The sequence below is a fragment of the Streptomyces sp. NPDC087787 genome, from assembly GCF_044743035.1.
In the GTDB taxonomy this organism is placed as follows: Bacteria; Actinomycetota; Actinomycetes; order Streptomycetales; family Streptomycetaceae; genus Streptomyces.
This window is the reverse complement of sequence record NZ_JBIUVQ010000015.1, coordinates 56,010-244,615: the sequence shown is the minus strand read 5'-3', so window position 1 is coordinate 244,615 and position 188,606 is coordinate 56,010. Positions and strand designations below refer to the sequence as shown.

Genomic DNA, 188,606 nt, shown 5'->3' with positions numbered 1-188,606 from the left:
GTAGCCGAAGCCCGGCTCCAGCGGCTCGATCACGAACCGGGAGCGGAACTCGTCGACGACCTCTTCGGTCAACGAGGGACGCTGAGCGATCAGCATGAGTGGATCAGATCCTTCAGTCGTGGGCGCCCGCTATTTGACGCCCGACCAGGCCCCGCACCGAAAGGGTGCGGGTATTGCAAGGGTACGGGCGGCACGACCGCAAAGGCCGTACCGCCCGGCTGTTACCTGTGGGGGACAACCCCCACGCCCCCGGCCGGAAAGCCCGGAGGCACAGCAAGCCCTTGAGGCGCCGGCGTCAGACGCGACGACGCTTCGGCGGGCGGCAGCCGTTGTGCGGGGTCGGGGTGACGTCCTGGATGGAGCCGACCTCGAGGCCCGTGGCCTGCAGGGAGCGGATCGCGGTCTCACGACCGGAGCCCGGGCCCTTGACGAACACGTCGACCTTGCGCATGCCGTGCTCCTGGGCGCGGCGGGCGGCCGACTCGGCGGCCATCTGCGCGGCGAACGGCGTGGACTTCCGGGAGCCCTTGAAGCCGACGTGGCCGGCGGAGGCCCAGGAGATCACGTTGCCCGACGGGTCCGTGATGGAGACGATCGTGTTGTTGAACGTGCTCTTGATGTGCGCGTGGCCGTGAGCGACGTTCTTCTTTTCCTTGCGGCGCACCTTCTTGGCAGCGCCCTGACGACCCTTGGGGGGCATCTACAAACTCCTACGGGGAGGTGGTCGGTCCTACAGCGAAGACCGCTGATGAAGCGTTGTCCGCTGAGGACTACTTCTTGCCCGGCTTCTTCTTGCCGGCGATGGCGCGACGCGGGCCCTTGCGGGTGCGGGCGTTGGTGCTGGTGCGCTGACCGCGGACGGGCAGGCCGCGGCGGTGACGCAGACCCTGGTAGCAGCCGATCTCGACCTTGCGGCGGATGTCGGCCTGGATCTCGCGACGGAGGTCACCCTCGGTCTTGATGTTGTTGTCGACGAACTCACGGATCGCGACGAGCTGCTCCTCGGAGAGGTCGCGAACGCGGGTGTTCGGGTCGATGTCGGTGGCGGCCAGCGTCTGCTGGGACAAGGTCCGGCCGATGCCGAACACGTAGGTGAGGGCGACCTCCACGCGCTTGTCGCGCGGGATGTCAACACCGGAAACGCGTGCCATTCAATGGCTCCAGTTGATCTTCGGAGGTCTTCCGCAGGACCGTCTCCCGGCCGCCGTACGAGGTACGAACCGGGTCCCCGGCCTCCGAACCGGGGGTGTCGAGCCGCGCTGGGCTCGGGTCCTGCGTATGAACAATTCAGCTCGCGTCGCGCGAATCTCTGCGAAGGGAGTGCAGAGGGTTCGGTCGGTTGTGCGTCAGCCCTGGCGCTGCTTGTGGCGCGGGTTGTCGCAGATGACCATGACCCGGCCGTGACGGCGGATCACCCTGCACTTGTCGCAGATCTTCTTGACGCTCGGCTTGACCTTCATGGGATGTGAGGTTCTCCGGGTCAGTTGCCGGCGGCCCCGCGCAGAACGTGGAGCCTGGGCAAGATCTACTTGTACCGGTAGACGATCCGGCCACGCGTCAGGTCGTACGGAGACAGCTCCACCACGACCCGGTCGTCAGGGAGGATGCGGATGTAGTGCATACGCATCTTGCCGCTGATGTGTGCCAGGACCTGGTGGCCGTTCTGGAGCTCGACCTTGAACATGGCGTTCGGCAGAGACTCGACGACAGTGCCCTCGATCTCGATGGCACCTTGCTTCTTGGCCACGCTTCGCCCTTCGAATCGACTACCTTGATCGACTCCATATTCCGCATGCGGACATGCGAATACATGAGAGCCGACGAGTCAGTCTACGTCAGCCCTCTGCGAAAGACGAATCGAGAAAGTCTGCCCCAGCTCCGAGATCATCATGCGACCGGGTCCGGCCCGGTCCGGCGGACGTGGGAGCGGGCCCCTTATCAGGCCAGCGGGTCCGGTGCCGCCGTGACGCCGTGCTCGGCCAGCTTGGCCCGGCCGCCGTCCGGGGAGGTCAGGACCAGCGGGCCCTGCTCGGTCAGCGCCACCGAGTGCTCCCAGTGGGAGGACCAGGTGCCGTCCGTGGTGATGACCGTCCAGTCGTCCTCGAGGACCTGGGTCTTCGCGGTGCCCAGGGAGACCATCGGCTCGATGGCCAGGCAGAAGCCGGGAACCAGCTTCGGACCCTTGCCGCGCCGCCGGTCGACGTAGTTCAGCAGGTGCGGGTCCATGTGCATCTCGGTGCCGATGCCGTGGCCGCCGTAGTCCTCGATGATCCCGTAGCGGCCGCCGCCGGGCTTCGGCTGGCGGCGGATGTACGTCTCGACGGCCCGGGAGATGTCCACCAGGCGGTTGCCCTGCTTCATGGCGGCGATGCCGGCCCACATCGACTCCTCGGTCACCCGGGAGAGCTCGATCAGCTCCGGGGAGTGACCGGAGCCGACGAACGCGGTGAAGGCCGCGTCGCCGTGCCAGCCGTCGATGATCGCGCCGCAGTCGATGGAGATGACGTCCCCGTCCTTGAGGACGACGTCGTCGGAGGGGATGCCGTGCACCACGACCTCGTTGACGGAGGTGCAGATCGTCGCCGGGAAGCCGCCGTAGCCGAGGAAGTTCGGCTTGGCGTTGTGCTCGGCGAGCACCTTGCGGGCCACCTGGTCCAGGTCCTTGGTGGTCGCCCCGGGCACGGCCGCCTCCCGGGTGGCCGCGTGAATGGCGGCGACGACCAGCCCCGCCTCACGCATCTTGGCGATCTGCTCGGGGGACTTGATCTGCACCATGGGGACTACGGCCTTTCTCGGACCGGAAGGAAGACGGACACCCTCAAGAATACGGGGCAGCGAAAGCCTGCCCGCGCACACGTCGGCCGCGGCTCCCATGGGGAACCGCGGCCGAGTAGTGCGGTCAGTCGCGCTTGAGCGCCTCCAGCGCGCGCTGCGTGATCTCGTCCACCGGACCGAGCGAGGAGATCGTCACGACCAGGCCCTGCGCCCGGTAGTAGCCGATGATCGGCTCGGTCTGCGTGTGGTAGACCTCAAGGCGCTTGCGTACGGTCTCCTCGGAGTCGTCGTCGCGCTGGTACAGCTCACCGCCGCAGACGTCGCAGACGCCTTCCTTCTTCGGCGGGCTGTACGTCTCGTGGAAGACGTGCGCCGAGTCGTTGCGGCAGGTGCGGCGACCCGCGATGCGCTTGACGACCTCGTCCTCGGGGACCTCGAGGTCGAGGACCGCGTCCAGCTTCATACCCTCGCCCTGGAGCAGCTTGTCCAGCGCCTCGGCCTGCGACACATTGCGCGGGAAACCGTCCAGCAGGAAGCCGCCCTCGGCGTCGGGCTGCTCCATGCGGTCCTTGGCCATCGCGATGGTGACCTCGTCGGGCACCAGGTTTCCGGCGTCCATGTAGGACTTCGCGAGCTTGCCGAGCTCCGTCTGCCGGCTGATGTTGGCGCGGAACAGGTCGCCCGTGGAGATGTGCGGAATACGCAGCTTCTCGGCCAGGCGCGTGGCCTGCGTTCCCTTGCCAGCACCCGGCGGTCCGACGAGGACGATTCGCATCAGCGGAGGAACCCTTCGTAATTGCGCTGCTGGAGCTGGCTCTCGATCTGCTTCACCGTCTCGAGTCCGACACCCACGATGATGAGGATGCTGGTCCCGCCGAAGGGGAAGTTCTGGTTCGCCCCGAAGCCGACCAACGCCATTGTCGGTACGAGAGCGATCAGGCCCAGATACAGCGAACCCGGCCAGGTGATCCGGTTGAGCACGTACGAAAGGTACTCAGCGGTCGGTCGGCCAGCCCGGATGCCCGGGATGAAGCCACCATACTTCTTCATGTTGTCGGCGACTTCTTCGGGGTTGAAGGAGATCGCCACGTAGAAGAACGCGAAGAACACGATCAGCAGGAAGTACATGGTGATGTAGATCGGGTGATCGCCCTTGGTCAGGTTCTGCTGAACCCAGGTCTTCCATCCGGAGTTGCCCCCGGAGAACTGAGCGATGAGCGCCGGAATGTAGAGCAGCGAAGAAGCGAAGATGACGGGGATCACGCCCGCCTGGTTGACCTTCAGCGGGATGTACGTCGACGTACCACCGTAGGAACGGCGGCCGATCATGCGCTTGGCGTACTGCACCGGAATACGGCGCTGGGCCTGTTCGACGAAGACCACCAGGCCGACCATGACCAGGCCGACGAGAATGACGGTGCCGAATTCGATCCAGCCCTCGGCGAGCTTGCCCTGCTTCTTGATGGCCCACAGCGCCGACGGGAACGTGGCGGCGATCGAGATGAACATCAGGATCGACATGCCGTTGCCGATGCCGCGGTCGGTGATGAGCTCACCGAGCCACATGACCGTGGCCGTACCGGCGGTCATGACGATCACCATGACGATCGTGTTGAAGATCGCCTGGTCCGGGACGATGTTCCCGGCCGCCGAGCACCCGGAGAACAGGGCGCCGCTGCGGGCGGTCGCCACCAGGCCCGTGCCCTGGAGGATGGCCAGCGCCACCGTCAGGTAACGGGTGTACTGGGTGATCTTCGCGGTGCCGCTCTGGCCCTCCTTCTTGAGGGCCTCCAACCGCGGGATCACCACGGTCAGCAGCTGAAGGATGATGCTCGCCGTGATGTACGGCATGATGCCCAGGGCGAAGATCGTGATCTGCAGCAGCGCACCGCCGCTGAACATGTTCACCAGGCCGAAGAGGCCCTGGTTGCCCGAGGCCTCGCTGACGCACTGCTGAACAGCCTTGTAGTTGACACCCGGGATCGGGATGTGGGTACCGACGCGGTACACCACGATGATGCCGAGCGTGAAGAGCAGCTTCTTGCGCAGGTCGGGCGTCCTGAACGCCCGGGCGAAGCCGGTAAGCACGGTGCCTCCTGCGACCCCCGCGCAAGTGCGTCAGGGTGACGGTCTTGAGGTTCGACGATAAAGAACGGTGCAGGCCACCTTACCGGCGACACTGCCTCCCTGAAAACGACCAACCGGGGATACCTCGTTGTGAGGTACCCCCGGTCGGGACTGCTTTACGTCATCGGGCTCAGACGAGCTCGGTGACAGAACCGCCGGCGGCGGTGATCTTCTCCTTGGCGGAGCCGGAGACGGCGTCCACCGTCACCTGCAGCGCCACGGAGACCTCGCCCTGGCCGAGGACCTTGACGAGGCTGTTCTTGCGAACGGCACCCTTGGCCACCAGGTCCTCGACCGTGACCTCGCCACCCTCGGGGTAGAGCGCGGCCAGCTTGTCGAGGTTCACGACCTGGAACTCGGTCTTGAACGGGTTCTTGAAGCCCTTCAGCTTCGGGAGGCGCATGTGCAGCGGCATCTGGCCGCCCTCGAAGCGCTCCGGAACCTGGTAGCGGGCCTTGGTGCCCTTGGTACCACGACCGGCCGTCTTACCCTTGGACGCCTCACCACGACCCACACGGGTCTTGGCGGTCTTGGCGCCCGGGGCGGGACGGAGGTTGTGGATCTTCAGCGGGTTCTGCTCCGCCATGATCAGTCGACCTCCTCGACCGTCACGAGGTGGCGGACGGTGTGCACCATTCCGCGGAACTCGGGGCGGTCCTCCTTGACGACCACGTCGCCGAGCTTCTTGAGCCCGAGCGAACGCAGGGTGTCACGGTGGTTCTGCTTGCTGCCGATGTAGGACTTGACCTGCGTGATCTTGAGCTGCGCCATCACGCACCCGCCCCGGCACGCGCACGGAGCAGGGCCGCGGGGGCCACGTCCTCCAGCGGCAGACCGCGGCGGGCCGCGACCTCCTCGGGACGCTGCAGGCCCTTCAGGGCCTCCACGGTCGCGTGCACGATGTTGATCTGGTTGTCGGAGCCGAGCGACTTCGACAGGATGTCGTGGATACCGGCGCACTCGAGCACGGCACGCACCGGGCCGCCGGCGATAACGCCGGTACCCGGGGAGGCGGGCTTGAGCAGCACGACGCCGGCAGCCTTCTCACCCTGGATCGGGTGCGGGATGGTGCCCTGGATCCGGGGGACCTTGAAGAAGTGCTTCTTGGCCTCCTCAACACCCTTGGCGATGGCGGCCGGCACCTCCTTGGCCTTGCCGTATCCGACACCCACGGTGCCGTCACCGTCGCCCACCACGACCAGCGCGGTGAAGCTGAAGCGACGACCACCCTTCACAACCTTGGCGACGCGGTTGATCGCGACGACGCGCTCAACGTACGCGGTCTTCTCGGCGGCAGCTGCGCCGCCGTCACGGCCCTTCCGGTCCCGCCGCTCGCCGCCACCGGCACCGCCACCGCGGCGCTGGGGTCCAGCCATTGGAATTACCTCTCTCTGTTTCCGCTAGCTCGCAGCAACGAAAAGTCGCTGCCGCGACGGGCGACTCAGAACTTCAGTCCGGCCTCGCGGGCGGCGTCCGCCAGAGCGGCGATGCGCCCGGCGTACTGGTTGCCACCACGGTCGAACACGACGGCCTCGACACCGGCGGCCTTGGCACGCTCGGCGACCAGGGCGCCGACCTGCTTCGCCTGGGCCGACTTGTCGCTCTCGCCACCGCGGATCGAGTTGTCCAGGGTGGACGCCGATGCCAGGGTGTGACCCTTCAGGTCGTCGATCACCTGCGCCACGATGTGGCGGTTGGAGCGGGTCACGACCAGACGGGGACGCTCCGCCGTACCGGCGATCCGCTTGCGGATCCGGATGTGGCGGCGCTTGATCGCGGCGCGCTTGTAGGCGTCGCCCTTGAGGATCTTCTGCCCGTATGCCATGGCTTACTTACCCGCCTTTCCGACCTTGCGGCGGATGACTTCGCCCTCGTACTTGACGCCCTTGGCCTTGTACGGGTCAGGCTTGCGCAGCTTGCGGATGTTGGCCGCAACCTCGCCGACCTTCTGCTTGTCGATGCCCTCGACCTGGAAGCGGGTCGGGGTCTCCACCTTGAAGGTGATGCCCTCGGGCGCCTCGACGGTGATCGGGTGGCTGTAGCCGAGCGCGAACTCCAGGTTCGAACCCTTGGCCGTCACGCGGTAACCGACACCGCTGATCTCGAGCTTCTTCACGTAACCCTGGGTCACGCCGGTGATCATGTTCGCCACCAGCGTGCGGGACAGGCCGTGCAGGGCCTTGTTCTGACGCTCGTCGTTGGGGCGGGTCACCTGCAGGGTGCCGTCCTCGCCCTTGGCGATCTCGATCGGCGCCACGACGGTGTGGGTCAGCGTGCCCTTGGGGCCCTTGACCGCGACCGTACGGCCGTCGATGGTGACGTCCACGCCGGCGGGAACCGCGATGGGGAGCTTGCCGATGCGCGACATAGCTGTTTCCTCCGTTCCCTTCCGCTACCAGACGTAGGCGAGGACTTCCCCACCCACGCCCTTCTTGCCGGCCTGCTTGTCGGTGAGGAGCCCGTAGGACGTGGAGATGATCGCCACGCCGAGGCCGCCGAGCACCTTCGGCAGGTTGGTGGACTTCGCGTACACCCGGAGACCGGGCTTGGAGATCCGCTTGATGCCCGCGATGGAGCGCTCACGGTTGGGGCCGAACTTCAGCTCCAGGACGAGGTTCTTGCCGACCTCGGCGTCCTCGACCTTCCAGCCCGTGATGAAGCCCTCCTGCTGGAGGATCTCCGCGATGTGCGACTTGATCTTCGAGTGCGGCATCGACACGCTGTCGTGGTATGCCGAGTTCGCGTTCCGCAGACGCGTAAGCATGTCTGCGATCGGATCAGTCATGGTCATGAATTGGCCTTCGGCCTCTCTCGCCGGGGTTTCCTGGTGCGCCATCCCTCTCCCCGATCCGAGACGGGACGGGTGCGGCGCGGTGGACCTACGGCGTAGTAAGTCGTAAGGGCGCGGCAGGCGCCCAACCCCACAAGCCTAAGGCATGTGAGGTGGGCCTCCTGCCGACCCCAGTTGCTTACCGAGAGTCCTGCTTCAACCCAAGTGGGCTGTTACCAGGAGCTCTTGGTCACGCCCGGCAGCTCGCCACGGTGAGCCATCTCACGAAGGCACACGCGGCACAGGCCGAACTTGCGGTACACGGAGTGCGGACGGCCACAGCGCTGGCAGCGGGTGTAGCCACGCACCCCGAACTTGGGCTTGCGAGCAGCCTTAGCGATCAGAGCCTTCTTCGCCATCTCGCTCACGCCTCCTTGAACGGGAAGCCGAGGTGACGAAGGAGCGCGCGGCCCTCAGCGTCGTTGGTCGCCGTGGTGACCACGGTGATGTCCATACCCCGGACGCGGTCGATCTTGTCCTGGTCGATCTCGTGGAACATGACCTGCTCGGTGAGACCGAAGGTGTAGTTGCCACGGCCGTCGAACTGCTTGGGGGACAGGCCGCGGAAGTCGCGGATGCGCGGCAGCGCGAGCGACAGGGTGCGGTCCAGGAACTCCCACATGCGGTCGCCACGGAGCGTGACGTGGGCACCGATCGGCTGGCCCTCACGCAGCTTGAACTGCGCGATGGACTTGCGGGCCTTGGTGACCTGCGGCTTCTGGCCGGTGATCGTGGTGAGGTCGCGGATGGCGCCATCGATCAGCTTGGAGTCGCGGGCGGCGTCGCCCACACCCATGTTGACCACGATCTTGACGAGACCGGGAATCTGCATGACGTTCTCGTACTTGAACTCGTCACGCATCTTGCCCGCGATCTCCTCGCGGTACTTCTGCTTCAGACGCGGAGTGGTGGTGGTAGCCATCAGATGTCCTCACCCGTCCGCTTGGCAACGCGGATCTTGTTGCCTTCGTCGTCGAAGCGGTAACCGACACGCGTGACGACCTTGTTGCCGTCCTTCTCAACGACCAGCTGGACGTTGGAGACGTGGACGGGCGCCTCGGTCGTGACGATGCCGCCGGCCTGCGAACCGCGGGCGGTCGGGCCGGCCTTGGTGTGCTTCTTGACCCGGTTGACACCCTCGACCAGGACGCGATCCTCGCGCGGGAAAGCGGCAATGACCTTGCCCTGCTTGCCCTTGTCCTTGCCGGTGATGACCTGGACCAGGTCGCCCTTCTTGATCTTCATGCTTACAGCACCTCCGGCGCGAGCGAGATGATCTTCATGAACTTCTTCTCGCGCAGCTCACGGCCGACCGGGCCGAAGATGCGGGTGCCGCGAGGGTCGCCGTCGTTCTTCAGAATGACGGCGGCGTTCTCGTCGAAGCGGATGTACGAGCCGTCCGGACGGCGGCGCTCCTTGACGGTGCGAACGATGACCGCCTTGACGACGTCACCCTTCTTCACGTTGCCACCGGGGATCGCGTCCTTGACGGTGGCGACGATGACGTCACCGATGCCCGCGTAGCGGCGACCGGAGCCACCGAGCACACGGATGCAAAGGATCTCCTTCGCACCAGTGTTGTCGGCGACACGCAGTCGCGACTCCTGCTGGATCACGTCTATCTCCTGATTGTCTGCCGGTTCCCGGGGAGGGCCGTGAGTGACTCACGTGCCTTCGCCGAGCCTGGCGGAACCGTCCTGCGGGTAGCTCCCGCAGGAAATTACTGGTGTCTCGGGGAGGCGGGAACCCGCGCCGGGGACTTCGCCGGGCCGGGGCCCGGGGCGTCGTCCCCAGCGAGGGTCAGCGGGGGCGGTGCCCCCGCTTCTTACTTCGCCTTCTCGAGGATCTCGACGACGCGCCAGCGCTTCGTCGCGGACAGCGGCCGGGTCTCCATCAGGAGGACACGGTCGCCGACGCCCGCGGCGTTCTGCTCGTCGTGCGCCTTGAGCTTCTCGGTACGGCGGATGACCTTGCCGTACAGCGCGTGCTTGACACGGTCCTCGACGGCGACGACGACGGTCTTGTCCATCTTGTCGCTGACGACGAGACCCTCACGGGTCTTGCGGAAGCCGCGCGCCTCTGCGTTCTCAGTCACGTTCTTCTCGCTCATCAGGCGTTCTCCACCGTTTCGATGCCCAGCTCACGCTCGCGCATCAGGGTGTAGATCCGCGCGATGTCCTTGCGGACCGCCTTGAGACGGCCGTGGTTCTCGAGCTGCCCGGTCGCCGCCTGGAAACGGAGGTTGAACAGCTCTTCCTTGGCCTCGCGGAGCTTTCCAAGAAGCTCCTCGTTGCCCAGCTCGCGCAGCTCGGACGCCTTGGTACCGGCCGACATCACGCTTCACCTGCCTCGCGCTTGACGATCCGGCACTTCATCGGCAGCTTGTGGGCCGCACGAGTCAGCGCCTCACGGGCGATCTTCTCGTTCGGGTAGGACAGCTCGAACATCACCCGACCGGGCTTGACGTTCGCGATCCACCACTCCGGCGAACCCTTACCGGAACCCATGCGGGTCTCGGCCGGCTTCTTGGTCAGCGGACGGTCCGGGTAGATGTTGATCCAGACCTTGCCGCCACGCTTGATGTGGCGGGTCATCGCGATACGAGCCGCCTCGATCTGGCGGTTCGTCACGTAGGCCGGGGTCAGCGCCTGGATGCCGTACTCGCCGAACGCAACCTGCGTTCCACCCTTGGACATACCGTTGCGCTTCGGGTGGTGCTGCTTGCGGTGCTTGACCCTACGGGGGATCAGCATTTCGGTCAGGCCTCCGTTCCGGTGCTCTCAGCCGGAGCGGCAGCGGCCGGGGCGTCGGCCTTGGGGGCCTCGGCGGCCGGAGCCGACTGCTGCTGCGGCTTGCGACCGCGCCGCTCGCCACCACGGCCACCACGGGCCGGGCGGTCGGCGCCACCACGGGCCGGGCGGTTGCCCGCACGGGCGGCGGCGTTCTCGGCGCGGACCTCGGCGATGTTCTTGACGTCGCCCTTGTAGATCCAGACCTTCACACCGATGCGGCCGAAGGTCGTCTTGGCCTCGAAGAAGCCGTAGTCCACGTTCGCGCGGAGCGTGTGCAGGGGCACACGGCCCTCGCGGTAGAACTCCGAGCGGGACATCTCGGCGCCGCCGAGGCGGCCACCGCACTGGATCTTGATGCCCTTGGCGCCGGCCTTCATCGCCGACTGCATGCTCTTGCGCATGGCACGGCGGAAGGAGACGCGGGAGGAGAGCTGCTCGGCAACGGCCTGGGCCACGAGCTGAGCGTCCGTCTCGGGGTTCTTGACCTCGAGGATGTTCAGCTGGACCTGCTTGCCCGTGAGCTTCTCGAGGTCGCCGCGGATGCGGTCGGCCTCGGCGCCACGGCGGCCGATGACGATGCCCGGACGCGCGGTGTGGATGTCCACGCGGACACGGTCACGGGTGCGCTCGATCTCCACCTTGGAGATGCCGGCGCGCTCCATGCCGGACGTCATCATCCGACGGATGGCGACGTCTTCCTTGACGTAGTCCTTGTACAGCTTGTCGGCGTACCAACGCGACTTGAAGTCGGTCGTGACACCGAGCCGGAACCCATGCGGGTTTACCTTCTGGCCCATTACCGGGTTCCTTCCTTGCTGCTGACGACCACGGTGATGTGGCTGGTCCGCTTGCGGATCCGGTAGGCACGGCCCTGGGCACGCGGCCGGAACCGCTTCAGGGTCGGACCCTCGTCGACGTACGCCTCGGCGATGTAGAGGCTGTCGACGTCGGTGTGGTCGTAGTTGTGCGCGGCGTTGGCGATGGCGCTGTCCAGCACCTTGCCGACCGGCACGCTCGCGGCCTGCGGGGCGAAACGCAGGACCGCCTGAGCCTCCGTGGCGTCCATGCCACGGATGAGGTCCACCACACGGCGGGCCTTCATGGGCGTGACGCGGATGTACCGCGCCTGGGCCCTGGCTTCCATGGTTGTCCCTTCAGTGTTTGACACGTTCGTCATGGTCTTTCACCCCGCTGACTAGCGGCGCTTCGACTTCCGGTCGTCCTTGACGTGACCCCGGAAGGTGCGCGTCGGCGAGAACTCGCCGAGCTTGTGGCCGACCATCGACTCGGTGACGAACACCGGGATGTGGGTCTTGCCGTTGTGCACCGCGATCGTGTGCCCCAGCATGGCCGGGACGATCATCGAGCGGCGGGACCAGGTCTTGATGACGTTCTTGGTACCGGCTTCGTTCTGCGCGTCCACCTTCTTGCTCAGGTGGTCGTCGACGAAGGGCCCCTTCTTCAAGCTACGCGGCATCTCAACCCGTCCTTAGCGCTTCTTGTTCGTCTTGCGGCGGCGGACGATGTACTTGTTCGACGCCTTCTTGGGCGAACGAGTACGGCCTTCCTTCTTGCCCCACGGGGACACCGGGTGACGGCCACCGGAGGTCCGGCCCTCACCACCACCGTGCGGGTGGTCCACCGGGTTCATGACCACACCACGGACGGTCGGGCGGACGCCCAGCCACCGCTTACGGCCGGCCTTGCCCCAGTTGATGTTGCTCTGCTCGGCGTTGCCGACCTCGCCGACCGTGGCGCGGCAGCGCTGGTCGACCAGGCGGATCTCACCGGAGGGCATGCGGAGGTGGGCCATCGTGCCCTCCTTCGCGAGCAGCTGCACGGAGGCACCGGCGGAGCGGGCGAACTTGGCACCGCCACCGGGACGGAGCTCGATCGCGTGGATCGTGGTACCGACCGGGATGTTGCGGAGGGCCAGGTTGTTGCCCGGCTTGATGTCGGCCCCGGGACCGTTCTCCACACGGTCGCCCTGCTGCAGGTTGCGCGGGGCGAGGATGTAGCGCTTCTCGCCGTCGGCGTAGTGCAGCAGCGCGATGCGCGCGGTGCGGTTGGGGTCGTACTCGATGTGCGCGACCTTCGCCGGCACGCCGTCCTTGTCGTGACGACGGAAGTCGATCACACGGTAGGCGCGCTTGTGTCCGCCACCCTGGTGGCGAACGGTCACACGACCGGAATTGTTACGGCCGCCCTTGCTGTGCAGGGGACGGACCAGCGACTTCTCCGGCGTGGACCGCGTGACCTCGACGAAGTCGGCGACGCTGGCGCCACGACGGCCCGGCGTAGTCGGCTTGTACTTGCGGATTCCCATTTCTCAGTCCTCGTCCGATATCGGACGATCCGGACCGCCGTCAGGCGGTCGGACCGCCGAAGATGTCGATACGGTCGCCCTCGGCGAGGGTCACGATCGCGCGCTTGGTGGCGGAGCGCTGACCGAAGCCGGTCTTGGTGCGCTTGCGCTTGCCCTGGCGGTTGATCGTGTTGACCCCGGTGACCTTGACCTCGAAGACCGCCTGCACGGCCTGCTTGATCTGGGTCTTGTTGGCGTTCGGGTCGACGATGAACGTGTACTTGTTCTCGTCGAGGAGCGCGTAGCTCTTCTCCGAGACGACCGGCTTGAGCAGAACGTCACGGGGGTCCGTGTACGACTTGCTCAGCGGGGTCTCGACGGTGTTCTTGCCCTCGGCGGCGTGGCGGCGCGCCTTGGCGACACGCGCGGCCTTGGCGGCCTTGGCAGCCTTCGAGGCGATGCTCGGGTGACGCGTAGCCATCAGGCCTCGCTCCCTTCGTTGTCGTTGGCCTTGTTCGGGCCGGCGACGAAGGACTCGAAAGCGGCCTGGGTGAAGACCACGTCGTCCGAGACGAGAACGTCGTACGTGTTCAGCTGGCCCGGCTCCAGGATGTGGACCTGGGGCAGGTTGCGGGCGGACAGCCACGCGGCCTCGTCGGCGCGGTCGACGACCAGGAGCAGGTTCTTGCGCTCCGAGATCTTGCCGAACAGCGTCCTGGCGGACTTCGTGGAGGGGGTCTCGCCCTCGACCACGCCGGTGACGACGTGGATACGGCTGTGGCGGGCCCGGTCGGTGAGGGCGTGGCGCAGGGCCGCGGCCTTCATCTTCTTCGGGGTCCGCTGGGAGTAGTCACGCGGCTGCGGGCCGTGGACGACGCCACCGCCGGCGAACTGCGGCGCGCGGGTCGAACCCTGACGGGCGCGACCGGTGCCCTTCTGGCGGTACGGCTTCTTGCCGCCACCACGGACTTCACCGCGACGCTTGGTCTTGTGCGTGCCCTGGCGGGCAGCGGCGTTCTGCGCGACGACGACCTGGTGGATCAGCGGGATGCTGATCTTCTCCACGCCGAAGATCTCCGCGGGGAGCTCGACGCTTCCGGTCTTCTCGCCGGCAGGCGAAAGGATGTCAACAGTGCTCATCGGTTACCTCAGGCCCCCTTGGCCGCGGTGCGGACCAGGACGAGGCCGCCGTTCGGACCGGGAACCGCGCCCTTGATGAGCAGCAGACCCTTCTCCGCGTCAACGGCGTGGACGGTCAGGTTCTGGGTGGTGACCCGCTCGTTGCCCATGCGACCCGCCATGCGGAGGCCCTTGAACACACGGCCCGGGGTGGCGCAGCCGCCGATGGAACCGGGCGAGCGGTGCTTGCGCTGGGTGCCGTGTCCGGCGCCGAGGCCACGGAAGTTGTGGCGCTTCATGACACCGGCGAAGCCCTTGCCCTTGCTCTTGCCGGTGACGTCGACCTTCACGCCGGCCTCGAACACCTCAGCGGTGATCTGCTGGCCGAGGGTGTACTCGGCGGCGTCCGCGGTGCGGATCTCGACGAGGTGACGACGGGGGGTGACGTCGGCCTTGGCGAAGTGGCCCTTGAGGGGCTTGTTCACCTTGCGCGGGTCGATCTCGCCGAAGGCGATCTGGACCGACTCGTAGCCGTCGACGTCGTTCGTACGAACCTGGGTGACGACGTTGGGGCCGGCCTTGACGACGGTGACCGGGACGACACGGTTGTTCTCGTCCCACACCTGCGTCATGCCGAGCTTCTCGCCCAGGATGCCCTTGATCTGCTTTGCCATCTCTCAGATCACCGGCCTCAGAGCTTGATCTCGATGTCGACACCGGCCGGGAGGTCGAGTCGCATCAGAGAGTCAACGGTCTTGGGGGTCGGGTCGAGGATGTCGATCAGGCGCTTGTGCGTGCGCATCTCGAAGTGCTCGCGCGAGTCCTTGTACTTGTGCGGCGACTTGATGACGCAGTACACGTTCTTCTCAGTGGGCAGCGGCACCGGGCCCGCGACCGACGCACCAGTACGGGTCACCGTCTCGACGATCTTCTTCGCCGAAGAGTCGATGACCTCGTGGTCGTAGGCCTTGAGCCGGATGCGGATCTTCTGTCCCGCCATGGCTACTCCGTAGTCCTGTCTCTTCTTACGCTCTGGAACCCGGCGCTCCCTTGGCCCTCTCCGACCCACGCGGTCGGGCGTGTCGCGCTCCCGCTGACATGGATGCCCCTTGTTTCGAACATCCCATCGGGATTGCGCACGGTCCCCACCGGTTCCGCGAGCCGGGGGCGAAGGCCCACCGGGTGCCTGGCCGGCGCCGCGCCCACACTTCCCGGAAGATTCCCGTACGTCCGCCCCAGCGCTGCCGTGAGGCAGTTAGGGCGACGAGTACCGTGGGACTCGCTTCCGGTCCTCCCGACGGGAGGCGTGCAGCATCAACGCTCGACCGAGCAACTCGGACAGTCTGCCACAGCGGACGGCGGCCTGGCCAATCGGGCCGGGGATATTACCCCGCGGGTGACGCACGTCAAACCAGTAGGGCGTGTCCCGGAAGCCGCCACCCCTCCTGGGCCCTCCCCACCCCCTCAGCCCTCGTACGTGTCTGTCTCTCTGGACCTCCGCACGTCCCACGGCGCGACAGGGCACACTGACCTCCCACCAAGCGCGTACGCCAGGAGGGCCCACACCATGGTCAAGGTGCGGCTGGAGACCAGCCGGGAACACGTCGCCGAACTGGCACGTCTTCGGGACCCCGTCGGCGCGGTCGAAGAGCTGGTCTGGAACGCCCTCGACGCGGATGCCGGGCACGTCGTCGTCATGCTGGAGCGCAACGACCTCGGCGGCGTGGACCGGGTCCGGGTCCAGGACGACGGCTGTGGGATGTCCGCGGATCACTGCGAGGAGTACTTTCGGCCCATCGGCTCGTCCTGGAAGAAGCGGGCCACGGGCACCCCGGCCAGGAACCGCGCTCTGCACGGCAAGAACGGGCGGGGCAGGGTTCGCGCCTTTGCGCTGGGCACCCTGATCCGCTGGACCAGCGTGAGCGAGACCCCCCAGGGCCGCAAGCAGCTTGTCATCGAGGCCGACAGGCATTCCATGGACGAGTTCGACATCGGTGACCCGGAGCCGATGGACGAGCCCACGGGCACGCTCTTCGAGGCTTTCGGCGGAGAGGAACTGGACGTACTCGCCGACGAGCGCGCCAGATCGTCGCTCACCACCGCCTTCGCCACGTACCTGGAGAGATACCCGGACGTGCGCATCGAGTACGACGGCCGTGACCTCGATCCGGCGGCGGAGCAGTTGCACGCACGAGACTACGTCCTGCCGTCTTCTTCCGGCCGGAACGACGAACCCGCACGGTTGAGGATCGTGGAGTGGCGCAGGCCTGTCACCCGTGCGCTCTTCCTCTGCGACGGCGAGGGCATGTCACGGGCCCAGTTGAAGCCGGGCATTCAGGCCCCCGGCTTCGAGTTCACGGCGCACTTGAGCTGGCCCGGCTTCGACGACGTCGACTCCGAGGATCTCGCCTTCACCGACTGGACGTCGGACGGCCCCCTGACCGAAGTGCTCGCGGCAGCCCGCGACCAGCTGCGCACACACTTTCGCGCCCGTGTGGACGAACGGCGCCACGAGCAGGTCGCCGAATGGCAGCGGGAGGGCATCTACCCGTACGCCCACCGGCCGACCAACGCCCGTGAGCGGGCCGAACGTGAGACTTTCGACGCGGTGGCCACGACCGTCTTCCGCCATCTGCCCAAGTCCACCGGTACCCGGAAGACCGTCTTTACGCTGCTGCAATCCGTGCTCGCGCATGAACCCTCGGATGTCCTGCGCATCGCGGAGGAACTGTTCAGCCTGTCCAAGCAGGAGCGGGAACAGCTCAGCCGGCTCCTCGACCGCACCCCCTTGTCGGCTCTCGTCAAGGCGTCGACGGCGGCGACGAACCGGCTCGACTTTCTCGCCGCCCTTGAGCATCTCGTCTTCGACCCCGAAGCGAAGGACCGTGTGAAGGAGCGTGCGGAACTTCACCGAATCCTGGAGAACGAGTGCTGGGTCTTCGGTGAGGAGTACAACCTGCATGTAAGCGATCGCAGCCTCAACGAGGTGCTGCTCCAACACTGCCATCTGCTCGGCCACGAAGGGCCGACCAGAGCCCCGGTGCTGCGTCCCGACGGGCGCCGCGGCATCGTCGACCTGATGCTGTCGCGGGTATCCCGTCACCGTCGCGACGAACGGCACCACCTGGTGGTGGAGCTGAAACGCCCGGGGCTCGTTCTGGGCTCAGCAGAATTCGAGCAGCTCAGCAGTTACGCACAAGCGGTACGGAAGGACGACAGGTTCCGGGACACCCGCACGACCTGGGACTTCTGGCTCATTGGCAACGACATGACGGACACACTTCGAGAGCTGGCGCACCAGCCGCAGAATCCACCCGGCTGTGCCCTCAACCAGCCGACCTACCGGATCTGGGTACGCACATGGGGCGAGCTCTTCCAGGATTGTGAGGCTCGGCTCCGCTTCTACCGGGAGGGTCTGGAGTACCAGTCGTCCACCGAGCACGCCATGGACTACCTGGTCCGCAACCACGGCGAGGCCGTCGCGGAGCTGGTCGCCGACGGGACGATTCCCGCGCCGCGAGGCATCGGCACCGCCGTCACACCGTGAGGTGCGGGCGGCTCGTGGCCGCCTGTGTCAGTGGCTCGGTCTACTGTTCTTGGGCAGCGCCCGAGTCCAAGGCGCTGTCTCCCGTCATAGCGCGCTGAGCAGAGAGCGAGCCTTCGTGACCACCACCGTGCACGATGTCCTCCGGGTCATCCGCGAGAAGTCGACGACCAACCGCGAGCTCGGGACCGCCTTCGAGCGGCTCATGGTGCGCTTTCTCAGTACAGACCCACTGTGGAGCGAGCAGTTCAGCCGGGTGTGGATGTACGGCGAATGGCCGGGCGCGGCTGGCGACCAGCGGGACCTGGGCATCGACCTCGTGGCACAGGAGCGCGAGACCCGGCGCTCTCTGGGCGATCCAGTGCAAGTTCTATGAACCGGATCACACGGTCCAGAAGATCGACCTCGACTCGTTCTTCACCGCCTCCGGAAAGGGCGGCTTCGCTCATCGCCTGATCATCTCGACCACGGACAGGTGGGGGCCGAACCCCGAGGCGGCTCTGGACGACCAGCAGATTCCTGTCCAGCGCCTCGGCCTGTCGGACATGCCGCCAGCCGGGTGGAGTGGCGGCTACCCGCGAGCGGCGACGCGGAGCGGGTCGAGTTGTCCCTGCGGGGCAAGAAGTCTCCCCGTCCTCACCAGCGCGAGGCCATCAACGCGGTGTTCCAGGGCTTCGCGGAGCATGACCGCGGCAAGCTGATCATGGCCTGTGGCACCGGCAAGACCTTCACCGGTCTGAAGATCGTGGAGCGGCTGGCGGCCGAGCGGGCCGCGAGCGGCCAGGGCGCATCCTGTCCAACGCCCGCTGCCTCTCCGAGGGCGTCGACGTCCCGAACCTGGACGCGGTTCTCTTCCTCCAGCCGCGCAACTCCGTCGTCGACGTCGTGCAGTCCGTCGGCCGCGTGATGCGACTGGCGCCCGGCAAGCGCTACGGATACATCATCCTGCCGGTCGCCGCGCCCGCCGGGATGTCCCCGGAGGAGGCCCTGGCGGACAACCGCCGTTTCAAGACCGTCTGGCAGGTCCTCCAGGCTTTGCGCGCCCACGACGACCGGTTCAACGCGTCCGTCAACCAGATCGAGCTCAACAAGAAGGCCCCGAACACGATCGGGATCGGCGCGATCGGCGCAGGGGACGAGTCGGTCGGCGACAAGGACGGCAGCAGCACGGAGGAGAGCGCGCAGGCCAAGAAGGACCAGGAACAGCAGTCCGCCCAGTACGTCCAGGACCGCCTCGAGTTCGACGAGGCGTGGCGCACGGCCATCTACGCCCGGATCGTCGACAAGGTCGGCGAGCGTACCTACTGGGAGCAGTGGGCCAAGGACATCGCGCTGATCGCGGAGCGGCACGTCGCCCGGATCAGGGCCGGCCTGGTGGATCCACACAAGGCGGCGGCGTTCAAGGAGTTCACGGACGAACTGCGGGCGAACATAAACCCCGGCGTCACCGACTCCGACGCCATCGACATGCTCGCGCAGCACCTGATCACCAAGCCGGTCTTCGACGCGCTCTTCCAGGACTACGCGTTCGCCGACCACAACCCCGTCTCGCAGGCGATGCAGCGGATGCTGGACGTCCTGGACGACGACACCATCTCGGCGGAGACGAAGACCCTCCGGGGCTTCTACGAGTCGGTGCGGGTCCGCGCGGAGGGCATCACCGACCACGAGGGCCGCCAGCGCGTCATCACCGAGCTGTACGAGAAGTTCTTCAAGACGGCTCTGCCCAAGACGGCGGACTCGCTCGGCATCGTCTACACACCGACGGAGGTCGTCGACTTCATCCTGCGGTCGGCCGACCAGGCGCTGGAGCGGCACTTCGACCAATCACTGTCGGACGAGGGCGTGCACGTACTCGATCCCTTCACAGGCACCGGCACGTTCGTGGTGCGGCTGCTCCAGTCCGGCCTGATCAAGCCGGCAGACCTGCTGCGCAAGTACACGCGGGAGCTGCACGCCAACGAGATCGTGCTGCTCGCGTACTACATCGCGGCGGTCAACGTCGAGGCCGCGTTCCATGATCGGTACGCGCAGACCGGGGACAGCGCCGGGGACGCGTACATCCCCTTCGAGGGCATCGTGCTGACGGACACCTTCCAGCTCGCGGAGTCCGAGGGAGGGCGGCTGTTCGGGGACGTGCTGTCCGGGAACAGCGAGCGGGCGCGGAAGCAGATGGGGCAGGACATCCGGGTCGTGCTGGGGAATCCGCCGTATTCAGTGGGGCAGGACAGCCAGAACGACGACAATCAGAACCTGAAGTACGAGTCGCTGGACAGCCGCATCCAGGAGACCTACGCGGCCAGGTCGACGGCGAAGAACAAGAACTCCCTGTACGACTCCTATCTGCGCGCCTCCGCTGGGCCTCGGACCGGATCAAGGACGAGGGCGTCGTGGCCTTCGTCTCCAACGGCGGCTACATCGACGGGAACACCGCGGACGGCGTGCGCAAGTGCCTGACGGACGAGTTCGACGCGGTTTACTGCTACAACCTGCGGGGCAACCAGCGCACGGCCGGGGAGCTGTCCCGCAAGGAGGGCGGCAAGATCTTCGGCTCCGGCAGCCGCAACACGGTCGCCGTGATCGTCCTGGTCAAGGGCGGCCGTACGGATGCGCCGCGCGGGCTGTTCTACCGGGACATCGGCAACTACCTCAGCCGCGAGGACAAGCTCGGCATCATCAACGGGCAGAGCCTGGACTCGGTGGAGTGGCAGCAGATCACGCCGAACGCGGACGGGGACTGGATCAACCAGCGGGACGAGCGGTTCGCGACGTTCGCTCCTATCAGTGAGACCGCCGCCCGGGACAGTAGAGGCGTCTTTGCGCTTCACTCGGCAGGGCTTCAGACCAATCGTGACCCCTGGGTTTACAACTTCTCCGAGCAGCGGCTCCTCGACAACGTCGAGTCGATGGTGGACTTCTTCAACGAACAGGTGACTGGATTCCACGAGCACTGCACGGCTTCGGGCATCGCCCAGCCCCAAGTTGCCGATGTGGACCACTTCATCGACCGTGACGCGAAACGAATCAGCTGGTCCTCGAGCCTGATCTCGAAGCTGACACAAGGCAAACGAGTGAAGTTTGCCCCGGAACGCATCACTATGCCAGTACACCGCCCATTCAATCGCCAAATGGCATATTTCGACAGGGGTCTCAACCATCGTCCTGGCAAAATGCCGCAGTTGTTCCCGACGCCGGACCACGAGAACTTCGGTTTCTATATCACCGGCACCGGCTCCGAAGAGCCTTTCTCGGTGCTGATGACGGATGCCATTCCCGACCTCCACGCAGTCGGAACCAAAAGCGTAGGGCCGCATTTTGCCCGCTAAACCTACCGCGAGCTCACTGTTGAAGGCGGCTTCGACTTCGGCGGCGAAGACGGGGGTGCCGCCTACGAACGCGTCGACAACATCACCGATGCCACCCTCGCCGCGTACCGCAAGACGTACGCCGACACGGACTCCAGTCTCACCAGGGACGACATCTTCTTCTACGTTTACGGGCTCCTCCACTCCCCCGCCTACCGCGAGGCATACGCCGCCGACCTGAAGAAGTCCCTGCCGCGTATCCCCAAGGTGCGCGCCTTCCAGGCCTTCGCCGAAGCCGGCCGCCGGCTCTCCGAGCTGCACATCAACTACGAGTCGGCGAAGCCCTTCGGCGGCATCGTGATCTCGCTCAGCAACACCCGCCCGGACATGCCCGAGGCCGAGCTGTTCCGGGTGACCAAGATGAAGATCCCCAAGACCAGGGGCGTTCAGGATCGGACGCGGATCGTCTACAACAACCACATCACCCTGGAGAACATCCCGGAAGAGGCGTACGAGTACCAGCTCGGGGCGCGCTCCGCGGTCGAGTGGATCATCGACCGTTACCAGGTGAAGACCGACCCCAAGTCCGGCATCGTCAACGATCCGAACGACTGGTCCGACGACCCGCGCTACATCGTCGACCTGCTCAGGCGCATCGTGACGGTCAGTCTCGCCACCATCGAGATGGTCAGGCACCTTCCGCCGCTCGACATCATCGAAGACGCCGACTGATCCACCGCCGGCGCGGAACCCCCCACGCGAGACTCCGGCTTCGCGTGGGGTGCGCCCGTCGGAGGGTCAGCTCCGCGACGCGTAGGTCACGAAGTCCGCCCACGCCTCCGGCGTGAGCGCCAGCCGCGGGCCGGATGCGTTCTTGGAGTCGCGGACGTGGACGGTGGTGAGGGTGGGGGCGACTTCGATGCAGTCGTTGCCGTTGCTGCTGTCGCTGTAACTGCTCTTGAACCAGTAGTGGAGTTCCGGCGTGCTCATAGTTCTCCCAGCGTTTGCTCGATGAAGACCAGAGACTCCTCTGGCGTGAGCGCCTGAGCCCGGATGATGCCATAGCGCAGGTCGAGGACGCGGAGCTGCCTGGGGTGCGATACCGGGCGGCCTCCGAAGTCACCGTCGGCGCGCCCCATCCCAGTACCATCCGCGAACTTCAGCAATTGGATACGGCCCCCCGTTCCAGGGTGGTTCGCGTGGGCGGTCGGCATCACCTGAAGCTCCACGAACGGCAACTTCGCCACTTCCAGCATGTGTTCGAGCTGTCGGCGCAGGACCATTGTGTCCCCGATCGGGCGGCGTAGCGTCACCTCTTCCAGGACGAAGCCGAACTCCGGTGCGGGCGAGCGCTCGAAGACGGACGTCCGCGCCATGCGAGCAGCCACCATGCGCTCCAGCTCGTCCGGCGAGTAGGCCGGACGCCAGGTGCGAAGCAGCGCCCGCGCGTACTCCTCCGTCTGCAACAGCCCATGGATGTTGTGGTTGCTGTACAGCAGCATCTCCACGGACCGCTCCTCCAGCTCGGCCAGTTGCCGCACCTTCTTCGGATACCGCGCCTTGCGCATATCCTCCATGAAGGCCCTCAGGTGCCCCTGCGCCTTCAGGATCCGGTCCGCCCTGTCCAGGTACTCCGGACGTGGAATACGCGCCCCGCGCTCCATCTTGCGGATCATGTCCTCGCCGTACCCGAAGGTGGCCGCCAGCTCGGACACGCTCACCCCGGCCGCCTCCCGGCAGACCTTGAGCAGGCGACCCACGGCCTGCACCACCGGCTCGATCTCGTCGCCCGGCTCGACATCCCAACCCGCCTCGTCGACACCCTCGTCCACGGCTCCTCCTTCGACGCGTACGCGTACTCGTACAACGCCGAGACAGCCGAGACAGCCGAGACAAAAGCCGGGACAGTGACGGTACGTGCAGGCGTTGTCACTCATCCACGGAAGCAGGTTCCGCCACGCTGAGTGACGTGAATCACGAAATCAGTGGCCCCACGCCCCGACTTGCCGCCCCCGTTCGAAACCTCAGCCTTCAGCTGTCCGCCACGGCTCGCGGCGCCCGTCTCGCCCGGCTGCTGGCTACCGAGCAACTGCGCACGTGGGGGCTGCCGTCGCACCCTGCGGAGCTGATCGTCGCGGAGCTGGCGACCAACGCCGTCACCCACGGCCGCGTACCCGGCCGGGACTTCCGGCTCCTGCTGTACGTCGTCGGCGCCACCCTCCGTATCGAGGTCACCGACACGCGCGGTGACCGGCTCCCGCGCCCCCAACACGCCGCCGACGACGCCGAGTCCGGCCGTGGACTGCTTCTCGTGGACGCCCTCGCCGACCGCTGGGGAGTCGTCCCCGGCCCGCCCCCGCGCAAGACCGTCTGGGCCGAAGTGGCGACCAGGCCCACCGGATCGCGATCCATCTCGCCCCGGTGACTCACGACGCGGCCCAGCGCGTGATCAATGCTTGAGAGGACCTTGGGGGGAAGACCCACCAAACCCAACCCACCCCGCCAGACCTCCCCATCACCGCCCGTCACCCGGAAGAGTGGCGATGGCCAATTGAGCTGGATTTCCGCCCGGTTCGCTGGCATATGCTCGCCACGACCACACCACCGCAGACATGCGACGGCCCCCGGCCGGGACGGCAATCCCGATCGAGGGCCTGACCACCGAGGAAGTCTGGAGCTTCCCGATGGATACCCAGCACCTTAGCGTGCCCTCGTGCGCGCAGCCCCTCAATCCGCGCGGGATCACCCACATCAACACCCCGCACACCAGCCGCTTCACGATCATCGGCAACCATCTCACCCAGCACCGCCGGCTGTCCCTCACCGCGATCGGCCTGGCCTGCCACCTGCAGTCGCTGCGCTCCGGCACCCGCGTCGACATCAAGTCCCTGGCCGCCCACTTCCCCGAGGGCGAGACCCGTATCGCCGCCGCCCTGCGTGAACTGGAAGCCCACGGCTACCTGGCCCGCATCCGCGAGCGCCTTCCCAGCGGCCGCATCGTCACGTACACGGTCTCGTACAACCAGCCCCAGCCCAGCCGGGCCGGTCCCGCCGAGGCGCCCTCCCCGCCGCCTCCGAACGACGTACCCCCGCCGCAGTCTCAACAGCCCGAGCCCGAATTCGAGCCCACGGGCGAAGCCGCACCTGAGACCACCCCCGACACCACAGCCGAGGCCGAACTCGCCCCCACACCCCCACCCGCACCCAAGCCCCCACTCCCCGAACCCCGAACCCCCGACCTGGACCGCCACCGCACCGCCACCGCCCTCCTCGCCAGCCTCCACCACCACGACCCCCGCCTCCTCCTTTCCGAGCGGGCCGTCCGCCAACTCGCCCCAGCCGTCGCCGCCTGGCTCGAGCGCGGTGCCCACCCCGACGCCGTACGCCACACCCTGACCGCGAACCTCCCCCGTGAGCCGCTGCGCCACCCGGCCGCCCTGCTCACCCACCGCCTCACCGAACTGCTGCCGCCGCTGCCTCCTCCGCCCTCCACACCGCCGTCCGGCGGCGGACCCGCCGCCCCTCCTCCGTTCCACAACTGCGAGGGCTGCGAACGCGCGATCCGTACTCCGCACTCGGGGGCTTACTGCCGCGACTGCCGCAACGCCGGCCTTGACGCCAGTGCGGCAGCCTGAACTGTCGGACTTGGCAATGGACTTCGACGGTCAGCGGTGTGATCGGAGCCGGCGCGGCCCACCTGGGAAAGCTCTACGACCGGCCCGCTCCCGTCCTCGGCGCCCGGCAGGCGGCCCTCGTCGTCTTCGCCGCCACGCCGTTGCTCGACCGGCGGGTCGTCGCCAACGGTGAGAGCACGCCCTGCGGCTCGTGCTCATCAACCACCTGGTGGACGGTCTCCTGACAGACAGCGTTCCCACTGCCGAGGAGGGCGCCCCGACCACCGGAGTGGACGTCCCCCAGCGCCGTGACTGGAAAATGGTTCACCGGCTCGCGGCGCCCGGCAGGGAGCCGGCCGCCGGGCCCGGACGACTCCGGAGGCCCGGGCCCACCGCCGCCCGCGACCGGCCGGAGGAACACCGGACGATCGCGGGCGGGGGGGAAGCCGTCAGATGACGCCCTGGGCGAGCATCGCGTCGGCCACCCGCTCGAAGCCGGCGATGTTCGCGCCGGTCACGTAGTCGCCGGGGGCGCCGTAGCGCTCGGCGGTCTCGTGGCAGGTGGTGTGGATGTCACTCATGATGAGGGCCAGCTCCCGCTCCACCTGGGTGGCCGTCCACGCCGTACGGGAGTGGTTCTGCGCCATCTCCAGGGCGCTGACCGCGACCCCGCCCGCGTTCGCCGCCTTGCCGGGGCCGAAGGCCACGCCGGCCTGCTGGAACAGGTGCACGGCCTTGGGCGTCGCCGGCATGTTCGCGCCCTCGGACACGGCCTTCACGCCGTTGCGGATGAGCGTCTCCGCGTCCTTCTCGTCCAGCTCGTTCTCGGTCGCCGAGGGCAGCGCCACGTCGCCCGCGACGTCCCAGACGCGCCCGCCGGGCACGAACCGCGCGGAGGCGCCCCGGCGCTCGGCGTACTCGCTGATCCGGCCGCGCTCGACCTCCTTGACCTGCTTCAGCAGCTCCACGTCGACGCCCTTCTCGTCGACCACGTACCCGCTGGAGTCCGAGCAGGTCAGCGGGTTCGCGCCGAGGGCGGTCAGCTTCTCGATGGTGTAGATCGCGACGTTCCCGGAGCCGGAGACGACCGCCGACTGGCCCTCCAGCTCCTCGCCGCGCTCGCGCAGCATCGCCTCCGCGAAGAGCACGTTGCCGTACCCGGTGGCCTCCGGCCGGATCAGGGACCCGCCCCAGTTCGAGCCCTTGCCGGTGAGCACGCCGGCCTCCCAGCGGTTGGTGATCCGCCGGTACTGGCCGAACAGGTAGCCGATCTCGCGGGTGCCGACGCCGATGTCACCGGCCGGCACGTCGGTGTGCTCGCCGATGTGCCGGTACAGCTCCGTCATGAACGACTGACAGAACCGCATGACCTCCGCGTCGCTGCGGCCGTGCGGGTCGAAGTCGCTGCCGCCCTTGCCGCCGCCGATGCCGAGCCCGGTCAGCGCGTTCTTGAAGATCTGCTCGAAGCCGAGGAACTTGATGACGCCGAGGTTCACGGACGGGTGAAAACGCAGACCGCCCTTGTACGGGCCCAGCGCGCTGTTGAACTCCACCCGGAAACCGCGGTTGACGTGCACGCGGCCGTGGTCGTCCTGCCACGGCACCCGGAAGATGATCTGCCGCTCCGGCTCGCACAACCGCTCCACGAGCCCTGCCTCCGCGTACTCCGGCCGGGTCGCGAGCACCGGCGCCAGCGTCTCCAGTACCTCGTGAGCGGCCTGGTGGAACTCGGGCTGGGCCGGATTGCGGCGCTCGATCTCGGCGAGCAGGGAGGTGAGCTGGGTCTTGGTGTCGGGTCGGGTCGTCACAGGGTCCCCTTCTGGCACGGCTACTACCGGCCTGCAGCCGGTGATGAACGCTCGGCGCCGTTGCCGCGCGCAGGAACTCGGCCGACCCGGGAGTGGGCATCCGGGAAAACGGCCGACCCTTCAGTGTTACCCCTGGATCGATGCACTGGCCAGTGACCCAGCACCTTCGGTCCATGATGTGAGATAAAGATTCCGAAAAATCGGCTGGTACGACCTTTCCCGGGGGCGCTTAGCTAGGCCAGGGGCCAGTGAGGCAGGAACTCGACCGCGAGGTACATGACGACGCCCAGCAGGACGATCCACGGGGCGAATCCTGTACCGGCCGGCCGTCGCTCGACCCGGACCGCGGGGCGCAGATCGTCGTGGAGTGCCATGGCACTCAGCGTGTCGGCTGCCCGGCTGCCCCGGCCGGAGCGGGCGGCACGGCCCATCCAGGGCGGCGCGAACAGACCGGCCAGGGGCTCCGGCGTGTGACGGCCAAAGAACTCCAGCTGTCCGTCGTGCCGCATCTCCACGCGGGTGATCGTCGACCACGGCAGGAGCCGTGTGGACCACAGGCGGCGGATGTACACGCCGTCCTGGTCCGCGGTGACGCGCCACAGTGCGAGCACGGAGATCACCCAGCCCGTGAACAGCGACGACCACACCGCGAAGAGCAGGTCACCCGGCCGCGGATGCGCCAGGCCCGCCCCGGCCGGGTGCTCGGCCAGCGTGACGAACAGGGCGCAGACGACCGCGGCCGCCGCCTTCCCGCGCCACCCGGCCCGCCACACCAGCGGCGCCTGGGGCGCCGTCATCGCCCCGGCGAGCTCCTCGACCCGCTCCCGGCGCTGCTTGCGCGCCTGCCGCCGCCGCTCGGCCCGGACCGCTCTCATCCCCACCCCAGCCCCCTCGTCGTGTGCCACGGCGAGCTTACCGACCGGTCGGTCCTCCCCTCGGCCGAGCCGGGCGGTTGCCCCGGCACGGCCGCGGGGGAAGGGGTGGCGAGCCGCCCTACACCCGCCGGCTCTCCAGTGGGCCGAGGTAGGTGTCCGGCAGGCCGCCCGTGTCGATCAGCAGGCGTTGCAGGACCACCGTCGGGTCGACGGTCCAGAACTTCAGGCGGTGCGCCCCGGCGCGGGTGATCCTGTGCCGGGTCGCGGTGCGGTTCACGTTGTCGGAGGTGTTGCGGGCCCACGCCGTGTTCATCGTGCCGTCGTCCGCGCCCGTGGCCGCGTTGATGTCCACCGTCCGCGGTGCGGCGTCGTCGAAGGAGATCCCGTAGCGCAGTCCGCCGGTCGGCAGGGCCGGGTTCCTCGGGGACACCTCCGCCCACACCGTCACCTCGCCCGCGGAGAGGAGGGTCACCTCGTACTCCAGGCGCGGGGAGCTCACGGCACCAGGGGTGCGGCGAGGGGCCGTCACCGGCCAGGGGGTCATGCCCGAGGTGGTGCGGCCGACGCCGTCCAGGCGGCGCCACTCCCCCACCACGCGGTCGTGGTGCTCCGCGTCGATCGCCACATAGCCGCCCGCCTCGACGAAGCCCTGCGCCAGCCGCGCCGAGGTGTTCTCCGCCGTGCAGGCGACCGTCACCGTCGTACCCGCGCCCGAGATCGTCAGCTTCGCCTCCGCCCGGCCGCCCGGAACCCGGCGCCAGTCCACCCGGACCTCCACCCGCACCTGCTCGTCCACCCGGCCGCGGGCGCGGTCGACCAGCAGCCACGGGGCCGAGGACTGGATCCGGTAGTCGAAGGGCGTGCGGCCGCGGTTGAAGAGTTCCACGTACTGCTGCGGGCGGGTCTGGTACGGGCTGAAGGAGGGCAGCCGCGCCGCGGTCGTCGCCCCTCCCGGCCACCAGCTCCCCGTGTCCTCCGCCCCGTCCACCGAGACGCCGAGCTCGGCGGCGCGCGGCACCTCGATGCGCCGGACCGCGGGGAAGAGGACGTCCGGGATCGCCACGTTGTCGATCTCCGGCTGCTGCCAGCCCGCGTTCGGGCCGTAGCGCTCCACGTCCCCGTAGTCGATGTGCGGCTGGGTCTGGAAGCCCTTCCACTTGCCCCCGGCCACCTCGTGGTTGAAGCGGTCGGCCAGCGCGAAGTCCCGCTTCAGACCCGCTTCCGCCTGCGCCGCGAGGCCGTTGGTGGCCGCCCGGCCCTGCCTGGCGTAGAGGAGGTTCGTGAACTCGGCCTGCCGCAGGTCGTAGAGGTTCGCGGTCGCCTCCACCTCGTAGCCGACCAGTTCGAACCAGGCGTCCCGGGTCCGCGCGGGCAGCTTGCGGGCGACCCGGTCGGCCTTGCGGGCCAGGGCTTTCCACTCCTCGGTGACCCGCTCCAGCTCGCGGTGGGCGAAGTGGTACGGGGTCTGCTGGTCGTCGTAGACGACCTCGCCGTCCCGGAGGGTGATCCGGCGGTTGAGCAGCTCGGGCTTGCGGCGCGCCTGGAGCCGGCCGTACGCGGCCAGGACCTCCGCGATCGGCCCGGAGTCCGCATCCCCGAAGTTCTGGGCGGCGTAGCGGCGTTCCCACTCCTTCAGTCGCTCCTGGGGCCAGCTGTCCGGGTTCCAGGCGTAGTTGAGGAAGAACTCCGTGGGCAGTTCGTTGCCCTTCAGATCACCGACGTTGGTGACCCACAGGCCGTGGTTGCCGTAGGCGTGCGCCTGGTGGAGCTGGTCCCAGAGGTTGGTGAGGTTCGCCGTGTCGACCCACTTGTAGTTGCGGCCGGCGCCGACGTAGTCGAAGTGGTAGTAGAGGCCGTATCCGCCGGCGCGGTCGCGCTCCGCGGGGTCGGGGTGCTTGCGGATGTTGCCCCAGTTGTCGTCGGTGAGGACGACCGTCACGTCGTCCGGGGCGCGCAGACCGCGGTCCCAGTAGCGCTGCACCTCCTTGTAGAGGGTCCACACCTGCGGGGTCTCGGCGGCCGGCCGGCCGGTGATCTCCTCGATGATGCGGCGCTGCTCGGCGATGATCTCCTGCATCAGCTCGATGCCGTCGCCGTCGGGCAGGCTGGTGTCGCCGTTGCCCCGCATGCCCAGGGTGACGACGCCCTCGAAGCCCTCGTCGACCATGCGCCGGATGCCGTCCCGCCAGTACGCCTTGATCGCCTCGGAGTTGCGGACGTACGACCACTCGCCGTTGCCGCCGTAGGGGTCCTTGCCCCCGCCCGCGTGGCGGTTCCACTCCTCGATACCGCGCATCATGGGCGCCTCGTGGGAGGTGCCCATGACGATCCCGTACTCCGATGCCCGCTTGTGGTTCTCCGGGTCGTCCTCCGCGAAGGCGCGCCCCCACACCGCCGGCCAGAGGTAGTTGCCCTTCAGCCGGAGCAGCAGCTCGAAGACCTTGGCGTAGAAGTCGGCGTTGAAGCCGCCGGGCCGGCCGGGGGCCTTGCCCGGTCCGAAGTAGGCGGGTGCCCAGGTGCCCAGGGCCGGGTTCTCGTCGTTGATGAAGACGCCGCGGTACTTCACCACCGGGGTGCCCTGCGTGTGCCGGCCGGGCAGGATCCACACCCGGTTCCGGCGCACCGGCGGCACGTCGTCCCACCAGTACCAGGGCGAGACCCCGATGCCGTACGAGACGTCGTACACCCCGAAGATCGTGCCGCGAGGATCGCTGCCCGCGATGACGAGCGCGCGGTCGACGCCGGGCATCGGGTGGTCGACCACCGCCTGGAGCGAGGTCTCCCAGCGGCCGCGCACCCCGGTGACGTCCAGCTTCCCCGACTTCACCAGGCCGTCGATCAGCGGACTGCGGCCGATCGTTCCCACCAGCACGGCGTCGCGGGCGATGGTCCGGCCCGGTCGTACGCCCGTGACCCGCTGGATGTCGTCGCGCAGATCCCCCGCGGCCCGGACGACTCCGGTGTGGTCGTCGGCACTGACCACGACCGGGGCGCCCACCAGGGAGAACGAGCCCGGTTTCGGCTCACGGGGTGCGAAGGAGACATAGGCACCCGGATCCGTCACCCGCGGGCCGCCGCCCTCGTTCCCGGCCGCCCAGGCGGAAGCCGCCCCACCCACAGCACCCGACGACAGCACCGGCACCGCGGCGAGGCTCGCGCCCAGGACGGCTCTCCGGCTGACGTGCGCAGACATGGCACACCCCTCACACCTGAATTTGGTCAGTGGCATGACAAATGTTGGAGGAGGGGCCTGCGGTGAACCAGGGGTCGCGCACGCCGAATAGTTTCGTAACACCTGAACCCCGCCGCGCCGTTGTGCACCGGGGAGACGAACCCGCGAGCCGGTACGCGAAAGGGCCCGTACGACCGGAGTCGTACGGGCCCTTCCGATGCTCGCGATGGAGCTACCGGGTCGGGGGACCCTTCAGCAAGCCGGTGAGCTTACTTCAGGATCTTGGTGACCTGGCCGGCGCCCACGGTACGGCCACCCTCGCGGATGGCGAACTTCAGGCCCTCTTCCATGGCGATGGGCTGGATGAGCTCCACCTTCATCTCGGTGTTGTCACCCGGCATGACCATCTCGGTGCCCTCGGGGAGGGTCACCACGCCGGTCACGTCCGTCGTGCGGAAGTAGAACTGCGGACGGTAGTTGTTGAAGAACGGCGTGTGGCGGCCACCCTCGTCCTTGGAGAGGATGTAGGCCTGGGCCTCGAAGTCGGTGTGCGGCGTGACCGAACCCGGCTTGATGATGACCTGGCCGCGCTCGACATCCTCGCGCTTGATGCCACGGAGCAGCAGACCGACGTTCTCACCGGCCTGGCCCTCGTCGAGCAGCTTGCGGAACATCTCGATGCCGGTGACCGTGGTGGTGGTCTTCTCCGTCTTGATGCCGATGATGTCGACGGTCTCGTTGACCTTGAGGACACCACGCTCGATGCGGCCGGTGACGACCGTACCGCGACCGGTGATGGTGAAGACGTCCTCGATCGGCATCAGGAACGGCTTGTCGACGTCGCGCTCCGGCGCCGGGATCGCCTCGTCGACGGCGTTCATCAGGGAGAGGACGGAGTCCACCCACTGCTTCTCGCCCTCGAGGGCCTTCAGCGCGGAGACCTTGACGACGGGGACGTCGTCGCCCGGGAACTCGTACTCGGTGAGGAGCTCACGGACCTCGAGCTCGACGAGCTCCAGGATCTCCTCGTCGTCCACCATGTCGGCCTTGTTCAGGGCGACGACGATGTACGGCACGCCGACCTGGCGGGCCAGGAGCACGTGCTCCTTGGTCTGCGGCATCGGGCCGTCGGTCGCGGCGACCACCAGGATCGCGCCGTCCATCTGGGCGGCACCGGTGATCATGTTCTTGATGTAGTCCGCGTGACCGGGGCAGTCGACGTGGGCGTAGTGACGCGCCTCGGTCTGGTACTCGACGTGCGAGATGGAGATCGTGATACCACGCTGGCGCTCTTCGGGCGCCTTGTCGATGTTGTCGAACGGGGTGGCCTCGTTCAGCTCCGGGTACGCGTCGTGCAGCACCTTGGTAATGGCGGCCGTGAGGGTCGTCTTACCGTGGTCGATGTGACCGATGGTGCCGATGTTGACGTGCGGCTTAGTCCGCTCGAACTTCGCCTTCGCCACTGGGTTCCTCCTGTGGAGTGGTTCTGTACGCCTTACTCATCGGCGCCAGGTGATCTTTGCTGGATGGCCCGGAGCTCCGGGGCATTCCTCCGGGTGTGCGGCGAATGGCCGCGAATCCGTGGAATGCCCCGAGAGGCTCCGGAGTCAAGCCTAAAGGCTGGAACTCGGGTGAGTTACTCGCCCTTGGCCTTCGCGATGATCTCCTCGGCGACGTTCCGCGGAACCTCGGCGTAGGAGTCGAACTGCATCGAGTAGCTTGCGCGACCCGACGTCTTGCTGCGGAGGTCGCCGACGTAGCCGAACATCTCCGAGAGGGGCACGAGGCCCTTCACGACACGGGCACCCGCCCGCTCCTCCATGGCCTGGATCTGGCCACGGCGGGAGTTGATGTCGCCGATGACCTCACCCATGTAGTCCTCGGGCGTGGTGACCTCGACGGCCATCATCGGCTCGAGCAGCACGGGGCTGGCCTTGCGCGCGGCCTCCTTGAAGGCCTGCGAACCGGCGATCTTGAACGCGAGTTCGGAGGAGTCGACCTCGTGGTAGCCACCGTCGAGAAGCGTGACGCGGACGCCCGTCATCTCGTAGCCGGCCAGGATGCCGAACTGCATCGCTTCCTGGGCACCGGCGTCGACCGAGGGGATGTACTCCTTCGGAACGCGACCACCGGTGACCTTGTTCACGAACTCGTACGAGGCGTCGCCGCCCTCGATCGGCTCGATCGCGATCTGCACCTTGGCGAACTGGCCGGTACCACCAGTCTGCTTCTTGTGCGTGTAGTCGACCCGCTCGACCGCCTTGCGGATGGTCTCGCGGTAGGCGACCTGCGGCTTGCCGACGTTGGCCTCGACCTTGAACTCACGGCGCATGCGGTCGACCAGCACCTCGAGGTGCAGCTCGCCCATACCGCCGATGATGGTCTGGCCGGTCTCCTCGTCGGAGTGGACCTGGAAGGACGGGTCCTCCTCGGCCAGGCGCTGGATCGCGACGCCCAGCTTCTCCTGGTCGCCCTTCGACTTGGGCTCGATGGCGACCTGGATGACCGGCGCCGGGAAGTCCATGGACTCCAGGATGACCGGGGCCTTGTCGTCGGACAGCGTCTCACCGGTGGTGGTCTGCTTCAGACCCATGACGGCGACGATGTCACCGGCGCCCACCGACGGGATCTCCTCACGCTTGTTGGCGTGCATGCGGTAGATCTTGCCGATGCGCTCCTTCTTGCCCTTGACGGAGTTCAGCACGGCGGTGCCGGACTCCAGGCGGCCCGAGTAGACCCGGACGAAGGTGAGCTTGCCCAGGTGCGGGTCGCTCATGATCTTGAACGCGAGCGCGGCCAGCGGCTCGTCCTCGGACGGCTTGCGCTTGATGACCTCTTCCGCGTTGCCCACGGCGTGGCCCTCGATGGCCTCGACGTCGAGCGGCGTGGGGAGGTAGCGCACGACCGCGTCGAGCAGGGGCTGAACGCCCTTGTTCTTGAACGCGGTGCCACAGAACACCGGGGTGATCGTGGTCTCGGAGGCCTTGCCGGACGCGATGGTGATACGACGGATCGCGGCGTGCAGCTGCTCCTCGGTGGGCTCGTTGCCCTCCAGGTACAGCTCCATGATCTCTTCGTCGTTCTCCGCGACGGCCTCGATCAGCTTGCCGTGCCACTCCTCGGCGGCCTCGGTGTGCGTGGCCGGGATGTCGACGACGTCGTACATCTCGCCCTTGGCGGCCTCGGCGGACCACACGAGCGCCTTCATGCGGACCAGGTCCACAACGCCCTTGAAGTCGGCCTCGGCACCGATCGGCAGCTGCATGACCAGCGGCTGCGCGCCCAGGCGGTCCTTGATCATGTCGACGCAGCGGTGGAACTCGGCACCGGTGCGGTCGAGCTTGTTCACGAAGCAGATGCGGGGAACGCCGTAGCGGTCCGCCTGACGCCACACCGTCTCGGACTGGGGCTCGACACCGGCGACGCCGTCGAACACCGTCACGGCACCGTCGAGCACACGCAGGGAGCGCTCCACCTCGACGGTGAAGTCGACGTGACCCGGCGTGTCGATGATGTTGATCGTGTGGTCGACGTTGTCCAGCGGCCAGTGACAGGTGGTGGCAGCAGAGGTGATCGTGATGCCACGCTCCTGCTCCTGCTCCATCCAGTCCATCGTGGCGGAACCCTCGTGGGTCTCACCGATCTTGTAGGACACACCGGTGTAGAACAGGATCCGCTCGGTGGTGGTCGTCTTGCCCGCGTCGATGTGGGCCATGATCCCGATGTTGCGGACATGGGCCAGGTCAAGTGAAGTGGTAGCCATAAGGCTTCAGTCTTCTCTCGGTTCTCGATGGGGTAGCGACTACCAGCGGTAGTGCGCGAAGGCCTTGTTGGACTCGGCCATCTTGTGCGTGTCCTCGCGCTTCTTCACCGCGGCACCGAGGCCGTTGGAGGCGTCGAGGAGCTCGTTGAGCAGACGCTCGGTCATGGTCTTCTCGCGACGGGCGCGGGAGTAACCGACCAGCCAGCGCAGCGCCAGGGTGTTGGCACGACCGGGCTTGACCTCGATCGGAACCTGGTAGGTGGCGCCACCGACACGACGGGACTTGACCTCGAGGGTCGGCTTGATGTTCTCAAGCGCGCGCTTCAGCGTGATGATCGGGTCGTTGCCCGTCTTCTCACGCAGACCCTCCATGGCACCGTAGACGATGCGCTCGGCGGTGGAGCGCTTGCCGTTCAGCAGCACCTTGTTGATCAGCGAGGTCACCAGAGGAGAGCCGTAGACCGGGTCGATGATGACCGGGCGCTTCGGGGCGGGGCCCTTACGAGGCATTCTTACTTCTCCTTCTTGGCGCCGTAACGGCTGCGAGCCTGCTTGCGGTTCTTGACACCCTGGGTGTCGAGCGAACCGCGGATGATCTTGTAGCGAACACCCGGCAGGTCCTTCACACGGCCGCCGCGCACGAGCACGATGGAGTGCTCCTGCAGGTTGTGTCCCTCACCCGGAATGTAAGCCGTGACCTCGATGCCGCTGGTCAGACGCACACGCGCGACCTTACGGAGGGCCGAGTTCGGCTTCTTCGGAGTGGTCGTGAACACACGCGTGCAGACGCCACGACGCTGGGGCGAACCCTCGAGTGCGGGCGTCTTGTTCTTCTCGACCTTGTCCTGCCGGCCCTTGCGGACCAGCTGCTGGATCGTAGGCACTACTTCTCCGGTTTCTGTGTGCCGATGGGTACAGCTAACCTGGAACACCGCCGACCCACGCGGTCGGGAGTGTCGAATCCCGCTGACTCCCACCGCAAGGCAGAAAGAGGCGCAGATCACGGTGGCCGTCAACGACTCCCGGTGCGGTTTGAAGGCACGCACGAAAGCCAGGGCACACCCCAGGCACAAGGTCTGAGCGTACCTACCTCATTCGCTGTGGTCAAAACAAATGGGCCCCGCCCGCCGCGCCCCGTGCGGCTTGTCAAGTCCGGGACCCTCGGGCGATCTCCGAATTCACGGAATGTGATCTTCGAACAGCGGAATGCCCGCGTCATCCCGACCCCGCGATCCCGGCGATGACGAGCAGGGTCAGGACCACCGCCCAGCCCGCGACGGACAGCCAGCCCAGGACCAGCCCGGCCAGCGCGAGGCCGTCACCGCCCTCCCCGGTGCGGCGCATCTCCGCGCGGGCGGCGTGTCCCAGGACCACCGCCGGCAGGCCCGTCACACCGGCCGTCATCAGCGTGAGCACCCCGCAGACCAGGGAGCCGACGGCCTTGCCGTTGGTGGGCGGCGGCACCGGCAGGAACGTGGACGGCGCGATCGGGGCCACCCCGGAGGTGAGCGGCACCGGCCCCTGCGGCAGGTCCGCGACCAGCAGCGCCAGCTCCCCGACCGTACGCGCCTGGTACGCCCGTGCGATGCGCTGGTCGAGTTCCCGTTCGTCCAGGCGGCCCTCGCCGAATCCCGCCCTGAGCACGTCCACGGCCCGCTCGCGGTCGGCGTGGGAGGCCAGCATCGACGGGCTGCCCGCGCCCTGCCACGGCTGCGGGACCCCCTGTCCCCGCTGCCAGGGCTGCATCGGCTGCATCGGCTGCCATGACGGGTACGACGGCTGGTACGACACTGGGACCTCCCCCGGACCGCGCGTGTCCTTCCATCATGCGCCAAAGGGGGCCATCTCGTTACGGGACGGCGCGCCCGTTCGGGGACTGAACGAAGTCCTTCGGACATCCATGGCTGAATCGCGCCCTTCCATGCCACACCGCCGTGTGCTTTCAGTACGTTGATCCGTCCGCTGCGGGCGGAAAAAGGAATCGGGGGATGGGCATGGCGACGACATGGACGGCGACGAACTCGCCGGACGACGGGGGCCTGGACGACCGGGTGCCGTTCCTGGCGCGGCTGGAGACGGAGGAGCGGTCGGCACTGCTGTCGCTCGGCCACGAGCTGACGTTCAGTCCGCGCGTGGTGCTGCTCCACCAGAACGAGCCCTCCTCCTACGTCCTCTTCCTCGTGCACGGCTGGACGAAGGTCACCGCGTCGGCCGCCAACGGCTACGAGGCGCTGCTCGCGCTGCGCGGGCCGGGCGACGTCATCGGCGAGTCGGCAGCGCTGACCGGCCGGACCCGCTCGGCCACGGTGACCGCGCTGGAACAGGTGCGGGCCGTGGCCGTCCAGCGCGAGCGTTTCACGGAGTTCCTCGTCGGCTCTCCCGCCGTCTCCTTCGCGCTGCTCGCCCTGGCCTCCGACCGCACCCGCACCGCCGACCGACGCCGTCTGGAATTCGCGTCCATGACCGTCAAGGAGCGGTTCACGACCCTGCTGCTCGACCTCGCCCGCACCCACGGGCGCCGTACCGAAGAGGGCGTCGAGCTCTCGGTACCGCTGAGCAAACAGGAACTCGCGGGCTCGGTGGGCGCCTCACGCGAGGCGGTACAGCGGCTGCTGAAGGAGCTGCGGGAGCGGGACGTGGTCCGCACCGGCCGCCGGGCACTGGTGATCGTACGGCCGGACGTGCTGCGCAGGATCGCGCGGGCGCAGACACCGAAGTAGGGGCCGCGCGGGCCGGGGCGGCTTCTGTGCACACGGTCACAGTCCGAGTGGGTCATCGGTCCTCACGTCCCTCCGGTACCTCGCGCCACCCTTCTGACGTCGGCGCGACCCGAGCCGGTACGGCGATCACCGAGAGGCGACCATGAACGACCCCGTGGGCCGGACGATGCTCCTGCTCGACATCGAGAGGTACAGCGACCGCGACGACGTGGAGCAGGCGTATCTGCGACGCGTTCTCTACAACATCGCCGACCGGGCCCTCGAGCACGCCGGTATCGACGAGACGCGGCGCCTGCGGGCCGACCGGGGCGACTCCGTCATGGAGCTGATCGACGCGAGCGCCTCCGTGACGGCACTGCTGCGGGCCCTGCTCACCGAGGTGCCGGCCCAGTTGCACGGGTACAACCGGCTGGCGTCGAGTTCGGCCCAGATCCGGCTCAGGGGCGTGGTCGCCACCGGGTACGTGGCCGTCGACGAACACGACGGCTGGGTCGGCTCCGACCTGAACCACGCCTGCCGGCTGCTCGACGCGCCGCTGCTGCGCGCCGCCCTGCGGGAGCGGCCCGACGGTTTCGCGCTGTGCGTGTCGGAGGGCGTGCACACCGGGATCGTGCGCCACGACCACCACGGCATCCCGGCCGACGACTTCCACGCGGTGACCTTGACCAGCAAGAACGGACCGCTGCGTGCCTGGCTCCACGGGCCCGTACCGCGCGGCGCCGCAGACCACGGTGACACGGGGGCGGGGGCGACCCCGGTGCCGGGAACGTCGGGGGACGTCCCAGGCCCGGGGTCGCCCCCCGAGAACCCGCCCACCCAGCCGCAACCACCTGAGAGCTCGCCCACACCCGAGACACCGGCACCCGACGCGCCCTCGGCCGAGACACCCGCCTTCAGCCCATCCGCAGCCGCGGCGCCCGCGCCGGGGGTGGCGGGCGCGCAGCCTGCCGGCGGCGGTGCCGTGTTCAACTTCGGCAGCGGCTCGCCGCGCTTCGGCGGAAGTCTCGTGGCCGGTGACCAGCACGGAGTGTCGGGTGGGCAGGTCACCGGGGACGTGCGCCTCGGGGGGACGACGGCGGGTGATGAGTCGTGACGGCCGCACCGGCAGTCGAGCCCGCCTCCGGCGACGGTTCGTCCGGCGCCGCTCCGCCCCGGCAGTCCCCGCCCAGCCCGTCCCCGCCCGGACGGCCGGCGTCCGTTGACGACCCGCTGTCCGACGCCGGCATGGAGCCGGAGGCGGAGGGCACCCAGGAGGCCCGGGCCGCCCAGCGGGAGCTGTTCGCGCACACCCCGGGCTTCTTCCTCGGCGACGAGAGCCGCTTCGGCGGGAGCCTGGTCGGCGGTGCCCAACACGGCGTGTCCGGCGGGCAGGTCACCGGGGACGTCTACCTGGGCGGCCGGACCGAGATCCACCTCGGCACCCCGGGCGCCGCCCCCGACGCCTTCGGCGAGATACCCCGCGCGCGGATCGAGGAGCTCGCGACCGTCTTCGCCGAAGGCCCCGGCTTCACCACCGCGCTGAAACGGTTGCGCGAAGAGCGGGTGCTGGTCCTGCGCGGCGCCCACGCCACCGGCCGCCACGCCGCCGCCCTGATGCTGCTGCACCGCCTGGGCGTCCCGGCCGTCCACGCGCTGAGCCCCGAGACCACGCCCGCCGCCCTGAGCGGCCGACTCACCCAGCCCGGCGGCTACGTCCTGCGCGACCTGCCCCTCAGCCGCAACCGGCCGCTGCGCGACACCCACCTGTTCGCGGTCCGGGACCAGCTCGTCAAAGCCGACGGCCACCTCGTCATCACCGTCGAGAACTCGCCCCACCTGCCCGGCGTCACCCCCTGCGCGTGGACGCCGCCGCCCGCCGAGGACGTCGTACGGGCCCTGCTGGACCGGCGCAGGCCCGCTGACACCGACGCCCTGCTCGCGCTCCCGCCGGTGGTCGAGTTCCTCACCGGCGCCGACCGCCATCCGGCCGAGGCCGCCGCGTTCGCCGAGGCACTGGCGGCGTACGACGGCAGTCCGCGGGCGCTCGCACGGCTGGCGGACTTCGGACGGGCCGCCGTGGACAAGCAGTGCCGGGACTGGCTCGGCGATCCGGAGACCGGCCTGCGCGACAAGGCCTTCCTCATCGCCCTGGCCGTCTTCGACCAAGCGCCGTACGTCCTCGCCGCCGAGCTCGCCGACAAGCTGTTCGTGCAGTTCGAACGCTTGCAGCACCCCGACCGGCCGCCGACCATCCCGGTGTTCGGACCGGCAGCCGAGGACCGCCTCGCCCTCGCCAGGGCAGACGGGGAGGTGCGGCAGGAGCAGACCGAGTGGGGCCCGGTTACGCAGTTCATGGCCGCCTTCCGCGACGAGCGCACCGCCCAGGTACTGCTCACCGAGGTGTGGACCAGCCACCCCTCGGCCCGCCCGGCCCTGGTCGAATGGCTGCGGCAGCTCGCCCGCGACGGCCGCCCCCTGGTCCGCACCCGCGCCGCCGCGGCCGCCGCGCTGCTCGCCGCCGCCGATCTGCCCTCCACGACGGCGCTGCTCGTCGACGGCTGGGCCACCGCGCGTTCCGTCGGCCCGCGCGTCACCGCCGCCAACACCCTCACGCTGGCCCAGCTCCTCGGCCAGCCGGTCGTTCTGCGGCTGCTCACCCAGTGGTGCAACGACGGCCAGTGGGGGCGGCGGTGGACCGCCATCCGCGCCCTCGGTCTGCTCGCTCCGCTCCGCCCCGACCTGGCCGGGCCGGCCCTCGACGCACTGGCCTCCCGGGCCCGGGTCGACGCCAGCGGCCAGGCCGAGCGGGACAACCTCACCGAGTCCGCCGCCCTGCTGCTGTCCGCCGGCCACCGCCGGGGCGAGGTGCTCGCCGAGTTCGTACGGCTGCTGTACCGGGACACCCCCGCGGTCCGTGGCCTCGCGCTGGCCGCCTTCGTCCTCGCCTGCGACAACAAGGAGGACGGCGCGCTCGTCGGCTGGTACGCCGAGAGCGGCATGTACCAGGCGGACGCGGCCCGCGACCTCGCCACCCTGTGGCGCACGGCCCTCAACGACCCAGCCCAGACCCGCGACGCGCTGAACGCCCTGCAGACCTGGGTGCACGTTGCAGCCCGCCGCACCGACGCGGCGCGCGCCCTGGAGCTGCTGCTGCCCGCGCTGGTCGTCACCGGGGAGGACCGCAAACGACTCGACCACGAACTGCGCATCATGCGCGCCGAGGACGGCAGCCCGCACCCGCCGTTGGCCGAGCACCTGCTCACGGTGCTGCGTCCGACGCCTGCCCCGCACTGAAGGACCACAGCAAGAAGAGGAGCTGAACCATGGCGGACTTCCGCCGGCCGCCGGAGTGGACGCAGAACGCCGACCGGCACACCGCGCTCGTCGACCCGGTGCTCACCGTGCGTCCCATCTCGCGGTTCGACTACACCGCCCGCCGGCAGGTCGGCGCGATCGACCACGCCCTGGTCTTCGTCACCGCGAGCGGCTCGTACGACGTCTTCCTGCCGCCGCGTCGCCCGAGCCGCGCCGAGGCGGCGACCCGCCGCTACACCTCCGTCTACGAGGTGGACATGGGCAGCCACCCCGTCCGTCTGGAACTCGAACTGCCCAGCGACGACGACGCGTTCTCCTTCGGAGCGACCGCCGACCTCACCTGGCGGGTGGCGGACCCGGTCGCCTTCGTGGCGAGCGGCGAACGGGACGTGCCGACCCGGCTCACCCGCGAACTCCAGCAGGCGGCACGCCCGGTCACCCGGCGCTTCCCCATCGAGGACAGCCCCGCCGCCGAACTGGCCGTGCAGCGGGCCGTCGAGGAGGAAACGTCCTTCGCCGCGGGCACCGGTCTGAACGTGTCGTGCGTGGTGCGGCTGCGGCTGGACGACGAAGCCATCGCCCACCGCCGGCGCAAGCGCACCCTGCGGTACGAGTCCGACATGCTCGACCCCGAGCACGAGTACCGGATGCGGCAGGCGCAGCTACAGCACCAACTGGAGGTCCTGCGCGAGCAGCAGTCCCAGGAACTCGTCGCGCAGAAGATCGCCTTCTACCAATACTGGCTCCAGCACGGCGGCGTCGGCGCCTGGGCACTGCACCTGGCGGCCCACCCCGAGGACACCCGGATGGTCGTCGGCACCCTGCAGAAGGACCAGCTCGGCGCCATCCGCAAGGAGCTCGAACTGATCGCCGGGGACACCCTGGAGGACTACCAGAAGGCCGAGTCGGCGCGCACCGTCCTGAGTTCCGTCGACGACCTCATGCGCGAGCAGGCCGCGCCGCCCCAGGCCCTGCCCCCGGGCGCGCCCCCGCCACAGCCGTACGGGACACCGCAGCCCTACGTCCCGGGCCCACCGCCCACCCAACCACCGTCACCGTACGGCGCGCCCGGGACCACCGCGGCACCGTACGGCGCGCCCGGGACCACCGCGGCACCGTACGGCGCGCCCGGTACCACTCCGGCGCCTTACGGGCAGCCGCCGTCGGGACAGCCCACGCCCGGCCCGCCGGCGTACGGGCAGCCGCCCTACGGCCAGGCGTTCCCCGCCTCCGCGACGCCTCCCCCGCCGCCGGCGCCGCCCGTTCCTCCGCTGACGCTCGTCTCCGACGGGCCCGCGCCGGCCGTACCGCCCGCGCCCGGCACCGCCCAGGAAGAGCCCCGCGAGGTGGGATCGGCATGAGCTCCCCCGACACCACGGCGCCCCCGGCCGCCCCCGCCGTCTCGGCCGACCACGCGGCACAAAGGCTGCTCGCCGAGCTGCGCGACGAGATCGCGCGGGCCGACACCAAGGCCTCGGTCCTGGTGGCGGCGCTGGGCATGACGGCAGGAGTGTTCACCGGGCTGGTCGCGGGCAAGGACTGGTCGCCGAGCAGCCTCTCCGGTCCGGGGACCGCCCTGTGGTGGGCGGGGACGGCGGCGCTGGCCCTGTCGCTGGTCGCGCTGGTGCTCGCAGTGCTGCCCCGCTTCCGCTCCGGGTCGTGGGCGCAGGGGCGGCCCCTGTGCTACTTCGGCGACATCCAGCAGGCGGTACGGGAAGGCCGGCTGGCCGAGGCGCTCGCCGACACCGAGCGGGACCCGGCCGCCGCCGTGCTGGCCGCGCTCAGCGACAGGAGCCGGATCGCCACGTCCAAGCACCGCTGGATCCGCACCGGACTGATCTCCTTCTGCGTCGGCGCCCTGCTCCTGCCCACCGCCACGCTCGTCGGCTGACCTCCCCCTACTCGAAGGAGCCCCGCTCATGTCCCGGCCGCCGGACCCCGCCCTACCACCGCAGTACCCCGAGCCGTCCTCACCCGAGGCCGCGGTGCCGCCGCCCGCCTACCCAGCGCCGGCCACCACCCCGCCGCCGTATCCGGGCGAGCCCCCATACCCCGCGGCCGCGCCGCAGTACCCGGGCGAGCCCCCATACCCCGCAGCCGCGCCGCAGTACCCGGGCGAGCCCCCATACCCCGCAGCCGCGCCGCAGTACCCGACCGCCCCTCCGGTCCGGCCCGCCGCACCCCCGGTGTACCCGACTGCCACACCCCCGGTGTACCCAGCCGCCGCCCCCACGGTCCATGCGAGCGCCGCCGCACCCCCGTACCCGGGCGCACCCCCGGCGTACCCGGCCGGCCCGCCGACGCCCCCGCACCAGCCGCCTCCCACCGGACATCCGCCCCAGCACCCGGGCCACGGCCCCACCCCGGGCTCGGCCCACCTGGGGCAGATCCCCGCCCAACCACCGCCGTACCCCGCCCCCGGCCATCCCCCGCCGCCCCCGCAGACCGCCGCGGTACCGCCCCAGCAGTGGTACGTCCCCGAACCCGCCCCCGACGACCTCGACTACCGGCACCGCGGCGCTCGCCTGCACGTGGCCGAGCACCAGCGTGGGACCGACGCGACGGCAGTCGGGCGGCTCGCGGTGCAGTTGCCGGGGGCCCTGGTGAGCCTGGCGCTGGTCAGTTCCCTCGCCCTGGGCATGTTCGGGAACGTCGTGGGAACGCTGGCGATCCTGGCCTGGGTCGCCTCCGGCCTGCTCGTCTTCCACCGGCCGACCGAGCGGGCGTTCGCCCGGCACGTGCTCAAGCTCCGCCCGCCCACGCCGGAGGAACGGGCCCGCCTGGAGCCGATCTGGAACGAGGTGACCGCCCGAGCGGGCATCGAACCGGGCACGTACGAACTGATGGTGGAGAACAGCGGCGAGCTGAACGCGGTGGCGGTGGCCGGTCATGTCGTCGGCATCACGACCTACTCCCTCGCCCGGATCCCGACCAGCAACTTGGCCGCCGTACTCGCGCACGAGCTGGGTCACCACACCGGCGGTCACGCCTGGGCCGGTCTGCTCGGCTATTGGTACTCCCTGCCCGGCCGGATCGCCTGGGCGGTGACCCGGGGACTGGCCCGGCTCGCGATCGCGGTCGCCAGCGTCTTCTCCATCGCGGCGACCGGGTTCCTGATCCTCTTCATGGCGATGGCGGTGGCCGCCGCGTTCCTCACCGCCTGGTTCATCGCGATCCCACTGGTGCTCGCCCCCTACCTGCTGGCCTACGCGGGCCGGCGCGGCGAGCTGCGTGCGGACCAGCAGGCCGCCGAGCTGGGCTTCGCCCGGCAACTGGCCGAGGTCCTCCACCACTTCCAGGCCGAGGAGGCGGCGGCGAAGGCGGCCCTGGTCGCTCGGGGTCAGAAGCTCAAGGAGCCCGGCACCCTGGCCCGGCTCCTGTCCAGCCACCCGGACCACCACACCCGGCTGTGCGCCCTGCAGCCCTATCTGGGCCTGCGTCGCTGACGCCGGGACACGCCGAAGGGCGGCCACCCCGCAGTGGGAGTGGCCGCCCTTCAAGCTGCTCGCTTACTGGTTGTACGGACCGTAGTCGTAGTCCTCCAGCGGAACGGCCTGGCCGGAGCCGGAGCCGAACGGCGAGTAGTCGATGTCGTCGTAGCCGACGGCCGAGTACATCGCGGCCTTGGCCTCCTCGGTCGGCTCGACCCGGATGTTGCGGTAGCGGGACAGACCCGTACCGGCCGGGATGAGCTTACCGATGATGACGTTCTCCTTGAGGCCGATCAGGGAGTCGGACTTGGCGTTGATCGCCGCGTCCGTCAGGACCCTGGTCGTCTCCTGGAAGGACGCCGCCGACAGCCACGACTCGGTCGCCAGCGAGGCCTTGGTGATACCCATGAGCTGCGGACGACCGGAGGCCGGGTGACCGCCCTCCTGGACCACGCGACGGTTCTCGTGCTCGAACTTCGAGCGCTCGACCAGCTCGCCGGGCAGCAGCTCGGCGTCGCCGGACTCGATGATCGTCACGCGGCGGAGCATCTGCCGGATGATGATCTCGATGTGCTTGTCGTGGATCGACACACCCTGCGAGTTGTAGACCTTCTGGACCTCGCCGACCAGGTGGACCTGGACGGCCCGCTGACCCAGGATGCGCAGCACGTCGTGCGGGTTGGTGGCACCCACGGTGAGCTTCTGGCCCACCTCGACGTGGTCGCCCTCGCCGACCAGCAGACGGGCACGCTTCGAGATCGGGAACGCCGTCTCGTCGCTGCCGTCGTCCGGGGTGATGACGATCTTCTTGGTCTTCTCGGTCTCCTCGATCCGGACGCGTCCGGCCGCCTCGGAGATCGGGGCGACACCCTTCGGCGTACGGGCCTCGAAGAGCTCGACGACACGCGGCAGACCCTGGGTGATGTCGTCACCGGCCACACCACCGGTGTGGAAGGTACGCATCGTCAGCTGGGTGCCGGGCTCACCGATGGACTGGGCGGCGATGATGCCGACCGCCTCACCGATGTCGACCAGCTTGCCGGTGGCGAGCGAGCGGCCGTAGCACATGGCGCAGGTGCCCACCGCGGACTCGCAGGTCAGGACCGAGCGGGTCTTGACCTCGGAGACACCGCGGGAGACGAGCTCCTCGATGAGCACGTCGCCCAGGTCGGTGCCGGCCGGGGCCAGCACCTGGCCGTCGACCACGATGTCCTCGGCGAGGCAGCGCGCGTACACGGACGTCTCGACGTTGTCCGCCTTGCGCAGCACGCCGTCCGCGCCCCGCTCCGCGATGTGCAGCTTGAGGCCGCGCTCGGTGCCGCAGTCCTCCTCGCGGATGATGACGTCCTGGGAGACGTCGACCAGACGACGGGTGAGGTAACCGGAGTCGGCGGTACGCAGGGCGGTGTCGGCCAGACCCTTACGGGCACCGTGCGTGGAGATGAAGTACTCCAGCACGGACAGACCCTCACGGAACGACGCCTTGATGGGCCGCGGGATGGTCTCGTTCTTGGCGTTCGACACCAGACCGCGCATACCGGCGATCTGACGCATCTGCATCATGTTTCCTCGGGCGCCCGAGGAAACCATCATGAAGATCGGGTTGGTCTTCGGGAAGTTGTCGTTCATCGCCTCGGCGACCTCGTTGGTCGCCTTGGTCCAGATCGCGATGAGCTCCTGGGTGCGCTCGTCCTTGGTGATCAGACCGCGCTCGTACTGCTTCTGGACCTTCTCGTCCTGCGCCTCGTAGCCCTTGACGATCTCCTTCTTCGCCTCGGGAACGACGACGTCGGAGATGGCGACGGTGACACCGGAGCGGGTGGCCCAGTAGAAGCCGGACGACTTCAGGTTGTCGAGCGTGGCCGCCACGATGACCTTGGGGTAGCGCTCGGCGAGGTCGTTGACGATCTCGGAGAGCTGCTTCTTGCCCACCTCGTAGTCGACGAACGGGTAGTCCTCGGGCAGCAGCTCGTTGAAGAGCGCGCGGCCCAGGGTCGTCTTCAGGCGGAAGGAGTCACCCTGCTGCCACTCCGGCTCGCCCTCCTCGCGGGCCGGCGGGGTCCAGCCGCGCGGCGGGATGGTGCCCACCGGGAAGCGGACGTCCACCCGCGACTGGAGCGAGAGCTCGCCGGCGTCGAACGCCATGATCGCCTCGGCGACCGACGCGAAGGAGCGGTCCTCGCCCTTGGCCTCGCGGCCCTCGGCGTCGGTGGTGAGGAAGTACAGACCGAGGACCATGTCCTGGGTCGGCATCGTCACCGGACGGCCGTCGGCCGGCTTGAGGATGTTGTTCGAGGACAGCATCAGGATGCGGGCCTCGGCCTGCGCCTCCGCGGACAGCGGCAGGTGCACGGCCATCTGGTCACCGTCGAAGTCCGCGTTGAACGCGGTGCACACGAGCGGGTGGATCTGGATGGCCTTGCCCTCGACCAGCTGCGGCTCGAAGGCCTGGATGCCGAGGCGGTGCAGGGTGGGCGCGCGGTTCAGCAGAACCGGGTGCTCCGCGATGACCTCTTCCAGCACGTCGTACACGACCGTGCGGCCGCGCTCGACCATGCGCTTGGCCGACTTGATGTTCTGCGCGTGGTTCAGGTCGACCAGGCGCTTCATCACGAACGGCTTGAAGAGCTCCAGCGCCATCGCCTTCGGCAGACCGCACTGGTGCAGCTTGAGCTGCGGGCCGACGACGATCACGGAACGGGCCGAGTAGTCGACGCGCTTGCCGAGCAGGTTCTGACGGAAGCGGCCCTGCTTGCCCTTGAGCATGTCGGACAGCGACTTCAGCGGACGGTTGCCGGGGCCCGTGACCGGGCGGCCGCGGCGGCCGTTGTCGAAGAGCGCGTCGACGGCCTCCTGGAGCATGCGCTTCTCGTTGTTCACGATGATCTCGGGCGCGCCGAGGTCGAGAAGCCGCTTCAGGCGGTTGTTGCGGTTGATGACACGGCGGTACAGGTCGTTCAGGTCGGAGGTCGCGAAGCGGCCACCGTCCAGCTGCACCATCGGACGCAGGTCCGGCGGGATGACCGGCACGCAGTCCAGGACCATGCCCTTGGGGCTGTTGGACGTCTGCAGGAACGCGGAGACGACCTTCAGGCGCTTCAGGGCACGGGTCTTCTTCTGGCCCTTGCCGGTGCGGATGATCTCGCGGAGCTTCTCGGCCTCTTCTTCGAGGTCGAAGGACTCCAGGCGCTTCTGCAGCGCCGCGGCACCCATCGAGCCGTCGAAGTACGTGCCGAACCGGTCGCGCAGCTCGCGGTAGAGCAGCTCGTCGCCCTCGAGGTCCTGGACCTTGAGGTTCTTGAACCGGGTCCACACCTCGTCGAGGCGGTCGATCTCGCGCTGCGCGCGGTCGCGCAGCTGCTTCATCTCACGCTCGGCACCCTCGCGCACCTTGCGGCGCACGTCGGCCTTGGCGCCCTCGGCCTCCAGCTCGGCGAGGTCCGCCTCGAGCTTCTTGGCGCGGGCCTCCAGGTCGGCGTCGCGGCGCTGCTCGATCTGCTGGCGCTCGACGGAGACGTGGGCCTCCAGCGACGGCAGGTCGCGGGTACGGCGCTCGTCGTCGACGTACGTGATCATGTACGCCGCGAAGTAGATGACCTTCTCCAGGTCCTTCGGGGCCAGGTCCAGCAGGTAGCCCAGGCGCGACGGGACGCCCTTGAAGTACCAGATGTGGGTAACGGGCGCGGCCAGCTCGATGTGGCCCATCCGCTCACGGCGCACCTTGGCGCGGGTGACCTCGACGCCGCAGCGCTCGCAGATGATGCCCTTGAAGCGGACACGCTTGTACTTGCCGCAGTAGCACTCCCAGTCCCGGGTGGGACCGAAGATCTTCTCGCAGAAGAGCCCGTCCTTTTCCGGCTTGAGGGTGCGGTAGTTGATCGTCTCGGGCTTCTTGACCTCGCCGTGGCTCCACTGACGGATGTCGTCAGCGGTGGCCAGGCCGATCCGGAGCTCGTCGAAGAAGTTGACGTCGAGCACTATGCGTCAATCCCTCTCAGGGTTGTAAGTCTGTGGTCTGAAACGGGGGCCTGGGGGTCGGCGGGCCTCCTGGTCAGGAGGCCCGCCGGACTCCCGTCAGACCTCTTCGACGCTGCTCGGCTCGCGCCGGGACAGGTCGATGCCGAGCTCCTCCGCGGCGCGGAAGACATCCTCGTCGGTGTCACGCATCTCGATGGACATACCGTCGCTGGACAGCACCTCCACGTTCAGGCACAGGGACTGCATCTCCTTGATGAGCACCTTGAAGGACTCGGGGATGCCGGGCTCGGGGATGTTCTCGCCCTTGACGATGGCCTCGTAGACCTTCACGCGGCCGGTGACGTCGTCGGACTTGATGGTCAGCAGCTCCTGCAGGGCGTAGGCGGCGCCGTAGGCCTCCAGGGCCCACACCTCCATCTCGCCGAAGCGCTGGCCACCGAACTGGGCCTTACCACCCAGCGGCTGCTGGGTGATCATCGAGTACGGACCGGTCGAACGCGCGTGCAGCTTGTCGTCGACCAGGTGGTGCAGCTTCAGGATGTACATGTAGCCGACCGAGATCGGCTCCGGGAACGGCTCACCGCTACGGCCGTCGAACAGCTGCGCCTTGCCGGACGGGAGGACCATGCGGTCGCCGTCGCGGTTCGGGATGGTGTGCTGGAGCAGACCCGCCAGCTCGTCCTCGCGGGCACCGTCGAAGACCGGGGTGGCCACGTTGGTGCCGGGGGCGACCTGGTCGGCGCCGATGGCCTGGAGGCGCTCGGCCCACTCGTCCGCGAGGCCGGAGACGTCCCAGCCGCGGCTGGCGAGCCAGCCGAGGTGGATCTCCAGGACCTGGCCCGGGTTCATTCGGGACGGCACACCCAGCGGGTTGAGGATGATGTCGACCGGGGTGCCGTCCTCCAGGAACGGCATGTCCTCGATCGGCAGGATCTTCGAGATGACGCCCTTGTTGCCGTGACGGCCGGCGAGCTTGTCACCGTCGGTGATCTTGCGCTTCTGCGCGACGTAGACGCGGACCAGCTGGTTCACGCCCGGCGGCAGCTCGTCGCCCTCCTCGCGGTCGAAGACGCGCACGCCGATGACCTTGCCGGTCTCGCCGTGCGGCACCTTCAGCGAGGTGTCACGGACCTCACGGGCCTTCTCACCGAAGATCGCGCGCAGCAGGCGCTCCTCGGGGGTCAGCTCGGTCTCGCCCTTCGGGGTCACCTTGCCGACGAGGATGTCGCCGGCGATGACCTCGGCGCCGATGCGGATGATGCCGCGCTCGTCGAGGTCGGCGAGGACCTCCTCGGAGACGTTCGGGATGTCCCGGGTGATCTCCTCGGGGCCGAGCTTGGTGTCACGGGCGTCGACCTCGTGCTCCTCGATGTGGATCGAGGAGAGGACGTCGTCCTGGACGAGGCGCTGCGACAGGATGATCGCGTCCTCGTAGTTGTGGCCCTCCCACGGCATGAACGCGACCAGCAGGTTCTTGCCGAGCGCCATCTCGCCGTTCTGGGTGGCCGGGCCGTCGGCGAGGACCTGGCCCTCGACGACGCGGTCGCCCTCGTTGACGATGACCTTCTGGTTGACCGAGGTGCCCTGGTTGGAACGGGCGAACTTGGCCAGGCGGTACGTGATGTACGTGCCGTCGTCGTTGGTCGTGGTGATGTAGTCGGCGGAGATCTCCTGGACCACACCGGACTTCTCGGCCTTGACGACGTCGCCGGCGTCGACGGCGGAGCGGTACTCCATGCCGGTGCCGACGAGCGGGGACTCCGACTTGATGAGCGGAACGGCCTGGCGCATCATGTTCGCGCCCATGAGGGCACGGTTGGCGTCGTCGTGCTCGAGGAAGGGGATCATGGCGGTCGCGACCGACACCATCTGGCGCGGCGAGACGTCCATGTAGTCGACGTCCTCGGGGCTGACGTAGTCGACCTCGCCACCACGGCGGCGGACCAGCACGCGGGCCTCGGCGAACCGCAGGTCGTCGCCGAGCGTGGCGTTGGCCTGCGCGATGACGAAGCGGTCCTCCTCGTCGGCGGTCAGGTAGTCGACCTCGTCGGTGACCTGGCCGTCGTTGACCTTGCGGTACGGGGTCTCGACGAAACCGAACGCGTTGACCCGGCCGTAGGAGGCGAGCGAGCCGATCAGACCGATGTTCGGGCCTTCCGGCGTCTCGATCGGGCACATGCGGCCGTAGTGCGAGGGGTGCACGTCGCGGACCTCGAAGCCGGCCCGCTCACGGGAGAGACCACCCGGGCCAAGGGCCGACAGGCGGCGCTTGTGGGTGAGACCCGACAGCGGGTTGTTCTGGTCCATGAACTGCGACAGCTGGCTGGTGCCGAAGAACTCCTTGATGGAGGCGACGACCGGCCGGATGTTGATCAGGGTCTGCGGCGTGATCGCCTCGACGTCCTGCGTGGTCATGCGCTCGCGGACGACGCGCTCCATACGGGCCAGACCGGTGCGGACCTGGTTCTGGATGAGCTCGCCCACGCTGCGCAGACGGCGGTTGCCGAAGTGGTCGATGTCGTCGGTCTCGACGACGACCATCTCGCCGTTGTCACCGGTGGTCTCGATCTCACCGGCGTGCAGCTTCACCAGGTACTTGATCGTCGAGATGACGTCCTCGACGGTCAGGATGCCCGCGTCCAGCGGCGCGTCCGCACCCAGCTTCTTGTTGACCTTGTAACGGCCGACCTTGGCCAGGTCGTAGCGCTTGGGGTTGAAGTACAGGTTCTCGAGCAGCGTCTGCGCGGCCTCACGCGTGGGGGGCTCGCCCGGGCGCAGCTTGCGGTAGATGTCCAGCAGCGCGTCGTCCTGGCCCTGGGTGTGGTCCTTCTCCAGGGTGGCGCGCATCGACTCGTACTCGCCGAACTCCTCGAGGATCTGCTCGTTGGTCCAGCCGAGCGCCTTCAGCAGGACGGTGACCGACTGCTTGCGCTTGCGGTCGATGCGGACACCGACCATGTCGCGCTTGTCGATCTCCATCTCCAGCCAGGCACCCCGGGACGGGATGATCTTGGCGGAGAAGATGTCCTTGTCGGACGTCTTGTCGATGGAGGAGTCGAAGTAGACACCGGGGGAACGGACCAGCTGGGACACCACGACACGCTCGGTGCCGTTGATGACGAAAGTGCCCTTGTTCGTCATGAGCGGGAAGTCGCCCATGAAGACGGTCTGAGACTTGATCTCGCCGGTCTCGTTGTTGGTGAACTCGGCCGTGACGAAGAGCGGGGCCGCGTACGTGAAGTCGCGCTCCTTGCACTCGTCGATCGAGTTCTTGGGCGGCTCGAAGCGGTGGTCGCGGAACGTCAGCGACATCGACCCGGAGAAGTCCTCGATCGGGGAGATCTCCTCGAAGATCTCCTCGAGGCCGGACTTGGTGGGGACGTCCTGACCGGACTCCAGAGCGTCCTCGACGCGAGCCTTCCACGCGTCATTGCCGAGCAGCCAGTCGAAGCTCTCGGTTTGCAGCGCGAGAAGGTTCGGAACCTCGAGGGGCTCCTTGATCTTTGCAAAGGAGATGCGCAGCGGGGCGGTGCTGGCGCCGTTGTTCGTATTCGCGGTCGAGGCGTTGCGCGAGGCGGCCAAGAGGGGGTCCTTCCGAGGGCTCGGACTCACTACGCGCGTACCGGCCCCCCGCCGACGCTTGCGGACAGGTCGTCCTGATCGGGCCGAAAGGCCAGGTCAAGGATGATCTGGTCGTCGTCGCTGAGGCGAGGGCATGCCCCTGGTGACGGGCAGGGGACAGCTAACAGGCAGCGCAAAGGGTCAGTGTAGCCACATGGCACACTGATGTCCAGTGCGGGTTTTTTGAGACCCTCGTAGTTGTCAACGTCTGCGGCATGCCTGCCCTCAACGCACCCTGATACTGCCCTCTTCGTCGTCGATCCATGCCTCGGATTCGGATCCTTGTGACGACGCGTCCCTGAGAATTGCGCGCTGCGTGCGGTTCGTCAAGGCCTCCCATGGCCAAACCGGATGCTGCCATCGTCACGTGCAGCCCGCCGCCGGAAGCTCTGGAGGCACGACGAAGATCACCATACCCCTCCCTGCCGCGGGTGCAAGGCAGCCTGCACCGGCCCCCTCGAACGCCGAAGAGCGACCACCCGGATGGATGATCGCTCCTCGGTGCGTTCGCGTTACAGCCCTACGGGGCCGTGTTCAGCGCGCGGGAGTCCTTGGCGGACCCGTGAGGTCTTACTTGACCTCGACGGAGGCGCCGGCGCCCTTGAGGGACTCGGCGGCCTTCTCCGCGGCCTCCTTGTTGACCTTCTCGAGGACGGGCTTCGGCGCACCGTCGACCAGGTCCTTGGCCTCCTTCAGGCCGAGGGAGGTCAGCTCGCGCACGACCTTGATGACCTGGATCTTCTTGTCGCCGGCACCGGTGAGGATGACGTCGAACTCGTCCTGCTCCTCAGCGGCCTCGGCAACCGGGGCGCCCGGGCCGGCCATCATGACCGGGGCGGCCGCGGCGGCGGTGACGTCGAACTTCTCCTCGAAGGCCTTCACGAACTCGGAGAGCTCGATGAGGGTCATCTCCTCGAACTGCGCGAGCAGGTCTTCCTGGCTGAGCTTCGCCATGATGGGCGATCCTTCCACTAATTCGGCGGGTGCCGGATGTACTGGGTGTGGCGGGCGTACGTCGGCCCGCTGAGACCCTCGCCGCGTCAGGCGGCCAGGATCAGAAAGCGAGCCGAGTTACTCGGCACCGCCCTGCTCGTCCTGCTTGGCACGAAGCGCGTCCACGGTGCGGACGAGCTTCGACGGGAGCGCCTGGAAGACAGAGGCAGCCTGGGACTGCTTGCCCTTGAACGCACCGGCCAGCTTGGAGAGCAGAACCTCGCGGGACTCGAGGTCCGCAAGCTTCTTGATCTCGTCGGCGGACAGCGCCTTGCCGTCAAGGACACCGCCCTTGATGACGAGATTCGGGTTGTCCTTGGCGAAGTCACGGAGACCCTTCGCCGACTCCACCGGGTCACCGGTGACGAAGGCGACGGCCGTCGGACCAGCGAAGAGCTGGTCGTCCAGCGTGATCCCGGCCTCGTTGGCCGCAATCTTGGTCAGCGTGTTCTTCACCACGGCGTACTGGGCGTTCTCACCGAGCGACCGGCGCAGCGTCTTGAGCTGCGCCACGGTGAGACCGCGGTACTCGGTCAGCACGGCGGCGTTGGAGCTGCGGAACTTGTCCGTCAGCTCCGCAACCGCGGCAGCCTTGTCGGGCCTCGCCATAGAGCCTCGGCCTCCTTCCGGGTGATTCGGACCGCGCGGACCCGAAGGAGGACTGGGGAAAACGAAACGCCCCGGCGCAGGCGCACGGGGCGGACTCGACCGGGCGCACACACGGGGATCGACGTGTGCTCCGGGAGTTCTTCCACAGTCACCTGCGCGGGTCGTCCGCAGTTCAGCGGATCCTTCGGCCACCGCACCCTCGTTCGAGTGCACGGCAACGACCAGCGGTCTTTGGCTTCTGTGGGAGCGTACGGGAAGGCGTCGTCGCAAAGCAAATCCGCCCCGGAAAGGCGGCTCAGGAACTGATACCGCTGCCGCCCGCGGCGGCGCCCTGCGACGCGATCAGGTCCTTGAAGTCGCTGGTGTCGCCGGCCGGGGGCGCCTGGACGGCGGTCTTCACCCCGTAGTCGCTGAAGTAGGCGGTGGTGGTCATCGTGCCGGTCGCCATCTCGGCCTTCTCCACCTTCTTGACCAGGAGGTCCTGGTCGTTGACCCAGATGTCGATGGTCTCCGTGGTGACCCCCGCCTCGCTGAGCTGCTTCTTCAGGTCGTCCATCTGGCGCTTGGGCAGGTTCGCGTTCTTGCCGGCGAAGTCGGCGACGTTCACCGTTCCCGCGTAGTGCGTGGTGTGCTCGCCGCGCACCGTCGCCTCGCCGACCTTCCTGACGTCGCCGGAGACCAGCAGCAGCTTCACCGACTGGTTCGGCGTGGCGTTCTTCAACTGCTCCTGCATGTACGCGCCGGAGCCGCCGGCGAGGGCCCCGAGGTCCTCGTAGCGGTACCGGATCCAGTGCTTGCCGCCCACCTGGCGCGCGTAGGCGTCGCTCATGTGCGCGTAGTAGGCGTCGGGCAGGTACCGCGCCTCCATCGTCGTGGTGCCGACCCTGCGCATCGTCTCGGCGACCGTGCCGCCGGTGTAGGTGAGCGTGAGCCGGCCGGTGAGGCCGTCGGCCCAGTCGAGGGTGCCGCTGCCCTTCATCGACATCAGGGTGCCGATGCTGGTCGTCGTCGACACCCGGGCCGAGTCGGCCTCGGCGGTGGAGGTGTCGGCGGAGCGCAGGGCCGCGACGGGGCTCACCTTGGCGGCGCCCCGGCCGGCCGCGCCGTCGTCCTTGCCCGAGCCCTTGGAGGCACCGGACGAGCCGCCCGAGGAGCCGCAGGCGGTCAGTGCCGTCAGACAGGTCACCGCCACGACGGAGAGCGTGATGCGGCGCGCGGTCGTGCTCTTCATTCGTCCCACCCCTATGCGGTTGCTGTGATCTTCACGCTAACGCAGCCCGGTGACAGGCGTACGGGAGTCGCACAGGACGTCGTGCAGGGGCGTACGGAATACGCCGTACAGGAGTCCCACGGAAAAGGGACGAGCCCCGCACCTGAAAAGGTTGCGGGACTCGTCCCTCAGCTGTGCGAGCCGTTGGCTCAGACCGCGGCCGGGTCCTCCTCGACGAGGAGGTTGCGGGTGCGGTTCGGGTCGACCGGGATGCCGGGGCCCATCGTGGTGGTGATGGCGGCCTTCTTGATGTAGCGACCCTTGGCGGCGGACGGCTTCAGACGGAGGATCTCCTCCAGGGCCGCGCCGTAGTTCTCCACCAGCTTGGTGTCGTCGAACGACGTCTTGCCGATGATGAAGTGCAGGTTCGAGTGCTTGTCGACGCGGAACTCGATCTTGCCGCCCTTGATGTCCGTGACGGCCTTGGTCACGTCGGGGGTGACGGTGCCGGTCTTGGGGTTCGGCATCAGACCACGCGGGCCGAGGACGCGGCCGAGACGGCCGACCTTGCCCATGAGGTCCGGGGTGGCGACGACGGCGTCGAAGTCCAGACGGCCCTTCGACACCTCGTCGATCAGCTCGTCCGCGCCGACGATGTCGGCGCCGGCGGCACGTGCGGCCTCGGCACGGTCACCGGTCGCGAAGACCAGGACCCGGGCGGTCTTACCGGTGCCGTGCGGAAGGTTCACGGTGCCACGGACCATCTGGTCGGCCTTGCGCGGGTCGACACCCAGACGGAAGGCGACCTCGACGGTGCCGTCGAACTTGGTCGTGGAGGTCTCCTTGGCGAGACGGACGGCCTCGAGCGGGGCGTACTGCTTCTCCCGGTCGATCTTGGCGTCCGCAGCGCGGAGAGCCTTGCTGCGCTTGCTCACAACTGCTCCTGTGTGTTCTGTAAGGAGTCGTGGTACGGGCCGAGCCGGCCCTGCCACGTGCGGCCTTCGGCCGCATGGTGCTACGAAGGTGAGGTTCAGCCCTCGACCGTGACGCCCATGGAACGCGCGGTGCCGGCGATGATCTTCGCGGCGGCGTCCAGGTCGTTGGCGTTGAGGTCGGGCAGCTTGGTCTGGGCGATCTCGCGGACCTGCGCCTCGGTGATCTTGGCGACCTTGGTCTTGTGCGGCTCGCCGGAGCCCTTCTCCACGCCCGCGGCCTTGAGGATCATCTTGGCGGCCGGCGGCGTCTTGGTGATGAAGGTGAAGGAACGGTCCTCGTAGACCGTGATCTCCACCGGGATGACCCAACCGCGCTGCGACTCGGTCGCGGCGTTGTAGGCCTTGCAGAACTCCATGATGTTGACGCCGTGCTGACCCAGCGCCGGGCCGACCGGCGGAGCCGGGTTGGCTGCGCCGGCCTGGATCTGGAGCTTGATGAGCCCCGTGACCTTCTTCTTCTTGGGAGGCATTGCTCTCCGGGTCCTTTCGATTCGGGTCCTGCCTGCGCTCGGGTACCACCCGGACGCAGGCATACCGCACAACGATAACGGGTATGACTGTGCGGCTGAAAACCGAGCAGGTCAGGCGACCGCTCGAGCGATCGCCTGACCTGCGCGGAAGCGGTGGGTCCAGAAAGAACCGCGGCGAGCTAGTTCTTCTGGATCTGGTCGAAGCTCAGCTCGACCGGGGTCTCACGGCCGAAGATCTCGACGAGGCCCTTGACCTTCTTGGAGTCCGGGTTGATCTCGTTGATCGTGGCCTGGAGCGTGGCGAACGGGCCGTCGGTGACGGTGACCGAGTCGCCGACCTCGAAGTCCAGCACCTGGACCTCGACCTTGCGCTGCGGGGCCGGCTTGCCCTCGGCCTCGGCGGCCTCGCGGGCGGCCTTCTCCTCCGCCTCCGGAGCGAGCATCTTCACGATCTCGTCCAGGGACAGCGGGTACGGGTCGTAGGCGTTGCCGACGAATCCGGTGACGCCCGGGGTGTTGCGGACGACGCCCCAGGACTCGTTCGTCAGGTCCATGCGGACCAGGACGTAGCCGGGCAGCTTGTTCTGCCGGACGGTCTTGCGCTCGCCGTTCTTGATCTGGACGATCTCTTCCTCGGGCACCTCGGCCTGGTAGATGAAGTCCTCGACGTTCAGCGAGACGGCGCGCTGCTCCAGGTTGGCCTTCACGCGCTTCTCGTAGCCGGCGTAGGTGTGGATGACGTACCACTCGCCGGGCAGCGTGCGCAGTTCCTCACGGAGCTTGGTGACCGGGTCGACCTCGGGCTCCGGCTCCTCTTCCTCGGCCTCACCCTCGGTCGCCTCGTCCACGACGTGGACGGCGGCCTCCTCGGCCGGCTCGCCCGCGGCGGCTTCGGCAGCCTCGGCCTCGTCGACCTCGTCCGCACCCTCGACGATGTCGAGCTCGTCATCCACGGACTCGGTCGGCTCGATGGCGTCGTTCAGGTTCGGGTCAGACACGGTGGCTGCTTCTTCCTGGATACATAGGGGTGGAACATGCGAAAAGGGGCGCCGGTAACCGCGGCGCCCTTCGCTCTTGGCTCAGCCAAAGACGTACTTGGCCGCGTGGTTGAGCCCATAGTCAATCACGGTCACCAGGCCGATCATGATGACGACGAAGACAATCACCACGGTGGTGTACGTCGTCAGCTGATTGCGAGTCGGCCAGACGACCTTGCGGAGTTCCGCGATGATCTGACGGTAGAAGAGAGCAAGGCGCTTCAGCGGGCCCTTCTTGCCACGCTTGCCACCCTTGCGGGCCTTCTTGGATTCCGTCACCTCGTCCTGGGCATCAGGCGTGTCGAGGGAGCCCACGGCGTCCGTCATTCGTCCTCACCTGATTCCGGGTCGTGGCCGTGCCGCGCCCGGTCGAGCCGCACGGCGGTGCATTGCTGTACGTACATGCGCACACATCCTGGCGATGGTGTGTGTAGCAGGGCCGGAGGGACTCGAACCCCCAACCGCTGGTTTTGGAGACCAGTGCTCTACCAATTGAGCTACGACCCTTTGTGTGTCCCCCAACGTACCGCATACGACCGGGTGCTCGGAGTGCACCAGGTGCGACAGCGGCTGCTGAAGACCAACGAGGTGAGAGTGTACGTGTTCCGGCGCCGGTCGTCGAACAGAAAGTGCCCAACCGGCCCCGATCACTGGAAGATCGCCTGGCCGAGGACCGGATCCGGACGGATGTCCGGAGGTTCGACCGGCCCTGTTCACCCTGTGGAACGGCGTGCCCCGGGTGTTTCCGGTCTGAAACGATGGACGGTATGAGCGCTGCAACCCCTCCCACCGAGCGCCGGGTCTCCGCCCGCATCGGCGCGATCTCCGAGTCCGCCACCCTCGCCGTGGACGCCAAGGCCAAGGCCCTCAAGGCCGCCGGACGTCCCGTGATCGGCTTCGGCGCCGGAGAGCCGGACTTCCCGACCCCGGACTACATCGTCGAGGCCGCCGTCGAGGCCTGCCGGAACCCCAAGTACCACCGCTACACGCCGGCCGGCGGCCTGCCCGAGCTGAAGGCCGCGATCGCCGCGAAGACGCTGCGCGACTCCGGCTGGGAGCCGGACGTCTCGCAGATCCTGGTCACCAACGGCGGCAAGCAGGCCATCTACGAGGCGTTCGCCGCGATCCTCGACCCGGGCGACGAGGTCATCGTGCCGGCGCCGTACTGGACGACGTACCCGGAGTCGATCCGCCTGGCCGGCGGCGTCCCGGTCGAGGTCGTCGCGGACGAGACCACCGGCTACCGCGTGACGGTCGAGCAGCTGGAGGCCGCCCGCACCAAGAAGACCAAGGTCGTCCTCTTCGTCTCGCCGTCCAACCCGACCGGCGCGGTCTACTCCGAGGCCGAGACCGAGGCGATCGGCCGCTGGGCCCTCGAGCACGGCCTGTGGGTGCTGACCGACGAGATCTACGAGCACCTGGTCTACGGCGACGCCGTCTCGGTGTCCCTGCCGGCGCTCCTGCCCGAGCTGCGCGACAAGTGCGTCGTCGTCAACGGCGTGGCGAAGACGTACGCCATGACGGGCTGGCGCGTGGGCTGGGTCATCGGTCCGAAGGACGTGGTCAAGGCCGCGACCAACCTCCAGTCGCACGCCACGTCGAACGTGGCGAACGTCTCCCAGGCCGCGGCCCTCGCCGCCGTCTCCGGCGATCTGGAGGCGGTCGCGAAGATGCGCGAGGCCTTCGACCGGCGGCGGAAGACCATCGTCCGGATGCTCAACGAGATCGACGGCGTGCTCTGCCCGGAGCCGGAGGGCGCGTTCTACGCCTATCCGTCGGTGAAGGCGCTGATCGGCAAGGAGATCCGCGGCAGGCGCCCGCAGAACTCCGTGGAGCTGGCCGCCCTGATCCTGGAGGAGGCCGAGGTCGCGGTCGTCCCGGGCGAGGCCTTCGGCACGCCGGGCTACCTGCGCCTGTCCTACGCCCTGGGTGACGAGGACCTGGTGGAGGGCGTCAGCCGGATCCAGAAGCTGCTGGCGGAGGCGCGGGACTGAGTTCCGCTTCCGTTTGCGGGCGCTCGCGGGCCACTCGCGTGAGTGGTTTGCGAGCGCTCCTTCGTTTGTGCGAGCAAGACCACGAATGGGGAAACGACTACCAGGGCACGGGGAACGTGCGGCACCATCCAGGAATGTTGTGCTCTTCAGGGGGACTCCCCCCGAACCCCCCGGGTGTACGTGATCTCTCTGAGCTGCCGAAAGCCCATCTGCACCTGCACTTCACCGGGTCGATGCGGCCCACCACCCTGCTGGAACTCGCCGACAAGTACGGAGTGCGGCTGCCCGATGCGCTGACGGAGGCCCTGGTCAGCGGGGAGCCGCCGCGGCTGCGGGCGACGGACGAACGGGGCTGGTTCCGCTTCCAGCGGCTGTACGACGCCGCACGCTCCTGCCTGCGGGAACCGGACGACATCCGGCGGCTGGTGCGGGAGGCCGCCGAGGAGGACGTCAGGGACGGCTCGGGGTGGCTGGAGATCCAGGTCGACCCGACCTCGTACGCGCCGCGTCTGGGCGGGCTGATCCCGGCGCTGGAGATCATCCTCGACGCGGTGGAGACGGCGTCGCGCGAGACGGGCCTCGGGATGCGGGTCCTGGTCGCCGCGAACCGTATGAAGCACCCCCTGGACGCCCGTACGCTGGCCCGCCTCGCGGTGCGCTACCGGGACCGCGGCGTGGTCGGCTTCGGCCTGTCGAACGACGAACGCCGGGGCATGGCACGGGACTTCGACCGGGCGTTCGCGATCGCACGCGACGGCGGCCTGTTCGCGGCCCCGCACGGCGGCGAGCTGACCGGCCCCTCCTCGGTGCGCGACTGCCTGGACGACCTCCAGGCCCACCGGGTGGGCCACGGGGTGCGCGCGGCCGAGGACCCGCGGCTGCTGAGCCGGCTGGCCGACCGTGGCGTGACCTGCGAGGTGTGCCCGGCGTCGAACGTGGCCCTCGGCGTGTACGACAAGCCCGAGGACGTCCCCCTGCGCCGGCTGTTCGAGGCGGGCGTCCCGATGGCCCTGGGCGCCGACGACCCCCTGCTGTTCGGCTCCCGGCTGGCGGCGCAGTACGACATCGCCCGCCGCCACCACGCCTTCACGGACGCCGAACTCGCCGAGCTGGCCCGCCAGTCGATCCGCGCGTCGGCCGCCCCCTCGGACATGCGGGAGAAGCTGCTGTCGGGGGTGGACGACTGGCTGGCGGGCTGACGGCGGGCCAGGGCCTGCCGTGGGGGCGGGCGTGGCGGTCAGGACCGGGCCAAGGCGCCGATCACCAGGGGCAGCGTCTCCTTGTCGAAGATGCCGCCGGCCAGCGCCGCGTCGACGGTCCTGCCGTCGACCTTCATGGTGGGGGTGCCGGACACGCCCGACGTGTCGAACGCCTTCTCGGAGGCGGTCACGAAGTCGCGGTGCTTCATGCCCTTGACCGCCGCGTCGAACTCCGCCCCGCGCAGGCCCGGGACCTTGGAGGCCATGTCCAGCAGGAAGGCGTCGGTGTAGCCGTCGGCCTCCTCCTCGGGCTGGTGCGCGAAGAGCACCTCGTGGTACTCGGCGAATTTGCCCGCGTCCAGGGCGGCCCGCAGGGCGTTGGCGGCCTTCTTGGAGCCCTCGCCGCCGAGCCGGTCGTCGAGGAAGGAGGCCAGCGTGTAGTCGGCCCGGACCTCACCGGCCAGGACCAGCTCGCGCAGGCCCTCGCCGCCGCCCTCGGTCTCGAACTGCGCGCAGACCGGGCAGCGCAGGTCCTCGTACAGGTGGACGACGGTCTTGGCGTGGGGGGATCCGACGCGGACGGTGGTGCCGTCCGGTGCGAGCCTCTCGTCGATCTCCGACACGCTCGTGTACGCCGCCGCCGCTTCCGGCTCCCCGCCTCCGGCCGGTGCGTCGCCCTTGCCGCATCCGGTGGCGAGCACGCCCGCCAGGACGGCCGCGGCCACGGCCGCGGCGGCACGTCTGCCGTGTTGCTTCGCCATGGTTTCCCCTCCCCTTGTGTGCTGCCGCGTGTTCGGCGTCTACAGGCTCACGCCGACCGTCACCGGCTCGTTGACCAGGGTGATGCCGAAGGCCTCGCGGACCCCGGCCACCACCTCGCGGGCCAGGGCCAGCAGGTCGTCGGTGGTCGCGCCGCCGCGGTTGGTCAGGGCCAGGGTGTGCTTGGTGGAGATGCGGGCCGGCCCGGTGCCGTATCCCTTGGTGAAGCCCGCCTTGTCGATCAGCCAGGCCGCGGAGGTCTTGGTGTGCCCCTGCCCCGCCGGGTAGGCGGGGGGCTCGACGCCGTCGCCGAGCCGTTCCCGCACGCGTACGCGGAAGGCGGCGAAGTCGGTGTCCGTGAGGATCGGGTTGGTGAAGAAGGAACCGGCGGACCAGGTGTCGTGGTCCTCGGGGTCCAGCACCATGCCCTTCCCGGACCGCAGCTTCAGCACGGTCTCGCGGGCGGTGGCGAGCGGCACCCGGTCGCCCGCGTCGACGCCCAGGGCGCGGGCGGTCTCGGCGTACTTGAGCGGCGCCGACATCCCGCCGGCGTCCTCCAGCCGGAAGCGGACGCGCAGGACGACGTACCGCTCGGGGTCGGACTTGAAGCGGCTGTGCCGGTAGGAGAACGCGCACTCCTCGTTGGCCAGGGTCACCGTGCGGCCGTCACGGCGGTCGTAGGCGACGACCTCGGTGATCGTCGAGGAGACCTCCTGGCCGTACGCCCCGACGTTCTGGATCGGGGTGGCGCCCGCGGAGCCGGGGATGCCGGACAGGCACTCGATGCCGGCGAGTCCCGCCTCGACGGTGCGCGCGACCGCGTCCGTCCAGACCTCGCCTGCGGCCAGCTCCAGCGTCGTGCCGGTGAGTTCGAAGCCGCGGGTGGCGATGCGCAGCGCGGTGCCGTCGAAGCCCTTGTCGCCGATGACCAGGTTGGAACCGCCGCCGACGACCAGCAGCGGTGTGCCGTGGGCGTCGGCCTCGCGGACGGCGTCGATCACCTCGGCGTCGGTGGTCGCGGTGATCAGCCGGGTCGCGGGGCCGCCCAGCCGGAACGTGGTCAGCGGGGCGAGGGGCGCGTCGTGGAGTTCCTGCACGCGCCCAAGACTACGAGACCCCGCTGACGGTCCCGCACCTCGGCGAGTGCGGGACCGGGGTGGCCGTCAGGCCAGGCGCACGACGGCCCGGGACATCCCGAGGACCTTCTGCCCGTTGCACATGGCGGTCAGGTCGACCCGCACGGTGTTCTCGTCGAGCTTGGCCGCGACCTTGCCGGAGACCTCGATCACGGCACCCTCGTCGTCGTTCGGGACGACGACGGGCTTGGTGAAGCGGACACCGTACTCGACGACCGCACCGGGGTCGCCCGTCCAGTCGGTGACCACACGGATCGCCTCGGCCATGGTGAACATGCCGTGCGCGATCACGTCCGGAAGCCCGACCTCCTTGGCGAACTTCTCGTTCCAGTGGATCGGGTTGAAGTCCCCGGAGGCGCCCGCGTACTGCACGAGGGTGGCCCGGGTCACGGGGAAGGTCTGCGCCGGCAGCTCGGTGCCGACCTCGACGTCGCCGTAGGCGATCTTCGCCGTCATCGGATTACTCACGCCTCCTCGGCCGCGCGGGCCACGAGCTTGGTCCAGGCGGTCACGACGTGCTCGCCCGTCTCGTCGTGCACCTCGCCGCGGATGTCCAGGACGTCGTTGCCGGCCAGGGACTTGATCGACTCGATGGTGGAGGTGACGGTGAGCCGGTCGCCGGCGCGCACGGGCCGGGTGTAGGCGAACTTCTGGTCGCCGTGCACCACACGGCTGTAGTCCAGGCCGAGCTGCGGGTCCTGGACGACCTGTCCGGCGGCCTTGAAGGTGATCGCGAAGACGAAGGTCGGCGGGGCGATCACATCGGGGTGGCCGAGCTCCTTGGCGGCTTCCGGGTCCGTGTACGCCGCGTTGGCGTCGCCCACCGCCTCCGCGAACTCACGGATCTTCTCCCGGCCCACCTCGTAGGGGTCGGTGGGCGGGTAGGACCGCCCCACGAAGGACTGGTCGAGCGCCATGGCTCGGTACCTCCTGGTGTCGCTGTGTCGCTGCTCTTCGCGGTTTTCGCACATGAAACACCATGAGGCCGCCCCCATGGTGCGGGGGCGGCCTCATGTCTGAGTTTGATCAGCGCGTCTCGCGGTGCGCGGTGTGCGCGTTGCAACGCGGGCAGTGCTTCTTCATCTCGAGCCGGTCGGGGTTGTTCCGCCGGTTCTTCTTGGTGATGTAGTTCCGCTCCTTGCACTCCACGCAGGCCAGCGTGATCTTCGGGCGGACGTCGGTGGCAGCCACGTGAGTGCTCCTTGACGAACGGGTAGGCTAGTTCAACGCAAGAAAGAGTAGCCGATCGAAGGACCGACCCCGCAATCGGCTACTGTGAGTAGCGGTGACCGGACTTGAACCGGTGACACAGCGATTATGAGCCGCTTGCTCTACCGACTGAGCTACACCGCTGCGATGCGATCGGGCCCCGCCTTGCGGCGGGTACCTCTCACATCAGAGCCCCAAAACGGAATCGAACCGTTGACCTTCTCCTTACCATGGAGACGCTCTGCCGACTGAGCTATTGGGGCGAGCGAGGAAGACATTACACGCTCTGCGGCCGTTCACCCAAATCCGATTCCCGGCGTCGGTCCGGCCCCGCGGCCACACCGGTACGACTATTGCGCTCCTCCCTCGTCGGGCCCGGCGGCCGCCCTAGGCTCGACTCACTCTGCGTGATCTTGCGTGGCCCGCACGGCCCCGCGGTCCGTGCCCCCGAGCCCCAGTCGCCTTTCGTATCTGGAGTGCGATGCCCCCCGGACAGCCACCGCCCCCCTCGCCCTCCTCGCCGGGTCCGTCCGGACGGGCGGACCCGGACGGGCTGCTGCTCTGCGGGGCCCGGCTCACCGACGGGCGGACCGTGGACGTACGGCTGGCCGGTGAGCGCATCGAGGCGGTCGGCACCGCAGGCAGTCTCGGCGCGGGCGGCACGCCGCGCGTCGACCTCGGCGGCTACCTGCTCCTGCCGGCCCCGGCCGAACCCCACGCCCACGCCGACACGGCCCTGACCGCCGACAGCGGCGGACCGGTGTCGTACGAGCCGGACGACGTACAGCGCCGCACCACCGAGGCCGCGCTGCTGCAACTGGGCCACGGCGCGACGACCGTGCGCGCACACGTACGCGTGGGTGACGTCCAGGGGCTCGGCGTGCTCACGGCGGCCCTGCGGGCCCGGCGGTCGCTGCGCGGGCTCACCGAACTGACGACGGTCGCGGTGCCGCGCGTGCTGACCGGGGCGGCCGGCGCGGACGGCCTGGCGATACTGCGGGACGCGGTGAAGATGGGCGCGTGCGTCGTGGGCGGCTGCCCGGACGTGGACCCGGACCCGACGGGCTACGTCGAGGCGGTCCTGGAGGTCGCCTCCGAGCACGGCTGCCCCGTGGACCTGCACACCGACGGCGCCGATCCGGCCCGGCTGGCGCGCATCGCGGCGATGGCGGGCGGGCTGCGGCCGGGAGTGACGCTGGGCCCGTGCGGCGGCCTGGCCGGGCTGCCCGCGGGGGCGGCCGGCCGGGCCGCGGACCAGCTGGCCGCGGCCGGGGTGAGGGTGGTGTGCCTGCCCCAGGGCTACTGCGGCGGCGCCGAGGGGCACGGGACGGCGCCGGTGCGGCTGCTGCGGGCGGCCGGGGTCCGGGTGGCCGCGGGCAGCGGCGCCCTGCGGGACGTGTCGAACCCGGTGGGGCGCGGCGACCCGCTGGAGGCCGCGTACCTGCTGGCCTCACGGCACGGACTGCGCCCCGAGGAGGCCTACGACACGGTGAGCGCGTCCGCCCGCGCGGTGCTCGGCCTGCCCGAGGTGCGGGTGGAGGCGGGTTTCCCCGCCGAACTGCTCGCGGTGCGCGGCGACCGGCTCGCGGGGGCGCTGTCGCTGGCGTACAGCCGGATCGTGGTGCACCGGGGCCGCGTGGTGTCCCGCACCAGCGCGGTACGCGAGTTCTCCGACTCCGCGGCCACGGCGGAACTGGGACTGCCACGACAGGGGCGAGGGGAGCTGTCCTGAGGGTGCGGGGGGGCGGGGTCTCCGGGACGTGCGTGGCTCGGCGGAGGGCCTTTGGGCCCCGCCGGAGTCGCGCTGCGCGGTGGTGGCATCGCCGCGCGAGAGGTGCGGGCGGAGGGGCCCACCCGGGTGTTGCTGGGGGCCGCTGGGAGCCGGCCTGCGCGGACCCGCGGAACGCGACGGTGGGCCCCCTGAGCGGCAGCCTGGGCATGGCCGAAGTCGTGCGGCGGATGCGGCCGTCCGGGCGTACGGTCGGAAGCATGCGCATTGTCATCGCTGGTGGTCATGGTCAGATCGCGCTGCGGCTGGAGCGGCTGCTCTCCGCGCGCGGGGACGAGGTGGCGGGCATCATCCGCAGCGCCGAGCAGAGCGAGGACCTGCGGAAGGCCGGCGCCGAACCGGTCGTGCTGGACCTGGAGTCGGCGTCGGTCGACGAGGTCGCGCGGCTGCTGCGGGGCGCCGACGCGGCGGTGTTCGCGGCGGGCGCGGGCCCGGGCAGCGGCGTGGCACGCAAGGAGACGGTGGACAAGGGCGCCGCGGTCCTGTTCGCGGACGCGGCGGTACGCGCGGGCGTGCGCCGCCACCTGGTGGTGTCCTCGATGGGCGCGGACGCGGCGCACAAGGGCGACGAGGTCTTCGACGTCTACCTGCGTGCCAAGGGCGAGGCGGACGACCACGTCCGCCGCCAGGAGGCCCTGGACTGGACGATCCTGCGCCCCGGCTCGCTGACGAACGACGCCGGTACGGGCCAGGTGCGTCTGGAGGCCCACACGGGCCGCGGCATGATCCCGCGCGACGACGTGGCCGCCGTGCTGGCCGAACTGGTGGAGACCCCGGCGACGGCCGGCCTGACCCTGGAACTCGTCAGCGGCTCGGCACCGGTGTCGGTGGCGGTGAAGTCGGTGGCGGGCAACTGACCCTCAGAACAAAGGCAGTTGCCCGGGGCACTCCGGAACGGCGTAGCCGTCCAACGGCGGCTGCACGGCGCCGAGTTGCGCCATCCGACGCGATCCGTCGCAGGAGGTCAGCCCGCCGCTCGCCCGCGTCCCGGGCGCATCGTGCCGCGCGAACCGCCCGGCGACCACGGCGATCTCCCGACGGCACACGGGGCAGAGTCTGCGACGCGAGGACATGGCTCCAGTGTGCACGGCCCCACCGACACCGTTCGGATCCTGGCCGGCACTGTGGCGTCACTCCGGGTGTGTGACCGCGCGCGCGTGCCGGCCCCGGCCCCACTTCGGCGCGTCGAGGCGCCGGGTCGCCACGAGAAGTACCCCGACGAGGGCCGGCCACAGGACGATCACACCGACAGGCCCGGCCCATATGCCGAACATCCCAGCCGGAACAGCGCAGAACACGGCACCGATCGTCTGCAACCCACGCTTCCGGAGGCGTGTGGGCAGCCCCGTCGCGGCATGGACGGGAGCGCGCGCGACCGCGAGTCCTCCCGCGTAGGCGGCGAAGAGGCCGATGGCGAGCAGGGCCAGGGCGAGCGCCGTGGTCCACAGGGACAGTCCCTCGGGGTTGTCGTCGGAGTACTGCGTCACGCCGTCCTTGCTCACGGCGGTCGCGTAGCCCCGCCACATGGTGACGGTGACCACATCGCCGGCACGCAGGTGCCTGAGCAGCGGCTCGGCCCCTCCCATGGCCACTTCCCCGGGCACGGGGCCGGGTCCGGTGAGCCGGAGGGCGTACCGCTGGCTCCTGGCCTGTTCCCGGATCTCCGTGCCGCGCACGGTGGCCCGGACGGGGCGCAGGCAGTCCTCGGTGACCGCCGCGTCACAGGGACGGGCGGCCCGATACGCGCGCTCCTCGGCCATGTCGTCGGGCACGAGGGTCAGTCCGGCGCCGGCGAAGAAGATCAGAGCGACACCGAGCAGTACGGCGACGGCTCCCCAGCAGCGGTGCCAGAGGGTACGCAGGCGCAGATCTCGCCGGACACCACCTCGGTCGTCGCCCTCGTACGGCATGTCAGGCCCTCCGCCGCACGCGGGAGTACACCGTGAACACGGCCATGTCGCCTTCCGCCCTCCCCCTCCGCACCATCGTGCCGACGCCGTCACGCCGACGGCAATTGAGCCACACCCGTCCCCGCGTCGCCATTGGATTCCTTCCGGCCTGGCAGGACCAGACCCGCGGGCGTGGTGTCGGGCGGCGGCTCTGAAGGAGAAGCTCCCCATATCCGGCGGCAGCCCTCAGAATCTCACCCATAACGGTCAGATGGTAATCTCCGAGAAATTCGAGAAGACGCACATGGACAGCTCTACAGTTGGTTTCGGGGGCGAGTACAACTTCACGGATGTCCCGCATGCCATCCGTCTGTCCACGTCCGGGACCTTCGTGCACGGCAACTGCTGGGTTAATACTTCGCCGTTCGGCAGCGTCGGGACCAGCCACGGTTGCATCGGTCTGCGCGATGTCCAGGGCGGAGGCTCGGACACCCCTGCCAAGTGGTTCTGATCACTCGCTCGTCGGTGCTGTGATCATCGTCAAGAACTCTCCCGACTCGGACAAGAGCATCCAGCGGACAGCGGCCTCAACAGCTGGAACCTGAGCTGGGAGACATGGACGGCCGACTCCGCGGCCTGCAGCGGCCCGCCCGTCCCCGGTCGACACTCCGGCGAACGCGAGGGAACATAAAGGGACGGAGCACTTCCAGCGACAGCGTCCGGTTTGTCGCCGGGATGACGCGCCGATCAGAGTTCCAGGTGACGCGCCCCCGTCCAGGGCGACGCGTAGGGCGGCGTGCAAGGAAACGCACAGGGCGGCGCGTAATGAGTCATGTCGACAGACCGAGCCGAAAACGCGGACTCTCACCCATATCGGTGAGCATCATCGCGCTCGCGGTGGTGGGTGTCGTGGTCGCGGCCGCCGTGCACTTGGCAATGCTCTTCCTCAACAGCGCCCCCTTGAATTCCTTCTCCCAGCAGCACGCCGCGGACATCGACAAGTATCTGGTCCCCGATTTTTCGCAGGGGTGGCAGCTTTACGCCCCCAATCCGAAATCGGTGAATACCCACGTGCAGGCTCGCGCGAAAGTGAAGACGCCCAGCGGAAGTCTCACTGATACCGGCTGGGTGGACTTGACCGCGAGGGATGACGAGAGGATCGTGCACAATCCTCTCCCCAGCCAAGCACACCAGAACGAGCTTCATGCCGTCTGGACCAACTACGTCGATTCGCTCGACAACGAGGGACGTCCAGCCGGTTTGTTCGGGAAGCTGATGCAGCATTACCTGCTGCGCATCGTCGCCCGCCGTCTGGGACCGCACGTCGACGGCGGCACCGTGCAATTCATCCAGTTGCGCTCGGCCGACACGCCCGTGGGACGGCCCCCGTGGAGTCTCCAGCAGACCGACACGCAGACCAGCTATGTGGTTCAGCCGTGGTGGGCCGTCAAGGCGGAGGACTTCAAGTGACCACTCACTCTCGGGCCACGCCCGGCCACGCATCCGAACCGTCCCCGTCCGCCCGACTGTCGCGCGGCGTCGGCGCCGCTGCCGGACGAGGTCTCGCGCGTATCACCGGCGAGGTCATCGCGCCGTACCAGGCGGCCGTCATTCGGATCGGCTTCTCGTTTACCTGGCTCGCCCTGATGCTGCGCGAGTGGGTGCACCGTAACGAGCTCTACGGGGCGAACGGCCCCTGGAACTGGGCCATGGCCCGCGAATGGAACACGACGAACCAGGCGTTCACCGCACTCATGTGGCATGACAGCCGATTGTGGTTCGAGGTCGTCTACCTGGCGGTGATCGCCGCGTCGGTGATGCTGCTCCTCGGGTGGCGGACTCGCACCGCCTCACTGCTCTTCATGATTGGTGTGCTGGCGCTCCAGAACCGCAACCCCTTCGTGGGGGACGGCGGCACGGATGTCATCCATGTCATGGCGATCTATCTGGTATTCACCCGCTGCGGCCGGGTCTGGTCGTTGGACGCGCGACGTGCCGCGCACGGCCGCGACGGTGGCCGGGACGTGGTCGGGATCGTGATGTGGGCCTTCTTCACTGCCGTGCTCGCCCTGGTCACCGGGCTGGGGAAGCTGGATACCGGCTGGGCGCTGTTGCTCTGGGGCTTCGTCTTCGCGCAACTGGCGTGGTGGCCGGTGCGGCGCCACGGCACCGGAGAGCCCCGCACCGTCATGGAACTGGCCGGCAACGTGGTGCACGCGGGCGCAATGTTCGTGATCGCAGCCCAGGTGTGCCTGATCTATGCGGTTTCCGGCTGGTACAAGATCCAAGGCTCCTTTTGGCAGAATGGAACGGCGCTCTACTACGTGCTGCATCTCGACGACGTCACGCCGTGGCCCGCTTTGTCCCACGCCATCGCCAATAGCAGTCTGATCGTCCTGCTGTTGACCTACGGCACGGTGATCGTCGAAGTCGCCTTCGCGTTCACCCTTTTCAACAGCCGCGTGAGAACCGTCATGGTTGCGATCATGGTGTCCATGCACGTGGGCATCGGGATCCTGCTCGGCCTGCCTTTCTTCGCGTTGGCGATGATCACGGCCGACGCGTTCTTCCTCCCCACCGCACTGCTGCGTCGGGCAGGCGACTGCGTCGCGCGCGCGGTCTCACGAAGGGCACCTGTGGTGCCGAAACCACAGGTGCCCTTCAGAGCGAAGTACTGACTGACGGAAACGAAGACGGATGGCGCCCGCCGACTCGTTAACGAGGGGCGTCAACACCAGCCGGCTAGCGGCCGTAACCACCGTAACCGCGGTAACCGCCGTAATACCCACGATAACCGCCATGGTCGCCACGATAACCACCGTAACCACGGTAACCGCCATGGTCGCCACGATGGCCACCGTAACCACGGTAACCACCGTAATACCCACGATAGCCACCATGGTCGCCACGATAGCCGCCATGGTCGCCACGATAACCACCGTGGCCGCAGCCTTGGCCGCAGCCTTGGCTGCCGTAGTCGCTGCTGTATCCGGATTGGTGACCCTGGCCGTAGCTCAAGTCATGCACCGACGCGGTTCCCGCCGCGCCGATCACCGCGCCGCCGGCCATGACAACACCAGTCGCGCACACCGCGAAGAGACGCTTAACGCGCTGTACTCGCATAGGTAACCTATCCCTCCATCGCCTCGCGCAATGGAACTGCGCGAAATTGATGGCCGAGCCCGCCAAGTGAGATGGGAGCCGGTCGTAGGCGTCGCCGCTGGATTGATGAGAAGCACGTCCCGGGCTCCGAATGCCGCAATGCCGCCCACCTTGGTTCCACGGGGAGCGCTGCGACCACGGGACCCTGCCGAGGAGACTCCCCGGACGGGGTGTGCCCCGATTGCGGCTTCATGTGCAACGCTAGCCCGTTCGCAAATCGACATCCAGTCCGTAGACCAGATTCAGCCCGACCTGATCTCCGTCTGTCTCAGTTCCGACGTCGAGCCCCGGTGGTCGCTTCACGCGCCGGCCGCAGCGTGGTCGTGCCGACCCGTCCGCGCTCGGGGTCGGCCTGGACGGACAGCGCTGAGGCACCCGACCGGCGAGGGCTAAGCTCACATCTTCGAGTGGTCGAGCCACCCACTCATTCCCACCATCTCTCGCGAGGTTGTCACAGTATGCGCACGCTGCCACTTGTGTCGTTATCCATCGTCACGGGCGCTGCCGTGGGAATTGGCGGCCCCCTCCTCGACGCATCCGCCAGCCCATTGGCAAGCGCGCTTGGGGTAGCCCTGGTCGCCGGCTGGTGTTACGCAGCTATCCCCTTTTGCCTCGGCATGGCAAGCACATCCAAGTTGAAGGCCGCCACCGTCGGCACGGCTGCATTGCTCATCACTGTGGTCTCCTACTACTCATTCAAGGCCGCGCAGGGCGATTTCAGGACAGTCGATCTCTCGGAAACCAGCGGCAGAGAGTTCTTCTCATGGGGCGAATTCGCCAGCATGACGTTGTATTGGAGCCTCGCAGCCCTCATCTTGGGACCGCTTCTCAGTGTGGCGGGTTGGACGGCACGCCACGGCGCGATTCGCCTCCCATTTCAACTCCTCGTCCCAGTTATCACACTTGCCGAGACAATGATGCGGTTGCAATTCGAAGCGTCCAGGGCCCCATCTCCAGCGGTATGGGCCTGGGAGTCTGTTCGCGCGATGTCGATAGCGCTGATCGTGCTCCTCAGCGGCGTGGCGGCATGGGAAAAGCACAATCGTCGTTCGCCCGCGCAGCTCGATGGCTGAGTGGCGGGATGAGGCGCCGGCCCACGAACTGGTCAGCGTGCTGCGTCACGATGGCGTCCCGCTCCGCGGCCGACCAGGGTGAAGACGGCCAAGGCGACCGTCGCCGCGGCCCCCGTGGCCAGCGCGTCCGCAACGTACCGGCCCAGACCCGGACGCAGGACGTCGACGAGAGCGAACAGCACGACAGGCCCCGCAAGGCTCGCCGCGACCCCGGCCAGCCAAAAGCGGTGGCTCGCCCAGAACCACTGGGAAAGCCCCATGACGATGAGGGGCGCAGGGGACAGTTGCGGCTCGTCGAGGGCGGCGAGCACGCCGTATCCCAGACCGCTGACCACCCAGCAGGCAACGGCCACGAGCGCCGCCTCACTCCAGGAGACGGACCGGTTCACGCCTGCCGCCCCCCATTCATGGCCCGGGCCCGACGGCGCTCCCACCGCAGGGAAAGGAACGCCACCAGGATCGAACATGTCACGAGCGGTCCGGCAACCCAGCGGATCACGTCCGCCGGCCGGCCCGGCTCCCCGCCGGCCATCAGGGTCACCGACTCGATGGTGAGGGAGTTCCCCAGCAACACATAGCCGAGCCCCCAGGCGAGGACCACCCACACAGGTCCCCGGATCGGCTCCGGTGGCCGACGCGGTTTGAGCGCGGCCCGCCATCCCAACCACACGCAGCCCAGCCCCACAGCCACCATGAGCACGTCCCAGGCCCTGTTGAACACCTCTGTCACGGTCCCGATCCCCCGGCCTTGCTCTCTCACCTCCGGCGGACCTCAGAACGCCAGGCCCCCGGCTCATCATGATGACCGCCCGGACGCGGCCCCTCACCTGCCGAGCACGGCAGACGACCTGCTCGACTGCTTTCCGGTATCCGGCAATGTGGGCCCCCTGACGTCACTTCCACAGACCGCGCGGCCCCCAGAAGGTTTGACGCCCAGTGACGCCCCGGACCGGAGCAGATGGACCTCGGCCGGCCTCACACTGTGCTCGTGGTGCCCGACTCCTCGTGGACGGCTTCGCCGACATGCGGCTCGAAAGAAGCTCACCGGGAGGCTCAGTGATTTCCTGCACCGGGACGTACCGGTACGCGGATCTCGGCGGCGCACGGCACGCCGACGGCGTCGGCGGACAGCGTCAGACCGTGACGCGAAGCCGCACGCGCGGCCTGGCCAGGCCCGTCGGAGGATAACGGCTGGCTGCCGGCCGCTCGCCCTGGCGATGTCACGTCCGCCGCGCATCCAGCGACAAGGCCAATGCACCCAGCACGAGGCCGGCGGGAGCCGCAACTCGTCGCCGAGCGCGCTGACCACAGCGTGAGACGGTGCGCTGATCTCCGGGGGTATGACGAGGGGCCCGTGACCTGCTGAGTCAGCAGGTCACGGGCCCCTCGTTTCCGTGTGGCGGCGCCAGGATTCGAACCTGGGAAGGCTGAGCCGGCAGATTTACAGTCTGCTCCCTTTGGCCGCTCGGGCACACCGCCTTGGGATGCCGCCGGTCGAACCGCCTTTCGGCGGGCTTCCCGGCAACGACGTAAACAATACCCGATGCCGAGGGGTGCTCCGCCACCCCATTGATCGGCGGCCGTGACCGTCCGGGATGGCTAGGCTGGTGCGGATGCGACCCGCGACCCGCAGGCCGGGATCGGCGGTTCCCCCACGCCCGCCGGCACGCATCCGGCATGACACGCACCCCGACACACCTCGATGCAAGGAGCCACAGGACATGGCCGACTCCAGTTTCGACATCGTCTCGAAGGTCGAGCGGCAGGAGGTCGACAACGCCCTCAACCAGACCGCCAAGGAGATCTCCCAGCGCTACGACTTCAAGGGCGTGGGCGCCTCGATCTCGTGGTCCGGTGAGAAGATCCTTCTGGAGGCGAACTCCGAGGACCGGGTGAAGGCAGTCCTCGACGTCTTCCAGTCCAAGCTGATCAAGCGCGGCATCTCCCTGAAGGCCCTGGACGCGGGCGAGCCGCAGCTGTCCGGCAAGGAGTACAAGCTCTTCGCGTCGATCCAGGAGGGCATCTCCCAGGACAACGCGAAGAAGGTCGCGAAGCTCATTCGCGACGAGGGTCCCAAGGGCGTGAAGGCCCAGGTCCAGGGTGAGGAGCTGCGCGTCAGTTCCAAGAGCCGCGACGACCTCCAGACCGTGATCGCGCTGCTGAAGGGCCAGGACTTCGACTTCGCCCTCCAGTTCGTGAACTACCGGTAGGCGGAGCAGAGGACAGAGCAAAGGGCGGGCACCTGCGCGGTGCCCGCCCTTTCCCGCTCAGTCGCGCGAGTTGCCGAAGAAGATGCGGTAGCCGATCAGCAGCACGAGCGAGCCGCCGATCGCGGCGGCCCAGGTGGCGCCGTCGTAGAGTTGCCGGCTGATCGGGTGGTGCAGCCAGCGGGCGGAGATCCAGCCGCCGAGGAACGCCCCGGCGACGCCGATGAGAGTCGTGACGATGAAGCCGCCCGGGTCGCGCCCCGGCAGCAGGAGCTTCGCGATGGCGCCGGCCAGGAGCCCCAGGATGATCCAGCTGATGATGCCCATGCTCTGAACCTGCCCTTCCGCGCCGTGCCTGCGCTGTCCCGGTGCCTCACGTTCGGTTCGGACAGGCTGTGCTGCTGCGCCGGCAGGCCGCGCGTCGTTCTCGTCGTGCTTGTCACGTGCTGTGATCGTGCCTACCACACGCGTGTGCGTCCCGCGCCAGGAGCGCGTCGTGGAGGAGGACGCCCCGACGGCGTCCCCCGGTTGCACAGGTCAGTAGGGTTCGGGCCATGACCCGGTCCGCTGCCCCGTCCTCGCCCGAGCTGCGGCGCACCCTCGGGGTCGGCGACGCCGTGGTCGTCGGGCTCGGCTCGATGATCGGGGCCGGGATCTTCGCCGCCCTGGGGCCGGCGGCCCGCGCGGCGGGCTCCGGTCTGCTCCTCGGGCTCGCGGTGGCCGCCGTGGTGGCCTACTGCAACGCCGGCTCCTCGGCACGGCTGGCCGCCCGGTATCCGGCCTCCGGCGGCACGTACGTGTACGGGCGCGAACGGCTCGGCATGTTCTGGGGCCACCTGGCGGGCTGGGCGTTCGTCGTCGGCAAGACGGCCTCCTGTGCGGCGATGGCCCTCACCGTGGGCGCGTACGTCTGGCCGGGGCAGGCGCACGCGGTGGCGGTCGCGGCCGTGGTGGCGCTGACCGCCGTGAACTACGGCGGCGTCCAGAAGTCCGCCTGGCTGACGCGGGTCATCGTGGCGGTCGTGCTGGCGGTGCTCGCCGCCGTGGTCGCGGTGTGCCTGGGCTCCGGCGCATCCGCCGCCGACCGGGCGGCCATCGGCGGGTCCGTCGGCGCCGGCGGCGTGCTTCAGGCGGCCGGGCTGCTGTTCTTCGCCTTCGCCGGGTACGCGCGGATCGCCACCCTCGGCGAGGAGGTACGGGATCCCGCGCGCACCATCCGGCGCGCGATCCCGCTCGCCCTCGGCATCACGCTGGCCGTGTACGTGTGCGTGGCGGTGGCCGCGCTCTCCGTGCTGGGGGCGGACGGGCTGGGAAGCGCCGCGGCACCGCTGGCCGACGCGGTGCGGGCGGCCGGGGTGCCGGGACTGGTCCCGGTGGTGCGGGCGGGGGCCGCCGTGGCCGCGCTGGGGTCGCTCCTGGCCCTGGTCCTGGGCGTCTCGCGGACCACGCTGGCCATGGCCCGGGACCGGCATCTTCCCGGGGCGCTGGCGGCCGTCCATCCCCGTTTCCAGGTGCCGCACCGGGCGGAGCTGGCCGTGGGCGCCGTGGTCGCGGTGCTGGCCGCGACGGTCGACGTCCGGGGCGCGATCGGCTTCTCCTCGTTCGGCGTCCTGGCGTACTACGCGATCGCCAACGCCGCCGCCTGGACCCTCGATCCCGCTCCCGCCCGGCGCGCGGTGCCGGCGCTGGGCCTCGTCGGATGCCTGACGCTGGCGTTCGCCCTGCCCTGGCTCTCGGTGGCCGTGGGCAGCGGGGTGCTGGCGGCGGGCATGGCCTCGTACGGCGTACGGCGGTGGTGGGCGGCGCGGTAGGGCACGGCCTGCGGCGCCGGTGCGCCGCGGGATCGTCTCCGAACGTTCCCGATCGCGCTACAAGAGGCAGCGACCGCCCCTGATCCCCCTGACAGCGCCGATACTTGAGCCGGCGGGCAGTACCGGCGGAAACGACATCGAACGACCTTGGAGGATGCCGATCATGAAGGTGATCAACCTGCTGCTCAACCTCGTGTGGCTGGTCTTCTGCGGCATCTGGATGGCGATCGGCTACCTGATCGCCGCGCTGATCTGCTTCGTCCTGATCATCACCATCCCGTTCGGCATCGCGTCGCTGCGCCTCGCGGGATTCGTCCTGTGGCCGTTCGGCCGCGACGCCGTGGAGCGTCCGGGTGCCGGGGCCGGGTCGTTCATCGGCAACGTGATCTGGCTGGTCTTCGCGGGCTGGTGGCTGGCGCTGGGGCACCTGATCACCAGCATCCCGCTGTTCCTGTCGATCATCGGCATCCCCTTCGGGTGGGCCAACCTGAAGCTCATCCCGGCCTCGCTCATGCCCCTGGGGCGTGAAGTGGTGCGGACGGACAACGGGTTCGGCGGACGCTAGTGCTGCGACCGGCTCAGAGCCGGCGGCCGGCCATCTGCTCGAGGCGGGCGATGCGCTCCGCCATCGGCGGGTGCGTGGAGAACATCTTCGACAGTCCCTGACCGGGGCGGAACGGGTTCGCGATCATCATGTGACTCGCGGTCTCGATGCGCGGCTCGGGGGGCAGCGGAAGCTGCTGGGTGCCCGTCTCCAGCTTGCGCAGGGCGCCGGCGAGGGCGAGCGGGTCGCCGGTGAGCCGGGCACCGGACGCGTCCGCCTCGTACTCCCTGGAACGGCTGATGGCCAGTTGGATGAGGGACGCGGCGAGCGGGCCCAGGATCATGATCAGGAGCATGCCGATCAGGCCGGGGCCCTCGTCGTCGTCGGAGCGCCCGATCGGGATCAGCCAGGCGAAGTTGACCAGGAACATGATCACGGAGGCCAGCGCGCCGGCGACGGAGGAGATGAGGATGTCGCGGTTGTAGACGTGGCTGAGCTCGTGGCCGATGACGCCGCGCAGCTCACGCTCGTCCAGGAGGCGCAGGATGCCTTCCGTGCAGCACACGGCGGCGTTGCGCGGGTTGCGGCCGGTCGCGAAGGCGTTGGGCGCCTCGGTCGGGGAGATGTACAGGCGGGGCATGGGCTGGCGGGCCTGGGTGGAGAGGTCGCGGACCATCCGGTACAGGGCCGGGGCCTCGAACTCGCTCACCGGGCGGGCCCGCATGGCACGCAGCGCCAGCTTGTCGCTGTTCCAGTACGCGTACGCGTTGGTGCCGAGGGCGATGAGGACCGCGACGACCAGGCCGGTACGGCCGAAGAAACTGCCGATGAGGATGATGAGTGCGGACAGTCCCCCGAGGAGGACTGCGGTCCTGAGCCCGTTGTGCCGGCGGTGCACGGTACGCCCTCCAAGTGGTGCGGCAGGGGAACCCTTCGCTTGCTGCGTTTCGACTCCACCGGTGCCGTGTGGTGTCACGTCCAGTGGACCCTTCCGAACTGGTCAACGCCAGGCGGCGGCCACGGGTTCCCTGGCGGGTGCGCCGGCGCGCGGGCCGTCCGGGTGAGCGGGGCTCCGGGCGGCACGCGCGCGTGAGGATCGGGTGCCCCACACGCGCGTGGGCAGGCCTGGGTGGCTCCTGCAGGCGTGTGGCGAGGCCCAGTGGCCCGTACGCGCGCGTGGGGCTCCTACGCGCGTGTGGCGAGGCCCCGGGCGCTCAGAACAGGCCGGTGCCGGCGAAGCGGAGCACCAGTTGGGGGGCGCCGGAGAGGGCCACGCCGAGGACGCCCGTCAGGGCGAGGGCGGCGGTGAGGGGGGCCGGGACGCGATGCCGGACGGGTTCGCCCTCGGGGGCGCGGAACAGCAGGGCCGTCCACTGGAGGTAGTAGAACAGCGCGATGACGACGTTGACGGCCATGACGACGGCGAGCCAGCCGAGTCCGGCGTCGACGGCCGCGGAGAACACGGTGACCTTGGCGAACAGCCCGATGACGCCGGGCGGAAGGCCGGCCAGGCAGAGCAGGAAGAAGGCCAGCAGCAGGGCGGTCAGCGGGTTGGTGGCGTACAGGCCGCGGTAGTCGCTGACGCGGTTGCGTTCCCTCGTCCGGCCCACGAGCGCGGCCACGGCGAAGGCACCGATGTTCACGGCGGCGTACATGAGCGCGTAGGCGACCGTGGAGCCGATCGACTTCTGCGGATCCCTGGAGTAGCCGGCGGCGGCGATCGGCACCAGGAGGTAACCGGCCTGGCCGACGGAGGACCAGGCGAGCAGCCGTACCGCGCTGTACGCGCGCGTGGCCCGCTGGCGCAGGGCGCCGACGTTGCCGACGGTCATGGTGAGCGCGGCGAGCACGGCCATCGCGGGACCCCAGGCGCCCGAGTACGACGGGAAGGCGACGACGGTGACGAGGATCAGTCCGGTGAAGCCGACGGCCTTGCCGACGACCGACAGGTAGGCGGCGACCGGCAGGGGGGCTCCCACGTAGGTGTCGGGCACCCAGAAGTGGAAGGGGACGGCGGCGGTCTTGAAGGCGAAGCCGACGAGGGTGAGGACGACGCCGGTCTGGGCGAGCGTGTGGAACTGTCCGTCGACGTGCTGGATGCGTTCGGCGATCCGGGTGAGGTAGAGGGTGCCGGTGGTGGCGTAGACGAAGCTGACGCCGAGCAGGCTGACGGCGGTCGCGGTGACCGAGGACAGGAAGAACTTCAGGGCCGCGTCGGAGGACCTGCGGTCGCCGTTGCGGAGACCGACGAGGGCGAAGGCGGGCAGGGAGGCGACCTCCAGGGCCACGACGAGGGTCGCCAGGTCGCGGGCGGCGGGCAGGAGCGCGGCACCGGCGGCGGAGGCCAGCAGCAGGAACCAGAACTCCCCCTCGGGCAGTGCCCTGCGCGCGTCCTTCAGCGCGGTGGCCGACAGCAGCGCGGTCAGGAGGGCCCCGCCGAGCACGAGGAACTGGATGACGAGGGTGAAACGGTCGGCGGTGTAGCTGCACGCGTCGGGCAGGCCGGACTGGCAGAACGTGGCGCGGTCGCCGTCGAGGAGCGGCAGGAGCAGCAGCGCGGCGGCGGCGAGTCCCCCGACGGAGAGCCGGCCGAGGAGGGGCTTGCGCGCTTGCGGCAGGAAGAGGTCGGCGACGAGGACCACGAGGGCGATCACCGCGGTGAGGGTGGGCGGCGCGACGGCGAGCCAGTCGACGGACTGGACCACCGACGGGGCCGCCGTCTGGGCCAGGGCGCTCATCGGGTGCCTCCTGCGAGGAGCTGCTGCACGGCCGGGTCGGTGAGCCCGAGCAGGGCCTTCGGCCAGAGTCCGGCGAGGACGGTGAGGGCGACGAGCGGGGTCCAGGCCGCGAACTCGTAGCCCCGGACGTCGGCGAGCCGCGGTGCCTGCCGCGGTACGTCGCCCATGCAGACGCGGCGGACCACGACGAGCATGTACGCGGCGGTGAGCAGGGTGCCGAAGGCGCCGATCGCCATGAAGGCGAGGAAGGCGGGCCGGCTGAGGTCGGCGGCGGGCCGGAACGAGCCGAACAGGGCGAGCATCTCGCCCCAGAACCCGGCGAGGCCCGGCAGTCCGAGCGAGGCGACGGCGCCGAAGGCGAGGAGCGCGCCGAGGCGCGGGGCCTTTCCGTACAGCGCGGCGCCCGACTTGTCGGCGAGGGCGTCGAGGTCGGTGGTACCGGTGCGGTCCTTGAGCGCGCCCACCAGGAAGAACAGCAGGCCGGTGATGAGGCCGTGGGCGATGTTGGCGAACAGGGCGCCGTTCACGCCGGTGGGGGTCATCGTGGCGATGCCGAGCAGGACGAAGCCCATGTGGCCGACGGAGGAGTAGGCGATGAGCCGCTTGAGGTCGCCCTTCGCGCCCCGCCGGGCGAGGGCGAGGCAGGCCAGGGATCCGTAGATGATCCCGACGACGGCGAGGGCTGCGAGGTAGGGCGCGAGGGTGCGGAAGCCGTCGGGTGCGATCGGCAGCAGGATGCGGACGAACCCGTACGTGCCCATTTTCAGCAGGACGCCGGCCAGCAGCACCGAGCCGACGGTCGGGGCGGCCGTGTGGGCGTCCGGCAGCCAGCTGTGCAGCGGCCACATCGGCGTCTTGACCGCGAGTCCGAGACCGATCGCCAGAACGGCGATGACCTGCACCGATGCGGTCAGTGACCGGCCGTTGTCAGTGGCGAGTGCCACCATGTCGAAGGTGCCGGCCCTGAGCCCGACGAGGAGCAGGCCGAGCAGCATGACGACCGAGCCGAGCAGGGTGTAGAGGATGAACCGCCAGGCGGCGGCCTGACGGCCCTCGCCGCCCCAGCGGGCGATGAGGAAGTACATCGGGATGAGGACCATCTCGAACGCGAGGAAGAACAGCAGCAGGTCGAGGACGGCGAAGGTCGCGAGGGTGCCGGACTCGAGCAGGAGCAGCAGCGCGACGAACGCCTTCGGGGTGGGTCCCGTGGGCGGCTTGAAGTAGGAGTACAGCGCGCAGAGGAAGGTCAGCAGCGCGGTCAGTACGACGAGGGGGAGGGAAATGCCGTCGACGCCGAGGTGGATGCGCACATGGAGCGCGGGGATCCAGCTGATGTCGGTCGTGGCCTGCATCCTCGACGGGTGGGCGTGGTCGAAGCCGGCGGCGAGGACGATCGCCGCGGCAAGGATCGCGCCGGTCACGGTCACGCCGTGCCGGAGCACGGCCTGCTCGGGCGACTTCCCCTTCAGTCCGGGCGGCGCGGGCAGGAGGGCGGCGAGCGCCCCGAGGAGCGGGCCGGCGACGAGGAATGCCAGAAGGAACTGCATCACGGACTCGTTGATATCGATCACGCCTGCTCACGCTCCCGTGGCCAGAAGGACGGCGGCGACCGCCAGGACGACGGTGCCGGCGAGCAGCGCGCTCACATAGGTCTGGACGTTGCCGGTCTGGGCGCGCCGTACGGCGGCTCCGAGCAGGCGGGGTACGGCTCCGGCGCCGCGTACGTAGGTCTCGACGACCTCCCGGTCGAGGAACCGGACGAGGCTCGCTCCGGCCAGCACCGGGCGGACGAAAAGGGCCGTGTACACGGCGTCGAGGTGGAAGCCGGCGGCCGCGTGCCGGTGCAGCGGTCCGAGCAGCAGCCGTCCGGGGTCGGCGGGGTCGGGCGCGTGGGCGATGTCCCCGTACCCGGGCCGGTGGGTGGCGATGGCCTCGGCCTCGACGAGTCCGGCGCCGCCCTCGGGGTGGGCGGCGACGGCACCGAGGGGGGTCCGGGCGGCGAGCGCGGTGGTGTGCTGCCAGGCGCCGAAGATGACGATGCCGCCGACCAGGGCCACGCCGGTGCCGAGGACGGAGGTGACGAGCGTGGGGGTCAGGTCCCGGCCGTCGAACCATCCGGGCAGGAGCCGGAAGGCGAGGCCGCCGAAGGCGAGGGACGGAATGGCGAGCACCCAGAGCACGGCGTTCATGACGAGGGGCTGCCTGCCGTGGTCGGGGGCCTCTGCGCCCCGGCCGCGGAAGGCCAGCAGCCACAGGCGCATGGCGTAGGCGCCGGTGAGCAGGGCGGTGAGGAGACCGGCCACGAGGACGGTCCAGCCGGCCGCCGCGGGGGCGTGGCCGGTGTGGCCGGTGGCCGCGCGTTCGGCGGCGCCGAGGACGGACTCCTTGGAGAAGAAGCCGCTGAAGGGAGGGATCGCGGCGAGGGCGAGGAGCGCCACGGTCATCGTCCAGTAGGCGTCCGGGACGCGGGCGCGCAGGTTGCTCATGCGGGACATGGCGGCCAGTGAGTTGGTGCCGGACGCGTGGATGATCACGCCGGCCGCGAGGAACAGCAGCGCCTTGAAGGCGCCGTGCGACAGGAGGTGGAAGACGGCCGCGCCGCGGTCGCCGACGGCGAGCGCGCCGGTCATGTAGCCGAGCTGGCCGATCGTCGAGTAGGCGAGGACGCGTTTGATGTCGTCCTGGGCGAGCGCGGCGAGCGCCGAGCCGGCCATCGTCACGGCGGCCATGACGGCGAGGACGACCATCGCGGCCGAGGAGGCCTGGAAGACGGGGAGGAGCCGGGCGACGAAGTAGACACCGGCGGCGACCATCGTCGCGGCGTGGATCAGCGCGGAGACGGGCGTCGGGCCGGCCATGGCGTCGGGGAGCCAGGTGTGCAGCGGGAACTGCGCCGACTTGCCCGCCACGCCGGCGAGGAGCAGCAGGGCGATCAGGGTCGGGTGGTGCAGTCCGCCGCTCGCGACGGCGCCGAGGACCTTGGTGATCCGGAAGGATCCCGCGTCGGTGCCGAGCGCGAACAGGCCGATCAGGAAGGGCACGTCGCCGAGCTTGGTGACCAGGAAGGCCTTGATGGAGGCGGCGCGGGCCTCGGGGGTCTCCCAGTAGTGGCCGACCAGGAAGTAGGAGCAGATGCCCATGACCTCCCAGCCGACCAGCAGCACGATCAGGTCGCCGGAGTAGACGACGAGCAGCATCGCGGAGGTGAACAGGGAGACGAGCGCGGCGTACGAGGGGTAGCGCGGGTCGTCGCGCAGGTAGCCCGTGGAGTAGATCTGCACGCAGGTGGCGACGACGGCGACCAGCACGGCGACGAGCGCGGCGAAGCCGTCGATGTGCAGGGCGAGTTCGATGGGCACCGAGCCGGTGGGGGTGAGCTCGGTGGCTGCGTCGACGGCCCGGCCGCCGCCCTGGTCCGCGGCGACCAGCACGGCCAGGACCAGGGAGGCGAGGGTCGGCAGGACGGCGAGCGGGCGGACGAAGCCGGGCGCGGTGCGGCCGAGCAGCAGGCCGGCCACGGCGCCGAGGAACGGAAGGAGCGGAACGAGGACGGCGAGGGTGGTCGTGGTCACGCGGTGGCCTCAGCCTTCTCGGCGGCCTCTGCTGTCGCGGCGGCGCCGTGGGGGCCGTCGTCGGAGTCGTCGGGGCCCTCGGCGGAGTCGCGGAGCCGGTCGATGTCCGAGGTGCCGCGGTTGCGGTGGACGGCGAGGACGATCGCCAGGCCGATGCCGATCTCGGCGGCGGCGATGGCGATGGTGAACAGGGTCAGGGCCTGCCCGGAGTGCAGGGTCTCGATCGCGGCCCTGCTGAGCCAGACGTCGAAGGCGACCAGGTTGAGGTTGACGGCGTTGAGCATGAGCTCGACGGACATCAGGACCAGGATCGCGTTGCGGCGGGCGAGGACGCCGTACAGGCCGGTGCAGAACAGGAGGGCGGAGAGCACGGCGGGATAGGCGAGGTGCATCAGCGGACACCTTCCTTCGCGCCCGGGTCGCCGTCGGTTCCCGCGGCCGGGGTGGCGGCAGCGGATTGGGCGGCGGAATCGGCCGCCTTCGCCTTGCGGGACAGGACGATCGCACCGACCAGCGCGGCCAGGAGGAGGACGGAGAGGGCCTCGAAGGGCAGGACCCAGTTCTGGAACAGGCTCTCGCCGGTGACCCTCGTCGATCCGGCGGCGGCGCCGTCCAGGTCGATCCAGGTGGCGCGGAAGGCGTCGACGACCACCCAGACCAGGGCGGCCGCGGCGGCGACGGCCACGGTCAGGGCGGCCCAGCGGTTGCCGGAGTCGGCGTCCGGGGAGCGGCCGATGGGCGCCTTGGTGAGCATCAGGCCGAACAGGAGGAGGACGACGACGGAACCCACGTAGATGAGGACCTGCACCCAGGCGATGAACTCGGCGGTGAGCAGCAGGTACTCCACGGCAAGGCCGCCGAGGGTGACCACCAGCCACAGGGCGGCGTGCACGAGCTGCCGGGTGGTGACGGTGACGAGGGCGGCGCCGAAGGTGACCAGGCCGACGAGGAGGAAGGCGATCTCGACGCCGGTCGGCGAGAGGAAGCCGTGGCTTGCGGCGGCGAGGCTCACGCGTCCCCCTCCCGCGGTTCGGCCTGCGCGGCCGCCAGCTTCTCGGCGGTCCTGCGGGCGGCGGCGATCTCCTTGGGCTCCTCGGCGCCGGGGTCGAGGGCGGGTGGCGCGGGCACGGTCCACATCCACTCGCGCAGCTTGTCGCGCTCGTGGGTGAGGTCGCGGATGTCGGTCTCGGCGTACTCGAACTCCGGGGACCAGAACAGGGCGTCGAAGGGGCAGACCTCGATGCAGATACCGCAGTACATGCACAGGGAGAAGTCGATGGCGAAGCGGTCGAGGACGTTGCGGCTGCGTTCGCGGCCGCCGGGGGTCGCCGCGGGGACCGTCTCCTTGTGGGAGTCGATGTAGATGCACCAGTCCGGGCACTCGCGGGCGCACAGCATGCAGACGGTGCAGTTCTCCTCGAACAGGCCGATGACGCCGCGGGTGCGCGGCGGGAGGCCGGGCTGGACGTCGGGGTACTGCTCGGTGACGGTCTTCTTCGTCATCGTGCGGAGGGTGACGGCCAGGCCCTTGGCCAGGCCGCTGCCGGGGATGGGGGCCATGGCTACTGGATCACCACCTTGACGATGCCGGTGAGGGCGATCTGGGCGAGGGAAAGGGGGACGAGGAGGGTCCAGGAGAACTTCTGGAGCTGGTCCTCGCGCAGCCGCGGGTAGGTGACGCGGAGCCAGATGACCACGAAGGCGAGGACCGCCGTCTTCAGCAGGGTCCAGACCCAGCCGAGGCCGGCGTCGCCCCAGGGGCCGTGCCAGCCGCCCAGGAAGAGGACGGTGGTCAGGCCGCACAGGACGACGATCCCGGCGTACTCGGCGAGCAGGAACAGGGCGAAGCGCAGACCGGTGTACTCGGTGTACGCGCCGAAGATGATCTCCGAGTCGGCGACGGGCATGTCGAACGGCGGGCGTTGCAGTTCGGCGAGGCCTGCGACGAAGAAGACGATCGCGCCGACGATCTGCCAGGGCAGCCACCACCAGTGGAAGGCGTGGACGATGCCGGGCAGGGAGACCGTGCCTGCCGCCATCGCCACGGAGGCGGCGGCGAGCAGCATCGGCAGTTCGTAGGCGAGGAGCTGGGCGGCGGTGCGCAGGCCGCCGAGGAGGGAGAACTTGTTGGCGGAGGCCCAGCCGGCCATGAGCGAGCCGAGGACTCCGACGGCCATGACCGCGAGCACGAAGAAGATGCCCGCGTCGAGGACCTGACCGACGGCGCCCTCGCCGGGGCCGATCGGGATGGCGAGCAGCACGAGGAGGTAGGGCAGCAGGGCCACGGCGGGGGCGAGCTGGAAGACACGGCGGTCGGCGTCGGCCGGGACCACATCCTCCTTCTGTGCGAACTTCACGCCGTCCGCGACGAGTTGGGCCCAGCCGTGGAAGCCGCCGGCGTACATGGGGCCGAGGCGGCCCTGCATGTGCGCCATCACCTTGTGCTCGGTCTGCCCCACGATCAGGGGGAAGGTCAGGAACACCGCGAAGACGATGACCAGTCGCAGGGCGACGTCGACGGCGTCGTTCACCGCGGGCCTCCTTCCGGTTCGTCGGGCGTGGTGGGGGGTTCGGTGGCGTCGGGGCCGTCGTCCTCGGGGGCCGGTCCCGGTTTCGGTTCGGGTTCATCGAACGCCGGGCGGGCGTGGTGCCAGGGGGCGTCCGAACCGCGCGGTTGCGTGGACGGCTCGGGAGCCGCCGCCTGCCCGCGCTGGGACGCCGAGCCCTCGCTCGCACTCCGCGCCCGCCGAGCCCCCGCGGCCCCGGCCCGCTGCGGCGCCGACCCGTCGGCCGCCGGGCGGCGGTCGCCGTCCTCCCGTGTGTTCTCGGCGGGCGGCTCGGCCTTCGGTGGCGTGGCCGGGGGCGGGGTCGCGGCGCGCTCGGGTGCCGTTCCGGCTTCCGCCGCCGCGGTGGGCCCGGGGGCATCCGTGGGTCCCGTCACCGTCTCGTCGCGGTGAGCCGTCTGGCTTGCCGAGCCCTCGCCGGCGCTGCGCGTGCGGCGGGGCCCCGTGGCGGGTGGTGCCGTCTCCGTCCGGCCGGTCGAGCCCTCCGCCGCCGTGCGGGTGCGGCGGACCGGGCGGTCGCCCGCCGCTCGGGCCGCGCCCCGCGCCGGGCGGGACGGGGCCGGCGGGAGCTGGCCCTTCTGGGGGCCCCACTCGTTGGGGTCGGGCACGCCCGGCGGCAGCATCTGGCGGCGCTTGGGGCCGCCGTGGGCGACACCCGCCGCAGGCTCCCCAGGTTCCTTGGCGCCCGGCCAGGCCTTGGCGACGCGGGCCGCGAGGACGAAGTCCTTGCGGAGCGGGTGGCCCTCGAAGGTCTCCGGCAGGAGGAGGTGGTCCAGGCCGGGATGGTCCCGGAAGGAGACGCCGAACATCTCGTGCGTCTCCCGTTCGTGCCAGGCCGCGCCCGCGTAGACGTCCACCGCGGTGGGCAGGACGGGCGCCTCGTGCGCGACCGTCGTACGCACCAGCAGGCGCCGTACCGGGGCGAGGGCGACGACGTGGGCCGAGACGCGAAAGCCCGTGCCCGGCTCGTCGACGGCGCTCAGCCAGTCGAAGTACGTGCAGCCCAGCTCGTCGCGGGCGGTCAGCAGCGCGGAGATCCACGTGTCCGGCGGCACGTCCACCGTCAGGACCTCGTAGGACTCCTCCGCCGTGGCGCCGGTCCCGAAGAGTTCCTCGACGGGTGCGGGCAGCCAGCCGGCCCCACTCATCGCGGGTCCCCCTCGCCGGTGGTCGCGGTGGCCGGCGGCCGTACGAGCCCGCTCTGCAGCGCGGCCGTCGACGGGCGGGCCGCCCCGGTCGCGTATCGCTCCCCCAGGGACTCGCGCGCGATCTTCTCCTGGAGTTTCAGGATCCCCTGGAGCAGCGCCTCGGGGCGCGGCGGGCAGCCGGGGACGTAGACGTCCACCGGGATGATCTGGTCGACGCCCTTGGTGACGGAGTACGAGTCCCAGTAGGGGCCGCCGCAGTTGGAGCAGGCGCCGAAGGAGATGACGTACTTGGGCTCCGGCATCTGCTCGTACAGCCGCTTGACCGCCGGGGCCATCTTGTCCGTGACCGTGCCGGACACCACCATCAGGTCGGCCTGGCGGGGCCCGGGCGCGAACGGGATCACGCCGAGGCGGATGAAGTCGTGCCGGGCCATCGACGCGGCGATGAACTCGATCGCGCAGCAGGCGAGGCCGAAGTTGAAGACCCAGAGCGAGTAGCGCCGGCCCCAGTTCAGGACGACCTTCATCGGCTCCGGGGCGAGCCGGGCGAGCGCGCCCAGCCGCTTCGGCTCCGGCAGCGGCACCGGTTCGGGGGTGCGGGGGGTCACGTCCATGCCAGGACGCCCTTCTTGTATGCGTACAGCAGGCCCACGGCCAGGAAGCCGAGGAAGATGAACATCTCCACGAGCGTCGTCGCGCCGTAACCGGGGGCGGCGAAGACCGTCGCCCAGGGGAACAGGAAGATCGAGTCGACGGCGAAGATCACGTACAGGAACGCGTAGACGTAGTAGCGGACCTGGGTGTGCGCCCAGCCCTCGCCGACGGGGTCGACGCCGCACTCGTACGTCAGCAGTTTCTCCGGGGTGGGGACCACCGGGCGCAGCAGGCGTCCCGCGCCGAAGGCGACGGCGACGAACAGCACGCCGACGAGGGCGAGCAGTCCGACGACCGAGTAGGACTGGAAGTAGTCCGCCGCGACGACGGCGGTCGACCCCCGCAACGTCTCCCGCACCGTCCGTTCCCTCACTCCCTGGCCCTGTCGGGCCCGTTTCCCCTGCCCCGTGGTGTTCGCCTGTTCGACGATCTGTACGCACGGGAGTCTAGGCCCTGATAAAGGACGGGTAAGCAGCCCGTCACACCGTGGGACGCGGAGGTGGGGTTTTCCCCAGTGGGTGAGGGCGGCCCACCTCATGGCGCCGTCGGCCGCGGCACGGCACGCTGGCCCCTATGACCGCTCGCATTCCCGCCGCCGATCCCGCGGCAGACGGCGCCGGGGACCGGCTGCCGCCGGCCCGTTTCGCCTACGACCTGCCCACCTGGAAGGAGATCACGCATCTGCTGGTGAATCTGCCAGTGTCGCTGTGCGGCTTCGTCTATGTGGTGACGGTGCTGACGACCGGCAGCGCGCTGACGCTCACCGTGATCGGTTTCCCGCTGCTTGCGCTCGGGCTGATGGGCTCGCGGTTGCTGGGCCGGCTGGAGCGGGCGCGGGCGCGGGCGCTGCTCGGGGTGCGGATCGACGAGCCGAGCCCGCTGTCGCAGCACGGCGCGGAGGGACTGGTCGGGCGGATCTGGACGGCGCTGAAGGACCCGGTGGGCTGGCGTTCGTCGCTCTACCACTTCATACGGATGCCCTGGGGGGTGCTCACCTTCGCGGTGACGCTGGTCTCGCTCTTCGTGCTCTGGCCGGTGCTGCCCTTCGTCGCGCGGGGCCTGGCGAACGTGGACCGGGCGATGGTGCGCGGCCTGCTGTCGCCGTCCGACGAGTTGGAGCGGCGGATCGCCGAGCTGGAGTCGGACCGCGGGGTCGTGGTGGACACGGCCGCCGCGGATCTGCGGCGCATCGAGCGGGACCTGCACGACGGGGCGCAGGCCCGGCTGGTCAATCTGGCCATGGGTCTGGGCCTGGCCAAGGAGAAACTGCTGGAGGGGCAGTCGGACGAGCATGTCGCCGCGATGGTCGAGGAGGCGCACGGCGAGGTGAAGCTCGCGCTCCAGGAGTTGCGCGACCTGGCCCGGGGCATCCATCCCGCCGTGCTCACCGACCGGGGCCTGGACGCGGCCCTGTCGGCGGTGGCCTCGCGCTGCACGGTTCCGGTGCAGGTGACGGTCGAGCTGGAGGCACGTCCGGCCGCAGCCATCGAGGGCATCGCCTACTTCACGGTCTCCGAGCTGCTCCAGAACGTCAGCAAGCACAGCGGGGCACGGTCCGCCTCCGTCGACGTCTGGCGGACCGACGACCGGCTGCTGATCCAGGTCGGTGACGACGGCAGCGGCGGCGCCCGGCTGGACGGCGGGACGGGCATGCGCGGTCTGGCCGAGCGGCTGGACGCGGTGGACGGCCTGTTCGTCGTCGAGTCGCCGCCGGGCGGTCCGACGACGGTCACGGCGGAGCTGCCGTGGCGGGACCGCACGGACGGGGCGGACCCGGCCGGGTCCGGCGTGGCCGCCTCCGGCAGGGGCGCCCCCCGCCGGAGGTAGGGAAAACCCCCCGCCCAGGACGCCGACGTGCTCCATGGTCCCGCCGGGCGGGGCCGAGCACCCTGGGAGTACGGCGGAACAGCCGCAGGAGACACGGAACGAGGGGACGGGACGACGCCGATGGCCACCCAGTACCGATCGCAGCACGCACCGGGGTACGGGCCCTACAGCGCGGGCGGGTTCCACGACGGTGGCACCCGCCGGGAACGGCACCTGCTGCCGGCCGGGCTGCGGGCGCCGTTCGAGGCGCGCAGCTGGCGCGAGTTCGGGTACGTGCTGCTGAACCTGCCGATCGGCATCATGCTGTTCACCTACGCGGTGACGATGGTGTCGCTGGGCGCGGGCCTGCTGGTGACGTTCCTGGGTGTCCCGGTGCTGGCGGCGACGCTCGCCGGCTGCCGCCTGTTCGGCGTGCTGGAGCGGGCGCGGGCGCGCCGGCTGCTCGGCCTGGAGGTGGCCGAGCCGCAGCCGCTGCGGGCGGCGAAGCCGGGCGTCCTGGCCTGGACGGGAGCCCTCCTGAAGAGCGGCGCCTCCTGGCGGGCCCTGCTCTACGCGATCCTGCACTTTCCGTGGGCGGTGTTCTCCTTCTCGGTGTCGCTGGTCTTCTGGACGCTGGGCTGGAGCCTGCTGACGTATCCGCTGTGGTTCTGGGTGTTCCCGATGTGGGCCGGCCAGGGCGGGCTCCAGCTCTACGGCGACGGTCAGCACGGCGTCTATCTGGACAATCCTTTCGAGATCACGGTGACCGCGCTGGTGGGGCTGCTGTTCACGCTGGCCACGCCGTGGATCGTGCGAGCGCTGACGATGGTGGACCGGGTGCTGGTTTACGGGCTGCTGGGGCCGTCGCGGCTGTCGGCGCGCGTGGTGGAGCTGGAGTCGGACCGCGGTGTCGTGGTGGACACGGCCGCCGCTGACCTGCGGCGCATCGAGCGGGACCTGCACGACGGGGCGCAGGCCCGGCTGGTGGCGCTGGCGATGGACCTGGGCCTGGCCAAGGAGAAACTGACGGAGGATCCGCAGGCGGCGGCGCGGATGGTGGACGAGGCGCACGGCGAGGTGAAGACCGCGTTGCAGGAGCTGCGGGACCTGGCGCGGGGCATCCACCCGGCCGTGCTCACCGACCGGGGCCTGGACGCGGCCCTGTCGGCGGTGGCCTCGCGCTGCACGGTTCCGGTGCGGGTGGAGGTCGATCTGGACGAGCGGCCGGCGGCGGCCATCGAGGGGATCGCCTACTTCACGGTCTCCGAGCTGCTCCAGAACGTCAGCAAGCACAGCGGGGCACGGTCGGCCTCGGTGGACGTCTGGCGGGCGGAGGACCGGCTGATGCTCCAGGTCGAGGACGACGGGGTCGGGAACGCGGACGTGTCCAAGGGGTCCGGCCTCGCAGGACTGGCCGAGCGGCTGGACGCGGTGGACGGGATCCTCGTCGTGGACTCGCCGTCCGGGGGCCCCACCCGGGTGACGGCGGAGCTGCCCTGGCGGCGCTGAGCACCCAAGAAGTCCGCTGATGACGGCCTGCCGTCGCGTCCGCTCCGGTCGCGGCGGCAGGCCGAAACATCTGGTCGCCTCCCTACACTTCCCCTGGCCCGGGCGCGGCGCGTTCCGAATACTGGAATGCTGGACCGTGTCGCACGGAAGGCCGTGGGGCGAGGCTGTGGGGGGCCGAGGATCGTGGAGGACAGGGTGCGGGTGGTCATCGCCGAGGATTCAGTGCTGCTCAGGGAGGGCCTGACCCGGCTGCTGACCGACCGCGGACACGAGGTCGTGGCGGGCGTCGGGGACGCCCAGGCGCTGATCAAGACCATCGCGGAGCTGCACGACCAGCAGGCGCTGCCGGATGTCGTCGTGGCGGACGTGCGCATGCCGCCGACGCACACCGACGAAGGGGTCAGGGCCGCGGTGCAGCTGCGCAAGGCGCACCCCGAGCTGGGCGTGCTCGTGCTCTCGCAGTACGTGGAGGAGCGGTACGCCACCGAGCTGCTGGCCGGCTCCAGCCGCGGGGTCGGCTATCTGCTCAAGGACCGGGTGGCCGAGGTGCGCGAGTTCGTGGACGCGGTGGTCCGGGTGGCCGAGGGCGGTACGGCCCTGGATCCGGAGGTCGTCGCCCAGTTGCTCGGCCGCAGCCGCAAGCAGGACGTGCTGGCCGGGCTCACCCCGCGGGAGCGGGAGGTGCTGGGACTGATGGCCGAGGGGCGGACGAACTCGGCGATCGCCCGGCAGCTCGTGGTGAGCGACGGCGCGGTCGAGAAGCACGTCAGCAACATCTTCCTCAAGCTCGGACTGTCCCAAAGTGATGGGGATCACCGGCGTGTTCTGGCCGTGCTCACCTATCTGAACTCGTGATCGTCCGACACTGTCTCGAAGTCTGCGAGCCGTCTCATCGGCACGTCCAGCATGCGAACGATGCCAGGAAGGCGACCCTCGCGGTCGTAGGGTTGAAGCCGGGAAGGTCTTCGGGAAGGCCGCTCCCACACAGCAGCCTCGAAGGAGGTCCAGTTCAGTGACCAGCCAGGTCAGCAGTCCAGCGGAGCAGGCCGATGGTGCCGTCGTAGGAGAGCAGCGCAGGGCGGCCGGGACCAAGGACGTCCGCCGCCTGGACCGGGTGATCATCCGGTTCGCCGGTGACTCGGGTGACGGTATGCAGCTCACCGGTGACCGCTTCACCTCGGAGACGGCGACGTTCGGGAACGATCTGTCGACGCTGCCGAACTTCCCGGCCGAGATCCGGGCCCCCGCAGGAACCCTGCCGGGTGTGTCCTCCTTCCAGCTGCACTTCGCCGACCACGACATCCTGACCCCCGGGGACGCGCCGAACGTGCTGGTCGCGATGAACCCGGCCGCGCTGAAGGCCAACGTCGGCGACCTGCCGCGCGGCGCGGAGATCATCGTCAACACCGACGAGTTCACCAAGCGCGCGATGCAGAAGGTCGGCTACGACGCCTCTCCGCTGGAGGACGGCTCGCTGGACGGCTACCACCTGCACCCGGTGCCGCTGACCACCCTGACGGTCGAGGCCCTCAAGGAGTTCGACCTGTCCCGCAAGGAGGCCGAGCGCAGCAAGAACATGTTCGCGCTGGGCCTGCTGAGCTGGATGTACCACCGGCCCACGGAGGGCACGGAGAAGTTCCTGCGGACGAAGTTCGCCCGGAAGCCGGACATCGCGGCGGCGAACATCGCCGCGTTCCGCGCCGGCTGGAACTTCGGTGAGACGACGGAGGACTTCGCGGTCTCCTACGAGGTCGCCCCGGCCGCCAAGGCCTTCCCCGTCGGCACGTACCGCAACATCTCCGGGAACCTGGCCCTGGCGTACGGCCTGGTGGCGGCCTCCCGCCAGGCGGACCTGCCGCTGTACCTGGGCTCCTACCCGATCACCCCGGCCTCGGACATCCTGCACGAGCTGTCCAAGCACAAGAACTTCGGTGTGCGGACCTTCCAGGCCGAGGACGAGATCGCCGGCATCGGCGCCGCCCTCGGGGCCGCCTTCGGCGGGTCCCTCGCGGTGACGACCACCTCCGGCCCCGGCGTGGCGCTCAAGAGCGAGACGATCGGCCTCGCGGTGTCGCTGGAGCTGCCGCTGGTGGTGGTGGACATCCAGCGCGGCGGGCCGTCCACCGGCCTGCCCACCAAGACCGAGCAGGCGGACCTGCTGCAGGCGATGTACGGCCGCAACGGCGAGGCGCCGGTCCCGGTCGTCGCCCCGTGCACCCCGGCGGACTGCTTCGACGCGGCCCTGGAGGCGGCCCGGATCGCGCTGACCTACCGCACTCCGGTCTTCCTGCTCTCCGACGGCTACCTCGCCAACGGCTCCGAACCCTGGCGCATCCCCGAGACCGACGAACTGCCCGACCTGCGCGTGCAGTTCGCGCAGGGCCCCAACCACACCACGGCCGACGGCACCGAGGTGTTCTGGCCCTACAAGCGCGACACCGAGACCCTGGCCCGCCCGTGGGCGGTCCCGGGCACGCCGGGCCTGGAGCACCGCATCGGCGGCATCGAGAAGCAGGACGGCACCGGCAACATCTCCTACGACCCCGCCAACCACGACTTCATGGTCCGCACCCGGCAGGCCAAGATCGACGGCATCGAGGTCCCGGACGTCGAGGTCGACGACCCGGACGGCGCGCGCACCCTCGTCCTGGGCTGGGGCTCCACCTACGGGCCCATCACGGCGGCGGTGCGCCGGCTGCGCGCGGCCGGGGAGTCCATCGCGCAGGCGCACCTGCGCCATCTCAACCCCTTCCCGAAGAACCTCGGCGCGGTCCTGAGGGGCTACGACAAGGTGGTGATCCCCGAGATGAACCTCGGTCAGCTCGCCACCCTGGTCCGGGCGAAGTACCTGGTGGACGCACACTCGTACAACCAGGTCAACGGCATGCCGTTCAAGGCGGAACAGCTCGCCACGGCTCTCAAGGAGGCCATCGATGGCTGAGACGTCCACGGAAGGCACGGGCACGGCCGAGGCGCTCTCCCTGGTGCCGAAGGCCCAGGCCCGGCAGTCCATGAAGGACTTCAAGTCCGACCAGGAAGTGCGCTGGTGCCCCGGCTGCGGCGACTACGCGATCCTCGCGGCCGTCCAGGGCTTCATGCCGGAGCTGGGACTGGCCAGGGAGAACATCGTCTTCGTCTCCGGCATCGGCTGCTCCTCCCGCTTCCCGTACTACATGAACACCTACGGGATGCACTCCATCCACGGCCGCGCCCCCGCCATCGCCACCGGCCTGGCCACCTCGCGCCGCGACCTGTCGGTGTGGGTCGTCACCGGTGACGGCGACGCGCTGTCCATCGGCGGCAACCACCTCATCCACGCCCTGCGCCGCAACGTCAACCTCAAGATCCTGCTGTTCAACAACCGGATCTACGGCCTGACCAAGGGCCAGTACAGCCCCACCTCCGAGATCGGCAAGATCACCAAGTCGACGCCGATGGGCTCCCTCGACGCCCCCTTCAACCCGGTCTCCCTCGCCATCGGCGCCGAGGCGTCCTTCGTCGCCCGCACCATCGACTCCGACCGCAAGCACCTCACCGAGGTGCTGCGCCAGGCCGCCGCCCACCCGGGCACCGCGCTGATCGAGATCTACCAGAACTGCAACATCTTCAACGACGGCGCCTTCGACGCCCTCAAGGACCGCCAGCAGGCCCAGGAGGCGCTGATCCGCCTGGAGCACGGGCAGCCGATCCGTTTCGGGGCTGGGGGCACCTCCCGCTCGAGCGAAGCCGAGAGTGGGGGAGGCGAGCGCGGTGTGGTCCGGGACGCGCGCACCGGCGACCTGTCCGTCGTGGACGTCACCCCGGCCAACGAGTCCGAGATCCTCGTCCACGACGCGCACGCGGCCTCCCCGACCACGGCGTTCGCGCTGTCCCGGCTGGCCGACCCCGACACCCTCCACCACACCCCGATCGGTGTCTTCCGGTCCGTCGACCGCCCGGTCTACGACACCGCGATGGCCGACCAGCTCGACGCGGCGATCGAGCAGCGGGGCAAGGGCGACCTGGCCGCGCTGCTGGCCGGCGGGGACACCTGGACGGTCGTCGGCTGAGCCGCCCCTTACGACTGCTCCGGCGGCTCCGGCTGTTCCGGCTCACGAGGCCCGGGTCCGCGCGACCCGGGCCTCGCCTCATGCCCGGCGGCCCTCGTCCTGTGCCCGCCGGGCGTCGTCGTACGTCCGCCGGGCCTGCTCGACGTCCGCCATGCGCTCCTGGGTCCACAGCGCGAGCGTCCGTACCTGTTCGGCGGCCTCCCGGCCGAGGCCGGTGAGGGAGTAGTCGACCCGGGGCGGGATCACCGGCTTGGCGTCGCGGTGGACCAGCCCGTCGCGCTCCAGGGTCTTCAGCGTCTGGGTGAGCATCTTCTCGCTGACACCCGCCTCGCTGACCCGGCCGACGGCGCGGCGCAGCTCGCTGAAGCGGTGGGGCCGCTCCAGCAGTTCGATCAGCACGAGGACGCCCCACCGGCTGGTGACGTGCTCCAGGACCAGTCGGTACGGGCACATCGCCGCGTCGGCGACGTCGTCCCTCGCCGCACCCCTCGCTTCCACTCCTGCACTTACCGCCATGCCAGTACCTTACTTCAAAGTGGGTACTTTCGAAAAGATAGCGCTTCTCCTAGCGTGGGGGCACAGACACCCCCACGAGGAGACTTCCATGAGCATCGTCGTCACCGGAGCCACCGGGCACCTCGGCCGCCACGTCGTGGAACAACTGCTGGAGAAGGTTCCGGCCGACCAGGTCGTCGCTGTCGTACGCAGCCCCGAGAAGGCCGCTGACCTCGCCGAGCGCGGCGTGCGGATCGCGGTCGCCGACTACAACGCGCCCGAGACCTTCGAGGGCCTGTTCTCGGCCGGCGACAAGGTCCTGCTGATCTCCGGCAACGAGTTCGACAAGGGCCGGGTCCGGCAGCACCGGGCCGTCATCGACGCGGCCCGTGCCGCCGGTGTGGCGCTGCTCGCCTACACCAGCGCCCCCGGCCCCCTGAAGGCCGCCCTCGCCGACGACCACCGCGGCACCGAGGAGGCGCTGCTGGCCTCCGGGGTGCCCTACGTGCTGCTGCGCAACGGCTGGTACCACGAGAACTACACCGAGCAGCTCGCCCCCGTCCTGGAGCACGGCGCCGTCGTGCACGCCGCCGGCGAGGGTCGCATCTCCTCCGCCTCGCGCGCCGAGTACGCGGCCGCCGCCGTCGCCGTCCTGACCGGGGAGGGCCACGAGAACCGGACGTACGAGCTGGGCGGGGACGAGGCGTGGAGCCTCGCCGAGTACGCCGCCGAGCTGAGCCGGCAGACCGGCAGGACGATCACGTCCAACCCGGTCACCGTCGAGGAGTTCGCGGGCGTCCTGGCCGGCGCGGGGCTGCCCGGGCCGATCGCCGCGATCCTGGCGGGCGTGGACGCCTCCATCGAGAAGGGCGAGCTGGTGGTCACCTCCGGCGACCTGTCCCGTCTGATCGGACGCCCCACCAGCCCGGTCTCGGAGGCGATCAGCGCGGCGCTGGAGGACTGAGCGGCACAGGAGGAATCGTCACCCGCCCGTCATGACCGTTCAGCAAGACGGACATGACAGGCGGGGGCGCGTGGCGCTACCTTCTTTGATGCCCGCCGCACGGTACGCGGCCGGGCGTGAAGGAGGAACCAGTGAGCGAGCAGCCGAGGGGCGAGCGGCGCACAGGACTGCTGAACGGCATCGCCGCCTACGGGATGTGGGGCCTCGTCCCCATCTTCTGGCCGCTGCTCAAACCCGCCGGGGCGATCGAGATCCTCGCGCACCGCATGGTGTGGTCCCTGGCCTTCGTCGCCGTCGCCCTGCTCGTCGTACGCCGCTGGGCCTGGGCCGGCGAACTGCTGCGCCAGCCGCGCAGGCTGGCCCTCGTCGTGATCGCCGCCGCGGTGATCACCGTCAACTGGGGCGTCTACATCTGGTCCGTCAACAGCGGGCACGTGGTGGAGGCCTCCCTCGGCTACTTCATCAACCCGCTGGTCACCATCGCGATGGGCGTGCTGCTCCTCAAGGAGCGGCTGCGGCCCGTGCAGTGGGCGGCGGTCGGCACCGGCGCCGCCGCCGTCGTCGTGCTCACCATCGGCTACGGCCGCCCGCCCTGGATCTCCCTCTGCCTCGCCTTCTCCTTCGCCACCTACGGCCTGGTGAAGAAGAAGGTCAACCTGGGCGGCGTCGAGTCGCTGGCCGCCGAGACGGCGGTCCAGTTCCTGCCCGCTCTGGGCTATCTGCTGTGGCTGGGCGCCCACGGCACCTCGACGTTCGCCGCCGAGGGCGCCGGGCACGCCGCCCTGCTCGCCTCCACCGGTATCGTCACCGCGCTGCCGCTGGTCTGCTTCGGCGCGGCGGCGATACGGGTGCCGCTGTCCACGCTCGGCCTGCTCCAGTACATGGCCCCGGTCTTCCAGTTCCTGCTCGGCGTCGCCTACTTCCACGAGTCCATGCCGGCCGAGCGCTGGGCCGGCTTCGCCCTGGTCTGGCTGGCCCTGACCATGCTGACCTGGGACGGCCTGCGCACGGCCCGGCGGGCGGCGCGGGACAGGGCCCGGCTCGCCGCCCCCAGGACCGCGCCGACGGCGACGGCGACGGCTGATCCGGTGGACGCGTAGCCGCTGTCGCGGGGGCCGGCCGAGGAACGGGATCGCATTCCGTCCCGCCCTCGACTCCGGTGAGTTCCAGCGCCCGGACGGGCCCGCGCATATAACTGGTCGCATGACTCGGACACCCACGGACGACGCGCCCGCCCCGCTGCACTGGAAGCTCGTCATCGACGCCACCGACCCGCACGCGCAGGCCGACTTCTGGGCCGCCGCGCTGCACTACGAGGTGGAGGACAACAGCGCACTGGTCGAACGGCTGGTGGAGCTCGGGGCGCTGCCGGGCGGGGCCACCGTCGAGTTCCACGGCCGCCCGGCCTTCCGGGACCTGATCGGCGTACGGCACCCCGACGACCCGTACGACAAGGAACGCGGCACCGGTCTGGGGAGACGGCTGCTGTTCCAGCGGGTGCCGGAGACCAAGGCCGGCAAGAACCGGCTCCACCTCGACCTGCACCCCGGCGGGGACCGGCGCACGGACGAGGTGGAACGGCTGACGGAGCTCGGCGCGCGCGTACTGCGGCATGTCCGGGAGCCCGCCGGGGAGTGGGTGGTCATGGAGGATCCGGAGGGCAACGTCTTCTGCGTGGTGTAGGACGCCGGATCAGCCGGTGGACGGCGGGGCCGCGGTGCGGGCCCGTTCGGCCAGGCGGCCCATGCGGGCCCGGGCGGACTCCAGTTGTTCGATGTCGTCGGCGGCGGGACCGTCCTCGGCGGTGAGTTCGGTCCACAGGCCGATCAGGTCGCGGCCGAGCCGCAGGCCCTGCTCGGGGTCGCGTACCGCGCGCCAGGCGGCGCTCGCGCTCTGCACGTCGCCGTAGGCCGCCTCCGTGTCCCCGGCGTGGTGACGGATGCGGGCGAGGCCGAGGGAGACGCCGAAGGAGCGGAGCGGGTCGCCCGCCAGGTAGGCGATGTAGGCGGTGAGTTCGCGCAGCCGCAGCACCTCGGGGTGCTCCGGGCCGAGCGTGCCGGACGCCTCCGCGACGGTGCGTTCGGCCAGGGCCGCCGCCTCCTCGATCCGGCCCTCCTTCACGGCCTCGTTGACCCGCGCCAGGGGTTCGGCGAGCAGGACGACACCCGCCTCACCGGCCGCGGTCCTGGGATCCTCCCCGAGCACCGCCTCGGCCACGGCGTCGAACCCGCGGGCGGGGGTGGGGGTGGGCCCGGGGTCGTCCAGACGGAACTCGGCCGAGTGGGGTTCAGCGGAGTCGGGTTCGGCCGGATCCGGGGCCGGGTGCTGGTACTGCCGGCGGGTAGGCGCGGGGGCCCCGGGAACGGCAGGGGCTAGGACTTGGCCGACAGGCGCGGGAGCCCGGTCGGCGGGCGCGACCGCACCGGGGACGGCGGGCGCAGGGGCCCGGTCGGCGGCCGAAGACCCGCCGGCGGGCGCGACTGCGCCGGGGACAGCGGACGCAAAGGCCCGGTCGGCGGACGCCGAAGACCCGCCGGCGGACGCAAAGGCCCGGTCCGCAGGCGTCGGAGCCCCGTCGGCGGGCGTGCGTGCGCCGAGGGCAGCGGGGGCCCTGTCGGCGGGCGTCGGAGCATCGTCGGCAGGCGCGGGTGGTTCCGGTTGTGCGTTCTCGTCGGCCGGGGGCGCGTCCATCACCGGGGGTGGGCCGAACACCCCCGTGGGGGCGGCGGCCGTACCGAAGGGCGTGTCACCCGCCGGTTCCGGCAAGGCCCGCAGCACGAACGTGGGTGCCGCCGCGGGTGACTCGGGCACCGCCTGCGGCGGGAAAGCGGGCGCACTCTCACGGGGCGCGTCGGCCGGCGGGTCCGGCGCTGCCGTGTGCTGGGGTTCCGCCGTGAACGTGCTGGAGCCGTCGGGATGGACCTGGAGGTGGACGACGTAGCCGATGCGCTCGTCGGTGACTGTGGCGAGGACGGCGTGGCCGCGGGCGAGGGCGATGCGGTGGAGGTGGTTCAGAACGGCCCGCTGGATCTCCTCGCCGGGAGCCGGAAGGGCCGGTACACCGCCGACCGAGGCCCCGGGGCCGTCCGCCGGCACATGGACGGCGACCGGCGTCGCCACGGGAGCCGCCGGCCGCACGGCGCGCTCGTGTTCCCGCTTCTTCCCGCGGCTCAGTCGAGACATCGGTTCCCTCACTCGGATGAGTGCCATCCGGTCGTTCGCTTACGTTCGAGTCTCTCCGCCCGCCTGCCCTCCCGGCGTCACCGCGACGTCACAGACTCGCACCAGGAACCGCACTCCTGTGACCCGGGTAACGTTCCGCGGGCCACGATCGTCGGAACGACACGGAAGAGGGACGGGCATGCGGCCAGGCGTGCGACAGGGGCCGGAGATCTGGATTCGCGGATCGGTGACCGACTCCCCCGCCGAGCCCGGCGGGTGGGAGGGCGGGCCCGAACGGCCCGTCGGCCGGCCCGTCACGCTCCGCCGCTTCTCCTGGCTGGCCACCCATGGCGGCGCGGGCACGACCACGCTCGCGGCGGTCTACGGCGGTCACGACTGCGGACGCGCCTGGCCGGGGCCGGGGGAACCGGAGTCGGTGCTGCTGGTCGCGAGGACCCACGCGGCCGGACTGGACGCCGTCGTCCGGGCCCTGGAGGTCTTCCGCAAGGGCGAGGCACCCGCCGGACTCGACCTGGACGCCGTGGTGCTCGTCGCCGACGCGCCGGGACGGCTGCCGCGACGGCTCGCCCAGCGGGTGAAGCCGATCGAGTCCGTGATCGACGTCTACCGCGTCCCGTGGGTGGAGGCCTGGCGGTTGGGCGACCTGGGCGGAACGCCGCCGCGCGAGAGCGAGCCGCTGGCCCGGCTCACCGGGGCGGGAACCGCGCGGGCGGGGACCGTGGGGGCGGCGGCTACGCCGTGATGTCCTTCGCCGTGAACCGCGCCCAGGCCGCCGAGCCGAACACCGCCGCGTACAGGGCCTGCAACTCCAGGTTCTTCACCAGGCCGTCCCAGTAGACCGGCTCGCGCATGAGGTCGGCGAAGGACAGCCAGTAGTGCGGGAAGAGGTACGGCTGTATCGCGTGCAGCTGGGGTATCTGGTCGAGGATCTGAACGGTGATCAGCAGGCCCACGGTCGTGGCCATCGCCGCGATCCCGCTGTTGGTCAGCGTCGACACGAAGAGCCCGAGGGCGGCCAGCCCCATCAGTGACGCGGCGACGACGAAGGCGATCAGCAAGGTCCGGCCCAGTCCGTCGGCGAAGCTGATCCGCGTGCCGGAGATGGTCGTCGGATCGCCGAGCGGGAACAGCAGCGCGCCCACGAGGAGCGCCGAGAGGGCGACCACCAGGGTGGCGACCAGGCAGAAGGCCATCGCCGTGGCGTACTTGGCGAGCAGCAGGCGGGTGCGGCCGGCGGGGGCGACCAGCAGATAGCGCAGGGTGCCCGCGTTCGCCTCCCCCGCGACGGCGTCGCCCGCGATCACGCCCACGGCCATCGGCAGGAAGAACGGCAGGGTGGCGGCCAGTGCGGTGAAGACCAGGAACAGTCCGTTGTTGGTGACCTGTGCGATGAACGCCGGCCCCTCGCCGCCGCCACCGCCACCGCCGACGGACCTGCCGTCCCTCGTCTCGATCCTGACGGCCACCCCGACCAGGACCGGCACCCCGGCCAGCACGCCCAGCAGCGCGAGGGTGCGCCAGCGCCGGAAGGTAATCACCAGCTCGCTGCGCAGCAGCCCGAAGGTCCACAGCCAACCGGGGGCGCGGACGGCCGTGTCCGCGGCCCGTCCCGGTGAGACCTCAGCCCGCGACATCGAAGCCCTCCCCCGTAAGTGCGACGAACGCGTCCTCCAGCGAGGCCCGTTCGACGCCGAAGCCGCGTACGCGCACGCCCGCCGTCACCAGCGCGGCGTTCACGTCGGCGAGGTCCCGCTCCGGCGGGTCGCCGGTCACCCGGTCCTCGCCCACGGTGATGTCGGCGACGCCCTGTTCCTTCAGCACCCGGGCCGCCTCCCCCGTGTCGGGCGTGGTCACCGCCAGCCGGCCGCGTGCTCCGGCGGCCAGTTCCGCCACGGCGCCCTGGGTGATCAGCCGGCCCTGTGCCATGACCGCCGCGTGGGTGCACACCTGCTCGATCTCGTCCAGCAGATGGGAGGAGAGGAAGACGGTCGTGCCGTCGGAGGCCAGCTCCCGGACCAGCGAGCGGATCTCGCGCATGCCCTGCGGGTCGAGGCCGTTGGTCGGCTCGTCCAGGACGAGCAGTCTGCGCGGCTGGAGCAGCGCGGCGGCCAGCCCCAGGCGCTGTTTCATGCCCAGGGAGTAGGCCTTGGCCTTCTTGCCCGCCGCGACCGTCAGGCCCACCCGGTCCAGGGCGGCCGCGACGCGGGCGCGCCGGGTGCGGGGGTCGGCGGTCGGGTCGGCCGCGTCGTAGCGCAGCAGGTTGTCCCGGCCGGAGAGGAAGCCGTACAGGGCGGGGCCCTCGATGAGGGCGCCGACCTGCGGGAGCACGGTGCGCGAGGACCGGGGCATGGGGCGCCCCAGTACCCGCGCCGTGCCGGAGGTGGGGTCGATGAGCCCCATCAGCATGCGGATGGTGGTGGTCTTGCCGGAGCCGTTGGGGCCGAGGAAGCCGAAGACGCTGCCCGCCGGGACGGTCAGGTCGAGACCGTCGACGGCGAGCTGTCCGCCGCGGTAGCGCTTGGTGAGCCCGCGCGTGTGGATGACGCCGTCATCCGCTTCGTCCATCGGCTCCCTCGATCCCTCGTGTCCGGCGCGTGCTCACTTCCCGGCGCCGGCCGCCTTCACCAGCGTGTCCTTGGTGACCGCGCCGACGTACACCTTGCCGTTGTCCGTGATCAGCGCGTTGACCAGGCGGGTGGAGAAGACCGTGCCCTTGCCGAACGTGCCGCTGACCCGGTCGCCGAGCGAGTCGAGGAAGCCGCCGAACTCGCCCTTGCCGGAGGACGACGGGATGCCGCCCTTGGTGCCGGTGTCGAACACGGCGATGGAGTTCCAGCCCTTGCCGAGGATCTCCGGACCCTTCTCGGCCAGGCCCTTCTCCTGGGCGCCGGGCTCGTGGAACTGCCGGCCCGGGCCGGCCTTCCGCTCGGCGCCCTGCCCGGCGTGGGTCCCGGCGTCCTTCTCCTCGGTGACCTTCGCGCCCTTGGGCGGGGTGAAGTCGAAGGTCGAGGCGGCGGGCCTGGCGAAGTCGATCCGGGTGAAGCCCGCGTCCACCACGGCGGCGCCGCCGCTCGCCGGGGTGAGCGTGAACTTCAGCGGCAGCCCGGTCTTGGCGTCCACCGCGATGCTGATCGCGCCTACCGTGGTGCCGGAGGCGTGCTTCGGCTCGATGACCAGCCTGTAGGCGTCGCGGCCGGCGACCTGCGCGGTGCCGTCGACCTTCACCGAGGTGGTGTCGTCGACCGACTTCAGGGCCTCGTCGGCGAAGTCCTTGGGCGTGGCGGGGACCTCGTCCCGGTGCTTCCTGCCGCTGTCGGCGGCCGTGCCGTGGAAGACCTCGTTCGACTTGCTGTCGTAGCCCCAGACGTCCTTGCCGTTGTGGATGAGGCTGTACTCGGCGGCGCTCTCGATCAGGGAGACCTTCTGCCGGTCCTCGCCGTCGGCGGCGACGCGCAGGGTGTGGGTGCCGGACGCCAGCTCGGGCAGCTTTGACGCCGGGTCGGCCGACGATCCGTCACCGCCCCCCATGGCGCCGGAGGCCAGGCCGCTCTCCAGGCCGCCGAGGTTCGGCAGACCGAGATCGGTGCTGATCTTGACCGTGCCGGACAGCTGCTCGACGTCCGACTTGGCGATTTTCTCTATGAGTTGCTGTGCGGTGATCTTCGGCAGGTCGGGGTCGCCGGACGCGGCGAGTGCCGGGACGAGCCCGATGGTCGCCGCGGCCACCCCCACCACCGTGACCGGGACGACGTAGCGCGCGGCCTTGCGGCGCCCCGCGCGCAGGTCGTCGGCTTCGGATCCGTTCGGTGCCATGTGTGCCCTACCTCCGTCATCGGCGGCGGCTGTCCTGCTGCGCTCGGGTGTCACCCTCAGCCGCCATTCTCACCCAGATCGGTGAGGAGTGGTGTGGTCCGTAGTGTCCATCTGACCAAATCGGCCGGGCGGAAGCGTCAGACCCCGGAGCCAACTCCGTGTACGCCTGCGGTATGACACACAAAGGGCGACGCCTCCGCCACCCCGTAGGGGTAGCCCTGGAGAGCGCCGCTCCGAAGGGGTCGCCCGGCGGGACGTCCGGGCAGGTTGCGGTACCGGACGGGCGTCAGCCGGCCCGGTGCACCACCGCGTCGCACATCTGCAGCAGCGCGGCCTTCGCCTCGCACTCCCGCAGCGGCGCCAGCGCGGCCCGCGCCTCCTTGGCGTAGCGCACGGTGTCCCGGCGGGCCTGCTCCAGCGCCGGGTGCGCGCGCAGCGCCGCCAGCGCCTCCGCGTGCCGGGCGTCGTCGGTCAGGTCGGAGTCCAGCAGCTCGCACAGCGCGAGGTCCTCGGGCAGCCCCAGCCGGGCCGCGCGCTCGCGCAGCCTCAGCACCGGCAGCGTGGCGATGCCCTCGCGCAGGTCGGTGCCGGGCGTCTTGCCCGACTCGTGCGAGTCGGAGGCGATGTCCAGGACGTCGTCCGCGAGCTGGAAGGCGACGCCCAGCCGTTCGCCGTACTGCGTCAGCACGTCCACGACGGTCTCGTCGGCGCCGGACATCATCGCGCCGAACCGGCACGACACCGCCACCAGCGACCCGGTCTTGCCGCCCAGCACGTCCAGGTAGTGGTCGACCGGGTCCCGGCCGTCCTGCGGGCCCGCCGTCTCCAGGATCTGACCCGTGACCAGCCGTTCGAACGCCAGGGCCTGCACCCGCACCGCCTCCGGGCCGAGGTCGGCGAGGATCTGCGAGGCCCGGGCGAACAGGAAGTCGCCGGTCAGGACCGCGACCGAGTTGCCCCAGCGGGTGTTGGCGCTGGCCACCCCGCGGCGCACGGCGGCCTCGTCCATCACGTCGTCGTGGTACAGCGTGGCCAGATGGGTCAGCTCCACCACCACGGCCGACGGCACGATCCCCGGCGCGTACGGGTCACCGAACTGGGACGCGAGCATCACGAGCATCGGCCGGAACCGCTTCCCGCCCGCCCTGACGAGGTGCTGCGCGGCCCCCGTGATGAACGGGACCTCGCTCTTGGTGGCTTCGAGCAGCCCTTCCTCGACAGCCGCCAATCCGGCCTGGACATCGGCTTCGAGAGCCTGGTCCCGCACGCTCAGCCCGAATGGCCCGACGACGGTCACGAGGGGTCTCCTGTCTGCTGGTGTCTGCTGGGATTCACACGGTTTGTCGATAGGTCGCTGCCCTCACTCAAGTCAGCGTATCCGGTCACGTTTCGATCACCGATATCGCCCACCTATACGGGCCAGGCCACATCACCCGACGTGACCACCGTCACGCGTCGGCCACATGGCCCATCCACACCCACACTCGAAGTCCGATTCACCCCTATTAGGACTTCAATTCCCTTTAGCGGTAATTGCCTTTCGAGCACACAAACCGTGAGTTGGGTCACTCCGCCCCCCCTCCACGCCATCTCTCGCACTCCTTCACATTCCCTTTACGGTCAGGGGAGTTGACCCTTGACGGACGCAAAGGATCAAGCGCCACATACGCCCCGACCAAGGTCAAATAGGGCGATGTGTGATTCAGCCACTTGTTCGGGACATGTGCTCTCGCATACGTTCCCGGCCATCGGGCGGACGCCGAATCCTGCCGCCGCCCGTAATCCCAACGACCGAATGAACCACGGCAGGAGCGGGGGACCCAGGTAAGCCGCCGGGCCGGGCTCGTACGTCCTGTGCCGTACGGAGCGCCGGAACGGCTCGGGGTGAAGCCGTGCCCTTCAGGGCGCGGCCGGGCACCTCCCCGCCCGAACCCGACAGCTCACCTCGCAGGCGACGGAGAGGAATTCCCCCATGCCTGCAAACGGTCAGCGCCGCTCTTCCCGCACCGCCCGTCTCGTCCGCACCCTCGCCGTCACCGGCACGGGCGCAGCCGTCCTCGCCGTGCCGCTGCTCGGCGCGACGACCGCGTCCGCGGCGACCCCGGCCACTGTTCACACGGCCTCGAGCTTCGGCTACCCGAACAACCTCGACGGCTGGATCCGGGCCTCCCTGGCGGTCATGGCGCAGAAGGGCATCCCGGGCTCCTACAACGGGATCCACCGCAACATCATCCGCGAGTCCTCGGGCAACCCGCGTGCCATCAACCTCTGGGACTCCAACGCCAAGAAGGGCATACCCTCCAAGGGTCTGCTCCAGGTCATCGACCCGACCTTCCGGGCCTACCACGTGAACGGGACGTCCTGGGACATCTACGACCCGATCGCCAACATCACGGCCGCCTGCAACTACGCGGCCAAGCGGTACGGCTCCATCGACAACGTCCACGGCGCCTACTGACCGGACGACGGCCGGCCCACACCGGCTGGTGCCCCGGCACTAGACAAACAGTCGTTCGAGGACGACGGCGATGCCGTCGTCCTCGTTCGACGTCGTGACCTCGTCGGCCACCGCCTTCAGCTCGGGGTGGGCGTTGGCCATGGCGACCCCCCGGGCGGCCCACTGGAACATGGGGATGTCGTTGGGCATGTCGCCGAAGGCGAGGGCGCGCTCGCGGCCGAGGCCCAGGTGTTCGGCGGCGAGCGCCAGTCCGGTCGCCTTGGTGATGCCGCACGGCTGGAGCTCCACGGTCCCGGGGCCCGACATGGTGACCGTGGCGAGGGACCCGACCGCACCGCGGGCCGCCGCCGCCAGCTCGTCGTCGGACAGCACCGGATGACGCAGCAAGACCTTGCTGATGGGCGCGTGCCACAGCTCGTCGCGCCGTTCGACCCGTACGGCGGGCAGCGCCGGGTGCGGCATGCGGTACCCCGGCTCGATGAGCGTGAGCCCCTCGGTCCCGTCCTGGTCGACCGCGGCGTACACCTCCCCCACCTCGGCCTCGATCTTGCCGAGCGCGGTCTCGGCCAGCTCCCGGTCCAGGGTGACCGACCACAGCAGACGGTCGCCGCCGGCGTCGTAGAGCTGTGCGCCCTGACCGCACACCGCGAGTCCCGTGGTGCCGAGGACGCCGAGCAGTTCCCGCACCCTCGGCGCCGGCCGCCCGGTCACCACGAGGTGCCGGGCACCGGCGGCCGCCGCCCTCGCGAGCGCGGCGAGGGACCGTTGGGACACGGTGTCGTCGCCGCGCAGCAGCGTTCCGTCCAGGTCGGTGGCGATGAGGGTGTATGCGAGGGCGGCCATGATCAGAGAATACGGATGCCCCGGCCCGCCGACTCGACCGGAGCCGGACGAACGTGCTTCGAGGGCGCCCGTTCCCCAACTTCTCAATGAGTGAGGGCTCTTGGCGCCTCCCGTCCGGATCGGGTTCCGCCTCAACCGGTCGTGCCACCCCGGCGGTTGGTCCGCCACAGCTGATAGAGGTGCCGGGCGCCCGGCCGCACGAAGCGGGCGAGCATCGTCACGAACGGCAGCGGATCGTCACCCGCGAGCCAGGCCAGCTCCGTACCGCTAGCCCTCGCCGGCGCGTGCGGTGTGGTGTAGCCGCTGCGGCGGTAGGCGAGGAGGGCGGGCAGGTCGATGTTCTCCACGACGTAGCGGTGGCCGGTGCGCTGCTCGCCCTCCGGGACGGGGCGGCCTGTCAGGTCGAGGTGCATGGCACGGACCACGTCCACGCCCGAATCGCTCTCGAAGAGCCGGAACTGCGCGCCCATGCGCGGATTGAAGTCGAGGAGCTTGTACTGCCCGTCGCGCCGGTCGAAACGCAGGTCGAGGTCGACGATGCCGGTGAAGCCGATCTGCTTGATGAACCGGGCGGCGAGATCGGCGAGTTCCGGGTTGTCGACGACGTACGCGTTCGCCGTCATGCCCGCGTGCGGCGGCCAGGAGCGGACCTTGACGCCGGTGAACATCGCGAGCGGGGTCGAGCTCCGGTCGAAGTAGGCGTGCACGATCCAGTCCTCGGCCTCCTCCCGCGGCAGGTACTCCTGGAGGATCACGCCGGGCCGCTCGCCCCAGTCGCGGGCCAGGGCCAGCAGGCCCTCGCGGCTGTTGATCCTCGTAGTGCCGTTCACCGCGGGGCTGCTGCGCCGCACGAACGCCTCGCGGTTCTTGGCCACCACCGGGAAGCGGGTCTTCTCGGCGAACGCCACGATGTCCTCGTACGACTCCGGGAACGCGGCCCTGGGGCTAGGGATGCCGTGTTCCACGCACAGTTCGTGCAGGCCCTGCTTGCTGGCCAGGCGGCGCGGCAGGCCGGCGGTGACGGGCGGGAAGAGGAAGGGGCCCTTGAGCTCCTCCTGGTGCTCGGCGATGAGGACCGCGGCCTCCTCGTCGGTGGGCACCAGGACGGCGGGCCGGCCGATGCGGCGGCCGATCCGCAGCAGACCCTCCACCAGACGGTCCGCGCCCTCCGTTCCCCTGGTCGGCCAGACGAACGCGCGTTTGAGATAGCGGGAGGACGCCGCCGGTGTGTAGGCGTCCTCGGTGATCGCGTACATGGGCACACCCAGACGGCCCAGGCTGCGGATCGCGCCCACCCCGCCGTGGTGCAGCGGGTAGTCGCCGAACTTCACGATCAGGCCCGGCACCTCGCGGTCGGCCCGGAAAGGCACACTGACGGCATTCCTGGCCACGGGTCCCCCCACGTGTCCCCCATTGAGCGGACCCACCCCGTCCGCGTCCCCAGAGGACGCTAAGCCGGAATTGCCCCCTCCCACAAGGCCAATTCGGACATTGCAAACTCTTTAGACACTGCCCAAGACATGGGATGCCCCCGTAACGTGTGGCCCGACCACATGGCATTCCGGATAAGGAAGGCAGCACCCCATGCCCCCCTTCGAGGTCCCCGAGGGCGACCCCTTCGGTCCGCACAACCTTCCCTACGGCGTCTTCTCCCGCGCCGGGTCGCCGGAGAGGACCGTGGGCGTCCGGCTCGGCGACCACGTGCTCGACGCGGGGGCGGCGGCGCGGGCGCTCGGTTCGCCGTACGCCGACCTGCTCGCGCGGCCGAGCCTCAACCCGCTGCTGGCCGCGGGCCGCACCGCGTGGTCCGACGTGCGGCGCGCGCTGACGTCGTGGGTGACCGTGCCGGCCCACCGGGACACCGTCGCGCCCTTCCTGCACCCGCTGTCCTCGGTGACCCTGCACCTCCCCTTCGAAGTGGCGGACTACGTCGACTTCTACGCCTCGGAGAACCACGCCCGGAACGTGGGGCAGATCTTCCGCCCGGACGCCGAGGACTCGCTGACCCCCAACTGGAAGCACCTGCCCATCGGTTACCACGGCCGCTCCGGCACGGTGGTGGTCTCCGGCACGGACGTGGTGCGCCCGTCGGGCCAGCGGAAGGCGCCCACGGACCCCGCGCCGGTGTTCGGCCCCTCGGTCCGGCTGGACATCGAGGCGGAGGTCGGCTTCGTGGTGGGCGCCCCCTCACGGATGGGGCAGCCGGTCGCGCTCGGCGACTTCCGCGAGCACGTCTTCGGGCTGTGCCTGCTGAACGACTGGTCGGCGCGCGACATCCAGGCATGGGAGTACGTCCCGCTCGGGCCCTTCCTCGGCAAGTCCTTCGCCACGTCGGTGTCGGCGTGGATCACTCCGCTGGACGCGCTGCAGGAGGCACGGGTGGCCCCGCCGCGGCGGACGCACCCGCTGCTGCCCTACCTCGACGACTCGGCGGAGGAGCCCGGCGGTTACGACCTGCGGATCTCCGTCGCGATCAACGGCCACGTGGTGTCCGAGCCGCCCTTCTCCACCATGTACTGGACGGCCGCGCAGCAGCTCGCCCACATGACGGTCAACGGCGCCTCCCTGCGCACGGGCGACCTGTACGGCTCGGGCACGGTGAGCGGACCGTCCGAGCGCGAGCGCGGCTCGCTCCTCGAACTGACCTGGAACGGCCGCGAGCCGCTGGAACTCCCGGACGGCAAGCGGGCGTTCCTGGAGGACGGCGACGTGGTGACGCTCTCGGCCTGGGCGCCGGGCGCGGACGGCGCGCGGGTGGGCCTCGGAGAGGTGACGGGCCGGATCGTGTCGGGCTGAACCAAGGCCCCGCGGCCCCAGGGCCTCTCGTTTGGATCGTGCCGGCCGATCCAAACGAAAGACCCCTGCCCCGCGTGGATTTGATGGTCGCGGACCCCTGACCCCCGGTACCCGCGGCCGTCATACTGGCGGCAGGCCGCGCGCGCCCGGCGCGCCGGCCCGTCGCACAGCACGCTTCACCGCACGACCCCGACACCCGCCCACCTCCCACGAGGATCCGGAGTCCGAGGCATGACTGCCTGCCTGCTCCTGCTGAGCGCCGTCGCACTGACGCTCGCCGTGCCGGTCCCCCGCACACTGGCCCGGGCGGGATGGCCCGAACGGGAGCCCGTCGTCGCGCTGTGGGTGTGGCAGTGCCTGGTCGCCACCGTCCTGCTGTGCTGCCTCGCGGGGCTGGTGCTGGGCACCGCGGCCGTCTTCGGCACCGTTCACGACCAGCTCTTCGCCCCCGCGCCGCCGGCCGTGACCGCCGCCTACGACCTGTCGGTGGCGCCGGCCTGGGCCGCCGGCCTCACCCTGCTGCTGGCGGGCGGCGCCGCCTGGACCACCGCGATGCTCGCCCGCGAGTTCGTCGAGGCCCGTCGCCGGCGCGGCCTGGCCCGCGCGCACCTGCGCGAACGCGCCCCCGATCTGCCCGCGGGTCTCCCGGCGGCCCGCGGACCGCTGCTGGTGCTGGAGGACGAGTACCCCGACGCGTGGTGGATGCCAGGTCACCCGCCCCAGCTCGTCGTCACCACCGGCGCCCTGCACCGGCTCACCGGCCACCAGCTCGACGCCGTCCTCGCCCATGAGCGGGGCCATGCCCGCGCCCACCACGACTGGCTGCTGCATCTGTCGACCGCGCTGGCGGCCGGCTTCCCGCACATCCCGCTGTTCACGCACTTCTGCGAGCAGAACCACCGACTGGTCGAACTGGCCGCCGACGACACGGCCTCCCGCCGCCACGGCCATCTCACCACGGCCCTCGCGCTGATCGAGCTCAACCAGCACCGCGGGGTGCTGTCCTGCGCGTCCAGCAACCGGCTGCTGAGCGAGCGGGTGGACCGCCTGCTGCAGCCCCCGCCGCGGCTGGACCGCAGGCGCCGGGCGCTGACCACGGCGGTGGCGGCCCTGGTACCCCTGCTCCCGCTCCTGATCACGTTCGCCCCGGGCCTGACGGCGCTGGGCTGAGCCGCGGGCCCGTCGCCGTGACCGGCGCGGCGGTCTCGAGCCGGCTACATCCAGTCGTCCGGCTCCGGCTCGGGCAGGTCCTCCCACGGTTCCGACTCACCTGTGCCGGCCGTTCCTGATCCGGCCGTTCCTGATGCGGCCGTCCCCGTCCCGGCCGTCGAGCCGCCTGACGGGCCGGCCAGCGACTCCAGTACGGCGAGCACGCCTTCCCCGTACGTCGCCAGTTTCTTCTCACCGACGCCGCCGACCGTGCCGAGCTGTGCCACGGACGTCGGCCGGAGCGCGACGATCTCCCGGAGGGTGGCGTCGTGGAAGATGACGTACGCCGGGACACCCTGCTCACGGGCCTGTTCGGCGCGCCAGGCGCGCAGGGCCTCGAAGGCGGGCAGCAGTTCCTCGGGCAGCTCGGCCGCCGCCGCCCTGGGCTTGCGGTCGTCCCGGGCGCCCGAACCCCGCGAGGCGGTGGCCGGCTTCTTCGGCTCCTTGCGCAACGGCACCTCCCGCTCGCCGCGCAGCACCGACGCGCTGGGGTCGGTCAGCACCAGCGTGCCGTACTCGCCCTCGACCGCGAGCAGTCCCTGCGCCAGCAACTGCCGTACGACACTGCGCCATTCACCCTCGGAAAGGTCGTCGCCGATGCCGAACACGGACAGCTGGTCGTGGTCGAACTGGATCACCTTGCCGGTGCGCTTGCCGAGCAGGATGTCGATGATCTGGCCCGCGCCGAACTTCTGTCCCCGCTCCCGCTTCAGCCGCACCACCGTCGAGAGCACCTTCTGGGCCGCGACCGTGCCGTCCCAGGTCTCGGGCGGGGTCAGGCAGGTGTCGCAGTTGCCGCAGCCGGCCTGGCCCGGCTCCTGACCGAAGTAGGCGAGGAGCTGGCCGCGGCGGCACCGGGCCGTCTCGCACAGGGCGAGCATCGCGTCCAGGTGGGACTGGGAGCGGCGGCGGAACGCCTCGTCGCCCTCACCGGACTGGATGAGCTTGCGCTGCTGTACGACGTCGTTCAGTCCGTAGGCCATCCAGGCCGTCGAGGGCAGGCCGTCCCGGCCCGCGCGGCCCGTCTCCTGGTAGTAGCCCTCCACCGACTTGGGCAGGTCCAGGTGGGCGACGAACCGGACGTCGGGCTTGTCGATGCCCATGCCGAAGGCGATGGTGGCGACCACGACCAGGCCGTCCTCACGCAGGAAGCGGGACTGGTGCGCCGCGCGGGTGCCGGCGTCCAGGCCCGCGTGGTACGGCACCGCCTCGACGCCGTTGCGGGTGAGGAACTCGGCCGTCTTCTCCACCGAGTTGCGCGACAGGCAGTACACGATGCCCGCGTCGCCCGGGTGCTCCTGGCGCAGGAAGGCCAGCAACTGCTTCTTGGCGTCGGCCTTGGGCACGATCCGGTACTGGATGTTGGGCCGGTCGAAGCTGGCCACGAAGTGCCGGGCCTGCGGCATGTTCAGCCGCTGGGTGATCTCCTGGTGGGTGGCGTGGGTGGCCGTCGCGGTGAGCGCGATCCGCGGCACGTCGGGCCAGCGCTCGCCCAGCAGGGACAGCGCGAGGTAGTCGGGGCGGAAGTCGTGGCCCCACTGGGACACGCAGTGCGCCTCGTCGATGGCGAAGACGGAGATCTTGCCGCGGGAGAGCAGGTCGAGCGTGACGTCCAGGCGCAGCCGCTCCGGTGCCAGGTAGAGCAGGTCGAGCTCGCCGGCCAGGAACTCCGCCTCGACCATCCGGCGCTCGTCGAAGTCCTGCGTGGAGTTCATGAACCCGGCACGCACGCCCAGCGCCCGCAGCGCGTCCACCTGGTCCTGCATCAGCGCGATGAGCGGCGACACCACGACGCCCGTACCGGGCCTGACCAGGGACGGAAGCTGGTAGCACAGCGACTTTCCGCCACCGGTGGGCATGAGCACGACGGCGTCACCGCCCGCCACCACATGCTCGACGACCGCTTCCTGCTCACCCCGGAAGTCCTCGTACCCGAAGACCCGGCGCAGCGTCGCCAGCGCCTCGCTCTCCGTCACCGACACCTCCGTGACACCACCCGTCCCACCCATCGCTCCGCCCCCCGCACACCGTCCTTCAACCACTGCCTCCACGATAGGGCCCCGAACCGACAGCCCCGGAGTTGTCCACAGGTTCCCCCGGACGCACCAGGTCAACGACACGACAGTCGGTCACACGTACGCGGAAGACTCGCCCCTTTCGGGCCGATGGCCTGAAAGGGACCGGCGCCTACACCGGCGTGGGCATCTTCAGGGAGCGGATGAAGGTGGACACCCCGTTCTCCGTGGACCTGGACCTCACAAGGATCAGGACGCGCCACAGCCGGGGCCGGTAGGTCCGCACGCTCCGGAACGCGGTGGCCCGGCCCCACCAGGGGGCCGGGCCACCGCGTTCCGGAGCCGCCTCAGCCTCAGCGGGCGAACACTCCCGCCTGGTTCGCCAGGTCCAGGAAGTACTGGGGGGCCACGCCCAGGACCACCGTGACCGCCACGCCCACGCCGATCGCGGTCATCGTGAGCGGGGACGGGACCGCCACCGTCGGGCCCTCCGGGTGGGGGTCGCTGAAGAACATCAGCACGATGACGCGGATGTAGAAGAAGGCCGCGATCGCCGACGAGATCACACCGATCACGACCAGCGGCACCGCGCCGCCCTCGGCCGCCGCCTTGAACACCGCGAACTTCCCGGCGAAGCCGGAGGTCAGCGGAATGCCCGCGAAGGCCAGCAGGAACACCGCGAACACGGCTGCCACCAGCGGGGAACGCCGGCCGAGACCCGCCCACTTGGACAGGTGGGTCGCCTCGCCGCCCGCGTCGCGCACCAGCGTGACCACGGCGAACGCGCCGATCGTCACGAAGGAGTAGGCGGCCAGGTAGAAGAGGACGGACGAGACGCCGTCCTTCGAGGTCGCGATGACACCTGCGAGGATGAAGCCCGCGTGGGCGATCGACGAGTACGCGAGCAGCCGCTTGATGTCGGTCTGTGTGATCGCGACGATCGCACCGCCCAGCATGGTGATGATCGCGACCCCCCACATGACCGGCCGCCAGTCCCAGCGCATCCCGGGCAGGACGACGTACAGCAGCCGCAGCAGCGCGCCGAAGGCCGCCACCTTGGTCGCCGCCGCCATGAACCCGGTGACCGGGGTCGGAGCGCCCTGGTAGACGTCCGGCGTCCACATGTGGAACGGGACGGCGCCCACCTTGAACAGCAGGCCCATCACGACCATCGCGGCGCCGATGAGCAGCAGCACGTCGTTGCCCATGGTGCCCGCGAGCGCCGGGTCGATGTTCGGCACGTTGCCCTCGACGACCTGCGCGATGTTGGCGTAGGACACCGAGCCCGCGTACCCGTACAGCAGCGCGATGCCGAACAGGGTGAACGCGGAGGCGAAGGCGCCCAGCAGGAAGTACTTGACCGCGGCCTCCTGCGACATGAGCCGCTTGCGGCGGGCCAGCGCGCACAGGAGGTACAGCGGCAGGGAGAAGACCTCCAGGGCCACGAACAGGGTCAGCAGGTCGTTGGCCGAGGGGAACACCAGCATGCCGGCGACCGCGAAGAGCAGCAGCGGGAAGACCTCGGTGGTGGTGAACCCGGCCTTGACCGCGGCCTTCTCGCTCTCGCCGCCCGGTACGGCCGACGCCTGCGCGGCGAAGGAGTCGACGCGGTTGCCGTGCGCCTCCGGGTCGAGTCGCCGTTCGGCGAAGGTGAACAGGGCGACCAGGCTCGCCAGCAGGATCGTGCCCTGGAGGAAGAGCGAGGGTCCGTCGACGGCGATGGCCCCCATGGCCGCGATGTGCGACTTGGTGGTGCCGTACCCGTCCGCCGCGAGCGCGACGACCGCGGCGAACGCGGCGGCGAGCGCGACGACGGAGACGAACACCTGCGCGTAGTAGCGCGACTTGCGCGGGACGAACGCCTCGACGAGCATTCCGACGATCGCCGCGCCCACGACGATCAGGGTGGGCGACAACTGCCCGTATTCGATCTTCGGCGCCTCGATCTTCGAGATCGGGTCGGCCGCGGTTGTCCACAGGCTGTGGACGGCTGCTCCGCTCACTTGGCCGCCTCCACTGCGGGCTTCGGGTCGGTCTTGTGTACGTCGGACATGGTCTGCTTGACCGCCGGGTTGACGATGTCCGTGACGGGCTTCGGATAGACACCCAGGAAGATCAGCAGCACCACCAGCGGGGCCACGACCACCAGTTCCCGCACCCGCAGGTCCGGCATCGCCGAGACCTCCGGCTTCACGGGACCGGTCATCGTCCGCTGGTACAGGACGAGCGTGTACAGGGCGGCGAGCACGATGCCGAAGGTGGCGACGATGCCGATCGCCGGGTAGCGCGTGAACGTGCCGACCAGGACGAGGAACTCACTCACGAAGGGCGCGAGTCCCGGCAGGGACAGGGTGGCGAGGCCACCGATCAGGAACGTGCCGGCGAGCACCGGGGCGACCTTCTGCACACCGCCGTAGTCGGAGATGAGCCGGGAGCCGCGCCGGGAGATCAGGAAGCCGGCGATCAGCATCAGCACGGCCGTCGAAAGGCCGTGGTTGACCATGTAGAGCGTGGCTCCGGACTGGCCCTGGCTGGTCATCGCGAAGATGCCCATGATGATGAAGCCGAAGTGCGAGATCGACGCGTACGCGATCAGGCGCTTGATGTCCCGCTGGCCCACCGCGAGCAGCGCCCCGTAGATGATGCTGATCAGGGCGAGGACGAGGATGGCCGGCGTGGCCCACTTGCTCGCCTCCGGGAAGAGCTGGAGGCAGAAGCGGAGCATCGCGAAGGTGCCCACCTTGTCGACGACCGCGGTGATGAGGACGGCGACCGGCGCGGTGGACTCCTGCATCGCGTTGGGCAGCCAGGTGTGCAGCGGCCACAGCGGCGCCTTCACCGCGAAGGCGAAGAAGAAGCCGAGGAACAGCCACCGCTCGGTGCTCGTCGCCATGTGCAGCGAGCCGCCGGCGCGCGCCTGCGCGATCTCGGAGAGTGAGAAGCTCCCGGCGACCGCGTACAGCCCGATCACCGCGGCCAGCATGATCAGACCGCCGGTGAGGTTGTAGAGGAGGAACTTCACCGCCGCGTACGACCGCTGGGTCGACGCCGTCTGCTCGCCGTGCTCGTGGGCACGGTCCCCGAAGCCGCCGATGAGGAAGTACATCGGGATCAGCATGGCTTCGAAGAAGATGTAGAAGAGGAAGACGTCGGTGGCCTCGAAGGAGATGATCACCATCGCCTCGACGGCCAGGATCAGCGCGAAGAAGCCCTGGGTCGGCCGCCAGCGGCGGCTTCCTGTCTCCAGCGGGTCGGCGTCGTGCCAGCCGGCCAGGATCACGAACGGGATGAGCAGGGCGGTCAGCCCGATCAGGGCCACCCCGATGCCGTCCACGCCCAGTTCGTACCTGACGCCGAACGACGCGATCCAGGAGTGGGACTCGGTGAGCTGGTAACGGGCGCCGCCCGGGTCGAAGCGGACCAGGACGGTGGCGGCCAGCGCGAGCGTGGCCAGCGAGGCGACCAGCGCGAGCCACTTCGCGGCGGTGCGCCGGGCGGCCGGAACGGCCGCCGTGGCGACGGCCCCGAGGGCCGGGAGCACCGCCGTCGCTGTCAGCAGAGGAAAGGACATCGGTATCAGACCGCCCTCATCAGCAGGGTCGCGGCGACCAGGAGGGCCGCACCGCCGAACATCGAGACCGCGTAGGAGCGCGCGAAGCCGTTCTGGAGCCGGCGCATCCTCCCGGACAGGCCGCCGACCGAGGCCGCCGTGCCGTTGACGACTCCGTCGACCAGGGTGTGGTCGACATAGACCAGGGACCGCGTGAGGTGCTCGCCGCCGCGTACCAGGACGACGTGGTTGAAGTCGTCCTGGAGCAGGTCCCGCCGGGCGGCCCGGGTGAGCAGCGACCCGCGCGGGGCGACGACCGGGACCGGCTTGCGGCCGTACTGGGCCCAGGCGATGGCCACGCCGATGACCAGGCACACCATCGTCGCGCCGGTGACGGTCCACGCGCTGAGCGGAGAGTTGCCCTCGCTGTGCCCGGTGACCGGCTCCAGCCAGTGCAGGAAGCGGTCGCCGATGCTGAAGAACGCGCCGCCCAGGACCGACCCGACGGCCAGCACGATCATCGGGATCGTCATGGCCTTCGGCGACTCGTGCGGGTGCGGCTCGTTGCCGTTCTCGTCGGGCTGCCAGCGCTTCTCGCCGAAGAACGTCATCAGCATCACGCGCGTCATGTAGAAGGCCGTGATGGCCGCGCCCAGCAGGGCCGCGCCGCCGAGGATCCAGCCCTCGGTGCCGCCCTTGGCGAAGGCCGCCTCGATGATCTTGTCCTTGGAGAAGAAGCCGGACAGGCCCGGGAAGCCGATGATGGCGAGGTAGCCGAGGCCGAAGGTGATGAAGGTGATCGGCATGTACTTGCGCAGACCGCCGTACTTGCGCATGTCGACCTCGTCGTTCATGCCGTGCATGACCGAACCGGCGCCGAGGAACAGCCCGGCCTTGAAGAAGCCGTGCGTCACCAGGTGCATGATCGCGAAGACGTAGCCGATGGGGCCGAGGCCCGCGGCCAGCACCATGTAGCCGATCTGCGACATGGTCGAGCCGGCCAGCGCCTTCTTGATGTCGTCCTTCGCGCAACCGACGATCGCACCGAACAGCAGCGTGACCGCGCCGACGACGGTGACCACGAGCTGCGCGTTCGGCGCCGCGTTGAAGATCGCGGCGGAGCGGACGATGAGGTAGACGCCCGCCGTCACCATCGTCGCGGCGTGGATGAGGGCCGAGACCGGGGTCGGGCCCTCCATCGCGTCCCCGAGCCAGGACTGCAGCGGCACCTGGGCGGACTTGCCGCAGGCGGCGAGCAGCAGCATCAGGGCGACGGCGGTGAGCTTGCCCTCGGTGGCGCCGCCCACGAGACCGGGCTCGGCGTGGGTACCGAGCAGCGGCCCGAAGGCGAAGGTGCCGAACGTCGCGAACATCAGCATGATCGCGATGGACAGGCCCATGTCGCCGACCCGGTTGACGAGGAAGGCCTTCTTCGCCGCGGTCGCCGCGCTGGGCTTGTGCTGCCAGAAGCCGATCAGCAGGTAGGAGGCGAGACCGACGCCTTCCCAGCCGACGTACAGCAGCAGGTAGTTGTCGGCGAGGACGAGCAGCAGCATCGCCGCGAGGAACAGGTTGAGGTAGCCGAAGAAGCGGCGGCGCCGCTCGTCGTGCTCCATGTACGCGACCGAGTACAGGTGGATCAGCGAGCCGACGCCGGTGATCAGCAGGACGAACGTCATCGACAGCTGGTCGAGCCGGAACGTGATGTCCGCCTGGAAGCCGGACACCGGGATCCAGCTGAACAGGTGCTGGGTCAGGGTTCGCTGGTCCGCGCTCCGGCCGAGCAGGTCGGCGAAGAGGACCAGGCCGATCACGAAGGAGACGGCCGCGAGCAGGGTACCGAGCCAGTGGCCGACGGCGTCGAGCCGCCGGCCGCCGACCAGGAGGACGGCCGCTCCGAGCAGGGGCGCCGCGATCAGCAGCGCAATCAGGTTCTCCACGATTACTCCGACCCCTTACAGCTTCATCAGGCTGGCGTCGTCGACCGAGGCCGAGTGGCGGGAACGGAACACCGACACGATGATCGCGAGCCCCACCACGACCTCCGCTGCGGCGACGACCATCGTGAAGAACGCGATGATCTGGCCGTCGAGGTTGCCGTGCATCCGGGAGAAGGTGACGAGCGCGAGGTTGCAGGCGTTCAGCATCAACTCGATGCACATGAAGACCACGATGGCGTTGCGCCGGATCAGCACACCGGTGGCGCCGATCGTGAACAGCAGGGCGGCGAGGTAGAGGTAGTTCACAGGGTTCACTTCGACGCCTCCTCGGGCCGCTTGAAGGCCGTCGGCTCGATCGCGGTGCGCTCCAGGCGTTCCGCGGCGCGCTGCTCCAGGGCCTTGAGGTCGTTGAGCGCCTCGGCCGACACGTCGCGGATCTGCCCGCGCTCGCGCAGCGTCTTGCTGACGGTGAGCTCGGACGGGGTGCCGTCGGGCAGCAGCCCGGCGATGTCCACGGCGTTGTGCCGGGCGTACACGCCGGGCGCCGGCAGCGGCGGTACGTGCCGCCCCTCGCGCACGCGCTGCTCGGCCAGCTCGCGCTGGGTCCTGGCCCGCTCGGTGCGCTCCCGGTGGGTGAGCACCATGGCGCCGACCGTGGCCGTGATCAGCAGCGCGCCGGTGAGTTCGAAGGCGAAGACGTAGCGGGTGAAGAGGAGGGAGGCCAGGCCCTCCACGTTGCCGCCCGCGTTGGCGTGGCCGGTGCCGTTGAACTCCTTCAGGGAGGCGTTGGAGATGCCCGCGATCAGCAGGATGCCGAAGCCGAGCCCACACAACAGGGCCAGCCAGCGCTGGCCCTTGATGGTCTCCTTCAGGGAGTCCGCGGCGGTCACGCCGACGAGCATCACCACGAACAGGAACAGCATCATGATCGCGCCGGTGTAGACGACGATCTGCACGATGCCCAGGAAGTAGGCGCCGTTGGTGAGGTAGAACACCGCCAGGACGATCATGGTGGCGGCCAGGCACAGCGCGCTGTGCACGGCCCTCTTCATGAAGACGGTGCACAGGGCGCCGATCACCGCGACGGTGCCGAGCACCCAGAACTGGAAGGCCTCTCCGGTGGAGGTGGAGTATGCGGCGAGCTGCGCGCTCATGCGTCAGCCCCCTGTTCTTCTGGCTTCTCGCCCTTGGAGACGGCGACCTGACGCACCGTGCCCGGCGCGGCCTCCGTCACCAGGCCCCGGTAGTAGTCCTGCTCGTCCGTGCCCGGGTAGATGGCGTGCGGTGTGTCGACCATGCCCTCTTCGAGGCCGGCGAGCAGCTGCTCCTTGGTGTAGATGAGGTTGGCGCGGCTGGAGTCGGCCAGTTCGAACTCGTTGGTCATCGTCAGCGCGCGCGTGGGGCACGCCTCGATGCACAGGCCGCACAGGATGCAGCGGGCGTAGTTGATCTGGTACACGCGCCCGTACCGCTCGCCCGGCGAGTAGCGCTCCTCGTCGGTGTTGTCGGCGCCCTCCACGTAGATGGCGTCGGCGGGGCAGGCCCAGGCGCACAGCTCGCAGCCGACGCACTTCTCCAGGCCGTCCGGATGGCGGTTGAGCTGGTGCCGTCCGTGGAAGCGCGGAGCCGTGGTCTTCTGCTGCTCCGGGTACTGCTCGGTCAGCCGCTTCTTGAACATGGCCTTGAAGGTCACACCGAAGCCGGCCACGGGGTTCAGGAAACCGGGTTTGGTCTCCTTGGGCTCCTCAGCCATCGGACGCCTCCTTTCCATCCAGAGGTCCGTCACTGGCAGTGTCCGACCCGCCACTGACAATCAACTCCCGCTCTCCCCCACGCTCGAATTCGCTCGCGCGGGGGGACCCCCTTCGCGAGCGGCGCCGCGGCACCGGCGGCAGCTCCTGCCCCGGCAGCGGCGGTACGGGGAATCCGCCGGCCATCGCGTCGAAGGCGGCCGGCCCGGCCTCGGGCTTCTCCGCGGTCTTCGTGCGCTCGCGGAACATGTCGACGACGAACGACAGGACCAGCACCGTCAGCACGGCACCGGCGACGTAGAGGGCGATGTCGGCGAAGCCGTAGTTCTCGTTGCGCAGGACCCGGACGGTCGCGACGAGCATCAGCCAGACCACGGAGACCGGGATGAGGACCTTCCAGCCGAGCTTCATCAGCTGGTCGTAGCGGACCCGCGGGAGCGTGCCGCGCAGCCAGATGAAGAAGAACAGCAGCAACTGGACCTTGATCACGAACCAGAGCAGCGGCCACCAGCCGTGGTTGGCGCCCTCCCAGAAGGTGCTGATCGGCCAGGGGGCCCGCCACCCGCCGAGGAAGAGCGTGGTCGAGACCGCGGAGACCGTCACCATGTTCACGTACTCGGCGAGCATGAACATCGCGAACTTGATCGACGAGTACTCGGTGTTGAAGCCGCCGACCAGGTCGCCCTCGGACTCCGGCATGTCGAACGGCGCGCGGTTGGTCTCCCCGACCATCGTGACGATGTAGAGGAGGAAGGAGACCGGCAGCAGCAGGATGTACCAGCGGTCGTGCTGCTGCTCGACGATCGTCGACGTGGACATGGAGCCCGAGTACAGGAAGACCGAGGCGAACGCGGCGCCCATGGCGATCTCGTAGGAGATCATCTGCGCGCAGGACCGCAGGCCGCCCAGGAGCGGGTAGGTCGATCCGGAGCTCCAGCCCGCCAGCACGATGCCGTAGATGCCGACGGAGGCGACCGCGAGGATGTAGAGCATCGCGATCGGCAGGTCGGTCAACTGCATCGCGGTGCGGTGACCGAAGATCGAGACCTCGTTGTTCGCCGGTCCGAAGGGGATCACGGCGATCGCCATGAAGGCCGGGATGGCCGCGACGATCGGCGCGAGGACGTAGACCACCTTGTCCGCGCGCTTGACGACGACGTCTTCCTTGAGCATCAGCTTGATGCCGTCGGCGAGCGACTGGAGCATGCCCCAGGGCCCGTGCCGGTTGGGGCCGATGCGCAACTGCATCCAGGCGACGACCTTGCGCTCCCAGACGATGGAGAACAGCACCGTCACCATCAGGAAGGCGAAGCAGAACACCGCCTTGACGACGACCAGCCACCAGGGATCGGTGCCGAACATCGACAGGTTCTCGGCGGCGAGGTACGGGCTCATGCCTCCACCTCCTTGGGGGCCTCGGTCGAGGACGTCGCCGGGCCGATGCGGACGAGGGAGCCGGGCAGCGCCCCCGTGTCGGAGGCGACGCCCCCGCCGACGGAGTTCAGCGGGAGCCACACCACCCGGTCGGGCATCTCGGTGATCTCCAGCGGGAGTTCGACCGTTCCGGCGGGACCGGTCACGGCCAGCACGGCGGAGTCCGCGACGCCCGCCTCGGCGGCCGTGGCGGCCGACAGGCGTGCGCGTGCGGCGTGCCGGGTACCGGCGAGCGCGTCGTCGCCCTCCTGGAGGACACCCTGGTCGAGCAGCAGCCGGTGCCCCGCGAGCAGGGCCTCCCCGGCGGCCGGGCGCGGCGCCGTGCCCGCGCTGTGCGCCGGGTCCGCGGCGCGCGGTCCGGTCCAGGCACCCAGCCGGTCGAGCTCCGCGCGCACGGTCCGCAGGTCCGGCAGACCCAGGTGGACGTCCATGGCGTCGGCCAGCATCTGCAGCACCCGCGCGTCGGAGGGCGACAGGGTGCGGGTCATCTGCTCCGGCTTGAGCGCGGCCTCGAAGAGGCGGACCCTGCCCTCCCAGTTGAGGAAGGTGCCGGCCTTCTCGACGACGGCGGCGACGGGCAGGACCACGTCCGCGTGTTCGGTGACCTCGCTGGGCCGCAGTTCGAGCGACACCACGAAACCCGCCTCGGAAAGGGCCGCACGCGCGCGTGCCGGATCGGGCAGGTCGGCGACCTCCACTCCGGCGACGAGCAGGGCCTGCAGCCGGCCCGAGGCCGCGGCCTCGACGATCTGCCCGGTGTCACGGCCGTAACGGTGCGGGAGTTCGGCGACGCCCCACAGCGCGGCGACCTCCTCCCGCGCGCGCGGGTCGGTGGCCGGGCGTCCGCCCGGCAGCAGCGACGGCAGAGCGCCGGCCTCGACCGCGCCGCGCTCGCCGGCCCGGCGCGGAATCCACACCAGTCGTGCGCCGGTCGCGGCGGAGGCCCGTACGGCGGCCGTCAGTCCGCCGGCTACCGCCGCGAGCCGCTCGCCCACGACGATGACCGAGCCCTCGGCCCGCAGTGCCTCGGCGGCCCGGGTGCCGTCGTCCTGCAGTCCGACGCCGCCCGCCAGCGCGTCCAGCCACTCGTGCTCGGTGCCGGGAGCGGCGGGCAGCAGGGTGCCGCCCGCCTTCTCCAGGCCCCGCGTGGCGTGCGTGGCCAGCGCGAACACCTTCTGCCCGTGCTTGCGCCAGGCCTTGCGCAGCCGGAGGAAGACGCCGGGCGACTCCTCCTCGGACTCAAACCCGACGAGCAGCACGGCGGGCGCCTTCTCCAGCGCGGTGTACGTGACACCGGTGCCGTCGAGGTCGCGGCCGCGTCCGGCGATCCGGGCGGCGAGGAAGTCGGCCTCCTCACCGCTGTGCACACGCGCGCGGAAGTCGATGTCGTTGGTGTCCAGCGCCACGCGCGCGAACTTGCTGTAGGCGTAGGCGTCCTCGACGGTGAGCCGGCCGCCGGTGAGGACACCGGTCCGCCCGCGCGAGGCGAGCAGGCCCTGGGCGGCGATCTCCAGCGCATCCGTCCAGGACGCCGGCACCAGCTCGCCCTCGGGGTTGCGCACCAGGGGCGTGGTGAGCCGGTCCTTCTGCTGTGCGTACCGGAACGCGAAGCGCCCCTTGTCGCACATCCACTCCTCGTTGACCTCGGGGTCGTTGGCGGCGAGCCGCCGCATGACCTTGCCGCGCCGGTGGTCGGTGCGAGTGGCGCAGCCGCCCGAGCAGTGCTCGCACACCGACGGCGAGGAGACCAGGTCGAAGGGGCGGGAGCGGAAGCGGTACGCCGCCGAGGTGAGCGCCCCGACCGGGCAGATCTGGATGGTGTTGCCGGAGAAGTACGACTCGAAGGGGTCGCCCTCACCGGTGCCGACCTGCTGGAGCGCGCCCCGTTCGATCAGCTCGATCATCGGGTCGCCGGCGACCTGGTTGGAGAACCGGGTGCAGCGGGCGCACAGCACGCACCGCTCCCGGTCCAGCAGCACCTGCGTGGAGATCGGCAGGGGCTTCTCGTAGGTCCGCTTCTTCCCCTCGAAGCGGGACTCGGCGTTGCCGTGCGACATGGCCTGGTTCTGCAGCGGGCACTCGCCGCCCTTGTCGCAGACCGGGCAGTCCAGCGGGTGGTTGATGAGCAGCAGCTCCATCACGCCGTGCTGCGCCTTCTCGGCGACCGGCGAGGTGAGCTGGGTCCTGACGACCATGCCGTCCGTGCAGGTGATCGTGCAGGAGGCCATCGGCTTGCGCTGGCCCTCGACCTCGACGATGCACTGCCGGCAGGCGCCGACCGGGTCGAGCAGGGGGTGGTCGCAGAACCGGGGGATCTCGATGCCGAGCTGTTCGGCGGCCCGGATGACCAGGGTGCCCTTGGGCACGCTGATCTCGGCGCCGTCGATCGTCAGCGTCACGAGATCTTCCGGCGGGACCGCCGCCTCTCCCCCGCCCGCGGGAGCGTTGGTGGTCACGGTCATGGGTTCACCTCCGTGCGATCGGCCCAGGCCGTGGACTTGGCCGGGTCGAAGGGGCAGCCCCGGCCCGTGATGTGCTGCTCGTACTCCTCGCGGAAGAACTTCAGGGAGGAGAAGATCGGGGAGGCGGCGCCGTCACCGAGCGCGCAGAAGGACTTGCCGTTGATGTTGTCGGCGATGTCGTTCAGCTTGTCGAGGTCGGACATCGCGCCCTTGCCGGCCTCGATGTCCCGCAGCAACTGCACCAGCCAGTACGTTCCTTCGCGGCACGGTGTGCACTTGCCGCAGGACTCGTGGGCGTAGAACTCGGTCCACCGGGTCACGGCCCGCACCACGCAGGTGGTCTCGTCGAAGCACTGGAGGGCCTTGGTGCCGAGCATCGAGCCCGCGGCGCCCACTCCCTCGTAGTCGAGCGGGACGTCGAGGTGCTCGTCGGTGAACATCGGCGTCGAGGAGCCGCCCGGCGTCCAGAACTTCAGCCGGTGCCCGGGGCGCATTCCGCCGCTCATGTCGAGCAGCTGACGCAGTGTGATGCCGAGCGGGGCCTCGTACTGGCCGGGGCTCGCGACATGGCCGCTGAGGGAGTAGAGCGTGAAGCCCGGGGACTTCTCGCTGCCCATGGACCTGAACCAGTCCTTGCCGTTGTTCAGGATCGCGGGAACCGACGCGATGGACTCGACGTTGTTCACCACAGTGGGGCACGCGTAGAGGCCCGCGACGGCAGGGAAGGGAGGACGCAGCCGCGGTTGGCCGCGGCGGCCTTCGAGCGAGTCCAGCAGTGCGGTCTCCTCACCGCAGATGTACGCGCCGGCGCCGGCGTGCACGGTGAGGTCGAGGTCGAGGCCGCTGCCCAGGATGTTCTCGCCGAGGTAGCCGGCCGCGTAGGCCTCGCGCACGGCCGAGTGCAACCGCCGCAGTACGGGGACGACTTCGCCCCGCAGATAGATGAAGGCATGCGACGACCTGATGGCGTAGCACGCGATGACGATGCCCTCGATGAGGCTGTGCGGGTTCGCGAAGAGGAGCGGGATGTCCTTGCAGGTCCCGGGCTCCGATTCGTCGGCGTTGACAACAAGATAGTGCGGTTTGCCATCGCCCTGGGGAATGAACTGCCACTTCATTCCGGTCGGGAATCCGGCGCCGCCGCGGCCGCGCAGACCCGAGTCCTTGACGTACGCGATCACGTCGTCCGGCGACATGGCGAGCGCCTTGCGCAGTCCTTCGTACCCGTCGTGCCTTCGGTACATGTCCATCGTCCAGGACCTGTCCTCGTCCCAGAAGGCGGACAGCACGGGTACGAGCAGCTTCTCCGGGCTGCTCTCGTCGATCTCCGGTGCCAAGGTCATCCCTCCCCCTCCTCTCCGACGTCTCCGACAGGTCCCGCCGCATCAGAGGTGCGGGGCGCAGCCCCTCCATCACGGGTGGTGGTGGGCGACGGGTCGGGCGGATCGGATGCCGATGTGTCCTGCGGCGCGTCGTGCGAGCTCAGGTGCTCGGTCGGCGACGGCTGGTGCACGGCGTCGTGCGGGCCGGCGTCCTGCGGTCCGCCGTCGCGCGGGTGGACCACGCGCGCGGGTGCGGCCTCTCCCTTGGCCAGGCGGAGGCCCACCAGCGAGGCGGGTCCCGCGCTGCCGCCGGACTCCGTCGCCCCTTCGCGCTCGTCGGGGAAGCCGGCCAGGATCCGGGCGGTCTCCTTGAACGTGCACAGGGGTGCGCCGCGCGTGGGTGTCACCGGCCGTCCCGCGCGCAGGTCGTCGACCAGGCGCTTGATGCTCGCCGGGGTCTGGTTGTCGAAGAACTCCCAGTTGACCATCACGACCGGCGCGTAGTCGCAGGCCGCGTTGCACTCGATGTGCTCCAGGGTGACCTTGCCGTCGTCGGTGGTCTCGCCGTTGCCGACGCCGAGGTGCTCCTGGAGGGCCTCGAAGATGGCGTCGCCGCCCATCACGGCGCACAGGGTGTTGGTGCAGACGCCCACCTGGTAGTCGCCGGACGGCTTGCGCCGGTACATGGTGTAGAAGGTGGCGACCGCGGTGACCTCGGCCGTGGTCAGGCCGAGCACGTCCGCGCAGAACCGCATGCCGGTACGCGTGACGTGCCCCTCCTCCGACTGCACCAGGTGCAGCAGCGGCAGGAGGGCGGACCGGGAGTCCGGGTAGCGGGCGATGATCTCGCGCGCGTCCCGCTCGAGCCGGGTGCGGACGTCGTCCGGGTAGTCGGGCGCGGGCAGTTCGGGCATGCCCAGGCTGACGCCCTGCTCCGAAGAACTGGTGGTCACCGGTCGACGCCTCCCATCACGGGGTCGATGGACGCGACGGCGACGATGACGTCGGCGACCTGGCCGCCCTCGCACATCGCCGCCATCGCCTGAAGGTTGGTGAAGGACGGGTCCCGGAAGTGGACCCGGTAGGGGCGGGTGCCTCCGTCGGAGACGACGTGCACCCCGAGTTCGCCCTTGGGCGACTCGACCGCCGCGTACGCCTGTCCCGGCGGGACGCGGAACCCCTCGGTGACCAGCTTGAAGTGGTGGATCAGGGCCTCCATGGAGGTGCCCATGATCTTCTTGATGTGGTCCAGGGAGTTGCCGAGTCCGTCCGGTCCCAGGGCGAGCTGGGCGGGCCAGGCGATCTTCTTGTCGGCGACCATGACCGGGCCCGGCTCCAGCCGGTCCAGGCACTGCTCGACGATCCTGAGCGACTGGCGCATCTCCTCCAGGCGGATCAGGAAGCGGCCGTAGGAGTCGCAGCTGTCGGCGGTCGGGACGTCGAAGTCGTACGTCTCGTAGCCGCAGTAGGGCTGGGCCTTGCGCAGGTCGTGCGGCAGGCCGGTGGAGCGCAGGATCGGGCCGGTGGCGCCGAGGGCCATGCAGCCGGCCAGGTCGAGGTAGCCGACGTCCTGCATACGGGCCTTGAAGATGGGGTTCCCGGTGGCGAGCTTGTCGTACTCCGGGAGGTTCTTCGTCATCTTCTTCACGAACTCGCGGATCTGGTCCACCGCGCCGGGCGGCAGGTCCTGGGCGAGTCCGCCGGGCCGGATGTACGCGTGGTTCATCCGCAGGCCGGTGATGAGCTCGTAGAGGTCGAGAATCATTTCACGATCACGGAATCCGTAGATCATGATCGTGGTGGCGCCGAGCTCCATGCCGCCGGTGGCGATGCACACCAGGTGGGAGGAGAGCCGGTTCAGCTCCATCAGGAGCACCCGGATGATCTTGGCGCGTTCGGTGATCTGGTCCTCGATGCCGAGGAGTTTCTCGACGGCGAGGCAGTAGGCGGTCTCGTTGAAGAAGGACGTCAGGTAGTCCATGCGCGTGACGAAGGTGGTGCCCTGCGTCCACGTGCGGAACTCGATGTTCTTCTCGATGCCGGTGTGCAGATAGCCGATGCCGCAGCGGGCCTCGGTGACCGTCTCGCCGTCGATCTCCAGGATCAGCCGGAGCACGCCGTGGGTCGAGGGGTGCTGGGGACCCATGTTGACGACGATGCGCTCGTCGTCGGCGCGGGCCGCGGACCGGGCGACCTCGTCCCAGTCGCCACCGGTGACCGTGTAGACGGTGCCCTCGGTCGTCTCGCGCGCGGAGGACGACGACGGGGTGTGCGTGCTCATGAGTACGACCTCCGCTGGTCCGGAGCCGGGATCTGGGCGCCCTTGTACTCGACGGCGATGCCGCCGAGGGGGTAGTCCTTGCGCTGCGGATGGCCCTGCCAGTCGTCCGGCATCATGATCCGCGTCAGGGCCGGGTGGCCGTCGAAGACGATTCCGAAGAAGTCGTAGGTCTCGCGCTCGTGCCAGTCGTTGGTCGGGTAGACGGGGACCAGCGACGGGATGTGCGGGTCGGCGTCGGGGGCGCTGACCTCCAGCCGGACCAGCCGGTTGTGGGTGATCGAGCGCAGGTGGTACACGGCGTGCAGCTCGCGGCCCTTGTCCTGCGGGTAGTGGACGCCGCTGACGCCGGTGCACAGCTCGAAGCGCAGGGCGGGGTCGTCGCGCAGGGTGCGGGCGACGCGCACCAGGTGCTCGCGCTCGATGTGGAAGGTCAGTTCGCCGCGGTCGACGACCGTCTTCTCGATCGCGTTCTCCGGGAGGAGTCCCTGTTCCTCCAGCGCGCCCTCGAGTTCGTCGGCGATCTCGTCGAAGGCTCCGCCGGGGCCGCCGTAGGGGCGGCTCGCCGGACCCGGGAGCCGGACCGAGCGGACCAGCCCGCCGTAGCCGGAGGTGTCGCCGCCGTTGTTGGCGCCGAACATGCCGCGCTGGACGCGGATCTCCTCGCCGCCCTGGCCCCGCCGACCGGGAAGGTTGCCGGCGGACAGGTCCTTCTCCGGGTTCACCCCGTTCGCGGACCCGTTGACGTCCTTGCCGTGTCCGTCGCTCATCGCAGCAGCCCCTTCATCTCGATCGTGGGCAGGGCCTTGAGCGCGGCCTCCTCCGCCTCGCGGGCGGCCTCCTCGGCGTTCACGCCGAGCTTGGAGGACTGGATCTTCTGGTGCAGCTTGAGGATCGCGTCCAGCAGCATCTCGGGCCGCGGCGGACAGCCCGGCAGGTAGATGTCGACCGGGACGATGTGGTCGACGCCCTGGACGATCGCGTAGTTGTTGAACATGCCGCCCGAGGAGGCGCACACGCCCATCGAGATCACCCACTTGGGGTTGGGCATCTGGTCGTAGACCTGCCTGAGGACCGGCGCCATCTTCTGGCTGACCCGCCCGGCCACGATCATCAGGTCCGCCTGGCGGGGCGAACCCCGGAAGACCTCCATGCCGAAGCGCGCCAGGTCGTAGCGCCCGGCGCCGGTGGTCATCATCTCGATCGCGCAGCAGGCGAGGCCGAAGGTGGCCGGGAAGACGGACGCCTTGCGCACCCAGCCCGCGGCCTGCTCGACGGTGGTCAGCAGGAAGCCGCTCGGCAGCTTTTCTTCGAGTCCCATGTCGTTAAAGGCCCCTCAGTCCCATTCCAGGCCGCCGCGCCGCCATACGTACGCGTACGCCACGAAGACGGTGAGCACGAAGAGCAGCATCTCCACGAGCCCGAATACACCCAGGGCGTCGAAGCTGACGGCCCATGGGTAGAGGAAGACGATCTCGATGTCGAAGACGATGAAGAGCATCGCCGTCAGGTAGTACTTGATGGGGAAGCGCCCGCCGCCGGCCGGCGTGGGGGTCGGCTCGATTCCGCACTCGTAGGCCTCGAGTTTGGCGCGGTTGTACCGCTTCGGTCCGATCAGCGTGGCCATGACCACGGAGAAGATCGCAAAGCCTGCCCCGAGGGCTCCCAGTACGAGGATGGGCGCATACGCGTTCACCGCTCCTCGCTCCTCTCAGTCGGCACTGACTGCTGGCGGTCAGTGGGCCGCGACTGCCCCACGCGGCCCCCGTCTCCCGGCTCGTCCAGCCAAGATCGAGAACATGTGAAGCAGGTCACAAGCCCAACTGCCTCGCATCTTATGCCCGACGCTCTGTGATCTGCGACACGGGGTATTGCATGAGCTTTGTGATCTCCACCACCTGACGAACGATCATCAAGTCGGATGAGCGGTGATCTTCGCACGCGAAGCACCTGTGTGATCACTACTGGTCACATTTTACCTCGTATTTGCAGGTCGGAGAGGGTGTGCACTATCAGACGCCCTGCGCCCGGCGCAAAGTGGCGAACTGTGTCAAGCCTTTGATATGGGCCTGCTTTTCACACATCAGGGGGACGGCGACGCGAGATGTGGACACGTTCACCCGTTCACAAGCGGGCGGCGCGAATCGGGAGGCCACTCGGGCGCGGTTTCACGAATGGGACTCAAGTGACGAATGGGACCGGTGAGTCAGCCCGTGCGCGAACCCCTCCGGACGGTGATCACTCCGTGACCTCCGTCACGTTCGTGAGAGGGGCGTGAGAGCGGGGCTTGGCCAACGATCCACTCGGATGGTAGGTCGAGGGCAATTCGGGCGTAACAGCGAAAGACCATGATCAAAGGCATGATCACGTCCGCCCGCAATGTCCGTTACGGCGTCAATAAAGAACCTCGGACATGGGATTTGGCGGCCTCATTGAGCAAATGTGGCGCACCGCACGTTTCTTGAAGATATGAAGGAGCCCCTGGTACCGGTTGTTCCCATGTCCCACACCGCTCACATACGCAGCCACCGGAAGCCCCGCCGTAGCGCGTCGAGAGTCGCGATGCGGGCCGGTGTTGCCGGCGGCGTCCTCGGCACCCTGGCAGTGGCCGGCACGTCGGCCTCGTCGGCGAACGCCGCCGAGCCGGTGACCCAGACCCTCGAACTGCCCACCCTGACCTCCGACCTGGCCGCCCAGGTGGCCCAGTCGGCGGACGCGACGGAACAGGCGGCCGCCAACTACCGCCTGAGCGCCGAGCGCGACGCGGCCGCCGCAAACGCCGCGAAGCAGGCCAAGGCGGACCTTGCCGACGCCAAGAAGAAGGCGGAGGCCCGCAAGAAGGCCGAGGCCGCCCGCAAGAAGGCCGCCGAGACCGCCCGCCAGGCCGCCGCCGACCGTGCCTCCCGCACGACCGAGCGGCCGACCCTCAGCGCCACGGCGAGCGTCGGGTCCACCTCCGCGAGCGTGTCCACGGCGACCGGTTCGGCCGCGGCGGTGGTCTCGTTCGTCAAGGCCCAGGTCGGCAAGGCCTACGTCTCCGGCGCCACCGGCCCGTCCGCCTTCGACTGCTCCGGCCTGGTGCAGACCGCCTTCAAGCAGGTCGGCATCAGCCTGCCGCGGGTCTCCCAGGACCAGTCGACCGCCGGCACCCAGGTGTCGCTGTCCAACCTCCAGCCGGGCGACATCCTCTACTGGGGCGGCGCGGGCAGCGCGTACCACGTGGGTGTCTACGTCGGTAACGGTATGTTCGTCGGTGCGCAGAACCCGTCCACGGGCGTCGTCGAGCGTCCGCTGTCCTACGACCCGCCGTCCGGCGCGGTCCGGGTGCTCTGAGGACGCCACGCGCAGCCGTATGGACTGAAGGGCCGCAGCCGCTCGGGGGCAGCGGCCCTTCCGGCTTTCCCGTTTCGCCCGCTTCAGTCCCCTGTGACACGGCCGGGGCCGGCTCGTGACCGAGCCGGCCCCGCTGTCGTCCCTCGTCCGCTCAGGCCTTCGGAGCCACCTTGCTCAGGCCGTTGATGATGCGGTCCATCGCGTCGCCGCCCGTCGGGTCGGTGAGGTTGGCCAGGAGCTTGAGGGTGAACTTCATCAGCACCGGGTGGGTCAGCCCGCGCTGGGCGGCGATCTGCATGACCTTCGGGTTGCCGATGAGCTTCACGAAGGCGCGGCCCAGCGTGTAGTAGCCGCCGTAGGTGTCCTTCAGGACGCGCGGGTAGCGCCGCAGGGCGAGTTCGCGCTGCGCCGGGGTGGCCCGGGAGTGGGCCTGGACGATGACGTCGGCGGCGAGCTGACCGGACTCCATCGCATAGGCGATGCCCTCGCCGTTGAAGGGGTTGACCAGGCCGCCCGCGTCGCCGACCAGCAGCAGGCCCCGCGTGTAGTGGGGCTGGCGGTTGAAGGCCATGGGCAGGGCCGCGCCGCGGATCGGGCCGGTCATGTTGTCCGGGGTGTAGCCCCAGTCCTCGGGCATCGACGCGCACCAGGCCTTGAGCACCTCGCGCCAGTCCAGCTCCTTGAAGGACTCGGAGGTGTTGAGCACGCCAAGGCCGACGTTGGAGGTGCCGTCGCCCATGCCGAAGATCCAGCCGTAGCCGGGCAGCAGCCGGTCCTGGGGGCCGCGCCGGTCCCACAGCTCCAGCCAGGACTCCAGGTAGTCGTCGTCGTGGCGCGGGCTGGTGAAGTAGGTGCGCACCGCGACGCCCATCGGGCGGTCCTCACGCCGGTGCAGGCCCATCGCCAGGGACAGCCGGGTGGAGTTGCCGTCGGCGGCGACGACGAGCGGCGCGTGGAAGGTGACCTCGCGCTTCTCCTCGCCCAGTTTGGCCCTGACCCCGGTGATGCGGCCGGTGCGGTCGTCCACGAGGGGCGCGGACACGTTGCAGCGCTCGAACAGCCGGGCACCCGCCTTCTGCGCCTGCCGGGCGAGCTGCTCGTCGAAGTCGTCGCGCTTGCGCACGAGTCCGTAGTCGGGGAAGGAGGCGAGGTCGGGCCAGTCGAGCTGGAGGCGGACGCCTCCGCCGATGATCCGCAGGCCCTTGTTGCGCAGCCAGCCGGCCTCCTCGGAGATGTCGATGCCCATCGCGACGAGCTGTTTGACGGCGCGTGGGGTGAGGCCGTCGCCGCAGACCTTCTCCCGCGGGAACTCGGTCTTCTCCAGCAGGAGTACGTCGAGTCCGGCCCGGGCGAGGTGATACGCGGTCGTGGACCCGGCCGGCCCCGCGCCCACGACGATCACATCTGCGGTGTTCTCGGAGAGGGGCTCAGTCACGGTCACAGCGGGATCTCCCCAAGGTTCGGAATTCTGCGTGCCGACCGGCACTGGACATGGGCAGTCTATGCAGCAGAATTGATCACCCGGCTGAAGGGCTGCCCCGTGAACCGAGCTCTCCCCGTCGTAAGCCTGCGCGTCCCCACCGATGAGGACGCCGTCGCCTGGCACCGGATCTTCGCCGACCCGGACGTCATGGAGTTCCACGGCGGCAGGCCGGCGGAGCTGTCCGTCTACGAGGAACTCACCGCCCGTCAGCGGCGGCACGACGCCGAGCGCGGCTTCTGCCTGTGGACGATGCTCGACGAGACCGGCCGGGTCATCGGCTTCACCGGCGCCCAGCCGTGGGAACGGGACTGGGGCCCCACGGGCGAGATCGAGATCGGCTGGCGGCTCTCCCGCGAGCACTGGGGCCGCGGATACGTCACGGCGGCCGCCCGGATGACCCTGGAGCGGCTGCGGGAGGCCGGCCTGACGAGCGTGGTGGCGATGGTCGACGCGCGCAACAAGCGGTCCATCGCGGTCACCGAGCGCCTCGGCATGAGTCTGGCGCAGACCTTCGTGACGCCGGTGTCGGAGCGGCAGGGGCACTGCTACCGGCTGGAGCTGTGATCGCGGCCGGCTACCGTTCGTAATCGACTGTCACAGAAAGACACTTGACGCTTCCGGGTGACACCCCTGGCCGGTTACCCTGCCAGTACCGCTGGGGGTGACGTCTGTGTACATGACACCCAAGACACCCGAAGTGCGCGTGCCGCGCCTGGTCGGACTGATGGCCGTGGACGCACGCGAGACCGCCAGGGCCCAGGGCCTGTTGCTCAACGCGCCGGACCGCCCGGACTTCCATCTCACGGTCGTCGAGCACGTCGTCCGCCAGTACCCGCGACCCGGCGCCGAGGTGCCGCGGGACTCCATGGTGTACGTGTGGTTCGACTTCGGCGCGGGCGAGGGAGGCGGAGGCGTCCGCGAGCCGCGCGTCCCGCGGCCGCCCACGGGCGGCCTCCAGCGCGAACTCGACGAACCGGGCGATCCGTACGCGGCCAGCCCCGCGTGACCGCGGTCAGCGCCGTGTGACGGTCCGCGCGGCCGTCAGCCCGTGAACCTCCCGGTCGCGGCCGTCAGTCCTTGAACCCCCGGTGCAGGGACACGATCCCGCCGCTGAGGTTGCGCCAGGCCACCTTCGACCAGCCCGCCGTGCGCAGCAGCCCGGCCAGCCCGGGCTGGTCGGGCCAGGCCCGGATGGACTCGGCGAGGTACACGTACGCGTCCGGGTTGGAGGACACCGCGCGCGCCACGGGCGGCAGGGCCCGCATCAGGTACTCGGTGTAGACCGTGCGGAACGGCGCCCAGGTGGGGTGGGAGAACTCGCAGATGACCACCCGGCCGCCGGGCCGGGTCACCCGGTACATCTCCCGCAGGGCCGTCTCGGTGTCCTGCACGTTGCGCAGCCCGAAGGAGATGGTGACGGCGTCGAAGGTGTCGTCCTTGAACGGCAGCCGCGTCGCGTCGCCCGCGGTGAACGGCAGCCAGGCGTGCCGCCGCTTGCCGACCCGCAGCATCCCGAGCGAGAAGTCGCAGGGGACGACGTAGGCGCCGGCGCGGGTGAAGGGCAGCGAGGAGGTGGCCGTCCCGGCGGCGAGATCGAGGATCTTCTGCGCCGGACGGGCGTCGACCGCCCTGGCGACCTCCTTCCGCCACCGCCGGTCCTGCCCCAGGGACAGCACGTCGTTGGTCAGGTCGTACCGTTCCGCCACGTCGTCGAACATCGAGGCGACGTCGTGCGGCTGCTTCTCCAGGGATGCGCGGGTCACCGGCCCATTGTGGCAGGCGGGGGTGGCGCTTGACGGAAGTGCCCCGGCGGCACGGCTTTCAATGGCAGGCTCGGAAGGCGGTTCCCGGTCCGGAGACAGGCTCTCTGCGGACCGGGACCTCGCTGTGCGGGGATCCATGGACGGACATCACGAGAGCTGGTGCATGCGCAATGAGGAGTTTCCTGACGCCGGTGGCCGGGCTCGCCTGCCTGGTCGCCCTGGCCGCCACGGGCTGCTCCCCGATGCCCGACGGCACCTCCGACGCGGCCCACAAGGCGGACCGGTCCAGCACCTCGTACGCCCCGTACGTGAGCGCCACCACGGCTTCGGGCACCGACTCGGCAGGCTCGCCCGCGACGTACAACCTCGCCTTCGTCATCTCAGGCGGCAGCGGCTGCACTCCGGAGTGGGACGGCATGATGGGGCTGGACGACGCCGAGGTGACGTCCCGGATCGGGAAACTGAGGAAGTCGGGCGCCACGGTGCGCGTCTCCTTCGGCGGGGCCCACGGCAAGGAGTTGGCGACGACGTGCGAGAACGCGTCCGTGCTGGCGGACGCGTACGGGAAGGCCCTGGACGCGGCGGGTTCGTCCCGGGCCGACTTCGACGTCGAGGGCCGTACGCTGACCGACTCCGCCTCCGTCGGCCTGCGTTCCCGGGCGATCGCCCTGCTGCAGAAGCGGCGCCCCGGTCTGGAGGTGTCCTTCACGCTGCCCGTCATGCCGTCCGGGCTGGGCTCCCACGGCCTGGCCCTGCTGGAGTCCGCGAACGAGCACGACGTCCAGGTCTCGACCGTCAACCTCATGACGATGAACTACGCCGAGTCCTACACCGGCGACATGGGCGCCTACGCCCTCGCCGCCGCGAAGGCCACCCACACCCAGTTGAAGAAGGTCTTCGGCCTCTCGGACGCCGGCGCCTGGGAGGGCATGGCGCTCACCCCGATGATCGGCGCCAACGACATCGCCGGCGAGACGTTCACCCTCGCGGACGCGGCCCGGGTGCGCTCCTTCGCAGAGGAGAAGCGGATCGCCTGGGTCTCGATGTGGTCCACCTTCCGCGACCGCCAGTGCGAGAAGGACGTCCCGTCCCGGGACGACGCGGCGACGGACTGCAGCGGGGTGAAGCAGAAGCCGGGTGCGTTCGCCCGGGTGTTGGGTGGGTGAGGGGGGCTGAGGGCCCTGGGGGGGCTGATCTCAGCGTCTGCGGTGCACCAGGCGGCCCGCGCACACCGTGGCGAGGCAGGCGCCGGAGTCGTCGAAGACGGCGAGGTCGGCCCGGCCGCCCTCCACGACCGCCGCGGGCCGGGGCGCGGCAAGGACGGCGACGTCGTTCCGGGCGGCCGCCTCCCGCAGTCCGGGCGCGTCCGCGTGCCCGGCGAGCACGGCCGTCGCGCCGAGCTTGAGGACCGCGTGGACCCGCTCACGCGGACTCGGCGCGTCGGGCAGTGGCCCCTCGTGCACGCGCCCCGGCCCGAGCACGCCCGGCCAGCGCCGCACGCGCGCGTGCGGGAACCGCCGCTCCAGCTCGGCGAGCGTCCCCACGGCCGCGACCCGGGCGCCCTCGACGGCGACGGCGCCGCCCTCGACCGGTTCCGCGTCCCGGCCGGCACGGACCGCGTCCGCCGCGTGAATCGTCAGCACCCTTACCCCGTACGTCAGTTGGAGGTGAGCAGCTTCAGCTCGGGGTGGGCCGTCCCGCCCGCGATCGCCGTCGACGAGATGTGGGACATCACGCGGTCGTCGACCGGGTCGTTCGCCGGGTCGTCGTGGACGACGAGGTGCTCGTACGTCGTCGCCCGCTGCGCCGGAACCCGTCCCGCCTTCCGGATGAGCTCGATGATCTCCATCCGGTTGGAGCGGTGCTTGGCGCCGGCCGACGACACGACGTTCTCCTCCAGCATGATCGAGCCCAGGTCGTCGGCGCCGTAGTGCAGGGTCAGCTGGCCGACCTCCTTGCCCGTGGTCAGCCAGGAGCCCTGGATGTGCATCACGTTGTCGAGGAAGAGGCGCGCGATCGCGATCATCCGCAGGTACTCGAAGAGAGTGGCCTGCGTACGGCCCTTCAGGTGGTTGTTCTCCGGCTGGTAGGTGTACGGGATGAACGCCCGGAAGCCGCCGGTGCGGTCCTGCACGTCGCGGATCATCCGCAGGTGCTCGATCCGCTCGGCGTTCGTCTCACCGGTGCCCATGAGCATCGTGGAGGTGGACTCCACGCCCAGCCGGTGCGCGGTCTCCATGATCTCCAGCCAGCGCTCCCCGGACTCCTTCAGCGGGGCGATGGCCTTGCGCGGCCGCTCCGGCAGGAGTTCGGCGCCGGCGCCGGCGAAGGAGTCAAGGCCGGCCTCGTGGATGCGCGTGATGGCCTCCTCCACCGAGACGCCCGAGATCCGCGCCATGTGCTCCACCTCGGAGGCGCCCAGCGAGTGGATCACGAGCTGCGGGAAGGCCTTCTTGATGGCGCTGAAGTGCTTCTCGTAGTACTCGACGCCGTAGTCCGGGTGGTGGCCGCCCTGGAACATGATCTGCGTGCCGCCGAGTTCGACGGTCTCCGCGCAGCGCCGCAGGATGTCGTCGAGGTCGCGGGTCCACCCCTTGTCGGTGTCCTTGGGGGCGGCGTAGAAGGCGCAGAACCTGCACGCGGTGACGCACACGTTCGTGTAGTTGATGTTGCGCTCGATGATGTACGTCGCGATGTGCTCGGTGCCCGCGTACTTGCGGCGGCGCACGGCGTCGGCGGCGGCGCCCAGCGCGTGCAGCGGCGCGTGGCGGTAGAGGTCGAGCGCTTCCTCGGGAGTGATCCGTCCGCCCGCGGCGGCACGGTCGAGGACGGCTGTGACATCAGGAGATGTGAGGTCGGCCTTCTCGGTCACCGGCGTCCCTTTCGCAAGGTTCGTAAGGGGTTGTGGACAGACCGAACCAGCCTACGTCAGCCGTTTCGCGGTACCGACCTCAGGCTGTGTACGCGCCGATCAGCACGCCCGCGAACGCCCCCGCGACCAGGAACGGCCCGAACGCGATGGCCGTCTTGCGGCCGGCCCGTCGTACGGCGACGAGCGCGCCGCCGTACAGGGCGCCGAACAGGAAACCGGCGAAGGTGCCGAGCAGGACGACGGGCCAGCCGTACCAGCCGAGGACGGCGCCCGCCCCGAGGGCCAGTTTCACGTCCCCGAACCCCATACCGGCGGGGTTGACGAGGAACAGCACGAAGTAGCCGCCGCCGAGCGCGAGAGCGCCGTACAGCGCGGTCGGCCAGTGGCCGGCGTGCCCGGGAACCAGGGCGGCCAGGCCGAGGAGCGCGAGGGCGGCGCCCGCGAGGGGCAGGGTCAGCACGTCGGGCAGCCGCCGCACCCGGAAGTCGACCACCGCGAGCAGCACACCGACGGGCGCCAGCAGCAGCCAGACGACGAGTTCGGGCCGGACACCGGTGACGGCGGCGAGCGCGCCGCAGACGAGGGCGGTGACGAGCGCGGTTGGCAGTGTGCGGGGGCCGTAGTGGGCGGGGGCGCGGGTCGGGGTGGCGGTGGAGGTCGTGGCTGGGTCGCCGACAGGAGTGGTGGTCGAGTCGCCGGCAGGGGTGGCGGCCGGGTCCGTGGCCGGGTCGCCCGCAGAGGTGGTGGCCGGGCCGTGGGGAGGAGCTGTGGCCGAATCGCCGCCAGGGGTGGTGGCGGGGCCGCCCGCAGGGTTCGCAGCAGGGCCGCCCGCAGGGGTGGCTGCCGAACTGCCGACCGGAGTGGCCGCGGCGCACTGCTCGCACCGCCCGCGTCCGATCCAGCCCCGTACCGAATGCCCGGCCGGGCAGCGGTCCCGCCATGTCTCCCCCGACGGCACGGAGAAGCGGTACGCGGCCCGCGGGAGCGACGCGCCCGCCGCCGCGCCCCACAGCACGGCGGCGGCGACCAGCGGCAGAGCGGCCGACGGCACGGCGGTCATCCCGCCGCGGCGACGGCGGTGCGCCAGGCCGGGAGCAGTTCGTCGAGCAGGGCCTCGGTGCGCGGCGGCAGGCCGCGGGCGCCGCCACGGCCGACGAGGTCGGCGGCGAGTGCCTGGAGGCGGGCGGTGTCGCCGGTGGCGTGCGTGGCGCGCAGCAGCTCGTTCCACAGGCGCTCGTCGGCCGGGGCGGTGCGCAGCGCGGCGTCCAGCGTCTCGATCGCCTTGTCCGCGCGGTCCTTCTCCAGGTGGAAGGAGGACAGTGCGAGCCCGATGTCCGCGACGATGAGGGGAAGTTGGGCATCGACGATCTCGTGGGTGAGCCACCGGTAGCGGCCCTCGGGCCGGTCGGCGAGCAGCGGTCCGCGCACCACCACCAGCGCGTCGGTGAGCAGCCGGCCGCGCACCGCCCGGCTGTCCGCGCCCTTGCCCTGTGTGGCCTCGTGGTACAGCGAGCGCAGCACGTCCAGGTCGGAGACGACGGACTTGGCGAGGGTGAGCCGTCCGGCGTCGTCCGTACGGAGCCGGGGCGTGCCGTCGGGATCGGTGCCGAGCCAGGAGCGCAGCCGCTCGACGAGCGCGTCCCGCACGTCGTCGGTGACCCCGCGCGGCCACAGCGCGGAGGACAGCACCCGCGGGTGCACGCCCTCCCGGTGCAGGAGCAGCAGCGCCAGCGCCTCGTGCAGCAGCGCGCTGCGCTCGTCGTCCGGGGTGTCGAGACCGATGATCTCGTACGGGCCCACGAGCCGCGCGTACACCGCCGGCCGTCCCTGCTCGCTGATGTCGACGAGGAACGGCGGGGTGGGCGCCGGTCCGTCGGGCCCGTTCTCCGGGTCGGCCTCGACGAACAGCTCGACCACCGCCCGCTGTTCGGCCGACGGCAGCATCTGCGCGTCGAGTTCGAGCCCGAGCAGCGGGGCGAGCAGCCTGCCCTCGCCGGTGATCTCCATCTCCCAGGCGGCGCCGGGCAGTTCGGCGGAATCGGTGCCGACGAGGTAGCCGATGCCCAACCGGCTGGCACCGGAGGCGAGTTCGGCGAGCCTGCGGGCGTCCTCCGCCGAGGGCTGGGCGGCCAGCAGCACCAGGTGCGGCGCCCAACGGGTGTGCTGGGCGGGCCCGGTGCGCCCGGTGAGCACGGAGTCGTGCCCGGCGGCACCCAGCGCGCCGCGCCGCTGCCGCGTCTCGGCCTCCATGGTCTCCAGGAGCGCGTCGATGCCGTCGAGGTGGCGAAGGCGGTTGGGGGCGAGCGGGGTGAGGTCCTGACCGAAGCCGACCAGGGTGACGGTCATACGGTCCGACCAGCCGTTGGTGGCGAGTTCGGCGGCGACGGAGGCGAACACGGCGGCCCGGTCGGCGGCGCTGCCGCTCAGCGAGACGATGCCGGGCACGGCCTCCAGGTTGAGCAGCAGACGTGAGTCGTCCATGGTGCCGAGGCTGACGAGCCCGGGGAACGGGGCGGCGGTGTCGGCGTCCTCGTACCGCTCGGCGTCGGCACGCCCCAGCATCCAGAACGTCTCGTCCTGCCCGGTCTGCCAGGGCGCGGGCGGCTTGCCGGCCGGCTGTGCGAGCTGGAGGTGCAGATCGCCCCCGGTGAGCCAGGCGGCGTAGACGACGGGCAGCGGCCGGGACTCGGCGGCGAGGGCGGCGGCGAGCCCGCGCAGCGACCGGTCGAGCCGCCGTACGCCCTCGGGGTCGGCGCCCACCAGCAGCGCGTCCTGCACGTCCAGCGCGTCCCCGGTCGGCGTCGGCGGCTCCATGCCGCGCCGCCCGCCGACGGCACCGAGCGCCGACTGCCACAGCGCCTGCCGGCGGCGGTGGCCGAGCGCGCCGAGGAGACCGGCGGCGAGGAGCGGGGCGCCGAGGAGGGCTTCGGGCAGCCCGAAGGAACGAGCGGAGGAGGCTGGGGTGGCGGCGGGGGCGGTGTCGCCACCGTGCTCCTGGTGCTGCCGCTGGGCGGGAACGGAGGCGTGGGAGCCACCGTCCTGCTGGTGGCCGCCGGCCTGCTGCTGCCCACCGGCCTGCTGCTGTCCGCCACCCTGCGCGTGGTCGCTCCCGCCCTGGGCGTGGTCGCCGGTCTTGGCGTAGTCGTGGATCTGCTGCCGCACCTGCTCGGAGACGTCCGCCGCGCCGTCGGGCATCTCGACGAGTTCGCCGCCGTGCGCGTCCGCGGGCATCTCCATGATCCAGCCGGGCCGGATGAGGCTGGCCTCGGACAGCCGGGAGCCGTCGGGCTGGACCCGGTCCTTGTTGAGCGCGTAGATCTCCTTGTACCGGCGCCCGTCGCCGAGGTGCCGCTGGGCGATCTCCCAGAGCGAGTCGTGGTGGCGTCCCTCGGGCGGCTGGATGCGGTAGTACTTCGTGTCGCCCTGCTTGGCCTCCGCCTGCGCGGCGGCGCTCGCGGCCTGCTCGGCGACGGCGGCCGCGGTGTCGGCGGCCTGCTCCCGCTGCTGCCCGAACAGCCCGCCCGGCGTCTGCTGCGCGGCGGCCACGGTCCCCTTCTGGTTGCCCTCCAGACCGTGCCCGAGCTGCGACAGTCCGGGCGTGAAGCTGGCGGCCGTGGCTCCGACGAGCAGCAGCGCGGCGACGAGCTGCCGTGCGAGGAGCTGACTGGGTCCGGCCCCGGGCACCCGCCCCGGCACCCCGACCCCGGACAGCGCGGCCTTCATCTCCACGAGCACACAGGCGGTGAACTGCGCCCAGGCGAGCCAGACCACGACCGACAGGATGTTCAGGAAGGTCTGGACGGTGATCTCCTGCTGGAGCCAGTCCAGACTCGGCACGCCGTGCGGCAGCGGCCACCCGAACTGCATGGCCAGCGCCAGTGGCACGCCGACGAGCAGGACGAGCAGGGCCAGGAAGGCGAGGAACGCCTTCACGAAGTCCCCGACCGTACGCCGCCGCACCCGCACCGGCTGCGGCGTCCGGTTCCTCGGGGCCGTCGAGCCGCCCGTCGGGCTTCCCGTCGAGCTTGAACTACGGCGTCGCGGCATGGCGGGTGTCCTGATGGTGTGTGAAGTGGGTGCGGTGAATGGGACGTCCTGAGCCTACAGAGATCCTGTTGACGGGGTCGACACAGCTGCCGCCCGCCAACTTCGAACGCCCCAAGCCGTTCACACCAGCCACGCCGTATCTCTTGAGTTCCCCCACACCACGGTCGGTCAACCGCTGAACCACCCGGCGTCGACCACCACCTTCAGGCCGACCCGTCGCCAGTGTCCACGAACAGCTCCTCCACACTGGCGGCACGGACCGCCCGCTGGGCCCAGAGCTCGAGTTGGTCCAGGTCGGAGCAGGCCTTCACCCGATCGCGAGCGGAATCCGGGACCGTGATGCCACGCCAGTCGAGGATCCGGAGGACCATCGAGGCACGCTCCTTCTCCACACCCTCCTCGATACCCTCTTCGCGAGCCTGTTCCCGGACCTTCTCGGCGACCTCGTGCCGGAAGAAGTAGTTGACCGGCATCAGCAGCTCCTTCCTACAAGTGGCTGCGGTAGTAGGCCCAACTTCCGCGTAGCGAACCTGCACACCCACATAGCCGTCCGCGGCTCAAAGGCCCCGGCCCGGGCCACCCTCGTGCGCACGGTCACTGGTCGTACACGACAGAGATCCCGTGGCCGTCGCTCCGCAAGAACCGTTTCCCCGATGCCCTGCACGGCGGCCGACTGCCCGGGATGCGCCCCTGGCCTGGACCGGGGCTGACGCTGCTGGAGTCCCGGCGCGAGGTGACGCTGCTGTACGCCAGGATCGCCATCGGCTCTACGGGGCGATCGTGCGGTAGCCGTTGCGGCCGTGACTCATCAACGTCCCGCTCGTGGTACTTCTCGTTCTGCTGGTGACGGGGAACCGCTGGCCGCAGGACTGCGTATCGCGGCGTACCCGCGGCTGCTGTCAGAGTGAGAGCGTCTTCGCGATGTTGTCGGCCATCTGCTCGGCCGCCTCGTCCAGGATCGGTTCCGTCCAGGAGACCAGCAGCGTGAGGGCCGTCTCCATGCCGTCCGCGCGGACGCCGTAAAAGACGGTGTGAATCACCGGGCGTGGGCCGAAGAAGCCCTTTTTCTCGCCGATGAGGTTCTGGCGGATGCGAACAGCGTCGCCGAGGGGGAGCCGTACTTGGCGTACGTCCGGTTCGCCGAAGTCGTTCCCGGTCATGTGCTCCGCCAGCAACTCGAGGGTGACCTCGGGGAACGTCTCGTCGGGGTGGATGGCGTCGAGTTCCATGACGGCCGCCACCGTCTCGTGGCCGCTCACGTACCAGCCGAAGGAGGCCAGTGGATCGCGGGTGTAGCAATCGGTCGCCGTGCGCTTGAGGCTCCGGGCCAGGCGGCGGGCGTCGCCCGGCTCACCGTCCTGCGCGTATCGCTCGGCGAGTTCCTCGCCCTGCTGCTTGGCCCAGGAGTCCAGGTCCACACTCCCGGCGGCGGGGAAGGGCACCCAGTCCTCCGAGAACTTGAGGCCGAGGTTCGAGAGGTCGTCCGTCATGTTGTCGGTCACTCCATCCAGGTGAGCGAGTCGGCGATCGCGTCGAAGAGTCCGGCCATCGCGTCGGCGATCGCCTCAAGCGGTGTGGAGAAGGTCAGCAGGAGGAACGCGGCGGTGGCAGGGACGGGGAGGTGGTACTCCACCGAGAGCGAGTTGCGACGGGGCTCGGCGCCCTCCTCGTCGCCGGCCTGCGGCATCAGCCTGCGTACCCGGACGGCGGGGCCCGAGCGCAGTTCCTCGAGGCTCACCGATCCCTCGCCCTCGTCGGCGAACCGCTGCGCCAGGGCTTCCAGCGGCAGCGGCTCGGGGTGCCGCAGCGGCGCCAGGGTGACCAGCAGCGAGGCGGGGATGGTAGCGTCGAGAATCCGCTGCGAGCCGATCTCCGCGACACCGAACCCCTCGGCCGGGTTGCCCCGTTCGGCGAAAGTGTCATGGATGCGCTTCAGCGCTCTGGAGCACTCCTTGATCCTGTCTATGTCCGCTTGCTGATCGCTCATGGATGGCGTCACCCCACCTCGTTCTTCGCCGCGGACCGGCCGTGGACCGTCACGCTGCCGCCGTAGAACATGCCGGTGAAGACGGGCGAGTAGGTGAGCTGGATCTCGACCTGGACCTGGTCGGCGTCGGCGGCCACGCAGTGGCTCGCGGCGATGTCGGCGCCCGTCATCCTCATCTCGCGGGCGAAGGCCTTCACGCGGGCGTCGCAGTTCTCGTAGTTGATCGGGGCGGGGCCGCCCTCGTTGTCGTAGAGGGCCTCGCGGTCGATGTCCTGGGCGGCGTAGCGGGCCGCCTGTTCCGCTATGTCCGCGGCCCGTTCACGCTTGGAGATGGACAGGCCGCCGTCGATCACGAAGGCGGACAGGGCGAGGAAGACCAGCGCGAAGATGATGACCGCGCCGGCACCCGAACCGCGGTCGTCCAGTGCCGTTCCTCGGGTGGACCACCAGGTGCGCGCGCGGCCCGCGGCAGAGGCGCTCACGCTCACGCCGACCTCCGGAAGGGATCCAGCGGCGAGCTGAAGCTCGCGGACAGTCTCGTCGGAATGTTCAGGCCCAGCGACGCCAGGCCGCGCACCTGGCAGCTGACCTCGACCGTGAACAGGGTGTCGGGGGCGAAGCCCGCGCTCGTCTGCACCACGGAGACCGGACCCGAGCAGACGTCGGCCAGGTCCGCCTCCGCCGCCCTGCGCGCCTCGGACATGGCCGTCGCGTGGTCCTTCTGGATGGACCCCGCGCGTGCCGCGTCCCGTGCCGCACCGTCGACCGCGCCGCGCCCTTCGACGAGTTGGCCGAAGGCCACCAGCACCAGGATGAACAGAATCATCACCGGGGCGAGGATCACGACCTCCACAGTCGACAGACCGCTGTCGTCGCGGGCGGACGATAGAGACCTCCCAGCAGAGCGGTTCATCTAGTTCCCGCCATCCCGCACGAACCTCTCCACAGGACCCGACGACTGCGCGTGCACCGTCAGGTTCAGGCCCGGGAACACCGTCGGGATCCGTGCCGAGATCTCCACACCCACGGTGTTCTGCTCCGGCTGCAGCATCCTCACGTCAGGCGACAGCACCAGCTGCGGGCCCAGTTGGCGGATGTAGGCGTCGACGACGTCGCGGGCCTCGCCCCGCCACGCGCCGGGCTGCTCGTCGGCCGTGGCACGGGCCTTGCGGGCACCGGCCTGGGCCGCCGCCTGGGCGACGTGATCGGCGAAGAAGTACAGCGCGAACTGCACCGTCGCGAAGATCATGAAGAACAGTACGGGGGTGAGCAGCACGAACTCGATCGCGGTCATCCCGGAGTCGCCGCGGGCGGTCGCCGCCTCACGCGCGGCCCCCACCCGGCGGCGTACCGCGCGTCGCACCCGTCCGCCCACGTCCGCCAGCATCCCCGTCCACCCCGTTGTACTTCTCCGTCGTACGCTCGTCGTACGTGCGATCAGCAGGTCTTGCCCGCGTCCGCGCCCTTGATGCAGTTGCCCACCTTGTTGGCGCCCTCGCTCAGCGCGGAGTTGATGATGGCGGCCACCACGCCGACGATCGCGACGACGACCGCGGAGATGATGACCCACTCGACCGCGGAGGCTCCGCGGTCCAGTTCGCCGGAGCGGGCGCGCTGCACACGGCCGCCCAGGAAGGTGAACAGGAAGTCCACGGCCGGGATCCCGGTGTGGAAGTCTCGTCCGTTCATGACAGTGGTTTCCTCTCGAAGTCAGGACAGTTGGCAGGGTTCGGCAGGGACGGCGCTCACACCTGGAACACCCGCATCGCCGCCGGATAGATCAGGAACACCAGGAAGCCCGCGCACAGCAGCAGCTGGGCCACGAGCATCGACTGGGACTTCTCGCCCGCGCTGCCCTCGATCTCGGCCAGTTCGCGGTGGCGCATGGTCTCGGCGCGTGAGGCGAGCGACTCGCGCACCTTCGCGCCGTCGTCGGCGACCAGGGCCAGGGAGGCCGAAAGGTCCTTCAGCTCCTCCACACCCAGCTCCTCGCCGAGCTGCCCGAGCGCCTGCCACTGGCTGAGGCCGGTGATCCGGGCGTCGGCCAGGGCGTTGCGGATCCGCTGGTTCGCCCAGCCGTCGGACACCTCGGCCGCCGCCATCAGCGCCTCCGGCAGACCACGGCCGCCGGCCAGGCTCATGGACACCAGATCCAGATACGCGCCGATGACCCGGCGCAGGTCACGGCGCTTGTCGGCCGCGTCCCGCCGGATCTCCAGATCGGGCAGGAAGAAGAACAGCGCCGCACACAGCAGCGCCATCCAGACGGGGATGACCGGGCTGCGCCCGAGGCCCATCGTGTAGACCACGGCGAACAGCAGGGGACCGAAGAACAGCCCCGCCACCGACAGCAGCACCTTCGTCGCCAGGAACCTCTCCCAGCTGCGCTCCAGCACGGCGAGATCGGCCCGCAACGAGCGCTGCTCCCAGCCCTGCTGAAGATAGAACTCCGCGATCCGAGCGCCGACTTGGGCGCGGAACGCACCGAGGCGCCCCGTCTCCTCCCGTGCCTGGTGCCGCGTCTCGTACGCCGCTCCCCGCGCCCGCATCGCGTCGATCCGCGCGACCTGCGCGACCGCGCTCCGCCTGGACGGCATCAGGGCGCGTACGAGGGCGTAGACGCCGAGGCCGAGGACCGCGCCGACCAGGACCGGCATCGTCAGATTCACCGGCGTACACCTTCCTCCTGCTGGGCGGGCGTGCGCGGCCGGACGAACTGCACCGCCGCCTCGTCCCGCACCAGGAAGCGTTCGGGCGTCTCGATCGTGGACAGCTTGCGCAGCCACCAGAAGCCGAGCGCGAACAGACCGCAGACCAGCGCGAGGACGAGCTGGCCGACCGGCGTGCCGTACGGCGACACGAACTCACGGTTGAAGATGGACAGTCCGAGCACGAACGCCACGGAGACGGCGACGACGATCTGCACCGAGCGCCGGGTGGAGGCCCGTTGAGCCATCACACGCTGACGCATGTCGACCTCCTCGCGCGCCGACTTGGCCAGCGCGCCGAGGACCTGACGCAGACCGGGGCCGCGCAGCCGGGCGTTGAGGATGAGCGCGGCGACGATGATGTCGGCGGAGGCGTCGTCGATCTCGTCGGCGAGCAGTTGCAGCGCGTCGGGCAGCGGAGTGCGGGCGCGCAGCCGGTCGACCAGGGAGTCGAGATGGGGGCGCAGGACGGGGGCGGCGGCGCGCGCCGAGGCCGGGATGGCCTGTTCCAGGCCGACCGCGCCGGCGATCGTGTCGCGCAGCGACTCCGTCCAGGAGGCCAGGGCCTCCACCCGGCGCATGGCGGCCCGCTCCTCCGCCGCGCCGCCGAAGAGGCGGTCCCAGAAGAAGACGAGGACACCGGCGGCGATACCGGCGACCGCCCAACGGGTGAGCACGAGGACCGCGAGGCCGACGAGAGCGGCGAGGGAGCCGCGCCGCCCGGCGAAGCGGAGCAGTTCGCTCGCCCGCCGGCTCGCCCGCTGCTTCTCGTGCTCGGGCTTGGCGGGCAGTCCGCGTACGGCGACGATCAGCAGCGCGAGACCGCCGCCGACGGCGACGCCGGAAACGATCGAGTACAGGACCGTGGCGGAGAACAGGCCCCCCATGGAGCCGAGCGGGGCCAGTGCGGCAAGCGTCATGGTCACCCCCAGTTTCCGTGGGGCTGGTAACCGTGCGCCATGAGGTCCTCCAGGCAGGCTATGGGCGCGTGCGGCACGACCCGGCCGTCGGGCGTCTCGGCGAACACCTCGCTGGACAGCACGCGGCCGTCGACGCCGTTGACCTCGCGGACCGAGGTCACACTGCGCTGAAGCCGGCCGCCGGTCTGGAAGTTGTTGCGCCGCTGGATGAAGACGACGAAGTTCACCGCGCCCGCGATCAGCATCTGGCTGGCCTCGATGGGCAGCCGCTCCGTCGCCTGCAACGCGTAGGTGGAGATGCGGTTGAAGACCTCGCTGGAGCTGTTGGCGTGGATCGTGGACAGCGAACCGTCGTTGCCCTGCGACATCGCGTTCAGCATGGTCACGATCTCGTCGCCGAGCACCTCGCCGACGATGACGCGGGAGGGGTTCATACGGAGGGACCGGCGCACCAGCTCAGCCATGGAAATGGTGCCCTGCCCCTCGGAGTTGGGCAGCCGCTCCTCGAACGCCACGACGTTCGGGTGCAGTTCGGGGAAGGTGTCGAGGCCCAGCTCCAGTGCCCGCTCGACCGTGATGAGCCGTTCGTGCGGCGGGATCTCATTGGCGAGGGCACGCAGCAGCGTCGTCTTTCCGGCGTTCGTCGCGCCCGCGATCATGATGTTCTTGCGGGCACGGACCGCGCAGGCGAGGAAGTGCCCGAGCTCCGGCGCGAGCGTGCCGTTGCCGACCAGGTCGGAGATGAACACCTTGCCCATCCGGGCCCGGCGGATGGACAGCGCGGGCCGGCGGGTCACGTCCATGACGGCCGACAGCCGCGAGCCGTCCGGCAGTCGCAGGTCGAGCTGCGGGTTGGCGGAGTCGAAGGGGCGCGACGACAGACCCGAGTAGGCGCCGAGCACCTGGATGAGCTCGATCAGCTCCTCGTCGGTCTCGGCGACCGGCTCGCCCGTGACCTCGCGCCCGTCGGCGTATCCGACGAACACCTGGTCGCAGCCGTTGATGTCGATGTTCTCGACCTGCGGGTCGTCGAGCAGCGGCTGGAGCCGACCGACGCCGAACAGCGCGGCGTGCACGGCGGCCGCGTACTGCTCCTCGGTCTCGGCGTCCAGCGGCGTACGGCCCGCGTTGATCTCGGCGCGGGCGTACTCCTCCAGTATCTGCGCTATGACCGCGCGGGCGTACTGGCGCTCGTCCTCGCCGGACATCGGTGTGACGCCGTTGACCTGGTCGAGCCGGCGCTGCTCGGCGATGCGGTCACCGGCGTCCTGCCTGAACCGCTTGACCAGTTGGTGGTCGACAGCGGTCATCGCCCGGCTCCTGGCTGACCGTTCGCGTGGGGGTGGTAGGGCTCCTGGGGCTGAGGCATTTGCTGGCCCTGGGAAGCCGGCTGGGCCTGGGGCGCCTGCTGCCCTTGGTGAGCCTGCTGGGCTTGCTGCGCCTGATGAACCTGGTGGGCTTGCTGCGCCTGTGCGGATACGGCCCAGGCGGCGCCGTACTGCTGATACAGGTCCGCGGTGACCTTGCGGGCCGAGCGGATCAGCAGGGACTTGTCGAGGCGGCCGCGCCTGCGCCCGGCCAATTGCCCCGCGCCCGCCGGGTCGTCGGCGATGGTTCCGACGACGCGGGCACCGGTCTGGGCGTGCACCAGCATGTCGTTGACCTGGCCGGAGACCTTGCCCGCGGTGCTCGGGTCGGCGACCAGGACGACTCCGATCACCGGCGTGGCCAGGCTCGCGGCACCACGCGGGCCGCCGTGCAGCTTGGCGGACAGCGCGGCTGCGCGGTCGCGGACGCGGGCGATGGCCTCCGGCTCGGTGCGCGAGATCAGCAGAATGAGGGAGGCGTGCGGGAAGAGTTCCACGGCGGGGGTGTCGCCGCTGATTCGGCCGCAGTCGGCGATGACGTCGGCGGACGAGTTCGGGGAGTCCGCGAGCGAGGCGAAGGCATGACCCAGGGTAGGCCACAGCCCGGCGAGACCGGCGGCCTGCTCGGAGATGCCGAGTCCGACGAGAACTTCCAGTCCGCCGCTCAACGGCTGTACATGGTCCCAGAGTTGGTCGGGCACGAGCCCACGGCGCGCGGTCGCGGCGATGGACAGCATGCCGACGTTCGGGTTGAGCGGCCCGCCGTGCGCGGCGGAGCTGCGGTAGACGAGGTCGCCGCCCGCCGGGTCCGTCTCGGCGAGCAGCACGCGCCGCGGCCAGACGGCGGCCAGTGCGACGGCGGCGGTGGTGACGCCGGGCGAACCCTTGTCGGCGGCCAGTGCGATGAGGGCCATGGGTACGCGGCCGCCCTCAGTTGCCGGGAACGACGACGACGGCGACGGAATTCGCGGACGCGGCCTGGGCCACGGCGGCGGCGTCGGACTGGTCGACGAGGAGGGTGAGCGACATGTTGCCGGTGCTCATGGCGGCGTCGCTGTTGTCGCTCCTGGAGCTGACACGCGCCTTGTCCACGATGAGATTGCCACCGTTGGCGGGCGAACCCGTTCCGCCGCTAGTGGAGTTGGAGCTCGACGCGTGGTCGCCGACGCGGTAGACGGCGACGATGTCGCCGTTCTTGACGCCCGTCGGGTACTGGCCCTCCTTGAGGGCGACACCGACGAGGGCCTTGCCGTCCGGCAGGCTGCTCTTCGCGCCGAACATCTCCCCCACCACGACCGTGCCCTTGTAGATGGTGGTCCTGGCCTTGAGGGTTTTCAGGGTGCCCAGTTGGGACCACCGGACGTAATTGATGGAGTCGTCGGCGGCCACCATCACCGAGGTCACGTCATTGGAGGTGACGGACTCTCCGGCCGGGATGTCCTGCGTCACCTTGACGACCTCGATACGGTGCCCGACCTGCAGCACGAGCATCGTGGCACCCAGGGCGCCCACCAGGATGAGCAGCACCGCCAGCGCGGCGAGGGCCGGTTTGCGCTCGCGAGGCGCCGTGGGAAGCCGGTCACCGACCATCGGCTGAGCCGGAGCCGCGGCACGTCCCGCACCCGCCCCCGTACGCTCCTGGATCTTCACGCAACAGCTCCCCGTACACCCAAGATGTCGTCTGCCAAGCTCTTCGCCTGGGCTGCAAACCCGGACACTTCACCAGCGATCCGGGCGATGTCGCGACTATCCGGCGCGGGGGCGAGTGTCAAGCCATCGCACGGTATCAGCAGCACATAAGCCTCTCAAGGCGAGCCAGGCCCCATGCGCTACACGGGACTTGCCATTACGTGTCTGCAACGCCACGCCGGTGAGCTCGGGTTGAACAGGAGACAATCATGTCTTCCGGAGTGCGCGGCAGCAAATCCTCCATACTCGGGAGTGGACAACTGGAAGGCCGCCGCCCCGTCGACCATCAGGCACCCACGACCCCTGCACGAATTGCTCACGAAGGCAGGAACCGAGGATGCGATCATTTTCCAGATGCAGGCACCACTCCCCCTCGCCCTCTGCACGCTGGCCGTCGTCGCCCTGTTCACCTGTTCGAACGGAGCAGCGGATAGCGCCCCGCCTACAAGCCGACCGCTTCGGCATCTCAGGTCCAGGCTGGGGGGACGGCGACGTGACGCCGGGGCGGGTACTACAAGCGCAGGGCACTTCCTGCCGCGACGCGTCGCCGCCCGTCAAAGCGCCCTCCAGAGCGAAATGTGGCCACGTGGCTAAGAAAGCGAACGAGGGGTTCCGCACTGCGTCCGGCCCACCTGGCAAGCCAGGAACCACACGGGTAACGTCGCCAACCTCGACTCGACTTCATGCCTCTGGGGGCTGACTGTGCACCGCCGTTCTCTATCTCTTGCTGCCACGTTCACGGCAACCGCAGCCTTGTTGTTGACGGCATGTGGCAGCGGTGACGATTCGCCGAAGAGCAGCGACAAGATCGCAGGCGCGGACCAGGGCGACGCAACGAGGCCGGCCTCACCGAGCACCAGCGCCCCCGGTTCCGTGAAGCGTCCGGTGATCACGCTACCGAGTGATGTCAAAAACGTCTTCGAGGGTTGGAAGACCGGAGACACCACCAAGGACGCTCTTCTCGCGGACGTCGAAAACCGTATTAACGCTACCGATGCCGCCATCACCGCCGCGAACCCCGACTCCGAAGCCCTCGGTTTCTACTACAAGGGCGAGGCCCTGGCCGGAGCCGCCGAGTGGGTCCAGGGATACGTGAAAGACGGCAAGTCGATCACTGGCACGGTTCGCTTCTTCAATCCGGAGTTGAAACTCGTCGACAAGGACACGGCTGCCTTCGCCTACTGCTCCGACGAGAGCAAGGCCTTCGACAAGGACCGCAAGACCAACAAGGCTGAGAAGACCACAGTGACGAAGACCGCGTACGTCGCGTACAACACCCGCGTCGAGAAGAACGAACAGGGCGTCTGGCAGACAACGAGTCTTCTTTCACAGAGGGGAAGCACGAAGTGCACGCCCTGAAGTCCCGGGCGCGGTGGCTCTTGGCAGGCTTGACGACCGCCGCACTCACGCTGACCACCGGTACCGCGTCCGCAGAGCGGGGAGGCGGCAACTCGCAAGGAAGTCCCCAAATGGGGGGCAGTCGATCCGGCGGCAGCATCGTCTCCATGGTTCGCTTCTCCGGCAAGACTGCAGGAAGTGGCAAAAATGCTTCCGGGAATGTTGCACCAGTAGGGAACTGGACCCCACCCGCCTGCTGGTACGAGCCCCGCTCGGCGAAGGAATTCTCGAAGTACGTCGAGGACGCCTACGACGATGCCGTCAATACTCCAGGTCAGGCCAACTACGCCCGGAGGAGCATCGGCGAGTTCCGCGACACCTACAAGGACGGCACGTACAAGAACTACAACCTCGACAAGGCAGACGAGGGCAACTGGTGGGTCGCCGTCCGTGACGAGAACCGGTGGATGGACCCGGAGGCCCAGATCTGCAACCGGCAGCCGTTCTGGGTCGAGAATGGCGCCGCTCCCAATGTGCCCAACGCCGTCACGCCACAGGTCCTCGCCGAACTCGCCTACAACAGGATCCTGCTCCCCGAGACAGAAGTCGCCCTCGCGCCGGAGAACGTGACCAAGGTCAACCTCCCGACATGGGCATGGCTTGACCCGTCCACGTTCAAACCGGTCCAAGTGACCGCCTCCCTCGACGTGGCCGGCCTCAACATTCAGGCGACGACCACCGCCACACCGGTCTCCCTCAAACTCCAGCCCGGAACCGCTGACGCAGAGACCTACCCCGCTTCGGGCGAGTGCGCGATCAATGACGACAGCTCGATCGGCGAGCCGTACGCCCAGGGCAAGTCCGACCAGACACCACCTTGCGGAATCAAGTACCTCCGTTCCTCTGCTAACGGAACCTACGACCTAAAGGCAACCATCACCTGGAGAATCAACTGGACCGGCACCGGTGGCGCCGGCGGAGAGCTTCCCGATGGCACCTTCGGGGCGACACAGGGCGTCACCGTCCAGGAGATTCAATCCGTCAACCGCTGAGCAACTGATGCCTTTTCCAAATGAGGCACAAGCAACGTTGAGAGTGCAAGTGCGGGTTCTTTTTCGTCAAAGGCCAGCAAAGAGGCGGCAAGGTTCCCCCAGAGCCGCCTTACGGTGAATGTCGCCGCCGACCGCGGTGCATCGCTGCCACAAAGCCTGCAAGGGAGCACTGCGTTCGTGGGAGAATACGTCGGCGTCGACCCGGTGCGGGTGCGTAAACTCGCTGACCGACTTGGAGAATTGGAAGATGCTCTGTCCAGGCATGGGACACTGATCCGCAAAAACCTCAAGACCTGGGAGAGCGAACTCGACCTGTCCCTGCTGGCACAACAGGTGCGGGCGGTCGGCGACGACGCCCGCAACATGTCCAAGCGCGCCGATCTCGCCCGCAATCTGGAAGAGGTCGGTGGCGCGTCCGGCATGTGCACTCCGGATGGAAACATCATCAACATCCCTTGGGACATGAAGGATGTCGCCAAGGAGAGCGCCAAGGAGGCAAGGCAGGAAGCCGCGACCCTCAGGACGGCGCTCGACAACCCCAAGGCCGACGGATCCCGCGAGGACATCGAGGCCATCGCCCGCTCTTTCGCCGACCACCAGGACGACCCCGCCTACCTGACCGCCTTCGCAGCCGCGGGCGGCATCGCCGACGCGGCCCGCGTCAGCCGCGCCCTGCACGAACAGGACGGCACACACAACGGCGAGGTTCTCAGCAAGGACTCGCAGAGGGTGCTCAGCGAGTACGCCTCCGGCGTCAACAGGGTGTTCAAGCTCCAGGAGGCCGGCAAGATCCCGCCGAATCTGGACTACCTCAAATGCCTTACCGCCCCACAGAACGGGGACATGTGGTCCGTCGGGATGCTCTTCAAGTACGGGCCGGATGGCAACAGTTGGGACCCGAAGGTGCTCTCCGCGGTCGGCGGCGCGATGCTCGACTGGCGCAAGAACCGCCAGATGAGGCCTACCTATAGCAACGGGCAAGTGACTGGCGCCGGTTATGTGACCGGGGGCTACGTAGACCCAGACGACCCCTGGTACAAGTCGATCGGGTTGGCGCACAGTTACGTCTCGGAAGGCATGGACGATGCCCTGGATCGGGTGGAGGCCATCGACGCCAATGATCCGTCGCTCATACTGATGGAACGCGTCAGCGAGAACGCCGAGGCATCACGCCGCTTGCTCAACGGCTCCAACGGTCCCCGCCACGCGCAGCAACTCGTCGACGACCACTGGGCCACTCCCGGACTTCAGTCCGAAGATGCCAAGTGGCCCAGCGCGGTGATTCGTGCGGCCATCAGCGACCGCCAGCACCACACCAAAGCCTCCGCTGAGGCAGCTGCGAACATCATCAATGCGGGCACGGAGAAGTACGAGACGGACAAGAAAAAGAGCGACTTCGAGAAAGAGCAGTATCCGGTCAACCTTGAGATTTCGAAGGCGCTGTCCAATGCATTCCAGTCGTATGTCCCGGACTTCGCCGCATCAACGGGTGTCTCGCAAAAGGACGCAACGGTCAACGATGACGGCACCATCACCGTGGGTCGTGCGCCCGCCAAGGCGTTCCTGAGCGAGATCATGAAGAACCGCGACGAAGCAGGCAACGTGGTGCAGGCCATCAACGCCCAGATCAGCCTGACATCTCAGCACGGAATCAGTGGAGACGAAGGCACATATTTGAAGAACTTGGCGGAGCTTCGCGGGGAGGTGTCGGCTGCCGGTCACGATGTGAACATGGATGAGGCGGCCCTGAGGGACGCCGAGCACGCCAAGCAACTGCTCTGGTTCAACATCATTTCCAGTGGCGTAGCCGCTGTCCCTCTGCCCGCAAATCCTGCCAAGTTCGCCTTGGGGTCCAGTTGGGTCCAGGCGGCTATCTGGGCGGGAATCCCCTATGGAGGATCCAAGTTTCCGGCGGGTGAGGTCGATCAGGTCGAGAGCCATTACAAGGAGATCAAGTTCAGCGACTCGACCTCCATGCAGATTCCGCTGCTACAGGGTCTCGTCCGCTCCGGAGACATCGAGGCCCCAGCGAATCATCCCGAGTGGGCGAACGGTGACATTGTCATCCGAAATGATGCCGACCGGGCCGCCTTCAATCAGTGGTGGATGAAAGTTAAAAGTGAAAACCACGGACAATTGGACAACTTCGATGACGACATGAGGGATTCTTTTAGTCGCGGGGCTGGCTGAAGTGTCTGTACTGGAAACGGAGTGGGACCGTGACGCGACGCAGTAGAGGGTGGCTGGCAGCCGGAGCGGCCGCGGTCGTCCTGCTCGCTTCGGAAGGCTGTCTGGGGCACAGCGACGACAAGTGGAAGCAGCCGGTCAATGGGCAGACCGAGGTGCTACTCAACGCTGATGCGGGGCACACTGGGAGTGCGGGAAGTGCCTGGCTTGGCTTCGCTGGCACTCCTGACGGGCTGGTCGCCGGTCCCGACGGGAAGGTTTACGGCCTGAGCGCGTCGCTGGTTGTAATTGAAAAAAATCACAAAGCAAAGAGCATTCTCGACGACGAGGTACACGGCGCTGGCGGCCTGATCACCCAGTCCGCTAACTCATTCATTGTCGGCAAGGGCGGCCAAGTCTTGCGAATGCAGGCCGACGGGAAGAGTTTCGTCCTCGCCGGCGCTCCAGGCAGATCCAGGAAGCTCGGACAGCCAGTGCCGGCGACCACCGCGGCTAAGGAATTTCACTTCAGCGACTACTTGCCCCATCCCTTTGGGGCTAGGCCCGACGGCTCCATCCTGTTCTCGGAAGGCGACGTGATCTGGCAGCTCAAGGGAGGGCGTCTGACACGAGTTTACCAAGCGCCAAGCGAGCGAAACACATCCGGTAAGAGCGTCTATGGGGTAATTGGCGACGGAAGCGCCGTGGATCAGTCAGGCACCGTATATGCTCGCGTCTCGGCTGCCCATGCATCCGAAAAGCTCGGTGAAATCGTGGCCATTCACCAGGACGGATCCACCGCGAAACTTGCCCTCCCTCAGCGGATCACAGGAGTGTCGGAGGAACCGGCCGGACTCGACGTGACATGGATGACCGGAGACGACAGGGACGGAGTCTTCGTCCGAGCTGCAGGCCAATCGGCCGATTATGTCCTTCACATGACCTCTGGCAAAGCGAAGCTCGTGGCCAAGGCTGCACATCGGACCTCTCACTCCGAGTGCAAAGAAGGGAGCTTGGTGGACTCTTTGAGGCTCCCTTGCCCGATGCCATGGGCAGTGGCCTATTCGCCCGAGGGTCTCATCATGGCGGGCAACGCTCCATTTGTCCTGAAAGTTGCAACAAAATAGAGGTGCGCTCATGGGGATACCACAGGAAGACCGCCTGGATTACATGTGCCGTCAGGACATGAACGCGATCGAGAGTGCGGTCAGCAGCATTCGCACCGCCATGGCGAACGTCGAGAACATGATGCCGAATACCTGGATCGGCAAGAAGGCTGACAACTGGCGCGTCGAGCACGAGGGCCGCATGAAACGGCTTCGCGCGCTCTTCGACTCGTTCCCGGCCGAGGAGAACCAACTGGTGGAGAGGGCGCGGCAGAAGCAGACAGAGATGGATAGGAAAATGCACGGGGCGGGTTGACCTCGAACCTGCGCGTCGGCCCGTCGCTGCCGCAACCGCGGTGGTCCGCCGGCATTTTCGGCATAGGTACAGTCGAGCGGGCACTTCATCACCGCTGATCTTGGAGGCACGAGTGGCATTCGGTGGGCGCAAGAGGGTGCAGGCAGCGGAGGAACCGCCGGTGGAGCCCACGCCGTGGGCGAGCGTGAGCGAGTTCGTCATCAGCTCCGTCGAGCGCCCCAAGTCGCCAAAGCGGATGCGTTCGGTGTGGGGTAAACCAGCCGTGCGCGTGCCAACTGGCAGCAGCGAGTGCCCTGCCCTCGCCCCGTGCGCGTTCCTGGGTTCATCGTCCATCCCACTTCCCCCATCTCGCCCTGAACTTACGCTTTACGAGGACATCGACGCCCAGCATCTACTGTGCTACGTCGAGGAGCCCCAGGAAGTAAACAGGGAACAACACTATGTCGTGCGCGACTCACAGCAAGAGGTCATCGGAATCCTTCGCCGCATCCCACCGAAGCGCCCTTTCAAACACACCTGGCGAATCGACCAGCCCGGCCATCTCACCATCATCGGCCGTAACGAATGGGCCAGCGGAACTGCGGGGCAGGCAGTTGCGCGCGTAGCCATACGCGCCGCCTTCGAAGCAGTGGACAGCGCGTTCTATGCGGGCACGGACCAAAAGCGAACCTCTAAGGACCGGGCTTTGGAATGGCTGGCCGGAGACGAGGTCGTCATGACATCGGAGGGTAGCGCAAAGGTAAGGATTCAGACGGACTGGATCGACCGCCGACTAGCGTTCGCCTTCGCTCTGGTTGGAGACAAGTAATCCGCCGACAAGCTTACTTGCGCTCAATCCGCCGGCGGACAATCATCGGCGCGGCTGGGAACCTGCGTCATCTATTTCGGCGCCAAGGTCGTCGAGCACTGGAAAGACATCAAGAAGGGCGTGGGGCAGGCTGCCGGCCGGGTGGGAAGCAACACGAAGGACCTGGGCAAGAGCATCGCCAAGTCCAATGTGAATCCGATGAACTGGTTCTGACGGCGGGGAGCGGGACGAGCTACGCCTGCCGCCGCAGGCACCCGTACAGGATGAAAGCCTCCATCGAAACGAGCAACCCGCCACTGATCCACACTCGAGGCGAGGACGTGCCGGCAACATCCGTGCCCATCCGCGGGGCGAACCAGCCCTGCGGGTCGGCCACCAGCATGACGCACTGTCCCGACTTGAGCCGGTCACCGCAACCTGTACCGACCTCGACAATGAACCGCGCCCAAGTCGTCCGGCACCGTGGGAGATTCGGCTCAGCAGGCTCGGCCCCGCCGGATTCGACGGCTCCTCTACAGTCGTGCCGTTCTCTGATGCACAGGTCGCGACAGGAGTCGGGGATGGCGTTCGGCAGGAGCAGCAAGGCGAAGGCAGCGGAAGAGCCACCTGTGGAGCCTGTCGCGTGGCAGAGCGTCTGGAGGTTCGTCGTGGGGTCGGTGGAACGGCCCCTGTCACCCAAGCGGTCCCGGGTGGTGTCGGGCAAGCCCGCCGTTCGTGTGCCCATGGGCTCCAAGCATCTGCCGGTTCTGGCACCATGCGCGTTTTTGGGATCGTCATCCCTACCGCATCTTCCTTCACGTCCGGACTTCACGCTGTACGAAGATCCCGACGCGCAACGCCTTCTCTGCTTCGTCGAGGAGCCGCAGGAGGTGAACGGCGAGCGGCACTACGTCGTCCGAGACCCACAAGGGCAGGCAATCGGCACCCTCCGGCGGATCCCTCCGAAGCGACCCTTCAAGCACACCTGGCGTATCGACCAGCCAGGACACCCGGAGATCGTCGGACGCAACGAGTGGGCCAGTGGCGGCGCGAGGGACATTGCCGGGCGTGCGGCGGGACGCTTCGTCAACGGCCTCGTCGATGACCTGTTGAATCCCGGCGACGGTGACACAGCGAGCAAGGGCCGCTCCTTGGAGTGGCGGGCCGATGAAGAGGTCGTGATGATCTCAGAGGGCAGCGCGGAAGTCCGGGTGCGGAAGGACTGGGTGGACCGTCGGCTGGCCTTCGCCTTCGCTCTGGTGGGCGACAGGTGAGCAGTGCGTGCACCTGGCTGTTCGTGTCGATTTCCTGATCCGCGTCATGACAAGCACACGTAGGGCATGAGGCCCGCCCGCGGCCACTCCGGTACCAGCGACGCAAGCAGCCTCAGGGGGACGGGACGTGAGGGCCGTCAATCCGGAGGCCGTGGAGCAACTCGCCAAGCTTCTGGACGGTCGAGGCGGCGTTCAGGACAAACTCGACGAAGCCTTCACCAGGCCTCCCCGGCTAGGCGTATCCAGCAAGTTGTCCTCGTTCAAGCCGCTACAGGTCGTACAAGCGGGATAGGAGTCAGGTATGGCGTTCAGCAGGAGCAGGAAGGTCGAAGAGGCGCCCGTGCAGCCCGTCGACTGGGAGGACGCGTGGGAGTTCGTGATAGGGACGGAGGAACGTCCGGCTGCGGGTGGCCGGAAGTACGCCGTCCACGGACCGCCCGCCTTCCGTGTTCCTAGTGGTGGTGGCATGCACCGCGTCTTCGCACCGTGCGCGTTCTTTCCGCCAGAGTCCCAGTCCTCAACGTCCACGCCCGGAGATCTCCGCTTGTTCGAGGATCCTGAAGGACAGAGACTTCTCTGCTGCCTGACCGCGCCGGAAGACAGGAACGGAGAACGATACTTCCAAGTCCACGATGGCGACGGACATGTGATCGGCTCGATTCGTACAGCCGCTGCTCTCAGGCGGGCTCTGAAACCGGAGTGGTACATCGAGCATCCTGGGCGACCCACCATCGTGAGCTGCCACGAGTGGGCGAAGGGCGGCGCCAAGGGAATCGTTCAGCGGGGAGCAGGCAAGTTCCTCACGAGCGTCGTCCAGGGTGTGGCCGACCTCGGCACGGAGGGAGGTGACCACTCATCGCCTCAGCGGCCTCTGGAGTGGCGAGCCAATGATGAGTTGGTGATGACGTCCCAGGGACATCGCTCGTTCCTGATCAGGGCCGGGTGGATCGACCGGCGGCTCGTGTTCGCGTACGCCTTGGTACGCAACGGGTGAGCTTTCGCCCGCCACCATGACCTTATTGAACGATCGCCTGGCGTCCGTTGCCATTCCGAGGAGAGCCGAGCGTCCCCTGATTCTGTGCGAGCCACGAACAACCGGCTATCGCTGATGGAGTGACGATCACGGCGGCCACGGTGCCGGGCCACCGGCGCGATGTGGCCATGTGCAGTTCAGTCTCCGGCCTGGTCGTCGGCCGCTCACTCTTCCAGGTGGTCATCGTATGACCCGGCATGATGGGCTGGTCTGGGTTCCTCCCCTGAGCCGGCGGCGCCGACTCACTTCCTCTTCTCCTGCCAGTCCTTGGCGTCCTGAGTGCACTGGTGCGCCTCGTCCCGCAGCGCCCTCGCAACCGTGCCGCACGTCGTCTGCCACCTCTTCAGCCTGACGCGCACGTGGACCGCGTTCGGGACCGACCAGGACTTCATCTCCACGGTCGCGTGCTACTTGGCACTGTCGACGAGCGAGTCGATGTGGTCGGTCGGAGACATCAACTGGTCGGCACGACGGTTGAGTTCCTGAATATCAGGATTTGCCATAGCAGCCTCTCCCGCTGACCAAGGACTTCAGCCTGCTGACGCTGCCTCACTCACCCCGCCCGACCCCATGAGCCGGACCATCACCGTTCGTTCACCAGAAGGCCCCATCTCCCGCAGTGCTGGACGAGGACCACGGATGGTGAGGTAGCGTCCACTGTTGCAAACGGACAGTCCGCTTGTCTTTGAACCAACGGGGAGGATCGCTATGGATCGCGGTGCAGATCTCCATCGGCTTCGGGAGCTCTCCAAGCTCTACGCCCGCAAGTCCCACGATCTGCAGGTGCTGATCAAGGAACTGGACTCGGCGACGGGCAGCAGCGAGAGCTACTGGAAGGGGCCGAAGGCCGACCGGTTCCGCCAGGACTGGCACGAAGTCAAACCGACGTTCTCGAAGTGGGTCGACACCCTGCACGACGCCAGCAAGTCGGCCAACACGAGCGCCGACAACATCGAGCGCGCCACCTGATCCCAGGCGGCCCTTGCTTGTGGCGCATTTCGCCAGTGCCCGGACCCCGGCCGCGACGGCCTGGGGTCCGGGCACTGGTGGTGCGTGTACGCGCTCCGGAGGATCAGACGCCCTTCTGGTACAGCCGGGCTTCGGCCGCCGAGACCTTGTCGGGCTCGTTACGGATGGCGGCGTCCACAATGGGGAGCAGCTTGCCCACCTCTTCACCCAGCTTCTTGTGGCGGCCTTCCAGTTCCCGATGCCAGGCGCGAGCGTTCTTCCCGACCCAGACCTTGTCGCCGCCGATGTCCCGTGTCGGCTCCTGCAGCGCCTTGGCAAAGGACTCGACGTCTCTCGCGAGGTCGCGGCGCAACTTCTCCAGGTCCGCTTTTCTGGGGTTCGCGACTTCAGGTTCGGAATCCGTCATCCGTGTGACCTTTCAGCCTTTGATGCCTTCAACACCATGCGACGCCGTATCGCAAGGAAGACCGCACCAGCCAGCAGAACCGGCGCCAGCACCAGCGACACCAGCATGGGCAGCGTCATGGCCGGCGGGCTCCGCACCCACTTCGTCGTCAGCACCCTGCTCGGATCCCGAGGGTCATAGGTCACAGACACGGAGGAACCCTCGACCAGACCGGCAGGACGCCTTCCTCCCCAGTCGCTGAGAGCGGTCTCCTGCGCCCCGCGCTCGGGATCGGCGAATCGGATCCTGATGTTTCCCGGACTGCCGAACCTGTCCCGCGGCGAGGCCACGATTTCGGCGGCGACGGACACTCCTCGGGAACGCAGGTCGTCCACGAGCGAGTGCGAGGGAAGCCAGAGCACCAGGAAGGCTCCGAAGGCAGCCACAGCCATGAGGAAGATGGCCGCGACAAGCCGTCGCTGCGGCAGTGGCGTCTGCCGCTCACCGGCGCGCAGTTTGCGCAACTCGGCCTCGGCGGCCAGCCGTTCGGCGGATTTCGGTGGCGGCGTCCAGTCATCCCGCGACCGCTTCTTTTTTCCCACGAGAACGCTTCTCCGTCTCAAAGCCCTAGCCAGCCACCGAACTTCTTGGCTGCGTGGCCTATTCCCTTGCCGACCTCCGAGGCCGCATGGCTGACGGCGTGCACGGCCTTCTTGCCGGTATCGGTGTTCAGGGCATAGTAGGCAGCGTAACCAAGCCCGGCACCGACCACGATGCCTGCTGCCACACCCCAGCCGACCGGTCCCCCGCAAGCCGCCACAGCGGCCACGCCGGCCCAGGTACCGGCCATTCCGGCTCCGAGAGACGCGACGTTCGAAACGACGGCCACATCCGGGTCCGAGTGGTTGACCTCGATGTCGTATGCGATACCGCCGACCGTCAGCAGTGTGCCCACCAAGGGAACCCGCCCGCCCGCTCTGAACATCTTTCCGAGCCATCCGGCGTTCGCACCCGCCGGCGCCGCCCTGATGAACGGGATCCTGTCAGCGAACCAGCGGACTCCATCCCCGACCGACGCCTCCATGAGCCTGGACAGCGAGCCCATACCGTATTTGGAGAAGACACGCTCGGCCTCGCGGGAGGCTGCCTTGGAGGCCTTCGCGTTGAAACTCGTCTCCTTCCTGAACCGTGCACGCTCTGCGGGTGTCATGGCGTTGATTCGTTTCTCATAGGCCGCCTTGGCTGCCTTCGAGAACTCCTCCGCCTCGTCCCAGAACTTGTCCGCCAGGCTGGACTGGACGCCGATGACGGCGGCCACGAGCCCCGCGTGCACGGTCCACGTCGCCTTGGGGTCGCCCAGGTCCGTGACTGCCTTCGTCAGGTGCTTCCACGCGGTGTCCCACAGGTCGGGGTCGTCACCCTGCATCAGCGCACGGTTGAAGACCGCCCCCGGCTCATCCTCGGGGATGTCACCGTGGAAGAGATCCAGCACCTTGTTGAATCCGGGCGCCGGGCTGAGGGCGTTCGCCGCTGCAGTGAACGCGGCACCGAACGTCTTGGCGTCCTCCTCGGCCGTCGGCGCGTTGGACAGAGCGATGGCCATGGGAAGGTTCTTGACGAGGTTCGGGTCCATCTTGGCGTAGAACGCCGAGGCGAAGTCCGGATCACCCTTGTGTTTCGCCAGTTCCTCGGCGATGCGGTGGAATTCCGGGCCGGCCTCCTCGGGTGACATCCCCGCGAGCCCGTCGGCTTCCTTGGCCAGATCCGCGCCCTCCGTCCGTGCCTGCTGCACGGTCCAGACCGGCTCGCGCAGTTGGACCATGGTGGGCTTGGGCCCCACTCCCTTGAACTCCATGGCCTCGGCGAGAGCTTGGCGACGACGGAGCATGGGCAGTTCGTCGTCGACCCAGGAAGCGATCCGGTCGATCTGAGTCAGGCTGCCGGTATCGAGTCCGAATCTCTGGAATCGACCGAAGTAGGAACTCTTGCCCAAATGTAGGGTCTTACCGCTTGACACGAGGTTGTTGATGGTCTTCAGGAGGTTCGCGGGATTGATCCCCGAAAAGTTCGGATCAACCATCTGTCGGATGCCCCGCACTGCCAGGAAGTCGCGGGTCCATGAGAATTGCTCCGGCGCCCGACCCTTGCAGTACCGCCTCCAGCTTGTCGGCCGGGAGGGCGACCCACGGCTGTTCCTCGCCCAGCGCCTCGACCAAGCGTGGCACGGTGGAGAAGGCGAGAGCGACGAGTTGCTCCCCGCCCGACTCCGTCCGCAGAGGAATGAGCATCACATCGACCGTGCCTTCAAGGACCGGTGCACCGTCTTCGTCTCGCGGCAGATCCGTCATCGTGGGCAGCACCAGAACATCCGGGGTTTCCTGGGGCGGCTGCGTCGAATCCATCTGCCCATCGTACGAGTTGTACGCCGATCGAAGCATGAGGCGCACTAAGGCTTGGCAACTTCCCCGCAAGTCCCGGCCGACAAGGCGCGGCCGGGACTCCGTCCGCTCGGACGGAATCCCGGCTCCTGCGCCGCCGTGTCGTCAGTCGTTCATGACGGCCTGGACGGGCATGAACGAGCCTCCCGACACGAACAGCCCGCTGCCGGCCGGTCCGCCCCCGCTGTTCGTCGGCAGCCGGATGCCGAACAGTTCTCCGTCCGATGGGCTTTGAGGGGCTAGCAGCAAGCCGTTTCGGGACTTGCGGGCCTCTGTGACGAAGCCGCGGTACTGGCCCGAAAGGCTGTCCGTCATACCGGCGGCGATGAGTCCGATGCCCCCGTCCCCGCCCTTGCGGACCACGCTCTCCAGGGCTTCGTCGAGCCGAGTGTCGTAGATGAGTTCCGCGTCGTCGACGACGACGGCGTACGGGCCTCCATCGAGGTTCTCCACCAGCTCCTCCAGGTCCTCCTCCCGGCTGTCGGCGTTGAGGAATCCGAGGACACCGGCGCGTCCCTCCAGATCACGCAGCGGCGAACGGCGCGGGGTGACGACGACCACGGGGGTACCGGCCGCGAGGAGTGACTGGGTGGCGGCCTTCAACAGGGTCGAACGGCCGGACTTCGGCGGGCCTGCGATGACGAAGCCCGGTCCGTTCTCCTCCAGGTCGACCCCGACGGGGCGCAGTTCGTCGCCACCGACACCCAGCAGTGCCCACAGTGGCGACGGGGGTGCGAAGTCGGGGTCCAGGGCCAGCGCCTCGGAGGCCGTGATCCGGGAAGGCAGCGCGTCCACCCGCATGGGGCGGCGCCCGGCCGGCAAGCGGCCGTGGCGTGACGCGGCCTCCTCCGCGATGGCTCGCAACGCACGGACCTGGGCCTGGCCCGCGGGATCGTCGTCCAGTAGGGCGATCTGGGTCTCGTCGACACCGACGTCGGTGATGCGCAAAGCACGGCCCGGTGGCATGTTCTTGGGCACTTCGCGAGCCTGGAGGCCGGCCGTGGAGTAGTCGTTCGGGTCGGCGAAACGCAGAACGAGCCGCTCGGCGAAGGCGGAGGAGACATGCCCGCTCAGGCCGCTGCGGTCGGCGGTCATGACCACTTTCAGGCCCACCGCGGAGCCTTCACGGAAGATGCGCTGCATCAACTCGATCAGCTGACCGTAGTTGAAACTCTCGAAGGCGGAGGTGAAGCCTTCCCAGCTGTCGAGGAGCAGCACCATCCACGGGAGCCGGTCCTCCGGCGCTGCGGCTGCGCGCTGTTCCGCGGCGCTGGAGGCACCTTCCATGGCCAGCAGTTGCTGACGCCTCGCGATCTCGGCCAGCAGCCGGTCGACCAGGCGCCGCACCCGGTCGGGCTCGTCGCGGCTGACCACTGCTCCGACGTGCGGCAGGCGCATCAACGGCAGCAGTGCGTTGGAACCGCAGTCGATGCCGTAGACGTGCACGTCGTACGGCGAGGTGGTGCGGGCCAGGGAGCCGGCCAGCGTGCGCAGGGCTGTCGAGCGCCCGCAGCGTGCGCCGCCCACCAGCATCGTGTGCTCGCCATGCACGAGGTCCAGGACCATGGGCCTGCGGCTCTGCTGGGCCGGGAGGTCGATCAGGCCGAAGGGAATGGGCGGCACATCCTCGCCGTAGGCCTTCTGAGTCGAAGGGGCCTCACCATATGTGGCCAGTTCTTCCAGCGTCACCTTCTGCGCCAGCGGCTCCAGCCACGGGCTGCGCTGCTTTCCGACGCCCATCCGCAGCGCGCCGTCAGCCACGGCGTCGACGAGGACCGCCAAGTCGGTGACCATGGTGCCGTCGGTTTCGGACTCCGCCGGCTTTGGCAGCGGGCGGCCATAGGCATTCCAGGGCAGGTGGAGCAGCGTCGCCTTGGGGCCGGTACGGCCCGTGGCGGGGCGGCGGCCACCGATACGCGCCGACTGCACGCCCACCAGGGACTGAGCACCGGAGCGAACGTACATGCGTCCGGGGCTGGACTTCGCGATGGCGCCCGAGTCGGGGGCGTCGATGACGTCCATGGACTCCGACGCGTCCGTCACCCGTAGCGCGATCCGCAGGTTGGTGTTGGCGCGGATGTCCGCGCTGACCACACCAGCCGGCCGCTGCGTGGCCAGGATCAGGTGCACACCGAGGGAACGGCCGCGGCGAGCGATGTCGACAAGGCCTGCGACGAAGTCGGGGAGTTCGGCTACGAGCGAGGCGAACTCATCGATGACCAGGACGAGCCGAGGCATCGGCTCGAGCTCGGGCCTGATCTCGCGAGTGTCGTTGTAGTCCTCGATGTCCTTGGCGGCCGCGTCGAAAAGGATCTTCTCCCGGCGGTGCAATTCGGCCGCGAGGGATGCCAGGGCCCGCTCGGTCAGGTGCGCGTCCAGATCGCTGACCATGCCGACGGTGTGCGGCAGCCGGGCGCAGTCCATGAACGCGCTGCCGCCCTTGTAGTCGATGAGGACGTAGTTCAGGGCGTCGGGGCGGTTGGCGACGGCGAGCGAGGCGATGATCGTCTGCAAAAGCTCGGACTTACCGGCACCCGTCGTACCCGCGACAAGTGCGTGCGGACCATCTCGCCGGATGTCGAGCACGAACGGCCCATCTGCCGCGATGCCGATGGGCGCGGCTGTGGTCGAGCCACCCGCCTTCCAGATCCGCTCCACATCCATGCCCGTGGGATCGGGCAGCCCCAGCAGACTCAGCAAGCGGGCAGAGGTGGGAAGGCTGCTGTCGGCATCGTCACGGCTGACATCACGTACGGGCGCGAGGGACCGGGCGAGCAGTTCGCACCACTCCAGTGTGACCTGGTCGGCCAGCACGTCCCCGACGGACTCCAGGCCGTATCCGCGCACCCTCACATGGTGCGCTGCCTCGGCCGCCCAGGCCACGACAGCCTTGCACTCCTCGGGCAGCAGGCGCTCGTCCTCGTCGATGCAGAGAGCGAGGATGCCGTACTGCGGTCCCTCGGTGAGCAGTTGGGGCATGCCGGCTACCCGGCGCAGAAGGCGGGCTCCGTCGAGGACCAGCAGGATGGTGGGGTCCGGGTACAGCTGACCCGTCATGTTGTTCTGCTCGCGGGCCGCCTTGCGCCGGGCCAGCTCGTTGAGGAGCTCGTTGACCCGACGGGTGATGCCCTCCGAGTCGAAGCCGACCAACGCGACGCAGTCCTGTCCCTGATCGGGGTTGGTGTGGGGCAGCCAGTGCGTCCACTGCCACTCGGCTCCTGCGGCCGGGGTGGCGGCGAGCGTCACGAGCGAGAGGTCCCGGGGACTGTGGAGGACGGCGGCCTGAACGCCGAGCCACCGTGCCGTGGCGAGAGCTCGAGTCCGGTCGCCCGCGATGCCGACGATCCCGACCCGGGCGAAGGGGAGGGTGACCGGTACATCCGGCAGGACCGGAGGCTCCGGAGCGTCCTCGGCGTACGAGGTGATGCCGTTCGCGAGGACGAGTTCGACGTCGGAGGGCAGGTTGCCGACCCCGACTCTCAGCTGCATCGCGTCCGGGTCCGTGAGCCGGCGCTCCCAGAGGCGGCGACGCGGACCGGTGGCGAAGAGCAGGATCTCGGCCGGATCGGGGGTGTCCTCGCGGCGAGCGCGCTGCTCCTCCTTTCCCAGCACGGCCAGTTCGGCCTGGTGGGCGGCGAGGTCCTTCTTGTATTGCCTGAGCGAGGTCTTGTGCTTCTTCTTGCCCTCACGGTTCTCGCTCAGCCACTGGCCCGCCATCATCAGCGGGCTCATGAGACAGAACGCCAGCATGTAGATCTGCTTGGTGACGAAGTACATGCCCAGCCCGAAGAGCAGGGGCATGAACGCCATGAGGAACTGGAAGCGTGCCCGCTCTCCCTTCGTGGGTGGCACCGGCACAACGAGCCGCCGCCGGGGGCGCAGTGAAGAAAGGCGCGGGGGACGGTTGTAGGCCAGGCCGCCTTCGCTCATCGGGGACAGATGTGCGTCGGGCTCGGACATTTTGTCGAGTACCACGAGTGAATCGCCGACGCGTACGACACCGCCGAACGGCCAGGTGGTCCCTGCCCCCACCGAATCGTCGTCCAGTCGCACACCAGTGCTGCCCTCAGGGCTGAGTGTGGCGTTGCCCCGCACATCAATGGTGAGCCGGAGCGCGACCGGCGGCACAGCGGCGTCCGGCAAGGAGAGCGAGCAGGTGGGCGCCGATCCGACGGTGGCCACACCGACACCCAGCCGGATCACCCGGCCCGACGCGGGGCCGGCTGAGACCCTGAGCTCGTACTGACCAACCGGCTCGCCCCGGCGAAGAAGTGGGCCTATCGAGTCGTCGACGGAGACGCGCATGCCGTCGCGCAGCACGGCGACCGCGGGGGCGCCCTGGTCGCAGGGGACGCCGTCCGCCCACAGCGACAACGTCCCGCATGCCGCGGCGTCGTAGCCGGGCAGGGAGGCAGGGGATCTGCCGGGCATCGGCACGACGTTTCCCCGGGTTCCACCGGGCGGGTGCACCGGGTGGTCGAAAGCCGCCCCCAACGCCTCCGCAACGTCTCCGGCGGTAGCCGTGTCGTCGGTGGTGACCACGACGTCGTGCGGCTCACCGCCCTCGCGCACGACCGTGACTAGCGTCTGCATGCTGGTGTTCCTCCCCGTTGGCCTCTGTGGCCACATTCGTTGATACAGCTGACGGAGACTAGTGGCAGCCCGGGTTGCCGCTCCCGTCCGATGACGTCTCACAGCCCTTAGGGTTTTCACGTCGTTCGCCACGAATGAATGGGCGCGGATCACCGTGAGCCGCGGCGAGTCCGGCCGCCAAGGCGCGCACTGTGTGCTTCGGCAACGTCCCGCAGGGCTTGTCCGTCCTTCCGTGTTGCCCTGTACTGCGCTGTGGCTTGAGCGGTTGGCGTGCTGTCGTTCGCTGTAGCAGACACAGTAGTGACAGCGGAGGCGGAAAAGATCCCTGGGGCACTGGCGGGGAGACTGGTTCGATTCGCCCTGGCCCGGAGTTACTTGACCCTCGACAGCCGCGCCACCGGGTTTCCCTCCGCCGAGCTGTCCGCCGTGTACTTGATGTCGTCGCCCACCGGGGTGAGGCGGACCGTGTGCGGGGCCGGGTTGCAGCCCGCGTGGTTGGTCCTGGCACCGCGGGAGACTGCGACCAGCTGGGTGCTTGTCACCTGCTTCAGGGTGAGCACGTCGTCGCAGATGCCGCCGAGCTGGTCCGTCTGGCGGAGGCTGCCCAACTCCTGGCCCACGGCGGCCTGGTGGACGGTCAGCCGGAAGTCGCCGAGGGGCAGGGTGCCGTCGAGGGCGGTGCCCTGGCCCTCCCAGGTGCCGAGGTAGCGGGCGGGGACGGGCGAGCCGGTGGTCGTCGGTCCGGTGGAGCGGTGGTCGCCGCTCGCTGTGGCGGCCGGTGGCGGTGTCCCGCCGGCGCTGTCCTCGCCGCCGTCCCGGAACGGCAGCAGCCCCAGCACCGAACCGGTGGTCACCACCGCCAGCGCGCCGGCGACCACGAGAACCATGGTGCAGCTCAGGCGGCGGCCCCGGCCGTCGGCGCCGGGCGCCGCACCGCCGGCCACGGTGACGGAGAACCGGCCGCGGGCGGTGACCGGAGCGGTCGTCCCCTGCGGGGGCGCGTCCTCCCGCGCGGGGAGGGATGGAGGCGGCGAGGCCAGCATGGAGGGCGGGGGCCCGAACCCACCGCCGAGTGCCGCTTCCGCGGGCTGGGGGCGCTCACCGGTGGCGGGTCCGGTCACAGGGCCGGGCAGGGAGGGGCCGAACCCGCCGCCGGGTACGGCATCCGCAGGCCGCGGGCGCTCACCGGTGACCGCCCCGGGGAAAGGGCCCGGCAAGGACGGGTCGAACCCGCCGTCGGGTACGGCATCCGCGGGCCGCGGGGGATCGTCCGTGGCTTTGGGGGGTGGGCCCGGGACCGAGATCCTGCTGAAATTCAGTGGGCCGGACGGCGGCTGGGCCGGGGGGTCCGGCGCCGTTGCCTCCAGGTTCAGGAGCGATACGGCGCTGCGGCTGACCTGTTCGACCAGGCGGGACGGGAGCCAGCCGGCCACGATCAGGCGGGAGGCGCCCTCGGGGGCGAGGCGGCGGGCCACCTCGCCGGGGCCTGGGCGGGCAGCGGGGTCCTTGGCCAGGCAGGCTGCCGCGAGGTCCCGCAAGTCTCCCGCCAAGGAGCCCAGTTCTGGTTCCTCGTGGACGACCTTGTACAGGAGCGCCGCCGAGAAGTCGCCCCGGAACGGGGGCTCGCCCGTCGCGGCGTGCACCAGCACCGCGCCCAGCGAGAAGACGTCCGCCGCGCCCGTGACGCCCTTGCCGAGGATCTGCTCGGGCGACATGTAGCCGGGCGAGCCGACCGAGACGCCGGTCGAGGTCAGGGACGCGGTGCCGTCGGTGGCACGGGCGATGCCGAAGTCGATCAGCAGGGGGCCGTCGAGGGTGAGCAGCACGTTGGACGGCTTCACGTCCCGGTGCACCAGGCCGAGTTCGTGCACTGCCGCCAGCGCCTCGGCCAGGCCCGCCCCCAATGCCCGTACGGAGTGCCCGGGCAGCGGGCCGGCGTCCGCGACCGCCGCGGCGAGGGAGGGGCCGGCCGCGTAGGCGGTGGCCACCCATGGCACCGGCGCCCCGGGGTCGGCGTCCAGGACCGGCGCGGTCCAGGCACCGCCCACCCTGCGCGCGGCCTCGACCTCGCGGCGGAACCGGGCGCGGAACTCCTCGTCGAGCGCGAAGTGCGGGTGCACGATCTTCACCGCGACCGTGCGGCCGCCCGCGCTGCGGCCCAGGTAGACACGGCCCATGCCGCCGGAGCCCAGCCGACCGAGCAGCCGGTAGGGGCCCACGGTGGCGGGCTCGTCCTCTTCGAGCGGCTGCATGGCGCTTCCCCCTCCCCCTTACGCCTCACAGCAGGGTAGTGCGCTACGGCCGCAGCAGCTCCACCTTCACGTCCGCGGGGAAGCCGGTCGTCGGGCCGACGCGCCGCGCGAACTCGGCGACCGCGGCCAGTTGCGGGGCGCCGAAGCTGAAGTCGAGGGTGGTGAAGTACTGCTCCAGGACCTCCTGGTCGAACGCCTCCCAGCGGGCCGCCTGTTCGGCGACCTTGCCGACCTCCTCGAGGGAGAGGTTGCGGGAGGCCAGGAAGGCCTCGTGCACCTTGCCGGTGATGTCCGGCTCGCGCCGGAGGTAGTCGCGCCGGGCCGCCCAGACCGCGAAGACGAACGGCAGTCCCGTCCATTCCTTCCACAGCTGCCCGAGGTCGTACACGTCGAGTCCGTAGCGCGGGCCGTCGTGGAGGTTCGCGCGCAGGGCGGCGTCGCCGATGAGCACCGCCGCCTCCGCCTCCTGCATCATCAGGCTCAGGTCGGGCGGGCAGGTGTAGTAGTCGGGGGTCACCCCGTACCGCTCGGCCAGCAGGAGCTGGGCGAGGCGTACGGAGGTGCGGGAGGTCGACCCGAGGGCGACCCGCGCGCCGTCGAGCCGGTCCAGCGGGACCTGCGAGACGATCACGCACGACATCACCGGGCCGTCGCAGCCGACGGCGATGTCGGGGAAGGCGACCAGATCGTCCGCGTTCTTGAGGAACTCGACGAGGGTGACCGGGCCGATGTCGAGTTCTCCCCGCACGAGCCGCTCGCTGAGCTTTTCCGGGGTGTCCTTCGTCAGCTCGAAGTCGAGGAGCGTGCCGGTTCTCGCGAGCCCCCAGTAAAGGGGCAGGCAGTTGAGGAACTGGATGTGGCCGACGCGCGGCCGGGTGCGAGAAATGTCCACATCGGGAGGCTAGACCCTGCGCGGCGCGCTCCCCCCGCCGCCCCCGCCACCCTCGCCGCGGCCCCCGCCGCCTCCGTCATGACCACTCCTTGGCCGGCCCGCCCCGGACACCCGTCCTGGACACCCGCGCCGCCACCCCGTGACCCGGCTCGCCACGGACTCCGCCACCGCCACGCCACACCCGACTCGCCCCGGACGCTCCGCCGTCGCCCCCGCCTCCACTCCGCGGCCGCGCCCCAAACCCCCGCCACGATCCCGACGACCCCGATTGGCGCAGTCCCCGCCGGCCTTCTGTGAGGGTCTGCCGATCTCGGTGCGTCAACCTCTCACCAGAACCTTCAAACATCCGGGTGAAGTGATCTTGACCTCTATTGCATTCGGCGGCCCACATGCTAGGCTCGCCAGCAAGTTGCAGTTTGGTTTCCCTTGCAGTACAGAGCCTGCGGAGCATGTGACCGCGGGCTCTGGTCGTTTTCAGACGTATGCAGTTGTGCGGCGATTTCGTTATCACACTTGCAGGTTCTGGAGCAGGGCGACCCTTTGAGCCCAAGGAGGGCTTATGGCTACCGGAACCGTGAAGTGGTTCAACGCCGAAAAGGGCTTTGGTTTCATCGCCCAGGAAGGCGGCGGCCCCGACGTTTTCGTCCACTACTCCGCAATCAACGCGACCGGTTTCCGCTCCCTCGAAGAGAACCAGCAGGTGAGCTTCGACGTCACGCAGGGTCCGAAGGGCCCGCAGGCGGAGAACGTCACCCCGGTCTGAGCGTTCGCGCGCAGTATCCGTTCTGAGTGCAGTACCCAAGGAGCCCCGCGCCGTCAGGCGACGGGGCTCCTGCCTTTTCCGGCCGGGGCGGCCGAACCCGGGACATAACGCCCGGTGAATTCCCGGGGAACTCTTTCCCCTGGCCCTCGGAACGCCCTCGGAACGCCCTCCGAACACTCCCGGAACGCTCCCGTGAATACAGCGGACGCTAGGCGTACAGCCCCTCCACCTCCCGCGCGAAGTCGCGCAGGATCACCTCCCGGCGAAGCTTCATCGACGGGGTCAGGTGGCCCTCCCGTTCCGTGAAGTCCACGGGGAGCACGGTGAAGCGGCGAATGGACTCGGGGCGGGAGACGAGCTTGTTCGCCTCGTCCACGGCACGCTGCAGGACCGCCGCCAAGCCCGGGTCGTCGACGAGGAGTTCGGCGGGGACGGGGGGCTTGCCGTTCATCTGCCGCCAGTGGGTGATGCCTTCGGGGTCCAGGGTGATCAGTGCGGAGATGTAGGGGCGGCGGTCGCCCAGCACCATGCACTGGGAGATCAGCGGATGGGCTCGGAGCCAGTTCTCCAGCGGGGCCGGGGCGACGTTCTTGCCGCCCGCGGTGATCAGAATTTCCTTCTTGCGGCCCGTGATCGTCAGGTAGCCGTCGTCGTCCAGGCGTCCGATGTCGCCCGTCGGGAACCAGCCGTCGTGCGTCGCCGGTACCACCCCGCCCGCGTGCGGGTTCCAGTAACCGCGGAAGACCTGGCCGCCGGCCAGCAGCACCTCGCCGTCCGCCGCGATGCGTATCCGTGTGCCCGGCAGCGGCCAGCCGACCGTGCCCAGGCGGGGTTTCTGCGGGGGCGTCACGGTGGCCGCTCCCGTCGACTCGGTCAGGCCGTAGCCCTCGTAGACCTCGACGCCGGCCCCCTCGTAGAACGCGGCCAGACGGCGGCCCAGCGGGGAGCCGCCGCAGATGAGGTAGCGCAGACGGCCGCCGAGCGCGGCCCTGATACGGCGGTAGAGGAGGGCGTCGTAGAAGGCGCGGGCCGTCTTCAGAGCGCGGCCGGGCCCGGGGCCCGTGCCGTGCCGGCGGGCCTCGGCCGCCTCGCCGTAGCGGCAGGCCACGTCGGCAGCGCGGTCGAAGGACGAGGCCCGGCCGCCGCGCTCGGCGGTGGCGCGCGCGTTGTTGTAGACCTTCTCCAGCATGTACGGGATGGCCAGCAGGAACGTCGGCCGGAAGCTCGCCAGGTCCGCCAGCAGGTGCTCCGACTTCAGGCTCGGCGCGTGGCCGAGCCTGACGCCCGCGCGGACGCAGGCCACCGCGACCATCCGGCCGAAGACGTGGGAGAGGGGCAGGAAGAGGAGCGTCGAGGCCTCCTCCGACGTCTTCGCCTTGAAGGCCGGGTAGAGGACCTCGATGGCGTTGTCGACCTCCGCCAGGAAATTGCCGTGGCTCAGCGCGCAGCCCTTGGGGCGGCCGGTCGTGCCCGAGGTGTAGACCAGGGTGGCCAGCGTGTCGGGCCCGAGGACGCCCCGGCGCACGGTGACCTCCTGGTCCGGGACGCCCGCTCCGCACTCCGCCAGGCGGTCGAGGTGGCCGTGCTCCATGACCCACACATGCCGCAGGTCCAGCAGGCGCTCGCGTTCCGGGCCGAGGGCCGCCGCCTGCCGGGCCTTCTCCGTCACCAGGGCGACCGCGCCGGAGTCCTGGAGGATCGAGCGGACCTGGAAGAGGGAGGACGTGGGATAGACGGGGACCGTGACCAGGCCGGCGGCCCAGGCGGCGAAGTCCAGCAGGGTCCACTCGTACCGCGTGCGCGCCATGACCGCGATCCGGTCGCCCGGTGCCAGGCCCTCCGCGATCAGGCCCTTGGCCACCGCGAGTACCTGTTCGGCGAACTGCGCGGCCGTCAGATGCGTCCAGCCGCCGTCGGCGTCCGGGCGGCTGATGACCCGTCGCCCGGGGTCGGCGCTCGCGTTCTCGAACGGCAGGTCGGCCAGCGAGCCGTGCGTCACCGGCGGGACCAGCGGGGGTACGTACGCCTCGCGCACCTCGCCGTCCAGCCGCCGGGTCTGCGGCGCCACGAACGCCGGGCCCGCGTCGGGGTCGTAGTCGAACCCCGCCGAGGGTGACGGGGCCGGACCGCCGTGGGACGACGGGGACGAGGGCGACGAGGGCGACGAGTACGAGAGGGGCATGGCGGCTCCTGGTGCCTGCAGCTTCGCGCTGCTCTGCTGCGGTGGTACGCGCTGCGCTCACCGGTCGTTCACCGGTGGTGCGCGCACTTGAGGTGTTACCGCCGGTTGCATACGGGATCGTACGGGGCCGGGATGGGGAGTTCGTGCGGTTTCGGGAAGGGTCCGGAGACGGTCCGGGAACAGGGCTGTGCCCTCACCGGTCTCCCTGGCGAGCCCGGCAGCCCCTTCCACTCGGGCAGGGCCGGGTTGCGCCTCACGAGCGGCGACGAGGATCAACTCGGCGACGAACGCCACGATTTCCGCGCGCATCGCGGCGATCTCGGCCGCGAACGGCTCGCCGTGCGTACGGGCCTGTAAGTGCAGCACCGCCCAGCCCTCCGGGTGCCGGACGGTGTGTGTGAAGAACGCCCGCAGTCCTTCCCAGAGTTGGCGGTCGGCGGACAGTCCCGGGCGGACTCCGTCGCGGACCGCCCCGGTCAGCGCGGCGGCCTCACGGCGGATGCAGGCAGATCAGGCCGTCAGGGCCCCTGCCCCGACCGCATCAGACATCAGGACACCACCCCTGAGCCCGCTCCCCGCATCGGACGTCAGGACGCCTGCTCCCGCGGCTGCGCCTGGGACCGCGCCCGGTCGTCGGCGAGGTCCTCCTGGCCCGCGTTGGCCTCGAAGTTCGCCTTCATGCGGTCCACCCGCTGGGCCACCTGCACCGACGCCCGGTCCCGCTCCTTGCGCAGGGCGACGAAGCTGATCGGGGCGGAGATCACCAGGGCGAGCGTGGCGATCCACAGGCCGTTGGAGCCGCCGAGGCCGCGTGGGGCGAGCCCGGAGTGGACAAGGCCCCAGACGACCACGAGGCAGCCCACGAAGATTCCGAGGCGCATCAGCGTGTAGCGGAGCATCTCAATCCACTCTTCCGTTCCGAAGGTTCCCAAAGGGGCACCGTCCAGTGAAGCACGCCGGATGCCCGATCACTCATGGGGGTGCGAAGGACCGGTAAAGCCTCAGGTCAGCGGCAGCAGCATGATCACGTCGTCCCGGTCGTCACCCGCCTCCACCCGGATGGCGCCCGGCACCCGTCCGACCTCCTTGTAGCCGCAGGAGGCGTAGAACCGCTCCAGGCCGAGCCCGCCGCGGCAGGTGAGCCGGATCGCCTCGATGCCGGCGAAGCCACGGGCCGCGTCCGCGGCGGCCGCCAGCAGGTCCCGTCCGTGGCCCCGGCCCTGGTCGCGCGGGTGCACCATCACCGTGTAGAGCCAGAGCCAGTGCGTCATCAGCCGGTGGGTGTTGAAGGTCAGGAAGGCGGTGGCGGCGACCCGGCCCTCCTCGTCGTGGCCGACCAGCAGCCGTGCGCGCCCCTCGGTCAGCGCGAGCAGCTGCCTGACCAGTTCCGGACGTATCTCCTCCCGCGTCGCGGGCGGCAGGAACCCGACCGCTCCGCCGGCGTTTGTGACATCGGTCCACAGGTCGAGGATGCCGTCGCGCAGGGCAGGGTCGACGGCGGGATCAAGGGTGAAAGTAAGGGGCATTGGGCGATCATACCCATTACACCAAGGTGCGCGCAGCCACTTTCAGATCGGAGAGCAGCCCCCGGTAGGCACCCTCCCGGTCGTCCGCGCGCAGCACGGACGAGGGGTGCACCGTCGGCACCAGCCGCTCCCGGCGCCCGTGGATCTCCTCCTCCAGCACCGTTCCGCGCACCTCGGTGACCCGGAACGAGGAGCCGAGCAGCGCCTTGCCGGCCGTCGCGCCCAGGACCACGATCAGCTCGGGCTCCACCAGCCTGAGTTCGGCCGCCAGCCAGGGCCCGCAGGCCACCGCCTCCCGCAGGCTCGGCGCCTTGTGGATACGGCGCTTGCCGGGCCCGGACCGGGCGAACTTGAAGTGCTTGACCGCGTTGGTGACATACGTCTCGCCCGGGTCGATGCCCGCCTCGGCCAGCGCCCGGTCGAGGAGCTTCCCGGCGGGCCCGACGAACGGCCGGCCCTGCCGGTCCTCCTGATCCCCCGGCTGCTCGCCGACGAGCATGACCCGGGCGCCGGTGTCCCCGGTGCCGAACACGGTCTGTGTGGCGTCCCGGTGCAGCGGGCAGCCCCGGCAGCCCGCGGCCGCCTCGCGCAGGGCGGCCAGGTCCGCGAGCTCGGGGACGAAGGGCGCGGCGGTGTAGGCGTCCTCGGGCGCCTTCGTGGTGGCCATGCCGGGCGGGTACCCGCCCGGCACGCGGCCTCACGGGGTGTGCCAGGGCCCGTCCTCCCGTCGTCGCCGGAAGGGCGGAGAGGAATGTGACGAAAGGCCCTGAGCGCGCGGGCTCACACCCGCATCGGCTGCGGCGACTCGCGGCGCGCCGGGTCCGGGCCGTCGTACTCCCGGATGATCTCGTAGCGCGTGTTGCGCTCCACCGGGCGGAAGCCGGCGTCGCGGATCAGGTCCAGCAAATCCTCGCGGGTCAGCTTGTTCGGGGTGCCGTAGTTGTCCGCGTCATGCGTGATCTTGTACTCGACGACGGAGCCGTCCATGTCGTCCGCGCCGTGCTGGAGCGCGAGCTGGGCGGTCTGCACGCCGTGCATCACCCAGAACACCTTGACGTGCGGGACGTTGTCGAAGAGCAGCCGCGAGACGGCGAAGGTCTTCAGCGCCTCCGCGCCCGTCGCCATGGTGGTACGGGCCTGGAGGCGGTTGCGGACCTTGCCGTCCTGCATGTCGACGAAGTCGTGCTGGTAGCGCAGCGGGATGAAGACCTGGAACCCGCCGGTCTCGTCCTGGAGTTCACGCAGCCGCAGCACGTGGTCCACGCGGTGGCGGGGCTCCTCGATGTGCCCGTAGAGCATGGTGCACGGGGTCTTGAGGCCCTTCTCGTGCGCCAGCCGGTGGATGCGCGACCAGTCCTCCCAGTGGGTGCGGTGGTCGACGATGTGCTGCCGGACCTCCCAGTCGAAGATCTCCGCGCCGCCGCCGGTGAGGGACTCGAGACCGGCGTCGATCAGCTCGTCGAGGATCTCGGAGGCGGACAGTCCGGAGATCGTCTCGAAGTGGTGGATCTCGGTGGCGGTGAACGCCTTCAGCGAAACGTCCGGCAGCGCGGCCTTCAGCTCGCGCAGGGAGCGCGGGTAGTAGCGCCACGGCAGGTTCGGGTGCAGGCCGTTGACGATGTGCAGCTCGGTCAGGTTCTCCGACTCCATCGCCTTGGCCAGCTTCACGGCCTCCTCGATGCGCATCGTGTACGCGTCCTTCTCGCCCGGCTTGCGCTGGAAGGAGCAGTACGCGCAGGACGCGGTGCACACATTGGTCATGTTGAGGTGCCGGTTGACGTTGAAGTGCACCACGTCGCCGTTCTTGCGGGTGCGCACCTCGTGGGCGAGGCCGCCGAGCCACGCGAGGTCGTCCGACTCGTACAGCGCGATGCCGTCCTCGCGGGTCAGGCGGACACCCGTCCTGACCTTCTCCTCCAGCTCGCGCTTGAGCCCGACGTCCATGCCCCTACCTCTTTCCTGAAGACTGCGACCACCGTACGCCCGGAGGATCAGACCTCCTCGGGCAGCTCACCCACCCGGTTCTCCCACTTCGTGGACAGCACGATGGTGGTACGGGTCCTGGAGACGCCCTTGGTTCCGGACAGCCGCCGGATGATGCTCTCCAGTCCGTCGACGTCCGAGGCGCGCACCTTGAGCATGAACGAGTCGTCGCCGGCGATGAACCAGCAGTCCTCGATCTCGGAGAGTTCCTTCACCCGCTGCGCCACGTCCTCGTGGTCGGCGGCGTCGGAGAGCGAGATGCCGATCAGGGCGGTGACGCCGAGACCGAGCGAGGCGGCGTCCACGGTGGCCCGGTAGCCGGTGATGACACCGGCCGCCTCCAGCCGGTTGATGCGGTCGGTGACGCTCGGTCCCGACAGGCCGACGAGGCGCCCCAGCTCCGCGTATGAGGCCCGGCCGTTCTCCCTCAGGGCCTGGATGAGCTGCCTGTCCACCGCGTCCATGCGATCGAAGCCTTCCACTGAAGAGATCCGACGAGAGATCTGAAGAAAGTTCCTGAAGTGCCGAGTGGTGCTGGTATTGCCTGGAGAGCGCCGCCCGGCGCTCACGCGGGCCGGGCGCCGCCCAGTTCGCCCTCCCAGCGACGGTAGAGACCGTGGGGTACGCCCACCGCGTCCAGGGCCCGGCCCGCGACGAAGTCCACGAGGTGCTGGATGTGGGTCGCCCCGGCGTAGAAGGCGGGCGAGGCGGGCAGGACGGTGGCGCCCGCGTCGTCCAGTGCCACCAGGTGCCGCAGCGTCCGGCCGTTCAGCGGGGTCTCCCGTACGGCGACGACCAGCGGCCTGCCCTCCTTGAGGGTCACGCTCGCCGCCCGTTGCAGCAGGTCCTTGGACAGCCCGAGGGCGACGCCCGCCACACAGGCCGTCGAGGCGGGCACGATCAGCATGCCCTGCGCCGGGTACGACCCCGAGGACGGTCCGGCCGCCAGGTCACCGGCGCTCCAGTGCCGTACTCCCGTGACGTCCACGTCGAAGGTGCCGGGCTTGCCGTCGGCGCCAAGGGACAGCCATTCGCGCAGGTCGTCCTGCCAATGGGCGTCCCGGAAGGAGATGCCGGTCTCGTCGAGCAGGGTGAGCCGCGAGGCCCGGCTGACCACCAGGTCGACGCTCTGTCCGGCGTCGAGCAGTGCACGCAGCACAGCGGCCGCGTACGGCGTGCCGGACGCTCCGGACACCCCCACGATCCAAGGTGCCCGCCGCGTTTCTCCTGGCTTCATGTGTCGAGCCTATCCGTCGGCGCTCATGATCCAAACCGCGAGGTATCAGACCGTGAGACCGCGCACCAGCAGGTCGAGCAGCGCGCACACGAAAAGGGCGATGCCGATGAACCCGTTGACGCTGAAGAACGCCCGGTTGAGGCGGGACAGGTCGTTCGGGCGCACGATCGTGTGCTCGTAGACGAAGGCGCCCGCGACGACGACCAGGCCCAGCCAGAAGAAGGCGCCGGCGCCGGTGGCGAGGGCGTACCAGACGAACAGCGCGGTGGTGACGAGATGGCAGGCCCGTGCCCCCCGGATGGCGGCGGGGACGCCGAAACGGGCCGGGACCGACTTCACGCCGACCTCACGGTCGGTCTCCACGTCCTGGCAGGCGTAGATGAGGTCGAAGCCGCCGATCCAGACGCCGACGGCCAGGCCCAGGATCACCGCGTCCCAGGACCAGCTGCCGGAGATCGCCAGCCAGCCGCCGATCGGGCCCATCGCCTGGGCCAGGCCCAGGATGGCCTGCGGGAAGTTCGTGAACCGCTTGCCGTAGGGGTAGACCACCATCGGGACCACCGCGACGGGGGCGAGGGCCAGGCAGAGCGGGTTGAGCAGGGCCGCGGCCGCGAGGAACACGACGAGCGCGACGAGCGCGCCCGTCCAGGCGTGCCGCACCGACATCGCGCCGGTCACCAGCTCGCGGTGCGCGGTGCGCGGGTTACGGGCGTCGATCTCCCGGTCGATGATCCGGTTGACGGCCATCGCGAACGTGCGCAGGCCCACCATCGCCACGGTGACGAGCAGCAGCCTGCCCCAGTGGATGGTCCTGTCCCACTCGTACATCGCGGTCAGGGAGGCGATGTAGGCGAAGGGCAGCGCGAAGATCGAGTGCTCGATCATGACCAGGCGCAGGAAGGCCTTGGTGCGTCCCGGCTGCGGGATCGCGGCGGACGCGGAGCTCACAGGCCGTACCCCGGTTCACCCCCGCGGCGGCGGGGAAACCCCGTCTCCGCGCTGCCGCACACCAACGTATAGGTGCCCATCAGAGTCCGTACTCCTTCCAGCGTCGCGTCACCCGTTCGGCTGTCTCCGGGTCCGAAAGGACCATCTCCGGCCACCCGCCGTCTCGCGTGTAGCCCTCCTCGGGCAGCTTCCGCGTCGCGTCGATGCCCGCCTTGCCGCCCCAGAACTGCTGGTAGGAGGCGTGGTCGAGGTGGTCGACGGGGCCTTCCACCACGGTGAGGTCGCGGGCGTAGTCCGTGTTGCCCAGGGCCCGCCAGGCGACCTCGTGCAGATCGTGCACGTCGCAGTCGGCGTCGACGACCACGATCAGCTTGGTCAGAGACATCATGTGTGCCCCCCAGATGGCGTGCATCACCTTCTGGGCGTGCTTGGGGTACTTCTTGTCGATCGAGACGATCGCGCAGTTGTGGAAGCCGCCCGCCTCGGGCAGGTGGTAGTCCACGATGTCCGGGACGATGATCTTCAGCAGGGGGAGGAAGAAGCGTTCGGTGGCACGGCCGAGCGGCCCGTCCTCCGTCGGGGGGCGGCCCACGACGATCGACTGGAGCAGGGGCCGCCTGCGCATCGTCACGCAGTCGATGGTCAGCGCCGGGAAGGGCTCCTGCGGGGTGTAGAAGCCGGTGTGGTCGCCGAAGGGCCCCTCGGGCAGCATCTCGCCGGGCTCCAGCCAGCCCTCCAGGACCACCTCGGCGTTCGCCGGGACCTGGAGCGGGACGGTCCTGCAGTCGACCATCTCGATCCGCCGGCCCGCGATGAACCCGGCGAACAGGTACTCGTCGATGTCGCCGGGGAGCGGCGCGGTCGAGGCGTACGTGACGGCCGGGGGGCAGCCGAAGGCGATCGCCACCGGAAGCCGCTCGCCGCGCCGGGCGGCGACCTGGTAGTGGTTGCGGCTGTCCTTGTGGATCTGCCAGTGCATGCCGATGGTGCGCTTGTCGTGGCGCTGGAGGCGGTAGAGCCCGAGGTTGCGGATGCCGCTCTCCGGGTCCTTGGTGTGGGTAAGTCCCAGGTTGAAGAAGGAGCCGCCGTCCTGGGGCCAGGTGAACAGGGCCGGCAGGGCGTCGAGGTCGACGTCGTCGCCGTGCAGGACGACCTCCTGCACGGGCGCGCTGTCGGACTTCACCTTCTTCGGCGGTACGTGCGTCATCGCGCCGAGCTTGCCGAACGCCTCACGCACGCCCACGAAGCCGTGCGGCAGCTCGGGCCGCAGCAGCCCGCCGATCTTTTCGGAGATCTCGCCGTACGACTTCAGGCCGAGGGCCTTCAGCAGCCGACGGTCGGTTCCGAAGACGTTCATGGCCAGGGGCATCGCGGAGCCGCGCACGTTCTCGAAGAGCAGTGCGGGGCCGCCCGACTTCTGCACCCGGTCGACGATCTCACCGACCTCCAGATACGGGTCGACCTCGGCCTTGATGCGCTTGAGGTCTCCCTCGCGCTCCAGCGCCCTGAGCAGGGAACGAAGATCGTCGTACGCCATGGGGTCCAGTATCCCCGAGCGGCTACCCTGGCCCCGTCACGGGGCCGGTTCAGGGCCCCTCCACCGCTTTCAGGGGGCTTCTCGACATGCTCAGGGTGCTGCTGTACTACGTCGTGCCGCTGGCACTGACGATCTTCGCGTTCATCGACTGCCTGAACACGCCCGAGGACGAGGCGAAGCACCTTCCCAAGGTCGCCTGGGTCTTCATCATCCTGCTCTTCCCGATCGTCGGCTCGATCGCCTGGCTCGCCGCGGGCAAGGACCGGCGCCCTCCGGCGAACGGCCGCACGCCCTCCGAGTGGCACCGCAACCAGCGGCTCGAGTACGTCGCCCCGGACGACAACCCCGCGTTCCTGCAGTCCCTCGCCGAGGAGAACAAGAAGGACGAGGACCTGCTGAAGAACTGGGAGGCCGACCTCCGCCGCCGCGAGGAGGAACTGCGCCGCAAGGAGAACGGCGAGGAGCCCAGGAGCAGCTGAGCGGCGGCCGGCGACCCCGGCGGCGGGTCGGACCTAGCGCAGCCGGGACGAGGACAGGATCGACAGCAGGTGGGCCGGGACCATCACCCAGGTGATGGCGGCCAGCGCGAGGAGCGCCCAGCGGGTGACGTCGGCTCCGCCGGTGACGGTGTCGCCGATGGCCGCGGCCAGCAGGAGCAGGGACGCCTCGATGCCGTTGGTCACCCGGTGGATCTTGAACGCGGCGGCCAGCCGGCGCACCGTGGCCACGCCCTGCGAGCGCGGCCGGGTCGACTCGTCGTCGGCGACGGCCAGCCCGCGCCGGGCCCGCGCCACGTCGACCAGGTCGGTGGACGCCTTCAGCAGGACCACGCCGAGTGCGGTCGCCAGACCCAGCGACACCCAGCCGCCGAAGCCGGACCGGGCCGCGTGGAACCCGGCGCCCACCATCAGGGCGGCGTCCGCGAGATAGGCGCCGAGCCGGTCGACGTAGATGCCGGACGCGCTGTTCTGGCCCTTCCAGCGGGCGACCTCCCCGTCCACGCAGTCGAAGAGGAGGAACAGCTGCATCAGCACGACGGCCAGGACGGCCCCGGTCAGGCCCGGGATCAGCAGCGCGGCGCCGGAGGCGATCCCGCACACCACCATGGTCCAGGTCAGCTGGTCGGGGGTCACCGGGGTGCGCACCAGTTGCCGGGTGAACCCCAGCGAGACCCTCCGCATGTACAGGCGGCCCGCCCAGTGCTCGCCGTTGCGGCTCGCCAGTTTCGCCTGCGGCTGGCAGACCTCCCGCAGCTCCTCCAGGACCGGAGCAGCACCCATGACCGTTTCCTCCCACCCACCGGGCCCGACTGCCGCGCGTGCGGCGATGATCGGGTCAGGGTACAGAGTGGGGCGTGCGCGGTTTCGGGGGCGGGCACAGGCCGTCGCCGCGTGGATGCGGGACTTCACCGGGGAGCGTCCTGATCCGTGGAACGAGGTCCTCGGCCCGCAACCACCTCGATCAGGCATTCGAAGCGGGTCCGCCAGCGCGGCTCCGACTCCGTCTCCCCCAGGAACTCGTGGGTGAGGCGGAGCACGGAGCCGTCCGCGCCGTCGCGCTCCAGGTGGAAGCGGATGCGGCCGCCGCCCTCCAGGGTGTACTCGGCGACCCGGTCCACGTCCCACGCGGTGATCCGCCCGCTGCCCAGGCCGCGCAGACCGACCGCGCCGCCGAGCCGGGGTTCCAGCTCGTCGGCGTCGGTGAACCAGCGCGCGAGCCCCTCCGGTGTGGTCAGCTCCGGCCAGACCCGCTCCATGGGCACCGGCAGCCGCACCAGGAAGGTGAGCAGGTGGGTGTTCCCGTGGATCTGGCTGATGCCCTGCTCGATGGAACCGGTCATGACACCAGTGTCACCGAGGAGCCGGTCAGACGCCCGAGTACGAGTGCTTGCCGCTGACGAAGATGTTCACGCCGTAGTAGTTGAACAGCCAGCAGCCGAACGCGATCAGCGCGATGTAGGCGGCCTTGCGGCCCTTCCAGCCGGCCGTGGAGCGGGCGTGCAGGTAGCAGGCGTAGGCGACCCAGGTGATGAAGGACCAGGTCTCCTTGGGGTCCCAGCCCCAGTAGCGGCCCCAGGCGGACGCGGCCCAGATGGCGCCCGCGACGATCGTGAACGTCCACAGCGGGAAGACAGCGGCGTTGATGCGGTAGGAGAACTTGTCCAGGGACGCCGAGGCCGGCAGCCGCTCCAGTACGGAGGTCGCGAAACGGCCGGGCTTCCCGCCGGAGGCGAGCTTGCTCTCGTAGGAGTCCTTGAACAGGTACAGCAGGGTGCCGACCGCGCCGACGTAGAAGACCGCGCCGCAGAAGATCGCGGTGGAGACGTGGATGTACAGCCAGTACGAGTGGAGGGCGGGGACCAGCTGGTCGCTCGCCGTGTAGAGCACGGTGACCGCGAGGCCGAGGTCGAGCAGGACGGTGGTGGTCAGGAACAGGCCGAGCCAGCGCACGTTCCTCTTCAGCGCGAGCAGCAGCAGGTAGACGCCGACCGCGACCGTGGAGAAGGTGATGTTGAACTCGTACATGTTGCCCCACGGCGCCCGCTGCACGGAGGCCGCGCGGGCGACGACGCCACCGAGCGCGAGGAGGAAGCCGAGGACGCTGAGGGACACCGCGATACGGCCGTACAGGTCGCCCTTCTCGTCGCCGCCGTGCGCGCCGGGCCCGTCGGGCACGTCACGGGCGCCGGCGGCGGACCGTACGACCACCTTGGGGCGCTCCAGCACGGCGGTGCCCCCGGCGGACTTCACCGTCACGGCCGGCCCCTGCGCCTTGGCCGCGCCGTCCTTGGCGGTCAGCGCGGCGGCCGTGCGGGCCACCTTGCTGCGGCTGCCGAAGAGCCATTCGGTGATGTACGCGAAGAAGGCCAGGGTGTAGACGGCCATCGCGGAGTAGATCAGCGTGTTGCTGATGTTGGCCAGGTTCTCGTTGGTCGCCGTGGCGAGCTCTGTTGCGGCGGCGAGAGTCACTTCTCCTCAGCCCCTTCGGCGGGTACGGGGGCGCCGGCGTCCGGCTCCCGGTCGGGGTCGGCGTCGGCCTGTGCGGGCGCCTTGTCGTGGACGAGGGCGGCCAGGTCGCCGAGCTCCTCGGGGAGTTTCGCGGACTCGCTGCGGCCCAGGCCCGCCATCTCGACGACGGTCGCGCCGTCGGCGCCCCGCACGGCACGCACCCAGACGCGGCGCCGCTGGATGAACAGGGAGCCGGCCAGTCCGGCGATGGCGGCCAGCGCGCCGGTGAGCGCCCAGCCGGTGCCGGGCTCCTGCACGACCTGGAAGCCGGCCCACTCCTTGATGTCCTTGTCGAAGGTGATGGAGCCGGCGCCGTTCGGCAGCGTCATGGTCTCGCCGGGCAGCAGCCGGGCGGCGACGATCCTGCCCTTGGCGTCCTTGAACTGCTTGAGGTTCGGGTTCTTGGTGTCGAGCTGGTAGACGTTCTGCGGCACGCCCGCGTTGACGCCCAGGTCGCCGTGGAAGCCGGTCAGCGCGAGGACGGGGAAGTCCAGCGCCGGGAACTGGGAGAACATCGTGCCCTTGCCGGCCCCGGCGAAGGTCGGCACGAAGAACGCGGAGAAGCCGAGCTGCTCGGACTTGCCCGCGGGGTTCCTGTAGCCGTCGAACACCTTGATCGCGCCCTGCGAGGTGACGTTGGAGTCGACCGGCAGCAGCGGCACGGCCTGGTGGTAGACCACGTCGCCCTTGCCGTCCCGGACGGTGACGGTGGGGGCGTAGCCGTGGCTGACGAGGTAGACCCGGGCGTCGTCGACGGTCAGCGGGTGGTTGGGCGAGATGCTCGCCTTCTGCTCCTTGCCGTGGGCGCCCAGGCTGTAGGTGATGTCCGCCCGGTACACGCGCGGCGTGCCCTTCTGCGGGCCGGTGCGCTCGTAGGTGCCGGTGAACTTCTTCAGGTTGAAGCTGAAGGGCACCAGGTCGTCGTCGTTGAAGAGGTTGCCGGACTTGAAGTCGTCGTACTGGGTGAGGGTGTTGGAGAAGCCGTCGCCCTCGACGATCAGCTTGTTGCCCTCGGTCTTGTACAACTGGCCCCAGGCGAAGGCGATCAGCATCACGATCAGCGCGACGTGGAAGACGAGGTTGCCGGCCTCGCGCAGGTAGCCCTTCTCGGCGGCGACGGCGTCATCGGCGAGGTGGGCGCGGAAGCGGCGCTGCTTGAGGATCCTCAGCGCGCTCTCGCGGACCTCCTCGGGGGAGGCGGAGGTGCGCCAGGTGGTGTACGCGGGCAGCCGGGTCAGCCGCTTGGGGGCGCCCGGCGGCCGGCCGCGCAGCTGGCCGACGAACTGCCAGGTGCGCGGCACGATGCAGCCGATGAGGGAGACGAACAGCAGGATGTAGATCGCGGAGAACCACACCGAGCTGTAGACGTGGAACAGGCCGAGCTTGTCGTAGAGGGGCGCGAGCGTCGTGTGCGCCTTCCTGAAGGCGTCGACCTTCAGCGCGTCGGTGCCGCTCTGCGGGATCAGCGAACCGGGGACGGCGCCGAGGGAGAGCAGGAACAGCAGCATCAGCGCGACGCGCATGGAGGTCAGCTGCCGCCAGAACCAGCGGACCCAGCCGAGGACCTCACGCCCGGTCCAGGTGAGCCGGCCGGCCAGTCCGGGCGCCCGGTTGCCGCCGAAGGAGCCGGGGGCGGCCGTCTCGGCGGGGGCGGTGGACAGCTGGGAGCCGGCGGCTCCGAGGTCCTCGTCGCCGGGTGGCACCGCCGGGGTCTCGTCGGCCGTCGTACTGGTTGGCGTCTTGCTCATGGATCAGATCCCCACAGTGAAGCCGGTGGACCACGTCTGCATCTCCTGCACCAGCCGGTCCCAGGCGCCGGTGAGCAGCAGCACGCCGGTCACGATCATCATCGTGCCGCCGACGCGCATCACCCAGACATAGTGGCGCTTGACCCAGCCGAAGGCTCCCAGCGCCTTGCGGAAGGCGATCGCGGTGAGCACGAACGGGATGCCGAGGCCGGCGCAGTAGGCGACGGTCAGCAGAGCGCCGCGCCCGGCGCTGGCCTGGGCGGAGGAGAGCGCCACCACGGAGGCGAGGGTCGGGCCGATGCACGGGGTCCAGCCGACTCCGAACAGGGCCCCGAGGAGGGGCGCGCCCACCAGGCCCGTGGTGGGACGCGTGTGGAAGCGGAACTCACGCTGGGTCAGCCAGGGCATCAGGCCCATGAAGAAGACGCCCATGAGGATCATGAGCACGCCCAGCACCTTCGACAGGATGCCCTTGTACTCCTGGAGGGTCTGCCCGAAGAAGCCGAACAGCGCCCCGCCGGAGACGAAGACCACGGTGAAGCCGAGGACGAAGAGGGCGGCACCGGCGGCCATCCGTCCGCGCCGGGCCTCGGCCAGGTCGGTTCCGGTGACACCTGTCACATACGACAGATAGCCGGGGACGAGCGGCAGGACGCACGGGGAGAAGAAGGAGACGAGCCCGCCGAGTACGGCGATCGGCAGCGCGAGCAGCAGGGCTCCGCTGGACACCGTCTGATTGGGATCAGTGACTGCGGCCAGTAGCACGACGGCTCACTTCTCCGCGACGACCGGGTCGAGCATCTTGCGCAGCTTGTTCTCGCTGAGCGCCTGGAGGGCGCGCGCGGCGATCTTCCCGTCCCGGTCGACGATGATCGTGGTGGGGATCATCTGCGGGTTCAGGGTGCCCTTCTTGAAGCGGAGCATGAGCTTGCCGGCCGGGTCGTACAGGCTCGGGTACGGCACGTCGAACTGCTTCTCGAACGCGAGGGCCGGCTGGGTGCTGGTGTCGCGCGTGTTGATGCCGACGAACCGCACGTCCTTGCCGGCGGTGTCCTTGGCCACCTTCACCAGGTTGGGCGCCTCGGCCCGGCACGGCGAGCACCAGGAGCCCCAGACGTTCAGGACGACGACCTTGCCCTTGTACGCGGCCATGTCGAGCTGCTTGCCCTCGAGAGTCCTGCCGGACAGGTCGGGGGCGGGCTTGCGGTCGGCCTTCGGCACGGTCGCGATGCCGTCGGCGCCGGTGATGAAGTTGGTGTTGCCCGAGCCGCCGGAGGTGCCGCCGGAGCCGCAGGCGGACAGGGTGAGTGCCAGCGCGGCGCTCCCGGCGGCGAGCAGGGCGGCGCGGCCACGGACGCGGCTCGGACGCGTGCGGTGCGGACGGGGTGCGCGGTTCGCCCGGTTCGAGCACTGGGGGGCACGACTGACGGCACTCATGTGAAAAGTTTCGCATGCCCCTTCCGGGGATCTTGCGCACCCCCCTCACGGCCGGAAAACCGCATTTCAGGCGGGGTTCGAGGGGTCCCCCGCGCTGGGCGTGCCGGCGCCGGGGGCGTCCCCGAGGAACTCCTTCCAGCCGCCCGTCGGCCGCTGCCCGACGTCGAGGGTGCGCAGCTTGGCGAGCACCTCCGGCTTCTGCACGTCCATCCAGTCGACGAACTGCCGGAAGGAGACCATGCGCACGTCGGCGCCCTTCTCCTTCTCCCGCGCGATGTGCCGGAAGGCCTCCTCGACGGAGTCCATGTAGATGCCGCCGTTCCACTGTTCGAAGTGGTTGCCTATGAAGTACGGCGCCCGGTTTGTCTCATATGCCCGCTTGAAGCCCTGGATGTAGGCCTGTGCGGACTGCTTGCGCCAGCCCGGGTAGTTGTGGGCGGGCGCGTTGGTGGAGTTGACGGACTGGTTGGCCAGCATGTTGTAGTCCATCGAGAGGACCTCGAACCGGCGGCCGGGGAAGGGTATCTGCTGCAACGGCAGGTCCCAGATGCCCAGCCGCTTGTCCGGCCACGTCTGGCGGCCGCCGGGCGAGGAGGCGTCGTAGCGCCAGCCGAGTTCGCGCGCGGTGGGCAGCAGTTGGTTCTGCCCGAGCAGGCAGGGGGTGCGGCCGCCGACGAGTTCCTTGTCGTAGTCGAAGGGCAGGGCCGGCAGATCGCTCCAGCCGGTGTTGGTCCGCCACTCCTTGACGAAGGACTTGGCCTGGTCGATCTCGCTGCGCCACTGCTTGGGCGTCCAGTTCGCGACCGTGCCGTGGCCGGAGCAGAAGTGGCCGTTGAAGTGGGTGCCGATCTCGTGGCCTTCGAGCCAGGCGCGGTGGACGTTGGTGAGCGTGGCCTTGACGTGGTCGTCGGTCAGGTAGCCGATGTCGGAGGCACCGCGCGGGTTGTTCGGCGGGTCGTACAGGCGCTTCTTCGACTCGGGCAGCAGGTAGAGCCCGGAGAGGAAGAAGGTCATGTGCGCCTCGTGCTCCTTGGCCAGGTCGAGGAAGCGCGGGAAGAGGCCGTTGCCGACCTCGCCTGCCCCGTCCCAGGAGAAGACGACGAACTGCGGCGGGGTCTCGCCCGGCTCCAGCGGGACCGGCGCGGCCGGCTGGAGCGGCTGCTTGCCGGCGAACGAGGTCGAGCCGTCGCCGATGGGGCGCGCGGGAGGTGTGGTGGGCGCACTCGGGGTGGGCGTGCTCGCGCTGGGGGACCCCGTGGCGCGTCCGGGGTGCGGGGACTTGACGGAGCCGCAGCCCGCCAGCCCGGCGGCGGCCGCGGCGCCCGCGCCGAGGCCGAGTATTCCCCTTCGGGAGAAGGTGCGCATGAAAGATCCCCGATTCGTCACTGCCGCCGATGGTCACTCACTCAGAGGCAGTGACGAACGCAGGGGTTCCGCGAACCAATATGAAATTCACAACAAAGGCACAGGCAGGGGCGTCCTTACGCGCCGAACGCCTTGCCCTGCCCCTTCACCGGCTTGGCGCCCGCGAGGAGATGGGCCGGCACCAGATCGCGGGCCGGCTCGGTGTAGCCGACGGAGACGATCCGGTCGCCCCGGTAGGTGAACGTCGTCAGCGAGGCGAGCGTGCACTGCCGCTTGCGCGGGTCGTGCCACAGCCGCCTCCGCTCGACGTAGGAGCGCACGATCCAGATCGGCAGCTGGTGGCTGACGAGCACCGCCTCGTGCCCGCGCGCCTTGTCCTTCGCCGCGTTCAGCGCGCCCATCATGCGCACCACCTGGTCGATGTACGGCTCGCCCCAGGACGGCTTGAACGGGTTGACCACGTGCTTCCAGTTGCCGGGCCGGCGCAGCGCGCCGTCGCCCATGCCGAAGGTCTTGCCCTGGAAGACGTTGTCCGCCTCGATCAGCCGCTCGTCGGTGGCCAGGTCGAGTCCGTGCGCCTTCGCTATCGGCGTCGCCGTCTCCTGCGCCCGCTCCAGCGGGGACGCGACGGCGTAGGTGATGTCGCGGGGAGCGAGGTGCTCGGCGACCCGCTCGGCCATCTTCAGGCCGAGCTCGGACAGGTGGTAGCCGGGCAGCCGCCCGTACAGGATCCCGTCCGGGTTCTCGACCTCGCCGTGCCGCATCAGATGGACGACGGTGATGTCGTCCTGGCCGTTCTTCTCGGGGGTCTCGCTCATGCCGTCGCCTCCGCCGCCGCACGGGCCGCCGCCGGAAGGGCGTCGGCGATCCGCTGGAGGGCCGTCTCGTCGTGCGCGGTGGAGACGAACCACGACTCGAAGGACGACGGCGGCAGGTACACGCCGTTCGCCAGCATCGCGTGGAAGAACGCGGTGAAGCGGTACGACTCCTGCGCCTTGGCGTCCTCGTAGTCGCGCACCGGGCGGTCCGTGAAGAACACGGAGAACATGTTGGAGGCGTTCTGCAGGGTGTGCGCCACGCCCTCCTTGGTCAGCGCCTCGGAGACCATGGCCTGGATCTGCCGCGAGACGGAGTCGACCGTGCTGTACGCGGCGTCGTCGAGCAGGCGGAGCTGGGCGAGGCCGGCGGCCGTGGCGACGGGGTTCCCGGAGAGGGTGCCGGCCTGGTAGACGGGCCCGGCGGGGGCGAGATGCGCCATGACGTCGGCGCGCCCGCCGAACGCGGCGGCCGGGAACCCGCCGCCCATCACCTTTCCGAAGGTCATCAGGTCGGGCTCGACCCCGTCGACGCCGTACCACCCGGCCCGGCTGGTGCGGAAGCCCGTCATGACCTCGTCGGAGATGTACAGGGCGCCGTTCTCGCCGCAGAGGTCCTTGAGTCCCTGGTTGAACCCGGGCAGCGGCGGCACCACGCCCATGTTGCCCGGCGAGGCCTCGGTGATCACACAGGCGATCTCGCCGGGGTGGGCGGCGAAGGCGGCGCGCACCGCGTCGAGGTCGTTGTACGGCAGCACGATCGTGTCGCCGGCCTGCGCGCCGGTGACGCCGGGGGTGTCGGGCAGGGCGAAGGTGGCGAGACCCGAGCCGGCCGCGGCGAGGAGGGAGTCGACGTGCCCGTGGTAGCACCCGGCGAACTTGACCACCTTGGACCGCCGGGTGAACCCGCGGGCGAGCCGGATCGCGGACATGGTGGCCTCGGTGCCGCTGGAGACCAGCCGCACCCGCTCCAGCGGGCCGACCCGGTTCACCATCTCCTCGGCGAGCGCGACCTCGCCCTCACCGGGTGTCCCGAAGGAGGTGCCGTGCGCGACCGCCTCCTGCACGGCGGCGATCACCTCGGGGTGCGCGTGCCCGAGGATCATCGGACCCCAGGAGCACACGAGGTCGACGTACTCCCGGCCGTCGGCGTCCTTCAGGTACGGACCGCTGCCGGAGACCATGAACCGGGGCGTGCCGCCCACGGCGCGGAAGGCGCGCACCGGCGAGTTCACACCGCCGGGCGTGACGGCCGCCGCACGGTCGAACAGCGCCTGCGAGACAGGGGCTTCGTAGGGATAGGGCAGTTCGCTCATGACCTGCGACTTCTCCGACTTCTCGGGGGTTCTCCGGAATACGGTGGGCTGTGACCTGTTCAGGGTAGGCCAGCGACGGCGGCGGACCGGGGGCGGAGCGGCCGGCCCGGCCGGATCCAGGTACGACGAGCGGTGGATTCGCGGATTCCCGGCGGCCCATCTGCGAAACTGGGCTCCGCGTACGTATGAACAAGCGAAGGGTCGTGTCGGGGCCGCCAAGATCCCGCGGGCAGATGTTTCGGCGCACGTTTCGGCGAGC

186 protein-coding genes, 4 tRNA genes, 5 pseudogenes and 1 riboswitch are annotated in these 188,606 nt (G+C 69.6%); of the genes and pseudogenes, 54 read left to right on the top strand and 141 right to left on the bottom strand.

Features of this window, described 5'->3' with window-relative positions; genetic code table 11:
- Positions 1–295: 295 nt before the first annotated feature.
- The 28 genes from rpsK to rpsJ form a co-directional block, all read right to left on the bottom strand.
- Positions 296–700: a 30S ribosomal protein S11 gene (rpsK, locus tag ACIOWN_RS24380; protein WP_003956432.1), complete on the bottom strand. Its 405-nt coding sequence runs from the start codon at positions 698–700 to the stop codon at positions 296–298.
- Positions 701–770: 70 nt separating this feature from the next.
- A complete protein-coding gene (rpsM, locus tag ACIOWN_RS24375; protein ID WP_362356884.1) occupies positions 771–1,151 on the bottom strand; it encodes a 30S ribosomal protein S13 in 381 nt (126 codons plus the stop codon).
- 195 nt (positions 1,152–1,346) lie between these two features.
- Positions 1,347–1,460, bottom strand: coding sequence for a 50S ribosomal protein L36 (gene rpmJ / locus ACIOWN_RS24370; RefSeq protein ID WP_003974245.1), 114 nt, complete (start codon positions 1,458–1,460; stop codon positions 1,347–1,349).
- A 65-nt stretch (positions 1,461–1,525) separates the two neighbouring features.
- On the bottom strand, positions 1,526–1,747 hold the full coding sequence (gene infA, locus ACIOWN_RS24365; protein ID WP_003948620.1) for a translation initiation factor IF-1: 222 nt from the start codon (positions 1,745–1,747) through the stop codon (positions 1,526–1,528).
- A gap of 191 nt (positions 1,748–1,938) precedes the next feature.
- A complete protein-coding gene (map, locus tag ACIOWN_RS24360; RefSeq protein WP_362356886.1) occupies positions 1,939–2,775 on the bottom strand; it encodes a type I methionyl aminopeptidase in 837 nt (278 codons plus the stop codon).
- Positions 2,776–2,899: 124 nt separating this feature from the next.
- Positions 2,900–3,550 (bottom strand): adenylate kinase, encoded by a 651-nt coding sequence (locus ACIOWN_RS24355; RefSeq protein ID WP_362356888.1) that lies wholly within the window; start codon positions 3,548–3,550, stop codon positions 2,900–2,902.
- Positions 3,550–4,863, bottom strand: coding sequence for a preprotein translocase subunit SecY (gene secY / locus ACIOWN_RS24350; RefSeq protein WP_362356890.1), 1,314 nt, complete (start codon positions 4,861–4,863; stop codon positions 3,550–3,552). Before secY ends, ACIOWN_RS24355 begins: the two co-directional genes overlap by 1 nt.
- A 169-nt stretch (positions 4,864–5,032) precedes the next feature.
- Positions 5,033–5,488 (bottom strand): 50S ribosomal protein L15, encoded by a 456-nt coding sequence (rplO, locus tag ACIOWN_RS24345; RefSeq protein WP_361422427.1) that lies wholly within the window; start codon positions 5,486–5,488, stop codon positions 5,033–5,035.
- Between the two features lie 2 nt (positions 5,489–5,490).
- On the bottom strand, positions 5,491–5,673 hold the full coding sequence (rpmD, locus tag ACIOWN_RS24340; RefSeq protein WP_361422424.1) for a 50S ribosomal protein L30: 183 nt from the start codon (positions 5,671–5,673) through the stop codon (positions 5,491–5,493).
- Positions 5,673–6,278 carry a 30S ribosomal protein S5 gene (gene rpsE, locus ACIOWN_RS24335; RefSeq protein ID WP_073725073.1) on the bottom strand — a complete coding sequence of 202 codons (606 nt, stop codon included), beginning with the start codon at positions 6,276–6,278 and terminating at the stop codon, positions 5,673–5,675. The genes rpmD and rpsE overlap by 1 nt, the downstream gene beginning before the upstream one ends.
- Before the next feature lie 65 nt (positions 6,279–6,343).
- The gene (gene rplR, locus ACIOWN_RS24330) at positions 6,344–6,727 is read right to left on the bottom strand and encodes a 50S ribosomal protein L18 (protein ID WP_362356892.1); all 384 of its coding nucleotides are present in this window, start codon (positions 6,725–6,727) and stop codon (positions 6,344–6,346) included.
- 3 nt (positions 6,728–6,730) lie between these two features.
- Positions 6,731–7,270: a 50S ribosomal protein L6 gene (gene rplF / locus ACIOWN_RS24325; RefSeq protein WP_358733878.1), complete on the bottom strand. Its 540-nt coding sequence runs from the start codon at positions 7,268–7,270 to the stop codon at positions 6,731–6,733.
- A gap of 24 nt (positions 7,271–7,294) precedes the next feature.
- On the bottom strand, positions 7,295–7,693 hold the full coding sequence (rpsH, locus tag ACIOWN_RS24320; RefSeq protein ID WP_100569749.1) for a 30S ribosomal protein S8: 399 nt from the start codon (positions 7,691–7,693) through the stop codon (positions 7,295–7,297).
- Positions 7,694–7,905: 212 nt separating this feature from the next.
- On the bottom strand, positions 7,906–8,091 hold the full coding sequence (locus tag ACIOWN_RS24315) for a type Z 30S ribosomal protein S14 (RefSeq protein WP_003948630.1): 186 nt from the start codon (positions 8,089–8,091) through the stop codon (positions 7,906–7,908).
- Positions 8,092–8,096: 5 nt separating this feature from the next.
- Positions 8,097–8,654, bottom strand: coding sequence for a 50S ribosomal protein L5 (gene rplE / locus ACIOWN_RS24310; RefSeq protein ID WP_100569748.1), 558 nt, complete (start codon positions 8,652–8,654; stop codon positions 8,097–8,099).
- Positions 8,654–8,977 (bottom strand): 50S ribosomal protein L24, encoded by a 324-nt coding sequence (gene rplX / locus ACIOWN_RS24305; protein ID WP_052839850.1) that lies wholly within the window; start codon positions 8,975–8,977, stop codon positions 8,654–8,656. Before rplX ends, rplE begins: the two co-directional genes overlap by 1 nt.
- Before the next feature lie 2 nt (positions 8,978–8,979).
- Positions 8,980–9,348, bottom strand: a complete 369-nt coding sequence (gene rplN / locus ACIOWN_RS24300) for a 50S ribosomal protein L14 (protein WP_003998823.1) — start codon at positions 9,346–9,348, stop codon at positions 8,980–8,982.
- A gap of 209 nt (positions 9,349–9,557) precedes the next feature.
- Positions 9,558–9,842, bottom strand: a complete 285-nt coding sequence (gene rpsQ / locus ACIOWN_RS24295) for a 30S ribosomal protein S17 (RefSeq protein WP_100569747.1) — start codon at positions 9,840–9,842, stop codon at positions 9,558–9,560.
- Entirely contained in the window at positions 9,842–10,066 is a 225-nt protein-coding gene (gene rpmC / locus ACIOWN_RS24290; RefSeq protein ID WP_018564811.1) for a 50S ribosomal protein L29, read from the bottom strand. The genes rpsQ and rpmC overlap by 1 nt, the downstream gene beginning before the upstream one ends.
- A complete protein-coding gene (gene rplP / locus ACIOWN_RS24285) occupies positions 10,066–10,485 on the bottom strand; it encodes a 50S ribosomal protein L16 (RefSeq protein ID WP_009190136.1) in 420 nt (139 codons plus the stop codon). Before rplP ends, rpmC begins: the two co-directional genes overlap by 1 nt.
- 5 nt (positions 10,486–10,490) lie before the next feature.
- On the bottom strand, positions 10,491–11,321 hold the full coding sequence (gene rpsC, locus ACIOWN_RS24280; RefSeq protein WP_100569745.1) for a 30S ribosomal protein S3: 831 nt from the start codon (positions 11,319–11,321) through the stop codon (positions 10,491–10,493).
- Positions 11,321–11,668 carry a 50S ribosomal protein L22 gene (gene rplV, locus ACIOWN_RS24275; protein ID WP_030936396.1) on the bottom strand — a complete coding sequence of 116 codons (348 nt, stop codon included), beginning with the start codon at positions 11,666–11,668 and terminating at the stop codon, positions 11,321–11,323. The genes rpsC and rplV overlap by 1 nt, the downstream gene beginning before the upstream one ends.
- 51 nt (positions 11,669–11,719) lie before the next feature.
- A complete protein-coding gene (gene rpsS, locus ACIOWN_RS24270; RefSeq protein WP_276110735.1) occupies positions 11,720–12,001 on the bottom strand; it encodes a 30S ribosomal protein S19 in 282 nt (93 codons plus the stop codon).
- A 12-nt stretch (positions 12,002–12,013) separates the two neighbouring features.
- Positions 12,014–12,850 carry a 50S ribosomal protein L2 gene (gene rplB / locus ACIOWN_RS24265; RefSeq protein WP_100569743.1) on the bottom strand — a complete coding sequence of 279 codons (837 nt, stop codon included), beginning with the start codon at positions 12,848–12,850 and terminating at the stop codon, positions 12,014–12,016.
- Between the two features lie 40 nt (positions 12,851–12,890).
- On the bottom strand, positions 12,891–13,310 hold the full coding sequence (rplW, locus tag ACIOWN_RS24260) for a 50S ribosomal protein L23 (protein ID WP_100569742.1): 420 nt from the start codon (positions 13,308–13,310) through the stop codon (positions 12,891–12,893).
- Entirely contained in the window at positions 13,310–13,969 is a 660-nt protein-coding gene (gene rplD / locus ACIOWN_RS24255; RefSeq protein WP_358733868.1) for a 50S ribosomal protein L4, read from the bottom strand. Before rplD ends, rplW begins: the two co-directional genes overlap by 1 nt.
- A gap of 8 nt (positions 13,970–13,977) precedes the next feature.
- Positions 13,978–14,622: a 50S ribosomal protein L3 gene (rplC, locus tag ACIOWN_RS24250; RefSeq protein WP_358733867.1), complete on the bottom strand. Its 645-nt coding sequence runs from the start codon at positions 14,620–14,622 to the stop codon at positions 13,978–13,980.
- Positions 14,623–14,639: 17 nt separating this feature from the next.
- The gene (rpsJ, locus tag ACIOWN_RS24245) at positions 14,640–14,948 is read right to left on the bottom strand and encodes a 30S ribosomal protein S10 (RefSeq protein ID WP_003948644.1); all 309 of its coding nucleotides are present in this window, start codon (positions 14,946–14,948) and stop codon (positions 14,640–14,642) included.
- A gap of 567 nt (positions 14,949–15,515) precedes the next feature.
- Here rpsJ and ACIOWN_RS24240 point away from each other — a divergent pair.
- The 6 genes and pseudogenes from ACIOWN_RS24240 to ACIOWN_RS24215 all read left to right on the top strand — a co-directional run bounded on the left by ACIOWN_RS24240 (position 15,516) and on the right by ACIOWN_RS24215 (position 21,529).
- Positions 15,516–17,495 (top strand): ATP-binding protein, encoded by a 1,980-nt coding sequence (locus ACIOWN_RS24240; protein ID WP_401983320.1) that lies wholly within the window; start codon positions 15,516–15,518, stop codon positions 17,493–17,495.
- Positions 17,496–17,610: 115 nt separating this feature from the next.
- Positions 17,611–17,868 carry a hypothetical protein gene (locus ACIOWN_RS24235; RefSeq protein ID WP_362356899.1) on the top strand — a complete coding sequence of 86 codons (258 nt, stop codon included), beginning with the start codon at positions 17,611–17,613 and terminating at the stop codon, positions 17,866–17,868.
- A pseudogene (locus tag ACIOWN_RS24230) lies at positions 17,780–17,980 on the top strand (hypothetical protein); the annotation flags it as partial. The gene ACIOWN_RS24235 and the pseudogene ACIOWN_RS24230, both read left to right, overlap by 89 nt.
- 71 nt (positions 17,981–18,051) lie before the next feature.
- Positions 18,052–18,399: a DEAD/DEAH box helicase family protein gene (locus ACIOWN_RS24225; protein WP_401983319.1), complete on the top strand. Its 348-nt coding sequence runs from the start codon at positions 18,052–18,054 to the stop codon at positions 18,397–18,399.
- Positions 18,378–19,949 (top strand): N-6 DNA methylase, encoded by a 1,572-nt coding sequence (locus ACIOWN_RS24220; protein ID WP_401983318.1) that lies wholly within the window; start codon positions 18,378–18,380, stop codon positions 19,947–19,949. Before ACIOWN_RS24225 ends, ACIOWN_RS24220 begins: the two co-directional genes overlap by 22 nt.
- A pseudogene (locus ACIOWN_RS24215) lies at positions 19,883–21,529 on the top strand (type ISP restriction/modification enzyme). Before ACIOWN_RS24220 ends, ACIOWN_RS24215 begins: the two are co-directional and overlap by 67 nt.
- Before the next feature lie 66 nt (positions 21,530–21,595).
- On the opposite strand, the gene ACIOWN_RS24210 reads toward ACIOWN_RS24215, so the two are convergent.
- A complete protein-coding gene (locus ACIOWN_RS24210) occupies positions 21,596–21,787 on the bottom strand; it encodes a DUF397 domain-containing protein (RefSeq protein WP_362356903.1) in 192 nt (63 codons plus the stop codon).
- Positions 21,784–22,629 carry a helix-turn-helix transcriptional regulator gene (locus ACIOWN_RS24205; RefSeq protein ID WP_362356905.1) on the bottom strand — a complete coding sequence of 282 codons (846 nt, stop codon included), beginning with the start codon at positions 22,627–22,629 and terminating at the stop codon, positions 21,784–21,786. Before ACIOWN_RS24205 ends, ACIOWN_RS24210 begins: the two co-directional genes overlap by 4 nt.
- 137 nt (positions 22,630–22,766) lie before the next feature.
- Between ACIOWN_RS24205 and ACIOWN_RS24200 the strand changes: the two genes are divergently transcribed.
- The 3 genes from ACIOWN_RS24200 (at position 22,767) to ACIOWN_RS24190 (ending at position 24,656) form a co-directional block, all read left to right on the top strand.
- Complete coding sequence (locus tag ACIOWN_RS24200; RefSeq protein WP_362356907.1) at positions 22,767–23,222, top strand: ATP-binding protein; 456 nt, start codon at positions 22,767–22,769, stop codon at positions 23,220–23,222.
- Between the two features lie 259 nt (positions 23,223–23,481).
- Positions 23,482–24,432 carry a helix-turn-helix domain-containing protein gene (locus tag ACIOWN_RS24195; protein WP_401983326.1) on the top strand — a complete coding sequence of 317 codons (951 nt, stop codon included), beginning with the start codon at positions 23,482–23,484 and terminating at the stop codon, positions 24,430–24,432.
- A gap of 38 nt (positions 24,433–24,470) precedes the next feature.
- Positions 24,471–24,656, top strand: a complete 186-nt coding sequence (locus ACIOWN_RS24190; RefSeq protein WP_362356911.1) for a hypothetical protein — start codon at positions 24,471–24,473, stop codon at positions 24,654–24,656.
- A 204-nt stretch (positions 24,657–24,860) separates the two neighbouring features.
- Here the strand turns inward: ACIOWN_RS24190 and gdhA are convergent, their stop codons facing one another.
- From gdhA to ACIOWN_RS24150, 8 genes are all read right to left on the bottom strand, one after another.
- A complete protein-coding gene (gene gdhA, locus ACIOWN_RS24185) occupies positions 24,861–26,219 on the bottom strand; it encodes an NADP-specific glutamate dehydrogenase (RefSeq protein WP_362356913.1) in 1,359 nt (452 codons plus the stop codon).
- Between the two features lie 233 nt (positions 26,220–26,452).
- The gene (locus tag ACIOWN_RS24180) at positions 26,453–27,094 is read right to left on the bottom strand and encodes a PH domain-containing protein (protein ID WP_362356915.1); all 642 of its coding nucleotides are present in this window, start codon (positions 27,092–27,094) and stop codon (positions 26,453–26,455) included.
- Between the two features lie 118 nt (positions 27,095–27,212).
- Complete coding sequence (locus tag ACIOWN_RS24175) at positions 27,213–30,287, bottom strand: glycosyl hydrolase 115 family protein (protein WP_362356917.1); 3,075 nt, start codon at positions 30,285–30,287, stop codon at positions 27,213–27,215.
- Positions 30,288–30,535: 248 nt separating this feature from the next.
- On the bottom strand, positions 30,536–31,729 hold the full coding sequence (gene tuf / locus ACIOWN_RS24170) for an elongation factor Tu (protein WP_362356919.1): 1,194 nt from the start codon (positions 31,727–31,729) through the stop codon (positions 30,536–30,538).
- A 173-nt stretch (positions 31,730–31,902) separates the two neighbouring features.
- The gene (fusA, locus tag ACIOWN_RS24165; RefSeq protein WP_362356921.1) at positions 31,903–34,029 is read right to left on the bottom strand and encodes an elongation factor G; all 2,127 of its coding nucleotides are present in this window, start codon (positions 34,027–34,029) and stop codon (positions 31,903–31,905) included.
- A gap of 39 nt (positions 34,030–34,068) precedes the next feature.
- Entirely contained in the window at positions 34,069–34,539 is a 471-nt protein-coding gene (gene rpsG, locus ACIOWN_RS24160; protein WP_003992340.1) for a 30S ribosomal protein S7, read from the bottom strand.
- Between the two features lie 2 nt (positions 34,540–34,541).
- A complete protein-coding gene (rpsL, locus tag ACIOWN_RS24155) occupies positions 34,542–34,913 on the bottom strand; it encodes a 30S ribosomal protein S12 (RefSeq protein WP_003948652.1) in 372 nt (123 codons plus the stop codon).
- 331 nt (positions 34,914–35,244) lie between these two features.
- Entirely contained in the window at positions 35,245–35,784 is a 540-nt protein-coding gene (locus ACIOWN_RS24150) for a DUF1707 and DUF4190 domain-containing protein (RefSeq protein ID WP_401983325.1), read from the bottom strand.
- 239 nt (positions 35,785–36,023) lie between these two features.
- On the opposite strand from ACIOWN_RS24150, the gene ACIOWN_RS24145 reads away from it, so the two are divergent.
- From ACIOWN_RS24145 to ACIOWN_RS24120, 6 genes are all read left to right on the top strand, one after another.
- Positions 36,024–36,749 carry a Crp/Fnr family transcriptional regulator gene (locus ACIOWN_RS24145; RefSeq protein ID WP_401983317.1) on the top strand — a complete coding sequence of 242 codons (726 nt, stop codon included), beginning with the start codon at positions 36,024–36,026 and terminating at the stop codon, positions 36,747–36,749.
- 142 nt (positions 36,750–36,891) lie between these two features.
- Positions 36,892–37,842 (top strand): hypothetical protein, encoded by a 951-nt coding sequence (locus ACIOWN_RS24140; RefSeq protein ID WP_401983316.1) that lies wholly within the window; start codon positions 36,892–36,894, stop codon positions 37,840–37,842.
- The gene (locus ACIOWN_RS24135; RefSeq protein ID WP_401983315.1) at positions 37,839–40,022 is read left to right on the top strand and encodes a hypothetical protein; all 2,184 of its coding nucleotides are present in this window, start codon (positions 37,839–37,841) and stop codon (positions 40,020–40,022) included. Before ACIOWN_RS24140 ends, ACIOWN_RS24135 begins: the two co-directional genes overlap by 4 nt.
- A 29-nt stretch (positions 40,023–40,051) precedes the next feature.
- Positions 40,052–41,404 carry a PE-PGRS family protein gene (locus tag ACIOWN_RS24130; protein WP_401983314.1) on the top strand — a complete coding sequence of 451 codons (1,353 nt, stop codon included), beginning with the start codon at positions 40,052–40,054 and terminating at the stop codon, positions 41,402–41,404.
- A complete protein-coding gene (locus tag ACIOWN_RS24125; protein ID WP_401983313.1) occupies positions 41,401–41,934 on the top strand; it encodes a Pycsar system effector family protein in 534 nt (177 codons plus the stop codon). The genes ACIOWN_RS24130 and ACIOWN_RS24125 overlap by 4 nt, the downstream gene beginning before the upstream one ends.
- A gap of 28 nt (positions 41,935–41,962) precedes the next feature.
- Positions 41,963–43,489 carry a M48 family metalloprotease gene (locus ACIOWN_RS24120; RefSeq protein ID WP_401983312.1) on the top strand — a complete coding sequence of 509 codons (1,527 nt, stop codon included), beginning with the start codon at positions 41,963–41,965 and terminating at the stop codon, positions 43,487–43,489.
- 63 nt (positions 43,490–43,552) lie between these two features.
- Here the strand turns inward: ACIOWN_RS24120 and ACIOWN_RS24115 are convergent, their stop codons facing one another.
- From ACIOWN_RS24115 to ACIOWN_RS24070, 10 genes are all read right to left on the bottom strand, one after another.
- On the bottom strand, positions 43,553–47,452 hold the full coding sequence (locus ACIOWN_RS24115) for a DNA-directed RNA polymerase subunit beta' (RefSeq protein WP_362356925.1): 3,900 nt from the start codon (positions 47,450–47,452) through the stop codon (positions 43,553–43,555).
- A gap of 96 nt (positions 47,453–47,548) precedes the next feature.
- Positions 47,549–51,034 (bottom strand): DNA-directed RNA polymerase subunit beta, encoded by a 3,486-nt coding sequence (gene rpoB / locus ACIOWN_RS24110; protein ID WP_362356927.1) that lies wholly within the window; start codon positions 51,032–51,034, stop codon positions 47,549–47,551.
- A 609-nt stretch (positions 51,035–51,643) separates the two neighbouring features.
- Entirely contained in the window at positions 51,644–52,027 is a 384-nt protein-coding gene (gene rplL / locus ACIOWN_RS24105) for a 50S ribosomal protein L7/L12 (RefSeq protein ID WP_362356929.1), read from the bottom strand.
- Between the two features lie 117 nt (positions 52,028–52,144).
- On the bottom strand, positions 52,145–52,675 hold the full coding sequence (rplJ, locus tag ACIOWN_RS24100) for a 50S ribosomal protein L10 (RefSeq protein WP_100569727.1): 531 nt from the start codon (positions 52,673–52,675) through the stop codon (positions 52,145–52,147).
- A 295-nt stretch (positions 52,676–52,970) separates the two neighbouring features.
- On the bottom strand, positions 52,971–53,906 hold the full coding sequence (locus ACIOWN_RS24095; RefSeq protein WP_401983311.1) for a hypothetical protein: 936 nt from the start codon (positions 53,904–53,906) through the stop codon (positions 52,971–52,973).
- A 188-nt stretch (positions 53,907–54,094) separates the two neighbouring features.
- Positions 54,095–54,820 (bottom strand): 50S ribosomal protein L1, encoded by a 726-nt coding sequence (rplA, locus tag ACIOWN_RS24090; RefSeq protein WP_362356933.1) that lies wholly within the window; start codon positions 54,818–54,820, stop codon positions 54,095–54,097.
- 95 nt (positions 54,821–54,915) lie between these two features.
- Complete coding sequence (gene rplK, locus ACIOWN_RS24085; protein WP_019756559.1) at positions 54,916–55,350, bottom strand: 50S ribosomal protein L11; 435 nt, start codon at positions 55,348–55,350, stop codon at positions 54,916–54,918.
- A 179-nt stretch (positions 55,351–55,529) separates the two neighbouring features.
- The gene (gene nusG, locus ACIOWN_RS24080) at positions 55,530–56,348 is read right to left on the bottom strand and encodes a transcription termination/antitermination protein NusG (RefSeq protein WP_362356935.1); all 819 of its coding nucleotides are present in this window, start codon (positions 56,346–56,348) and stop codon (positions 55,530–55,532) included.
- An 81-nt stretch (positions 56,349–56,429) separates the two neighbouring features.
- The gene (gene secE / locus ACIOWN_RS24075) at positions 56,430–56,714 is read right to left on the bottom strand and encodes a preprotein translocase subunit SecE (protein WP_141359395.1); all 285 of its coding nucleotides are present in this window, start codon (positions 56,712–56,714) and stop codon (positions 56,430–56,432) included.
- Positions 56,715–56,821: 107 nt separating this feature from the next.
- Positions 56,822–56,894 (bottom strand) — tRNA-Trp (locus ACIOWN_RS24070).
- Between the two features lie 260 nt (positions 56,895–57,154).
- On the opposite strand from ACIOWN_RS24070, the gene ACIOWN_RS24065 reads away from it, so the two are divergent.
- Both ACIOWN_RS24065 and ACIOWN_RS24060 read left to right on the top strand, forming a co-directional pair.
- Positions 57,155–58,381 (top strand): pyridoxal phosphate-dependent aminotransferase, encoded by a 1,227-nt coding sequence (locus ACIOWN_RS24065; RefSeq protein WP_326803661.1) that lies wholly within the window; start codon positions 57,155–57,157, stop codon positions 58,379–58,381.
- Positions 58,382–58,515: 134 nt separating this feature from the next.
- A complete protein-coding gene (locus ACIOWN_RS24060; protein ID WP_362356938.1) occupies positions 58,516–59,580 on the top strand; it encodes an adenosine deaminase in 1,065 nt (354 codons plus the stop codon).
- Positions 59,581–59,618: 38 nt separating this feature from the next.
- On the opposite strand, the gene ACIOWN_RS24055 is transcribed toward ACIOWN_RS24060, so the two are convergent.
- The 7 genes from ACIOWN_RS24055 to ACIOWN_RS24025 all read right to left on the bottom strand — a co-directional run bounded on the left by ACIOWN_RS24055 (position 59,619) and on the right by ACIOWN_RS24025 (position 62,947).
- Positions 59,619–60,341, bottom strand: coding sequence for a thioredoxin domain-containing protein (locus ACIOWN_RS24055; RefSeq protein WP_362356940.1), 723 nt, complete (start codon positions 60,339–60,341; stop codon positions 59,619–59,621).
- Positions 60,342–60,380: 39 nt separating this feature from the next.
- Positions 60,381–61,436: a UDP-N-acetylmuramate dehydrogenase gene (locus ACIOWN_RS24050; RefSeq protein ID WP_362356942.1), complete on the bottom strand. Its 1,056-nt coding sequence runs from the start codon at positions 61,434–61,436 to the stop codon at positions 60,381–60,383.
- A gap of 66 nt (positions 61,437–61,502) precedes the next feature.
- Positions 61,503–61,931, bottom strand: a complete 429-nt coding sequence (locus ACIOWN_RS24045; protein ID WP_362356969.1) for a MaoC family dehydratase — start codon at positions 61,929–61,931, stop codon at positions 61,503–61,505.
- Positions 61,932–61,939: 8 nt separating this feature from the next.
- Positions 61,940–62,392 carry a MaoC family dehydratase N-terminal domain-containing protein gene (locus ACIOWN_RS24040; protein WP_100569718.1) on the bottom strand — a complete coding sequence of 151 codons (453 nt, stop codon included), beginning with the start codon at positions 62,390–62,392 and terminating at the stop codon, positions 61,940–61,942.
- A 109-nt stretch (positions 62,393–62,501) separates the two neighbouring features.
- On the bottom strand, positions 62,502–62,666 hold the full coding sequence (gene rpmG / locus ACIOWN_RS24035; RefSeq protein WP_003948671.1) for a 50S ribosomal protein L33: 165 nt from the start codon (positions 62,664–62,666) through the stop codon (positions 62,502–62,504).
- An 89-nt stretch (positions 62,667–62,755) separates the two neighbouring features.
- A tRNA-Met gene (locus ACIOWN_RS24030) sits at positions 62,756–62,828 on the bottom strand.
- Between the two features lie 46 nt (positions 62,829–62,874).
- A tRNA-Thr gene (locus ACIOWN_RS24025) sits at positions 62,875–62,947 on the bottom strand.
- A 218-nt stretch (positions 62,948–63,165) separates the two neighbouring features.
- On the opposite strand from ACIOWN_RS24025, the gene ACIOWN_RS24020 reads away from it, so the two are divergent.
- Positions 63,166–64,416 (top strand): amidohydrolase family protein, encoded by a 1,251-nt coding sequence (locus ACIOWN_RS24020; RefSeq protein WP_362356944.1) that lies wholly within the window; start codon positions 63,166–63,168, stop codon positions 64,414–64,416.
- Positions 64,417–64,673: 257 nt separating this feature from the next.
- Positions 64,674–65,330 (top strand): SDR family oxidoreductase, encoded by a 657-nt coding sequence (locus ACIOWN_RS24015; RefSeq protein ID WP_362356946.1) that lies wholly within the window; start codon positions 64,674–64,676, stop codon positions 65,328–65,330.
- Between the two features lie 3 nt (positions 65,331–65,333).
- Here the strand turns inward: ACIOWN_RS24015 and ACIOWN_RS24010 are convergent, their stop codons facing one another.
- The gene (locus ACIOWN_RS24010) at positions 65,334–65,546 is read right to left on the bottom strand and encodes a hypothetical protein (RefSeq protein WP_362356948.1); all 213 of its coding nucleotides are present in this window, start codon (positions 65,544–65,546) and stop codon (positions 65,334–65,336) included.
- A gap of 57 nt (positions 65,547–65,603) precedes the next feature.
- Positions 65,604–66,383, bottom strand: coding sequence for a hypothetical protein (locus ACIOWN_RS24005; RefSeq protein WP_362356950.1), 780 nt, complete (start codon positions 66,381–66,383; stop codon positions 65,604–65,606).
- 196 nt (positions 66,384–66,579) lie between these two features.
- Here ACIOWN_RS24005 and ACIOWN_RS24000 point away from each other — a divergent pair.
- The 3 genes and pseudogenes from ACIOWN_RS24000 to ACIOWN_RS23990 all read left to right on the top strand — a co-directional run.
- Positions 66,580–67,053, top strand: a pseudogene (locus ACIOWN_RS24000) (L,D-transpeptidase); the annotation flags it as partial.
- A gap of 185 nt (positions 67,054–67,238) precedes the next feature.
- The gene (locus ACIOWN_RS23995) at positions 67,239–67,832 is read left to right on the top strand and encodes a DUF5819 family protein (protein ID WP_362356952.1); all 594 of its coding nucleotides are present in this window, start codon (positions 67,239–67,241) and stop codon (positions 67,830–67,832) included.
- The gene (locus ACIOWN_RS23990; protein ID WP_362356954.1) at positions 67,829–69,040 is read left to right on the top strand and encodes an HTTM domain-containing protein; all 1,212 of its coding nucleotides are present in this window, start codon (positions 67,829–67,831) and stop codon (positions 69,038–69,040) included. Before ACIOWN_RS23995 ends, ACIOWN_RS23990 begins: the two co-directional genes overlap by 4 nt.
- 64 nt (positions 69,041–69,104) lie before the next feature.
- On the opposite strand, the gene ACIOWN_RS23985 is transcribed toward ACIOWN_RS23990, so the two are convergent.
- Complete coding sequence (locus ACIOWN_RS23985; protein ID WP_362356956.1) at positions 69,105–69,485, bottom strand: hypothetical protein; 381 nt, start codon at positions 69,483–69,485, stop codon at positions 69,105–69,107.
- Positions 69,486–69,982: 497 nt separating this feature from the next.
- Between ACIOWN_RS23985 and ACIOWN_RS23980 the strand changes: the two genes are divergently transcribed.
- Positions 69,983–70,597, top strand: a complete 615-nt coding sequence (locus ACIOWN_RS23980) for a hypothetical protein (protein WP_362356958.1) — start codon at positions 69,983–69,985, stop codon at positions 70,595–70,597.
- Between the two features lie 32 nt (positions 70,598–70,629).
- Here the strand turns inward: ACIOWN_RS23980 and ACIOWN_RS23975 are convergent, their stop codons facing one another.
- The 3 genes from ACIOWN_RS23975 to ACIOWN_RS23965 all read right to left on the bottom strand — a co-directional run bounded on the left by ACIOWN_RS23975 (position 70,630) and on the right by ACIOWN_RS23965 (position 72,076).
- Positions 70,630–70,986, bottom strand: coding sequence for a hypothetical protein (locus tag ACIOWN_RS23975; RefSeq protein WP_362356959.1), 357 nt, complete (start codon positions 70,984–70,986; stop codon positions 70,630–70,632).
- Complete coding sequence (locus tag ACIOWN_RS23970) at positions 70,983–71,327, bottom strand: hypothetical protein (protein ID WP_401983310.1); 345 nt, start codon at positions 71,325–71,327, stop codon at positions 70,983–70,985. Before ACIOWN_RS23970 ends, ACIOWN_RS23975 begins: the two co-directional genes overlap by 4 nt.
- A gap of 667 nt (positions 71,328–71,994) precedes the next feature.
- Positions 71,995–72,076, bottom strand: a tRNA-Tyr gene (locus ACIOWN_RS23965).
- A 242-nt stretch (positions 72,077–72,318) separates the two neighbouring features.
- On the opposite strand from ACIOWN_RS23965, the gene ACIOWN_RS23960 reads away from it, so the two are divergent.
- Positions 72,319–72,807 (top strand): YajQ family cyclic di-GMP-binding protein, encoded by a 489-nt coding sequence (locus tag ACIOWN_RS23960; RefSeq protein WP_100569714.1) that lies wholly within the window; start codon positions 72,319–72,321, stop codon positions 72,805–72,807.
- A gap of 57 nt (positions 72,808–72,864) precedes the next feature.
- On the opposite strand, the gene ACIOWN_RS23955 is transcribed toward ACIOWN_RS23960, so the two are convergent.
- A complete protein-coding gene (locus tag ACIOWN_RS23955) occupies positions 72,865–73,131 on the bottom strand; it encodes a GlsB/YeaQ/YmgE family stress response membrane protein (protein WP_100569713.1) in 267 nt (88 codons plus the stop codon).
- 227 nt (positions 73,132–73,358) lie between these two features.
- Here ACIOWN_RS23955 and ACIOWN_RS23950 point away from each other — a divergent pair, with 227 nt between their 5' ends.
- The gene (locus ACIOWN_RS23950) at positions 73,359–74,615 is read left to right on the top strand and encodes an APC family permease (protein WP_362355721.1); all 1,257 of its coding nucleotides are present in this window, start codon (positions 73,359–73,361) and stop codon (positions 74,613–74,615) included.
- 163 nt (positions 74,616–74,778) lie between these two features.
- Positions 74,779–75,180 carry a YccF domain-containing protein gene (locus ACIOWN_RS23945; protein ID WP_326803649.1) on the top strand — a complete coding sequence of 134 codons (402 nt, stop codon included), beginning with the start codon at positions 74,779–74,781 and terminating at the stop codon, positions 75,178–75,180.
- 13 nt (positions 75,181–75,193) lie between these two features.
- On the opposite strand, the gene htpX is transcribed toward ACIOWN_RS23945, so the two are convergent.
- The 11 genes from htpX to ACIOWN_RS23890 all read right to left on the bottom strand — a co-directional run bounded on the left by htpX (position 75,194) and on the right by ACIOWN_RS23890 (position 86,193).
- The gene (gene htpX / locus ACIOWN_RS23940) at positions 75,194–76,057 is read right to left on the bottom strand and encodes a zinc metalloprotease HtpX (protein WP_362355719.1); all 864 of its coding nucleotides are present in this window, start codon (positions 76,055–76,057) and stop codon (positions 75,194–75,196) included.
- 316 nt (positions 76,058–76,373) lie between these two features.
- On the bottom strand, positions 76,374–77,897 hold the full coding sequence (locus tag ACIOWN_RS23935) for an NADH-quinone oxidoreductase subunit N (RefSeq protein ID WP_362355717.1): 1,524 nt from the start codon (positions 77,895–77,897) through the stop codon (positions 76,374–76,376).
- Positions 77,894–79,468: an NADH-quinone oxidoreductase subunit M gene (locus ACIOWN_RS23930; RefSeq protein WP_362355715.1), complete on the bottom strand. Its 1,575-nt coding sequence runs from the start codon at positions 79,466–79,468 to the stop codon at positions 77,894–77,896. Before ACIOWN_RS23930 ends, ACIOWN_RS23935 begins: the two co-directional genes overlap by 4 nt.
- A 6-nt stretch (positions 79,469–79,474) precedes the next feature.
- A complete protein-coding gene (locus ACIOWN_RS23925; protein WP_401983309.1) occupies positions 79,475–81,469 on the bottom strand; it encodes an NADH-quinone oxidoreductase subunit L in 1,995 nt (664 codons plus the stop codon).
- Entirely contained in the window at positions 81,466–81,861 is a 396-nt protein-coding gene (gene nuoK, locus ACIOWN_RS23920; RefSeq protein WP_358736391.1) for an NADH-quinone oxidoreductase subunit NuoK, read from the bottom strand. Before nuoK (ACIOWN_RS23920) ends, ACIOWN_RS23925 begins: the two co-directional genes overlap by 4 nt.
- Positions 81,861–82,481, bottom strand: coding sequence for an NADH-quinone oxidoreductase subunit J (locus ACIOWN_RS23915; protein WP_362355711.1), 621 nt, complete (start codon positions 82,479–82,481; stop codon positions 81,861–81,863). Before ACIOWN_RS23915 ends, nuoK (ACIOWN_RS23920) begins: the two co-directional genes overlap by 1 nt.
- Positions 82,478–83,029, bottom strand: a complete 552-nt coding sequence (locus tag ACIOWN_RS23910) for an NADH-quinone oxidoreductase subunit I (protein WP_362355709.1) — start codon at positions 83,027–83,029, stop codon at positions 82,478–82,480. Before ACIOWN_RS23910 ends, ACIOWN_RS23915 begins: the two co-directional genes overlap by 4 nt.
- A 2-nt stretch (positions 83,030–83,031) precedes the next feature.
- Positions 83,032–84,000, bottom strand: a complete 969-nt coding sequence (locus ACIOWN_RS23905) for a complex I subunit 1 family protein (RefSeq protein ID WP_362355707.1) — start codon at positions 83,998–84,000, stop codon at positions 83,032–83,034.
- Positions 83,997–85,181, bottom strand: coding sequence for an NADH-quinone oxidoreductase subunit C (locus ACIOWN_RS23900; protein ID WP_401983308.1), 1,185 nt, complete (start codon positions 85,179–85,181; stop codon positions 83,997–83,999). The genes ACIOWN_RS23905 and ACIOWN_RS23900 overlap by 4 nt, the downstream gene beginning before the upstream one ends.
- Positions 85,178–85,795, bottom strand: a complete 618-nt coding sequence (locus ACIOWN_RS23895; RefSeq protein ID WP_362355703.1) for an NADH-quinone oxidoreductase subunit B family protein — start codon at positions 85,793–85,795, stop codon at positions 85,178–85,180. Before ACIOWN_RS23895 ends, ACIOWN_RS23900 begins: the two co-directional genes overlap by 4 nt.
- A complete protein-coding gene (locus tag ACIOWN_RS23890) occupies positions 85,786–86,193 on the bottom strand; it encodes an NADH-quinone oxidoreductase subunit A (RefSeq protein WP_141359431.1) in 408 nt (135 codons plus the stop codon). Before ACIOWN_RS23890 ends, ACIOWN_RS23895 begins: the two co-directional genes overlap by 10 nt.
- A gap of 215 nt (positions 86,194–86,408) precedes the next feature.
- Here ACIOWN_RS23890 and ACIOWN_RS23885 point away from each other — a divergent pair, with 215 nt between their 5' ends.
- The 5 genes from ACIOWN_RS23885 (at position 86,409) to ACIOWN_RS23865 (ending at position 93,199) form a co-directional block, all read left to right on the top strand.
- Positions 86,409–87,662, top strand: a complete 1,254-nt coding sequence (locus tag ACIOWN_RS23885) for a sensor domain-containing protein (RefSeq protein ID WP_362355701.1) — start codon at positions 86,409–86,411, stop codon at positions 87,660–87,662.
- Positions 87,663–87,782: 120 nt separating this feature from the next.
- Positions 87,783–89,150 (top strand): sensor histidine kinase, encoded by a 1,368-nt coding sequence (locus tag ACIOWN_RS23880; protein ID WP_401983307.1) that lies wholly within the window; start codon positions 87,783–87,785, stop codon positions 89,148–89,150.
- 195 nt (positions 89,151–89,345) lie between these two features.
- The gene (locus tag ACIOWN_RS23875; protein ID WP_362355745.1) at positions 89,346–90,005 is read left to right on the top strand and encodes a response regulator transcription factor; all 660 of its coding nucleotides are present in this window, start codon (positions 89,346–89,348) and stop codon (positions 90,003–90,005) included.
- Between the two features lie 157 nt (positions 90,006–90,162).
- A complete protein-coding gene (locus ACIOWN_RS23870; RefSeq protein WP_362355697.1) occupies positions 90,163–92,091 on the top strand; it encodes a 2-oxoacid:acceptor oxidoreductase subunit alpha in 1,929 nt (642 codons plus the stop codon).
- On the top strand, positions 92,084–93,199 hold the full coding sequence (locus ACIOWN_RS23865; RefSeq protein WP_100569696.1) for a 2-oxoacid:ferredoxin oxidoreductase subunit beta: 1,116 nt from the start codon (positions 92,084–92,086) through the stop codon (positions 93,197–93,199). The genes ACIOWN_RS23870 and ACIOWN_RS23865 overlap by 8 nt, the downstream gene beginning before the upstream one ends.
- 78 nt (positions 93,200–93,277) lie before the next feature.
- Here ACIOWN_RS23865 and ACIOWN_RS23860 read toward each other — a convergent pair whose 3' ends face one another.
- Positions 93,278–93,715 carry a winged helix-turn-helix transcriptional regulator gene (locus ACIOWN_RS23860; RefSeq protein WP_401983306.1) on the bottom strand — a complete coding sequence of 146 codons (438 nt, stop codon included), beginning with the start codon at positions 93,713–93,715 and terminating at the stop codon, positions 93,278–93,280.
- Between the two features lie 88 nt (positions 93,716–93,803).
- Between ACIOWN_RS23860 and ACIOWN_RS23855 the strand changes: the two genes are divergently transcribed.
- The 3 genes from ACIOWN_RS23855 (at position 93,804) to ACIOWN_RS23845 (ending at position 96,341) form a co-directional block, all read left to right on the top strand.
- Positions 93,804–94,658 (top strand): SDR family oxidoreductase, encoded by an 855-nt coding sequence (locus ACIOWN_RS23855; protein WP_401983305.1) that lies wholly within the window; start codon positions 93,804–93,806, stop codon positions 94,656–94,658.
- Between the two features lie 194 nt (positions 94,659–94,852).
- Complete coding sequence (gene rarD / locus ACIOWN_RS23850; RefSeq protein ID WP_401983324.1) at positions 94,853–95,758, top strand: EamA family transporter RarD; 906 nt, start codon at positions 94,853–94,855, stop codon at positions 95,756–95,758.
- A gap of 103 nt (positions 95,759–95,861) precedes the next feature.
- Positions 95,862–96,341, top strand: coding sequence for a VOC family protein (locus tag ACIOWN_RS23845; RefSeq protein ID WP_362355690.1), 480 nt, complete (start codon positions 95,862–95,864; stop codon positions 96,339–96,341).
- Between the two features lie 9 nt (positions 96,342–96,350).
- Here the strand turns inward: ACIOWN_RS23845 and ACIOWN_RS23840 are convergent, their stop codons facing one another.
- Positions 96,351–97,841: a tetratricopeptide repeat protein gene (locus ACIOWN_RS23840; protein WP_401983304.1), complete on the bottom strand. Its 1,491-nt coding sequence runs from the start codon at positions 97,839–97,841 to the stop codon at positions 96,351–96,353.
- A 178-nt stretch (positions 97,842–98,019) separates the two neighbouring features.
- Here ACIOWN_RS23840 and ACIOWN_RS23835 point away from each other — a divergent pair, with 178 nt between their 5' ends.
- On the top strand, positions 98,020–98,583 hold the full coding sequence (locus tag ACIOWN_RS23835) for a DUF6668 family protein (protein WP_401983303.1): 564 nt from the start codon (positions 98,020–98,022) through the stop codon (positions 98,581–98,583).
- On the opposite strand, the gene ACIOWN_RS23830 is transcribed toward ACIOWN_RS23835, so the two are convergent.
- From ACIOWN_RS23830 to ACIOWN_RS23815, 4 genes are all read right to left on the bottom strand, one after another.
- On the bottom strand, positions 98,573–99,475 hold the full coding sequence (locus ACIOWN_RS23830; RefSeq protein WP_401983302.1) for an ABC transporter permease: 903 nt from the start codon (positions 99,473–99,475) through the stop codon (positions 98,573–98,575). The genes ACIOWN_RS23835 and ACIOWN_RS23830 overlap by 11 nt on opposite strands.
- Positions 99,462–100,406 carry an ABC transporter ATP-binding protein gene (locus ACIOWN_RS23825; RefSeq protein WP_401983301.1) on the bottom strand — a complete coding sequence of 315 codons (945 nt, stop codon included), beginning with the start codon at positions 100,404–100,406 and terminating at the stop codon, positions 99,462–99,464. Before ACIOWN_RS23825 ends, ACIOWN_RS23830 begins: the two co-directional genes overlap by 14 nt.
- A gap of 33 nt (positions 100,407–100,439) precedes the next feature.
- A complete protein-coding gene (locus ACIOWN_RS23820) occupies positions 100,440–101,654 on the bottom strand; it encodes a DUF2092 domain-containing protein (protein ID WP_362355680.1) in 1,215 nt (404 codons plus the stop codon).
- A gap of 286 nt (positions 101,655–101,940) precedes the next feature.
- Complete coding sequence (locus tag ACIOWN_RS23815) at positions 101,941–102,951, bottom strand: polyprenyl synthetase family protein (protein WP_401983300.1); 1,011 nt, start codon at positions 102,949–102,951, stop codon at positions 101,941–101,943.
- A gap of 482 nt (positions 102,952–103,433) precedes the next feature.
- Positions 103,434–103,621: riboswitch (cyclic di-AMP (ydaO/yuaA leader) on the top strand.
- Positions 103,622–103,626: 5 nt separating this feature from the next.
- On the opposite strand from ACIOWN_RS23815, the gene ACIOWN_RS23810 reads away from it, so the two are divergent.
- Complete coding sequence (locus ACIOWN_RS23810) at positions 103,627–104,112, top strand: transglycosylase SLT domain-containing protein (protein ID WP_362355676.1); 486 nt, start codon at positions 103,627–103,629, stop codon at positions 104,110–104,112.
- Positions 104,113–104,151: 39 nt separating this feature from the next.
- Here the strand turns inward: ACIOWN_RS23810 and ACIOWN_RS23805 are convergent, their stop codons facing one another.
- Positions 104,152–104,955 carry an HAD family hydrolase gene (locus ACIOWN_RS23805; protein WP_362355674.1) on the bottom strand — a complete coding sequence of 268 codons (804 nt, stop codon included), beginning with the start codon at positions 104,953–104,955 and terminating at the stop codon, positions 104,152–104,154.
- Positions 104,956–105,086: 131 nt separating this feature from the next.
- On the bottom strand, positions 105,087–106,325 hold the full coding sequence (locus ACIOWN_RS23800; RefSeq protein WP_362355672.1) for an ATP-grasp domain-containing protein: 1,239 nt from the start codon (positions 106,323–106,325) through the stop codon (positions 105,087–105,089).
- A gap of 214 nt (positions 106,326–106,539) precedes the next feature.
- Between ACIOWN_RS23800 and fahA the strand changes: the two genes are divergently transcribed.
- On the top strand, positions 106,540–107,751 hold the full coding sequence (gene fahA / locus ACIOWN_RS23795; RefSeq protein ID WP_362355670.1) for a fumarylacetoacetase: 1,212 nt from the start codon (positions 106,540–106,542) through the stop codon (positions 107,749–107,751).
- A gap of 231 nt (positions 107,752–107,982) precedes the next feature.
- Positions 107,983–108,921 (top strand): M56 family metallopeptidase, encoded by a 939-nt coding sequence (locus tag ACIOWN_RS23790; RefSeq protein ID WP_401983299.1) that lies wholly within the window; start codon positions 107,983–107,985, stop codon positions 108,919–108,921.
- Positions 108,922–108,965: 44 nt separating this feature from the next.
- On the opposite strand, the gene recQ is transcribed toward ACIOWN_RS23790, so the two are convergent.
- The 15 genes from recQ to ACIOWN_RS23715 all read right to left on the bottom strand — a co-directional run bounded on the left by recQ (position 108,966) and on the right by ACIOWN_RS23715 (position 127,408).
- On the bottom strand, positions 108,966–110,969 hold the full coding sequence (recQ, locus tag ACIOWN_RS23785) for a DNA helicase RecQ (protein ID WP_401983298.1): 2,004 nt from the start codon (positions 110,967–110,969) through the stop codon (positions 108,966–108,968).
- A 359-nt stretch (positions 110,970–111,328) separates the two neighbouring features.
- Positions 111,329–112,978, bottom strand: a complete 1,650-nt coding sequence (gene nuoN / locus ACIOWN_RS23780; protein ID WP_362355664.1) for an NADH-quinone oxidoreductase subunit NuoN — start codon at positions 112,976–112,978, stop codon at positions 111,329–111,331.
- Positions 112,975–114,546, bottom strand: coding sequence for an NADH-quinone oxidoreductase subunit M (locus ACIOWN_RS23775; RefSeq protein WP_362355662.1), 1,572 nt, complete (start codon positions 114,544–114,546; stop codon positions 112,975–112,977). Before ACIOWN_RS23775 ends, nuoN begins: the two co-directional genes overlap by 4 nt.
- 5 nt (positions 114,547–114,551) lie before the next feature.
- Positions 114,552–116,465 carry an NADH-quinone oxidoreductase subunit L gene (nuoL, locus tag ACIOWN_RS23770; protein ID WP_401983297.1) on the bottom strand — a complete coding sequence of 638 codons (1,914 nt, stop codon included), beginning with the start codon at positions 116,463–116,465 and terminating at the stop codon, positions 114,552–114,554.
- 15 nt (positions 116,466–116,480) lie between these two features.
- On the bottom strand, positions 116,481–116,780 hold the full coding sequence (gene nuoK, locus ACIOWN_RS23765; RefSeq protein WP_100569676.1) for an NADH-quinone oxidoreductase subunit NuoK: 300 nt from the start codon (positions 116,778–116,780) through the stop codon (positions 116,481–116,483).
- A complete protein-coding gene (locus ACIOWN_RS23760) occupies positions 116,777–117,619 on the bottom strand; it encodes an NADH-quinone oxidoreductase subunit J (protein WP_362355658.1) in 843 nt (280 codons plus the stop codon). Before ACIOWN_RS23760 ends, nuoK (ACIOWN_RS23765) begins: the two co-directional genes overlap by 4 nt.
- The gene (gene nuoI, locus ACIOWN_RS23755) at positions 117,616–118,218 is read right to left on the bottom strand and encodes an NADH-quinone oxidoreductase subunit NuoI (protein WP_100569674.1); all 603 of its coding nucleotides are present in this window, start codon (positions 118,216–118,218) and stop codon (positions 117,616–117,618) included. Before nuoI ends, ACIOWN_RS23760 begins: the two co-directional genes overlap by 4 nt.
- Entirely contained in the window at positions 118,211–119,611 is a 1,401-nt protein-coding gene (gene nuoH, locus ACIOWN_RS23750; RefSeq protein WP_362355656.1) for an NADH-quinone oxidoreductase subunit NuoH, read from the bottom strand. Before nuoH ends, nuoI begins: the two co-directional genes overlap by 8 nt.
- Positions 119,608–122,112 (bottom strand): NADH-quinone oxidoreductase subunit G, encoded by a 2,505-nt coding sequence (locus ACIOWN_RS23745; protein ID WP_401983296.1) that lies wholly within the window; start codon positions 122,110–122,112, stop codon positions 119,608–119,610. The genes nuoH and ACIOWN_RS23745 overlap by 4 nt, the downstream gene beginning before the upstream one ends.
- Positions 122,109–123,455 carry an NADH-quinone oxidoreductase subunit NuoF gene (gene nuoF / locus ACIOWN_RS23740; RefSeq protein ID WP_401983295.1) on the bottom strand — a complete coding sequence of 449 codons (1,347 nt, stop codon included), beginning with the start codon at positions 123,453–123,455 and terminating at the stop codon, positions 122,109–122,111. The genes ACIOWN_RS23745 and nuoF overlap by 4 nt, the downstream gene beginning before the upstream one ends.
- Positions 123,452–124,387 carry an NADH-quinone oxidoreductase subunit NuoE gene (gene nuoE / locus ACIOWN_RS23735; protein WP_358737437.1) on the bottom strand — a complete coding sequence of 312 codons (936 nt, stop codon included), beginning with the start codon at positions 124,385–124,387 and terminating at the stop codon, positions 123,452–123,454. The genes nuoF and nuoE overlap by 4 nt, the downstream gene beginning before the upstream one ends.
- Positions 124,384–125,715: an NADH-quinone oxidoreductase subunit D gene (locus tag ACIOWN_RS23730; RefSeq protein WP_362355650.1), complete on the bottom strand. Its 1,332-nt coding sequence runs from the start codon at positions 125,713–125,715 to the stop codon at positions 124,384–124,386. The genes nuoE and ACIOWN_RS23730 overlap by 4 nt, the downstream gene beginning before the upstream one ends.
- Positions 125,712–126,482: an NADH-quinone oxidoreductase subunit C gene (locus ACIOWN_RS23725; protein ID WP_362355648.1), complete on the bottom strand. Its 771-nt coding sequence runs from the start codon at positions 126,480–126,482 to the stop codon at positions 125,712–125,714. The genes ACIOWN_RS23730 and ACIOWN_RS23725 overlap by 4 nt, the downstream gene beginning before the upstream one ends.
- Positions 126,479–127,033, bottom strand: a complete 555-nt coding sequence (locus ACIOWN_RS23720) for an NADH-quinone oxidoreductase subunit B family protein (protein ID WP_030610600.1) — start codon at positions 127,031–127,033, stop codon at positions 126,479–126,481. The genes ACIOWN_RS23725 and ACIOWN_RS23720 overlap by 4 nt, the downstream gene beginning before the upstream one ends.
- Before the next feature lie 15 nt (positions 127,034–127,048).
- Positions 127,049–127,408, bottom strand: a complete 360-nt coding sequence (locus ACIOWN_RS23715; protein ID WP_100569667.1) for an NADH-quinone oxidoreductase subunit A — start codon at positions 127,406–127,408, stop codon at positions 127,049–127,051.
- Between the two features lie 803 nt (positions 127,409–128,211).
- Here ACIOWN_RS23715 and ACIOWN_RS23710 point away from each other — a divergent pair.
- Complete coding sequence (locus ACIOWN_RS23710; protein WP_362355646.1) at positions 128,212–129,045, top strand: C40 family peptidase; 834 nt, start codon at positions 128,212–128,214, stop codon at positions 129,043–129,045.
- A gap of 151 nt (positions 129,046–129,196) precedes the next feature.
- On the opposite strand, the gene ACIOWN_RS23705 is transcribed toward ACIOWN_RS23710, so the two are convergent.
- A complete protein-coding gene (locus tag ACIOWN_RS23705) occupies positions 129,197–130,486 on the bottom strand; it encodes a geranylgeranyl reductase family protein (protein ID WP_362355644.1) in 1,290 nt (429 codons plus the stop codon).
- Positions 130,487–130,585: 99 nt separating this feature from the next.
- On the opposite strand from ACIOWN_RS23705, the gene ACIOWN_RS23700 reads away from it, so the two are divergent.
- Both ACIOWN_RS23700 and ACIOWN_RS23695 read left to right on the top strand, forming a co-directional pair.
- Positions 130,586–131,092, top strand: coding sequence for a GNAT family N-acetyltransferase (locus tag ACIOWN_RS23700; RefSeq protein WP_362355643.1), 507 nt, complete (start codon positions 130,586–130,588; stop codon positions 131,090–131,092).
- Between the two features lie 112 nt (positions 131,093–131,204).
- On the top strand, positions 131,205–131,534 hold the full coding sequence (locus ACIOWN_RS23695; protein WP_362355641.1) for a PASTA domain-containing protein: 330 nt from the start codon (positions 131,205–131,207) through the stop codon (positions 131,532–131,534).
- A 64-nt stretch (positions 131,535–131,598) separates the two neighbouring features.
- On the opposite strand, the gene ACIOWN_RS23690 is transcribed toward ACIOWN_RS23695, so the two are convergent.
- Entirely contained in the window at positions 131,599–132,291 is a 693-nt protein-coding gene (locus ACIOWN_RS23690) for a demethylmenaquinone methyltransferase (protein ID WP_100569664.1), read from the bottom strand.
- A gap of 170 nt (positions 132,292–132,461) precedes the next feature.
- Between ACIOWN_RS23690 and ACIOWN_RS23685 the strand changes: the two genes are divergently transcribed.
- A complete protein-coding gene (locus ACIOWN_RS23685; RefSeq protein WP_362355639.1) occupies positions 132,462–133,457 on the top strand; it encodes a chitinase in 996 nt (331 codons plus the stop codon).
- 30 nt (positions 133,458–133,487) lie between these two features.
- Here the strand turns inward: ACIOWN_RS23685 and ACIOWN_RS23680 are convergent, their stop codons facing one another.
- The 16 genes from ACIOWN_RS23680 to ACIOWN_RS23605 form a co-directional block, all read right to left on the bottom strand.
- Complete coding sequence (locus ACIOWN_RS23680; RefSeq protein ID WP_362355637.1) at positions 133,488–133,934, bottom strand: imidazolonepropionase-like domain-containing protein; 447 nt, start codon at positions 133,932–133,934, stop codon at positions 133,488–133,490.
- A gap of 14 nt (positions 133,935–133,948) precedes the next feature.
- The gene (mqnC, locus tag ACIOWN_RS23675; RefSeq protein ID WP_362355635.1) at positions 133,949–135,163 is read right to left on the bottom strand and encodes a cyclic dehypoxanthinyl futalosine synthase; all 1,215 of its coding nucleotides are present in this window, start codon (positions 135,161–135,163) and stop codon (positions 133,949–133,951) included.
- A 79-nt stretch (positions 135,164–135,242) separates the two neighbouring features.
- Entirely contained in the window at positions 135,243–136,223 is a 981-nt protein-coding gene (locus ACIOWN_RS23670) for a prepilin peptidase (RefSeq protein WP_401983294.1), read from the bottom strand.
- Positions 136,220–139,210: a BTAD domain-containing putative transcriptional regulator gene (locus tag ACIOWN_RS23665; protein WP_401983293.1), complete on the bottom strand. Its 2,991-nt coding sequence runs from the start codon at positions 139,208–139,210 to the stop codon at positions 136,220–136,222. Before ACIOWN_RS23665 ends, ACIOWN_RS23670 begins: the two co-directional genes overlap by 4 nt.
- Before the next feature lie 203 nt (positions 139,211–139,413).
- Positions 139,414–139,683 carry a hypothetical protein gene (locus ACIOWN_RS23660; protein WP_401983292.1) on the bottom strand — a complete coding sequence of 90 codons (270 nt, stop codon included), beginning with the start codon at positions 139,681–139,683 and terminating at the stop codon, positions 139,414–139,416.
- Between the two features lie 426 nt (positions 139,684–140,109).
- The gene (locus ACIOWN_RS23655; protein WP_362355627.1) at positions 140,110–140,700 is read right to left on the bottom strand and encodes a hypothetical protein; all 591 of its coding nucleotides are present in this window, start codon (positions 140,698–140,700) and stop codon (positions 140,110–140,112) included.
- Between the two features lie 8 nt (positions 140,701–140,708).
- Positions 140,709–141,197: a hypothetical protein gene (locus tag ACIOWN_RS23650; protein ID WP_362355625.1), complete on the bottom strand. Its 489-nt coding sequence runs from the start codon at positions 141,195–141,197 to the stop codon at positions 140,709–140,711.
- An 8-nt stretch (positions 141,198–141,205) separates the two neighbouring features.
- Complete coding sequence (locus ACIOWN_RS23645; protein ID WP_362355623.1) at positions 141,206–141,679, bottom strand: pilus assembly protein TadG-related protein; 474 nt, start codon at positions 141,677–141,679, stop codon at positions 141,206–141,208.
- A 2-nt stretch (positions 141,680–141,681) separates the two neighbouring features.
- Positions 141,682–142,110, bottom strand: a complete 429-nt coding sequence (locus tag ACIOWN_RS23640) for a TadE/TadG family type IV pilus assembly protein (RefSeq protein ID WP_362355621.1) — start codon at positions 142,108–142,110, stop codon at positions 141,682–141,684.
- Positions 142,111–142,584 carry a TadE family protein gene (locus tag ACIOWN_RS23635; protein WP_362355619.1) on the bottom strand — a complete coding sequence of 158 codons (474 nt, stop codon included), beginning with the start codon at positions 142,582–142,584 and terminating at the stop codon, positions 142,111–142,113.
- Between the two features lie 50 nt (positions 142,585–142,634).
- Positions 142,635–142,886 (bottom strand): hypothetical protein, encoded by a 252-nt coding sequence (locus ACIOWN_RS23630; protein ID WP_362355617.1) that lies wholly within the window; start codon positions 142,884–142,886, stop codon positions 142,635–142,637.
- Between the two features lie 56 nt (positions 142,887–142,942).
- Positions 142,943–143,866 (bottom strand): type II secretion system F family protein, encoded by a 924-nt coding sequence (locus ACIOWN_RS23625; protein WP_362355615.1) that lies wholly within the window; start codon positions 143,864–143,866, stop codon positions 142,943–142,945.
- Positions 143,863–144,792, bottom strand: a complete 930-nt coding sequence (locus ACIOWN_RS23620) for a type II secretion system F family protein (protein WP_401983323.1) — start codon at positions 144,790–144,792, stop codon at positions 143,863–143,865. The genes ACIOWN_RS23625 and ACIOWN_RS23620 overlap by 4 nt, the downstream gene beginning before the upstream one ends.
- Before the next feature lie 35 nt (positions 144,793–144,827).
- Positions 144,828–146,135 (bottom strand): CpaF family protein, encoded by a 1,308-nt coding sequence (locus ACIOWN_RS23615; protein WP_100569652.1) that lies wholly within the window; start codon positions 146,133–146,135, stop codon positions 144,828–144,830.
- A complete protein-coding gene (locus ACIOWN_RS23610; RefSeq protein ID WP_362355611.1) occupies positions 146,132–147,106 on the bottom strand; it encodes a hypothetical protein in 975 nt (324 codons plus the stop codon). The genes ACIOWN_RS23615 and ACIOWN_RS23610 overlap by 4 nt, the downstream gene beginning before the upstream one ends.
- A 16-nt stretch (positions 147,107–147,122) precedes the next feature.
- Positions 147,123–147,842, bottom strand: coding sequence for a hypothetical protein (locus ACIOWN_RS23605; protein WP_362355609.1), 720 nt, complete (start codon positions 147,840–147,842; stop codon positions 147,123–147,125).
- 924 nt (positions 147,843–148,766) lie between these two features.
- Between ACIOWN_RS23605 and ACIOWN_RS23600 the strand changes: the two genes are divergently transcribed.
- The 9 genes and pseudogenes from ACIOWN_RS23600 (at position 148,767) to ACIOWN_RS23560 (ending at position 156,914) form a co-directional block, all read left to right on the top strand.
- Positions 148,767–149,240, top strand: a complete 474-nt coding sequence (locus ACIOWN_RS23600) for a hypothetical protein (RefSeq protein ID WP_401983291.1) — start codon at positions 148,767–148,769, stop codon at positions 149,238–149,240.
- Positions 149,241–149,386: 146 nt separating this feature from the next.
- Positions 149,387–150,271 carry a hypothetical protein gene (locus ACIOWN_RS23595; protein ID WP_362355605.1) on the top strand — a complete coding sequence of 295 codons (885 nt, stop codon included), beginning with the start codon at positions 149,387–149,389 and terminating at the stop codon, positions 150,269–150,271.
- A 177-nt stretch (positions 150,272–150,448) separates the two neighbouring features.
- Positions 150,449–152,461: a hypothetical protein gene (locus ACIOWN_RS23590; RefSeq protein WP_401983290.1), complete on the top strand. Its 2,013-nt coding sequence runs from the start codon at positions 150,449–150,451 to the stop codon at positions 152,459–152,461.
- A gap of 29 nt (positions 152,462–152,490) precedes the next feature.
- The gene (locus tag ACIOWN_RS23585) at positions 152,491–153,564 is read left to right on the top strand and encodes a hypothetical protein (protein ID WP_362355888.1); all 1,074 of its coding nucleotides are present in this window, start codon (positions 152,491–152,493) and stop codon (positions 153,562–153,564) included.
- Between the two features lie 10 nt (positions 153,565–153,574).
- Positions 153,575–153,859, top strand: coding sequence for a hypothetical protein (locus tag ACIOWN_RS23580; protein ID WP_362355886.1), 285 nt, complete (start codon positions 153,575–153,577; stop codon positions 153,857–153,859).
- A 184-nt stretch (positions 153,860–154,043) separates the two neighbouring features.
- Positions 154,044–154,667 carry a hypothetical protein gene (locus ACIOWN_RS23575; RefSeq protein WP_401983289.1) on the top strand — a complete coding sequence of 208 codons (624 nt, stop codon included), beginning with the start codon at positions 154,044–154,046 and terminating at the stop codon, positions 154,665–154,667.
- Positions 154,668–155,227: 560 nt separating this feature from the next.
- Positions 155,228–155,920: a hypothetical protein gene (locus tag ACIOWN_RS23570; RefSeq protein WP_362355882.1), complete on the top strand. Its 693-nt coding sequence runs from the start codon at positions 155,228–155,230 to the stop codon at positions 155,918–155,920.
- A gap of 127 nt (positions 155,921–156,047) precedes the next feature.
- Positions 156,048–156,194 (top strand): annotated as a pseudogene (locus ACIOWN_RS23565) (PE-PGRS family protein); the annotation flags it as partial.
- A 27-nt stretch (positions 156,195–156,221) separates the two neighbouring features.
- Positions 156,222–156,914, top strand: a complete 693-nt coding sequence (locus ACIOWN_RS23560) for a hypothetical protein (RefSeq protein ID WP_362355880.1) — start codon at positions 156,222–156,224, stop codon at positions 156,912–156,914.
- A 281-nt stretch (positions 156,915–157,195) separates the two neighbouring features.
- On the opposite strand, the gene ACIOWN_RS23555 is transcribed toward ACIOWN_RS23560, so the two are convergent.
- Complete coding sequence (locus ACIOWN_RS23555) at positions 157,196–157,351, bottom strand: hypothetical protein (protein ID WP_362355878.1); 156 nt, start codon at positions 157,349–157,351, stop codon at positions 157,196–157,198.
- A 310-nt stretch (positions 157,352–157,661) separates the two neighbouring features.
- Between ACIOWN_RS23555 and ACIOWN_RS23550 the strand changes: the two genes are divergently transcribed.
- Entirely contained in the window at positions 157,662–157,922 is a 261-nt protein-coding gene (locus tag ACIOWN_RS23550; RefSeq protein ID WP_326803586.1) for a WXG100 family type VII secretion target, read from the top strand.
- A 103-nt stretch (positions 157,923–158,025) separates the two neighbouring features.
- Here ACIOWN_RS23550 and ACIOWN_RS23545 read toward each other — a convergent pair whose 3' ends face one another.
- From ACIOWN_RS23545 to ACIOWN_RS23515, 7 genes are all read right to left on the bottom strand, one after another.
- Positions 158,026–158,328, bottom strand: coding sequence for a hypothetical protein (locus ACIOWN_RS23545; protein WP_362355876.1), 303 nt, complete (start codon positions 158,326–158,328; stop codon positions 158,026–158,028).
- Positions 158,325–158,909: a DUF3592 domain-containing protein gene (locus ACIOWN_RS23540; RefSeq protein WP_401983288.1), complete on the bottom strand. Its 585-nt coding sequence runs from the start codon at positions 158,907–158,909 to the stop codon at positions 158,325–158,327. The genes ACIOWN_RS23545 and ACIOWN_RS23540 overlap by 4 nt, the downstream gene beginning before the upstream one ends.
- A 17-nt stretch (positions 158,910–158,926) precedes the next feature.
- Entirely contained in the window at positions 158,927–160,387 is a 1,461-nt protein-coding gene (locus ACIOWN_RS23535; RefSeq protein ID WP_401983287.1) for a hypothetical protein, read from the bottom strand.
- Positions 160,380–160,709, bottom strand: coding sequence for an SAV_915 family protein (locus ACIOWN_RS23530; RefSeq protein WP_362355870.1), 330 nt, complete (start codon positions 160,707–160,709; stop codon positions 160,380–160,382). The genes ACIOWN_RS23535 and ACIOWN_RS23530 overlap by 8 nt, the downstream gene beginning before the upstream one ends.
- Before the next feature lie 141 nt (positions 160,710–160,850).
- Entirely contained in the window at positions 160,851–165,338 is a 4,488-nt protein-coding gene (locus ACIOWN_RS23525; RefSeq protein WP_401983286.1) for an FtsK/SpoIIIE domain-containing protein, read from the bottom strand.
- A gap of 371 nt (positions 165,339–165,709) precedes the next feature.
- Positions 165,710–167,590: a protein kinase gene (locus ACIOWN_RS23520; protein ID WP_401983285.1), complete on the bottom strand. Its 1,881-nt coding sequence runs from the start codon at positions 167,588–167,590 to the stop codon at positions 165,710–165,712.
- A 43-nt stretch (positions 167,591–167,633) separates the two neighbouring features.
- Positions 167,634–168,482 (bottom strand): menaquinone biosynthesis protein, encoded by an 849-nt coding sequence (locus ACIOWN_RS23515; protein ID WP_362355864.1) that lies wholly within the window; start codon positions 168,480–168,482, stop codon positions 167,634–167,636.
- Positions 168,483–169,041: 559 nt separating this feature from the next.
- On the opposite strand from ACIOWN_RS23515, the gene ACIOWN_RS23510 reads away from it, so the two are divergent.
- On the top strand, positions 169,042–169,245 hold the full coding sequence (locus tag ACIOWN_RS23510; protein ID WP_004984723.1) for a cold-shock protein: 204 nt from the start codon (positions 169,042–169,044) through the stop codon (positions 169,243–169,245).
- Positions 169,246–169,453: 208 nt separating this feature from the next.
- Here the strand turns inward: ACIOWN_RS23510 and ACIOWN_RS23505 are convergent, their stop codons facing one another.
- From ACIOWN_RS23505 to ACIOWN_RS23460, 10 genes and pseudogenes are all read right to left on the bottom strand, one after another.
- Positions 169,454–171,427, bottom strand: coding sequence for an AMP-dependent synthetase/ligase (locus ACIOWN_RS23505; RefSeq protein WP_401983284.1), 1,974 nt, complete (start codon positions 171,425–171,427; stop codon positions 169,454–169,456).
- Positions 171,428–171,634: 207 nt separating this feature from the next.
- Positions 171,635–171,937: pseudogene (locus ACIOWN_RS23500) on the bottom strand (TetR family transcriptional regulator); the annotation flags it as partial.
- A gap of 77 nt (positions 171,938–172,014) precedes the next feature.
- Complete coding sequence (locus ACIOWN_RS23495) at positions 172,015–172,326, bottom strand: DUF4229 domain-containing protein (protein WP_362355860.1); 312 nt, start codon at positions 172,324–172,326, stop codon at positions 172,015–172,017.
- Positions 172,327–172,428: 102 nt separating this feature from the next.
- Entirely contained in the window at positions 172,429–172,953 is a 525-nt protein-coding gene (locus ACIOWN_RS23490) for a GNAT family N-acetyltransferase (RefSeq protein WP_401983283.1), read from the bottom strand.
- A gap of 16 nt (positions 172,954–172,969) precedes the next feature.
- Positions 172,970–173,620 carry a UdgX family uracil-DNA binding protein gene (locus tag ACIOWN_RS23485; protein WP_401983282.1) on the bottom strand — a complete coding sequence of 217 codons (651 nt, stop codon included), beginning with the start codon at positions 173,618–173,620 and terminating at the stop codon, positions 172,970–172,972.
- Between the two features lie 113 nt (positions 173,621–173,733).
- On the bottom strand, positions 173,734–174,897 hold the full coding sequence (mqnE, locus tag ACIOWN_RS23480) for an aminofutalosine synthase MqnE (RefSeq protein ID WP_362355854.1): 1,164 nt from the start codon (positions 174,895–174,897) through the stop codon (positions 173,734–173,736).
- Between the two features lie 47 nt (positions 174,898–174,944).
- Complete coding sequence (locus ACIOWN_RS23475; protein WP_362355898.1) at positions 174,945–175,400, bottom strand: Lrp/AsnC family transcriptional regulator; 456 nt, start codon at positions 175,398–175,400, stop codon at positions 174,945–174,947.
- Between the two features lie 101 nt (positions 175,401–175,501).
- Entirely contained in the window at positions 175,502–176,173 is a 672-nt protein-coding gene (locus tag ACIOWN_RS23470; protein WP_362355852.1) for a flavoprotein, read from the bottom strand.
- A gap of 45 nt (positions 176,174–176,218) precedes the next feature.
- Complete coding sequence (gene mqnP / locus ACIOWN_RS23465) at positions 176,219–177,121, bottom strand: menaquinone biosynthesis prenyltransferase MqnP (protein WP_100572410.1); 903 nt, start codon at positions 177,119–177,121, stop codon at positions 176,219–176,221.
- A 79-nt stretch (positions 177,122–177,200) separates the two neighbouring features.
- A complete protein-coding gene (locus ACIOWN_RS23460; RefSeq protein WP_401983281.1) occupies positions 177,201–178,658 on the bottom strand; it encodes a menaquinone biosynthesis decarboxylase in 1,458 nt (485 codons plus the stop codon).
- 86 nt (positions 178,659–178,744) lie between these two features.
- Here ACIOWN_RS23460 and ACIOWN_RS23455 point away from each other — a divergent pair, with 86 nt between their 5' ends.
- Positions 178,745–179,137, top strand: coding sequence for a PLD nuclease N-terminal domain-containing protein (locus tag ACIOWN_RS23455; protein ID WP_362355848.1), 393 nt, complete (start codon positions 178,745–178,747; stop codon positions 179,135–179,137).
- 33 nt (positions 179,138–179,170) lie between these two features.
- Here the strand turns inward: ACIOWN_RS23455 and ACIOWN_RS23450 are convergent, their stop codons facing one another.
- The 9 genes from ACIOWN_RS23450 to hemL all read right to left on the bottom strand — a co-directional run bounded on the left by ACIOWN_RS23450 (position 179,171) and on the right by hemL (position 188,347).
- Positions 179,171–179,938 carry a CDP-alcohol phosphatidyltransferase family protein gene (locus ACIOWN_RS23450; protein ID WP_401983280.1) on the bottom strand — a complete coding sequence of 256 codons (768 nt, stop codon included), beginning with the start codon at positions 179,936–179,938 and terminating at the stop codon, positions 179,171–179,173.
- Positions 179,939–180,063: 125 nt separating this feature from the next.
- Positions 180,064–180,498 (bottom strand): SRPBCC domain-containing protein, encoded by a 435-nt coding sequence (locus tag ACIOWN_RS23445; RefSeq protein ID WP_362355845.1) that lies wholly within the window; start codon positions 180,496–180,498, stop codon positions 180,064–180,066.
- A 25-nt stretch (positions 180,499–180,523) separates the two neighbouring features.
- Positions 180,524–181,627, bottom strand: coding sequence for a c-type cytochrome biogenesis protein CcsB (ccsB, locus tag ACIOWN_RS23440; protein WP_362355843.1), 1,104 nt, complete (start codon positions 181,625–181,627; stop codon positions 180,524–180,526).
- On the bottom strand, positions 181,624–183,414 hold the full coding sequence (locus ACIOWN_RS23435) for a cytochrome c biogenesis protein ResB (protein ID WP_401983279.1): 1,791 nt from the start codon (positions 183,412–183,414) through the stop codon (positions 181,624–181,626). The genes ccsB and ACIOWN_RS23435 overlap by 4 nt, the downstream gene beginning before the upstream one ends.
- 3 nt (positions 183,415–183,417) lie before the next feature.
- A complete protein-coding gene (locus tag ACIOWN_RS23430; protein ID WP_362355839.1) occupies positions 183,418–184,179 on the bottom strand; it encodes a cytochrome c biogenesis protein CcdA in 762 nt (253 codons plus the stop codon).
- Positions 184,180–184,185: 6 nt separating this feature from the next.
- The gene (locus ACIOWN_RS23425) at positions 184,186–184,851 is read right to left on the bottom strand and encodes a TlpA family protein disulfide reductase (RefSeq protein WP_401983278.1); all 666 of its coding nucleotides are present in this window, start codon (positions 184,849–184,851) and stop codon (positions 184,186–184,188) included.
- Between the two features lie 66 nt (positions 184,852–184,917).
- Complete coding sequence (locus ACIOWN_RS23420; protein ID WP_401983277.1) at positions 184,918–186,216, bottom strand: hypothetical protein; 1,299 nt, start codon at positions 186,214–186,216, stop codon at positions 184,918–184,920.
- Between the two features lie 116 nt (positions 186,217–186,332).
- Complete coding sequence (locus ACIOWN_RS23415; protein WP_362355833.1) at positions 186,333–187,034, bottom strand: histidine phosphatase family protein; 702 nt, start codon at positions 187,032–187,034, stop codon at positions 186,333–186,335.
- On the bottom strand, positions 187,031–188,347 hold the full coding sequence (gene hemL, locus ACIOWN_RS23410) for a glutamate-1-semialdehyde 2,1-aminomutase (RefSeq protein WP_362355831.1): 1,317 nt from the start codon (positions 188,345–188,347) through the stop codon (positions 187,031–187,033). Before hemL ends, ACIOWN_RS23415 begins: the two co-directional genes overlap by 4 nt.
- Positions 188,348–188,606: the final 259 nt, after the last annotated feature.

What these genes read in the sequence shown, in the direction of transcription:
- ACIOWN_RS23825 (WP_401983301.1), bottom strand. Translation starts at nt 100,406, where the DNA reads ATGGACGAAGCGGATGACGGCGTCATCCACACGCGCGGGCTCACCAAG.
- ACIOWN_RS23900 (WP_401983308.1), bottom strand. Translation starts at nt 85,181, where the DNA reads ATGAGTGGGGCCGGCTGGCTGCCCGCACCCGTCGAGGAACTCTTCGGG.
- ACIOWN_RS23635 (WP_362355619.1), bottom strand. Translation starts at nt 142,584, where the DNA reads ATGCTGGCGGACGTGGGCGGACGGGTGCGACGCGCGGTACGCCGCCGG.
- rplB (WP_100569743.1), bottom strand. Translation starts at nt 12,850, where the DNA reads ATGGGAATCCGCAAGTACAAGCCGACTACGCCGGGCCGTCGTGGCGCC.
- ACIOWN_RS23580 (WP_362355886.1), top strand. Translation starts at nt 153,575, where the DNA reads ATGGGGATACCACAGGAAGACCGCCTGGATTACATGTGCCGTCAGGAC.
- ACIOWN_RS23855 (WP_401983305.1), top strand. Translation starts at nt 93,804, where the DNA reads ATGAGCATCGTCGTCACCGGAGCCACCGGGCACCTCGGCCGCCACGTC.
- ACIOWN_RS23425 (WP_401983278.1), bottom strand. Translation starts at nt 184,851, where the DNA reads ATGAGTGCCGTCAGTCGTGCCCCCCAGTGCTCGAACCGGGCGAACCGC.
- rplW (WP_100569742.1), bottom strand. Translation starts at nt 13,310, where the DNA reads ATGGCTACGCGTCACCCGAGCATCGCCTCGAAGGCTGCCAAGGCCGCC.
- ACIOWN_RS23495 (WP_362355860.1), bottom strand. Translation starts at nt 172,326, where the DNA reads ATGCTCCGCTACACGCTGATGCGCCTCGGAATCTTCGTGGGCTGCCTC.
- ACIOWN_RS23620 (WP_401983323.1), bottom strand. Translation starts at nt 144,792, where the DNA reads ATGGGGGGCCTGTTCTCCGCCACGGTCCTGTACTCGATCGTTTCCGGC.
- ACIOWN_RS24120 (WP_401983312.1), top strand. Translation starts at nt 41,963, where the DNA reads ATGTCCCGGCCGCCGGACCCCGCCCTACCACCGCAGTACCCCGAGCCG.
- ACIOWN_RS23530 (WP_362355870.1), bottom strand. Translation starts at nt 160,709, where the DNA reads ATGGATTCGACGCAGCCGCCCCAGGAAACCCCGGATGTTCTGGTGCTG.
- ACIOWN_RS23610 (WP_362355611.1), bottom strand. Translation starts at nt 147,106, where the DNA reads ATGGCCCTCATCGCACTGGCCGCCGACAAGGGTTCGCCCGGCGTCACC.
- ACIOWN_RS23710 (WP_362355646.1), top strand. Translation starts at nt 128,212, where the DNA reads ATGTCCCACACCGCTCACATACGCAGCCACCGGAAGCCCCGCCGTAGC.
- ACIOWN_RS23935 (WP_362355717.1), bottom strand. Translation starts at nt 77,897, where the DNA reads ATGAGCGCCCTGGCCCAGACGGCGGCCCCGTCGGTGGTCCAGTCCGTC.
- ACIOWN_RS24130 (WP_401983314.1), top strand. Translation starts at nt 40,052, where the DNA reads ATGGCGGACTTCCGCCGGCCGCCGGAGTGGACGCAGAACGCCGACCGG.
- nuoK (WP_358736391.1), bottom strand. Translation starts at nt 81,861, where the DNA reads ATGCACCTCGCCTATCCCGCCGTGCTCTCCGCCCTCCTGTTCTGCACC.
- rpsM (WP_362356884.1), bottom strand. Translation starts at nt 1,151, where the DNA reads ATGGCACGCGTTTCCGGTGTTGACATCCCGCGCGACAAGCGCGTGGAG.
- ACIOWN_RS24045 (WP_362356969.1), bottom strand. Translation starts at nt 61,931, where the DNA reads ATGACGGCGAAGATCGCCTACGGCGACGTCGAGGTCGGCACCGAGCTG.
- ACIOWN_RS23830 (WP_401983302.1), bottom strand. Translation starts at nt 99,475, where the DNA reads ATGTCGCGGGCTGAGGTCTCACCGGGACGGGCCGCGGACACGGCCGTC.
- ACIOWN_RS23810 (WP_362355676.1), top strand. Translation starts at nt 103,627, where the DNA reads ATGCCTGCAAACGGTCAGCGCCGCTCTTCCCGCACCGCCCGTCTCGTC.
- ACIOWN_RS24015 (WP_362356946.1), top strand. Translation starts at nt 64,674, where the DNA reads ATGCGCATTGTCATCGCTGGTGGTCATGGTCAGATCGCGCTGCGGCTG.
- rplV (WP_030936396.1), bottom strand. Translation starts at nt 11,668, where the DNA reads ATGGAAGCCAGGGCCCAGGCGCGGTACATCCGCGTCACGCCCATGAAG.
- ACIOWN_RS24240 (WP_401983320.1), top strand. Translation starts at nt 15,516, where the DNA reads ATGGTCAAGGTGCGGCTGGAGACCAGCCGGGAACACGTCGCCGAACTG.
- rplC (WP_358733867.1), bottom strand. Translation starts at nt 14,622, where the DNA reads ATGGCAAAGCAGATCAAGGGCATCCTGGGCGAGAAGCTCGGCATGACG.
- ACIOWN_RS23865 (WP_100569696.1), top strand. Translation starts at nt 92,084, where the DNA reads ATGGCTGAGACGTCCACGGAAGGCACGGGCACGGCCGAGGCGCTCTCC.
- ACIOWN_RS24055 (WP_362356940.1), bottom strand. Translation starts at nt 60,341, where the DNA reads ATGGCGAAGCAACACGGCAGACGTGCCGCCGCGGCCGTGGCCGCGGCC.
- rpsG (WP_003992340.1), bottom strand. Translation starts at nt 34,539, where the DNA reads ATGCCTCGTAAGGGCCCCGCCCCGAAGCGCCCGGTCATCATCGACCCG.
- rplR (WP_362356892.1), bottom strand. Translation starts at nt 6,727, where the DNA reads ATGGCATACGGGCAGAAGATCCTCAAGGGCGACGCCTACAAGCGCGCC.
- ACIOWN_RS24095 (WP_401983311.1), bottom strand. Translation starts at nt 53,906, where the DNA reads ATGAAGAGCACGACCGCGCGCCGCATCACGCTCTCCGTCGTGGCGGTG.
- ACIOWN_RS24210 (WP_362356903.1), bottom strand. Translation starts at nt 21,787, where the DNA reads ATGAGCACGCCGGAACTCCACTACTGGTTCAAGAGCAGTTACAGCGAC.
- ACIOWN_RS23630 (WP_362355617.1), bottom strand. Translation starts at nt 142,886, where the DNA reads ATGAACGGACGAGACTTCCACACCGGGATCCCGGCCGTGGACTTCCTG.
- ACIOWN_RS23445 (WP_362355845.1), bottom strand. Translation starts at nt 180,498, where the DNA reads ATGACCGGTTCCATCGAGCAGGGCATCAGCCAGATCCACGGGAACACC.
- rpsQ (WP_100569747.1), bottom strand. Translation starts at nt 9,842, where the DNA reads ATGAGCGAGAAGAACGTGACTGAGAACGCAGAGGCGCGCGGCTTCCGC.
- rarD (WP_401983324.1), top strand. Translation starts at nt 94,853, where the DNA reads ATGTGGGGCCTCGTCCCCATCTTCTGGCCGCTGCTCAAACCCGCCGGG.
- ACIOWN_RS23745 (WP_401983296.1), bottom strand. Translation starts at nt 122,112, where the DNA reads ATGACCGTGACCACCAACGCTCCCGCGGGCGGGGGAGAGGCGGCGGTC.
- ACIOWN_RS23450 (WP_401983280.1), bottom strand. Translation starts at nt 179,938, where the DNA reads ATGGGTGCTGCTCCGGTCCTGGAGGAGCTGCGGGAGGTCTGCCAGCCG.
- ACIOWN_RS23665 (WP_401983293.1), bottom strand. Translation starts at nt 139,210, where the DNA reads ATGCCGCGACGCCGTAGTTCAAGCTCGACGGGAAGCCCGACGGGCGGC.
- ACIOWN_RS24150 (WP_401983325.1), bottom strand. Translation starts at nt 35,784, where the DNA reads ATGCAGCCGATGCAGCCCTGGCAGCGGGGACAGGGGGTCCCGCAGCCG.
- ACIOWN_RS23720 (WP_030610600.1), bottom strand. Translation starts at nt 127,033, where the DNA reads ATGGGACTCGAAGAAAAGCTGCCGAGCGGCTTCCTGCTGACCACCGTC.
- ACIOWN_RS24040 (WP_100569718.1), bottom strand. Translation starts at nt 62,392, where the DNA reads ATGGCGCTCGACCAGTCCTTCGTGGGGCGGTCCTACCCGCCCACCGAC.
- rplO (WP_361422427.1), bottom strand. Translation starts at nt 5,488, where the DNA reads ATGGCGGAGCAGAACCCGCTGAAGATCCACAACCTCCGTCCCGCCCCG.
- ACIOWN_RS23950 (WP_362355721.1), top strand. Translation starts at nt 73,359, where the DNA reads ATGACCCGGTCCGCTGCCCCGTCCTCGCCCGAGCTGCGGCGCACCCTC.
- ACIOWN_RS24020 (WP_362356944.1), top strand. Translation starts at nt 63,166, where the DNA reads ATGCCCCCCGGACAGCCACCGCCCCCCTCGCCCTCCTCGCCGGGTCCG.
- nuoF (WP_401983295.1), bottom strand. Translation starts at nt 123,455, where the DNA reads ATGACCTTGGCACCGGAGATCGACGAGAGCAGCCCGGAGAAGCTGCTC.
- ACIOWN_RS24140 (WP_401983316.1), top strand. Translation starts at nt 36,892, where the DNA reads ATGAACGACCCCGTGGGCCGGACGATGCTCCTGCTCGACATCGAGAGG.
- ACIOWN_RS23525 (WP_401983286.1), bottom strand. Translation starts at nt 165,338, where the DNA reads ATGCAGACGCTAGTCACGGTCGTGCGCGAGGGCGGTGAGCCGCACGAC.
- rplD (WP_358733868.1), bottom strand. Translation starts at nt 13,969, where the DNA reads ATGAGCACTGTTGACATCCTTTCGCCTGCCGGCGAGAAGACCGGAAGC.
- ACIOWN_RS23485 (WP_401983282.1), bottom strand. Translation starts at nt 173,620, where the DNA reads ATGGCCACCACGAAGGCGCCCGAGGACGCCTACACCGCCGCGCCCTTC.
- rpmC (WP_018564811.1), bottom strand. Translation starts at nt 10,066, where the DNA reads ATGTCGGCCGGTACCAAGGCGTCCGAGCTGCGCGAGCTGGGCAACGAG.
- ACIOWN_RS23650 (WP_362355625.1), bottom strand. Translation starts at nt 141,197, where the DNA reads ATGAGCGATCAGCAAGCGGACATAGACAGGATCAAGGAGTGCTCCAGA.
- ACIOWN_RS23985 (WP_362356956.1), bottom strand. Translation starts at nt 69,485, where the DNA reads ATGCGAGTACAGCGCGTTAAGCGTCTCTTCGCGGTGTGCGCGACTGGT.
- rplF (WP_358733878.1), bottom strand. Translation starts at nt 7,270, where the DNA reads ATGTCGCGCATCGGCAAGCTCCCCATCGCGGTTCCCGCCGGCGTGGAC.
- rplE (WP_100569748.1), bottom strand. Translation starts at nt 8,654, where the DNA reads ATGGCTACCACCACCACTCCGCGTCTGAAGCAGAAGTACCGCGAGGAG.
- rpsJ (WP_003948644.1), bottom strand. Translation starts at nt 14,948, where the DNA reads ATGGCGGGACAGAAGATCCGCATCCGGCTCAAGGCCTACGACCACGAG.
- ACIOWN_RS24315 (WP_003948630.1), bottom strand. Translation starts at nt 8,091, where the DNA reads ATGGCGAAGAAGGCTCTGATCGCTAAGGCTGCTCGCAAGCCCAAGTTC.
- ACIOWN_RS23420 (WP_401983277.1), bottom strand. Translation starts at nt 186,216, where the DNA reads ATGCGCACCTTCTCCCGAAGGGGAATACTCGGCCTCGGCGCGGGCGCC.
- ACIOWN_RS23820 (WP_362355680.1), bottom strand. Translation starts at nt 101,654, where the DNA reads ATGGCACCGAACGGATCCGAAGCCGACGACCTGCGCGCGGGGCGCCGC.
- ACIOWN_RS24010 (WP_362356948.1), bottom strand. Translation starts at nt 65,546, where the DNA reads ATGTCCTCGCGTCGCAGACTCTGCCCCGTGTGCCGTCGGGAGATCGCC.
- ACIOWN_RS23570 (WP_362355882.1), top strand. Translation starts at nt 155,228, where the DNA reads ATGGCGTTCGGCAGGAGCAGCAAGGCGAAGGCAGCGGAAGAGCCACCT.
- ACIOWN_RS23945 (WP_326803649.1), top strand. Translation starts at nt 74,779, where the DNA reads ATGAAGGTGATCAACCTGCTGCTCAACCTCGTGTGGCTGGTCTTCTGC.
- ACIOWN_RS23955 (WP_100569713.1), bottom strand. Translation starts at nt 73,131, where the DNA reads ATGGGCATCATCAGCTGGATCATCCTGGGGCTCCTGGCCGGCGCCATC.
- rpsK (WP_003956432.1), bottom strand. Translation starts at nt 700, where the DNA reads ATGCCCCCCAAGGGTCGTCAGGGCGCTGCCAAGAAGGTGCGCCGCAAG.
- ACIOWN_RS24195 (WP_401983326.1), top strand. Translation starts at nt 23,482, where the DNA reads ATGGATACCCAGCACCTTAGCGTGCCCTCGTGCGCGCAGCCCCTCAAT.
- ACIOWN_RS24355 (WP_362356888.1), bottom strand. Translation starts at nt 3,550, where the DNA reads ATGCGAATCGTCCTCGTCGGACCGCCGGGTGCTGGCAAGGGAACGCAG.
- ACIOWN_RS24180 (WP_362356915.1), bottom strand. Translation starts at nt 27,094, where the DNA reads ATGAGAGCGGTCCGGGCCGAGCGGCGGCGGCAGGCGCGCAAGCAGCGC.
- ACIOWN_RS24060 (WP_362356938.1), top strand. Translation starts at nt 58,516, where the DNA reads ATGTTGTGCTCTTCAGGGGGACTCCCCCCGAACCCCCCGGGTGTACGT.
- mqnE (WP_362355854.1), bottom strand. Translation starts at nt 174,897, where the DNA reads ATGGACGTCGGGCTCAAGCGCGAGCTGGAGGAGAAGGTCAGGACGGGT.
- ACIOWN_RS23775 (WP_362355662.1), bottom strand. Translation starts at nt 114,546, where the DNA reads ATGTCCTTTCCTCTGCTGACAGCGACGGCGGTGCTCCCGGCCCTCGGG.
- nuoH (WP_362355656.1), bottom strand. Translation starts at nt 119,611, where the DNA reads ATGAGCCCGTACCTCGCCGCCGAGAACCTGTCGATGTTCGGCACCGAT.
- ACIOWN_RS23845 (WP_362355690.1), top strand. Translation starts at nt 95,862, where the DNA reads ATGACTCGGACACCCACGGACGACGCGCCCGCCCCGCTGCACTGGAAG.
- ACIOWN_RS23455 (WP_362355848.1), top strand. Translation starts at nt 178,745, where the DNA reads ATGCTCAGGGTGCTGCTGTACTACGTCGTGCCGCTGGCACTGACGATC.
- recQ (WP_401983298.1), bottom strand. Translation starts at nt 110,969, where the DNA reads ATGGGTGGGACGGGTGGTGTCACGGAGGTGTCGGTGACGGAGAGCGAG.
- secE (WP_141359395.1), bottom strand. Translation starts at nt 56,714, where the DNA reads ATGACGGACGCCGTGGGCTCCCTCGACACGCCTGATGCCCAGGACGAG.
- ACIOWN_RS23435 (WP_401983279.1), bottom strand. Translation starts at nt 183,414, where the DNA reads ATGAGCAAGACGCCAACCAGTACGACGGCCGACGAGACCCCGGCGGTG.
- ACIOWN_RS23640 (WP_362355621.1), bottom strand. Translation starts at nt 142,110, where the DNA reads ATGAACCGCTCTGCTGGGAGGTCTCTATCGTCCGCCCGCGACGACAGC.
- ACIOWN_RS23980 (WP_362356958.1), top strand. Translation starts at nt 69,983, where the DNA reads ATGCGCACGCTGCCACTTGTGTCGTTATCCATCGTCACGGGCGCTGCC.
- rplX (WP_052839850.1), bottom strand. Translation starts at nt 8,977, where the DNA reads ATGAAGATCAAGAAGGGCGACCTGGTCCAGGTCATCACCGGCAAGGAC.
- ACIOWN_RS23490 (WP_401983283.1), bottom strand. Translation starts at nt 172,953, where the DNA reads ATGCCCCTTACTTTCACCCTTGATCCCGCCGTCGACCCTGCCCTGCGC.
- rplJ (WP_100569727.1), bottom strand. Translation starts at nt 52,675, where the DNA reads ATGGCGAGGCCCGACAAGGCTGCCGCGGTTGCGGAGCTGACGGACAAG.
- ACIOWN_RS23960 (WP_100569714.1), top strand. Translation starts at nt 72,319, where the DNA reads ATGGCCGACTCCAGTTTCGACATCGTCTCGAAGGTCGAGCGGCAGGAG.
- ACIOWN_RS23910 (WP_362355709.1), bottom strand. Translation starts at nt 83,029, where the DNA reads ATGGCCCCCATCCCCGGCAGCGGCCTGGCCAAGGGCCTGGCCGTCACC.
- ACIOWN_RS24125 (WP_401983313.1), top strand. Translation starts at nt 41,401, where the DNA reads ATGAGCTCCCCCGACACCACGGCGCCCCCGGCCGCCCCCGCCGTCTCG.
- fahA (WP_362355670.1), top strand. Translation starts at nt 106,540, where the DNA reads ATGCCCCCCTTCGAGGTCCCCGAGGGCGACCCCTTCGGTCCGCACAAC.
- ACIOWN_RS23725 (WP_362355648.1), bottom strand. Translation starts at nt 126,482, where the DNA reads ATGAGCGACGGACACGGCAAGGACGTCAACGGGTCCGCGAACGGGGTG.
- ACIOWN_RS23460 (WP_401983281.1), bottom strand. Translation starts at nt 178,658, where the DNA reads ATGGCGTACGACGATCTTCGTTCCCTGCTCAGGGCGCTGGAGCGCGAG.
- rplK (WP_019756559.1), bottom strand. Translation starts at nt 55,350, where the DNA reads ATGCCTCCCAAGAAGAAGAAGGTCACGGGGCTCATCAAGCTCCAGATC.
- ACIOWN_RS23685 (WP_362355639.1), top strand. Translation starts at nt 132,462, where the DNA reads ATGAGGAGTTTCCTGACGCCGGTGGCCGGGCTCGCCTGCCTGGTCGCC.
- ACIOWN_RS23730 (WP_362355650.1), bottom strand. Translation starts at nt 125,715, where the DNA reads ATGAGCACGCACACCCCGTCGTCGTCCTCCGCGCGCGAGACGACCGAG.
- map (WP_362356886.1), bottom strand. Translation starts at nt 2,775, where the DNA reads ATGGTGCAGATCAAGTCCCCCGAGCAGATCGCCAAGATGCGTGAGGCG.
- ACIOWN_RS23695 (WP_362355641.1), top strand. Translation starts at nt 131,205, where the DNA reads ATGACACCCAAGACACCCGAAGTGCGCGTGCCGCGCCTGGTCGGACTG.
- ACIOWN_RS24065 (WP_326803661.1), top strand. Translation starts at nt 57,155, where the DNA reads ATGAGCGCTGCAACCCCTCCCACCGAGCGCCGGGTCTCCGCCCGCATC.
- fusA (WP_362356921.1), bottom strand. Translation starts at nt 34,029, where the DNA reads ATGGCTACCACTTCACTTGACCTGGCCCATGTCCGCAACATCGGGATC.
- ACIOWN_RS24175 (WP_362356917.1), bottom strand. Translation starts at nt 30,287, where the DNA reads ATGTCTGCGCACGTCAGCCGGAGAGCCGTCCTGGGCGCGAGCCTCGCC.
- ACIOWN_RS23835 (WP_401983303.1), top strand. Translation starts at nt 98,020, where the DNA reads ATGCGGCCAGGCGTGCGACAGGGGCCGGAGATCTGGATTCGCGGATCG.
- rplP (WP_009190136.1), bottom strand. Translation starts at nt 10,485, where the DNA reads ATGCTGATCCCCCGTAGGGTCAAGCACCGCAAGCAGCACCACCCGAAG.
- rpmJ (WP_003974245.1), bottom strand. Translation starts at nt 1,460, where the DNA reads ATGAAGGTCAAGCCGAGCGTCAAGAAGATCTGCGACAAGTGCAGGGTG.
- ACIOWN_RS23475 (WP_362355898.1), bottom strand. Translation starts at nt 175,400, where the DNA reads ATGGACGCGGTGGACAGGCAGCTCATCCAGGCCCTGAGGGAGAACGGC.
- ACIOWN_RS23545 (WP_362355876.1), bottom strand. Translation starts at nt 158,328, where the DNA reads ATGACGGATTCCGAACCTGAAGTCGCGAACCCCAGAAAAGCGGACCTG.
- ACIOWN_RS23550 (WP_326803586.1), top strand. Translation starts at nt 157,662, where the DNA reads ATGGATCGCGGTGCAGATCTCCATCGGCTTCGGGAGCTCTCCAAGCTC.
- ACIOWN_RS23880 (WP_401983307.1), top strand. Translation starts at nt 87,783, where the DNA reads ATGGCCACCCAGTACCGATCGCAGCACGCACCGGGGTACGGGCCCTAC.
- ACIOWN_RS23895 (WP_362355703.1), bottom strand. Translation starts at nt 85,795, where the DNA reads ATGGACGTGACCCCCCGCACCCCCGAACCGGTGCCGCTGCCGGAGCCG.
- ACIOWN_RS23560 (WP_362355880.1), top strand. Translation starts at nt 156,222, where the DNA reads ATGGCGTTCAGCAGGAGCAGGAAGGTCGAAGAGGCGCCCGTGCAGCCC.
- ACIOWN_RS24145 (WP_401983317.1), top strand. Translation starts at nt 36,024, where the DNA reads ATGGCGACGACATGGACGGCGACGAACTCGCCGGACGACGGGGGCCTG.
- rpsH (WP_100569749.1), bottom strand. Translation starts at nt 7,693, where the DNA reads ATGACCATGACTGATCCGATCGCAGACATGCTTACGCGTCTGCGGAAC.
- ACIOWN_RS23660 (WP_401983292.1), bottom strand. Translation starts at nt 139,683, where the DNA reads ATGCCGGTCAACTACTTCTTCCGGCACGAGGTCGCCGAGAAGGTCCGG.
- rplL (WP_362356929.1), bottom strand. Translation starts at nt 52,027, where the DNA reads ATGGCGAAGCTCAGCCAGGAAGACCTGCTCGCGCAGTTCGAGGAGATG.
- ACIOWN_RS23655 (WP_362355627.1), bottom strand. Translation starts at nt 140,700, where the DNA reads ATGACGGACGACCTCTCGAACCTCGGCCTCAAGTTCTCGGAGGACTGG.
- ACIOWN_RS23860 (WP_401983306.1), bottom strand. Translation starts at nt 93,715, where the DNA reads ATGGCGGTAAGTGCAGGAGTGGAAGCGAGGGGTGCGGCGAGGGACGAC.
- ACIOWN_RS23840 (WP_401983304.1), bottom strand. Translation starts at nt 97,841, where the DNA reads ATGTCTCGACTGAGCCGCGGGAAGAAGCGGGAACACGAGCGCGCCGTG.
- ACIOWN_RS23760 (WP_362355658.1), bottom strand. Translation starts at nt 117,619, where the DNA reads ATGAGCGCGCAGCTCGCCGCATACTCCACCTCCACCGGAGAGGCCTTC.
- hemL (WP_362355831.1), bottom strand. Translation starts at nt 188,347, where the DNA reads ATGAGCGAACTGCCCTATCCCTACGAAGCCCCTGTCTCGCAGGCGCTG.
- ACIOWN_RS23615 (WP_100569652.1), bottom strand. Translation starts at nt 146,135, where the DNA reads ATGACCGCTGTCGACCACCAACTGGTCAAGCGGTTCAGGCAGGACGCC.
- rpsC (WP_100569745.1), bottom strand. Translation starts at nt 11,321, where the DNA reads ATGGGCCAGAAGGTAAACCCGCATGGGTTCCGGCTCGGTGTCACGACC.
- ACIOWN_RS23595 (WP_362355605.1), top strand. Translation starts at nt 149,387, where the DNA reads ATGGTTCGCTTCTCCGGCAAGACTGCAGGAAGTGGCAAAAATGCTTCC.
- ACIOWN_RS23470 (WP_362355852.1), bottom strand. Translation starts at nt 176,173, where the DNA reads ATGAAGCCAGGAGAAACGCGGCGGGCACCTTGGATCGTGGGGGTGTCC.
- ACIOWN_RS23885 (WP_362355701.1), top strand. Translation starts at nt 86,409, where the DNA reads ATGACCGCTCGCATTCCCGCCGCCGATCCCGCGGCAGACGGCGCCGGG.
- rpmD (WP_361422424.1), bottom strand. Translation starts at nt 5,673, where the DNA reads ATGGCGCAGCTCAAGATCACGCAGGTCAAGTCCTACATCGGCAGCAAG.
- ACIOWN_RS23670 (WP_401983294.1), bottom strand. Translation starts at nt 136,223, where the DNA reads ATGACCGCCGTGCCGTCGGCCGCTCTGCCGCTGGTCGCCGCCGCCGTG.
- rpsS (WP_276110735.1), bottom strand. Translation starts at nt 12,001, where the DNA reads ATGCCGCGTAGCTTGAAGAAGGGGCCCTTCGTCGACGACCACCTGAGC.
- ACIOWN_RS23535 (WP_401983287.1), bottom strand. Translation starts at nt 160,387, where the DNA reads ATGGTTGATCCGAACTTTTCGGGGATCAATCCCGCGAACCTCCTGAAG.
- ACIOWN_RS23520 (WP_401983285.1), bottom strand. Translation starts at nt 167,590, where the DNA reads ATGCAGCCGCTCGAAGAGGACGAGCCCGCCACCGTGGGCCCCTACCGG.
- ACIOWN_RS24005 (WP_362356950.1), bottom strand. Translation starts at nt 66,383, where the DNA reads ATGCCGTACGAGGGCGACGACCGAGGTGGTGTCCGGCGAGATCTGCGC.
- ACIOWN_RS23510 (WP_004984723.1), top strand. Translation starts at nt 169,042, where the DNA reads ATGGCTACCGGAACCGTGAAGTGGTTCAACGCCGAAAAGGGCTTTGGT.
- ACIOWN_RS23790 (WP_401983299.1), top strand. Translation starts at nt 107,983, where the DNA reads ATGACTGCCTGCCTGCTCCTGCTGAGCGCCGTCGCACTGACGCTCGCC.
- ACIOWN_RS23415 (WP_362355833.1), bottom strand. Translation starts at nt 187,034, where the DNA reads ATGAGCGAGACCCCCGAGAAGAACGGCCAGGACGACATCACCGTCGTC.
- ACIOWN_RS23805 (WP_362355674.1), bottom strand. Translation starts at nt 104,955, where the DNA reads ATGGCCGCCCTCGCATACACCCTCATCGCCACCGACCTGGACGGAACG.
- rpsE (WP_073725073.1), bottom strand. Translation starts at nt 6,278, where the DNA reads ATGGCTGGACCCCAGCGCCGCGGTGGCGGTGCCGGTGGCGGCGAGCGG.
- ACIOWN_RS23505 (WP_401983284.1), bottom strand. Translation starts at nt 171,427, where the DNA reads ATGCCCCTCTCGTACTCGTCGCCCTCGTCGCCCTCGTCCCCGTCGTCC.
- nuoI (WP_100569674.1), bottom strand. Translation starts at nt 118,218, where the DNA reads ATGGCTGAGGAGCCCAAGGAGACCAAACCCGGTTTCCTGAACCCCGTG.